Source organism: Pricia mediterranea (genome assembly GCF_032248455.1).
GTDB classification, from domain to species: Bacteria; Bacteroidota; Bacteroidia; order Flavobacteriales; family Flavobacteriaceae; genus Pricia; species Pricia mediterranea.
The window spans coordinates 2,631,270-2,861,955 of sequence record NZ_JAVTTP010000001.1 but is presented as its reverse complement, the minus strand read 5'-3'; the positions used below and the strand labels follow the sequence as shown (position 1 = coordinate 2,861,955).

190 protein-coding genes, 1 tRNA gene, 1 pseudogene and 1 CRISPR repeat array (2 of these 193 only partly in view) are annotated in these 230,686 nt (G+C 47.3%); of the genes and pseudogenes, 102 read left to right on the top strand and 90 right to left on the bottom strand.

All coding sequences use genetic code 11. From position 1 onward, the window contains the following. A protein-coding gene (locus tag RQM65_RS11700) for an aminotransferase class IV (RefSeq protein WP_314015200.1) crosses the window boundary here: on the top strand, nucleotides 1-347 show its 3' portion. 517 nt of this gene lie to the left of the window's left edge; only the last 347 of its 864 coding nucleotides appear in the window; the start codon falls outside the window, past its left edge; the stop codon is at nucleotides 345-347. A 150-nt stretch (nucleotides 348-497) separates the two neighbouring features. On the opposite strand, the gene RQM65_RS11695 is transcribed toward RQM65_RS11700, so the two are convergent. The 3 genes from RQM65_RS11695 to RQM65_RS11685 all read right to left on the bottom strand — a co-directional run bounded on the left by RQM65_RS11695 (nucleotide 498) and on the right by RQM65_RS11685 (nucleotide 6,707). After that, entirely contained in the window at nucleotides 498-1,931 is a 1,434-nt protein-coding gene (locus RQM65_RS11695; protein ID WP_314015199.1) for a sulfatase, read from the bottom strand. Nucleotides 1,932-2,090: 159 nt separating this feature from the next. Further along, nucleotides 2,091-3,614 (bottom strand): RagB/SusD family nutrient uptake outer membrane protein, encoded by a 1,524-nt coding sequence (locus RQM65_RS11690; protein WP_314015198.1) that lies wholly within the window; start codon nucleotides 3,612-3,614, stop codon nucleotides 2,091-2,093. Between the two features lie 45 nt (nucleotides 3,615-3,659). Further along, nucleotides 3,660-6,707, bottom strand: a complete 3,048-nt coding sequence (locus RQM65_RS11685; protein ID WP_314015197.1) for a SusC/RagA family TonB-linked outer membrane protein — start codon at nucleotides 6,705-6,707, stop codon at nucleotides 3,660-3,662. Nucleotides 6,708-6,965: 258 nt separating this feature from the next. On the opposite strand from RQM65_RS11685, the gene RQM65_RS11680 reads away from it, so the two are divergent. The 3 genes from RQM65_RS11680 (at nucleotide 6,966) to RQM65_RS11670 (ending at nucleotide 11,638) form a co-directional block, all read left to right on the top strand. Continuing rightward, nucleotides 6,966-8,375 carry an alkaline phosphatase PhoX gene (locus tag RQM65_RS11680; RefSeq protein WP_314015196.1) on the top strand — a complete coding sequence of 470 codons (1,410 nt, stop codon included), beginning with the start codon at nucleotides 6,966-6,968 and terminating at the stop codon, nucleotides 8,373-8,375. A gap of 414 nt (nucleotides 8,376-8,789) precedes the next feature. Beyond that, nucleotides 8,790-10,517 (top strand): tetratricopeptide repeat protein, encoded by a 1,728-nt coding sequence (locus tag RQM65_RS11675; RefSeq protein ID WP_314015194.1) that lies wholly within the window; start codon nucleotides 8,790-8,792, stop codon nucleotides 10,515-10,517. A gap of 95 nt (nucleotides 10,518-10,612) precedes the next feature. Then, nucleotides 10,613-11,638 (top strand): 3-keto-disaccharide hydrolase, encoded by a 1,026-nt coding sequence (locus RQM65_RS11670; protein ID WP_314015192.1) that lies wholly within the window; start codon nucleotides 10,613-10,615, stop codon nucleotides 11,636-11,638. 79 nt (nucleotides 11,639-11,717) lie between these two features. Here RQM65_RS11670 and RQM65_RS11665 read toward each other — a convergent pair whose 3' ends face one another. Beyond that, a complete protein-coding gene (locus RQM65_RS11665) occupies nucleotides 11,718-12,020 on the bottom strand; it encodes a monooxygenase (protein WP_314015190.1) in 303 nt (100 codons plus the stop codon). A gap of 217 nt (nucleotides 12,021-12,237) precedes the next feature. Between RQM65_RS11665 and RQM65_RS11660 the strand changes: the two genes are divergently transcribed. The 4 genes from RQM65_RS11660 (at nucleotide 12,238) to RQM65_RS11645 (ending at nucleotide 16,579) form a co-directional block, all read left to right on the top strand. Continuing rightward, nucleotides 12,238-13,290 (top strand): serine hydrolase domain-containing protein, encoded by a 1,053-nt coding sequence (locus RQM65_RS11660; protein ID WP_314015188.1) that lies wholly within the window; start codon nucleotides 12,238-12,240, stop codon nucleotides 13,288-13,290. 137 nt (nucleotides 13,291-13,427) lie between these two features. Then, the gene (locus RQM65_RS11655) at nucleotides 13,428-14,354 is read left to right on the top strand and encodes a hypothetical protein (RefSeq protein WP_314015186.1); all 927 of its coding nucleotides are present in this window, start codon (nucleotides 13,428-13,430) and stop codon (nucleotides 14,352-14,354) included. Between the two features lie 402 nt (nucleotides 14,355-14,756). Further along, complete coding sequence (locus tag RQM65_RS11650; protein WP_314015184.1) at nucleotides 14,757-15,494, top strand: FRG domain-containing protein; 738 nt, start codon at nucleotides 14,757-14,759, stop codon at nucleotides 15,492-15,494. Further along, on the top strand, nucleotides 15,491-16,579 hold the full coding sequence (locus RQM65_RS11645; RefSeq protein ID WP_314015182.1) for a GmrSD restriction endonuclease domain-containing protein: 1,089 nt from the start codon (nucleotides 15,491-15,493) through the stop codon (nucleotides 16,577-16,579). The genes RQM65_RS11650 and RQM65_RS11645 overlap by 4 nt, the downstream gene beginning before the upstream one ends. Before the next feature lie 61 nt (nucleotides 16,580-16,640). On the opposite strand, the pseudogene RQM65_RS11640 reads toward RQM65_RS11645, so the two are convergent. Then, nucleotides 16,641-17,006 (bottom strand): annotated as a pseudogene (locus RQM65_RS11640) (group II intron maturase-specific domain-containing protein); the annotation flags it as partial. A 17-nt stretch (nucleotides 17,007-17,023) separates the two neighbouring features. Here RQM65_RS11640 and RQM65_RS18935 point away from each other — a divergent pair. Further along, a complete protein-coding gene (locus RQM65_RS18935) occupies nucleotides 17,024-17,182 on the top strand; it encodes a hypothetical protein (RefSeq protein ID WP_432279866.1) in 159 nt (52 codons plus the stop codon). A gap of 268 nt (nucleotides 17,183-17,450) precedes the next feature. After that, on the top strand, nucleotides 17,451-19,067 hold the full coding sequence (locus tag RQM65_RS11635) for a M28 family metallopeptidase (protein ID WP_314015181.1): 1,617 nt from the start codon (nucleotides 17,451-17,453) through the stop codon (nucleotides 19,065-19,067). A gap of 111 nt (nucleotides 19,068-19,178) precedes the next feature. Here the strand turns inward: RQM65_RS11635 and RQM65_RS11630 are convergent, their stop codons facing one another. Genes RQM65_RS11630 through RQM65_RS11610 form a run of 5 tightly spaced genes read right to left on the bottom strand, consistent with a single transcriptional unit; the run spans nucleotide 19,179 to nucleotide 24,313 of the window. After that, nucleotides 19,179-20,156 (bottom strand): phosphotriesterase family protein, encoded by a 978-nt coding sequence (locus RQM65_RS11630; RefSeq protein ID WP_314015179.1) that lies wholly within the window; start codon nucleotides 20,154-20,156, stop codon nucleotides 19,179-19,181. Next, nucleotides 20,141-21,499, bottom strand: coding sequence for an FAD-dependent oxidoreductase (locus RQM65_RS11625; protein ID WP_314015177.1), 1,359 nt, complete (start codon nucleotides 21,497-21,499; stop codon nucleotides 20,141-20,143). The genes RQM65_RS11630 and RQM65_RS11625 overlap by 16 nt, the downstream gene beginning before the upstream one ends. 7 nt (nucleotides 21,500-21,506) lie before the next feature. After that, a complete protein-coding gene (locus tag RQM65_RS11620; protein WP_314015176.1) occupies nucleotides 21,507-22,292 on the bottom strand; it encodes a sugar isomerase domain-containing protein in 786 nt (261 codons plus the stop codon). Between the two features lie 18 nt (nucleotides 22,293-22,310). Further along, nucleotides 22,311-23,105, bottom strand: coding sequence for an SDR family NAD(P)-dependent oxidoreductase (locus RQM65_RS11615; protein WP_314015174.1), 795 nt, complete (start codon nucleotides 23,103-23,105; stop codon nucleotides 22,311-22,313). Between the two features lie 14 nt (nucleotides 23,106-23,119). Then, on the bottom strand, nucleotides 23,120-24,313 hold the full coding sequence (locus RQM65_RS11610) for a Gfo/Idh/MocA family protein (RefSeq protein ID WP_314015172.1): 1,194 nt from the start codon (nucleotides 24,311-24,313) through the stop codon (nucleotides 23,120-23,122). Nucleotides 24,314-24,664: 351 nt separating this feature from the next. On the opposite strand from RQM65_RS11610, the gene RQM65_RS11605 reads away from it, so the two are divergent. Continuing rightward, the gene (locus tag RQM65_RS11605; RefSeq protein WP_314015170.1) at nucleotides 24,665-25,327 is read left to right on the top strand and encodes a sterol desaturase family protein; all 663 of its coding nucleotides are present in this window, start codon (nucleotides 24,665-24,667) and stop codon (nucleotides 25,325-25,327) included. A gap of 11 nt (nucleotides 25,328-25,338) precedes the next feature. Here RQM65_RS11605 and RQM65_RS11600 read toward each other — a convergent pair whose 3' ends face one another. The 7 genes from RQM65_RS11600 to RQM65_RS11570 all read right to left on the bottom strand — a co-directional run bounded on the left by RQM65_RS11600 (nucleotide 25,339) and on the right by RQM65_RS11570 (nucleotide 32,331). Next, on the bottom strand, nucleotides 25,339-26,115 hold the full coding sequence (locus RQM65_RS11600) for an SDR family NAD(P)-dependent oxidoreductase (protein WP_314015169.1): 777 nt from the start codon (nucleotides 26,113-26,115) through the stop codon (nucleotides 25,339-25,341). 29 nt (nucleotides 26,116-26,144) lie between these two features. After that, nucleotides 26,145-26,690, bottom strand: coding sequence for a YceI family protein (locus tag RQM65_RS11595; RefSeq protein WP_314015168.1), 546 nt, complete (start codon nucleotides 26,688-26,690; stop codon nucleotides 26,145-26,147). A gap of 27 nt (nucleotides 26,691-26,717) precedes the next feature. Continuing rightward, nucleotides 26,718-27,767, bottom strand: a complete 1,050-nt coding sequence (locus tag RQM65_RS11590; protein WP_314015166.1) for a formylglycine-generating enzyme family protein — start codon at nucleotides 27,765-27,767, stop codon at nucleotides 26,718-26,720. Between the two features lie 92 nt (nucleotides 27,768-27,859). Beyond that, entirely contained in the window at nucleotides 27,860-28,042 is a 183-nt protein-coding gene (locus RQM65_RS11585; RefSeq protein ID WP_314015165.1) for a CPXCG motif-containing cysteine-rich protein, read from the bottom strand. 206 nt (nucleotides 28,043-28,248) lie between these two features. Continuing rightward, on the bottom strand, nucleotides 28,249-29,274 hold the full coding sequence (locus RQM65_RS11580; RefSeq protein ID WP_314015164.1) for a Gfo/Idh/MocA family protein: 1,026 nt from the start codon (nucleotides 29,272-29,274) through the stop codon (nucleotides 28,249-28,251). 90 nt (nucleotides 29,275-29,364) lie between these two features. Beyond that, a complete protein-coding gene (locus tag RQM65_RS11575) occupies nucleotides 29,365-30,252 on the bottom strand; it encodes a leucine-rich repeat domain-containing protein (protein ID WP_314015162.1) in 888 nt (295 codons plus the stop codon). A 162-nt stretch (nucleotides 30,253-30,414) separates the two neighbouring features. Then, nucleotides 30,415-32,331 carry an ABC-F family ATP-binding cassette domain-containing protein gene (locus RQM65_RS11570; protein ID WP_314015160.1) on the bottom strand — a complete coding sequence of 639 codons (1,917 nt, stop codon included), beginning with the start codon at nucleotides 32,329-32,331 and terminating at the stop codon, nucleotides 30,415-30,417. A 187-nt stretch (nucleotides 32,332-32,518) separates the two neighbouring features. Between RQM65_RS11570 and RQM65_RS11565 the strand changes: the two genes are divergently transcribed. Continuing rightward, on the top strand, nucleotides 32,519-32,920 hold the full coding sequence (locus RQM65_RS11565; RefSeq protein WP_314015159.1) for a DUF983 domain-containing protein: 402 nt from the start codon (nucleotides 32,519-32,521) through the stop codon (nucleotides 32,918-32,920). Between the two features lie 24 nt (nucleotides 32,921-32,944). Here the strand turns inward: RQM65_RS11565 and RQM65_RS11560 are convergent, their stop codons facing one another. The 8 genes from RQM65_RS11560 to RQM65_RS11525 all read right to left on the bottom strand — a co-directional run bounded on the left by RQM65_RS11560 (nucleotide 32,945) and on the right by RQM65_RS11525 (nucleotide 44,608). Then, nucleotides 32,945-34,000: an NAD(P)/FAD-dependent oxidoreductase gene (locus RQM65_RS11560; RefSeq protein ID WP_314015157.1), complete on the bottom strand. Its 1,056-nt coding sequence runs from the start codon at nucleotides 33,998-34,000 to the stop codon at nucleotides 32,945-32,947. 296 nt (nucleotides 34,001-34,296) lie between these two features. Beyond that, the gene (gene porN / locus RQM65_RS11555; protein WP_314015155.1) at nucleotides 34,297-35,199 is read right to left on the bottom strand and encodes a type IX secretion system ring subunit PorN/GldN; all 903 of its coding nucleotides are present in this window, start codon (nucleotides 35,197-35,199) and stop codon (nucleotides 34,297-34,299) included. A 57-nt stretch (nucleotides 35,200-35,256) separates the two neighbouring features. Next, complete coding sequence (porM, locus tag RQM65_RS11550; protein ID WP_314015154.1) at nucleotides 35,257-36,816, bottom strand: type IX secretion system motor protein PorM/GldM; 1,560 nt, start codon at nucleotides 36,814-36,816, stop codon at nucleotides 35,257-35,259. 56 nt (nucleotides 36,817-36,872) lie between these two features. Continuing rightward, a complete protein-coding gene (porL, locus tag RQM65_RS11545; protein ID WP_314015152.1) occupies nucleotides 36,873-37,526 on the bottom strand; it encodes a type IX secretion system motor protein PorL/GldL in 654 nt (217 codons plus the stop codon). Nucleotides 37,527-37,703: 177 nt separating this feature from the next. Further along, nucleotides 37,704-39,062 (bottom strand): T9SS ring complex lipoprotein PorK/GldK, encoded by a 1,359-nt coding sequence (gene porK / locus RQM65_RS11540; protein WP_314015151.1) that lies wholly within the window; start codon nucleotides 39,060-39,062, stop codon nucleotides 37,704-37,706. A gap of 122 nt (nucleotides 39,063-39,184) precedes the next feature. Beyond that, nucleotides 39,185-40,342, bottom strand: a complete 1,158-nt coding sequence (locus RQM65_RS11535; RefSeq protein WP_314015150.1) for a formimidoylglutamase — start codon at nucleotides 40,340-40,342, stop codon at nucleotides 39,185-39,187. A gap of 183 nt (nucleotides 40,343-40,525) precedes the next feature. Beyond that, nucleotides 40,526-43,063: a type I DNA topoisomerase gene (topA, locus tag RQM65_RS11530; protein ID WP_314015148.1), complete on the bottom strand. Its 2,538-nt coding sequence runs from the start codon at nucleotides 43,061-43,063 to the stop codon at nucleotides 40,526-40,528. A gap of 225 nt (nucleotides 43,064-43,288) precedes the next feature. Next, nucleotides 43,289-44,608: an LVIVD repeat-containing protein gene (locus RQM65_RS11525; protein WP_314015146.1), complete on the bottom strand. Its 1,320-nt coding sequence runs from the start codon at nucleotides 44,606-44,608 to the stop codon at nucleotides 43,289-43,291. A 201-nt stretch (nucleotides 44,609-44,809) separates the two neighbouring features. Between RQM65_RS11525 and miaB the strand changes: the two genes are divergently transcribed. The 7 genes from miaB to groL all read left to right on the top strand — a co-directional run bounded on the left by miaB (nucleotide 44,810) and on the right by groL (nucleotide 52,342). Then, nucleotides 44,810-46,249, top strand: a complete 1,440-nt coding sequence (miaB, locus tag RQM65_RS11520) for a tRNA (N6-isopentenyl adenosine(37)-C2)-methylthiotransferase MiaB (protein ID WP_314015144.1) — start codon at nucleotides 44,810-44,812, stop codon at nucleotides 46,247-46,249. A gap of 153 nt (nucleotides 46,250-46,402) precedes the next feature. After that, on the top strand, nucleotides 46,403-47,671 hold the full coding sequence (locus tag RQM65_RS11515; RefSeq protein WP_314015142.1) for a sigma-54 interaction domain-containing protein: 1,269 nt from the start codon (nucleotides 46,403-46,405) through the stop codon (nucleotides 47,669-47,671). A gap of 336 nt (nucleotides 47,672-48,007) precedes the next feature. Further along, nucleotides 48,008-48,526 (top strand): LptE family protein, encoded by a 519-nt coding sequence (locus RQM65_RS11510; protein ID WP_314015141.1) that lies wholly within the window; start codon nucleotides 48,008-48,010, stop codon nucleotides 48,524-48,526. A 105-nt stretch (nucleotides 48,527-48,631) separates the two neighbouring features. Beyond that, nucleotides 48,632-49,630 (top strand): DUF8458 domain-containing protein, encoded by a 999-nt coding sequence (locus RQM65_RS11505; protein WP_314015139.1) that lies wholly within the window; start codon nucleotides 48,632-48,634, stop codon nucleotides 49,628-49,630. Nucleotides 49,631-49,767: 137 nt separating this feature from the next. Further along, nucleotides 49,768-50,139: a preprotein translocase subunit SecG gene (gene secG / locus RQM65_RS11500; protein WP_314015138.1), complete on the top strand. Its 372-nt coding sequence runs from the start codon at nucleotides 49,768-49,770 to the stop codon at nucleotides 50,137-50,139. Nucleotides 50,140-50,289: 150 nt separating this feature from the next. Next, nucleotides 50,290-50,568 carry a co-chaperone GroES gene (locus RQM65_RS11495; protein WP_314015136.1) on the top strand — a complete coding sequence of 93 codons (279 nt, stop codon included), beginning with the start codon at nucleotides 50,290-50,292 and terminating at the stop codon, nucleotides 50,566-50,568. A 136-nt stretch (nucleotides 50,569-50,704) separates the two neighbouring features. After that, on the top strand, nucleotides 50,705-52,342 hold the full coding sequence (gene groL / locus RQM65_RS11490) for a chaperonin GroEL (protein ID WP_314015134.1): 1,638 nt from the start codon (nucleotides 50,705-50,707) through the stop codon (nucleotides 52,340-52,342). A 106-nt stretch (nucleotides 52,343-52,448) separates the two neighbouring features. On the opposite strand, the gene mgtE (RQM65_RS11485) is transcribed toward groL, so the two are convergent. The 7 genes from mgtE (RQM65_RS11485) to RQM65_RS11455 form a co-directional block, all read right to left on the bottom strand. Further along, on the bottom strand, nucleotides 52,449-53,762 hold the full coding sequence (gene mgtE / locus RQM65_RS11485; protein WP_314015132.1) for a magnesium transporter: 1,314 nt from the start codon (nucleotides 53,760-53,762) through the stop codon (nucleotides 52,449-52,451). Between the two features lie 7 nt (nucleotides 53,763-53,769). Further along, nucleotides 53,770-54,573 (bottom strand): CBS domain-containing protein, encoded by an 804-nt coding sequence (locus RQM65_RS11480; RefSeq protein WP_314015130.1) that lies wholly within the window; start codon nucleotides 54,571-54,573, stop codon nucleotides 53,770-53,772. Nucleotides 54,574-54,577: 4 nt separating this feature from the next. Next, nucleotides 54,578-55,366, bottom strand: a complete 789-nt coding sequence (locus tag RQM65_RS11475) for a mechanosensitive ion channel family protein (RefSeq protein WP_314015128.1) — start codon at nucleotides 55,364-55,366, stop codon at nucleotides 54,578-54,580. Nucleotides 55,367-55,644: 278 nt separating this feature from the next. Then, the gene (gene lhgO, locus RQM65_RS11470; RefSeq protein WP_314015126.1) at nucleotides 55,645-56,862 is read right to left on the bottom strand and encodes an L-2-hydroxyglutarate oxidase; all 1,218 of its coding nucleotides are present in this window, start codon (nucleotides 56,860-56,862) and stop codon (nucleotides 55,645-55,647) included. Between the two features lie 210 nt (nucleotides 56,863-57,072). After that, nucleotides 57,073-57,213, bottom strand: a complete 141-nt coding sequence (locus RQM65_RS11465) for a hypothetical protein (protein ID WP_314015124.1) — start codon at nucleotides 57,211-57,213, stop codon at nucleotides 57,073-57,075. After that, a complete protein-coding gene (locus RQM65_RS11460; RefSeq protein WP_314015122.1) occupies nucleotides 57,210-57,581 on the bottom strand; it encodes a carboxypeptidase-like regulatory domain-containing protein in 372 nt (123 codons plus the stop codon). The genes RQM65_RS11465 and RQM65_RS11460 overlap by 4 nt, the downstream gene beginning before the upstream one ends. Before the next feature lie 149 nt (nucleotides 57,582-57,730). Further along, entirely contained in the window at nucleotides 57,731-58,180 is a 450-nt protein-coding gene (locus RQM65_RS11455) for an HYC_CC_PP family protein (protein WP_314015120.1), read from the bottom strand. Nucleotides 58,181-58,367: 187 nt separating this feature from the next. On the opposite strand from RQM65_RS11455, the gene RQM65_RS11450 reads away from it, so the two are divergent. From RQM65_RS11450 to rodA, 7 genes are all read left to right on the top strand, one after another. Beyond that, the gene (locus tag RQM65_RS11450; protein WP_314015119.1) at nucleotides 58,368-58,823 is read left to right on the top strand and encodes a GAF domain-containing protein; all 456 of its coding nucleotides are present in this window, start codon (nucleotides 58,368-58,370) and stop codon (nucleotides 58,821-58,823) included. A 118-nt stretch (nucleotides 58,824-58,941) separates the two neighbouring features. After that, nucleotides 58,942-60,471: a bifunctional phosphoribosylaminoimidazolecarboxamide formyltransferase/IMP cyclohydrolase gene (gene purH, locus RQM65_RS11445; RefSeq protein ID WP_314015118.1), complete on the top strand. Its 1,530-nt coding sequence runs from the start codon at nucleotides 58,942-58,944 to the stop codon at nucleotides 60,469-60,471. Between the two features lie 339 nt (nucleotides 60,472-60,810). Continuing rightward, nucleotides 60,811-61,839, top strand: coding sequence for a rod shape-determining protein (locus tag RQM65_RS11440; protein WP_314015117.1), 1,029 nt, complete (start codon nucleotides 60,811-60,813; stop codon nucleotides 61,837-61,839). A gap of 166 nt (nucleotides 61,840-62,005) precedes the next feature. Beyond that, nucleotides 62,006-62,821: a rod shape-determining protein MreC gene (gene mreC / locus RQM65_RS11435; protein WP_314015115.1), complete on the top strand. Its 816-nt coding sequence runs from the start codon at nucleotides 62,006-62,008 to the stop codon at nucleotides 62,819-62,821. Next, nucleotides 62,818-63,327, top strand: a complete 510-nt coding sequence (locus tag RQM65_RS11430; protein ID WP_314015113.1) for a rod shape-determining protein MreD — start codon at nucleotides 62,818-62,820, stop codon at nucleotides 63,325-63,327. Before mreC ends, RQM65_RS11430 begins: the two co-directional genes overlap by 4 nt. Nucleotides 63,328-63,457: 130 nt before the next feature. Continuing rightward, complete coding sequence (mrdA, locus tag RQM65_RS11425) at nucleotides 63,458-65,368, top strand: penicillin-binding protein 2 (protein ID WP_314015111.1); 1,911 nt, start codon at nucleotides 63,458-63,460, stop codon at nucleotides 65,366-65,368. Between the two features lie 6 nt (nucleotides 65,369-65,374). Next, entirely contained in the window at nucleotides 65,375-66,658 is a 1,284-nt protein-coding gene (gene rodA, locus RQM65_RS11420; protein WP_314015109.1) for a rod shape-determining protein RodA, read from the top strand. Nucleotides 66,659-66,756: 98 nt separating this feature from the next. Here rodA and RQM65_RS11415 read toward each other — a convergent pair whose 3' ends face one another. Beyond that, nucleotides 66,757-67,557, bottom strand: a complete 801-nt coding sequence (locus tag RQM65_RS11415; RefSeq protein WP_314015107.1) for a DNA/RNA non-specific endonuclease — start codon at nucleotides 67,555-67,557, stop codon at nucleotides 66,757-66,759. Nucleotides 67,558-67,669: 112 nt separating this feature from the next. Between RQM65_RS11415 and msrB the strand changes: the two genes are divergently transcribed. From msrB to RQM65_RS11390, 6 genes are all read left to right on the top strand, one after another. Next, nucleotides 67,670-68,140, top strand: a complete 471-nt coding sequence (msrB, locus tag RQM65_RS11410) for a peptide-methionine (R)-S-oxide reductase MsrB (protein WP_314015105.1) — start codon at nucleotides 67,670-67,672, stop codon at nucleotides 68,138-68,140. Nucleotides 68,141-68,309: 169 nt separating this feature from the next. Then, the gene (locus tag RQM65_RS19005) at nucleotides 68,310-68,426 is read left to right on the top strand and encodes a DUF302 domain-containing protein (RefSeq protein ID WP_489753099.1); all 117 of its coding nucleotides are present in this window, start codon (nucleotides 68,310-68,312) and stop codon (nucleotides 68,424-68,426) included. Nucleotides 68,427-68,943: 517 nt separating this feature from the next. Beyond that, nucleotides 68,944-69,150 carry a hypothetical protein gene (locus RQM65_RS11405; RefSeq protein ID WP_314015104.1) on the top strand — a complete coding sequence of 69 codons (207 nt, stop codon included), beginning with the start codon at nucleotides 68,944-68,946 and terminating at the stop codon, nucleotides 69,148-69,150. A 39-nt stretch (nucleotides 69,151-69,189) separates the two neighbouring features. Beyond that, on the top strand, nucleotides 69,190-70,149 hold the full coding sequence (locus RQM65_RS11400) for a hypothetical protein (protein WP_314015102.1): 960 nt from the start codon (nucleotides 69,190-69,192) through the stop codon (nucleotides 70,147-70,149). 377 nt (nucleotides 70,150-70,526) lie between these two features. Beyond that, entirely contained in the window at nucleotides 70,527-70,790 is a 264-nt protein-coding gene (locus RQM65_RS11395; RefSeq protein ID WP_314015100.1) for a hypothetical protein, read from the top strand. Nucleotides 70,791-70,844: 54 nt separating this feature from the next. Further along, entirely contained in the window at nucleotides 70,845-71,120 is a 276-nt protein-coding gene (locus RQM65_RS11390; protein WP_314015098.1) for a hypothetical protein, read from the top strand. Nucleotides 71,121-71,197: 77 nt separating this feature from the next. Further along, nucleotides 71,198-73,443: direct repeats of the CRISPR family, unit length 46 nt; unit sequence GTTGTGAATTGCTTTCAGAAACCCTAATTTTAGGACTATTCACAGG. A 174-nt stretch (nucleotides 73,444-73,617) separates the two neighbouring features. Here the strand turns inward: RQM65_RS11390 and cas2 are convergent. The 3 genes from cas2 to cas9 form a co-directional block, all read right to left on the bottom strand. Next, nucleotides 73,618-73,965 carry a CRISPR-associated endonuclease Cas2 gene (gene cas2 / locus RQM65_RS11385; protein WP_314015096.1) on the bottom strand — a complete coding sequence of 116 codons (348 nt, stop codon included), beginning with the start codon at nucleotides 73,963-73,965 and terminating at the stop codon, nucleotides 73,618-73,620. Between the two features lie 87 nt (nucleotides 73,966-74,052). Next, entirely contained in the window at nucleotides 74,053-74,952 is a 900-nt protein-coding gene (gene cas1, locus RQM65_RS11380; protein WP_314015094.1) for a type II CRISPR-associated endonuclease Cas1, read from the bottom strand. Beyond that, nucleotides 74,949-79,394, bottom strand: a complete 4,446-nt coding sequence (cas9, locus tag RQM65_RS11375) for a type II CRISPR RNA-guided endonuclease Cas9 (protein WP_314015092.1) — start codon at nucleotides 79,392-79,394, stop codon at nucleotides 74,949-74,951. Before cas9 ends, cas1 begins: the two co-directional genes overlap by 4 nt. A 327-nt stretch (nucleotides 79,395-79,721) precedes the next feature. Between cas9 and RQM65_RS11370 the strand changes: the two genes are divergently transcribed. Next, a complete protein-coding gene (locus RQM65_RS11370; protein WP_314015090.1) occupies nucleotides 79,722-79,850 on the top strand; it encodes a DUF433 domain-containing protein in 129 nt (42 codons plus the stop codon). Nucleotides 79,851-79,969: 119 nt separating this feature from the next. Here RQM65_RS11370 and RQM65_RS11365 read toward each other — a convergent pair whose 3' ends face one another. From RQM65_RS11365 to RQM65_RS11350, 4 genes are all read right to left on the bottom strand, one after another. Continuing rightward, entirely contained in the window at nucleotides 79,970-80,575 is a 606-nt protein-coding gene (locus tag RQM65_RS11365) for a plasmid pRiA4b ORF-3 family protein (RefSeq protein WP_314015088.1), read from the bottom strand. A gap of 12 nt (nucleotides 80,576-80,587) precedes the next feature. Continuing rightward, nucleotides 80,588-80,947 carry a nucleotidyltransferase domain-containing protein gene (locus RQM65_RS11360; RefSeq protein ID WP_314015087.1) on the bottom strand — a complete coding sequence of 120 codons (360 nt, stop codon included), beginning with the start codon at nucleotides 80,945-80,947 and terminating at the stop codon, nucleotides 80,588-80,590. Then, nucleotides 80,944-81,345: a nucleotidyltransferase substrate binding protein gene (locus RQM65_RS11355; RefSeq protein WP_314015085.1), complete on the bottom strand. Its 402-nt coding sequence runs from the start codon at nucleotides 81,343-81,345 to the stop codon at nucleotides 80,944-80,946. Before RQM65_RS11355 ends, RQM65_RS11360 begins: the two co-directional genes overlap by 4 nt. Before the next feature lie 209 nt (nucleotides 81,346-81,554). After that, nucleotides 81,555-83,735 (bottom strand): carboxy terminal-processing peptidase, encoded by a 2,181-nt coding sequence (locus RQM65_RS11350; protein ID WP_314015084.1) that lies wholly within the window; start codon nucleotides 83,733-83,735, stop codon nucleotides 81,555-81,557. Between the two features lie 237 nt (nucleotides 83,736-83,972). Here RQM65_RS11350 and surE point away from each other — a divergent pair, with 237 nt between their 5' ends. The 6 genes from surE (at nucleotide 83,973) to RQM65_RS11320 (ending at nucleotide 89,574) form a co-directional block, all read left to right on the top strand. Then, a complete protein-coding gene (gene surE, locus RQM65_RS11345) occupies nucleotides 83,973-84,740 on the top strand; it encodes a 5'/3'-nucleotidase SurE (RefSeq protein ID WP_314015082.1) in 768 nt (255 codons plus the stop codon). Between the two features lie 263 nt (nucleotides 84,741-85,003). After that, entirely contained in the window at nucleotides 85,004-85,288 is a 285-nt protein-coding gene (locus RQM65_RS11340; RefSeq protein WP_314015080.1) for a hypothetical protein, read from the top strand. 43 nt (nucleotides 85,289-85,331) lie between these two features. Next, nucleotides 85,332-85,466, top strand: coding sequence for a hypothetical protein (locus RQM65_RS11335; protein ID WP_314015078.1), 135 nt, complete (start codon nucleotides 85,332-85,334; stop codon nucleotides 85,464-85,466). Next, a complete protein-coding gene (gene lpxB, locus RQM65_RS11330; RefSeq protein ID WP_314015077.1) occupies nucleotides 85,463-86,587 on the top strand; it encodes a lipid-A-disaccharide synthase in 1,125 nt (374 codons plus the stop codon). Before RQM65_RS11335 ends, lpxB begins: the two co-directional genes overlap by 4 nt. 261 nt (nucleotides 86,588-86,848) lie before the next feature. Continuing rightward, nucleotides 86,849-87,400 carry a C40 family peptidase gene (locus tag RQM65_RS11325; RefSeq protein ID WP_432279865.1) on the top strand — a complete coding sequence of 184 codons (552 nt, stop codon included), beginning with the start codon at nucleotides 86,849-86,851 and terminating at the stop codon, nucleotides 87,398-87,400. A 134-nt stretch (nucleotides 87,401-87,534) separates the two neighbouring features. Next, on the top strand, nucleotides 87,535-89,574 hold the full coding sequence (locus tag RQM65_RS11320; RefSeq protein WP_314015075.1) for a ComEC/Rec2 family competence protein: 2,040 nt from the start codon (nucleotides 87,535-87,537) through the stop codon (nucleotides 89,572-89,574). Between the two features lie 168 nt (nucleotides 89,575-89,742). Here the strand turns inward: RQM65_RS11320 and RQM65_RS11315 are convergent, their stop codons facing one another. Both RQM65_RS11315 and RQM65_RS11310 read right to left on the bottom strand, forming a co-directional pair. Next, complete coding sequence (locus RQM65_RS11315) at nucleotides 89,743-91,308, bottom strand: peptide MFS transporter (RefSeq protein WP_314015073.1); 1,566 nt, start codon at nucleotides 91,306-91,308, stop codon at nucleotides 89,743-89,745. Nucleotides 91,309-91,326: 18 nt separating this feature from the next. After that, nucleotides 91,327-93,492, bottom strand: a complete 2,166-nt coding sequence (locus RQM65_RS11310; protein ID WP_314015071.1) for a S9 family peptidase — start codon at nucleotides 93,490-93,492, stop codon at nucleotides 91,327-91,329. A gap of 162 nt (nucleotides 93,493-93,654) precedes the next feature. On the opposite strand from RQM65_RS11310, the gene RQM65_RS11305 reads away from it, so the two are divergent. The 4 genes from RQM65_RS11305 (at nucleotide 93,655) to RQM65_RS11295 (ending at nucleotide 96,524) form a co-directional block, all read left to right on the top strand. Continuing rightward, nucleotides 93,655-95,019, top strand: a complete 1,365-nt coding sequence (locus RQM65_RS11305; protein WP_314015069.1) for a hydroxymethylglutaryl-CoA reductase, degradative — start codon at nucleotides 93,655-93,657, stop codon at nucleotides 95,017-95,019. 69 nt (nucleotides 95,020-95,088) lie between these two features. After that, nucleotides 95,089-95,256: a DUF433 domain-containing protein gene (locus RQM65_RS11300; protein WP_314015067.1), complete on the top strand. Its 168-nt coding sequence runs from the start codon at nucleotides 95,089-95,091 to the stop codon at nucleotides 95,254-95,256. Continuing rightward, entirely contained in the window at nucleotides 95,223-95,390 is a 168-nt protein-coding gene (locus tag RQM65_RS18930) for a DUF5615 family PIN-like protein (protein ID WP_432279864.1), read from the top strand. Before RQM65_RS11300 ends, RQM65_RS18930 begins: the two co-directional genes overlap by 34 nt. 90 nt (nucleotides 95,391-95,480) lie before the next feature. Continuing rightward, nucleotides 95,481-96,524 (top strand): GYDIA family GHMP kinase, encoded by a 1,044-nt coding sequence (locus RQM65_RS11295; protein WP_314015065.1) that lies wholly within the window; start codon nucleotides 95,481-95,483, stop codon nucleotides 96,522-96,524. 227 nt (nucleotides 96,525-96,751) lie between these two features. Here RQM65_RS11295 and RQM65_RS11290 read toward each other — a convergent pair whose 3' ends face one another. The 7 genes from RQM65_RS11290 to RQM65_RS11260 all read right to left on the bottom strand — a co-directional run bounded on the left by RQM65_RS11290 (nucleotide 96,752) and on the right by RQM65_RS11260 (nucleotide 104,849). Next, nucleotides 96,752-98,872, bottom strand: coding sequence for a peptidylprolyl isomerase (locus RQM65_RS11290; protein WP_314015063.1), 2,121 nt, complete (start codon nucleotides 98,870-98,872; stop codon nucleotides 96,752-96,754). Nucleotides 98,873-99,032: 160 nt separating this feature from the next. After that, complete coding sequence (locus tag RQM65_RS11285) at nucleotides 99,033-100,322, bottom strand: hemolysin family protein (protein WP_314015061.1); 1,290 nt, start codon at nucleotides 100,320-100,322, stop codon at nucleotides 99,033-99,035. Between the two features lie 16 nt (nucleotides 100,323-100,338). Continuing rightward, nucleotides 100,339-100,542 (bottom strand): hypothetical protein, encoded by a 204-nt coding sequence (locus RQM65_RS11280; protein WP_314015059.1) that lies wholly within the window; start codon nucleotides 100,540-100,542, stop codon nucleotides 100,339-100,341. Then, on the bottom strand, nucleotides 100,539-101,105 hold the full coding sequence (gene lptC / locus RQM65_RS11275; RefSeq protein ID WP_314015058.1) for an LPS export ABC transporter periplasmic protein LptC: 567 nt from the start codon (nucleotides 101,103-101,105) through the stop codon (nucleotides 100,539-100,541). Before lptC ends, RQM65_RS11280 begins: the two co-directional genes overlap by 4 nt. Nucleotides 101,106-101,145: 40 nt before the next feature. Continuing rightward, on the bottom strand, nucleotides 101,146-102,516 hold the full coding sequence (locus RQM65_RS11270; protein WP_314015057.1) for a hypothetical protein: 1,371 nt from the start codon (nucleotides 102,514-102,516) through the stop codon (nucleotides 101,146-101,148). Nucleotides 102,517-102,721: 205 nt separating this feature from the next. Then, nucleotides 102,722-104,011, bottom strand: a complete 1,290-nt coding sequence (bamG, locus tag RQM65_RS11265) for a BamG family beta-barrel-assembly machinery protein (RefSeq protein ID WP_314015056.1) — start codon at nucleotides 104,009-104,011, stop codon at nucleotides 102,722-102,724. A gap of 109 nt (nucleotides 104,012-104,120) precedes the next feature. Then, nucleotides 104,121-104,849, bottom strand: coding sequence for a type III pantothenate kinase (locus RQM65_RS11260; RefSeq protein WP_314015054.1), 729 nt, complete (start codon nucleotides 104,847-104,849; stop codon nucleotides 104,121-104,123). A 100-nt stretch (nucleotides 104,850-104,949) separates the two neighbouring features. Between RQM65_RS11260 and RQM65_RS11255 the strand changes: the two genes are divergently transcribed. From RQM65_RS11255 to mgtE (RQM65_RS11210), 10 genes are all read left to right on the top strand, one after another. Further along, nucleotides 104,950-105,022 (top strand) — tRNA-Phe (locus RQM65_RS11255). 67 nt (nucleotides 105,023-105,089) lie between these two features. Beyond that, complete coding sequence (locus RQM65_RS11250) at nucleotides 105,090-106,061, top strand: phosphotransferase (protein ID WP_314015052.1); 972 nt, start codon at nucleotides 105,090-105,092, stop codon at nucleotides 106,059-106,061. Nucleotides 106,062-106,288: 227 nt separating this feature from the next. After that, the gene (locus tag RQM65_RS11245; protein WP_314015050.1) at nucleotides 106,289-107,650 is read left to right on the top strand and encodes an ADP-ribosylglycohydrolase family protein; all 1,362 of its coding nucleotides are present in this window, start codon (nucleotides 106,289-106,291) and stop codon (nucleotides 107,648-107,650) included. A 20-nt stretch (nucleotides 107,651-107,670) separates the two neighbouring features. Continuing rightward, nucleotides 107,671-108,333: a TIGR04282 family arsenosugar biosynthesis glycosyltransferase gene (locus tag RQM65_RS11240; RefSeq protein WP_314015048.1), complete on the top strand. Its 663-nt coding sequence runs from the start codon at nucleotides 107,671-107,673 to the stop codon at nucleotides 108,331-108,333. Nucleotides 108,334-108,386: 53 nt separating this feature from the next. Continuing rightward, on the top strand, nucleotides 108,387-109,202 hold the full coding sequence (locus tag RQM65_RS11235; RefSeq protein WP_314015046.1) for a purine-nucleoside phosphorylase: 816 nt from the start codon (nucleotides 108,387-108,389) through the stop codon (nucleotides 109,200-109,202). A 147-nt stretch (nucleotides 109,203-109,349) separates the two neighbouring features. After that, nucleotides 109,350-110,621, top strand: a complete 1,272-nt coding sequence (gene serS / locus RQM65_RS11230) for a serine--tRNA ligase (protein WP_314015044.1) — start codon at nucleotides 109,350-109,352, stop codon at nucleotides 110,619-110,621. A gap of 118 nt (nucleotides 110,622-110,739) precedes the next feature. Beyond that, a complete protein-coding gene (locus tag RQM65_RS11225; protein WP_432279846.1) occupies nucleotides 110,740-112,560 on the top strand; it encodes a tetratricopeptide repeat protein in 1,821 nt (606 codons plus the stop codon). A gap of 5 nt (nucleotides 112,561-112,565) precedes the next feature. Then, nucleotides 112,566-112,877: a DUF4286 family protein gene (locus RQM65_RS11220; protein WP_314015042.1), complete on the top strand. Its 312-nt coding sequence runs from the start codon at nucleotides 112,566-112,568 to the stop codon at nucleotides 112,875-112,877. A 4-nt stretch (nucleotides 112,878-112,881) separates the two neighbouring features. Continuing rightward, a complete protein-coding gene (gene rsmA / locus RQM65_RS11215) occupies nucleotides 112,882-113,745 on the top strand; it encodes a 16S rRNA (adenine(1518)-N(6)/adenine(1519)-N(6))-dimethyltransferase RsmA (RefSeq protein ID WP_314015041.1) in 864 nt (287 codons plus the stop codon). Nucleotides 113,746-113,884: 139 nt separating this feature from the next. Continuing rightward, nucleotides 113,885-115,240, top strand: a complete 1,356-nt coding sequence (mgtE, locus tag RQM65_RS11210) for a magnesium transporter (RefSeq protein WP_314015038.1) — start codon at nucleotides 113,885-113,887, stop codon at nucleotides 115,238-115,240. Between the two features lie 143 nt (nucleotides 115,241-115,383). On the opposite strand, the gene RQM65_RS11205 is transcribed toward mgtE (RQM65_RS11210), so the two are convergent. After that, the gene (locus tag RQM65_RS11205) at nucleotides 115,384-116,385 is read right to left on the bottom strand and encodes a glycoside hydrolase family 113 (protein WP_314015037.1); all 1,002 of its coding nucleotides are present in this window, start codon (nucleotides 116,383-116,385) and stop codon (nucleotides 115,384-115,386) included. 293 nt (nucleotides 116,386-116,678) lie between these two features. Between RQM65_RS11205 and RQM65_RS11200 the strand changes: the two genes are divergently transcribed. The 6 genes from RQM65_RS11200 (at nucleotide 116,679) to RQM65_RS11175 (ending at nucleotide 125,003) form a co-directional block, all read left to right on the top strand. Next, the gene (locus RQM65_RS11200) at nucleotides 116,679-118,025 is read left to right on the top strand and encodes an NAD(P)/FAD-dependent oxidoreductase (protein ID WP_314015036.1); all 1,347 of its coding nucleotides are present in this window, start codon (nucleotides 116,679-116,681) and stop codon (nucleotides 118,023-118,025) included. A 106-nt stretch (nucleotides 118,026-118,131) separates the two neighbouring features. Further along, nucleotides 118,132-120,027: a 4Fe-4S dicluster domain-containing protein gene (locus RQM65_RS11195; RefSeq protein ID WP_314015035.1), complete on the top strand. Its 1,896-nt coding sequence runs from the start codon at nucleotides 118,132-118,134 to the stop codon at nucleotides 120,025-120,027. A gap of 581 nt (nucleotides 120,028-120,608) precedes the next feature. Beyond that, complete coding sequence (locus RQM65_RS11190) at nucleotides 120,609-121,319, top strand: glycosyltransferase family 2 protein (protein WP_314015033.1); 711 nt, start codon at nucleotides 120,609-120,611, stop codon at nucleotides 121,317-121,319. 1 nt (nucleotide 121,320) lies between these two features. Next, nucleotides 121,321-122,805, top strand: coding sequence for a glycosyltransferase (locus RQM65_RS11185; RefSeq protein WP_314015031.1), 1,485 nt, complete (start codon nucleotides 121,321-121,323; stop codon nucleotides 122,803-122,805). 97 nt (nucleotides 122,806-122,902) lie between these two features. Then, a complete protein-coding gene (locus RQM65_RS11180) occupies nucleotides 122,903-123,109 on the top strand; it encodes a hypothetical protein (protein ID WP_314015029.1) in 207 nt (68 codons plus the stop codon). A 532-nt stretch (nucleotides 123,110-123,641) separates the two neighbouring features. Then, nucleotides 123,642-125,003, top strand: coding sequence for an MptA/MptB family glycosyltransferase (locus RQM65_RS11175; protein WP_314015028.1), 1,362 nt, complete (start codon nucleotides 123,642-123,644; stop codon nucleotides 125,001-125,003). Nucleotides 125,004-125,047: 44 nt separating this feature from the next. Here RQM65_RS11175 and RQM65_RS11170 read toward each other — a convergent pair whose 3' ends face one another. After that, a complete protein-coding gene (locus RQM65_RS11170) occupies nucleotides 125,048-125,209 on the bottom strand; it encodes a hypothetical protein (RefSeq protein ID WP_314015026.1) in 162 nt (53 codons plus the stop codon). A 12-nt stretch (nucleotides 125,210-125,221) separates the two neighbouring features. Between RQM65_RS11170 and RQM65_RS11165 the strand changes: the two genes are divergently transcribed. The 12 genes from RQM65_RS11165 (at nucleotide 125,222) to RQM65_RS11110 (ending at nucleotide 137,882) form a co-directional block, all read left to right on the top strand. After that, on the top strand, nucleotides 125,222-125,851 hold the full coding sequence (locus tag RQM65_RS11165; protein ID WP_314015024.1) for a GNAT family N-acetyltransferase: 630 nt from the start codon (nucleotides 125,222-125,224) through the stop codon (nucleotides 125,849-125,851). Between the two features lie 72 nt (nucleotides 125,852-125,923). Beyond that, nucleotides 125,924-127,129: an argininosuccinate synthase gene (locus RQM65_RS11160; protein WP_314015022.1), complete on the top strand. Its 1,206-nt coding sequence runs from the start codon at nucleotides 125,924-125,926 to the stop codon at nucleotides 127,127-127,129. 143 nt (nucleotides 127,130-127,272) lie between these two features. Next, nucleotides 127,273-128,247: an N-acetyl-gamma-glutamyl-phosphate reductase gene (gene argC, locus RQM65_RS11155; protein ID WP_314015020.1), complete on the top strand. Its 975-nt coding sequence runs from the start codon at nucleotides 127,273-127,275 to the stop codon at nucleotides 128,245-128,247. Nucleotides 128,248-128,411: 164 nt separating this feature from the next. After that, entirely contained in the window at nucleotides 128,412-129,212 is an 801-nt protein-coding gene (gene proC / locus RQM65_RS11150) for a pyrroline-5-carboxylate reductase (RefSeq protein WP_314015019.1), read from the top strand. Between the two features lie 90 nt (nucleotides 129,213-129,302). After that, the gene (locus RQM65_RS11145) at nucleotides 129,303-130,466 is read left to right on the top strand and encodes an aspartate aminotransferase family protein (protein ID WP_314015017.1); all 1,164 of its coding nucleotides are present in this window, start codon (nucleotides 129,303-129,305) and stop codon (nucleotides 130,464-130,466) included. 40 nt (nucleotides 130,467-130,506) lie between these two features. After that, nucleotides 130,507-131,334, top strand: coding sequence for a glutamate 5-kinase (gene proB / locus RQM65_RS11140; protein WP_314015015.1), 828 nt, complete (start codon nucleotides 130,507-130,509; stop codon nucleotides 131,332-131,334). Between the two features lie 34 nt (nucleotides 131,335-131,368). Continuing rightward, nucleotides 131,369-132,391 carry a Rossmann-fold NAD(P)-binding domain-containing protein gene (locus tag RQM65_RS11135; protein WP_314015013.1) on the top strand — a complete coding sequence of 341 codons (1,023 nt, stop codon included), beginning with the start codon at nucleotides 131,369-131,371 and terminating at the stop codon, nucleotides 132,389-132,391. Nucleotides 132,392-132,539: 148 nt separating this feature from the next. After that, nucleotides 132,540-133,292, top strand: coding sequence for an SDR family NAD(P)-dependent oxidoreductase (locus RQM65_RS11130; RefSeq protein ID WP_314015011.1), 753 nt, complete (start codon nucleotides 132,540-132,542; stop codon nucleotides 133,290-133,292). A gap of 92 nt (nucleotides 133,293-133,384) precedes the next feature. Further along, nucleotides 133,385-134,164 carry an acetylglutamate kinase gene (gene argB / locus RQM65_RS11125; protein ID WP_314015010.1) on the top strand — a complete coding sequence of 260 codons (780 nt, stop codon included), beginning with the start codon at nucleotides 133,385-133,387 and terminating at the stop codon, nucleotides 134,162-134,164. Next, nucleotides 134,161-135,252 (top strand): M20 family metallo-hydrolase, encoded by a 1,092-nt coding sequence (locus RQM65_RS11120; protein WP_314015008.1) that lies wholly within the window; start codon nucleotides 134,161-134,163, stop codon nucleotides 135,250-135,252. The genes argB and RQM65_RS11120 overlap by 4 nt, the downstream gene beginning before the upstream one ends. A gap of 174 nt (nucleotides 135,253-135,426) precedes the next feature. Beyond that, nucleotides 135,427-136,710 (top strand): argininosuccinate lyase, encoded by a 1,284-nt coding sequence (gene argH, locus RQM65_RS11115; RefSeq protein WP_314015007.1) that lies wholly within the window; start codon nucleotides 135,427-135,429, stop codon nucleotides 136,708-136,710. A gap of 374 nt (nucleotides 136,711-137,084) precedes the next feature. Then, nucleotides 137,085-137,882, top strand: a complete 798-nt coding sequence (locus tag RQM65_RS11110; protein ID WP_314015005.1) for a zinc metalloprotease — start codon at nucleotides 137,085-137,087, stop codon at nucleotides 137,880-137,882. 61 nt (nucleotides 137,883-137,943) lie between these two features. On the opposite strand, the gene RQM65_RS11105 is transcribed toward RQM65_RS11110, so the two are convergent. The 4 genes from RQM65_RS11105 to RQM65_RS11090 all read right to left on the bottom strand — a co-directional run bounded on the left by RQM65_RS11105 (nucleotide 137,944) and on the right by RQM65_RS11090 (nucleotide 142,190). After that, nucleotides 137,944-138,822, bottom strand: a complete 879-nt coding sequence (locus tag RQM65_RS11105) for a pseudouridine synthase (RefSeq protein ID WP_314015003.1) — start codon at nucleotides 138,820-138,822, stop codon at nucleotides 137,944-137,946. A 198-nt stretch (nucleotides 138,823-139,020) separates the two neighbouring features. After that, a complete protein-coding gene (locus RQM65_RS11100; RefSeq protein WP_314015002.1) occupies nucleotides 139,021-139,926 on the bottom strand; it encodes a geranylgeranylglycerol-phosphate geranylgeranyltransferase in 906 nt (301 codons plus the stop codon). Nucleotides 139,927-139,998: 72 nt separating this feature from the next. Beyond that, complete coding sequence (locus tag RQM65_RS11095; RefSeq protein ID WP_314015000.1) at nucleotides 139,999-140,937, bottom strand: mevalonate kinase family protein; 939 nt, start codon at nucleotides 140,935-140,937, stop codon at nucleotides 139,999-140,001. Nucleotides 140,938-141,080: 143 nt separating this feature from the next. Further along, the gene (locus tag RQM65_RS11090) at nucleotides 141,081-142,190 is read right to left on the bottom strand and encodes a diphosphomevalonate decarboxylase (RefSeq protein WP_314014998.1); all 1,110 of its coding nucleotides are present in this window, start codon (nucleotides 142,188-142,190) and stop codon (nucleotides 141,081-141,083) included. A gap of 214 nt (nucleotides 142,191-142,404) precedes the next feature. On the opposite strand from RQM65_RS11090, the gene RQM65_RS11085 reads away from it, so the two are divergent. Further along, a complete protein-coding gene (locus RQM65_RS11085; protein ID WP_314014996.1) occupies nucleotides 142,405-142,878 on the top strand; it encodes a TspO/MBR family protein in 474 nt (157 codons plus the stop codon). 191 nt (nucleotides 142,879-143,069) lie between these two features. Next, nucleotides 143,070-143,846, top strand: a complete 777-nt coding sequence (locus RQM65_RS11080; RefSeq protein WP_314014994.1) for a glycerophosphodiester phosphodiesterase family protein — start codon at nucleotides 143,070-143,072, stop codon at nucleotides 143,844-143,846. Nucleotides 143,847-143,964: 118 nt separating this feature from the next. Here the strand turns inward: RQM65_RS11080 and RQM65_RS11075 are convergent, their stop codons facing one another. The 4 genes from RQM65_RS11075 to pgmB form a co-directional block, all read right to left on the bottom strand. Then, on the bottom strand, nucleotides 143,965-145,248 hold the full coding sequence (locus tag RQM65_RS11075; protein ID WP_314014992.1) for a BaiN/RdsA family NAD(P)/FAD-dependent oxidoreductase: 1,284 nt from the start codon (nucleotides 145,246-145,248) through the stop codon (nucleotides 143,965-143,967). After that, on the bottom strand, nucleotides 145,248-147,020 hold the full coding sequence (locus RQM65_RS11070; protein WP_314014990.1) for an alpha-amylase family glycosyl hydrolase: 1,773 nt from the start codon (nucleotides 147,018-147,020) through the stop codon (nucleotides 145,248-145,250). The genes RQM65_RS11075 and RQM65_RS11070 overlap by 1 nt, the downstream gene beginning before the upstream one ends. A gap of 60 nt (nucleotides 147,021-147,080) precedes the next feature. Then, on the bottom strand, nucleotides 147,081-149,396 hold the full coding sequence (locus RQM65_RS11065) for a glycoside hydrolase family 65 protein (RefSeq protein ID WP_314014988.1): 2,316 nt from the start codon (nucleotides 149,394-149,396) through the stop codon (nucleotides 147,081-147,083). A gap of 206 nt (nucleotides 149,397-149,602) precedes the next feature. Continuing rightward, nucleotides 149,603-150,256, bottom strand: a complete 654-nt coding sequence (gene pgmB, locus RQM65_RS11060) for a beta-phosphoglucomutase (protein ID WP_314014986.1) — start codon at nucleotides 150,254-150,256, stop codon at nucleotides 149,603-149,605. Between the two features lie 447 nt (nucleotides 150,257-150,703). Between pgmB and RQM65_RS11055 the strand changes: the two genes are divergently transcribed. The 4 genes from RQM65_RS11055 to xylA all read left to right on the top strand — a co-directional run bounded on the left by RQM65_RS11055 (nucleotide 150,704) and on the right by xylA (nucleotide 158,527). Continuing rightward, nucleotides 150,704-153,790: a SusC/RagA family TonB-linked outer membrane protein gene (locus RQM65_RS11055; protein ID WP_314014984.1), complete on the top strand. Its 3,087-nt coding sequence runs from the start codon at nucleotides 150,704-150,706 to the stop codon at nucleotides 153,788-153,790. A gap of 10 nt (nucleotides 153,791-153,800) precedes the next feature. Beyond that, the gene (locus RQM65_RS11050) at nucleotides 153,801-155,321 is read left to right on the top strand and encodes a RagB/SusD family nutrient uptake outer membrane protein (protein ID WP_314014982.1); all 1,521 of its coding nucleotides are present in this window, start codon (nucleotides 153,801-153,803) and stop codon (nucleotides 155,319-155,321) included. A 247-nt stretch (nucleotides 155,322-155,568) separates the two neighbouring features. Then, the gene (locus RQM65_RS11045; RefSeq protein ID WP_314014980.1) at nucleotides 155,569-157,053 is read left to right on the top strand and encodes a xylulokinase; all 1,485 of its coding nucleotides are present in this window, start codon (nucleotides 155,569-155,571) and stop codon (nucleotides 157,051-157,053) included. 148 nt (nucleotides 157,054-157,201) lie between these two features. Then, nucleotides 157,202-158,527 carry a xylose isomerase gene (gene xylA, locus RQM65_RS11040; protein WP_314014978.1) on the top strand — a complete coding sequence of 442 codons (1,326 nt, stop codon included), beginning with the start codon at nucleotides 157,202-157,204 and terminating at the stop codon, nucleotides 158,525-158,527. A 93-nt stretch (nucleotides 158,528-158,620) separates the two neighbouring features. Here the strand turns inward: xylA and RQM65_RS11035 are convergent, their stop codons facing one another. Then, nucleotides 158,621-160,273 carry a solute:sodium symporter family transporter gene (locus tag RQM65_RS11035; protein ID WP_314014976.1) on the bottom strand — a complete coding sequence of 551 codons (1,653 nt, stop codon included), beginning with the start codon at nucleotides 160,271-160,273 and terminating at the stop codon, nucleotides 158,621-158,623. A gap of 231 nt (nucleotides 160,274-160,504) precedes the next feature. Between RQM65_RS11035 and RQM65_RS11030 the strand changes: the two genes are divergently transcribed. From RQM65_RS11030 to RQM65_RS11015, 4 genes are all read left to right on the top strand, one after another. Beyond that, a complete protein-coding gene (locus tag RQM65_RS11030) occupies nucleotides 160,505-163,867 on the top strand; it encodes a VCBS repeat-containing protein (RefSeq protein WP_314016827.1) in 3,363 nt (1,120 codons plus the stop codon). Nucleotides 163,868-164,020: 153 nt separating this feature from the next. Beyond that, on the top strand, nucleotides 164,021-167,329 hold the full coding sequence (locus tag RQM65_RS11025) for a VCBS repeat-containing protein (protein WP_314014975.1): 3,309 nt from the start codon (nucleotides 164,021-164,023) through the stop codon (nucleotides 167,327-167,329). After that, entirely contained in the window at nucleotides 167,329-168,684 is a 1,356-nt protein-coding gene (locus RQM65_RS11020) for a vanadium-dependent haloperoxidase (RefSeq protein WP_314014974.1), read from the top strand. Before RQM65_RS11025 ends, RQM65_RS11020 begins: the two co-directional genes overlap by 1 nt. An 18-nt stretch (nucleotides 168,685-168,702) precedes the next feature. Next, nucleotides 168,703-169,596 carry a GyrI-like domain-containing protein gene (locus RQM65_RS11015; protein ID WP_314014973.1) on the top strand — a complete coding sequence of 298 codons (894 nt, stop codon included), beginning with the start codon at nucleotides 168,703-168,705 and terminating at the stop codon, nucleotides 169,594-169,596. Between the two features lie 75 nt (nucleotides 169,597-169,671). Here RQM65_RS11015 and RQM65_RS11010 read toward each other — a convergent pair whose 3' ends face one another. Continuing rightward, nucleotides 169,672-173,394: a metallophosphoesterase gene (locus RQM65_RS11010; RefSeq protein ID WP_314014971.1), complete on the bottom strand. Its 3,723-nt coding sequence runs from the start codon at nucleotides 173,392-173,394 to the stop codon at nucleotides 169,672-169,674. 67 nt (nucleotides 173,395-173,461) lie between these two features. Here RQM65_RS11010 and RQM65_RS11005 point away from each other — a divergent pair, with 67 nt between their 5' ends. Continuing rightward, on the top strand, nucleotides 173,462-174,676 hold the full coding sequence (locus tag RQM65_RS11005; RefSeq protein WP_314014969.1) for a Pycsar system effector family protein: 1,215 nt from the start codon (nucleotides 173,462-173,464) through the stop codon (nucleotides 174,674-174,676). 109 nt (nucleotides 174,677-174,785) lie between these two features. On the opposite strand, the gene RQM65_RS11000 is transcribed toward RQM65_RS11005, so the two are convergent. Beyond that, nucleotides 174,786-177,167, bottom strand: coding sequence for a GAF domain-containing protein (locus tag RQM65_RS11000; RefSeq protein WP_314014967.1), 2,382 nt, complete (start codon nucleotides 177,165-177,167; stop codon nucleotides 174,786-174,788). Between the two features lie 369 nt (nucleotides 177,168-177,536). Here RQM65_RS11000 and RQM65_RS10995 point away from each other — a divergent pair, with 369 nt between their 5' ends. Further along, nucleotides 177,537-178,439, top strand: coding sequence for a metallophosphoesterase family protein (locus RQM65_RS10995; RefSeq protein WP_314014966.1), 903 nt, complete (start codon nucleotides 177,537-177,539; stop codon nucleotides 178,437-178,439). A 17-nt stretch (nucleotides 178,440-178,456) separates the two neighbouring features. Here the strand turns inward: RQM65_RS10995 and RQM65_RS10990 are convergent, their stop codons facing one another. The 3 genes from RQM65_RS10990 to tyrS all read right to left on the bottom strand — a co-directional run bounded on the left by RQM65_RS10990 (nucleotide 178,457) and on the right by tyrS (nucleotide 181,074). Beyond that, nucleotides 178,457-179,215, bottom strand: a complete 759-nt coding sequence (locus RQM65_RS10990; RefSeq protein ID WP_314014965.1) for a slipin family protein — start codon at nucleotides 179,213-179,215, stop codon at nucleotides 178,457-178,459. 297 nt (nucleotides 179,216-179,512) lie between these two features. Next, nucleotides 179,513-179,719 (bottom strand): hypothetical protein, encoded by a 207-nt coding sequence (locus RQM65_RS10985; RefSeq protein WP_314014963.1) that lies wholly within the window; start codon nucleotides 179,717-179,719, stop codon nucleotides 179,513-179,515. Between the two features lie 59 nt (nucleotides 179,720-179,778). Further along, nucleotides 179,779-181,074 (bottom strand): tyrosine--tRNA ligase, encoded by a 1,296-nt coding sequence (tyrS, locus tag RQM65_RS10980; RefSeq protein ID WP_314014961.1) that lies wholly within the window; start codon nucleotides 181,072-181,074, stop codon nucleotides 179,779-179,781. A gap of 73 nt (nucleotides 181,075-181,147) precedes the next feature. Between tyrS and RQM65_RS10975 the strand changes: the two genes are divergently transcribed. Continuing rightward, entirely contained in the window at nucleotides 181,148-182,155 is a 1,008-nt protein-coding gene (locus tag RQM65_RS10975; RefSeq protein ID WP_314014959.1) for an NAD-dependent epimerase/dehydratase family protein, read from the top strand. Nucleotides 182,156-182,540: 385 nt separating this feature from the next. Here the strand turns inward: RQM65_RS10975 and RQM65_RS10970 are convergent, their stop codons facing one another. The 3 genes from RQM65_RS10970 to RQM65_RS10960 all read right to left on the bottom strand — a co-directional run bounded on the left by RQM65_RS10970 (nucleotide 182,541) and on the right by RQM65_RS10960 (nucleotide 185,459). Beyond that, the gene (locus tag RQM65_RS10970) at nucleotides 182,541-182,936 is read right to left on the bottom strand and encodes a DUF4296 domain-containing protein (RefSeq protein ID WP_314014958.1); all 396 of its coding nucleotides are present in this window, start codon (nucleotides 182,934-182,936) and stop codon (nucleotides 182,541-182,543) included. A 403-nt stretch (nucleotides 182,937-183,339) separates the two neighbouring features. Then, nucleotides 183,340-184,677, bottom strand: coding sequence for a dihydroorotase (locus RQM65_RS10965; protein ID WP_314014957.1), 1,338 nt, complete (start codon nucleotides 184,675-184,677; stop codon nucleotides 183,340-183,342). A gap of 53 nt (nucleotides 184,678-184,730) precedes the next feature. Then, nucleotides 184,731-185,459, bottom strand: a complete 729-nt coding sequence (locus tag RQM65_RS10960; RefSeq protein WP_314014956.1) for a polyprenol monophosphomannose synthase — start codon at nucleotides 185,457-185,459, stop codon at nucleotides 184,731-184,733. Nucleotides 185,460-185,648: 189 nt separating this feature from the next. Between RQM65_RS10960 and RQM65_RS10955 the strand changes: the two genes are divergently transcribed. From RQM65_RS10955 to RQM65_RS10945, 3 genes are all read left to right on the top strand, one after another. Further along, nucleotides 185,649-187,316: an ArnT family glycosyltransferase gene (locus RQM65_RS10955; RefSeq protein WP_314014954.1), complete on the top strand. Its 1,668-nt coding sequence runs from the start codon at nucleotides 185,649-185,651 to the stop codon at nucleotides 187,314-187,316. Further along, a complete protein-coding gene (locus RQM65_RS10950) occupies nucleotides 187,316-187,972 on the top strand; it encodes a DUF4271 domain-containing protein (RefSeq protein WP_314014952.1) in 657 nt (218 codons plus the stop codon). Before RQM65_RS10955 ends, RQM65_RS10950 begins: the two co-directional genes overlap by 1 nt. A 113-nt stretch (nucleotides 187,973-188,085) precedes the next feature. Further along, nucleotides 188,086-188,832 (top strand): uroporphyrinogen-III synthase, encoded by a 747-nt coding sequence (locus RQM65_RS10945; protein ID WP_314014950.1) that lies wholly within the window; start codon nucleotides 188,086-188,088, stop codon nucleotides 188,830-188,832. Nucleotides 188,833-188,874: 42 nt separating this feature from the next. Here the strand turns inward: RQM65_RS10945 and pckA are convergent, their stop codons facing one another. Together pckA and RQM65_RS10935 are read right to left on the bottom strand one after the other, a co-directional pair. Then, the gene (pckA, locus tag RQM65_RS10940) at nucleotides 188,875-190,491 is read right to left on the bottom strand and encodes a phosphoenolpyruvate carboxykinase (ATP) (RefSeq protein WP_314014948.1); all 1,617 of its coding nucleotides are present in this window, start codon (nucleotides 190,489-190,491) and stop codon (nucleotides 188,875-188,877) included. An 81-nt stretch (nucleotides 190,492-190,572) separates the two neighbouring features. Then, a complete protein-coding gene (locus tag RQM65_RS10935; protein ID WP_314014947.1) occupies nucleotides 190,573-190,959 on the bottom strand; it encodes a DUF423 domain-containing protein in 387 nt (128 codons plus the stop codon). Nucleotides 190,960-191,053: 94 nt separating this feature from the next. On the opposite strand from RQM65_RS10935, the gene RQM65_RS10930 reads away from it, so the two are divergent. Together RQM65_RS10930 and RQM65_RS10925 are read left to right on the top strand one after the other, a co-directional pair. Further along, complete coding sequence (locus RQM65_RS10930) at nucleotides 191,054-192,427, top strand: saccharopine dehydrogenase family protein (protein ID WP_314014946.1); 1,374 nt, start codon at nucleotides 191,054-191,056, stop codon at nucleotides 192,425-192,427. A 63-nt stretch (nucleotides 192,428-192,490) separates the two neighbouring features. Continuing rightward, the gene (locus tag RQM65_RS10925; protein ID WP_314014945.1) at nucleotides 192,491-192,961 is read left to right on the top strand and encodes an Lrp/AsnC ligand binding domain-containing protein; all 471 of its coding nucleotides are present in this window, start codon (nucleotides 192,491-192,493) and stop codon (nucleotides 192,959-192,961) included. 29 nt (nucleotides 192,962-192,990) lie between these two features. On the opposite strand, the gene gldD is transcribed toward RQM65_RS10925, so the two are convergent. The 4 genes from gldD to mutY form a co-directional block, all read right to left on the bottom strand. Then, nucleotides 192,991-193,605: a gliding motility lipoprotein GldD gene (gene gldD / locus RQM65_RS10920; protein WP_314014943.1), complete on the bottom strand. Its 615-nt coding sequence runs from the start codon at nucleotides 193,603-193,605 to the stop codon at nucleotides 192,991-192,993. Between the two features lie 48 nt (nucleotides 193,606-193,653). After that, nucleotides 193,654-194,967 carry a gliding motility-associated protein GldE gene (locus tag RQM65_RS10915; RefSeq protein WP_314014942.1) on the bottom strand — a complete coding sequence of 438 codons (1,314 nt, stop codon included), beginning with the start codon at nucleotides 194,965-194,967 and terminating at the stop codon, nucleotides 193,654-193,656. Between the two features lie 15 nt (nucleotides 194,968-194,982). Continuing rightward, nucleotides 194,983-195,465, bottom strand: a complete 483-nt coding sequence (locus RQM65_RS10910; protein ID WP_314014940.1) for a single-stranded DNA-binding protein — start codon at nucleotides 195,463-195,465, stop codon at nucleotides 194,983-194,985. A 243-nt stretch (nucleotides 195,466-195,708) separates the two neighbouring features. Then, complete coding sequence (gene mutY, locus RQM65_RS10905; protein ID WP_314014938.1) at nucleotides 195,709-196,755, bottom strand: A/G-specific adenine glycosylase; 1,047 nt, start codon at nucleotides 196,753-196,755, stop codon at nucleotides 195,709-195,711. Between the two features lie 197 nt (nucleotides 196,756-196,952). Here mutY and RQM65_RS10900 point away from each other — a divergent pair, with 197 nt between their 5' ends. From RQM65_RS10900 to RQM65_RS10890, 3 genes are all read left to right on the top strand, one after another. Next, a complete protein-coding gene (locus RQM65_RS10900; RefSeq protein ID WP_314014937.1) occupies nucleotides 196,953-197,243 on the top strand; it encodes an HU family DNA-binding protein in 291 nt (96 codons plus the stop codon). A gap of 364 nt (nucleotides 197,244-197,607) precedes the next feature. Then, entirely contained in the window at nucleotides 197,608-199,155 is a 1,548-nt protein-coding gene (locus RQM65_RS10895) for an Rne/Rng family ribonuclease (RefSeq protein WP_314014935.1), read from the top strand. A 128-nt stretch (nucleotides 199,156-199,283) separates the two neighbouring features. Then, nucleotides 199,284-199,751: a regulatory protein RecX gene (locus RQM65_RS10890; RefSeq protein ID WP_314014933.1), complete on the top strand. Its 468-nt coding sequence runs from the start codon at nucleotides 199,284-199,286 to the stop codon at nucleotides 199,749-199,751. 122 nt (nucleotides 199,752-199,873) lie between these two features. Here the strand turns inward: RQM65_RS10890 and RQM65_RS10885 are convergent, their stop codons facing one another. The 8 genes from RQM65_RS10885 to RQM65_RS10850 all read right to left on the bottom strand — a co-directional run bounded on the left by RQM65_RS10885 (nucleotide 199,874) and on the right by RQM65_RS10850 (nucleotide 208,111). Continuing rightward, the gene (locus RQM65_RS10885) at nucleotides 199,874-200,371 is read right to left on the bottom strand and encodes a DUF6646 family protein (RefSeq protein ID WP_314014932.1); all 498 of its coding nucleotides are present in this window, start codon (nucleotides 200,369-200,371) and stop codon (nucleotides 199,874-199,876) included. 132 nt (nucleotides 200,372-200,503) lie between these two features. Then, nucleotides 200,504-201,361 (bottom strand): cupin-like domain-containing protein, encoded by an 858-nt coding sequence (locus RQM65_RS10880; protein ID WP_314014930.1) that lies wholly within the window; start codon nucleotides 201,359-201,361, stop codon nucleotides 200,504-200,506. Nucleotides 201,362-201,463: 102 nt separating this feature from the next. After that, the gene (gene bioB, locus RQM65_RS10875) at nucleotides 201,464-202,573 is read right to left on the bottom strand and encodes a biotin synthase BioB (RefSeq protein WP_314014929.1); all 1,110 of its coding nucleotides are present in this window, start codon (nucleotides 202,571-202,573) and stop codon (nucleotides 201,464-201,466) included. Nucleotides 202,574-202,697: 124 nt separating this feature from the next. Beyond that, nucleotides 202,698-204,050, bottom strand: a complete 1,353-nt coding sequence (locus tag RQM65_RS10870) for a beta-ketoacyl synthase N-terminal-like domain-containing protein (protein WP_314014928.1) — start codon at nucleotides 204,048-204,050, stop codon at nucleotides 202,698-202,700. Nucleotides 204,051-204,063: 13 nt separating this feature from the next. Next, the gene (bioA, locus tag RQM65_RS10865; protein ID WP_314014926.1) at nucleotides 204,064-205,356 is read right to left on the bottom strand and encodes an adenosylmethionine--8-amino-7-oxononanoate transaminase; all 1,293 of its coding nucleotides are present in this window, start codon (nucleotides 205,354-205,356) and stop codon (nucleotides 204,064-204,066) included. 131 nt (nucleotides 205,357-205,487) lie between these two features. Further along, nucleotides 205,488-206,105, bottom strand: a complete 618-nt coding sequence (gene bioD, locus RQM65_RS10860) for a dethiobiotin synthase (protein ID WP_314014924.1) — start codon at nucleotides 206,103-206,105, stop codon at nucleotides 205,488-205,490. Beyond that, the gene (locus tag RQM65_RS10855) at nucleotides 206,102-206,545 is read right to left on the bottom strand and encodes a putative signal transducing protein (RefSeq protein WP_314014922.1); all 444 of its coding nucleotides are present in this window, start codon (nucleotides 206,543-206,545) and stop codon (nucleotides 206,102-206,104) included. Before RQM65_RS10855 ends, bioD begins: the two co-directional genes overlap by 4 nt. Before the next feature lie 105 nt (nucleotides 206,546-206,650). Beyond that, nucleotides 206,651-208,111, bottom strand: a complete 1,461-nt coding sequence (locus tag RQM65_RS10850; RefSeq protein WP_314014920.1) for an aminotransferase class I/II-fold pyridoxal phosphate-dependent enzyme — start codon at nucleotides 208,109-208,111, stop codon at nucleotides 206,651-206,653. Between the two features lie 62 nt (nucleotides 208,112-208,173). On the opposite strand from RQM65_RS10850, the gene RQM65_RS10845 reads away from it, so the two are divergent. After that, nucleotides 208,174-210,000, top strand: a complete 1,827-nt coding sequence (locus RQM65_RS10845; protein ID WP_314014918.1) for a M61 family metallopeptidase — start codon at nucleotides 208,174-208,176, stop codon at nucleotides 209,998-210,000. An 89-nt stretch (nucleotides 210,001-210,089) separates the two neighbouring features. Continuing rightward, a complete protein-coding gene (locus RQM65_RS10840) occupies nucleotides 210,090-210,617 on the top strand; it encodes a GNAT family N-acetyltransferase (RefSeq protein ID WP_314014916.1) in 528 nt (175 codons plus the stop codon). A gap of 164 nt (nucleotides 210,618-210,781) precedes the next feature. Here the strand turns inward: RQM65_RS10840 and RQM65_RS10835 are convergent, their stop codons facing one another. From RQM65_RS10835 to RQM65_RS10810, 6 genes are all read right to left on the bottom strand, one after another. After that, entirely contained in the window at nucleotides 210,782-211,060 is a 279-nt protein-coding gene (locus RQM65_RS10835) for a F0F1 ATP synthase subunit delta/epsilon (RefSeq protein WP_314014914.1), read from the bottom strand. Nucleotides 211,061-211,145: 85 nt separating this feature from the next. Further along, nucleotides 211,146-212,654 (bottom strand): F0F1 ATP synthase subunit beta, encoded by a 1,509-nt coding sequence (gene atpD, locus RQM65_RS10830; RefSeq protein ID WP_314014912.1) that lies wholly within the window; start codon nucleotides 212,652-212,654, stop codon nucleotides 211,146-211,148. 315 nt (nucleotides 212,655-212,969) lie between these two features. Further along, entirely contained in the window at nucleotides 212,970-215,774 is a 2,805-nt protein-coding gene (locus RQM65_RS10825) for a TonB-dependent receptor (protein ID WP_314014910.1), read from the bottom strand. Between the two features lie 157 nt (nucleotides 215,775-215,931). Then, nucleotides 215,932-217,779, bottom strand: a complete 1,848-nt coding sequence (gene glmS, locus RQM65_RS10820; protein ID WP_314014908.1) for a glutamine--fructose-6-phosphate transaminase (isomerizing) — start codon at nucleotides 217,777-217,779, stop codon at nucleotides 215,932-215,934. A gap of 424 nt (nucleotides 217,780-218,203) precedes the next feature. Then, the gene (locus tag RQM65_RS10815) at nucleotides 218,204-219,970 is read right to left on the bottom strand and encodes a DUF4270 domain-containing protein (RefSeq protein WP_314014906.1); all 1,767 of its coding nucleotides are present in this window, start codon (nucleotides 219,968-219,970) and stop codon (nucleotides 218,204-218,206) included. A 5-nt stretch (nucleotides 219,971-219,975) separates the two neighbouring features. After that, a complete protein-coding gene (locus RQM65_RS10810) occupies nucleotides 219,976-220,785 on the bottom strand; it encodes a glycogen/starch synthase (RefSeq protein ID WP_314014904.1) in 810 nt (269 codons plus the stop codon). A gap of 93 nt (nucleotides 220,786-220,878) precedes the next feature. On the opposite strand from RQM65_RS10810, the gene panC reads away from it, so the two are divergent. The 7 genes from panC (at nucleotide 220,879) to radA (ending at nucleotide 226,387) form a co-directional block, all read left to right on the top strand. Beyond that, a complete protein-coding gene (panC, locus tag RQM65_RS10805; protein ID WP_314014903.1) occupies nucleotides 220,879-221,724 on the top strand; it encodes a pantoate--beta-alanine ligase in 846 nt (281 codons plus the stop codon). A gap of 52 nt (nucleotides 221,725-221,776) precedes the next feature. Beyond that, a complete protein-coding gene (panD, locus tag RQM65_RS10800) occupies nucleotides 221,777-222,127 on the top strand; it encodes an aspartate 1-decarboxylase (RefSeq protein ID WP_314014901.1) in 351 nt (116 codons plus the stop codon). Nucleotides 222,128-222,213: 86 nt separating this feature from the next. Then, nucleotides 222,214-223,179, top strand: coding sequence for a lysylphosphatidylglycerol synthase transmembrane domain-containing protein (locus RQM65_RS10795; RefSeq protein WP_314014899.1), 966 nt, complete (start codon nucleotides 222,214-222,216; stop codon nucleotides 223,177-223,179). A 171-nt stretch (nucleotides 223,180-223,350) separates the two neighbouring features. Next, entirely contained in the window at nucleotides 223,351-224,493 is a 1,143-nt protein-coding gene (locus RQM65_RS10790) for an alpha/beta hydrolase (protein WP_314014897.1), read from the top strand. A gap of 90 nt (nucleotides 224,494-224,583) precedes the next feature. After that, nucleotides 224,584-224,808, top strand: a complete 225-nt coding sequence (locus tag RQM65_RS10785) for a type II toxin-antitoxin system HicB family antitoxin (RefSeq protein WP_314014896.1) — start codon at nucleotides 224,584-224,586, stop codon at nucleotides 224,806-224,808. Then, the gene (locus RQM65_RS18925; protein ID WP_432279863.1) at nucleotides 224,753-224,998 is read left to right on the top strand and encodes a type II toxin-antitoxin system HicA family toxin; all 246 of its coding nucleotides are present in this window, start codon (nucleotides 224,753-224,755) and stop codon (nucleotides 224,996-224,998) included. The genes RQM65_RS10785 and RQM65_RS18925 overlap by 56 nt, the downstream gene beginning before the upstream one ends. Before the next feature lie 27 nt (nucleotides 224,999-225,025). Then, nucleotides 225,026-226,387, top strand: a complete 1,362-nt coding sequence (radA, locus tag RQM65_RS10780; protein WP_314014894.1) for a DNA repair protein RadA — start codon at nucleotides 225,026-225,028, stop codon at nucleotides 226,385-226,387. 271 nt (nucleotides 226,388-226,658) lie between these two features. Here radA and RQM65_RS10775 read toward each other — a convergent pair whose 3' ends face one another. Both RQM65_RS10775 and RQM65_RS10770 read right to left on the bottom strand, forming a co-directional pair. Next, entirely contained in the window at nucleotides 226,659-227,699 is a 1,041-nt protein-coding gene (locus RQM65_RS10775; protein WP_314014892.1) for an aldo/keto reductase, read from the bottom strand. Between the two features lie 45 nt (nucleotides 227,700-227,744). After that, complete coding sequence (locus tag RQM65_RS10770; protein WP_314014890.1) at nucleotides 227,745-228,509, bottom strand: exodeoxyribonuclease III; 765 nt, start codon at nucleotides 228,507-228,509, stop codon at nucleotides 227,745-227,747. A gap of 380 nt (nucleotides 228,510-228,889) precedes the next feature. Between RQM65_RS10770 and RQM65_RS10765 the strand changes: the two genes are divergently transcribed. Continuing rightward, a protein-coding gene (locus RQM65_RS10765; RefSeq protein ID WP_314014888.1) for a TonB-dependent receptor family protein crosses the window boundary here: on the top strand, nucleotides 228,890-230,686 show its 5' portion. The gene runs 282 nt beyond the window's last position; 1,797 of the gene's 2,079 nt are visible here — the first part of the coding sequence; the start codon lies at nucleotides 228,890-228,892; its stop codon lies off the right edge, out of view.

Sequence of the window (230,686 nt, the reverse complement as noted above, 5' to 3'; positions counted from 1 at the left end):
ACAGGGATGGAAAAATGACGGAAGGTACGCATTCCAACTTATTTTTTGTGAATGAAGGAATGGTGTTTACGCATCCTGCGGATGAGCATATTCTAAACGGAATCACCCGTGAAATCGTTCTGCAACTATGCCGGGACAATAATATCCCCTATCGGGAGGAGGCCATTGCTTTTGAACGAATTAATGCAATGGACGAGGCTTTCTTAACGGGCACGACGACACAAATAGCGGCTATACGGCAAATTGATGACCATACCTTTTATCACCGGGTGGAACCAGGGCCTGTCACAAAAAAACTCCAGCAGCTTTTCTTTGAACTGAAAAAGAACCCCATTCTTCATAAGTAACAATGCTGAAGTGAACCGCATTTAATCCGTCCTTACTACCCATTGGCGGGCAAACCGCCCCATAAGATCTTTGCAGCGATGTCATCTTTGTCATATTCCCTATCGGTGTCAAATAGCGAACAATCCTTCCGACCTGAATTATACTATTGTTCAGTCTATATATTCGGGGTTTGCTGTCCTCGGTATGGGCGCGCTTGTCTCGGCAAGCCACTGGTTTAGCATACCCAACAACTTTCCGGATTTCTTAGGTCTTTTGGACGCTAGGTTATTACGTTCCCCTACATCACTTTTTAGGTTGTAGAGTTCTAGTCCGTTGTCCTCATAATAATAGTGCAATTTCCAGTTTCCGTGAATGATAACGGAACCCGGCCTAGTTCGGAACAACGGATCCCGACCATCGTCTTTTTCGGAATCATATTTTTGCAAATAGATGGGGAAATGCCAATATAACGGGCGTTTTTTCAAGGACTTACCTTGAAGAATGGGAAGCAAACTTTTGCCATCGAGAGGCTGATCCGGCAAATCCATACCTAACAGATTTTTGAACGTGGGGAAAAAATCGAGGTTCGTGACGGGGCGATCGTGTGTTGAGCCCGGTTTTACGACACCCGGCCATTTGACGATGCCGGGTACCCGGATGCCCCCTTCGTAATAAGATCCTTTCCCGGCCCTAAGGGGGAATTGTGTGGCAATAGATCGGATACCCCCATTGTCGGAGGTAAACACGACCAAGGTATTACTTTCCAGTCCGTTTGCCTTTAGCACGTCCAAGAGCTTTCCCACGTTGGAATCAACTGTTTCCACCATTGCGGCATACACAGCATCGATACCCAGTGGGTTTTTCTTGGCCTTGTATTTTTTAATGCGGTCTTCCTCGGCCATCAAAGGGGTGTGTACGGCATAATAGGACAAATAGACAAAAAATGGAATATCGCGAGAAGATTCGATATATCGGATGGCTTCTTGGGTCAGCCGGTCCGTGAGGTTCTCGCCTTCGGGGCCATCTTCTAGATTGGCCACCTTGTACGGACTGAAATATCCCTTTCTGCCCGGATTTCCCCGAAGGTCGCCCCCTTTGTTGTCATCGAAACCCTGGTCGGTCGGGTTTTTGCCGAGATGCCATTTGCCAAAGGTGGCCGTTCCGTATCCCGCCATTTTAAACAGTTCCGCCAAGGTAATTGCCTTTGGCGAAAGGGAATCGGTATTGGCAATCGGAACCAATTTCCGGGTACGGGCATCGCCTCTTGCAGAAGGGCTTACCGTATATATTCCGTGTCTCGGAGTGTTTTGACCTGTCATCAAACAGGCCCTGCTTGGCGCACAATTGGCCGCTGCGGCATAACTGCGGGTAAAAGTCATGCCTTCCATTGACAGGGCATCGATGTTCGGGGTCTCGAAAAAATCCCCGCCCATAAAACCGACATCGCGCCATCCGAGGTCATCCACGTTAATAAACAGCACATTCGGCCTGGAGGTTCGGTCAGTGCGCTCATCGGCTATCCCGGTTTTTACAGTGAATAGCAACAGGGCCAGCACCATCCACCGTATCTCATAACACTTAAATTTCAGAATTCTTTTGCTCATGTTGCCTATTCGCTTAGAAGCCTAAAGGTCGCTTTTGTCACCTTGAGCGCAGTCGAAGGGTCAATCAAAACGTCTCGACTGAGCCTGTCTTGAGCGAATTCGAGAGTCTCGAAGGGACATACCTAACTCAAATTGGTTGGGTGTTCTGGTCGAACACCTTTACCGATACCCGTTGTTGGTTGGATCGGATTCCAATAGGGCGGGATTGAGTTGAAGTTCTTCGGGGGGAATGGGCAACAATACGTGATGAGGCTGTATATTGGATGCCGGGTCATAGATGCGGTATTCCGTATTTTTAACGACGTCCAACAAAATGCCCCATCGGATCAGGTCCATTCTTCTGTGGTTTTCACCGCCCAGCTCCCACTTTCTCTCGTCATAGATCGCCTGTCTAAAATCTTCTTGGGAGAGTCCCGCCAGAGGCTGGTCGGGCTCGTAGGCCCGCTCGCGAACCCGATTAATATATTGGTAAGCGGCTGCGGGACCATTGAGTTCGTTCTCTGCCTCGGCGGCCATCAGATATACATCGGCCAACCTGAAAATGATTTTATTGTCACCGTGGTTGCCCCGGGGGGAATTGATCTGATCTAAGTTCCACATCTTGGGCATATAGGCGAAGTTCAGTTCAAATCCGAGATATTCGGTCGTAATGTTGGAAGGTCTTCGCAAGTCGTCCATCGGAAACTTGTTTACATAATCGGGCAGGGGAATTGCAAGTCCGTATCCGGTAAACCCTTCGTTCCTTTCCGCCAGTGCGGCGCTTAAAGCATCCTGTTTTGAAGGATCTTTAGGCTCATCCCGTATCCGGGGCGTAAAGTGGTCTACCCAATCATTCGAATTGGTATCCTTTATAAAATCGATTTCCCATATACTTTCTTGGTTATACTCATTGTCCGGAGCAAAGACCGCCGCATAGTCTTCCAATAAATCGTGAGGAGAAGTAGTGATAATTTCCACGGCTTTGTCCCGTGCCTCCAGCCATTTTTGCTGGATTAGGTAAATCTTGACCATCAGGGTGGCGGCGGTCCATTTACTGGCCCTCCCGAAGTCGTTGGTCTCATAGCTTGACGGTAGCAGGTCTTGTGCTTGCTGCAGGTCGACCAAAATCTCGTCCCTGATCATCGTTTTATCCGTTCGGGGTAGCATCTGTATCTCCTCGATCGGTAAAAAGTCGCGGTAGTAGGGTACATCGCCCCAAAGATTGGTCAGATGATAATACGCGTATGCCCTTAAGAACAATGCTTCGGCCTCGAACCTTTCTTTTTCCTCTTGGGATATATTTTCGTTCGCCCCCAATTGGTCCAATATGGAATTCGTATTCAAAACGATGGCATAAAGGTTCTGCCAAGTAAGAGGTGCCCCGGCACCTTGGTCTATGGCGCCGATATTACTCTCGCTCAGCGAGTAAGACTGGGTAGGTTCTACTTGCCCGAACACCCTGTTGGGACCGATAACGTCCGCTCCATTTTCATAATAGCGGTCCAAACCTATTTTTCCGTGCAGGGAATTATCCTTATAAATATCGTATATCCCTACGATCGCTAATTCAAATTCAGAGGATGTATTAAAAAAATTACCAGGGGAAACCAAGTCCCTAGGCTCCTCTTCTAGATAGGTATCACAACTGGTAACGCCAAACCCCAGGGTTACCAATAGTGCGAATAAAAATATTGAATGTCTCATATAATTTGTTTTTCTGTGGAAGCGCTTGATCTATTTATGCAACTCTCAAAAATTAATTTGGGTACCTACCGAAATCGTCCGCGAACTGGGATACTGTCCTCTTGAAAATCCAGTGGTAAGATTACTTTCCTGTTCACTATCCCCGTCGAACTGGCTGGTTTCGGGATCTTTAAGTCTAAAGTCGGACAGTACGAACAGATTGGTGCCCACGGCGTAGATATTGATGCCCTTGATCCCTTTTAGTCCCATTTTTTCAACGGGAACATTATATCCCAGCCGAAGGCTTTTTAGTCTTATGTGGGAGGCATCCTCGATCATGACCGAGTTGTTGAAGATTTCCGACAAGGCGGCCACGGCTCCCGCTCGCGGAATGTCCGAATCGGGATTGTCGGGCGTCCATCGGTTCAGGGTCTCCTTGTATTTTGTAGTTTCCGATCGACCAAAATAGGCAGTCTGGGTCAGGCTGTTGAAGACCTCGTTGCCCGAAGTGCCCTGAAAGAAAAAGTCAAGGTCGATGTTCTTGTACGATAGGGTGTTACCGATTCCGAAGTAAAAGTCGGGCTGGGGACTTCCCAATACTACAAAATCGTCTTCCGTAATTTCGCCGTCGCCGTTCGTATCTTCAAAGCGAGGACCGCCTACGTCGTGATTGCCCCCAAGACCTGCCGCATCGATTTCCGCCTGTGATTTCCAAGTCCCCAAATAGCGAACTCCCGTAAATACCGGCACACTTTCACCGACAATAATCCGGGCTCCGGTCCCTCCCTGCTGGGCCGGAGTGACCAAGTTGATAAAATCGACACCTCCCAGATCGGTCACCTTGTTTCGGTTCGCCGACAGGGATAGCGATGTCGACCAGCGAAAATTATCGTTCGAAACATTGATACTGTTCACCAAGAATTCCATACCCCTATTTTCGACCTGACCGATGTTTTGCAGCTTGCTCACAAAACCGGTCTGTCTGGGTATCTGCGCGTTGAGCAACAGGTCACTGGTCTGTTTTTGGTAATAATCGATCTCAAGGGAAAGCCGGTTGTCGAAAAAGCCCATTTCAAGACCTATATCGAGCTGCTCGGTAGTTTCCCATTTAAGAGCGGGATTTTCGGGACGGCCCAAAGTCACCCCCGAATTCTCGATTCCGTTGAACGTCGTATTGGCCACATCCAGTAGCGCCAAAGTTCTATAGGAAGGTATCGCCTGACTACCCGACAAACCGTAACTGGCACGCAGTTTTAGGTCGCTAAAAACGTTTAACTCCTTGATAAAGTCTTCCTCGGATAACTTCCACGCAAATGCTCCGGAGGGAAAAAACGCATACTTATTGCCCGGCGCAAAACGCGACGAGCCATCTACCCTTCCAACCAGCGTGAACAAATATTTATCGTTCAGGGAATAATTGATTCTGCCCAGCCAGGAAGCCAATTGGTAGGAATCATAACCAGATCCAAGCTGGTTCCGGGTAGGATCGGCCCCAAAACTCAGATTGTTAAAACCCGTAACATCATTGGATAATCCGAAAGATCGGGAAAAATTTGTCTCAAATTCAGTTTTCTGAAGGGTAAACCCAGCCAATACGGTCAAATGGTCGTTTTCACCAATATCGGTATCGTAGGTCAATGTATTCTCATTGATAAAACTGACCCGCAATGAATTGTCGATTCGGGCATCGCCGCCCTCATCGGTAATCAGGTTGTCCGGCAGGGCTCCGGGATTAAATCGATTTCTCTTATAATCGTTGATTTCGGGACTGAAGGTGGATCTGAACACCGTATTTTCCCAGGGCCTGAACTCGAGATAAACGTTGCCAAGGATATTAGTCTCCAAGTTGTGATCTTGTTTTAGCCGAATATCGGCCTCATAATTCGGTGTAATGCCATCGGTAATTGGATCCAGGGCGGTATAGTTTCCTTCGGAATCAAAAATGGCTCTGGTCGGGGTCGTTTCCAGGTACAGGGCATCGATGTTGAATTTGGTATTTTCCTGTCGTAATTTGGAAATGTTGGCCCTGAAACCGACCTTGAACATGTCGGACAATTTTATATCCATATTGGCACGGAAAACGTACTTTTCGATGCCTGTAGCACGCACCAGTCCCTTTTGATCGAAATAGTTGCCTGAAATGTAATAGTTCACGTCGCGATTCTCGGAAACCCCGGAAACGCTCACATCGACATTTTGCACAGGAGCGGACTGGGTCACTTGGTCAATCCAATCCACGTTAGGTACATTATCCAAATTCGCAAATGGAAGGGCCGAATTTCGAAAGGCCGCATCCTCGTTGGCGTAGGCCGCATGCTCCGGGCCATTGAGGAAATCGACTTGGGTGACCATCGACTGCAATCCACCGTAAGCGTTTATCGAAACATTAGTTGTCCCCCCCGGGGCCCCGGCACCACTTTTTGTCGTTACCAAAATGACCCCATTGGCACCTCGAGTTCCGTATATTGAAACGGCTACGGCGTCCTTTAAGATATCAATGGATTTGATGTCGTTGGTATTGAGGTTGCTCAAATTGTAATCCGTACCCACGATAATCCCATCAATCACCCATAGGGGTTCGTTATTGCCCTGGATGGAATTACCACCCCGAATTCGGATGGTCGTTGCCGCGCCAGGTTCCCCGCTGATCTGGGAAACCTGCACTCCCGAGGCTCTTCCTTGCAGCGTCTGATCCACCCTCGCGGCAGGCAGGTTCGCCAACTCATCACCCCCCACCTGGCTTACCGAACCTGTTAGGTCTTTTTTACGTACTTCACCATAACCGATGACCACCACCTCATCCAAGAGGGCGGCATCTTCCGCCAGTACCACGTTCAGGTCGGTCCGTCCGTTTACGGCAACCTCTTGGGAACTATATCCCAGGGCACTAAAGATCAGAATGGCATCGGACGGAACGTTGATGGAGTAGTTCCCGTCAAAATCGCTGGCTACCCCGTTGGTCGTGTTCTTCTGAACCACATTGACCCCTGGCACCGGTTCGTTCGTTGTGGCATCGGTTATGACGCCCGATACGCTAATCTCCTGTGCCTGGCCAATGGCAGCCAGTTGCAAGAATAAAAGAAAAAATAGTAGTTGCTTTGTTTTCAGTTTCATAGGTCGGCTGTTTATTTTGGATATATTTGATAGTTGCCAAATAAGAACAATAATTCCGGTCCATAGCAAATCAGGTTCTCCCCAAATATAATTAATTTAACATAAGTTTAATCGAAAAATCTGACTATCGAAATTGTCGAACCGTCACTAAATAGCTTATTAACAACCACGAAACGGAAATCACCTTATAAATAATTGGTATATGCAAAAGGTGTTCAAATCTCGAAAAATGAATAGTTTTAACAAACGAATAAAGATATGAATCAACAAAAGGCAAATAATAGTGAGACGGGAAGAAGGGCATTTATCAAACAATCTACCTTGGCGAGCTTGGGCTTTATGGCCTTTGCGCAACGGGCGCTCTATGCGAAAGACACGACCCTTTTTACCGAAAACGCTAGCGACTATCTGAAGCTTGTCCGTGATAATCAAGGGTATTTGGACTTGCCCGAGGGATTTTCCTATAAAATCATATCAAAAGCGGGCCAAAAAATGAACGATGGCTTCCTCGTTCCCGGAAGACCGGATGCCATGGGGGCTTTTTATGGCGATACCGATAACCACGTTATTTTGGTCAGAAACCATGAGAACAATCCTGAGCCCCTGGAAGATAGTCCGTTTGGAAAAGAAAATGAATTGCTGCGCCAAATAGATCCAGCTTCGCTATACGATGCCGGTCAAATGCAAAAGCCCAGTCTTGGAGGCACCACCACTTTGGTATTTAACGAGAGTACACAAGAAGTCGAAAGGCAACACCTTAGTTTGGCAGGCACCAATCGAAATTGTGCGGGGGGCATAACCCCATGGGGCTCCTGGCTCACTTGTGAGGAAGATGTGACTACCGCTGAGGGTAGCGTCGAAAAAGACCACGGCTTTGTGTTCGAGGTACCTGCCATCGAACAGGGCCTCGCCAACCCTGTTCCTATAACGGGCATGGGGCGCTTCAATCATGAAGCGGTGGCCGTAGACCCGAACAGCGGTATCGTTTACGAGACGGAAGACCGCCACGACGGACTCATTTATCGCTACATTCCGAATGTCAAGGAAAAGCTATTGGAGGGAGGCCGCTTACAAGTTTTGGCCTTAAAAAATCGTCAAAGCCTTGACACCCGGAATTGGGAGGGACCGCTATTTCCCCTGAATGAACCCATTGAAGTGGAATGGCTGGACATCGACGACGTGGTATCGCCCAAAGATGACCTCCGATTTCGGGGCTTTGAAATGGGAGCGGCGAGGTTCGCCCGCGGCGAAGGGATGTGGTACGGCGAAAACGAAATCTATTTTGTGTGTACCAATGGGGGGGCTAATAAGCATGGCCAGATATTCAGGTATAGAATTTCCCCGGACGAAGGCAACGAAAGTACCGGTACGGTCCCTGCCACTTTAGAGCTTTTTGCCGAGTCTATGGACAAGAACGTGCTTCATATGTGCGATAACCTTACCATTGCCCCGTGGGGCGATCTCATTCTCTGTGAAGACAATGGCGAGCTGAACCATTTAAGGGGAATTAAACCCGATGGAACCACATACACTTTTGCTACCAACACTAGTTCTACATCAGAAATGGCCGGCGCGGTATTTTCGCCTTCGGGAAAGACCCTTTTTGTAAACCTTCAGGAGAATGGCGATACCATAGCCATCACGGGGCCTTGGGAGGACCTATCCTGAGGTTTGATGTGCGTTCGATAGTAGCATTCAAATGGATGATCCACCCGATCGGCCTGTTTGCACCCTTTTTGAGAGAAATGCCCGAAATATTATATCAATATGGCCGGGATTACATGTTTGACAGCAGTAAATTTGAAAAACGGTTCGGTGTTTTGCCGATGCCTTACGATGTGGGTATCAAGCAAATGATTACTGCCGACGATCCCAAATAGGGAAACTAAGAGCCTATTTTAACCCTTAAAAACGCTTTTAAGGTTCGAAGGATGGCCCTCATCCTATTTTACCATTTAAAAATTCATTACCTTTAAACATTATCCCTCCCCCTTCCCCCATTAAATTCCCCCTCAATATTTTGATATCTCAATGCTTGGCATTGTGTGTCCCCCATTGACACTATCATTAAATCATCGTCCTATGAAAACAAAAGTAAGCCTGGCCGCACTCGCCATATTGCTGTTATCGGCAATCTATGTATCCGTCCCAAGATCGGAAGCCAATACCGACAACTTCCAAAAGGCAGGTATGAATCCTATTAAGTGTACTGTTGCCAAATACCTATTGAGCGATGTGGATACTACCCGACAAATCGCCCCCTTGTTCGAAAATTTAGGTAACCTCACTGTTCCGATCAGTACGCGCAATGGGGAGGCACAAAAATTTTTCGATCAAGGGGTACGGCTTAGCTATGCCTTTAACCATGCCGAGGCACATCGCGCCTTTATGGAAGCATCGCGGCTCGACCCCAATTCGGCCATGACCTTTTGGGGACAGGCCTATGCTCTAGGGCCCAACATCAACGACGCGCTTCCCGACGATGAACGGAAGCAAAAAGCCTATGAGGCCCTCGAAAAGGCAGAAAAGTTGGCCGCCCAGGCAAATCCAAAGGAACAAGCCTTGATCGAAGCGCTGGCTGCCAGATATAGCGAGGATTTAACGGAGGATATCGCCGATTTGAACAACGCCTATATGCAAGCCATGGCCAAGGTCGTAGAAAAATTCCCGGAAGATGCCAACATACAGACCATGTACGGGGAATCGATCATGAACACCATGCCCTGGAACTATTGGGACAATGAGGGCAATCCCGCTTCCAATACGCTAAAGGGTAAGTCGGCCTTGGAAAAGGCCATTCAACTCGATCCCGATCATCCGGGTGCACATCATTATTACATTCACATGATGGAGCTTACCGATCCGGATCTTGCCGTGCCCAGTGCCGACAAGTTGGGGGCCTTGATGCCGGCTGCCGGGCATATCGTACATATGCCAGGGCACATCTATATTCGTGTAGGTCGCTATCAAGATGCGGTAAAGGCAAATCAGGAAGCCATTTTGGCCGACGAGGATTATATCTCGCAATGTTTTGCGCAAGGAATGTACCCCTTGGCTTATTATCCGCATAACCTGCATTTTTTGTGGTCGGCCGCCAGTTTATTGGGCGATAGCAAGACAGCTATCGATGCCGCCAAAAAAACTGCGGAGAAAGTGCCTGCGGCAGAACTGGCAAGCCTACCATTCTTGCAAGATTTTGCCTCTACCCCCCTTTTGGCCTATACCCGATTTGGCAAATGGAACGAAATATTGACGATACCGTATCAAGGGGATGACTACAAACACCTCAAACTCATTCGTCACTATGCCCGGGCAATAGCCTTTCTAAGAAAGAATAATTTGAAAGAGGCCAAGGAAGAATTGGTGGCTATTGAAACCATGAAAAACGACCCGGAACTCGAAAATATTGTCGCCAATTATACCAACTCCAGTTCAAGTATAGCCAAGGTAGCACTTGCCGTAATATCAGGTGAAGTTGCTGCCGCGGAAGGCGACTTGGCCAAAGCTATCGAACACCTTCGGGAGGCTGTTGTGTTCGAAGACCAATTGATTTACAGTGAACCCGCGCCATGGCATATTCCGGCGAGACAGACCTTAGGTTCCGTGTTATTGAAAGCCAAGAAATATGGGGAAGCCGAAAAAGTATATAGAGAAGATCTCGAAGAACTCCGTCAAAACGGGTGGTCTTTAATGGGTCTTTACCAAAGCTTGATGGCACAAAATAAAAAGGAAGAAGCTGAGGAAATTAAAGAAGAATTCGGCAAGGCTTGGAAGGATGCCGATATTGAGATATCCACATCGGTACTGTAAAAGGAACTAAATTCATTTGAAAATAGGAGGGATTTTGAAATAATTGGTTAAATTGAATCTTAATTGCCAATTCAGGTAATGTAAGATGTTCTCAAATGAAAAATACCATCCTATTTATCGCAGTCGTTCTACTTAGCACTCCCATGGCTTGGGCGAACCCTTTCGCACAATCGGCAAGTACAGAAAACCCGTTCTTGGGCGCTTGGGCCTTGGATATCGAAGGCGGCGGGGTCGGCTGGTTGAACGTGCATGACCAACGGAGCTTTCTGGATGCCGAACTACTCTGGATCGGAGGGAGCGTCCTTCCCGTGTCGGATGTGTATCTAGCGAATGACAATACCCTGGTAGTAACCCGCACCAACGAAGTGACCAAGACAGAAAAAGGAGCGGCCGACGAACGCAAACATATTCGCACCTATACGCTGCGAATCAAAAAATCAGGGGAACAACTACAGGGCACCATGACGGGCCCTTCATGGGGCGATGTCGGGGAAACTACCCAGAAATTTACCGGAAAACGCATGCCCCCGATGCCCGATACCCCCAATTTGAGTAATGTGGAATACGGAAAGCCGATATCGCTTTTTAATGGTAAAAACTTGGATGGTTGGCGACTCGTCAATCCCAAACATACAAACGGATTTAACGTAATCGACGGGGAATTGGTGAACGATCCCGTTCAACCCAAAGCCGGGGACCATGTCAATTACGGTAACTTGCGAACCGAGCAGGAATTCGAGGACTTCAACCTAAAACTGGAGGTCAATGTGCCCGAAGGCAATAACAGCGGTGTCTATCTCCGAGGAATGTACGAGATTCAAGTAGTGGACTCATACGGGAAGGAAGCCGACTCCCATAACATGGGCGCTCTCTACAGTCGGGTGTCCCCCAGTACCACTGCCGAAAAGCCCGCCGGCGAATGGCAGAGTTTAGACATCACGTTGTACGACCGTTACTTAACGGTCGTGCTCAACGGCGAAAAAATAATTGACAACGAGCCCGTGCGTGGCCCAACCGGAGGTGCAATCAGTTCCGATGTGCTCGCGCCCGGCCCCATCATCCTACAAGGGGACCATGGCAATGTTTCGTATCGTAATATTGTTTTGACCCCAGTGCTGTAGGCTATGGAGCTGCCATAAGAACATGATCTCACCTTCTCCTAAATGGTAATCTTACATTGAACTTTGGACTCCAACTTAATTAGAAAGGAGCTTTGCCAATGGTAGAAAGCTCATTATTTATTTCAAAAATTTTTCCCCTAATATCCGAATATCCAAATTCTGCCAATCTTTGTGAGTGCATTTTAAGGTATTGATCTGCGTTTTCTCGAGAATCGAACATATAAACGCCACCTGCCATTTCTTCCTTCTTACTTTCCGTCCAGAATTTCCAAATAAAACCAGGTTCTTTGGTAATACTTTGTGCAAGTTCTTTCATTTGATTTGCCATTTCTTTCCCCCAAATCTTCTTATGAGGAAAATCTACGTACATAATTACCGCCATAATATTCTATTTTTACATTAGAGGTAAAATTAGTGATAAGCCTGTAGCTTTCTTTAAAAATCCTTTGATGTGGTATTTAAAGGAAAAAAGGGGAGCGCGAAACGTAAAATCCTTAGGCTTGGCTCTTTAAAATGCCCGGCTTCGACCGACCGCCCCGTTTGTCACGAGCGGAGACGTTATGGGGGATTCAAGAAAAGAAGCATCATCTTGAAATAGTATGATGAAAAAACAAACAAAACGAGTTCTCAGAATAGCCTTTATTATTGCGAGCATAAGCTCTTTGTACTTCGTACCATGGATACTGGTAAAGGCCTGGATATTGCCGTTACCTGACACAGTTCAAGAACAGGTCAATGAGGCCATTGGTCATGGATTTGATGGAATGATCGTTTACGTGGACCAAGCTGGGAAACCACCGGAGTCTTATGCCGCAGGATGGCATGACCGGAAAAATAAAATACCTGCCTACCCGCAAGCCCTATTCAAAATTGCCAGTATTAGCAAATTATATGTTGCCGTTGCTACCGCAAAATTGGTAAATGACGAACGTCTGTCTTTGGATAAAACGCTCGCCGATTACATTCCCGCACTTGTGGGACGCATTGAAAATGCCGATAAAATCACCTTGAGAATGATGGTGCAGCATCGGAGTGGCATTCCCAATTTTACAGATATCATTGGCTATTGGGAAGACCCACCAAAAGCCAATAGAGAAAATCTTGAGTTGGTGCTGGATAAGCCAGCGGACTTTGAACCCGATGAAGACTATGAATATTCAAATACCAATTATTTGTTGCTAGGCGAAATTCTTGACCAAACATTGGGCTATAGCCATCACCAATATATCAAAGAGGAAATTTTAATACCGCTTGAGCTGAACAATACATACAGTTTGCTCAGTGAAGTAGATTTAGACGACGTTATGAGCGGGTATTACGTGGGTTACGATGACGATCTGAAAAAAAATGACTTTATAAACCCTGCCGGCTCAATGGTAGCTACAGCAGAGGATGTAGGTATTTTCTTGAGGGCATTGAACGACGGCTCCGTGTTTGATGAAGGGGAGCAGGAAATATATTCCTCCATTTACGTGTACGAACATACAGGGCTGCTTGTTGGCTATCAGAGTTTTGCCAGATACCATAAAGAGATTGACACCGTTGTCATTCAATTTAATAATACAACCAACTTTGATGGATATGACTGGAATCTAGCGGAAATCGTATATAATCGAATCGTAAAAATAGTAAGACGCAGAAACGGCTCATAATACTATATGGACTTGCGGACATATTTAAGATAACGGTCTAAACTACGGCAGCTAGGAAGCTTACATGGGTTGTCATTTAAACATGACATTCTTTACTTCTGCATCTGAAAAAATAGTGTTGAAAACCAACTTTCGTTATGGGACAGCGCAATGTATATATCGGATTTTTTCTTTTGACCCTCCTTGGGGTATATCCGGTGTTGGGTTACGGCCAACAAGTTAAAAATGTACTTGAAGCTTTTGAAGGCCTTAGTTCCGAACCGGAAATTATGGTTATTAGTAATACAATTGAAGTACCCAGTGAAGAGGGCCATTTACAGGGGGTTCAGCTAATCGAGAATAATGGGAATGAAAAACTGCTAATTTCGGGGAGTTCCCTTAAACAAGCATACATTTTGCAAGTCGACTTGGCGACGCAAAAAACGGATGCCCTAATTTCCCTGATGAAGGAACCGTATAGGCATGCGGGAGGCATTCAAGTCAGTGAACCCTATATCGTAGTAGGCATTGAAGACAATTTCACCAAGACCGCTTCAAAAGTTTGCTTGTATAATTACCGTGATGGCAACCTGAGCAAGGCCCGGCCAACTTTTAGTATGGACAGGAAAGGAGAAGCTAAGCGGCAAACCGCTGGATCAACGGGATTATTGGCCATCGATACGGGATATCTGATGGTAGTCAGCAATTGGGACAGTCGCAACTGGGACTTCTATCGCATTGATCCCGAAAAAAACAAACAAACAATGCTAGCGAGTTTTGCTGCTCCCGATGACTGGGCAAGCTATCAATCGATCAATCTTATTAGGGACGGGAAGGCCATTTATGCCATTGGATTTTACAACAAAGAACGTGTCGGTCATGCAGATCTGATTCTTGTGAGTAGTCCAGAAAATTTTGAACCCATAATGGAGAAAGTCAGCACCAAAACCTTTAACTGTACGAATGCAGTTGATTTTGGTGCCGCGGCCGGATTGCAAGTGGACAAGCAAGGAAATTTACATATTTGGGGAACACAAAGAGATCCGCTGAAACGAATTGCAGTAAACAAGTTTTCTCAACATTAAAATCAGTGAATACGCAGTCCCGGCCCCATTTACCTGCAGTGGATTAAGTCAATCTTGCTTATCGAAATTTTGTTTTGACACCGGTGTTGTAAAGATCAGTTCTGACAGATAAAAATAGTCGCATAGGCCTAGGTTATGCTTGATTATCTATCTAATTCTTGCACTGCTTTCGTAGTAATTTTTTTCCTAATTATCCTACGGAAAGTCGTAAGAATAGCTTTGATTATTTTACTATCTTGCAGTTCCTCATTTCTTAGTGTCTTACCCTTATTTTGTTTTTCTAACATTTTTGGTAAAATTTAAGTATGTGTTATATATCTGAATAATTTGGAGATATAGGTCATATGTTTTTTATACAATTATTAGCGGCAATAGACGAACAAGAAAGAATAAACTCTTAATATGAGTAAGACAATAAATAGCATAAGTGATTTAATAGAAATATTAAAGACTGACTTTGAAGATTTCAGTGAAGATATTTGGTTTAGAGGCCAATCAGATTTTGACTGGAAACTATCACCAGGGTTAATGAGGCTGAGCGAAGCACCTTCGGAGGGTACTCTTCTGACCAGATTTAAGCAATCTGCAGGTATGCTTATAAATGCTAGCCCTAAAGACGATTTTGACTGGCTCTTTTTAATGCAGCATTACGGAGTTCCGACAAGACTGCTTGATTGGACAGAAAGTCCGCTAACAGCATTGTATTTTGCCGTAATAGGGGAAGAAAATGACGATAAAGATGCCGCACTATGGTCATTAAAGCCAACAGAGCTTAATAAGATCGCTAATATTAGTACTAATGAGAAGAATTTCATTCCGTCTTTTGATGATGACGAATTAAAAATGTATTCTGTAGAAAAACTCAGTTCTAACCCTAGAAATAAGCTAGCTCCAATTGCAACTATTGCTACTCGAAACAGTCCTAGAATTCAAGCACAACTAGGAGTTTTTACAATCCACCATTTGGACAACAAAGCGGTCGAAGAATTTTGTTCAAATGAGGAGGTTTGCAAGTATAAAGTCCCTGCTGATTCCAGACAAAATATCAGAAAAGAACTTGAACTGTTGAGTATAAATAAATTCACTTTATTCCCAGAGCTATCGAGTATTGGGGAAACATTAAAAAAAGGACTTAAATGAGTTACATAGAAACTAATCCGATACAACATTCCACGATTCTCAGAATATATTCTGAAAGGGATGAAATCATTACTGATCCGGAATATCAAAGAAATGGTGGGGTATGGACTCTTGAGAAAAAGAAACTTCTTATTGATTCAATTATTAACAACTATGACATTCCTAAAATTTACTTTCATCAGTTTTCACGTGATGAAAAAAGAGAAACAGGAAAGTCTTATGCTATAATTGATGGTAAACAAAGATTAGAGGCGATTTGGGGGTTTATTGAGGGAGATTATTGTCTAGATGACGACTTTGATTACCAGGATAATCCACAACTTAAATTAGGTGGATTAAGCTATGACGATTTAGCTAAAGAACACCCAAAGGTTTTAATAAATTTCGACTCCTTTGTTCTACCAATTGTTGGTGTGCAAACAGATGACTTAGACCTGATTGAAGACATGTTTTCACGTTTAAATGAATCGGCACCACTAAATGCAGCTGAAAAGAGAAATGCCTTTGGAGGTGATATGGTCAGGGCCATTAGAGAGGTTGCTAGTCATAGTTTTTTTACAAATAAAGTACGATTTAACAATAATCGCTATCAGCACTATGAAGCTGCAGCGAAATTCTTGCTTGTTGAAACAAGTGAACATGAGTCGAATAAAATAATTGACACAAAGAAGGTTTATCTAGATAGTATGACTAGAAGATATAAATCAGGAAAATCCTCTCTTGTTGATGACTTTAAGACAACGGTTATAAATGTAATGGATGTAATGGCAGGCTGTTATTCCAATAACGACTTGCTTTTACGAGCACAAGGATCAATGGTAGTTAATTATATGCTATTTAAATGGGCTGATGAAAACAGTATAAATATTAATCGTTCCTGGTTATTGAAATTTGACCAAGAAGTAAAGGATAATAGACGTTCAGCTGAAACAAATTATGAAGGAGCAAATTACGAACTTCTAGAGTTTGATAGATTATCTCAGCAAGGAACAAATGATGCGTCTAGTATAAAAGAGAGGTTAAGAATATTAAAGGAATATATAGAAAAAGCCGCTAATCGAGTAGACGGGTCCGCCCCTAGTTAGGAACGGACTGCGCCTCTCACACCACCGTGCGTACGGGTCTCGTACACGGCGGTTCGTTATATCAGAACTTTACACTAAGGTAGTACGCTAGCATACTTTGATAACCTCTTTTGCCTAGGCGTTTTTCAGTAATAGTAGTTCTAAGTATAGGACTTTGAGCTACTGCCCATCCTCCCATTCTTGTCCTGCTCCAAGCATATGCCTGTCCCTGTTTTATACCTAGACCTATGAGATTCTTGCGTTTGCGCTCTGGTTTCTTCCAATCGTACCATATGCAGTAGCGTAGCCGGTTACGTAGCCATTCATCCAGCTTTTTAAGTTTGGTATGTATATTCCCTAATCGGAAATTGTTCGACCACCCTTTATAGATGGGTTTTAGCCGTTGTAACCTTTCCGCCAATGACAATGGAGGCGTTTTCTTGGTAAGATACCTGAGCTTGGGACATCGCGCGCGAGATGGGCGTCGACAAGAGCACCTTCTATTACTGGCGCAAGAAGTTCGGGGGCATGGAACTCGCCCATATGAGGCGCCTTTTTTTAGAAGTTAATGGCACTAAGATGAGAAAAGTGTCCGTTTTGCCCCGGAACAGCTGTCCGTTTTGAAACGGAATCACTGTCCGGCTTGCCCCGGAAAGGGTGTCCGTTTTATTCCGGAACGGCTGTCCGCTTTCCAGCGGAATGGGTGTCCGTTTTTACCGGATTGTGCAGTCAAAGCGTACGGATATTGAAGGTGTAACGGAGGTGTTGACAATTTAAACTACAAAACTCCCATTTGCTTTATAGTGCTGTTTTGTTGAACTTTACCAAGGAACATCGTCTGAGTTTAAATTCAGGCGTTTATTCAGAATATAACGGACAACAACAGAACAGCATGAGCAACTATCCAAAAATCGCATTGCTCCTACTCCTCGTAGGATGCCAACCCAACAACGCCGACACTGACAAAGCCCAAAAAGTAGATCAGACCACCATTGCTGAACATATCGAGACCTTGGCTTCCGATGCTTTTATGGGACGGATGCCGTTCACTGAAGGGGAGGAAAAAACCGTAAACTACCTAAAGTCCGAATTTGAAAAACTGGGCGTTTCGCCCGGTAATGGCGATAGCTATTTTCAAGAGGTGCCGCTGGTAGAGATTACAGGAAATCCCTCGGAGGAAATGGAGATATCGGGACCCAACGTGGACTTTGACCTCGAATTTCTCGAGGATTTTGTGGTCCTTACCAAAAAACCGGAGGAAAGCGTAAGCCTTGAAGATTCCGAATTGGTATTCGCGGGCTATGGTATTGTGGCTCCTGAGTACGATTGGAACGACTACGAGGGAGTGGATTGGACAGGTAAAACGGCGGTGGTGCTGGTCAACGACCCCGGTTTTGCCACCAAAGATTCTACGTTGTTCAAGGGCAACGCCATGACCTATTACGGCCGGTGGACCTACAAATATGAGGAGGCTGCCCGACAAGGGGCCGCGGGAGTGCTGATCATCCATGAGACCGCCCCGGCCTCCTACGGGTGGAACGTGGTGCAGAGCAGCTGGACCGGCCCCCGGCTTAATTTGGAGAGCGAAGCCCCGGTCACCGAGGTAGAAGGATGGCTGAGCAAAGAGGCTGCCAACAAGGTGTTCGAAGCGTCCAACATAGAAAACAAAGATTTCAATGCATTGGCCTTGAGCCAGGATTTTAAACCGGTGCCCCTGGGTGTGACGGCTTCCGTAGAAATCGATAACGCCATCGAAAGGGATGTCTCCCACAACGTAGTCGGCCTTATCGAGGGCACGGACCGAAAGGACGAGTATATCATCTATTCCGCCCATTGGGACCATCTCGGGATCGGACGTCCGGTGGATGGGGATTCCATCTACAACGGCGCAATCGATAATGCTTCCGGAGTTGCGGCCCTCCTGGCCATTGCCGAAGCCTTTAAAAAAGGTCCGCAACCAAAACGCTCCATCGTTTTTATGGCGGTGACCGCCGAGGAACAAGGTTTGTTGGGTTCGGGCTATTATGCCGAAAATCCTATTTATCCCCCCGAAAAAACCGTGGCCAACATCAATATGGATGCTTTTTCGAGTCCCGGGCCTATGAAAGACCTGACCATTACCGGCTACGGGCATTCCGAAATGGATGAATATGCCGAGGAAGTCGCCGAAAATCAAGGACGCTACGTCATTCCCGATCCCGAAGCGGAGAAAGGCTATTTCTTCCGGTCGGACCATTTTAATTTTGCCAAGATCGGCATCCCCGCCCTCTATGCCTCAGGATCTCATGAGGATTTTGAGCATGGCGTGGAATTCATCCAAAAAAAGAACGACGAGTACCGGGAGAAGCACTACCATCAACCCTCGGACGAATACGACCCCGAAACCACGGAATTGAGCGGGGTACGCTTCGATGTGCAACTGATGTACGAGGTGGGCCTCAAGCTGGCCAACGTATCCGATTTTCCGAAATGGTACGACAGCAGCGAATTTAAGGCGGCGCGGGACTAAAGTCGGCGGAGTGGCTTACCGTGGGGACTATGACCAAGCATCCTCTTCGGGCCTTATGGCCCGGAACAGAATCCTCGACCTACATATGACGCGTTTATTGTTTCATAGCTCTCATTGAATAAAGGAGTACAGTTGCCTTGGATTGTCGAAAAACACCTTGTTATAATAGTCCTCCAACCCCTTTGATCTGAGGAATTCAGGGATGGTGTCGATCAAGTAGTTCAAGCCAGGGGCTCCACCGTAACTTTTCCAATACGCACTTTTTGCCATGTCCATACCCAAGGTAATTTGATCGGGATAGTCGGGAAGCAACTGTTCCAACAGTTCCAGGGTGTAATTGGCACCGTCATTTTTCCACCGAAACGCACTGTCGTACTCTACGCGTACCCCCGTATCGAGCACCGCTTTATTGTAATCTACGTGCTTCGCCCGATCTACATGTGACAGCACCACATGCTCTAAATTTGCGCCCAGCCTTTCGAACAGCTTTGCCTGTTCCAAGGCCTGTCTTCCAAAATTGGTGTGGGTCAAGATGGGGGCTCCGGTTTCGAGATGGGCGTTGACAACGGCCCTGAAGATCAGTTCTTGATGTTTAGTGAAAGTTTCATCGCCGGTGGCCAATTTGAGAAGTCCGGCTTTATGGGGTGTCCTTTGAATATATGGTCCGCTGTAATCGAACCGGTCGATGCCTTTTTCGATGTCTTCGATAAAAAGTTGGGTCAGCTCATCTTCGGTGTAGGCATACCGCCAGTGGTTTTTTGGATAGTATATTTCTAGATGGATGCCCGTTGGCAAGATAATATTCACCCCGCTACGTTGACTAATGGCAACGGATTTCAACACATTACGCCCACAATTAGCGGGCATGGTATCTACGACCGTTCTTCCGCCAGCGGAATAAAATTCCGAAAGTTCCTCGGCAATTTTTTCGACATCGTTCAGTAAAAATTCCGGATGGGCCGCGGTCACATAGCTGTCCTCTATAACGATATGCTCGTGGGCATATGTGAGTCCCATTTCGGATACGGGCCGATCGCCTAAAACCGTTCTGAAGAATTTTTGGCGGTCGTACTCTAATTGTTTTTCCATCCGTCTCTTGAGGTATCTGCAGTTTTATCCGGCATTTCCAGAATGGCCCCTTGGTTTAGCAGGGCATCCTGGAGCTTGTTAAAATCAATGTTCTTTGCATTTTGGTCGGTGTCCAGGGAAACCAAAGCGGCCAACCCGGCCGCCTGGCCCATACTCATGGTCTGGGCCATGGATCGGCAGGAGGCATGGGCATCGTGGGTAGCTGAAAAACAGCGGCCGACCGCCCAGGTGTTCTGGCCGTTTTTGGGTACGATGGTACGATAAGGAACTCCGTAAACCCCTCCTTCCGGCACGTATTGCCAAAAAGTTTCAGAACCGCCGTCATCGGATTTGCGATGGTCTTCAATCGGCGCCCCACAAAGAAAAATCTGGTCGTCGAAGGTCTTGGCCTGCATACAGTCCGCTTTCGTCAAACGGTATTCCCCAAAGACCCTCCGGGTTTCCCGAACCCCGATCTGGTGGGAGAGGCCGATGATCTTGGCGTTTTGATATCCCGGCACTTCGGCCCGAAAAAAATCCTCAAAAACAAAGGCCTGTCGGCGGCCCTCGATTTCGGCCTTGGTGATGCCCTCAACATCAAGAGGGTCTAAGTCGACCACCTTGACGGCAACGGTAGAAATACATTTTGGCTGGCACATCTCATGGGCGGACCCTTCTTTCCGTGGTAGCGGATGGCTTCCCTTTTCATAGGCTTCCGCCATTTTTTCCTTCAGCATTTTCTTTCCCCCTGCGGCCTCGTATTCCTGCTGTTCCACGTTCGCCATACGAAAAGTGGTGGTCATGCTCTGCGCAGGCTCCTTTTCGCCCGCCTTTTCATAGGGGAGGTTCGCCCAATGGCAATAGTCGGCATCCCCGGAGGCATCGATGATCCGTTTGGCGGTGATGGAAAAAAATCCCATCCCCTTGTGAAAGAAGACACAGGTGGATGTCTCGCCTGTACTCTCCACGCCCACTAAGGTCGAATGGTAGAAAATCCGCACCCCGCCTTCCAACAAAAGATTGTCCCAGACCTGTTTCAGTTTTTCGGGATTGTAATTCACGCCCGTACCCGCCCCATAGGTATTGGGACGCAGGAAGATATTGCCGGTCCGGTCCAAGGCATCGACAACCCGATGTGGAATGCCGCCCACGATTTTTTTGGGGGACGCGGAGGGCGTAAAAAACCCATAGAACGTATCCAACATCTGCGTCGAGGTACCTCCCGGAAAACCGTAGCGTTCGACCATAGTAACTTCGTACTTGCCGCTTGCTGCCGCAATAGCCGCAGTAGAACCCGCACTACCGCTTCCGATAATCAGGATGTCGGTTTCGTAGAATTTTTTGATCGGTTTTGAAAACTTCATGGTTTTTTTATTCCTTTTTTCCCACATTCTCGTACAACTTCGCCAACCGATGGGCATGCTCGTCATAGGCCGATTCGAAAAGTTCGACCGCTCGTTCTTCACCTACGATTTTACCACTGCTCAGCACTTTGGGCGATTGTCCATTTTCGTGAAGTATTTTCGCAACTTCCGCCTTGATACAGTTTATTAGTAGTACCCCGCCCAAGGTAGAGCCTGGGGCAACGGGGGAATCCAGTCCCTCGAGATAGATCATGGCATCGCCCAGGGGCGCTCCTGTATCCAATACATAATCGGCGAAATCGGTCAGTTTTTTTCCATCTTCCTTTTTGGAGGTGCTGCCTTCCAAATGCAACCGGCTGACCAAAGCGACCACTTTGATATTGCGCTTTTGAAATTCCTCGGCCATCTCGATGGGCACCACGTTACATCCACTGGAAGAGACGACCAGCGCGGTATCTTGGGGACTCGTATCAAAATTACGGAGGATGCGGGCCGCCAGACCCGATACGTTCTCCAAGAACATCGCCTGCCGCTGTCCGTTCGCACCGACCACCAGATTGTGGAAGGACAGCGAAAGCTCCACAATCGGATTAAACCCGGGAAACGACCCATAGCGCGGCCACATCTCCTCGATCAGCATCCGGCTGTGGCCGGATCCAAATAGGTGCACCATACGTCCGTCTAAGATGGAGCGGGAGAAAATCCGGGCCACTTCCTGAATAATTGCCTCCTGGTTTTCGACAATCGAGAGAATCTCTTTTCCCTTGGCCAAATATTGTTTTGTTACGCTCATGCAATCGTTTTGTACGTATTAATTTCCTTGGGGATATTGCCCCTCGCTCAGCGTCCAGCCCCCATCCACGGCCAATATCTGGCCCGTGATAAACTTGGAGGCCGGGTGCAGGAACATCAGCACCGCCGTATTGATATCTTCGGCAGCTCCCGGACGGCCGCCATCGAGGGGTTGTTTTGTCTTTAGAAAGGAGAGGATCTCGTCATCTTCTGCCGCACGCTTGGCCATGGGCGTAATAAAGAGGCTTGGCGCGACTACGTTGACCCTAATGCCATACTCGGCGTAGTAGGATGCAATCGATTTCGAAAAGCCGATAATCGCCGATTTGGCCGCGGCATAGGCATGGGTCGTGAAATATTTGGGGGATGGGGAATAGCCCAGCACAGAGCCCATGTTCAAAATCGTCCCGGGGTTCTTATGTTCCAAAAAGTAATTGACCATCGCCTGATTGGAAAGCATCATCGAGGTCAGGTTCAGCTCCATGGTTTTGTTCCATCCTTCCAAAGAAATTTTATCCAGTGGACCGTCGCCCCATTTGCGACCGCTTCCGCCCGCGACATGGAACAGCCCGGTAATGCTTCCAAAGGCATCGTGCCCCCTTTGGATGGCTGTCCGGACGGTTTTTGGGTCGGTGGCATCGCCGCTTAGTGCAATACTGCCTTCCCCCAAGGTCTCGGCCGCCTTGACACAACTTTCTTCATTTCGACCCACGACCAGCACTTCGGCACCTTCGGACTTTAGGGCTACGGCCGCGGCCAGCCCCATTCCGGTGGTACCGCCCATAATGATATAAACGGTATTCTTAAAGTTCATTTTCCTTTTGATTCTCAATGTGAGACCTTGCGGGTAACCTCCCCTGTTTCTTTATGTTTTAACAGTATTGCCATATCCCCGTTGGGCAATAGTTCTTCCTTAATCAAATAGTGATCTTTATCGTACGATTGAAATTGTTTTTGGTCATCCTGAGGTTCTTCTCCACGCCAGTCTTCCAAAATGACGGGCTCCCAAACTTTGGTTTTGGCGGATTTAAATGCCGCATCTAAAATCGCATTGACCACGTAGCCGTCGTAAAATGTTTCGAGCGGATCCCTGTTCTCCTCGATGGCCTTAAACATATCGGTAAACATATGGGGATAGCCGAGTTCGTGCGCCTCGTCGCCGACGGGAAACAGCCAGCCGGTATTCGACTCCGCCTTTTCGGCCACATAACCTTCGCCCCCTTTTCCGGTCGTGAACATTTCAAAACCCGTACGCAAAAAGCTGTTGATCCAAATGGTGCCTTCGGTGCCCATAACCTCATCGCGCAGGTCCATTCCGCCACGGAACGTCCAGCTCACCTCGAACTGCCCGATGGCGCCGTTCGCATATTTTACCAGTCCGATGGCATGGTCTTCCGCATCGATCGGATGTACCTGTGTATCCGCCCAGCACATGACCTCAAGCGGTTTGATATTTTTCCCGATAAAATTGCGGCTAATTTCAACACAGTGGCATCCAAGATCGATGATGGCCCCGCCGCCGGATTTCTCCTTGTCCCAAAACCAGTCGCTGTGTGGGCCCGGATGTGCCTCGCGGGATTTCGCCCACAGCACCCTGCCGATATCCCCCTTTTTAATGCTTTCCATAGACTTCAAGAATTTGGGGGTGTAACAGAGGTCTTCCAAATAGCCTCCGAAAATCCCGGCTTCCTCGACGGCATCGAGCATGCGCTTGGCCTCCTTGGCGGTACGCCCCAGCGGCTTGGTACAGATGACGTGTTTTTTCACCCTGGCGCAGGCCAGCACTGCGGCCTCGTGCAAGTGGTTGGGCAAGGAAATCAGTACCACATCGACCTCGGGGTGGGCTATGGCCTCTTCCATATCGATGGTGTAATGCGGCAGACCGTAATCATCGGCAAAGCGTTTGGCGTTTTTTTCGTTGCGGGAGTACACCATGACCACATGGTCTTTTCGGCGTTGTGCATGAAGGGATTCGGCATAAAACCGGGCGATAAAACCCGAGCCGAGCATAGCGATTTTCATAGGCGTAGTTATTTGGACTGGCTAAAGTTAAGAGACATTTATCTAAAATGTATAGGATTTTATAACATTTCGAATTCAAAGTACCCCATCCTATCGTTTACCCACTTGTTTACGTAAAGCGGTGTTTTGCATTGTTTCTGATTCATATATTTTCCATCCGTTACAACGATCCTAGCTTTATGAAACGCCGATATCCACATATCAGAAAGCTGTTTCCAGTTAATACTCCCTTTCATGTCAATTTTTTTACCGATGCAATTCAGAATATATCAGAATTTTGTGAACTTTGAGTGTATTTTTTTGTAAAACTCAATGCACATCATTACCTAGGAGCGTATTAATAAGAATATTATGAAAAGTAGGAAACAACAAAGACCCAGACATAAAGGCAGCGGAACGGTTTTTAAAAATCCTGCCCTTGAAAAACTCACAAGAACTCATATCGCGGTGCCGTTGGTACTCTATCCCTTGGTTTCTGCAGGTTTCATTTATTATGGAGTTGCGGAGCTAGGGTTTACGGCCTCCCAAATGGCCCTCCTCTTTTTTATAGGAATGGTGGTCTACACCCTAGTCGAATATCTCATGCACAGATATCTTTACCATATCGCCCCCTACACCAAGGCCCTTGAGAAATTTAGCTATAAGGTGCATGGGGTGCACCACGAATATCCTAAGGATAAAAAACGCTTGGCCATGCCACCTATACTAGCCCTAGTGTTGGTGGCTTTCTTTTTTCTTCTGTTCGGGATTTTGATGGGGGATTATGTCTTTGGTTTCCTCCCGGGTTTTGTAATGGGCTATACCTTTTATCTAGGCATTCACTACAGCGTTCACGCCTTTAAGGTGCCAGACAATTTTCTGCGGGTCTTATGGCACCATCATGCGATTCACCATTACCGCCAACCGGATAGGGCGTTCGGAATATCGTCGCCCTTATGGGATTATATTTTCGGGACGATGCCCAAGTTGCGTAAGGATAACGCCGGCAAAGGGGAATACATCGATCCAGCGTAGAGAAAACTACTTCAATTCCCGTTCAAGCGGATGAATCCCCCATCTATAGGGAAATCGGTTCCCGTAATGAACGAGGCTTCGTCGGAGCAGAGATACAAGACCAGATCGGCTACTTCTTGAGGCATGCCCATGCGCCCGATAGGCTGGGTCTTTGAAAGTTCCTCAAACTTTTCATCCCGATTGTCCGGAAAATTGTTTTGAAGATAGCCTTCTACGAAAGGGGTGTGGATTCGTGCCGGGGAGATGCTGTTGCATCGGATGTTGTACTGCAAGTAATCCTTCGCCACCGAATACATCATACTCAAAGCTGCGCCTTTGGACATCGAATAGGCAAAGCGATCATTGATTCCCACAGATCCGGCTATCGAGGCCATATTCAAGATGACCCCACCTTTTTTCTTCATGTGGGGAACCGTGGCGTGCATACAATTGTACACGCCCTTTACGTTGACTTTATATATTCTGTCCATGTCTTCGGGCGTAGTATCTTCTACTTTCCCGATATGGGCAATACCGGCATTGTTGACCAGAATATCGATCGTACCTCTTTTCCCAATAGCCTCCAGTGTTTGTGTCACGGCATCGGATTCGGATACATCGCAAGTATGCACGGTCGCGTGTCCGCCTTCAGATTCGATTTCCTTCACCGCGTCTTCGGCCGCCGTTGGCTTTAACTCCAGAATATGTACGTGGGCCCCCTGCGCCGCCAAGGTCTTGGAGATGGCCTTTCCGATACCACTGCCGCCACCAGTGACGATGGCAGTTTTATTTGCTAAATTGAATTTCATTGCTTCCGATTTTAAATTCGCCTGACCTGTTATGACTTGGTAAATTCCAGATCGAATTTGACCGTGACCTCTTCCCCGACCACTATAGACCCGAACATCGCGCTGGGCGGTTCGATATCGTAATCTTTTAAGGTTATTTTTCTTTCCCCGGATATAAAAATGGCTCCGTCTTTTTGGGTAATGGTAGCCGGCACGGCCACTTGGTTTTCGACCCCGGCAATGTTCATTGTACCTTTCAGTTCCTGCTTCCCGCCCGTGGAGGTTTTGGCATTCTTGACCGAAAAAGTCACCTTGGGATGTTCTTCCTGCTTGAGGGCCTCATGCATCTTGGTATCCATAGCCTCGGCCCGACCACTTTCAATGTCGCTAACGGGCACCGAAAAAACAACCGAGCTTAGTGTGCCGGAATCTTCTTGCAGGCTTCCCTCCATCGTATTTGCGATAACGGTCCAATCGCTAACGGTCGAAGTGCCATCAATGGAAAGGGTACTTCCCTCGGTTAAAGTATACGTATCCTGAGCCCTGCCTACAAGGGCCGAACCGATTAAAAACAATAGTAACAAGAAATTCTTCATTGGTATCGCAATCGTTAAAACTAAATTTTACTCATCTAAAACCTTTGCCCAGAATTTCTGCTGCTCCTCGGGGCTGGGCTGTTCTTTCGGACTTACCAATCGGAACCCGACGTAGTTTGAATCGGTAAACCACCAAAAACTCTTGGGTATTTGAGGGTCGCGCTTCTGTTGCTTTAAGCTTGAAGCGGTTCTTGCAGCAGAGCGCAGCTTATCGGGATCGTCGTCCCACGAACCTCCTCGAATGACCCGCGGGTGGATTACGGTCGGTGTCACCCATGGATTGTCGTTTTCGGTAGAGGCGTAGGCATCCTCCTTGTATTCGTCAAGGGTCCACTCCGCCACATTCCCGTGCATATCATAAAGTCCCCACGGATTCGGTTCCTTGGTGCCTACCTTTTTATAACCGTTGTCCGAATTTTGATAATAAACGGCATAGGCATCGAGGTCGTCGATAGTGTCGCCAAAACTGTACGAGGTCTGTGTTCCTGCCCTGGCGGCATATTCCCACTCCGCTTCGGTAGGCAACCGGTAGAATTTTCCGGTAACCGTACTCAGCCATTTACAGAAAACCAAAGCCGAATAGGCGGACATACTGACCGCAGGAAACCCATCTTTGCCCATTCCATAAGAAGGGTCTTCATACGGCGGGCTCGGCCGCGTTATCGCATCGATCTTCACGGTCTTGTCTTCACTTAGCTTTACAAAGATTTCTTTGTTCTGTTTGAAGAATAGCTCGAAGACATCCCAGGTCAGTTCGTATTTGCCCATGTAGAACGGGTCTAAGGAAACTTCTTTTTGCGGCCCCTCGTCGGGTTTGCGTTCGGCTTCCGAATCGGGACTCCCCATCGTAAAACTTCCTCCGGGCAGCAATACCATTTCGAAACTGACATCGGTCTCGGGAATTTCTTCGGTATATGTTTCGGATGGGACAGAAGTGGTGGCCGATGAGGCCGTTTTCTTTGTGTCAGCCTGGGCGTCACTGCCTTGGTCGGAAACCGGCTTTTTGGTTTTACAGGACGCCAATAGTAACCCCGCAAGGCAAAGAAATAAGGGAAATTTGGTAATTTGGATGCTCATATAGTAGATTTTCGATAAAAATAAGACATAATTTTGGTAAGAGCGGATTCCCCATGGAAAAAAGGGACAGGGATTTAATTTTAAATTGCATCTCAGCGCTCCATATTTCTTGCTACAAAGCCCACCAACTCGTTGTTCTGAAATTCCGCGGTCACCTCAATGGGATTGCAACAGACTTCACAATCTTCTACATAGGTTTGTTTTGGGACGGAAGGATCCATCAACATGGAAATCTCCTCCCAGCAATAAGGGCACTGAAAAAAGTGTTCGAACATTTTTCTTGGAATAAGGAGTAAAGGTAATGGATGAAAGACGGAAAGCGCAAGGACGAAACGACAAAAGGACGAAAAGAGGAAGGACAAAACGACGAAATGAAAAAAAGAGTACGGAATAAAGACTGGTATAAAGACCTGCTTCAGTATAGCGGTCTTTTCCTTCAAGGAAGCAGTCCTTACTCCTTCAGCGAAGCGGTCTTTCCTCCTTACTCGGACAGGTCTACCAGATGTCCCTTTTGAGAAGCCTCATAAATTGCATTGATGACAGCGACCGCTTTCCGGGCTTCGGCGCCATCAACCATCGGGGAGCGATCATTTCGTATCGCCGCTATCATGTCGGCGATGACCATTTTGTGGTTTTGATGGCCAATGGCCTCGGGATCCGCAGCACCGCTTCCGTGGATTTCATCGGAAATTTGAGGAGCTGACGAGGCATCCTTTACATTCCATGCTTTAACATTTCCGCCCTCCATCAAGATGCTTCCCTTTTCCCCATAAATATCAATTCTCTCGGGATAACCGGGGTACAGGGCCGTTCCAGCGGTAATATTTCCGATGGCCCCATTCCGAAAGTTCAGTATGGCCGCTCCTACATCCTCGCCTTCGATATCGTGTACGAGCGTATCCACCTTGCCGAAAACAGAAGTTACCGGCCCCATGAGGTGCAATAGCAGATCAATGGTGTGAATGCCCTGGTTAATGAATGCAGCCCCGCCGTCGTATTCCCTCGTGCCTTTCCAATCGCTATCCGCATAGTAGCTTTCGTTCCTATACCAATTTATGTGGGCGTTGCCCATAATCGGTTTGCCCAGTTTTCCGGAGCGTACCGCGGAAAGGACGCGCTGATAGGGGGTGCCGCAGCGGTTCTGCAAGGTACAGCCCAGCTTCACGCTGTGATCGGCACAGACTTCAATGATTTTATCGATTTTTTCGGGAGTAGTCTCTAAAGGTTTTTCGCTCAAAACATGTTTGCCTGCCCTTGCAGCGGCCATGATGGCCTCCCCGTGCCTTCCACTTTCATTACAAACGCACACCAGATCGATATCATTCTCTAAAAAATCGTCCATCGTACTGAAAACAGGCACTCCGAACTGCTTTTCCGCTACTGCTTTCCTGTCCTCCGATTTGGTATAAAGAGCTACCAATTGACTATCGGCCAGTTCATCGATGCATTTTTGATACGTTTTCACAATGGAACCGGTTCCGACAATACCAATCTTGATTTTTGACATCCTTTAGTTCTTTGAGGTTTAATGTAAGAAAAAAAGGGACGGCAAATGCCGTCCCTTATAACAATTATATATCGGAAATAGAGTTAGTTCTCAATCGTCGACGTCGGAAGGGTTTTCCTCAAACTTGGTATCCGCCATTCGTGTTTTGCTGAAGTTGATATCCTTATAACCTGATTTCTTATCGTTCCCGTCGAAATCGAAGACCAAAAACTGTGTTTCGTCCACATAGCGCAGATTGTTGAACGAATCGAATTTATTGTTCTGAATTTGAAAGATGCGAAGGTTCGACAATTGGGCGATTTCAAAAGGAACTTCGCCCCCGATTCGGTTGTTGGCCAAAACAAGCTCTTCAAGCTTGCCTAAATTACCGATTTCAGTGGGAATACTACCTTCGATCGAATTTTCGAAAAGTCCCAGTACCTCCAATTCTGTAAGACTTCCTAAAGAATTGGGTAGCGTACCCTTTAAACTGTTACTGCTGAGGTTGAGAATTTTCAGCTTTTCCAGTTTCCCGATGCTTTCGGGAATAGTACCGGTAAAAAAGTTGTTAAATGCGGTCAGTTCCAGCAAGTTTTCAAGGTCGCCAATATTCGACGGAAGCTCCCCTTTTATACGGTTCATTTCGAGCTTTAAAATCTCCAGTCGCGATAGGTCGGCAATGGTTTCCGGCAGCTCCCCAGTCAGGAGGTTGAAAGCCAGGTTCAACGACTCGAGTCGCTTTAGCTGCGATATGCTTGCAGGTAATGTTCCTACAAGATTGTTCCTGAAAAGATTGATTTCGACCACATGTCCGTTTTCCACCTTTATGCCGTACCATTCGGTCGCCTCAGAGGTTGTATCCCATGTATTCGTCCAATTCTCGCCTTGGGTGCTATGGTAAAAATCGATCAGCGCTTCCTTTTCCTTAATTGGAATATCGGCAAAAAGGCTTTGCGTAGCTACCATAAAAAGGATAAGACAGACAGACAGTTTTTTCATAAAACAGAAATTTACATTGAACACTACGATTTAAAGTGTGTTCACAAGAATTGCCTTACAAAAATACGGTGAATGCTGGATGAACACCAAAATTTATCGATTAACTCCCCCTCTTTGTTGTAAAAGCTGGATAATGTGAGGTAAAATAAGATAAAGCGTAGGTCAAGATTCTATCCCCTCAAGCTTTTCGGTAAGCTCTTCCCAGCGGTGCATCAGGTTTTCCAAGTCCTTTTTCTTTTTTTGGTAGGTGTCGAAAAAACCGGGCTTGGCAATGGTGGCATCATAGTCCATGAGCAGTTCATGGTCGATTTCGGCAATTTCCTTTTCCAATCGGGACACTTTGCTTTCGACCGAACTGACCTTGTTCTTAAGGGATTTTATTTTTTTCTGGGTTTCATAATCAGTGGGACCCTTCTTTTTTTCCTGTTTCGATCGGACTTCCTCCTGCTTTTTTTCAATAGTTCTAAAATCGGCGGCTTTGCGTTGGTCCAGGTAATAGTTGATATCTCCCAAATACTCCTTTATTTTTTTGTCCCTGAATTCATAGACCTTATCGGTAAGGCCCTGCAGGAAGTCCCTGTCGTGGGAAACCACGATCAAGGTGCCGTCGAAATTCTTCAATGCCTGCTTGAGTACGTTTTTGGATTGGATATCGAGATGGTTGGTAGGTTCGTCCATGACCAGCACGTTGAAAGGCTGCAACAACATCTTGGCCAAGGCGAGACGGTTGCGCTCCCCGCCCGAAAGTACCTTCACATATTTGTCGACATCATCGCCACTAAATAAAAAAGAGCCCAAAATGTCCCTGACCTTACTTCGGTTCTTTTCGGTAGCGGCGTCAATCATGGTATCGAGCACCGTTTTGCTGCCGTCGAGATATTCCGCTTGGTTCTGGGCGAAATACCCGATCTGTACGTTGTGGCCCAACTTCATTTTGCCCGCGTGGTCGAGCTCGCCTACCATAATCTTGGCTAGGGTGGATTTCCCCTGTCCGTTCTGCCCTACAAATGCCGTCTTGCTGTCTCGTTCGAGCAACAGGTTGATGTCATCGAGCACCTCTTTCTTTCCATAGCTTTTCGAAAGGTGTTCCATTTCCGCAACCACCTTCCCGGGCGTTATGGAAACGGGAAAACGCAAGTTCATCACCGCATTATCGTCTTGGTCGACCTCGATACGTTCCATCCGGTCCAATTTCTTGATCAGCGACTGTGCCATTGAGGCTTTGGTGGACTTGGCCCTGAACTTTTCGATCAGGCGTTCGGCCTGCTGTATTTCCTTTTCCTGATTCTTTTGGGCGTTCAGCTGCTGCTCCTTGATTTCGGCCCGCAGCTTTAAAAATTCCGTATAGGGTTTGTTGTAGTCGTAGATGCGGCCCAAAGATATTTCGATAGTGCGATTGGTGACGTTGTCGAGAAACATTTTATCGTGCGAGACGATGACCACGGCACCCGCATATCCGTTCAAAAACTGTTCAAGCCACAAGATGGACTCGATATCCAAGTGGTTGGTGGGTTCGTCCAACAGCAGCACATCATTATTTTGCAAGAGTAGTTTTGCCAGTTCGATGCGCATGCGCCATCCTCCGGAAAATGTGTCGGTCTTTTTATCGAAGTCTTCCCTTTTGAAACCCAGTCCCAACAATATTTTTTCAGTCTCGCCCTGATAGTTATAGCCCCCAATGATTTCGTACCGATGTGTAACATCCCCTAAATCGATCATCAATTGGTTGTAGCCCTCACTTTCGTAATCCGTTCGTTCGGCAAGCTGATGGTTAATGCGTTCCAGTTCCGCTTCCAACGTCTTAATTTCCTCGAAGGCCTGATAAGATTCTTCCAGGACGGTGCGTCCCTGTTCGAAATCGATATCCTGCCTTAAAAAACCGATCTTAATGCCCTTTTCCTTGGCGATGGTTCCCGTATCCAAGGACATATCTCCCGCCAATAGTTTCAACAAGGTCGATTTACCGGCGCCGTTCTTACCGATCAGACCTACCCGGTCGCCCCCGTTCAAACGAAAGGAGATTTCTTCAAAAAGATATTCGCCGCCGAAAGAGACGGAAAGATTATGGACGTTCAGCATTGAGTTTCAGGTTCTATATAGAATTCAAGGCGTTTAATGGGGCTCTACCGTATCAGTTCGAATACCTCAATTCCGTTCGGCAAACGCGCAGTCGGAAACTAATGGTCGAGGCCGATAAACGCAATTTTCAATTTGCAAAGGTAAGTTATCCTTTTTGAACCCTTAACTTTGTAAAAAAAGGTTCCAAATGTTCAAAAAGGGAAATAAACTTTATAGTATTTTGACAGGGAAGTGCCCTAGATGCCATCGAGAAAGCATGTATCTGGACGACAACCCGTACCGGATGGGATACCTGTTCAAAATGCACGAGCGCTGCTCCCGATGTGGATTGAAATATAAGATGGAGCCTTCGTTTTTCTACGGTGCGATGTACGTCAGTTATGGTCTAGGGGTGGCGTTCGCCGTAGCCGCCTTTGTCATTGCGTTTCTAATTGTCGGCACCGGGTTGATTAATTCCTTTATCGCCATTGTCGCCACCCTGGTGGTCTTTATGCCGGTCATCATCCGCCTGTCCCGAAATATTTGGATCAGTCTTTTTGTAAAGTACGATCCCGAGGCGGCCGAAGCCCCTCCTGAAAAACATCAATAGGGCAACACACTGCTCCCATGACAGTTACCGCTCAAATCTGGCACTGTCTATACTAGCTGGCAAGGTCACGTTCCGCTCGATATACTCAAAAAGTCCCTCCGCGGCATAAGGCGCAATTATCACCCCCCTTGAACCGAACCCGTTTAGCACATAGAGCCGATGATGTTCGGGATGCCTCCCCACCAAGGGTCTTCTGTCCTTTACGGTAGGACGTACCCCCGCTATTTGGTCGACAATTTCGTAATCGCAGCGCACCAAGTCTTCCCATTTTTTGAGCAGTTCGTTTCTTGCGGCTTCTGTCGGGACATTGGTTTTGTCGTCCCGCCCATAGTTTGCACCGACCCGGTACGTAGCCTCACCTTCGGAAATTACGAATACAGATGACTTGATCGCGCTTTCCTCATGTAGTTCCGGGGCCCTAATGAACAGATACTCCCCTTTGCTTCCCTGCATCGGCAAATCTCTGAAAAAGGGATTTTGCTTCATTCCGAAGCCCTCGGCAAAAACGATCCGTCGGGCCCTCAGTTCCCTGCCATCGCGAGAAAAGTAGCGGACGTGGTCTTTGCCGATCTGCAGGTTTTCGTAATCAAAGCGTTCCGCGAGAAACATTTGTTTCTTCCTTAAGTACTCTTTATAGGATGTAATCAGCAGTGCAGTATCGATACGGCCGATGCCCATCACCTCCCCATATCCGAACGGCGCGTTGATATGTGGATTTGTATTGGGATGGATCTTAGGGGAGAGGAACATTTGGAGTCCCGGTTTATCGGCGGCCTCGAACCAAGCATTCTGTTCCGCTACGGATGCAAATCGACGATAGACGGGCAGCTTTTGGTTCAATGTAATTCCCAGTTTCTTTTCGAGTTCTGTATAAAATGGGATGGCCCTGTCTAACTGTTCCTTTGCCTTCCAGGCCAGGGTAAAGCGCTTTAGGATGACCGGATTGTACAATCCGCCGGCCACCACGGAAGAGATTTGTGAATCGTCGCTGATCACGGAATGGGATTTTCCGTTTTTTTCGAGCTGTTCGGCGAAGGAAATACCGGCGAGGCCAAGGCCTACAATGAGGTAGTCTAACATGGGCCAAAGGTATAAAACTGGCAGTCATTAGAAGTCTTGTTTTGCCTTCGGCAAAAACAAGGCGCGGCAATCTGTTGAAACCTCTAGAATGCTGAACAGATTGCCGCGCCCCGCCCGCCTACGGCGAGCGGGGCTCGCAACTACACACGAAAAACGCCTTGGCGTTTTACCAAGGCGTTTCAATACTGTTGAATTGGAAATTTCAAATTTTAGATGCTGACATCCCGCCCTGCGGCGGGACCAATTCAAGCATCGTCCTTGAATTCCTGCTGCGCAGTCTTCAAGGTCGGCTTTCATTAGTACGCCCACATGTCCTGTTCACGATCGCGGATGACCTCTTTGATCCTTTGGGCCTCCAGCAATTGGAACAGCGCATTATCACTGATATAATCGTTGACCTCTCGATCTCCGTGCACGTTGTCCTCGCGATAGATGACCCCATTGAACCTTCTTGAGTTCAGCAACATATCGAACGATATCGGCTGGGCCGAGTTGCGCTGGTTGAACACCTTGGCATCGTGCAAAATTTGACGGGCATCAGGGTAAAATACCCAGAACAGTTCGACCTTGGCATCCGCCGGGTTCATTGAATCGTCATCGATAAAGTTGACATCGGGTGCCACCGGCGCAATACCCAATAAACGGTACTTTAGTTCTCCTTGGCGCTTGTCGAAATACCACATCCCCCTGATTCGATATTCTTCGATATCAGCCGCCGAAAGGTTTCTACGCATGACATATTCGGGAGAGAGCGCCTCGCCGGCATTGATCTGCTCATATCCGAAATCGGTCGTATCGACTTTTTGCAAAGTGGCCTGAAGATCGCTCAACTCTCGCTTATCCTTAAAGTAGGAGTCCGCATATACATCTTTCAGTTTACCGCTCTTAATGCCTTTCATCAGTACATCGTACAACGAACGTCTATCGGCACCGATATCAATGGTGTCGGTGGGATAGTACAGGGGGAAATTGACCCGCTCATCGAGGTCGATGACTTCCCAAACGGTCTTTGACCATAGAATGTCACGATCGTCGACATAGCCGTATTCGAGCGGGGCGTCATTGTCCATCGCCTTTTGGGCTGCGGTTTTCTTGCCGATATCCTCGGGCTTCTTGGCGTTCAATATGTTCGCCTGGGCCATCAAGGAAGCGGGCAACAGCGCCACGGCTCCGATCAGTAAAACATTTTTCCAATTCATGTTCGTTAATTTTAAAGTACCGGGCAGCCCTGAGACCACCCGGATTTTGACTTGTTATTAGTTCGTAATCTCCACAACTACAGGAGACACTTTCTTCAATTTATAACTTTTGTTATTGGTAATATAGGCATTGATGTCGAAAACCTGTACCACGTCACCTCTTTTCGCTCTTTTGAGGGCGGTCTTGGCCATACCGTTCAACTTGTTGCCGTTGACACTTACCGTAGGCTGTCCCGGCACCTTGAACTTGAATCCGCTCACCGCAATGTTCAAATCAAAATCGAAATCCTCCAACATGGCGCCGATAGTGGCGATTTCCATATTGTTCCTAGGCATTTTAACAGAACCGTCTTGCTTACTGACCGTACCTGCGGGCCGGGGAATATCCTTAATTCGGAATTCCGCGGGGGTCGAGATACGCTGACCATCGGGCAATACCCCGGATGCGGTAATCTTAACCGTGCGACCCTGTTGCGGGTTCATGATATACTTGCTTCCACTGACCTTCTTCAGTCCGGGAGCCGACGCACTTACCTTGTTGTTGGGTATCCCTGGGATAGAAATCGACATCGGGTTGGCGACACCTCGATAGACAACGTTCATCTTGTCGGCGGCGATCAAAGCGGCGTTCGGCTTGCTGATCACGGCAAAGCTGTTGCTCACCGGCACTTCGATTTCCTCGCCATCTTGCTGGAAGTACAGTGTACCCTTGATTTCGTGATCCCCGGCATTTCCGGTTCCGATCAATAGCTGCACTCCACCTTCTTCCAATCGATAGTCCGATCCTTCGGAAAGTTTTCTACCATCCAAGGTCAAATCGGCCTTGACCGGCTTAGAGGACTCGTCAGTTTTGCTGATTCCGATCTTACCGTCGAATTTTTCTCCGGCGTAATAAGCCGATTTTTCGGTAAACAGGGCGGTCTTAAAATTCTCCAAGGATACTTGGCTGCTCAGCTCGCCTTCGAGCATCGCTTTTAAGGCGGACTCTTCAGTGGCTTGTACATCGGCCTGTAAAGCGGTCAACTTAGCCAGGGAAGCCACCTGTGGAAAACCTTCGTAGTGGTAGTTGATCCAGTCTTGCTTGGTACCGTCGCGCTTTTCGACCTTGCCGTTGGCATCCCCGGTCTCGAAACGGGCCTTAACAGAAGCCTTCAATCCTTCGGGAACAATGGCCGCAACTTGGGTGCGGTAGTCGTTCAGTCGCTTCATGAATTCCTCTCCGCCTTCGGCGAGGTTGTCGCCCTGAAAGAATTTTTGGTCCAGATAGTCGGACTTGTCCATCACCGCGTAATCCTTCGGATCATCTACGCCCTCCATCAATTCGGACTTCAAAGTAGCCAGATAGCTATTGTAATCGGCGGACAGTTCTTTTATGCGTTGGGCATCTGTATAAAGTTCCTCATATTTTTTGGGATCCTCCTCTGCCTTAATCTCAAGATTGGCCAAGTAATTCTCGTTACTCGACTCCATCTTTTCGTTGGAAGCCTCTAGCTTTTCGTTCATGATACCGAACGCGGCCAGTACTTCTTTGCTCATGTTTAGGGCCAACATCGCGATGAAGATCAAATACATAAGGTTGATCATCTTCTGACGTGGCGTTTCTTTTCCTGAAGCCATATTGTTTTCTAATTAGATTGGTTTACTTATTCGATTTGGGATGAATTAACATCTAATTAGTTACGGTTCATTGCGGTCAACATATTTCCATATACTCCGTTCAACGAAGAAAGGTTGGTTGCCAAGGATTCCATCTGATCTTTAAGCGCGCTGGCGTTCTGCACTACTTCTTCATTGACCGTGGCCTGTTTGCTCGCACTCTCGAGCTGTACCTTATACAGGCTGTTCAGGGATTCCATTTGACTTGCGGCCTGTACCATCTCATCGGAATATTTCTTGGTAGATTCCATAGCATCTACGGTTGGCGCAATACCTTTTGCGGCACCCTCGAAATTACGGATGCTGGACCCCAGACTTTCCATCAAATTGGCATCCACACCGGCCTCCTTCAATAGATTGTCCAATTTGGCCGACAAAGAAGCTTCAGCTTCCTTTATCTCCGCCATTTCGTTGGTCTTCGCCTGAGAGGCAGCCCCACCCGTCAATTCGGGATACACCAGCGACCAATCGACTTCATCATCGACAGGCTCGAACGCACTGATGGCAAAAATCAATGCCTCGGTAATCAGACCCACCGCCAGCAATAGGCCACCGGTCAAGGGACCGAACTCCCAATGCAGGATCTTGAACAACGCCCCGATAATCACTACCGATGCCCCAAGGCCATAGGCCATGTTGAATAATTTCTTTGTTGATTTTGACTGTGCCATAATTTAAGATTTAATTAAACTGAATTAAAAAGATTTGGTTTTTCCCGTTGGCCGTTCGGGGGGTGTATTTGAAAACTGGCCGGATGATGAATTATTGATTACTAGTTATTAAATTCTTTCTTACTACTTATTGCTACTTACTGACAAGCGGCTATTACCTGCCGAGACTGCTACTGCTTACTGGGTAGAGTCTTCCTCACCCATGTAGTCCTGTACCGTTCGGAAACCGATATAGCTACGTGCGGAGTCTGCATATTCGTAATCACGGGTACTTACCTGCAAGAAGTAGGCAACGTCTTTCCAAGATCCACCGCGGATCACTTTTCGCTCGTTCGCCCGGTCCCCGCCATTCGGGTTCATGGTAGATACGTAATCGTAAGAGGCGGGGTCATAACTTGAGTTCGTCCATTCCGATACATTTCCGGCCATATTGTACAGGTTGAAATCGTTTGGCTCGTAAGATTTCGCTTCTACCGTATAAAGGGCTTCATCGGCCGCGTAGTCACCGCGCTGCGGCTTGAAATTGGCCATGAAGCAACCGGTGTCACTGATGACATAGGGTCCTCCCCACGGATAGGTACCGCTTTCGATACCGCCTCTGGCCGCATATTCCCATTCCGCCTCCGTAGGTAACCGGAACTGGTTGACAAACTGCTTGCCACGACTTTTCTGGTCGTCGTTCTTAAACTTCGTCCTCCAATTACAAAAAGCCCTGGCCTGTGCCCAAGAGACGCCTACCACAGGATAATCACTGTAGGCATCGTGCCAGAAATAGTCGTTGTGCATGGGTTCGTTGTACGAATATTCGAAATCCCGTATCCAAACCGTGGTATCGGGATAGATTTCCAATTCTTCTTGACGGATAAAATCTTTCCTGCTACCGGTCTTGGCTCTGGCCGCTGCTTCGATATCCATCCAGCTGTATTTGTACTTTAACTTGGTGACATCGAAAGTTCTTTGCCCGTTGTACGATTCCTCTTCGGGAATATAGAGGGAGTCGACCATGATCTCGGTATAATATTCATCGGGATATTCCGAAATGTCCCAAATTAGTTCTTGATCTTTGTTCAAGGCCCTTCCCTCATAAAAATTGTCGCCCATTCCGACATAGTTTTCCAACATATACTTGTCGTAAGCGGATAATTTAGTTGTGTCGGCATCTTTAAAAGCGTAATCACCGATACCTCCCTCTTCTGGGCCGATGCTGAGTTCGTCGGCCAAAACGGCCAATTTAGTTCGGGTGATGGAATCCTTCACCCACTCGACAAACTGGCGGTATTCGCTGTTCGTTATCTCAGTATCATCCATGTAGAACGATCTAACGGTTACCGTTTTTGTAGGTGCGTTCATAAGCTTGGCCTGATCCTCCTCGGATTTACCCATGATGAACGCCCCCCGTGGAATCAGTTCCATCCCGTAAGGTTTTTCCGGGTACCATTTTTTGCCCTTTGCCCCTACTAGCTCTCCTTTTGTTCCTGATCCGCAACTGCTGAGCAAAAAAACAAACGCTATAGATGATAACAATAGCTTTTTCATACTTTAGGTTAAATTTCGATTCTGATTATTGACTGTAAAAAAAATGCTTTTATTCTACTCTCTAAAACTGTGATTTGATGAAATTATTGTATCGCAGTCTATTATACTTGATTTTTTTCACTTCAATTAAATCCTTTTCTGTAGGCTTTATACCACCTTTCCGGAATGGTCTGATTACAAGCCTCTAGATAGTCGTTTTTGGTGCAGGGTAATAACGCGGGATTGTCCGTTTTAGTGTGTGGGGAAAGAATGGACGGCACCTCGATCCACCATCTATCGGTAAGATGACTGTTATAAAAGACGAGTTGCTCGATATCGGTGGGTACATTGTACTTGGTAAAATCGTCGGCACGCTCGAAAGGCGATTCGGTGACCCGAAAGTTGAACCCTTCGATAAAATACCAGATAATTTGTGCCATAAGCTGGGCGGACTGTACCGTATTTTCCATCTCATAGACCCCAAAGATGTTGACCTTATCGCTAATACCGGCGTATCGCGCTATGGCACAGATTTCGCGGCCCGTAAATCCATTGGGTGAAAAATTTTCGGATAGTCCTATTTCGCTGGCACGTACGGCTCGGGCGTCCATGCTGATCATGTTGGCGTTGCGCAAGACGGGTTCCGCCAATGAAATGTCGGCCCCAAGTTCGCCCAAACGATAGGCATCGAAAAAAAGACGCTCCATCAGGTCGATTTCTTCCTGGGCATTAAAATAGCTTTGATAGCCGATGTTGGAAAAATTAAAAAGATTGTTGGGCTTTTCGGTAATGATCTTACTCATATAGGAATGTGACGAAATAAGCTCGTCGTCCATCCCGAAATCGAAGCGACTGTCCACCGCCACCAGGTTCACCAACTCCTTGATGCCGTCGAAAGCGCGATAGGCAGGATAGGTAATATCTTGGGTTGCCCCTATGATTACAGGCACGATATCTTGCCTCAGGAGTTCGGCCACCGCGTTGCGGACGACAAAATAGGTGTCCTCAACGGTCTCGCCTTCTTCGATGGTGCCCATGTCGGCCAGGTTGGAGCTCCAGTTGCCGAGAAATAAGGTGTACAGTTCGATACGAATGGTGGCAAGATCCAGTTTTTCGGGCTTTTCCTCAACGGCGTTCCGGGATTCCCGCACCCCGATCAAGGCGATGGAAACGGATTCAAGGTCTGGGAGTCCGTCTTGTTCGGTATGAATTTTTAGATGTTTGCCCAAGGCCTGTGCCGGCAACTTTTCGCCGTGCACCAACACCTTGTTTTCGACAGGGGTTAGGAAATCGAATGCCATCGGAGTGAGGTTGTTCTTCAAGTTATTAGTTGCTCTGATAGGTGGAAGTTGAGAACGTAAGAACTGGGCTCTTGAACGTATTTAAGGTTTAAGGTTTGGAAGAAAACAACCTTAGACCTTGAACAGCTACGAAGTAGCGATTGAACCTTAAATCTTACTTAGCGGCCCGGCCCTATTACCACCCTATTTCTTCTTCTTCGCTGTGGTCTTCTTCTTCGCTGTGGTCTTTTTCTTCGCTGTAGCTTTCTTCTTGGTTGTCTTTTTCTTTTTCGGGGCTTTCTTGGCGAGCAGTTCCTTGGCTTCCTTCAATGACATGGCCGCTGCATCTACCGACTTGGCGAGCTCTACCTTGGTCTTTCCCTTAACGATATTATGTCGGCCCCAGCGTGCCTTCTCTATCCGGATGCCTTCTTCCTCCCAATTTTGGACGATCTTGTCGATTTCCTTTTGCTTCTTGGCCTCGATCAATTCGATCAGGTCGGCTTCGGAGAGGTTGTCGAAATCATATTTCTTGTTGACGTTGATAAACATGCCGTCCCACTTGATAAAAGGTCCGAACCGGCCTTTTCCCTTCGTGACATCTTTGCCCTCATACTTATAGATGGGCGCATCGGCCTTTTGTTTTTCCTTGATCAGCTCCACGGCACGGTCAAAATCCACCTCAAAGGCACTTTCCCCTTTTGCAAGGGACACAAACTTCTTGCCGAAACGCACATAGGGCCCGTAACGCCCTACATTAGCCTCTACCTCCTCGCCTTCGAAAACGCCCAGTTTTCTAGGAAGTTTGAACAGCTCCATGGCCTCATCGTAGGTAATCGTGGCGAGGGACTGGTCGGGCAACAGGCTGGCAAACTTGGGTTTCTCTTCATCATCGACCGTACCCATCTGTACCATAGGACCGAATCGCCCCAAGCGGACGGAGACCTGCCGGCCCGACTTGGGATCTTTGCCCAGAATCCGCTCCCCGCTGGCACGGTCCGCGTTTTCCTCTACATCGAGCACCGTGGGGTGAAAATCCTTATAAAAATCTTTCATCACCCGTTGCCAATCTTCATCGCCTTCCGCGATTTCATCGAAGTCCTCCTCTACTTTGGCCGTAAAGTTATAATCGAGGATGTTTCCGAAATGGTTTACCAAAAAGTCATTGACGATCATTCCGATGTCCGTGGGCACCATCTTCCCTTTGTCGGAACCAACGGTCTCCGTCAGCTTCTTTACCTTCACTTTATCGGATTCCATCACCAACTGCACGTAATTTCTTTCCGTACCTTCGATAGTGCCTTTTTCGATATAACCCCTGTTTTGAATGGTCGATATGGTCGGGGCATAAGTAGATGGTCGGCCGATACCCAGTTCCTCGAGTTTTTTCACCAAAGAGGCCTCGGTAAACCGATAAGGCGGCCGAGTAAAACGTTCGGTCGCAGTAATATAGTTGTTGAGCAGGGTCTCGCCGACTTTCATAGCGGGCAGCATCCCCTCTTGCTCCTCGGGGGTATCTTCTTCGTCGGAGCTTTCCAAATACACTTTTAAAAACCCGTCGAACTTAATGACCTCGCCGTTGGCGCTGAACTCCTCGGAATGCGTGTTGGCCTTTATCTTGACATTGGTACGCTCTAACTGGGCATCGCTCATCTGGGAGGCGATGGTACGCTTCCATATCAATTCGTAAAGTTTCGACTGGTCGCGCTCCAAAGAGGGGGACGCGTTTTTCATGTTGGTCGGGCGGATGGCCTCATGGGCCTCTTGCGCCCCTTTTGACTTCCCTTTATAGTTTCTGACCTTACTGTACTTCTCCCCGTAGTTGGAGATGACCGCCTTCTTGGCGGCCCCGATGGCTTCTCCCGAGAGATTGACGCTATCGGTTCGCATGTAGGTGATCAAACCGGCTTCATAAAGCCGTTGCGCGACCTGCATGGTCCTGCTCACGGAAAAATAGAGTTTTCGCGAGGCTTCCTGTTGCAGGGTGGACGTAGTGAACGGGGCGGAGGGGGATTTCTTCGCGGGCTTTTTGTCCAAACTTCCCACGGAAAAGTCGGCCCCTATATTTTTGTCCAAGAATTTCTGGGCCGCTTCTTGGCTTGGGAAGGCCTTGTTCAGCTTTGCGGTAAAGACACTGCCTTCTTCCGTTTTGAATTCCGCGGATATCTTAAAGGATGCCTCGGGCGTAAAGGCCTCGATGGCCCTTTCCCGCTCTACGATCAAGCGTACCGCAACGGACTGCACCCGACCTGCGGAAAGGCCCGGTTTGATTTTCTTCCATAGTACCGGGGACAGCTCGTAGCCCACTAGACGGTCCAACACCCGTCGCGCTTGCTGCGCATTGACCAGGTTGTAGTTGATTTTACGGGGATTCTCGATCGCTTTTTGGATGGCGGACTTGGTAATCGAGTTAAAGACGATACGCCGGGTCTTTTTCTCGTCGAGCTTCAATTCCTCGGCCAAATGCCATGAGATGGCTTCCCCTTCACGGTCTTCATCACTGGCCAACCAAATGAGTTCGGCCTTGTCGGCAAGGCCCTTTAATTTTTTGACGACCGCTTTTTTATCCTTATCGACAATGTACTTGGGTTCGAAATTTTTTTCGACATCTACCCCCAATTCTTTTGAGGGCAGATCGGCGATGTGCCCGAAGCTGGACTCCACCTTGTAGTCTTTCCCTAAAAATTTCTCGATTGTCTTCGCCTTTGCGGGCGACTCGACGATAACTAGATTCTTGGCCATACATTGATTTTGAAGCCACAAAAGTAACTGAATTTTTTAATTATGGGCTATACCTTAATATATCGGCGTAGGACTTAGAACGTAAGACCGCTGCGCTAAAGGGGAAAGGAAGAAGGACTTGGAATTAAAAAGAATCGACCAGTATTGGAATGGGCCGGGTCATCACGATACAATAAAAGCACCCGGGGAAAGGTGCCTTATGCTGTGATTTTGTAATTTTTACGTTCACTTGAGCTCAAAAGTGCTCAACAACCGCAGGTTATCCTCGAAATACTTGTATTGATAAAGCACCTTGTCGCCGATCATCAGCAGCGAATTCTCGAGGGGGATGACATCGTAGGTTACGATATCCTCGAAATGGTTCAACAGCTTCAGGTCATCGACATCGGTCTTGTCATAAACCTTCAGTCCGTCGGAACCGTCACAGATAAATAGCTTGTTGTCCTTGAACCCAAGTCCGTTCGGGCCTTTTAGCGGATAGAACTTTTGCAGTTCGGGATTTTTGAGGTCGGTCAGGTTGACGATGTAGAGTCCACTTTCGGTATTTCCGCAGAAATTATCTCCCCTGAGGGTAACATAGGCATAATCGCCATCGACCACTACGGGATCACAGGCGGTTCCGTGTATAAATTCGGATACGTAAGTCGGCTTGGCAGGCGTCGAAATATCGTAGATGTACATGCCTTGGGGACCGCCCAGAAAAAGCTTATCGCCTTGGTTAAAGATGGTTTCGATGGTACCGGTGGTGTAAACATCCTCTAGGATCTTAGGGTTGTCGAGGTCCGAAATATCGAAAATGCTGATACTCGCCCATTCCACCGCGTACAGGTAATGGTCGACAATTTTAAAGCGGGCCATAGAGCCCCCCTGCCCGGTGGTGGAACCGGCATCCGAGGTAGGCGTCGCGGCCACCTCGGCCCCACTGCTGTTAAAGGCCAAATCACCGTTGACAACTTGCGGGTTATAGCCGAACCGGGTTTCAAATTCGGCGGGGCTCAGGCGCTCGGTCTCGACCTCCCAACCGATGATGGCCTCTTGGGTGGGGTCCAAGTTGCCATAATCGAAATAATCGGCCTCGGGCCAATCCACATCCCATCCTACGGTACACCAAAACTCTTGATATATGGCATTTTCCATCCTTTTGGCCGGCGGGATATTGTCGATATCCGAAATATCCATCACGATCAAATCGCCGTAACTATCCGCATACAGCCGCTCATTTTTAATAGAAATGTCATGGTTGCCCTCTAACTTGATAAACCCGATATTGGTAGGCGCACTCGGGTCGCTGTTGTCCAGAATATGAAATCCCTGCGACACGTCGTTGACGAATACATAATCTTTATAGGCATAGATTTTACCTGATTCCCGCATGGGTACGGGTTCGGTAACCGCAACGGCCTCTTCTTTGAACGAGGCCAGGTCTGCCGTTAAGGGGGTCGCGATCCGATATTCGCGGGATTGCGGCAAAATATCGTCTTGGTCTTCACAGGAAATCAATCCGAATGCGGCAATGAAAGCGAAAAGAAGTACGGTCTGTTTCATTTTATCTGGTTTTTTAAGGTTATCGCTTTAGAGGCGCTATAAATAAGATACGCAAGATGACAAAAGGTTGCGTCGGATTTTAGATTAAATTTACAACTGTCACTTTGTCATTGACATGGATTTAGTGCTATATTTGCCCTTCGCTAGGTTTTACCGGCGTTTTTGAGGATGTAATCGGATTATGAGGATGTTAAATAGGATATGGAAAAGATAATCGACAAAAAAGTTCAAGGCACCGCGCTATCGCTGGAAAGGCAACAATCGAACGGCCGGAAGCTTTATATCGAGAGCTACGGCTGCCAGATGAACTTTTCCGATAGCGAGATCGTGGCCTCGATTTTGGCCAAGGAGGGTTTCGATACCACCCAAGAACTCACCGAGGCCGACCTGGTCTTGGTCAATACCTGTTCGATCCGGGAAAAGGCGGAACTTACCGTTCGAAAACGGCTCGAAAAGTTCAACGCCGTCAAGCAGGAGCGTCCGCATATGAAGGTCGGCGTACTGGGCTGTATGGCAGAGCGTCTGAAACATCAATTTCTGGAAGAGGAAAAGATTGTGGATATGGTCGTCGGTCCCGATGCCTATAAAGACCTGCCCAACCTGATACAGGAGATCGATGAAGGCCGCAATGCCGTGAACGTTATTCTTTCAAAAGACGAGACCTACGGTGATGTCGCGCCCGTTCGCCTGAATACCAACGGGGTCACCGCCTTCGTTTCCATCACCCGGGGCTGCGACAACATGTGTACCTTCTGCGTGGTGCCTTTCACGAGGGGACGCGAACGCAGCCGGGATCCGCAATCGATCGTCGACGAGATCAACGATCTGTGGGAAAAGGGATTCAAGGAAATCACCTTGCTGGGCCAGAACGTGGACAGCTATCTTTGGTACGGCGGGGGACTGAAGAAGGATTTTTCCAAGGCTTCGGACATGCAGAAGGCTACGGCAGTGGATTTTGCGCAACTGCTCGAAAAGGTCGCCCTGGCCCAGCCTAGGATGCGTATCCGGTTCTCGACCTCGAACCCGCAGGACATGACCTTGGATGTCATCCGTACCATGGCCAAATACGAGAACATCTGCAACTACATCCATCTGCCGGTACAAAGCGGTAGCGACCGTATTCTTAAGGCCATGAACCGCCTGCATACCCGACAGGAGTATTTTGAGTTGATCGACAACATCCGGGAGATTATCCCCGATGTGGCCATTTCGCAGGATATGATTACAGGCTTCCCAACGGAAACGGAGCAAGACCATCAAGACACCTTGTCCCTTATGGAATATGTCAAATACGACTACGGTTTTATGTTCGCCTATTCCGAACGACCGGGTACCTTGGCCGAACGCAAACTGGAAGACGACGTGCCGCAGGAAATCAAGAAAAGAAGGTTGTCAGAAATCATCGCCCTACAACGCGAACACTGTCAGGAACGTACCGAACAGCATCTCGGCAAAATTCAGGAAGTGTTGATCGAAGGCCCCTCGAAAAAATCGGACGAACACTGGATGGGCCGCAACTCGCAGAACACCGTGGCCGTATTTCCGAAAGAGGATTATCAAGTTGGCGATTTTGTAATGGTGCGTATGGATAGCTGCACCTCGGCCACCTTGATCGGGGAAGCGGTTGGGGTTGGGCGTTAGGTGTCGGACGTTAGACGTTAGACGTTAGACGTTAGACGTTAGACGTTAGACGAAAAATATTAAATAATAGGTAATCAATAATTTTCATTCCTTTTTTCTGAAAACAGGATTCAATTAGGGGAATGCATCCCGTTTTTTCAGAAGTAGTGAACCATGGAGAACATTCAATCTTTAAAACAACGGTATGAGATCATCGGAAACGATCCGAAGCTGAACCGTGCCTTGGAGAAGGCTACTCAGGTCGCGCCTACCGATATTTCGGTCTTGGTGACAGGTGAAAGCGGGGTGGGAAAAGAGGCCATCCCCAAAATCATACATTCGCTTTCGCATCGCAAGCATGCCAAGTATATCGCGGTAAACTGCGGGGCCATTCCCGAAGGTACTATCGACAGTGAGCTTTTCGGACACGAAAAAGGGGCTTTTACAGGCGCCACTTCAACCCGTAGCGGTTATTTTGAAGTGGCCGATGGCGGTACCATTTTTCTAGACGAGGTCGGCGAACTGCCCTTGACCACTCAAGTGCGCCTATTGCGCGTACTGGAGAACGGGGAATTCCTCAAAGTGGGCTCTTCGCAGGTTCAAAAAACCGATGTGCGCATCGTGGCGGCCACCAACATCAATATGCTCGAGGCCATAAAAAAGGAAAAATTCCGCGAAGACCTCTACTATCGATTGAGTACGGTAGAGATCAATATTCCTCCATTGCGCGAAAGACGGGACGATATTCACCTGCTCTTTCGAAAGTTCGCCTCCGATTTTGGTACGAAGTACAAAATGCCCACCATCCGTTTGCAAGACGATGCCGTTCAGCTGTTATTGAAATATCGATGGCCTGGCAATGTGCGCCAGTTGCGCAATATCGCAGAACAGATATCGGTATTGGAACAAAGCCGTAGCGTTTCCTGGGATACGTTGAAAGGATACCTACCCGATTCCAGCGGCTCGAATCTCCCCGCCGTCGTCGGACAGAAAAAGTCCGAAAGCGATTTCAGCAACGAGAGGGAGATATTGTATAAGGTGCTCTTCGACATGAAGGGCGATCTCAACGACCTTAAAAAATTGACCCTTGCCCTGATGAAAAATGACGACGGGGACAAAGTGCAGGAAGAAAACGAGGGGCTTATCGAGAAAATTTATGGCAACAATGGGCAGAACGCCGTTGAAGACGACCGCGACCCATTGGAAGTATTGCAGCTTCCCGAACACGACGCGCCTGGTCCGCAACGTAAGCCCCCCCAGGAAGACAAATACCATTTCGCCGAAGAGATAGAGGAAGAAGAAACCTTATCTTTACAGGAAAAGGAAGTGGAGCTTATCAAAAAATCGTTAGAGCGCAACCAAGGCAAACGAAAGGCCGCCGCTGCCGAACTCGGTATTTCGGAGCGGACACTTTATCGGAAGATCAAACAGTACGACCTGTAAAGAAGAGGCAGGAGAAAAGAGCAAGGATAGAAAGAGAAAAGACCAGGGAAGAGAGAAAAAGAAGACAAGGGAGGAAAGGCCTAGGAATTACGGAAGATGATTGTCCCTTTAGAAGACTAAAGGGCGTCTTTATCATTTCTAGCGGTGCTACCGAACACCATCGAATTACCATCGAAAGTCAAACCAAAAAACATCTCGACTGGCTGTTAGGTACAGACGATGATATACTTTTAAGGCGGCTTACGAAACAATAAACTTAAAAACCCGAATTTGGAATTTGGAATTTGGAATTTGGAATTTGGAATTTGGAATTTTTAACACCATAGCTTAAAACAATTGAGACAGTCCAAACGTATCCTAATCATCTTTTTTATTGCCCTTGGCCTAAACGGTTGCGGCATTTACAATTTTACCGGGGGCGATGTGGGAACGGCGACGACCTTTTCGGTACCGAGGTTTCAAAATTACGCCACCCAGAATCCCGGTTCCGTGTTTGAACCGGGACTGGAACGTGATTTTACCCAGGCCTTGCAAGACCGAATACTTAACCAGACGAGTCTCGATCTCACCAGCAACGGTGGCGACCTGCTCTACGAAGGTGAAATTGTGGAATATCGCATTGCCCCTATGAGCGCCACCGCCCAGCAGACGGCCGCCCAAAACCGGTTGTCGATGGCAGTGAACGTCCGTTTTTACAACAAGACCAAAGAGGATGCGGATTTCGAACAGCGTTTCTCTTTCTTTTATGATTTTCCCGCGGCGACCCAGCCCTCGGCCATCAAAAGCGAGGCCCTCGAAGTCATTTTTGAACGGATTACCCAAGATATTTTTAATGAATCATTGGCGGACTGGTAGTTGAAAAAAAGAGAATAAAGAGCAGAGACGGAAGATGGATGACCGATGACGGAGTCGTTTCCTGCTATCCCAATTTCAGTCCTTGTTCTTTTAGCCCTATTACACATGAGCCCAAAAGACCTCACATACCTATTGCGGCATCCTGACAAGGTGGTCTCGCCCGTACAGACCAACCAACTGGAAGAGATATTGGAAGAGTTTCCTTATTTTCAAGCGGCCCGGTCGCTGCATTTAAAGGGATTGAAAAGTCTAAACAGTTTCAAATACAACAATGCCCTAAAGGTTACTGCGGCTTACACCACCGACCGGGAGGTACTTTTTGATCTTATCACATCCGAAGTCTTCCTTCAGAACCGTATCGCGGACAGCTTATCGGATACGCCAACCCCCGTGGATGACATCGAGGTCGCATTTCCGGAGGTAGTTCCCGGCCGATCGGGGGAAATCCCACCGCAGCAAATCGGAAATTCCGTTCATCTTGATTCTGGAGAAAACACTCCCAAGGATACCTCTGGAAAAGACGTTATTCAAGAAGAATCCCTGCCATTTACCAAAGCTGAGGCAGATGCTTTGTTAGATCCCAAGCTCTTTGCCTCAAAAGACCCCCAAATCGACGCGGCCATCTCCGAAGAAAAGAAACAGGCCCGCAAAAAACTGGAACTCGGTGAACCCCTCCCATTTACTAAAAAAGAAAAGTATTCGTTCAGCGAATGGCTGCAGCTGAGTACCGCCAAACCGGTCAAAAGAAAGCAGAAGAGATCGAATGACAGGAAAACAGATGGTCGAAGAAGGGATGCCATCGATTCTGTTCTGGAAAAAAATCCCGAGAAATCGAAGAAATTCGAGCTTATCGATAAATTCATCGCCGATAACCCGAAAATAAAACCGGAAAAAGAGGCGCCCAAAGTAATCATTGGCGACTCGGTGAAGTTTGACCAAAAAGAACTGATGACCGAGACTTTGGCCAAGGTATATCTCGAGCAGAAAAAGTACAAAAAAGCGATTCAGGCCTATAAAATTTTAAGTTTGAAATATCCGGAAAAAAGTGGTTTCTTTGCAGATCGAATAAAATCCGTAGAACGATTGAAAACCGACAACGCTTGATAAATCATCGGCTGCCATGACATAGCGTGGCTCTGCCGGTCTCAATAGCTCTTAATATTCTTAAATTTTTTTGGCTCTTTTGTCCTTAAACCCTAACAGTTTGGCGAAACCCGACTTTTAACCATTAACTTTTCGCAATGAGTACGTTTACCATATTCTTAATTCTTATCATAATAGTCTGTTTTCTGTTGGTATTGGTCATCATGGTACAAAATCCTAAGGGCGGCGGATTGTCATCCTCCTTTGGCGGAGGTGGCAGCCAAGTGGTAGGCGGGGTCAAAAAAACCGGTGATTTTCTGGATAAAAGCACGTGGACTTTGGCGATTTTGCTCGTTGTCTTGATTTTGGCCTCCAACGTCACCTTAAAAGGGAACTTTGGGGCAGGCGATTCCAAACTGTTAAACGGCGACGACATCGAAACGACCCTCCCCGAGGAGGTACCCGAATCCCTTCCCACCACCCCATCGGCACCTGCAACTGACGGGTCCGGCTCGACAGATAGTCTTTGATACCTAATAAAATAAAGGAATACGCACAAAATGCCAGCTTTAATGACAAGCTGGCATTTTCATTTTACAATGTGTCAGTTTTTCGGCAATGGCATACTTTCTGCCTAGTGACAGGGAGAATTTCATTCATTTAAACTAAAAACTAGTAATATGGCAGAAGTCAACATTAAACCATTGGCAGATCGAGTGCTTATCGAGCCCATGGAAGCCGAGACGAAAACAGCGTCTGGTATTTACATTCCCGAGACGGCGAAAGAAAAACCGCAACAAGGTAAAGTCGTAGCCGTCGGACCCGGAACAAAAGATGAGAAAGTAACCGTTAAGGTCGGCGATAAAGTGCTCTACGGAAAATACGCGGGGACCGAACTCAAACTTGAGGGCAACGATTACTTGATGATGCGCGAGAGTGACGTTCTAGCAATAATTTAAGCTGGCCCGGGTTAAAAAATTCCAAATTCCAAAAAATAATTACCAAATTCCAAAATTACTTCAAAGTCCATTCCTTACATTGGAATTTGGATTTTGAAAATTGGGATATTAAATTTTAAAAAGTAAAATTTTCAATATGGCAAAAGATATTAAATTTGATTTGGAAGCACGCGACGGCCTCAAGAGAGGTGTCGATGCTTTGGCAAATGCAGTAAAAGTAACCTTGGGACCCAAGGGTCGCAACGTAATCATCAGTAAATCTTTCGGGGCACCACAGGTGACCAAAGATGGTGTTTCCGTAGCGAAAGAAATAGAATTGGCCGATGCCCTTGAGAACATGGGCGCACAAATGGTAAAGGAAGTGGCCTCTAAGACCAACGATCTTGCCGGTGACGGTACCACAACGGCTACCGTTTTGGCTCAATCCATCGTTAAGGAAGGTTTGAAAAACGTCGCCGCCGGCGCCAATCCAATGGATTTGAAGCGAGGTATCGATGCAGCGGTGGAGGCCATCGTGGCAGACCTTAGAAAACAATCTAAAGAGGTCGGTGATTCTTCCGACAAAATCAAGCAGGTCGCTTCTATTTCCGCCAATAACGACGAGACTATCGGCGAGCTCATAGCCGAAGCTTTCGGGAAAGTAGGCAAGGAAGGGGTAATCACGGTAGAAGAAGCAAAAGGAACCGACACCTATGTAGATGTCGTAGAGGGAATGCAGTTCGACAGAGGGTATCTTTCGCCCTACTTCGTGACCGATTCCGAGAAAATGGTTTCTGAATTGGAGAATCCGTATATCCTCTTGTTCGACAAGAAGATTTCTGCCATGAAGGATCTGCTACCTGTTTTGGAACCGGTAGCCCAGTCCGGAAAACCATTATTGATCATCGCGGAAGACGTAGACGGAGAGGCCTTGGCTACCTTGGTCGTAAACAAATTGCGCGGTTCGTTGAAGATTGCCGCTGTCAAAGCACCGGGCTTCGGTGACCGAAGAAAAGCGATGTTGGAAGATATTGCGATTTTGACCGGGGGCACCGTAATCTCGGAAGAGCGTGGTTTCTCATTGGAAAATACAACAATCGACATGTTGGGCAGTTGTGAAAAAGTATCCATCGATAAGGACAACACTACCATCGTAAACGGTAGCGGTGACCAGGATGCCATCAAGACCCGTGTCAACCAGATCAAATCACAGATCGAAACGACAACATCCGATTACGACAAGGAAAAACTTCAGGAGCGTTTGGCCAAATTGGCCGGCGGAGTGGCCGTATTGTATGTGGGTGCGGCATCCGAAGTGGAAATGAAGGAGAAGAAAGACCGTGTTGACGATGCGCTGCACTCCACCCGTGCAGCGGTCGAAGAAGGAATCGTTGCCGGTGGCGGCGTTGCCCTTATCCGAACCAAGTCGTTGCTTTCCAACGTAAAGACGGAAAACGCCGATCAAGAAACCGGATTGCACATAGTAGCACGGGCCATCGAATCACCCTTGCGTATCATTGTTGAGAACGCCGGGGGCGAAGGTTCTGTAGTCGCTGCCAAGGTATTGGACGGTAAAGATGACTATGGCTACGATGCCAAGTCCGATAAATACGTTCAGATGTTTGAGGCCGGTATCATAGACCCAACAAAAGTGACCCGTATCGCATTGGAAAATGCGGCTTCGGTAGCTGGAATGATCTTGACCACCGAATGTGCCCTGAACGACATCAAAGAGGAATCGGCACCTGCAGGCCCACCCATGGGCGGCGGAGGCGGAATGCCCGGAATGATGTAATCTAGAATTTACGCGTAGCGTATGAATTTTCAAAAAACCGTCTCGATACACTTATCGGGGCGGTTTTTTTGTTGGCTTATCATAGGACCGTAGTGGACCCCACAAATCAAACTATTCCCAACACGGAAGATAGCGCCGTAGCCAGGCCCAAAAAACTTAGAAATCCACAAATATCGGTTACCGTCGTCAAGATTATCGACGAGGAAGTGGCGGGATCCTGACCTATCGCTTTCAACGCTATTGGGATGATTGCGCCCGCAAAACCGGCAATGAGCATGGATATGATCATAGATATCCCGATAACAATGGCAATCCCCGATGAAGAGGACCAAAAGTAAACTATTATGCCCGTTGTCAGTGCTACGGCAATCCCGTTTATAAGGCCGACCATGAGCTCTTTACGCGCTACCTTGAACCACTGGGAAATCCGTATTTCCTTGAGTGCCAATCCCCGTATGGTCACGGCCAGTGCCTGCGAGCCGGTATTTCCCGATTGACCGGCCACTACGGGAAGAAAAATGGCGAGGATCGTAATCTTGGCAATGGTATCCTCAAACAGCCCGACTACCATGGAGGCAAGAAATGCGGTAGCAAGATTGACCTGTAGCCAAGGCAACCTTTTACGAACGGCAAAGGAAATCTTTGACAGGGCTTGTTCTTCCCGCCCTGCCCCGAACATGGCCTGTAGGTTTTCCGATATCTCCTTCTTGGAGGCGGACATCAGGGCCTCGTTTCGTATTACTCCTAGAAGATTGTTATTGATGTCGGTTACCGGTATCTGTAAAAGGTGTCCCTTTTCTATTGCCGACAGTACCTCTTCCCTAGTTGACATGGCGTCAACGGAAGGTGCATTATCCATTAGGCTGTCAAGAGGCACGTCAGGTTGTGATATGGCGATATGCTGCACAGGAATCTTGCCCAACAGTGCTCCCTCTGCATCGACGATATAAACCACCATAACGTTACGGTTGCCTATTCTACGTAATCTGGTGAGAACGTCATCGACCGAATTATCTGGATGGAAGGTAATAAGTGAAGTTTCCATAAGGTAGCCTGCCGTTCCCTCCTTGTAGTTCATAAAATCCTGGATTTCCCGGGAGACTATGTCCGGTAAAAGGGCGAGCTTTTCGCTTACCGCTGCTCGGTCGTGACGAGAAAGTAAGCGGGCCGTTCTATGGGTATTGCCCTTGGCGAAAAATTGAACGAACATTCGGTCATCCATTTCCGGGATACATTCGCTTATCGTTTCGGAATTCAATCGGAAAAAAATGCTGCCGGCCGCCTCAGGAGGCATGGCCGATAAATAGTTTATAATCGTTTCAGGAGGCATAGCGTCCAGAACGCGCGCGGCATCCTTAGGGAATTTAAAAAAATATTCATCCAACAGTGTACGCTCTATCATTTTGACATCTGAGCCCATAATCCTATTATTTACCTGTGCTTTGTAACAAACTTGTTAATCCGATTCGATATAGCTCCCCCAGGGCACCGGCAGTTTCGTTTATGCTATCTTTGGTCAGACCTTCTGGTTTTCCTTCTATCGCCATTACCGCTTTATAGGATAAGGTCCCGATAAATTTGTCCGCCCTATCTACCACGGGCACCTGCCGGTACTGCAACCAGGCATCATCGTGCAATACACTCTTGATCGGTTGATCGGCTGAAAATCTCGGACACGTCTTGACCATAATAGTTTCAACGATGTCGGCCCTTTCGGCCCTCAGTAGTTCCGTCGTTTCTACCAGGCCCTGGAAGATTCCGTCCAAGTCGACAACGTATAGTTCGGAACTTCTTGACGTTCGTTCTCTTTTGAGCATGTCCACCGCATTGTCAACGCTCGTCGCCTTATGCACCGTCATCGCAGGGTCCGCAAAGGGGCCGACAGTATTAGGCTTAAACTCCAGTTCCCGCTTGATGGGAACGGCTTTACCAGGGGCTATCGCCCTTAACAGCTCGTCGTGCAACGGGTTATCGATCATTCTTAGGATGGCAGCCATGGCAGAAGGGCTTCCTTTTTCTAAATATTCGACCCTCTGTTTGGCCGGTAATAGCACAAAACACTCCGATGCATTTTTGGGGTTCATGAGTGACAACATCCTCAAGCCTTTCTGTGACGGCAGCGCAAGTAAGAATTCCACCACATCTTCATGGCCCAAGACCTCCAAAGCTTTTGCAGCGGCGAAAGGATGTTTGGTGATAAAATCGTTTAGAATGATTTGGTTCGAATCCATGCGCCTAGTCTGTCTTTATTAAATAGGATTTGCTTTCGTTGAACTCCTTTGTCGGAATAGTCACCTGCCCCTTCCCGTTTTCCAGAATTACCGAATTGGTATTGATACTGAGAATTTTACCGCTTGTTTTTCCAATCCGTATCTGGTCTCCCACGCTGTACATCTTGCGTACGTAAAATGACGACAGGATGTTGCTTATCGAGGTTTGGGCACCCAGTCCGAACGCAAGGGCGGCCCCAAAAAGCAAGGCCGCCAGGATGATAACAATGACGTCTTTCAAGATCGAGATCTCAATGCCTACCTGATCAAGGGCGATTACTACGGCAAGGGCAATAAGAATAAAACGAACAATTCTGATCAATGCTTGGCTGTAGTGAAATCCTGTTCGTTTACCGAAGGAAGTCAGTAAATCGGATACTAAATTTCCCAACATAATCGAGGCGAAAATAATCAAGATGGCGGCCAGTATATTGGGAACATGCTGCATAACCCCTTGAAACCAACCCGTAATTACCGTCATTCCAAGATAATTGGTAATCAGCAGTAGGGTCGAAAATAGAATCAACCAAAAAAAAGCCGATCCTAAAAAGGAACCGGCCTGTCCGAGATTTAGGCTACCGGCCCTTGGCCCCGCCAACTTACCCATATAGTTGAAAAGTACGGAAGTCAGGTATTTGATTAGCCGAGCTATGCCATAGCCTATGGCAAGGATAAGGAAGGATATGATAATACCCGGCAGAAGCTCCATGAGTTGACCTCTAAGGTGCTGAAGCAGCTGTTCAATTTCGTTCATGATACTATGTTAAGCATAAAAACCGATATATTGACATTGAACATGTCATATCCTTGTAATATTTGAGCAAAAATGTAAATCACACCCTTGTATTTGAATTACTTTCAGCAGAATAAGGCATAGGCATACGAAATCTGAAATATAAGACTGATTGTCGCAAAAATAAATATGACATTCGACCGGCATGATCGGTTCTATTCACCTTCCAGCGATTTATTTTCCGTTGATTGCGAGATTGGGACCAGTCAGGGACTTTCCTAGATCTTAGCATCAGCAAATTAAAGCCTAAACTCCTTGTCCGCCATCTTCCAGATTATATCCGCGATAGCCAAAGCGGCAGTCGCAGCGGGACTCGGTGCGTTTAAGACGTGAATGCTATCTTCGCCACGGGCAATCCGAAAGTCCGTTCGGGTGTCGCCCCTCTTATTGAGCAACAATGCACGCACGCCGCTTCTACCTTGACAAATATCGGGCTCGGAAAGATCGGGCACAAGCCGTTGCAGCGTTTTTAAAAAAAGATTTTTGGAAAACGCCCTTCGATATTCGCCGATTCCGAAGCGCCAGTTCTTCTTGAACAACTGCCAAGTACCGGAATAGGATAGGGCATCGAGCGTGTCTTCGAGATTGAAATCCATCTTGCCATACCCTTCCCTCTGAAAGGTGAACACGGCATTGGGGCCGCATTCGATGCCGCCATCGGTCATGCGGGTAAAATGGACTCCCAAAAATGGAAAATCAAGATTGGGGACAGGATAGATCAGGTTGCGTATTTTATGTTCCGCCCCTTCGGTAAGTTCGTAGTAGTCTCCCCGGAAACCAACTACTTTCTCTTGTATCGAGACCCCCTGCCGCCGTGCCAGACGGTCGGCGAAAAGACCACCGCAAAATATCATTTTCTTGGTCCGGAAATGTGCGTTGTCAGTATGCACAAGGTTCTGGGCAGCGTCTTTCGAAAAAAACTTGACGGCATGGCCCAAGCGTATTTCGCTATAGGGATTGATTTTCGTCACCAATTCTGCCAGTTTTTGTGTTACTGCGACATAGTCGATAATTCCCGCATCGGGCACCCAAAGCCCCGCGACACCTTTGCAAAATGGTTCGATTTCAGAAATTTCTTCGGGGGAAATTTTTCTGACACCGGTCAATCCGTTCTTGATTCCGTTGGCATAGACCTTTTCCATGGCGGGAAGCTCATCAAGTTGGGACGCTACGATGATTTTTCCGCAGATATCGTGGTCTATGCCATTTTCAAAAGCAAAATCGACCATTTGCCGACGGCCGTCTATACAATTCTCAGCTTTTAGGGACCCCGGCGTGTAATAGATACCGGAATGTAGTACTCCCGAATTATGGCCTGTTTGATGTGCGGCCAATACCGCTTCCTTCTCGAGGATGAGCAATCTCAAGTCGGGCCGGCTTTTTTGGATTTTGTAGGCCGTTGCCAAGCCTACAATCCCGCCACCGATTATGCTGATGTCAAAGAGATCGGTTTCCAAATTCTGTTCTTAAGCCATAATCATACACGCCTCCGGATATAAGGGGTATTGGGTAAAAGGTCAATTTACAACGATTCGTTGCCATAGCCAACACGCGGATTGACAATCAAATGGTTTTTATAAACTTTTGCACCTGTAAACTGGTCAATGGTTAATCAAAGCTCGCAATCACGGGCCAGCGGCACGGGCAGAGGGCCTGGCTCCAGAAACTTAATCCTCGTGGTGTTCACTGTCATCGGAACCATCTTCCCGGTACTTGCAGCAGGGGTGTACCGACTCATAGGCCTCATCGCTCGCCTTTAGTTCCTTGGTGTCGTGCCCTACCGCGACCAGGGCGGATTTCACTTTCATGGGATTCGAGCACTGAAATGGCTTTTTTGGAGCGCCTTGCGCTTTTGTTCCAGCACCACCTCATCGAGCTCGTTGCTCGGTTGCAGAAAATGTCGCACCGTCATGGGTCCGTTTATGGTCAAGGTATCCGGTTCGAACCCCACATAGCTGATAATTAGTTTGTCGTATTCTTTCTTATAGGGGATGCTGAACAGGCCGTCTGCATCCGTGACGGTACCTGTGGGGGAATCCATCCAATAGACGCTTGCGCCCGGAAGTCCGTTAATGGCGGTCGTGTTATCCGCTTCCATGACCTTGCCCTCGACTTTGTCCTGTGAAAGGGATAGCAACGGACAGAAGGCCAGAATAATATATAGACAGGGTTTCATATTTTATCTTTGTGGGAATAGGGTAAATTTTACGGTCTTGGGATTGAGAAGCACTGCGAGCGTCCCGGGATTTTAAAACGAACTCGAGCGTTGCGAAACTTCCCGCCGAAGTTTATTTCATCAACGAGGAAAGGCCGGAAAGACAGCCTTCAAATAAGAAATTCCCCGTCAAGCAACTGGATGTCCTTGACCAGAACGGGTGATGGGTAGTGTACGTTGGGGACATGCCGTTCCGTAGTAGTTTGAAGTAGTAAAGGATAGGAATGCGCAACGGCATCCCAAAATAAGGGTTGGTCGAGGCCGAGCTCATTGTAGGACAATCTGAGGTCGTCACGTCCTGCGAGGCTCACGACCTCGTCGCTACAGCAGGCACCACTATCCTCCAAAGGTATCTCTAGTCCGTCGTCAACTACCACCAGGGATATTCGACCATCTCCATCCGGAGCCATTTCCGAGCAGCAGCCTTCAGGAACCTCGAAAAGGGAAACATCCATCAAACGGCCCATGCAATAATGCCTGCCCACCGTCCATGATGTGGTCGCGACCAAAAGCAAGAGTGTCATAGCGACGGACAGAATACGATGCAGGCCCTTTGTCATAGCCGGCAAAAATAAAGAATACCGGTTTTTGTGTAGTCGGGCAACATCCATTTAACGAAAATTTAGGAAAACGGATTTTATAGTGAGAACGGTATTCTCTTTATTCTATTCATTGAACCGAGGTTATCAAATTCGCTGCGGAATAACTTCTAGATATGAACAAAATCAAATTATATACCTTTGCCGTATGTTCGAGAAATTATACAATGACATCCCGATTCTACTGAACCGCACCGCTCTAAAAACCGATATCCGACTACAACAGGTGTGTGAGCTTTTAAAAAATACGGTGCCCCACTACGACTGGGTAGGATTCTATTTTAAGAACGGCGACAAGGAGGAATTAAAACTGGGGCCTTACGCCGGTGCCCCCACCGACCATACCCTCATACCCTTCGGAAAGGGTATATGCGGACAGGTGGCGATCAGCAACCAAAATTTCGTGGTACCCGACGTAAAGGCGCAGGATAATTATATCGCCTGTAGTATTAGCGTCAAATCAGAAATCGTGGTCCCGCTTTTCGTAAACGGCGAAAATATCGGTCAGATCGACATTGATTCGAACACGTCCGACCCCTTTACGGTAGAGGATGAACGTTTTTTGGAATTTGTCAATGCCGAGATTGCCAAAATACTCGTTTAAAACTTCCCGTAATTGTCGACCATCCCATTACTTTTTTCCCATTGAAAAAAGTACTTTTGTACGGCCTTACATCCACTGAGCGGGCGAAATCTTTAATCCCGACCCTAACACCATAAAAATGAGCGCTAAAAAAGCTACTTCTGCCCTGATTTCCGTTTTTCACAAAGATGGGCTGGAGCCTATCATCAAAAAATTCCAGGAACTCGGTATCACCATCTATTCCACGGGGGGCACCGAAAAGTTTATCAAAGACCTTGGTGCCGAAGTTACGGCCATTGAGGATGTTACCGGCTACCCCTCCATCTTGGGAGGCCGGGTGAAGACCCTGCATCCGAAAGTGTTCGGCGGTATCTTGAATCGGCAAGACCACGAGGGAGACGCCGATCAAATGAAGGAATTCGACATCCCGCAGTTGGATATTGTAATCGTCGATCTTTATCCCTTCGAAAAAACGGTGGCTGAGGGGGCATCCGAACAGGAGATTATCGAAAAAATCGATATCGGGGGGATTTCCCTGATCCGGGCTGCCGCCAAAAACTATAAGGATGTGCTCTGTGTGTCGTCGATGGAAGATTATGGGGAGTTTTTGGATATTATTTCCAAAGGGGACGGAAGCACATCCCTAGAAAACCGAAAGCACTTTGCAGCCAAGGCCTTTAACGTTTCCTCACACTACGATTCGGCCATTTTCAACTATTTCAACAAGGACCATGACATCGCATCCCTAAAAGTCAGCGAAACCAAGGGACAGATCTTGCGGTATGGTGAAAATCCGCATCAAAAGGGATATTTTTTCGGGGATTTCGAAGCGATGTTCAAGAAATTGCACGGTAAAGAGCTTTCGTACAACAACCTATTGGATGTCGATGCCGCCGTCAACCTGATGAACGAATTCAAAGGCGATAGACCGACCTTCGCCATCTTAAAGCACAACAACGCTTGCGGGGTCGCCCAAAGGGAAACCCTGCACCAGGCCTATGTCGATGCCCTGGCCGGCGATCCGGTCTCGGCCTTCGGAGGCATTCTGATCAGCAATACCGAAATCGATAAGGCGACCGCCGAAAAGATACACCAGCTGTTCTGCGAAGTGGTCATCGCCCCCAGTTACGCCGATGAAGCGCTCGAAATACTAAAAGGAAAGAAAAATAGAATTCTGTTGATACAGAACGATATAGAACTGCCGGATACTATTGTACGAACTTGCCTGAACGGAGTATTGGTACAGGATAAGGATGCCAAGACAGATAGTGTGGACGAGCTGCAATACGTGACGGAAAAGCGGCCCTCGGAGAGGGAACTGGAAGACCTAATATTCGCGTCGAAACTGTGCAAGCACACCAAATCGAACACCATTGTTCTTGCCAAAAACAAACAATTGTGCGCGAGCGGTACGGGGCAGACCTCCCGAGTCGACGCCCTGAATCAGGCGGTGCACAAAGCTTTATCGTTCAAATTCGACCTCGAAGGGGCGGTGATGGCCAGCGACGCTTTTTTCCCCTTTCCCGATTGTGTCGAAATTGCGGACAAAAACGGTATCTCCAGCGTCATACAGCCCGGGGGATCAATAAAAGACCAATTAAGTATTGACTATTGCAACGAAAACGAGGTCTCGATGGTGATGACGGGTACCCGGCATTTTAAACACTAAACGGACGGGAGTTTTTTAAACATCCAAATTTAATCGTTGAAACGAACCCAAAATGTTGGATTTTAGGCCGATATTCCTCAAGACTTCAGGCTTTGACCATCATTAGTGGTGAATTCACAACATAAAATATTGAACGGCAGCTAATTTTGCTACTTTTGTCGATGAAGCGCAAGGAAGACGTTTTGCTGCCTCGCCCCTTATCGAACCCGTGTTGGTTTACGCCAAGTATGTCGGTTGAGTCACCGTTATTTTCCAACGCGGGACTGGTGGAAAAGAAGAAGACCTGGGCCGGCTAAAATGGGCTTAATACAACACGTATAACATAACCAAAATAATAACATGGGATTTTTTGATTTCTTGACCGAGGAAATCGCCATCGACCTAGGAACGGCGAACACCCTCATCATCCATATGGACAAGGTGGTAGTCGACAGTCCGTCTATCGTGGCCCGCGATCGCATATCCGGGAAAATAATTGCCGTAGGCAAAGAGGCCAGCATGATGCAGGGCAAAACGCACGAGAACATCAAGACCATCCGTCCCTTAAAAGATGGGGTTATAGCGGATTTTGATGCCTCGGAAAAGATGATCAATATGTTCATCAAGAACATTCCTGCGCTCAAGAAAAAATGGTTTCCCCCCGCCCTTCGGATGGTTATTTGTATTCCATCGGGTATTACCGAGGTGGAGATGCGGGCGGTCAAGGAATCCGCAGAACGTGTTAACGGCAAGGAAGTCTATCTTATTCACGAACCCATGGCCGCCGCTATCGGTATCGGCCTCGACATCATGCAGCCCAAAGGCAATATGATCGTTGACATCGGCGGGGGTACCACCGAAATCGCGGTCATCGCCTTGGGCGGTATCGTTTGCGACAAGTCGGTGAAGATCGCGGGCGATGTCTTTACCAACGATATCATCTACTACATGCGTACACAGCACAACCTGTACGTAGGGGAGTCCACCGCAGAGAATATCAAGATAGAGATCGGTTCGGCCACAGAAGATTTGCAGAGCCCCCCGGATGACAAATCGGTACAGGGGCGTGACCTGTTAACGGGAAAACCGAAACAGGTACAAATATCATATCGGGAAATCGCCAAGGCCTTGGACAAATCCATTCTACGCGTTGAAGATGCCGTGATGGAGACACTTTCACAAACGCCTCCCGAACTGGCGGCCGACATTTATAATACGGGCATCTATCTCGCTGGTGGCGGTTCGATGCTGCGGGGGCTGGACAGACGTTTATCACAAAAAACCGATCTTCCCGTTTATATCGCCGAAGACCCCCTACGGGCCGTCGTGCGTGGTACAGGAATTTCCCTAAAGAATCTAGAGCGATATAAAAGTATTCTCACGCGGTAAACAGAACCATGAAGCCGATGACGGCAGGACGGAAGACCTAAGACTGAAACCCTACTACCACGTAAAAGATATTTCCATTTTAATTTGTCTTATGTCCTATGTCTTACGGTCCTAATTCTGGTTCAAAACCAAAGGACAAGCATAAAAGAAAAATTTTTAACGGGGCATGCAGCAGATCATCAATTTTATCATTCGATATAAGAACCTTCTTCTTTATATCTTTCTGATGATCGTATGTCTGGCGTTTACCGTTCAATCGCATTCCTACCACCAATCGGCGTTTTTCAATTCCTCGAACTGGCTAACGGGTACCATTTTTGAAACTTCGAACACTATTACGACCTATTTCGGACTCAAGACCGAGAACCAAAAACTGATGGAAGAGAACAAACGGCTACGCCACCTGCTCTTCAACAAAGATGAAACCGATTCCATAGCATTGGATTCCACCCTCCGTACCTATACCATCACGACAGGCCGGGTCATCAAAAACAGTTTCGCCGACCCGCGTAACTACATCACCATCGATAAAGGCGAAAAAGATAGCGTCTATAGCGATATGGGGGTCATTACCAGTAAAGGTATATTGGGTATCGTGGAGAACACCTCGAACAATTTCGCCACTGTGCAAAGTATTCTCAACGAAAAATCGAATATTAATGCCAAGATCAAAAATACCGACAATTTCGGGTCACTGGTATGGAATATGGAACGCTATGACGTCGTGCAGCTCGTCGATATACCGCGCTTGGTAAAGCTTACCGTTGGCGATACCATCGTTACCGGGGGAATGAGCAGTATTTTTCCCGAAGGTGTTCCCGTGGGCACCATTCGCAAATTCGACCTCAACAGCTCGAACAGCTTTTACAGCATCGACGTGGCCCTTTTCAACGACATGACCAACATCAAGAACGTGTATATCGTGAACAACGAATTCCGGGATGAGATACAGGAATTGGAAAACAAGACCTCCGAGCCATGATCAGTAATTCGTACTTTTTAAATGTGGTGCGGTTCATACTGCTTGTACTGGTGCAGGTGCTTGTATTCAACAGGCTGAACCTTTTCGGCTTCATCAATCCCATGGTGTACATTCTCTTTCTGTATTGGTACCCCATCAAGGAGAATAGGGCTGCCTTTATTTTTCAAGCGTTCTTGTTGGGCTTTGCCATTGACTTTTTCTCCGATAGTATGGCCATACATGCGGCATCGGCCATTACCATAGCCTATATGAGACCCGCCATCATGCGTTTTGTCTTCGGGGTAAACTTTGAATTTCAAAGTTTTAAGTTAAGTAACACCACCCGCATACAACAAATTACATTTTTGACGTTATTGATTATAGTACACCATTTGGTCTTCTTTTCGCTGGAAATTTTTAGTTTGGCCAATTTCCTCTTAATTTTGCAAAAAGTGCTGGCCACCGGTGCCGCTACCCTCGTACTTTGTTTGCTCTTCGGCTCGCTCTTTAGTGTACGAAAAGAGTAGAAAAACCCAAAGGTACGCGGCCTAAAGTTCAATATCGTTAGGTTGATTGCGTCAACAGCCCCATCATCGCGTACAGGGCCAGTTTTTTGAACATTCAAGTTTGAACCCATTGCATAAAACAAGCTCCTAGTTGAAAAAGATACTTCTATCGTCCATCATCGTTATTATCGGTATCACATTTATCGGCAGGCTCTCGTATTTGCAAATATTCAGTTTTTCGCCGGACCAAGTGCTCGAGGATCCGGCCATTAAGCGTGTTTACGATTATCCCGAACGCGGCTATATCTATGATCGCAACGATAAGCTTCTAGTAGGCAATGACCCCGCCTACGATGTGATGGTTATCCCAAGGGAAGTACGACAGCTCGATACCTTGGAATTCTGTGGACTGTTGGGGATAGATAAGGACAAATTCAACAAAGAACTTCGTAAGGCCCGAATTTATTCCCCTAGGCTTCCTTCCGTGTTTGTACCACAACTTTCAAAACAGGATTACGCCAGGCTGCAGGAAAAAATGAGGCATTACGAGGGTTTTTACATCCAGAAACGCTCCCTTCGTTATTATGATACCAATGCCGCCGCCAACGTGCTCGGTTACATCAGCGAGGTGAACCAGCGCGACCTGGCCAAAAACCCATATTACGTGCAGGGCGAGCTGACCGGGCGGACCGGAGTGGAAAAGCAATACGAAGATATTTTACGGGGAAGGAAGGGGGTACAGTACATTCAGAAGGACCGCTACAACCGCGATATCGGCAAGTACAAAGATGGTATTTTGGATACCGTGCCCGAACAGGGACTGGAAATAAACATTACCATAGACAAGACCCTACAGGAATACGGCGAACGGCTGATGGTAGGCAAGCATGGGGGCATTGTAGCCTTGGAGCCTGGAAGTGGCGAAATACTTTCAATGATATCCGGACCCACCTATGACCCGGCGCTATTGGTCGGTAGGGAGCGATCAAAAAATTACAGCAAGCTGCATTACGATAGTATTTCCCGGCCGACATGGGACCGCTCTATATTGGCGGAACCTTCCCCGGGATCCCCTTTTAAGGTCATGAATGCCCTGGTAGGACTGCAAGAAGGGGTAATTTCGCCCAGCACCACAGTGAAATGCCACAACGGTTTCTACGTCGGAAGGAAAAAAAGGGGATGCCATTGTGGAGGCGGGATCCGCAACCTGAACAACGGCATTTATAAATCGTGCAATGCCTATTTTGCCAACGCCTTCCGAAAAATCTATGAAAAATACGAGACTACGGACGAGGGAATGGATGTGTGGGAAAAACACATGAAGAGTTTCGGACTTGGGGAATATCTGGGATACGACCTTCCCACGGGAAGAAAGGGACGGATACCCAGCAAGGAATACTACGATAAATGGTACGGCGACAACCGCTGGGCGTCATCGTACATCATCTCCAATTCCATCGGCCAGGGCGAGGTAGCCGTGACCCCGATACAATTGGCCAACATGACGGCCGCCATTGCCAATCGCGGGTTTTATTACACGCCACATATCCTTAAAAAAGTTGACGACAAGGATATCAGCATTCCCGATTTCGTAGAACCTAAGTACACCACCATAGATAAGAGACACTTTGAGCCCGTGATTCAGGGCATGGCCGATGTGTACAATGAAGGAACGGCCAAATGGTTACAGATTCCCGGTATCGAAATTGCCGGGAAAACAGGTACCGTAGAGAATTTCACCAAAATTGACAGTGTGCGCGTTCAATTGACCGATCACTCCATTTTTGTAGCCTTCGCCCCCGTTGAGAAACCAGAAATCGCTATCGCGGTGTACATCGAAAACGGATACTACGGCTCCCGATACGCCGGCCATATCGCATCTTTGATGATCGAAAAGTACCTCAAGGGGGAAATCACCCGCACCGATCTCGAAAAACGGATGCTCGAGCGGACCTTGGAACATGAATACGCAAAACCCTATAGCGGCGAGGAGTTTAAGATCAACGAGTACGACTGGAGCCAGCATGCTAAAAAATTTAAAGAGGACGAATCCTCAAGATAAACCATTATGTTCGGCAAAAGTGTCCTCAGGCGCATCGATTGGCTTACCGTACTTTTTTACTTGATGCTGGTCGCCATCGGATGGGTAAACATCTACTCAAGCACCTTTTCCGAGAGCCACGCCTCGATTTTTGATTTCGGTACCTTTCACGGCAAGCAGTTGTTCTTCATTGGTGCCAGCTTAGCGTCCATAGTTATCTTACTTGCTGTGGAGGCCAGTTTTTACGAGCGCTTTTCAAGTGTTTTCTACATCGTTTCGATGTTATCTTTAATCGGACTTTATTTTTTTGGAACAACCATTTCCGGTGCCACGTCATGGTACAACCTCGGATTTTTCAACCTACAACCGGCAGAGTTTGCCAAAGTGGCCACGGCCCTAGCCCTGGCCAAATATTTGAGCGATATACAGACCGATATCAAACATACCAAAGATCAGCTCTTTGCCTTTTTGATTATCTTGATTCCCACGCTCTTGATTGTACCACAGCCCGATCCAGGCAGTGCCCTGGTCTTTTTTGCACTCTCTTTCGTCATTTTCCGTGAGGGCTTACCGGTCTATTACTTGGGTATCGCCCTTTTTGCCGTTTTGATATTTGTTACTACCTTGATGTTCGGTACCATTTGGATCGCCATTGCCCTATCTCTGCTCATCGTCATATTTATGTTGGCAAAAAAGAGACGGTTCAAGGTGCCTCTCATTCCTCTGGCCGCAGCCTTTATCGGCACCATCCTCTTTTCACTGTCGGTGGATTTTGTGTTTGAAAATGTTTTTGAACAGCGCCATCGCGATCGGTTCTCGCTTTGGCTGGACCTGGAAACGGATTCCTCTAAATTGTCGGAAATCCAGCAAACCATCGGCTACAATTCCTACCAGTCGGAGAAAGCCATAGAATCGGGCGGGTTTTTCGGCAAAGGATTTTTGGAGGGAACCCGTACTAAAGGTAATTTCGTTCCCGAACAACATTCCGATTATATTTTTACCACGGTGGGCGAAGAATGGGGCTTTATCGGAACGGTTACCGTAGTGCTGCTTTTTACCCTGATGCTCTTAAGGCTTATCTATCTGGCGGAACGACAGAAGAACGATTTCAGCCGCATGTACGGATACGGGGTCATCTCGATTCTGCTCGTACATTATTTTATCAATATCGGGATGGTCATCGGCATTCTTCCCACCATCGGCATACCCCTCCCCTTCTTCAGCTACGGCGGATCGGGGATGCTCTTTTTCACCATGCTACTGTTCATTTTTGTGAAGCTGGATGCCAATAGGCTGAAAGAAGGAATCTAATAAGGGTAAAGGGCAGAAATTAGGGCAGGACGATCAGGTCGGCGATCTGGGACCTGGAGCAATTGGGCCACGGGCACGGATTCGCACCCAAGAATTCCCTAAAACTTCCAGGCGTCGGCCCTTATGTTTCGCTCCAGATCCGTTTCGACATCATCGGTAAGCGCTTTGAAAAAGTCGATCTCCGTGCGTTTTTCGACTTCATCGACGGTCACCATAAAATGGCTTAGCGGCCGGGAACTTTCCCTTCCCGGTAAAAGAAAGGCCAATACCTCCGGCTCGTCGGGATTTCCCCGGGCGATGACCTTGTAGTAAAACTTGGGCACATCGACCCCCTCTTCCCCGATTTCTTTCAGGCCGGGCTCCAGTACTCCCCCCGTGACGATAAAGAGCTCGCCGTAGCGTCGGGCCCAAGCGCGTATTTGCAGTTCGAGCCGGTTCCAAACGCCCGCGTTGAAATCACGGTCTTGGGGACTTATATTACTGGTATAAAAAGTCTCGTTGTACGCCTGTTCCGAAAAGCGGCGGTCGCCAGCGGGGCAAAGATGGCCCCTGTCATAGCCCGACCCCTTGTAGTTCCGCCAGTCCGCCGACTTGGTCTTGACCTTCGGGTCTTCGATAAAAAAGGGACGCTCACGGTCGTCTTGGGTCAAATGGCTTTTCTTGAGCAGGTATGCTACCCATTCCGCCTGCTCGTAGGGTTCATTATAGGAAAGGGTGTAATAACTATGTTCGACTACGGCACCAGTGGTGGATTTGGGCATCCAAGTAGGGGGAATTTCCGTTTTGAGTCCCCCGCCCTCCGGATCGGAGTAGGTATCCTGTGTATAAAAATTTTCGAACAGCCAAAAGCCAACGATACAGAGGGCGATTAAAATAGAGTATATGGTTTTCCGCCTCATAATTGGCATCGAGTAGCAAACATGAGCATAAATTTTCACGTAAATATAAGATTAGATCTGATAGGATAAGCAACTAATTTTCTATCTTGACACCACTAAAATGGACAATATTATGCTTACTTGGAAAGACATTATAAAATTCAGCACCAAAGGAAATCCAGAACCCGACCGCAGGGTCGAAAAGTCTGAGGCGGAATGGCGGGAGGTCTTAACGCCCGAACAGTTCCAAATTACCCGGAAAAAGGGTACGGAACCCGCCCATTCGGGAGCCTACTGTGAGGCGCACGAGGCCGGAAGGTACAACTGTGTCTGTTGCGGCACCCCTTTGTTCGACTCCACCATCAAATTCGAATCCGGCACCGGGTGGCCCAGTTTCCACCAACCTGTTAAGGAAAATGCGGTCAAGTACGAAAAAGATACCTCTTTCGGAATGGTTCGGGTCGAGGCCCTCTGCAATACTTGCGATGCCCATTTGGGCCACGTTTTTCCGGACGGTCCAGAACCTAGTGGACTCCGCTATTGTATGAACTCGGCATCCCTGAAGTTACAGGAGAATAAAGTGGAGAGCGAGCCTCGGGCATAATTTTTTATTTTACCTATGAAAAACGTACATCGGATATACGATTTTCATGGCAAAAAAAGTTTCAAAATCCTTCATTGACAAGAGGCGGAATGCGACGGTGCAATAGTACTTTGCTCCTGTCAAAATCGACAATATTCCGAAAACAATAGCTCAATGAAAAACAAGGGTTATCAGCCAATATTCTCCCGAAAAAACCATGGATCGGGTCGAGCGCCTTCTTAAAGCAAAGGGCTTTCATGTATTCACCAAAGTGGATCATGGTGAGGGTGCCATGGCAGTTTTTTGATTTCAATTCAAATCATTCTTGCGCTTCTCTTCGATTTAACTTTAGTCGCTTTGCTTTCTGAATCGAGGAAACCCTTCCGCCTGAAGGCAAGCTATTCGAACCCACTGTTTTTTTCGGTTCGGTTTTCTTTTTTGGATTAGTTATTTATTACTTTTATCTTCAGACACCGCTAAAGCTTCCCCGTTGGAGGAACGGCCACTGGCCCCCTCGGAAGTTTTGGCGGTTTTTTTAGGGTTTAAATAGTAATCCTTCAATTGGTCTGCCTCCGAAGAGCGAGAGGAAGGCACCATACGATGATGCCCGTTCCAAGATGTGGCGTTGTGAATTGCTTTCAGAAACCTTGATTTTAGGACTTTTCACAGGCAAAAATCGATTCAGCGCGAATATTTCGGAGAAACATACACCCTCGCGTATACCGACAACTCGTCGCACCATGGGCTGGAATCTCGGGTACTGCTGGATAAAGCTTGGGAATGGTTCGGGGAATACTTGATTTGGGAAGATTTAAACCGATCCGATGAACAATAAAGCGAAAATCAACAGTATCACGGACACCTTCGGCATGAAATCCGAAGTTGCGGCCAAGGACATGAACGTGACTCTTCCCACTTTTTGGAAAAAGAACAGCGAAAGTGCCAAAGCCCATCAATTCACGAAGCAAAACCATGACGACCTTGTCACCTACATCAAGAGCGCCGCCGATAAACTTGAAAAGCTGCTATGAAAAGACCTTAAAAAAATCTCTAACTAAAAACGCACAATTGTGAAAAAACAGGCAATTTATCTCATCGCATTGGTCGTAATCGCAATCATCGCCGCATGCTCGGCCGACCCTATGGAGTTCCAAGAATCAATTTCCCACGGCGACCTTGACCCCCGCCCCCAGGTCGACACCCTCCAGCCCGAAACCCCATCGGATACCACCGCGGTGTCACAACCCGATACAACGGTCATCGAAACCCCCGCCGAAATCGAATACGGCACCTTCAGTTACCGGGGCCAGATTCCCGACGGAACTTCCAAAGTCCCGACGTGTAAGAAATCAGACCCCAAATCCGTTGCTTTCATTCTAACCGGTCCGTACGGTGAGAATGTGAAGAAAGAAAGCCCCGTATCGCAAGTTAACGGTATGTGGCAGTCCGAACCGGACTCCCTCCCCGAGGGCAATTACGTTCTTACCGACAGCTACTTGATGTCGGGCAACGATACGCTTTATGCCCTTCCGAAGGAAACAGACATAGATTTTTTAGGATTCGCTGACACCATTTTGCCCATTGATATCACAATAAAGAAAAACGATCCACAAAGTATTACCGGTACCGCTCTTTGCTATAATCCTCCAAAAGTAACGGTAGAAGGCGAAGCCCTGAGCTCCCTTGAGACCGATCAAATCGGACAGCTCAACGTCGTCATCAGCAGGGGCGCACATGGAGATGCTGATTGCGTAGAGATCTTGACCGTCGATATGTTCAGAAACGGGAGCCCTGATCCGGTTCGTATATACCGTAAAGAAAGTGAATCAACCGACAAGACCCTACGCGGATATCATACCGTGCCTTACACCAGAAAAATGGACAGTATTCACGTTAGAACGTGGACCAATTGGTACAACGAACAGAACCAGTACGAAGAGCGTCTTCTCGAATCCCAGACATTTACTCCTGAAAATCTTCCTATTGAGGCCCTATCCGAATCTATTAATTTCCTATTCACCTGTAATTGATAGAATCTCGTCGAAACACATAAAAGCCCGTCAGTTTTCTAACGGGCTTTTTGCTGTCCTTTTTTATCGGTCTTGAAACCGCCATTTTGCATAAAATTCAAAAGGCGACATGGCCGATAAAACGATTACCAGACGGTTAAAAATTTTCGTGAAACGGCGAAGAGGTCGACTCCGCCATCACCAACCTTCGAAAGAACCTGGCCAAGTTCCGCACCCTCGCCAACCGCCAGATCGAGGGTACCGACAAATTCCGCGAGTACAATGAAGAGGTCGCCAAGCTCGAGACCGGGTACAAACAGGCCCGAGAGGCGCAGAAGACCTTCCGCGAAGATGTAAAGCTGACCGCCGCCGGGGTCTCCGACTCCGAACGTGCGTTATTGGACTTTACCGGTAGCTTCCAGACCATGCTCGATGGCTACCGCAACGGCGATATCCTTCAGGTTAAGGAAGCTTTCAACGGTATCAAGGGCGCTACCAAGGCCGCGTTGGCATTTATCGCCACCCCCATCGGTGTCGCAATCGCCGCCTTGGTCGGCATCGGTGCCGCCGCAAAACAATGGTTCGACTACAATTCGCAGATCGTCGAGGCCCTGCGCCTTACCCAACAGATTACGGGGCTTACCGATCAGGCGGCCGATTAGGCGCGCATACGGGACGAGGCACTTGCCAAGACTTTCGACGTTGATTTCAAGGAAATGCTGACATCGGCCCGGACGCTCGCCCAGCAGTTCGGCATTTCCTTCACCGAAGACTTCGACGTTCTCGAAGACCAACTCGTAAGGGGGCAGAAGAACAACAACGAGTTCTTTGACAATATCTCCGAATACCCCGTGTTCTTCAGTTGTGAATTGCTTTCAGAAACCCTAATTTGTCTGCCTCCGACGAGCGATCAAAGGGAGCGAGAGGAAGGCACTCTTCGATTGCGGTCATCTTTAGTGGAACCAGTTATGAATTGCTTTCAGAAATCCTAATTTATCTGCCTCCGACGAGCGATCAAAGGGAGCGAGAGGAAGGCACTCTTCGATTACGGTCATCTTTAGTGGAACCAGTTGTGAATTGCTTTCAGAAACCCTAATTTTAGGACTATTCACAGGGATAGGGAATCACGGAGCTATGGGGACTATGTTGTGAATTGCTTTCAGAAACCCTAATTTTAGGACTATTCACAGGAAACGATTTAATGGCAATCTTTAACAAATAGTTGTGAATTGCTTTCAGAAACCCTAATTTTAGGACTATTCACAGGAAACAGCAACAAATTAAAACTCGGAAATTAGTTGTGAATTGCTTTCAGAAACCCTAATTTTAGGACTATTCACAGGTTTTGAAGAGTATTCAGATTAAGGACGAAGGTTGTGAATTGCTTTCAGAAACCCTAATTTTAGGACTATTCACAGGCCAAGGCGTTAGAGGAAAACATCGATAGCAGTTGTGAATTGCTTTCAGAAACCCTAATTTTAGGACTATTCACAGGGTCTCGAACTTCATCCGCGAGGCGATAAAGTTGTGAATTGCTTTCAGAAACCCTAATTTTAGGACTATTCACAGGGCCTAATGCAAAAAGTTATGGAGACATCAGTTGTGAATTGCTTTCAGAAACCCTAATTTTAGGACTATTCACAGGAAGATGGGTATACCACACAACTACGAACCGGTTGTGAATTGCTTTCAGAAACCCTAATTTTAGGACTATTCACAGGAAACCGGAAATTATTAAGGCGCCGGCAAGTGTTGTGAATTGCTTTCAGAAACCCTAATTTTAGGACTATTCACAGGGATTTTCTTTTACCATAGACATGAAGCGAGGTTGTGAATTGCTTTCAGAAACCCTAATTTTAGGACTATTCACAGGAAAGTGGCCGAACTTGCATTTGATGCTGGGGTTGTGAATTGCTTTCAGAAACCCTAATTTTAGGACTATTCACAGGGGTTTTCATGTTATTCAACAAAGAGGTATGGTTGTGAATTGCTTTCAGAAACCCTAATTTTAGGACTATTCACAGGATTCTACGGTAACCTCACATCACTTTCGCTGTTGTGAATTGCTTTCAGAAACCCTAATTTTAGGACTATTCACAGGTGTAGAATTATAGGTTCTACAACAAACATAGTTGTGAATTGCTTTCAGAAACCCTAATTTTAGGACTATTCACAGGTTCTTGGGTTGTTATTGTCCCAGATTAAAAGTTGTGAATTGCTTTCAGAAACCCTAATTTTAGGACTATTCACAGGCTGTTTAGGATTATCTCGCCTTCGTTTAGTGTTGTGAATTGCTTTCAGAAACCCTAATTTTAGGACTATTCACAGGGTTTTCATTCTCGAAAAATTCCCCCGAATAGTTGTGAATTGCTTTCAGAAACCCTAATTTTAGGACTATTCACAGGAATGGGATAACTCGGAGCAAATCGCGTTTTGTTGTGAATTGCTTTCAGAAACCCTAATTTTAGGACTATTCACAGGCACGCTGTTAAGAGGGTGGGCAATCCCGCTGTTGTGAATTGCTTTCAGAAACCCTAATTTTAGGACTATTCACAGGAATCATTTGTTTTACGCTCTTTGTTTTTTTGTTGTGAATTGCTTTCAGAAACCCTAATTTTAGGACTATTCACAGGACTATCGCCCATGTTCCATATGTACTCGCTGTTGTGAATTGCTTTCAGAAACCCTAATTTTAGGACTATTCACAGGATACGCTTTCGGTTCTCTCTGGCCGTTTTCGTTGTGAATTGCTTTCAGAAACCCTAATTTTAGGACTATTCACAGGTTAAGTCGGTGCGCTAAGGACGGCAATGGGTTGTGAATTGCTTTCAGAAACCCTAATTTTAGGACTATTCACAGGTAAATTAAAATTATGTCTTTAGATTTTACAGTTGTGAATTGCTTTCAGAAACCCTAATTTTAGGACTATTCACAGGTGCGAACCTTGTGCAATAAATACTGTGAAGTTGTGAATTGCTTTCAGAAACCCTAATTTTAGGACTATTCACAGGAATGGGGCTTTATCGAATTCATAGAAAGAAGTTGTGAATTGCTTTCAGAAACCCTAATTTTAGGACTATTCACAGGATGGGGTATAACCGCAAAGCAGTTCCCGCAGTTGTGAATTGCTTTCAGAAACCCTAATTTTAGGACTATTCACAGGAAAAAGCGGACAAGGCCGTCCGGGATTCCAGTTGTGAATTGCTTTCAGAAACCCTAATTTTAGGACTATTCACAGGCAAGCCATAAGCCTAAGTATGTTCCTTATCGTTGTGAATTGCTTTCAGAAACCCTAATTTTAGGACTATTCACAGGATACCCTCTCTAAAAGGCTGGTATCCTGTTTTTTACAGGGTTTGTCACAATTAAAAATAATCGTTCTAAACTGGACAAAATAATACGAAAATATCATTTTTGTTTTTCTGAACTTGACCATTCTATGCCGATTTGATAAGCCAATGTCGCAACGGACTGCGAATAAAATGAGTATTAAAAGAGCTCCAACTGTTGGCTCGGGGCTTCGGGCTCTATCTCTTTTTGACCATGAAATAGCTCTATCATCCCGAACTGTTTGTCCGTAATTTGCATAATACAAACCTTGCCTTTTTTGGGCAGGTTCATTTTAGTACGCTTGATGTGTACGTCGGCATTTTCACGACTGGCACAAAAGCGCAAATAGATACTGAACTGAAACATATTGAATCCATCATCCAGCAAATTTTTACGAAATCTGGCGGCCGCCTTACGATCTTTCCTGGTTTCGGTCGGTAGATCAAAAAGTACGAGTACCCACATGCTTCGGTATTGGTTTAAGCGTGAAAAACGGTCGGTTGGCATATCATTTGTACGAGCGAGAGCAGTCGATAACATTTCAAAACGGTGATAGAATGACCTCTCGACTGCGCTCGAGGTGACATAAATCTTTTATTCAAACTCCGGATATAAAATTTTACGGCTACTCCCTAAAAAACAATCGTACAAACTGCTGGTCGTTCGACTCATAGCAATCATCAACGGACTCCATTTTCCATCAATAAAAACGTCCATGGCCGGTATGGTCAGCAATTGGGCTTTAATATTCTGATTCAGTTCGTCGATTTCCGGTTCGGTTTCCGAAATTTCATACACCATCGCATCAACATAGGGTCGATAGGCCTCCATGATGTCATCGGCCAAGCAAAAGGGGTTGTATTTGTTCCGGTGATAGATGCCGACCGTGGGCAGCATCCCGCTACTGATTAGTGCCCTTGCCGTAACAGCCCGCAAAACGGCATAACCATAATTGAGCAGGTTGTTTGGCGGAACTCCCTTTTGGTTTCGGCTAAAGCCTTCAATCGCATCGAAAAGATTCTGAAAATAATAGGCCGCGGCAATCGCTTCGTGATTGCCGGTATCGCCGCTTTTCACCTCTTTGGCCCAGCGTTTGAGTTTCAGCGCATTCTTTTCCCGTCGCAATAAATGATTGGCCTGGTTATGAATCTTCGCCTCGATCGTTTGCTGCCATAGGTTCTTTTTTAAAGGTTGGCTAGCGTTTAGCTGATGCCTTATCCGTTCGGTCTGCTCTGTGTGGCCTACCAACGGCTGCAACAATGAGCAAGGTAAATGTTGACTATCGCAAGTAATAACCGCCGTTTTGTTCTGCACCAACTTCCGCAATAGTCCATTTGTAATGGTAATCTGAGGGTCTTCCAGTACCACATAGCCTAAATCTTCGATTGGTATGGTCGCTTCCCTTTTGTCTTCCTCAGGGAAATTGACTACCAACTGCTCGTTTTTGGTGCTCAGATAAGCCGGATTACCAAAAAAGAGGGTACGCTTTATCATCCTATACGTTTTAGATTTCCTAAACGATCAACGGAAAGCTTCCAGCAAATATCCTTTATTTGGTTACCCTTAAAGCTCGCAGTTTTGTTATCGAAGCTACCAGATACTTTACCAGTTTTTGAGTTTCTCCTTAAATCAACTTCTTTTGGTGAGATAGCTATAGCGTGACTATTAGGTGTGAAATAACAAGTTCTTGAAAAATCATTCACTCGAAATATTCTATTTCTTTGTTCGAGGGCTAGATTTCTAAATTCTAATAAACCCGGATTATTAATTTCCTCATCTGTCGGCACATACACTAAATCTGATGGGGAAAGTGAGAATAAAAATTTACCCAGGTCTGGATTCGTAGGAGCTTCGGTTCGCTCTTCTTTTGGTAGCGCTGCAACCGCCTTTTGATGGGCGACCACCTCGTTCAACGGTACGGTTTCATAGTTCCGTCGTTCTTTTTTTTCATTCCAATAGATATTGAAGAAAAGATTGGTGCCGTCGTCCGCCTCCACAAATTTAGTATCATTGTTACCGGTATCGCCAAGGGGAAACTTCGAACCAACCTCATAGGTCCTCACCTTATAAATCGGTTGGTGTGGCTTTCCGTCATTCAACTTCTGGATGTTTTGGTTCAACTCATCGATTCCATCTGGACTAAAGGCCAAATCAAAACGTTCTTTTCCCTTTTCATCAATATAATTTCTCAAATGATTGTTCAGAATCTTTTGAATGCCGGTATCCGTAATGGATTCCAGTTTTTTACGGGTTGTTAAATCTTCCAACGCTATCCGGCCCGCAGTTGCGATTTTACCTTTTGGGGTATCCACTCCGTTAATCTTACCGAAATAAGTAGCTTTATGAAGTGATTTTCTTATAGCCCAGTTTTGACCTTTTTGGTCCACCTGAACCTTTTTTAGTTTCCCTTCAACTCTTTTCCATTTCCGATACTTATTGGTAGCTCGATTGATAACTCGTTTGTTCTGTTTAAAGCTAACGACGGTGGTTTCCAAAGCCTGTTTGGCATCCAATGTAAAACCGGACCACGGTTTGTGATAGCCTTTGGCAACGGTAATATTTCGTGTGCCTCCATTTCTCCGGTCTGATACGGTTTTTTTCTGTACTTCTCTCAATTTGGAGACAAGGCTGAAATTCTTCCTTTTGGTGTTCAAGGAGGTGACATAATTGGTATGGTCCTTCGTGGTACAGGCAATTACCAACGCATCCAAGGCGTGGTGTCTATGATCCAGCCGTTTTTTGGTAAAGCCTTTGGCCAGTTCATCAGGTACAGTATTGACCATATAGGTATTGCCGTGTCCGTCGGTGGTCTCAAATCGAAAGTCGCTGGAATCGGTCAGTTCGTTCATCCGCTCGAACCGCGGGGTCAGCAAATCGTTCCATACATCGTTTAGGCCCCAATCCTGTTTTAGCTCACTGGTAATCCTGCCCACTACCGGGACTAGGTTTTTAGAAGTTGCCTCCTGCTCTCCATCTACGCGAACGACATTGCTCAACAAACCTTTGATTACCTTGCTGATATAACGGCTGTCGTTCATTTGGCGGTTGATAAAACCTTCGGGAACATCTTCACTCAATAAAAATTCCAGCTTTTTCTTATTGTCTTTGAAATATGTCTTGCAATGGCTCTCATAATCTTCCTTGGAGAAAATTTTGACCTGCTTGCCGTTCAGGGAAAGTTCGGGGACAATGCTTCCTCCACGATCCTTGATGAATCTATAGGCGGTTTTGTTTCCTTTATATGGATAGGGATTGATGGCAGCTTCGCAGATCACCTTGTTACTCATTGAGTCATCGAAATGACGAGAACGCGGAATGACGTGCTCTACCTCATAATCGGGTGTAAACAATTTGCTTAAGGGGATGGGTTCGCCGGTATAGGGAGACAAGTATCCTTGCTGCAACCAAAGTTTATAGCGATTGATTTCGGATTTGGATGGGGAAACCTTGGCTCGAATTGTTTCAATCTCTTCCAGATCTACATCATTGTACTTTTCTGGGGATTGGGCATAGACCCCTTCTTCGTAAAGTTTTAGAATTTCTTGATGTCCTTTGGAATAAGGCCGAACGCTTCCTTGAATATCGCTGTCATCCATCAATTCCTGTAAGATGTTTTTGATGCGCTCGTTAGTATTCGTGTTTTGGTTGATAGATTCCGTAATTTTTTTACGTACATCGGCCGAGTTTTTCATCTCGCGGCCCAGCTCTACATGTATTTCGTCAAAAAAATCTTCCTTGCCATTTCCATAATGCTTCCAGATGTCACGTACGACCCGTAAGGTTTCGGTTACGACTTGTTCAACTACGGGATTCCGCAGGCTGTGTTGCCGGAAACTTTCCAAGTATTTTGAGATGTCCTTTGGATTTGTCCACCGAACAATTTCACTGACCTCCGCATGGCGACCATAGACCACGTAACTGGCTTGGTAGGTATTGAGTCCTTGATATGGATGTTCCGCTTTTGCAAAACTTTTTAGAAGTGGTTTTGGAATGTCATCGTCTGAAACCTTCTCAATCTGTTCGTGATCTCGACCAATGGCATCTAAGCGTTCCATAATTGAATCGATTCGCGATTTCGTCGGTTCGGGGATTTCGGCCTCTTTCCAATATTGCCCGCGACGCATCAACGGCAACAGTTTCTTTATCGCTTTTTCGGAATAGGAACCATACGCACTATCGAAGGGTTTCAATTTAATGAAGACTTCCATAAAAGCTTTGGAATCCAAGCCATTTTTCTTTCCAAAGGTTTCCAAAGCTTTTTCGTATTGTTTGCGGTCGCGAACGGAGTATATAATGTGCCAGAGTCTGAAGATAAAATCATCATTTAAAAAATCTGAAGGTTGTATGCCCTTGATTTTGGCCAAGCGTGTTTTAATTTCAGCCCTTAGTTCATTACAGGGATAGTTCTTGTCCTCTACGTAATTCCAACGGTATTCCTTCTCATTTAGTCCGAGATTTCTTAAAAGGATTTTTTGTCCTATTTCTTTACGTTGGTTCAAAAAATCGTACAAAGCCAGGTAGTCGTTTTCATCTTGTAAGAATGAGCGGGTAACATCATGATCCAATACGGGATTTCCATCTTCGATAGCTTCCCGTTGATAGATTCGAAGGTTATGGATGAACTGCCAAATGCGAAACTCTTGGTATAACGGGTGCGATTTTGAAATACATTTCAAGGCTTGATTTACCTTTTCGCCGTCTTTTAAATAGGTGCGACTTTCGAAAGGGCAATTGGAGATGGTTGATTTTTTACTTTTTAATGGTCTTTGATAGAAAAGTATGTCTTCTACGAAAAGGTATTTGAACCCCTTATCTGAAATGTTTGCTTTATGGGCCTCGTTGTGGCGGTATAGTTCATTGATGCTTTTGGTGTATAAGACTTTATTCTGTAACTCAGTGTGGTATTGCCGTTGAATATCCAAAATTTTATTAAGCTCCTTTTTGTAGAGCTTGCGGTCAATGGTTTTTATCAACTTACCTCGAATCTTTTGATCAGGTTTACGTAAAAGGGTGTCATAGATGTATTCTCCGATCATTTTACCGGAATCGGCGATATCATTTTCAGTTTTCTTTTTAATGGCAATCCAGTCTTTTTCCGAATCTACAGCACGGAAACTTCGTTTTATGTGACCTTCCTTATCTTTTTTTGGATTCCCTTTTCCGTCAAGTGTAGTAGTTACAATAAATTCCTTGTATTTACCTTCCCATTCATATAATGGTTCTTTGCTTTTACGACGGTACATCCAGTCATTATTGAGGTTGACGTTGTACCAGACTCCGTTTTTCGCCTCATCACTCTTTTCAACGCTCACTACTTTTAATCTATGGAACTCTTCTAACTTGTTCGCATCTCCATCCAAATTTTCATCCCGGGATTGATAATACCCTCTTTTCTGGTTAAAATTAAGCAGCACCCATGCCAATTCTTCCTTTGAAATCTTTTTAGATAATGCCTTTTTTCGTAAATAATACAAAGTCCAGTCATAAGGCATTTCTATATCCTGATCTACTGCCTTGAACTCATTCACCATTTCATTAAAAGCCTTCTGGAAAATGAAGTGGTACTTGCCATCATCGTCTTTCCTGTAGGCCAGTTTCGGTTCGGTTCCTTTTTTGAACTGCCCGAAACGTTTATCAAAATCGATATCCTCGGCGTAATGTTCCGGTAAAAAACCAAGAATGTTCAGAACGCGATGCAAACGTTCTCTACGTAGCTTGTTTCGTTGATAAAGGCGTCGCATGGATCGCGCAGCAGTTCGTTCGGCTGTTGCGGAAATGGATTGACCAGTACTGAAATCGCTCATTTGCTTGGCGTCCATTGGGATAATCCTGCTTCCCATACCAAGTATCTCACCTTCTTTTTTAACAAAATCATAGTTTGTAAGGGCCCATCCTATGGAATTTGTGCCCAAATCAAGTCCTAAAACTCGTTTCATTGGTAATGTTTTTTGGTTAGTTATTGGTTTGTTTTTAACTTTATATCCTGAAAGCAATTCACAATAAGGATTATTCCGTTGTGAAAACATTTAAAGCGGCCCGCACTTGTTGTGGGGTCGCTTTTTCATTTTTATACCAGTGTTCAAATCCTGAGGGTACGCTCAATAAGAAATTAATTGAGCACTCTAATATATAAAAAAATGTTAAATAGTCGAAGTCCTTCGTCTGTTATTTTTGACAGGGCAAAACCAAATATGGCGATGATTCTTGTAGTACGACAAATTGAGTATTAATCGGCCCGATAGAAATTGATTATCTTCGGTATCATGAAAGCAAACCTCATTACAACAACTAAGGGAAAACGCTCCGGCCAATCCTATATCCGCAATCTTCGCATTACGGTAGGTGACAATCTAGGGTATCTCGCTGCGGTATGGGCCAATAAGAAATCTTAGACGATTTCCCCGAATTGACCCAAGACGATATTCTTGTTGTCTTGGAGTACGCTTCCCAGCAGTTGAACCGTACAGGCCAAATCGTTACAACTCTTTTAGTTTTTTGTCTCCTTATCTTCTCATTTCCTCATCGCCCGCAACCGCTCTTGTACCTCCTCTAGGTTAAAGGCGTTCACATCCCATTTCTGGCCTTTTTCAAAGTCCACCCACTCCATAAATTCCCCGTGCTCTGGGTGTTTGGGATTGTTGATGGCCTTGACCATCTCGTAATATCCCCACATGCCGCCACAGTCTTCCATTGGGGTCCGTCCTTTTCCAGTAAGGCACACGGGACGTAGTATCTTATCGTCCGTAATCTCTATCAATTCAATGGTATGCTCCCAATCGTCTCCAAAATCATAGATATACGTTATCATCTGTTTCGGGGAATGGAAATACTGATTTAATTTGATCTTCGCACAATGATAGTATTCGCCATGGGGCCAGGTCTCGGAGTCGCTAAAAGGCTCTTGGTCGAAGTATTCGATTCCGAGGTCTTCCTGCAAGATTGGGGTACCGGTCCAACCGCCGGGAGAAAATTGGTGCAGGTGAGAGTTGTGCCATCCGAAGGTCTTTTGAATTACCCAGTGTAGTTCGAGAAAGGTAGCCGACTCGTGAATCTTTATCTTTCTCCAAATAGGAGGTTGTGAAGAACCTTTCAATTTTATTTTAAAAACATATGCCATAAGTAATGTACTCTACTCTTTACTGCCGTGGGACGATACCGGAAATACATGCTTCGTCTCTCCGCCGCCACTTCGGTACAACATCTGCCCTACCCTATCTATATGATTAGCTAACGCTTTATTCTTCAAGGTGTCATAGCCCAGAACATCGAAACGATAGGGCATTAAGGTGTCTTCATTTAGAATGCCGGCTACTTTCGTTACCGTATCAAAAGTGATTTTAGAGCCTTTGAGGGCGATATCGACATCGCTGCCCCTTCTCTGGTTTCCCATAGCACGACTGCCGAAGACGATGCCCTCTTCAATATCGGGAAACTGTTTTAAGGCCTTCTTTATTTCAACGATATCTTCTCTCCTTAGACCGAACTTCATAGTTCTGATTTTAGTTTTATCGACAGGTCCTCTAATAAACCATAGTACGAATTTCGAATCAACGCAACTACTTTATCCGCTATTTCCTCATCATAGGTATGCGAGGTCAGGTTCCTGTTTTTCAATGCTTCGAGCCAAGTATGGCCATCACTAATCAAATCGGACTCAAAAGCCATCTTAATGGTTTCCCGTGGAAAACGCAGCTCTGAAAACCCCTGTTCTTGCAAATAATCCTTCATCACCTTCCAAGACAGTTCAAAACTCATTTCAAAGAACTGGATCAATCCCGCTTTTTGAACGATGTCGGGCTTTTCAATGGCCAAGGCATCCTTCAAAAAATTCAATGACCTCTCGAAGTTTGAAAAGCGTTGCTTCCATCTAACATCATTTGCTTTCATAGTTTAAGGATAGACTATTAATTAACACCATTGTCTTTCTAAAAATAGCCAAAATTCAGACACCGACACTATTTCAATGATTTGGATCAATCTAAAGCTTGTCAACAAAAAACCCCGACAGCTGCGTGTCAGGGTTTTTCAAGTTTGCATGATATCTCCGTATCAGGTTTTATCCAGAGCTTTTCTAGACGACTGCCCAACACGGGACTTTAATCCTTGACCGCCAATTTGCCCTGCTCCAAACTGTTGTTCCTTAAATCTTGTAGCACGTTGACGGCTTCTTCGACATAGACGTCCTTGGCGAGATTCTTGTGCCAACGGTCGCGTTTTTCGCGTAATACCGAATCTTTGACAAAGAGGTCCTCTTCGTACTTGAGGGATTCAAAAGTCAACTTGGAATCGTACTCGTTGATGGTCTTAAAGTATTCGGACTTCTTCTTGGCCTTTTCCTCTTCCTTTTTATACGTTTCGTAATTCAAGGGAATTATCGTTTCATCTTGTTTCGATTTTAACCATTTGGCGTTTTCTTCGATCAGCTTGATCTGGGGGTTATCGGCCATCCTTCTTTCACTGTTGGCAACGGTACGGTCGTAGTCGATATAACCGTCCCAAGGGGTGTAGTTGGCGGCGGAAATCTTATCCCACTGCAGCGGATTGGCCTGGTCCCGCTCCCCCAGATCGATATAGCTGTACTTGTCCGGCACTACGACATCGCTCCTGACCCCTTCGAGCTGGGTCGAACCCCCGTTGATCCGATAGAATTTTTGGGTCGTTAGCTTTATGGCACCCAAATCGCCATGGTCGTTGCTGCGGACAATATTTTCCAAGGGAATAACATTTTGTACCGTTCCCTTTCCGAAAGTGTGCTGACTTCCGATAACGATTCCTCTTTTGTAGTCTTGCATGGCCGCTGCCAAAATTTCGCTGGCGGAAGCGGAGAGCTCGTTGACGAGTATCACAAGTGGACCGTCCCACTGGATGCGCTCGTCTTTATCGTCGTAAACATCCTTTCCTTTTCCGGAAGAGCGGACCTGTACTATGGGGCCGTCCTTAATGAACAGTCCGGCCATTTCGACCACTGTCTTCAAAGATCCACCGCCATTATCTCGCAAATCAAGAATAAGACCCTCGGCCCCTGCCTCCTTTAGGCGCTCTACTTCTTTGGCTACATCCGTGGCCGCATTGCGCTCGGTGTAATCATCAAAATCCACATAGAATTTGGGAAGGTTGATAAGTCCGAATTTCTGGTCCTCTTTAATGATACTGGCCGACTTGGCAAAAGATTCCTCCAGCTCGACCACGTCACGGGTCAGGGCGACGGTCTCCATGGAGCCATCGATTTTACGCACGGTCAGTTTCACTTCTGTGCCTTCGGGACCCTTGATCAATTTAATGGCATCGTCGAGGCGCATACCTACGATATTGATCGGCTCTTCGTCTTCTTGTCCGACTTTGAGTATTTCATCGCCAACTTCTAACTGACCGTCGCGCCACACGGGGCCTCCGGATATGATATCCACTATTTTGGCACCGCCCGGTTTTTTCTGCAATCGCGCGCCAATCCCCTCGAATTTGCCCGACATGCTCATATCGAACTTCTCTTTATCCTCCGGCGCAAAATAATAGGTATGCGGATCGAATTCGTCCACTAGGGTATTGATGTACTGTACGAACCAATCTTTGCGTTCGAGATCGCCTACAAAATCGAAAAATTCATCCAATGTCTTTCTAGTCGATTTCCGGGCAGAGACTTCCGCTTCTTCCGGGGTCATCGGTTCTTCGGGCTCTTCTACACCTTCTTTGACGACTTTCTCTACGACATCGTCGTTTTTAAGCGATTTCTCGGTTTCGTCTTCTTTCCCGACCTGCCTCACTTTGGCATCATAGGTACCCAGAGTGGCGTATTTCAACTGCTGTCTCCAACGCTCCTTCAGGTCCTCCTTGGAGGCCGCAAAGGGTAAATTCTCATAATCGATATCGATGCTTTCCTTGGCACTGTAATCGAAGGGGGTGTCAAGTACTTCCTTATAGATATCCCTTGCCTCGCTCATCCTCGTCATCAACCGATCGTAAACCAAATTGAAGAAGCTTATATCGGTATTTTTTATTTGATCGTCGAGCTGATACTTGAACTGTTCGAATTCCTTGATATCCTCCGCCAGGAAATACCGCTTGGTGGGATCGATGACATCGATAAAATCCTCGAATAAACCTACGGAGAAGTCGTCGTCGATATCCTTGGGCTCATAATGGCCTTTTTCGAGCACGTAGGTAATCAGATCCAACAATAATTTATCCTTGTCGTCATTTTCAAAAGACTTGTTGGTAAAGCTGCAGGAGGCAACGGAGATGAGCATTACAACAAGTACATAGGCTAAATTCCTTTTCATCAATTTTATTTTTTATTTTTTATTACAAAACCAACACGGTAACCTAATCGATGCTAGCCATACTATATACAAACCTCTAAGGTACAGAAAAAACCATGCCACCCCTTGACCGTGGCATTAATTTTTTGTTAAACGGACCTGCGGTTCCCATTGATTATAGGGACAATTGGATATGGAATTTTCTTTTGCCGACTAGTTCTTTTGTAAAACGTACTTTTGCGCTATAAATTATAAACAATGGCGAAACCTTTGATATTGGTAACCAACGATGACGGCATAACCGCACCGGGTTTGCGACACCTGATCCGTTACCTGAAAGACTTCGGTGATATTGTAGTAGTGGCACCCGATAGCCCGCAATCGGGCAAGGGGCATGCGATCACGGTCGACGACACGCTGTTTCTGAACCAAATGTCCGTCGATGAGGGCGCCCAAAAGGAATATAGCTGCAGTGGTACCCCGGCCGATTGTGTCAAACTCGCCATGCGCGAATTGTTGGATAGAAAACCTGATCTCTGTGTCAGCGGAATCAACCACGGTTCGAACGCCTCTATCAACGTCATCTATTCCGGAACCATGAGTGCGGCCATAGAAGCAGGTATCGAAGGCATACCCGCAATAGGCTTCTCCCTTTGCGACCATGCCTGGGGAGCGGATTTTAAACCTGCGGAAGCCGCCATCAAGAGAATTGTAGCCGAATCACTGGAGAAAGGCATTCCCAACGGGGTGATATTGAACGTCAACATCCCAAATGTTTCGGAAACGGAATTAAAGGGCATCAAGGTCTGCCGCCAGGCCCGTGCCAATTGGCGCGAGAAATTCGACAAACGCCAGAGTCCCTCTGGAAAGGATTACTACTGGCTTACGGGAGAATTTGAGCTTTTAGACAATGGCGAGGATACCGATGAGTGGGCCCTGGCCAAAAACTATATCTCGGTTGTACCGACCCAATTCGACCTGACCGCGTACCATGCCGTTCAACAGCTGAACGAATGGGAGCTTTAAGAACAGGGCAGAACGCGTTTGCACGGGAGAAAGGATTAAAACCGTAACTTTCGGAGACAACGACAGTGCGGGCAATCAAATGATTTTAATGCTCCGCCGAATTATCCAATAGTTAAAGAAATAAGCCGGTAAGACCGAAGGCGTAAGACTCTTGGATTTTACATGGAATAAGCTACCTGATCAAGAATTTTAAGTCCTTCGTCCCAAGTCTTAAAGTCCTATTTCGGGTCTAGGTCTCCAAACGGATAAGCATAATAATTTTTATGGATGTAAAAAAAGAACTTCTGATCGGCTTCTTAGTAGGTATCATTGCAAACAGTATCGGAACCCTGCTGTACATTTTATTGTTCTCGGACTTTGGCATTGTAGAGACGTTCGAGGCCGCTATAAAACAAGGATATATCGGTAGCCTCCTGGCCCTTGGTGCCATCTTGAACCTTATCGCCTTTTTCGGATTTTTAAAGATAAGGCGGGACCAACGGGCAAAAGGAGTGCTCATCGCCACGATTTTAACGGCGCTGGTGATTTTGTACTACAAGGTTTTTTAAATGTCGAACACAAATACAGGTACAAGGGCAAAAAATCTCACCTATGGAAAAAAGATTCGCTTTAGAAGATAGACCAGTCAAAGTTGCAGCAGATGCAGCCTTGTTCAGTCAAAAAATCCCTAAAAACAGCTATCTTCCTTTGAATATGCTGTTCTACGTGAACTTGAACTTGACATGAAGTACTATATCATATCCGGGGAAGCGTCGGGCGACCTGCACGGTTCGAACCTCATCAAGGCCCTAAGGGCCAAGGACGCGGATGCCGATATCCGCTGCTGGGGCGGGGACCTGATGGAGCAAGCCGGCGCCGCCTTGGCCAAACACTACCGGGAGATGGCCTTTATGGGGTTTTTTGAAGTGCTGCTCAACCTTCGGAAGATTTCGAAAAACATCAACTACTGCAAGCGGGATATTAGCGAATACCATCCCGACGTCATTGTTTTCATCGACTTTTCAGGCTTTAACCTGCGCATCGCCAAATGGGCCAAAGAAAAGGGTTTTACGACCAATTACTATATCTCTCCTCAGATTTGGGCCTCCCGTGAAAGCCGTATCAAGGATATCAAACGCGATATCGATGCTATGTACGTCATCCTTCCTTTTGAAAAGGAGTTTTATGAAGGGAAGCACGATTTTCCCGTGCATTTTGTGGGACATCCCTTGATCGATGCGATTGGAGACCGAAAGCCGGTGAATTCCGATCGTTTCCGAAAGAAGCATCAACTCCATCCCCAAAAACCCATCATAGCCCTTTTGCCGGGCAGCCGTAAGCAAGAAGTGCAGAAAATGCTGGATATCATGCTTTCGATCATCGGCGATTTCACCAATTATGAGTTCGTGATCGGAGGGGCCCCGAGCCTGGATCGTGAATTCTACCAGGCATTTTTATCCGACCCCAACGTCAGTTTTGTACATAACAAAACCTATGACCTGTTGAGCGTATCGCATGCCGCATTGGTGACTAGTGGAACGGCCACCTTGGAAACCGCCATTTTTAAGGTTCCGCAAGTAGTGTGCTACCGGGCGAACTGGCTGTCGTACCAAATCGCCAAACGTATCGTAACGCTGGATTATATTTCGTTGGTCAACCTCATCATGGACGAAGAGGTGGTCACCGAACTGATCCAAAATGAGCTCACTGCGAACAATCTTGAAATAGCCCTGTTTAAAATTCTCGATGGTCCGGCCCGTCAGGCCCAGCTCAAAGCCTACGATGAGCTGGAACAAAAACTAGGGGGATCCGGGGCCAGCGAGAAAACGGCGGAGCTTATTTACAACAGTGCCCATAATACCAGATAGCCCGGCAGCCCTTGCGATAACACGCTCTGGGGATGCTAGACCATAAAGGGAATTTACACGGGTTTCAATAGTGCAAAAAAGGGGTAATAAAGTTTACAGTGACCGGGACGAACTTTATGTTGGTCCGTCTGTGGGCAGCTTTCCCTTCCAGCAGTAATCGATCAAGGGTCTTACGCCGAAAGCCAAGCCGTCACGCCTGTCCGAACCCAATCTCGATTAATTTGTTTAATTTTGATTTCCAAGAGCCCTAAGACATCTTGGATGCTGCGGATACTTTCCTACATACTACTGTTTTTCCTCCTGCTTTCCTGCGGGTCAAAAAAGAAAGCTACGTTTAACAAAACGCGAAAAGTGTCCGTCGCGGCCAAACCGGATACGCGACCGGCCAGGGGCACGACTGCTTCCCACAAAACTTCCGTTCCGAAACGTACGAAAGCCGATAACGTTATCGGGAGTGCCCTTCAGTTTTCGGGCGTTCGCTATAAATATGGCGGCATGACCAAGCGGGGCATGGATTGTTCGGGACTGCTATATGTGGCCTTCGGTGAAAACGATGTACCCCTGCCCCGAGTGTCGTACCAAATGGCGGAAAAAGGCAAACGGATACGGTTGGACGATGTCATGAAGGGCGACCTGTTGTTCTTCAAGACCAGCAAACGCGGAAAACGTATCAACCACGTCGGCATGGTCGTTTCTACCGAGAACAACGAAATCAAGTTCATACATTCCTCGACATCACGGGGCGTCATTGTCTCTTCACTTCGCGAAGGCTATTGGAACAGCGCCTTTGTTAGGGCCACCCGGGTGCTATAACCTGACGATCGGCACATCTTCAAACCCCGACACTTCAACGATTATTATCCCATTTTCGATTCCCCACATTTTCAATTCATTACCTTGTAACATCGCTACATCGATACATTACTTCGTTGAAACATTGAACCAAAATGAACCTGCTGCGATTCATTCCCATCAAATTGACCCTACTACTGGTCTTGGGAATTTTAGCGGGAAAATATTTCCGGCCGGAGGTCGCCCTCCCAGTTGTTTTGGTCATCTTTCTTTTAAGCTTTCTCGCATACCTGCTTTATCAGGATAAACGAGCTGCCTTGGGAAGCACGAAGCACGTGCTGACCTTCGGTATTCTGGTAGCCCTGACCACCATCACCATCGGGGTCATGGCCGTCTCGTTGACGGATTCCAACAACCGGCCGGGGCATTATTCGCATTTAAACAGTACCGGGAACCGACTTTGGCGGCTCAAAGTGGATAAAGTCCTTAAATCCACCTCCTTTTCAGACCGCTATATCGCCGAGGTTGTACGTTTAGAGAATAGAAAGGCTTCAGGAAAACTGTTGCTTAGCTTTTCCTTACATCCTACGCCCAACAAGTTGCGGGTAGATGACGAACTTCTGGTCTATGCCGACATTGACCCGATATCGCCGCCGGTGAATCCGCATCAGTTCGACTACCGAAAATATATGAGCGGTCTGGACGTTAGGGATCGCATGCGCCTGCAGGAGCACAATCATACGGTCTTGCCAGATTCCCGATCGACCGTGTACGGAATAGCCGCTTCTTTCCGTCAATACATCATCGACAAACTCAAGGAGGCCGACTTCGGAGAAGAGGAACTGGGCATCATTCAGGCCCTTCTGCTCGGGCAGCGCAACGATATTTCGCCAGAGACCTATGAGAACTACAAGAATGCCGGAGCGGTACATATGTTGGCGGTCTCTGGATTGCATATCGGTATCATCCTGCTGCTGTTGCGGTTCCTGCTACAACCTTTGGAGCGCCTGCCTTGGGGAAAACCGCTAAAATTGATGCTCATTGTCGCCCTGCTTTGGGGCTTTGCGTTCTTGGCGGGACTTTCACCATCCGTAGTACGGGCGGTGACCATGTTCTCGTTCGTGGCCTATGCCCTACACCTCAACCGGCCGGGCAACACGTTCAATGTGTTGGCCCTATCAATGTTCACTATACTCCTGGTCATCGATCCGATGCTCTTGTTTCAAGTTGGCTTTCAGATGAGCTATGCCGCTGTGTTTGCCATTGTCTGGTTATTTCCCCTACTGCAACGGCTGTGGAATCCGAAAAACAAAGTGTTACGTTACTTTTGGCAGTTACTTTCCGTGAGCCTTGCGGCCCAATTGGGAGTCTTGCCGATAAGCTTGTTCTATTTTCACCAGTTTCCGGGACTCTTCTTTATCTCGAACCTAGTTATCGTGCCGGCATTGGGACTCATTTTGGGAACGGGAATCCTTGTTATCTTCTTGGCCCTGTTAAACCGGCTGCCCGATGTTCTGGTTACCGTGTACGACTCCATGATCCGCTGGATGAACTCCCTCGTCGGCTGGGTGGCCCGGCAGGAGGACTTCGTATTCCGGGATATTGCCTTCGATATTGTACAGCTTCTATTGGCATACGCCATCCTCATTTTCGGAGTGTTTTTCCTTGCCAAACCGAACTTCAAAAAAGCAATTGCCCTTTTCCTGGCCATAATCGGGTTCCAGTTATGGCTTTTTAACGCTTCCTATCAGACCCGTCAAAAACAATCGCTGTTCGTTGCCCACCAAACAAAAAATTCCGGCCTTATACATCAATCCGGCGCACACGTATGGGCAATGACTAACAATGCACCAAGACTTGAACGCCTAATGAGGGATTATCGCATTGCCGAACGAACAATCTCGCTAACACGTGAATCCTTTAAAAATGCGTACCGGTTCCGTGGTAAAAAGCTATTGGTCATTGACAGTTTAGGAGTCTATCCGAAGGAAAACCTCCGGCCGGATTATGTGCTGCTGACCGGGTCACCTCGACTGAACCTGCAAAGACTGATCGATTCCCTGCGGCCGAAAAAGATAATAGCTGACGGCAGTAACTACCGCAGCTATATTGAACGCTGGAAACTGACTTGTTCGAGAAGAAAAATGCCATTTCATTATACCGGGGAAATGGGGGCGTTTTATTTTGAACGATAAATACGACCAGATTCTACGAATCCCACAACAATTGAAAGCCGGGGATAGGGTGGAAAAGGGACCTCAACAATCCTCAGAATTGAGTATCTTCTTCACAAAGGATGCATGGCAAGGTTACGTACATTTGCAAAGGGAGGGTAAGGAACCTCGAATTGGTCCGACCAAGAACTAGGCTTGATGATCTGCCAATTCGGGACCTTTATTGTCATCCTCCTTGATATCTGGATTGACCTCCGCCCCGTGGGTCAACCTCTTCAGGGGTTTTAACATCGCGATGACCAGCAGACCGAAAATCACACAGAAGATGGTGATCCCGGCGAAAATTTTAAGCTCGCCCGCCGCTGCGGCAGATTCCCCGATAAGACCGGCGACCTTGTTACCAAGCCCGGTTGCCGCAAAATATACGCCCATCATCAGGGCCCCATATCTGACCGGGGCCAGTTTCGTAATAAAGGATAGGGCTACGGGAGAAGCGCAAAGTTCCCCGGTCGTATGGAACAGATAGGCCAAGGCCAACCAGTACATTGCCGATTTCCCTAGGGCCTCGTACTGCATGGAGGCAAAAACCATGAATACGAATCCGAGACCCATAATAATGACCCCATTGGCCATTTTGAACAACGAGGAGGCCTCTTTTCCCCTGTGCTTCCACCACAGCCAAAAATTGGCGATCGGCACGGCCAGCACGATGATATAAAAGGGATTGAAGAACTGAAAGGCCGCCGCGGGTATCTCATATCCAAAAATAAAACGGTCCGTTCTATTCTCGGCGTACAAGTTCATCAAACCACCAGCCTGTTCGAAAGCACCCCAAAAAACAATTACGATAATAAAGGATAGCAGGAGTACCAAATACCTATCTTTTTCCACCTTCGACCGTAGTCCCTCGTAGATTGTTATCATCATACCCACCACCAGCGATAGAAACAAAAAGAACATTATGTAGGCGATTTTTTGGTCGTCGATAAAGAACCAAGCGACAAGTGTCGATACAACCGCTAGAATAATGGTAGCGATCATTGGGGTAGTCTTGGAAAACTGCTTTTTAAAAATCTCACCGATAGATACATTGTCGATATCGTCGGGCCTATACTCCGGTTTGTTGCCCACTTGGGTAAGGAACTTTTGTCCCGAGATATAGATGACCTGTCCGAGCACCATCCCGACCGCAGCAAGGCCAAAACCGGCATGCCATCCATAGATATCGGCAACCACGGCCACCGACAAGGCCGCTAAGGCCGCCCCTACGTTGATTCCGATGTAAAAAATGGAAAACCCCTTGTCCCGGCGTTCGTCACCCGGTTTGTAAAGCCCCCCTACCAAGGTCGATACGTTCGGTTTTAGAAGGCCTACCCCCAGGATAATCAAGATAAGCCCGGTATAAAATGCCCACATTTGCTCAATTGAAAGTACGCCGTGTCCCGCCACCAAGAGAAATCCGCCGTACATAACGGATTTCTTCTGACCAATTAATTTATCGGCGATGATACCTCCGGGAATGGAAGCCACATAAACCAGCATAGTGTACCAACCGTACAACGAAAGCGCTTCGGCATCTAACCAGCCCAAGCCTGGGTTGTCACCTACTGTCCTTGCCGTTAGGTACAACACCAATATCCCTCGCATACCGTAGTACGAGAACCGCTCCCACATTTCGGTCAAAAAGAGAACGTAAAGTCCTACCGGGTGTCCAAACAGTTCTTTCTCGTGGGCTGGTTTTGTCGTGGTCGCCATAATTTTTTTGGGGATTTTTTAAAGATTTTCGGTGATGAAGCGGCTCATTTTATTGAATAGGTGCACCCGTGTCATGCCACCATAAATCCCGTGGTTCTTATCGGGATAGATGGCCCAATCGAAGGGTTTGTTGGCTTGTACCAAGGCTTCTATCATCCGCATGGAATTCTGCACGTGTACGTTGTCGTCACCCGAACCGTGTATCAGCAAATACTTTCCTTTCAATAATTCGGGGTAGTTAAAGGGCGAATTTTCATCATACCCCGCGGGATTCTCCTCGGGCGTCCGCATAAAACGCTCGGTGTAGATGGTGTCGTAAAAACGCCACGAGGTTACCGGGGCGACCGCAATGGCCACTTCAAAGACGTCGTTGCCCTTTAAAATGGAATTGGTCGCCATGTGCCCGCCGAAGCTCCAGCCCCAAATCCCGGTACGCTCTTCGTCAATATAGGATAGTTCGCTCAGCTTTTCGGCGGCCGCGATCTGGTCTTCGGTTTCATATTTCACAAGGTTGAGGTAGGTCACCTTCTTAAAATCCCGCCCCTTAAAACCGGTGCCCCTTCCATCGACACAGGCGATGACATACCCCTTGGCCGCCAAGGTCTCGTGCCAATAATCGCGGGCGTTAAACCATTGGTTGGCCACGCTCTGTGAACCGGGACCGCTATACTGGTACATCAATAAGGGATATTCCTTGGAGGGGTCAAAATCGATCGGTTTGATCATGTACATGTTCAAGTCGTTGCCGTTGATGGCTATCGTAGAAAATTCCTTGGGACTGAATTGATAATCCTTTAATTTCGTGAGCAAGGCCTGATTGTTCTTGATTTCCTTGAGCTGCTTGCCGTTCAAGGCTTTGTGCAGGGTGTAGACCGGCGGGGTGGTCGCACTTGAATAGGTATTGATAAAATAGGTGAAATCGGCACTGAAATCCGCCGAATTGGTGCCCTCTTCGGCCGCCAGGGCCTTTTTTTGTTGCCCATCGCTCTCGACGCTGTACACCCCGCGGTTAATGGAACCGTTCTCAGTGGATTGGTAGTAAACCTTGTCCTCTTTCTGGTCGTAGCCGAAATAGCGGGTCACCTCCCAGGGTCCTTTAGTAATCCGGTTCATCAGCTCGCCCTCTTGGTCGTAGAGGTAAATGTGGTTGTAGCCGTCCTTTTCGCTAGTCCATATAAAGCTGTCGTCGGCCAAAAAGGTCAGGTCATCGGTGACATCCACGTAGGCTTCGTCCTTCTCCTCGTGCAAGAGCCTTACCGAATTATCCTTAGTGTCTACCGCATGCAGTTTCAGGGCGTTCTGATGCCGGTTCAGGGTCTGTACGCTCAGGTGGTCGGGGTGGTTCATCCATTGTATCCGAGGGATGTAATAGGGATTTCCTAGATCTATCTTAACAGTATTTTCGGAGGCCAGGTCAAAGAGATGCAAGCTTACCAAGGAATTATTCTCGCCCGCTTTGGGATATTTGAAAACTTCTTGGGAGGGATACAGGTTCTCGCCGTACACATCCATCGAAAACTCGGGCACATCGGATTCGTCGAAGCGCAGAAAAGCGATCTTGGTTCCGTCGGCGTTCCAGGCGAAGGCCCGAACAAAGGCGAACTCCTCTTCATACACCCAGTCGGTCACCCCATTAATAATCCTGTTCTTTACCCCGTCGGTGGTAATCTGCATAGTCTCGCCTGATGCGATGTCGAAGAGATACAGATTGTTTTCGGCGACGTAGGCCACTTGTTGTCCATCCGGGGAAAGGGCAGGTTCACGAATTTTGCCCTCGGATATTCGGGTCAGCGCCTTCATTTCGACATCATATACGTAGAAAATACCCAAAGTGGAGCGCCTGAAGATGGATTCGACCTCCGTAGCCAAGAGTAGTTTCGATTCATCGTCGCTAAACTTATAAGATGAAAAATTATCGATCTCTGGCAGATCGGAGGAACTGACAACACTGCCCACCTTTTCTAAGGTAGCGTAATCGTATTTATCGATGCTGCTGGTACCGGCTGAACGATCGAAATTCAAAACGGTATACTGCTTTCCGTTCTTTAGCGATCGTAGGGCGTCCAAACCTTCGGTACGGAATTCGCCACTGTAAATTTCTTCAACGGTAATCGGTTGGTTCTGGGCATGGATGGCGGAGAGCATTCCGATGAACAGAAACAAGAGCAGTGTTGATTTTTTCATAGGATGGTAAAAATAGATTCAAGTTTAGTGATAAATTTGACAATATGATAGCTTACATCCCGAAAAATTTCACATTGTTCCCGCCCTACACCCGCTACGCAATGCACACCTGTGCGTCGGGGATTTCCGGAATAGAGCCTCGCCTTTAGATGGTCGCACCCATTGAAAGGCCATAATCATTATCTTTATCCCTTGAAATGTTACTATATGACCAAACCCATCGAGGGATTCTCGAAACTGACCAAGGAGGAAAAACTGGATTGGATCACCACCAATTACACCGACGACCCAGAAGCCGTCAAGAAGGTCCTGAAGCGGTACTGGAACCCCGACCGCTCCGTACAACGCCTGCACGACGAGTTTATCGAAAACACGCTCACCAATTATTACCTGCCTTACGGGATTGCCCCTAATTTTCTTATCAACGGACGTTTGTACGCCATTCCCATGGCCATCGAGGAAAGTTCCGTAGTGGCGGCCGCCAGCAAAGCCGCCAAATTTTGGTTGAACCGCGGCGGATTCAAGTCCTCGGTATCGAGTACAGAAAAAATCGGACAGGTACACTTTATCTATCGGGGCAATCCCAAGAAATTAGAATCTTTCTTTAAGGAAATAAAGCCAAAACTACACTCGGATGCTGAGCCCCTTACTAAAAACATGCAGCGACGTGGCGGAGGTATTACCGGTATCGAACTACGGAAAAAGACCGACGCCCTGGCCAACTACTATCAGCTGCATTGCACTTTTGAGACCGTAGATGCCATGGGCGCCAACTTCATCAACTCCTGTTTAGAACAGTTTGCAACCACCCTTACAGAAGGTGCCAAGAAATTTTCGGATTTTTCTTCCGAAGAAAAAAACTTAGAGGTGGTCATGTCCATCCTTTCAAATTACGTGCCCAACTGCTTGGTGCGGGCCGAAGTCAATTGCCCCATCGAGCAACTGAACGGGGGTGACGCCATTTCTTCCGAGGTCTTCGCCCATAAGATGGTCCAGGCCGTGAAAATTGCCAATGCTTCGCCCCACCGCGCCGTTACCCATAATAAAGGCATTATGAACGGTGTCGATGCCGTCGTGCTCGCCACGGGCAACGATTTTAGGGCGGTAGAAGCCGGCGTACATGCCTACGCCGCCAAAGATGGGAAATATACCAGCCTTACCCATGCGAAAATCGAGGACGGTAACTTCAAGTTCTGGATCGAGTTGCCCCTGGCCATCGGCACGATCGGCGGATTGACCAGCTTGCACCCGCTCGCGAAACTTTCGCTTGACATCCTGGGAAACCCCTCCGCCGAAAAATTGATGCAGATCATAGCCGTAGCGGGCCTCGCACAGAATTTCGCGGCAGTACGCTCCCTGGTAACCACGGGCATTCAAGAAGGCCATATGAAAATGCATTTATTGAACATTCTCAATCAACTGGGAGCCACTCGAGCAGAGAAAAACACCCTAATCGAACATTTCAAGAAAAATGTCGCCACTCACAGTGCGGTGGTCGGGGCCTTTGAGAAACTTAGAAAAGGATAGGACCAGCCAGACATGCCGTGATTTGATCGGGTCATTTTTGTATCTTTACTCTAATCGGATGATTATGGTATGCAAAATATAGAGAGATATATCGAAATAGATCCTTCGAAGAGATTTGGAAGGCGCATCCTGAAGGGTACCCGGATATCGGTATACGACGTCATGAATTGGCTGACCAATGGGATGGAAAAGAATGAACTCCCCTGTATTCCCAGGCCTCACAGACCAAAGAACTAGGACTTACTGACTTTTCTGACAAAAAAATATGGGATTTTGCAAAATCAAAAGGATATACTATTGTCACATTCGATAGTGATTTTTTTGATCTGGAGTACGATTTATGGGTTTCCCCCGAAAGTCATTTGGCATAGGACGGGTAATATGACGATCAACGATTTGGCTGAATTTTTACTGCAGAGGAAAAATCGAATCTTAGATTTTATCGAAAATTACAACTCAGGATGCCTTCAGCTTATTCTGGACAACGATTGAGAACATCTTTCTACAGCAACGGAAAATTACTGCTTACGGGCGAATACGCCGTACTTGACGGTGCTTTGGCCCTAGCAGTCCCGACCCAATACGGACAATCGCTGACAGTAACAGAAATCCCGGAACGCGAACTACAATGGAAAAGCCGGGATGAAAATGGAAACATCTGGTTCCAGGCCAGCTTTGACCTATCGCACTTCGACCACGCCCCCGAAGCCCCAAGTTTCTTCTCGGCCGACGGTGCTATGCATCAAGTCGAATCCGACCCCGATTCGGAAACAGGCGGTAATGCCCATGAAAAATCGCCCGAGATACAGACAATCTATCAAACATTGGCTAAAATTATAAGGGAGGCAAAGAAACTAAATCCTCGATTTCTTCGCGGTTTGAAGGGATATGCCGTAGCGACCCAAATGACCTTTCCGCGGGATTGGGGATTGGGCTCGTCCTCTACTTTAATCAACAATGTGGCCCAATGGGCCGAAGTCGATGCCTATCGCCTGTTGTGGAACGCCTTTTCCGGAAGTGGATACGACATTGCCTGCGCCCGGAACGACCATCCTATTCTGTATAAGGTTCATAAAGGAGAGCCCAAAGTGGAGGTCGTAAATTTCCATCCCATATTTAACGATCGGCTGTACTTCATCCATCTAAATAAAAAACAGAACAGCAGGGAAGGAATCGCTACCTACCGGAAGCGGCAATTTGATAAGACCGAGCTGATAGACCGCGTATCGGAAATCACCAAGAAAACAGTTCGATGTACCCGCCTTTCGGATTTTGAATCCCTAATCGGGGAACATGAAAAAATTCTTTCGCGAAGCCTCCAGATACCAACGGTCAAGCAATCGCTATTTCCTGATTTTAACGGTGCTATAAAAAGCCTGGGGGCATGGGGGGGGGATTTTATCCTGGTGACCGGAGGTGCCGATACCCCTTCGTATTTTAAACAAATGGGGTATGATACCGCAGTGCCGTATTCGGAAATGGTATTGGCGAACAAGCGATCGTGATGAGGGAGTCGTTTCGGACCAGATTCAGAGGAACGGGACTGGAGTTCGACTACCAAAAGAAATAACGCCGAGCTGCAGTGTAGAACGAATTCGAGCCGGTCTGCCCGCAGATTCCTAGGAATGCTTACTGCCTAGCATACCCCCTAACGGTTTTAAGTGCAACGGAGCCAACAACCAGTTAACCGGTGAACGATTTCCGTTTTTTCAAAAAACTATTCGACACCCCATTAATAAAATACAGCGCGGTTATCCTCGATTTCTGAAGCCTGCTTCAAGGCATTGTACACTTCTGTACTTACTTGCGCCTCTCTAGAATTTTTGACCGAATTGGCGTAGGTGCTATAATTATCCAGTGTTGGAGCCGGAACCTTACCGGTCACGGTAAACTTGAAGACGCCGGTATTCCCTTCTATCAGCTCGGAAGTATCGTCTTTCTTCATAGCAAAGGCTGCCCCGACCACCGCCGGCTCAGATCCGGCCCCGGGGATTGTGGGTGATTTCACGGTCAACGCCGAAGCCGTGGAGGTGCTAAGGTTATTATCCTTTGCGATTTCTTCTATCGATTTCCCTTCGTTCTCGGAAATGATCTGATCCGCCTTCCTTTCCTTTCTAAGTTTAGGCAAGACCGTTGCCGAGGCATCCTCAACGGACATCAATCCCTCTTCATATTTCTTGGTCAACTGTACCACGGCGTAGCCTCTGGTCAGATCGAAACGTTTGATGTCTCCAACGTCCGTATCCTCTTCAAACGCCCATTTTACGATACTACGCTGTGACGATAGTCCGGGCAGGTTTTCATCGGTAGGGTTGATTTTATTTACGGGACGCACCGTGTACTCTTTATCCTTGGCCAAATCGGAAAAGGCCTCATCTGAGGATATTGATTCCATCTCGAACTGGGTGGCATCGGTAAAAAGCTTATTGATAGTACCCTCGGAGGGTTCGATTTCCCGTGCCAAATTGGCTATTTGCACGATATCACGCTTATCGTCGACCTTGATAATATGAAAGCCGAAATCGGTCTCCACCATTCCGATAGTCCCCACCGGGTTTTGAAAGGCAAAATCACTGAACTCCGGTACCATTCTTCCTTCTTGAAAATAGCCCAAATCACCTCCGTTAGGTGCGGAGGGTCCGTCGGAATTGTCTCTTGCCAGTTCCACGAACTGGGTGTCTTTATCACGCGCTTCCCTCAATAGTCGTTTAGCTTCGGCTTCCGCTTCTTCCTTGGTTCTTGTCACGTCGGGATTTGCCCTTTCCGCGCCCTCATATCCAATCAAAATATGGCTGGCCTTGACGGATCCATTGGACTTTCTATCCATCATCTTGGAGATTTTGTAGTAATCTCCATCCCGATAGGGACCGAATATCTCGCCTACCTTTAGATCCATCAAGGTATCGGCAAATTTGGTCGGCAGTTGGTTTTTCTCCTTGTAGATGGTGTCGAGCTTGATGTCGGAATTCCGGTCGAGGAAGGCGGCCATATCGTTAGTGTTTCGAAAGCCGGCCAAGGTATCGTTGGTATCGGTGGCTTCATTGTATTCGACCCTGTCGTCCATTACCTCGGCAAGGGCGGTCTTTACCGCATTTTCATCCTCCGGGGATGGCTTTTCTTCAAAATAGACAAATTGTATATCACGCGCGGCATCTTGTTTGAAATCATCTTTATGCGTCTCGATATAGCTGCGGATCTCACTTTTGGAAACGTTGATCGAGCTATCGGGAATCGAAGTGTAGGGAACACGTACGTACCTGATATTTATTTTGTCGTTGGCCAAACGATAGTCGAGCTCGCCCTCTTTTAGGGTAGCTCCGACGCCTGCCTTGACGAGGTTAAAGTAAGCCTGTTGCTTGGCACTTTGAATGATCGAGGCTTCGTTCTGCAACCAAAATTGATACTGTGCGGGTTGGTTCACCTTGATATCGGCGATAAACGCACGAAATTTGTTCGGATCGAAAACGCCGTTCTCGTTCTGAAATTGAGGATTTTGTGAGTAGCCGGGAATCGTACCGATATAGTTCATAATCTGGTCCTGCTCGATATTCAATCCTAAATGTTCGAGTTGCTGTTCCATGATCGTGTTGCGCACCTCTTGGTCCCATACCTGATTAACCGTTTGCATGGTAGATGCATTCGGACCGGAATTCCGCGAGGCAATATCAACCTTCTCTCGGAACCCATCGATGGAAATCTCTTCCCCGTTTATTTCTGCGATGCTAGACCCCACTTTGCCCCCACCGAGATCACCGCTGGTAAAGACACCGGAAATCACAAAGGCGAACAGCGCCAGTCCGATAATAAGAATCAAGATGGTCGTCTGTTTTCGTATACTCTCTAAAATGGCCATTGATTGACTTTTTTTAAATCAGTTTGCAAAATTAGGCTTTTCTTTTGAATTAGTAAAGGCTTTGTACTTAACGCATTTCGACACAAACCTAAAAATCATCTGTCAAGGCAGAAACTGCACTACGGTTTAAACTTGGCGTAAGCCGCAAGTTGATGGCATTCTACTCCTTCCCCAGAATTCGCAAGGATACCAAATCAATTTTCGTACCGGAAACTTCGAGTATGGTGAACAGAACGTTACCGATACGTATTTCGGAATCACGCTCGGGAATCTCACCCCCTTCGTTTACGATGAGTCCGCTCAGGGTCTCATACTCATCGCTTTCCGGCAGTTCGAATTTGTAGGTCTCGTTCAGATAATCGACCTCCAACCTAGCAGAAAGCCGATAGGTATTTTCATCTACCTTCTCTTCAATAAGGTCGGTAGTGTCGTGCTCGTCCTCAATTTCCCCGAATAATTCCTCAACAATATCCTCTACTGTCATCAGACCGGAAGTGCCACCATACTCATCCAACACCACGGCGATACTCTTACTTTTTTTTGTCAATACGTTGAGAATCTCTTGAATTAACATGGTTTCCGGTACCAACTCCACTGGTAAAAGAATACTTTTAATGCTGCTCGGTTTCTTAAAGAGCTCGTACGAGTGCACGTATCCGATAACGTTGTCGATGGTATTCTGATACACCAAAATTTTCGACAAACCGGTCTCGGAGAACAGTTTCGCCAAGTTTTTGGGTGTCTCATGGATTTCGACCGCACTGATTTCCGTTCTGGGCACCATCACCTCTCTTGCCTTGACTGCAGAAAACTCCAAAGCCTTTTTAAAAATCTGTATTTCGGAATCTACCTCGTCTTCCTCTTCCACGGTCTCCATCTGCTCTGTGATGTAATCGCCAAGCTCAATTTTACTAAAGGATAGCTGCACCTCGTCGCCGTCGGTCTTAAAAAAGAATTTCAGGATAAAATCGGATACCCATATCACAAAATCGGAGATGCCCGAAAAAATCAGATAAAACAAATAGGCGGGAATCGCCAAGAATTTCAAGAGTCGGTTCGAATAAATCTGAAAAAGCACTTTGGGCAAAAATTCTGCAGTGAGCAGTATAATAAGGGTCGAAATAATCGTTTGGGTCAGGAGACTGAAATCGGTCAGGACAAGGGCCGTTAAACGGTTCGAGGCCGGTAACATGCCCTGAAACCACTGCATCAGCAGATCACCCATAAACAATCCGTAGATGACTAGGGCGATATTATTGCCGATGAGCATGGTGGCAATGAACTTGGATGGTTTTTTGGTCAATCGGGCTAGCACCTTGGCCAGAAAACCCTCTTGCTTTTTTTCTATTTCTATATGGATTTTATTCGCAGAAATAAAGGCGATCTCCATGCCGGAAAAAAAGGCCGAAAAAAGTAGGGCTAGAACAATAATCAGTAGGGTCGCTTCCAAAACCAGCGGGTGTTAATCAGCGTTCGTTATCGCGTTTGCGCTGTTCGAACTTCTTTCGGTAGTTTCTTCGAAAAAAGAACATCCCGATTGATACTAGCGCAAAAAACACGAACAAATAGGCATTCTGCCGGTCGAGATTCCAATCGGTGTAAATACGATATAGGGAGAAAAAAAAGACAGCGAGGTACAGATATTCGGTATATCTTAATATTCTGATCATTGTGATTCTTCTTTGATACTCATTAGGCCGTTGGTTTTATGGGCGCTGAAGAAATAAGGCTCTTGTTTAAAATCCATCCCGGTTCCGAACATCACCGAACCGTCTTCCGGATTCGTATATTTAAACGCTTCTTGGGTAAAGACCCAATCGTGATCTTGGTCCCAATACACTTGGTCCGTTTCCATAATTTTACCATCATGGGTTTCTATGACCACATTGCCTTGCAAATCTATTACATTCGTAGCGGAATAAATAATGCCAAAATCGGCCTTTATAATATTCTTGCGGCCCTCATCATCGAAAAAATCGACCACGAGTCCGTCTGGAAACGTCTGGTACCCAAAATTCAGGTTCGTGTAATCTTTCCGTAGGGGACTCGTTAATACGGCTACGACTTTGGTGGAGGTCGAATCCTCGCTTTCCAGACCCGTTTTCGCCTCGGTATAGGTAAAAGTAAAGTCTTCGGCGATACCCACAGGATAGATCATTGGCACTTTTTCTTCCCCAGATCTTTTGTATGTGTCGTCACAGGATAAAAAAAGTATTGCCATAACAACGGTCATGGCAATACTTGTTAAACGATATATCTCTTTCTCGTACATTCTAGATATTGGGAACGGTAACGCTACCGCCTACCCAGCAATCAAAACTTATTTTCTTTCCGGCCATGCCCGAATTAAAAATGTCGGTCTTCGAGGGGGCTTTCGCCGAATAACTGGCGGCGGACTGATTGGCGTTCGAGCTTAGCGCTGGATCTACACGGCCTGCCTGACGGGCCATCTCTGCTGCTTTCCAATACAGCGAACGCTTTTCGAACGGTGTACTGCCGCAATCATTTGCACTGGTAGCATATAAATTGGCAATCAACAAATAGGCCTTTCCGTTAGCGGCATCGGCCTTGATCGCTTGTCGTGCGTAGCTTCTAGCTTGCGACTTGCTCGTTTTGCGAACAATGGTAGCAATTTTGTACAGGATGTTGGATCGCTTGTAAGAATCGGTTTCCAGCTCCACGGCTTTGTTGAAATCTTCGAGGGCGGCATTGTTATCGCCCGATTTTTGCTTCAGCAATCCACCGTACATATACGCTTGAGCCGAAGGCTCCAAAGCCAACTGCGCTTCGAAAAGCTTCCTAAACAAGGGGTCGTCGGTACATTCTTTGCTGAACATTCGACCTACGGCCCGCTTTACCCATTTGATATCGCCCTTTTTCTCCTCAAAACTCTTTTCGTATAATGGAATAAGATTATCACAATCGGCAAGGGCTCCCAACTTGGAATCGACACTTCCGGCGATTTTTCCGTAGGATTCGGAATTGGTAGTGGCAATCTTTAACTTTCGTTTCTCCTTGGAAGTAATCGTACCAGTAGAATCTTTGGGCAATAAATTTGTTATTATATCGGTAAGCTTCTTATTCTCTTCCTCTATTTTTTCGGTGACGTTGTCATACACATCGAAAACCTCCTGTAACTCTTTGTTGCCCCCCTTATGAAGATCCACCAAGCTGGAAAAATAAAGGTAAAGTGCCCTAGGATTCTTAAAGTTTTTGGGATCTTTCTCATAGGCCTCTTTAAGTATTTCATAGATTTCAGCATCCGAACCCATTTTATTCTCATACATGAGCAAGGCCTTATCGATCGCTACAACGGCTGGCGTATACTTTTCCGGGAAATTTTTGGCACTGTTATCGTACAACGTCAGTAAATCTTGAATGTATTTATCTTTCTCCGCCCCGGACGACTTTTCGATTTTATCCTTTATAATCCGCTCTCCATAAATAAAGTTCGCTTTGTTAATATCAGGACAGTTATCGTAAACCATTTTCCACGGGGTGTAGGCCGCTTCATAATTTTTGACTTTCGCATGCTCAACGTAGATAGATAGGTTGGTCATACATTCTTGGTTCTGGGCCTGGGCTGTACCTATGGCCATAGCTCCTAAAAAAAGAATAGCAGTGACGTAGATCTTAGTTTTCATTTTTTCAATTTTTGTTTTGTTTTAAAGTTTGCTCCGATGGCAATCGAAGGCGCGTCGTTCCAAGGGGGTCAATGTACTAATTTTTTGCCAAGAGAACCATAGTAAAATTAGAAATTGACCGTTTAAAGACAATATTTGTACGTAAATCGATCAATAACCTGTCAATATCCAAGCCATTTCGATAAAATCGGTAAGGATATTCTCTTTAATTAATCTTTCGCTTTTGAAACCATTGGTCGTTTAACGAGAGACCGACATTGACTTTAAAGTAACTCTCTTCTACAAGATTGCCCGCAGAAGTTCCCGTTCTACCCAGCTCGAATCCAAGATTGAGATTTGAGGGATAATTGCCAAGGGGTAGACCTACTCCAAAAGTTATGCCAAGATTTTTGATATGCTTACTGTTGACGATCATCCCCGTTTCACCGTAACGAAAGCCTGCCCGGTAGGTCATTCTTTTAAAATAGCTCTCAAAAGAGTTTCGATCAGGGGTATAAAACCCGCCCAGGGCAATGGTTGTGGCGTTATCATATACCAAATTCTCGAATTCTAAAAATTCGTTCGAGAGATCGCTTAATTTCTGGAAGCTGTATTCGATGCCCAAGAACCACTTCATGTTCTCGCCATAACCAAGACCTAGGGTCGTGGTAGTCGGGATTTTCACTCCAGTCTCCTTTAGGCCCATGCTTTCAAGGTCGACCTGATTAACACTAATGTCCTGGCCCGTAGCAAGGGAATAAGAACCCGTCTCTTGAGTATTTCGCGCCGATAGATTAGCCTGGGTATTAATGCGAAGTGACGTGTAAAGGGTATGGGTATCGTTGATTGCGGGGGTATAGTTTGCAGCGTAATTCAAATCGACACCGTCGATTCTTGAAGACTTTTTGTCCCTCGAATCGAATTGCACATTCTCCCTGCCTTGAATAACCTCTCTTTCCAGCGTCCCGAAGTTATAATTGACAGTTACCCCAAGGCTCAGGTTTTTCACAATTTCATACCCTACTGAAGCAAAGACCTTATTCAGGCCTCCTTTTCCGGAGTACCTGTTCAACGTTCTTGCGCCCTCAACACCGTCCAATGTCTCAAAATTGTAGCCAACGGAGGTGTACGGCCGTATCCCGAAACCCACCCCGAGTCCTTTTTTGAGGCTTACCCCCAGCGCTAGATAATCTAAGTTGGTAATGGAACTGCTCTGTTCTTCTCCATAGGATTTATAGCGCACCTGTTTATGCGAAATACCCGCTGTATAGGTGGTCAGACTGAAGTTATCCCTGACCTGCACCCCTAGTTTACCATAGGCCGCAGGATTGTTCAAGCTAATATGGATGCTATCGGCGTACATCCCTATCCCGCCCATCATCTGATTTTCGACCGTGCTTGATTCCCGAATATCGCCCAGACCAAAGTAAGAATACGGAGAAGTCGAACCATCTTGGGCATACATACCCGGAACGCAGATTAGACACGCGATAACAAAACCTATTTTTCTGATCATTTAATCGCTTTGATTTTAGCCTGGCAGCCGGGCTTAGACCGGTTGTCTCCCGAATTTCCTAGAATAAAAACCGGCATTTTGCCCGAGGCGACGGGAAGGACCTGCATTTTTAAAATTTATTGTATTCCAACAGATAATTTAAACCTTCCAGCAGAAATTTGGAATCCGCAAATATGGTATTTTTTAGCCGCTTTGACAAAAATTGGGCATCGCCGCCTGTTAAAATAACTGTTAAATCTGTAAAGCGTGACCGATATTGGTCGATTACCGCGTCAATCTCCAAAGTGATCCCGTTCACTACCCCAGTATGAATGCAGGTCTCGGTAGAGTTACCGATAAAATCCTTGAACCCCTCAGGTTCGAGCAGGGGCAGTTTCGCGGTCTGTTCGTGCAATGCCCTGTAGCGCATATGCAGCCCTGGAGAGATGCCCCCACCTAAGTATTCCCCGTAATCGTTGACCATATCGTAAGTCACACAGGTGCCGGCATCGATGACCAACGTGTTCCCCTTAGGATTGAAATAAAAGGCCGATGCGGCCAACGCGATTCGGTCCAGACCCAGGGTTTCGGGGGTGAGATACGAATTCTTAAAGGGGACTTTCGACAGATGGCTCAACTCGTACACGTCGCCGAAAACGGCCAATACCGCAATGGTCTTGCGGTCCAGGCTTCCTACGGAAGATATGATACTCCGTTCTATTTCGGGATAATGGTCACAGATTTCCTTAACCTGCCTAGCTATATGTTCGGTCTTGATATTTTGATGGAATATCAGCTTTCGCTGCTTGAAAACGGCCAGCTTGACCGATCGATTCCCGGCATCTATGATTAGGTTCATAGCACAAAGATTCAAAAACGAATAAAAACAAGCACCTTTTTTCCGCAATTTGTTTGGATATACTAAAATTGAAATTATATTTGCAGCCCCTTACCGGGATGGTGCCTTAGCTCAGTTGGTAGAGCAATGGACTGAAAATCCATGTGTCCCTGGTTCGATTCCTGGAGGCACCACAAGAAATCCTTACGCAGCGTAAGGATTTTTTTGTTTTAACCAGTATCTTGCATAAAAATCCCTGTTTTGACAGCAATAGATACTTCAACGCCGTTGCCGGATCTGCAATCTTACCTCCATCGTCGGGAATGGCTCGACTCCGAAGAGCGCATAACTGCCATTGAAAAGCCTGGGGAAGGGAACATGAACGTCGTACTTCGGATAGTGACCGACCGACGTTCGTTCGTGCTTAAACAGTCGCGGCCCTATGTGGGTAAATATCCGGATGTTGAGGCCCCGGTCGAACGTATTGTGGTAGAAAAGAATTTTTACCAGGCCGTGGGCGATATCGCGGTAAATGCACATATTCCGAACATCCTAGGTTTTGACTCCGAAGAAAACTTGCTGCTTCTCGAAGATCTGGGGCATTGTGAGGATATGGTATCCCTCTATCAAAAAAGGCGCATCCCGGCGAAGGAATTAGACCGGTTGGTTTTTATACTGGGTCTTATCCACAAAAAAGATATAGACGATGGTTTTCCCGACAACCTTGAAATGCGCCGCTTGAACCATCAACATATTTTCGTCCTTCCCTTTCAAGAGCGTAACGATTTTAATCTGGATGATGTGCACCCCGGACTGCAAGATCTTTCAATACCATTTAAAACGGATACCGCCTTAAAATCAATAGTGAACCGAATCGGAAAAAAATATTTATCCCCCGGAAAGACCTTGCTGCACGGTGATTATTACCCCGGAAGCTGGATGACCGAAGGTGATAACCTCTACATTATCGACCCCGAATTCGCCTTTCCCGGTTTTGCGGAGTTCGACTTGGGCATTATGGCGGCACACCTCATTATGGTCACCGGTAAAAAAGAGCCTTTAAACCAAATTCATGAAAAATACCAAGGCGATGCGGACAAGAAACTGATGGATCAAGTGGCGGGCATTGAAATTATCCGCCGATTGATCGGCCTGGCACAACTGCCCCTCGACCGCAGCCTTGAAGAAAAACGGAGGCTGTTGAAAAAGGCACGTACCCTTATTTTGGGGTGACGGACCTCGGAATTTCCAGTATTGCCTATCTAGAGTACCACGTATGTGGCAGATTTACCCCATCAGGCCAGCATCCCCACCTTGGGAAACCTAGTCGTAAATCGGATGCAAAGCAACGCAGGACGTTCATAGGTGATGCAGCGCGGAACGGCCGACCGGTAATTCCCTTAATTACATCATTATAGATTCAACTATTTACGTAGCTTATTTTGAAACATTACCATTTTTTGCTTTTCATACTTTTGGTAACGCTCTCCTGCAAGGAGGGGATTACTGACATCAACATTCCTACCCCAAAACAAACCGGCTACGTCAAAGAGAGCCTTCAACTGTCTAAAGAAGTATACTACGATAAGGTGCTAGGCGCCTTGGTCGGCTCCGCCATCGGTGATGCGATGGGAGCCTCGACCGAAATGTGGCATCGAAACGACATACGGCTCAAATACGGCTATATTACCGGCCTGACCCCCGCCGTTCGCGAACGGTCGCCGGAAGGCACATGGGACCATAATCTTACAGCCGGGGCCACTACAGACGATACCCGTTGGAAATACGTCATGACAAAGTACCTGAGCCAGTACCGTGGGGAATGGAATCCTGAGGATTTTGCCGGTTTTATCTCAGCGTATTACACCTCCCTGACCCAAGGCCTATCGACGGGCGAATCCGTATTGGACCCCGATATTCTGGATGCCCAGATCGAAAAAATCGACTGGATGAAGGAGTGGGCAAGGGTCGCCATGGCCTATGGAGAAGACCCAGTTGCGTACCAAAGGGCATTGAGCCGGTTCTACGGCGGCGAGATGTCATGTGCCGGACAGCTATACACTCCCATGTTCGGGCTGGTGAGTCCCACTCCCAAAGCTTCGTACAAGCTTGCCTACGACCATTCCATTTTCGACATCGGCTACGCCAAGGATATCTCTGCCCTGGTCTCGGCCATGACCCATATGGCGTTGCGTACCCAGAACATGGATTCTATTATCGACATTGCCATTTTCGTAGATCCGGTAGGCTTCCAAGACAGTAGGTTGGTCGGGCGAATCGCCTATTCCGTTGCCGATGCCTCGGTCAAAAACGTACTAACCGTAAAAAACGTAATTGTAAACGATGCCTTGGCCATATCAGATTCTTCGGGTGGGGCGGATTCGATAAGCACTTCGAATACCTTGTACCCTTCGGGTGCTATGGACTTCAAAATCCCCAAGGGATTCCCGGGCACCCAACGGGATTGGATATACCAAGAATCGCTGTATCGATTGCTGGAAAACGACAAAAAAGCCATTGCCTTCCATGCGGGGGAAATTTGGCAGATACTGATTACCGCGTTGCAGTTCGGCGAAGGGGATTTCGAAAAAACCATGCAGTTTATCGTCAACTACGGGCGTGACAATGATACCGTTGCCGCCGTCGCGGGAATGATTCTAGGGGCAAAAAATGGATTTACAGGCCTTCCCAAAGACCTGAGGACAGAAGTACTCCGGATCAACAAAGAAAACATGGGCATCGATTTGGAAACTTTGGCACGAGAGATGGCAGAACGGGCCGGCGCTCGATATACCTTTGCGCGCTTCTCCATAAACCTATAAACCCATAAACTCACTTACACATGGGCATTATCAATCAGAAACAACACAAACACGACAAGAAGACCATTCATTTTACGCTGGCATCCTCAAAGGACCTACTGCTTATTTTCACCCGCAATCCGGAGCTGGGCAAGTGCAAGACCCGGCTTGCGGAGACGGTGGGCGACGAAACGGCCTTGGATATTTATAGATTCCTATTGCAGCATACGGCATCCATCACCAGAAACCTGAATGCGGCCAAACAGGTCTGGTATTCCGAGGAAATTTGGGACAATGACATTTGGGATGAGGCCTATTACGATAAAAAGCTCCAAAAAGGTCAGGATTTGGGCGTGCGAATGGCCAATGCCTTTCAAGAAGGTTTTGCATCGGGCTACGAGCGGATCGTCATCATCGGAAGCGATATGTTCGATCTCAGCCGTAAGGATCTCGAAAATGCCTTCGCCCAGCTTAAAGAAAATGACTTCGTAATCGGCCCCGCAGAGGATGGCGGCTACTACCTAATGGGCATGAAAAGTTTCAGGCCCGAACTGTTCACGAACAAAAAATGGAGTTCGGAAACTGTTTTGGAAGACACCCTAAGGCATCTCGAAGATGAAAATCTTGCTATTTTAGACGAAAAGAACGATATCGACGTTTATAAGGATATTAGAGATCAGGAGGCCTTTCGGCATTTTTTTTAAACACGAAACAATCCCACGCAGCGCACTGAAAGGGGGTAACAAAATACTGGATAATGACAAAAAAACAGCTCAACGAATCGACAGCGTACCTTCATGAAAAGGGATTTGACATGCCCGAGATCGGGATTGTTCTTGGCACCGGGCTTGGAAAACTCGCCGATGCCATTGAAGACCCTATTGTGGCACACTACAACCACATTCCCTTTTTCCCTTTGGCGACGGTGGAATTCCATTCCGGAAAGCTGATTTACGGCACCTTGCAAGGCAAGAAAACCGTGGTCATGCAAGGCCGTTTCCACCTTTATGAAGGCTATGATTTTTTGGATGTCACCTATCCGGTTCGTGTCATGCACCAGCTGGGCATTAAAAAACTGTTCATCAGTAATGCGTCCGGTGCCGTCAATCTCGATTTCGGTCTTGGCGACCTGATGCTCATCGAAGACCACATCAACTTGCAGGGTGGTTCGCCGCTTGCCTTTAAAAATGTGGCAAAGTTCGGTACACGGTTTACCGATATGGCCGAGCCCTATGATGTTGGCATGCGCGAAAAAATCGTTGAAATCGCTAAAGAAGAAAATATAACCTTACAACAGGGGGTCTATGCATCCGTTGTCGGGCCACAATTAGAGACCAAGGCCGAGTATCGCATGCTTAAAATAATAGGGGCCGACGCCGTCGGAATGAGTACCGTACCCGAAGTCATCGTCGCCAACCATTTGAAACTGCCGGTAGTCGCCGTATCCGTGCTGACGGACATCTGCAATCCAGATAATCTGGAACCGGCCAATATTCAATCCATTCTCTCCGTTGCGGAGAAAGCGGAGCCCAAAATGGTAAAGCTGTTCAGGGAATTGATCGATAGGTTATAGCCTACGGCATTGACATTCGCAATGCTTAGGGCAAAATGTTCAAAACCACACTGGTTAAAGGTTTTAAATTGTGTAAAGTAAAAGTATTGGTTTTTAAACAAGTTCATCGAATGATTCCCTTAAATTTGCCGTAAATAATTGGGAAACATGTTACAGTTACAAGCCATACGCGAGAATAAAGACGCCATAATCGAAGCTCTGGAAAAACGGAACATCGATGCGGCTCCGATGATTACCAAGGCCATCAAGTTGGATGAAAAACGCCGCGCGACCCAGACGAAGATGGACAACACCTTGGCGGAAAGCAACAAACTGTCAAAGGATATCGGCGCGCTCTACAAAAATGGGAAATATCAGGAGGCCGAGGTCCTAAAACAAAAAACGGGAGGCCTGAAAGAAGCATCCAAAAAACTGGGCGGAGAACTGAATTCGACCGCCGACGCCTTGCAAAATCTGCTCTATCAGATTCCCAATGTACCCCACGGCTCCGTGCCGGCTGGGAATTCCGAAGCCGATAATGAGGAGACCTTCAAAGAAGGCGATATCCCTGTGCTCGACGCCGATGCCCTGCCCCACTGGGAACTAGCCAAAAAATTAGACATCATCGACCTCGAGCTTGGGGTCAAGATCACGGGCGCGGGGTTTCCTGTTTACAAAGGAAAAGGGGCCCGGCTGCAGCGTGCGTTGATCAACTATTTTTTGGACAGGAATACCGCTGCGGGCTACACCGAGGTGCAGGTACCGCACCTGGTCAACGAGGCTTCGGGCCTGGGTACAGGTCAGCTGCCGGACAAAGAGGGCCAAATGTACTATATCCAGGATGATAACCTGCACCTGATCCCAACCGGGGAAGTGCCCGTGACGAATATGTTCAGGGACGAACTATTGGAGGCCGATGCCTTCCCCTTGCGCTATACGTCCTATACACCCTGTTTTCGAAGGGAGGCCGGTAGCTACGGTGCCGATGTCCGCGGCCTGAACCGCCTGCACCAGTTTGACAAGGTCGAAATCGTCAGGATAGAGCATCCCGATCGGTCGTACGCCGCCTTGGACGAAATGGTCGAACATGTCAAGATCCTACTTCGCGAATTGCAACTCCCCTATCGCATTCTCCGACTTTGCGGGGGCGACCTGGGTTTTACCGCTGCACTGACCTACGATTTCGAGGTGTTCAGCACGGCACAAGATCGTTGGCTAGAAATCAGCTCTGTCTCCAATTTTGAAACCTATCAATCCAACCGTTTAAAATTACGCTATAGGGATAAAGACGGCAAGACCCGTTTGGCCCACACCCTCAACGGAAGCGCCTTGGCACTGCCACGCGTTTTGGCGGCCATCTTGGAGAACTATCAGACCGCAGATGGTATTCGCATTCCCGAGGTCTTGATACCGTATTGCGGGTTTGATGTCATTTCGTAAGCTTGATAACGCGGTAGGTCTTCGCCGAAAAATTAATCCTTAACTTTGTTAGGAAGGCTTTTTATGATATTTTAAATCAGCTCGGTGATTTGATGCTTCCATTGAGATAAAATACTTTATGAACGAAGCAAGGTACTGCAATAGAATTTCCATGCGCAAAATCATCCTTTTTTTATCCTTACTGCTGTCTTTTGGAGGGCTTCTTGCCCAAGAGGACTTTCTTGCGCAGCAATATTTCGATGACGGCGATTATGAAAAGGCCGTGGTCTTCTACGAGAAATTGGTCGATAAAAACCCGCGGAGAACGGATTATGCGGAAAGCCTGGTCGCTACCTACCAACAACTCGAACGCTATGCGGATGCCCAGAACTTCCTCCAAGATAAAATAGATGCAGGCAATGCCTATCCGACCCTGCTTATCGAACTGGGCTATAATTACACCTTGCAGGATATGCCCGACAAGGCCATGGAATACTATGAACGGGCCATCGCGAAAATCGACGAGAATCCCAATTTCGGATACGGCACCGGCTATCGCTTTCAAAAATATGTCTTGTTGGATTGGGCCCTTAAGGCCTACACTAAAGCCATGGAGCTGAATCCGCAATTGGACTACAACTATCAAATGGCCCGTATCTACGGGGAACAAGGCGATATCGAGAAAATGTACGTATCGTACCTCAACCTCGTCAGTGAAGGCAAGACCTCAAGATCGAACGTGCTGCGACAGATCGACGACTTCATAACGGCGGATCCAGAAAACGAAAACAACCTGCTTTTTAAACGGGTACTCCTGAAAAATGTCCAGAAGAACCCCAATCTGCTTTGGAACGAACTCCTCAGCTGGCTCTTCGTGCAGCAAAAACAGTACGACAGCGCCTTTCGTCAAGAAAAGGCCCTCTACAAACGTATGGATGCGCCATCGATCCAGCGCATTAACGGGCTGGGCGTCTTGGCATTGGATGACGGCGATACGGAAACCGCCCGCGAAATTTTCGAATATATTGCCGATAACAGCGGCGACGAAATTACAAGACTGGACGCCCGGTTGAACCTGATCGACATCCAATTACTGGATGCCGATGACAAGGTTCGCGACAAGGTTCAAAAACAATTCGACGAACTGATGGCCATGCACGGGTACAAGAATCGAACCTTACAGCTACAGGTCGCCTATGCCAACTTTCTCGCTTTCGAACGGGATACGCCCAAACCGGCTATCGACATCCTTAAAAAAAGCCTTGACCTGCCGTTGAACACCCGGGTGAACGCTTTTGTAAAATTGGCCTTGGGCGACATTCTCGTCTATGATAAAAAATTCAACCAGGCCTTGATCTATTTTTCCCAGGTGCAAAAGAATCTCAAAAACGATGTGTTGGGACAGAACGCGCGCTTCAAGGTAGCGCAGACCAGTTTTTACAAAGGGGATTTCGATTGGGCCCTGACCCAGTTGAAAGTACTGAGAAGCTCGACCTCACAACTGATGGCCAACGACGCGATGCAGTTGAGCCTATTGATATCCGATAATTCGTTCGAAGATTCCACCCAGACCGCCCTTAAAAAATACGCCCGTGCCGATCTCTTGGCCTATCAGAACAAGACTAAGGACGCCATAGCGGAGCTCGATGTCATACTCCAAGATCACAAGGGCGAAAAAATCGAGGACGAAGCCCTTCTCAAACAGGCCGAACTACTGGAGGAGGTAAAAGACTATGAGGCCGCCGAGTTCAACTATCGCAAGATAACGGAATTCTACGCGAACGGTATTCTGGCCGACGATGCTCATTTCGCTTTGGGCGAGCTGTACAGAAAAGTATTCGATGAACCAGAAAAAGCCAAGGCCGAATACGAGAAAATCATCTATAATTATCAGGACAGTTATTATTTTCCACAGGCGCGGAAAAATTTCAGGGTCCTAAGAGGTGATAGTATCAACTAAAAAGTATGATAATCTATAACGTAACGACGAACATCGATGCCTCCGTTCATAGCGAATGGTTATCTTGGATGAGGGAAACCCATATTCCCGACGTACTATCCACAGGTAAGTTTTTGAACGCAAAAATGAGTAAGGTCCTGATCGACGAGGAGATGGGCGGCATTACCTATTCGGTGCAATATACCACCATTGACAAAGAGACGCTGCAAAAGTACTACACTGAAGATGCCGAGCGATTGCGGAACGATGCCGTAAAACGCTTTCCGAATAAATTTGTTTCCTTTCGAACAGAGATGAAAATAGTAAGCGAACATTGAAGGTATGGCGAAAAAGCGTAAAAAAGGAAAATCATATGACAAACGAAAAAATTTGCAGCTTGATAAGAGTCCGGTCAAAGCTAAAAAACACTTAGGCCAACATTTCCTTAAGGATGAAGTTATCGCCCAACAGATTTCGGAAACCCTTTCATTTAACGGCTACAGAAACGTTATCGAAATTGGTCCCGGCACGGGCGTACTTACTAAGCATCTGCTTCTTCGGGATATCGATCTGGTCGCCATGGACCTCGATGCGGCTTCAATCGAATATTTGAACGAAAGCTTCCCCCTGCAACATGCAAAAGCAATGCAGGGTCCAGGCTCTTTTCAGGTCATCGAAGCCGATTTTTTAAATTACGATCTGTTCCGTCTCTTCGGTCAGGAACCCTTTGCCATTACGGGGAACTTCCCCTACAACATTTCGACCCAAATCGTGTTTAAAATGCTGGAAATGCGCAATCGGGTGCCCGAATTTTCGGGAATGTTCCAAAAAGAAGTGGCACAGCGCATTTGCGAACAAGAAGGCAGTAAGGCCTACGGCATCCTGTCCGTTCTCGTACAGGCCTTCTACGATGCCGAATACCTTTTTACGGTACCCCCAGAAGTATTCGATCCCCCACCGAAGGTACAGTCAGGGGTACTACGTCTGGTGCGAAAGCCTGATTTTACATTGCCCTGCGACGAAAAACTGTTCTTCAGGGTCGTAAAGGCCGCCTTTAACCATCGTCGAAAGACCATCCGAAATAGTCTGAAATCTTTTAATCTGTCGGATATATTGAGGGAAGACACCCTCTTTGAACTACGTCCCGAGCAGCTACGTGTTAAGGATTTTATCCATTTGACAAAAAAAATCGAGGAAGACCATTAAGATCTGTTTTGGCCAGTTTTCGTACTTCGGACCCTCAATCATCCATTTATTAACCCATAAACTTTTCTAGCGATACCTTGTAGGCAGGCAGCTTTGCGCTACCTTTGCAAAATTTGGACAAAACTCCTCAGACCAGCGTATGACCCCGTTCAAACTGACAGAAGAGCTCGTAGCCGAGATCGAAGAGCTGATCGAAAACCAAAAGGATACCGCTTTGGTCGCCTTGATGGACGAGCTGCACTATGCCGATGTGGCGGAGATTATCGATGAGCTCGACCAAGAAGAAGCTACCTATATCATCAAGTTGCTCGAGAGCGATATGACCTCGGAGGTGCTCACCGAGCTCGATGAAGATATTAGAGAGGCCATCTTGAACAACCTTTCCGCCAAGGAAATCGCCGGGGAGCTGGACGAACTCGATACCGATGATGCGGCCGACATCGTGGGCGAACTTCCCAATGAAATCATTCAAGAGGTCATTTCGGAAATCGAGGATCGGGAACATGCCAAGGATATCGTCGACCTGCTCCGCTATGACGAGTATACGGCGGGGGGACTCATGGCCAAGGAACTTGTGAAAGTCAAGGAAGACTGGAACGTGCTGACCTGTGTCAAGGAAATGCGCGCCCAGGCCGAGAACGTCACCCGTGTACATTCGATCTATGTCGTTGATGCCGAGAATAAACTAAAGGGACGCCTGTCGTTAAAAGATCTGTTGACCACTTCGACCACTACCCACATCAAGGATATCTATATTCCCAAGGTGGACCGAGTGGGGGTTAACGAAAAACCCGAGGAAGTGGCCCGGATCATGAGCAAGTACGACTTGGAGGCGATTCCCGTCGTCGATGAAATTGGACGGCTCGTAGGAAGGATCACTATCGACGATATCGTAGATGTTATTAGGGAAGAGGCCGAAAAGGACTATCAGATGGCGGCCGGTATTTCTCAGGACGTAGAGGCCCATGACAACATTTGGAAACTGACCAGGGCACGTTTGCCCTGGTTGATCATCGGCATGTTCGGCGGTATCGGGGCGGCGAGCATCATCAGCAGTTTTCAGACGGTAATGTCTGAATTTCCCATTCTGCTGATCTTTGTACCGCTGATCCAGGCTACGGCAGGCAATGTCGGGGTACAGTCTTCGGCGATTATGGTGCAGGGCCTGGCGAACGATACGGTCAAGGGCGAAATTCTCAATCGTCTATTAAAGGAATTTGCATTAGGCCTGATCAACGGCGCGGTCATCGCCATAATTGTATTGCTTATCAGCCATTTTGCCTTTCACACGACTTATTTGGTATCGGCTACCCTATGTATAGCCCTGATAACCGTCATCATTATTGCGGCCCTTATCGGTACATTTATTCCCATTTTCCTGGATGCACGGGGCGTGGATCCCGCATTGGCTACAGGGCCGTTCATTACGACAGGCAACGATATTTTCGGGATTCTAATCTACTTTTCGATTGCCAAGGTAGTACTGGGGATTTAAAGATAAGTCCCCCGCCGGGAATATAGGGTTGTGAACGATTGATCTCAAGACGTCCGCACAGCTGATCGAAAAAATATAGGCCGTCAATCTACCCACAAATAGCGAGGGCTAATCCAGAGCAATTTGCCACGGCAGCTTTTTGGCTAATATCGCCTGTAGAAATCCCGAAGAACCTCTTCCGCCGGCTTGTTCTGGGGCGTGAACCGATTATCCCTTTCGCCGCCGGACTGCTTGTGGTCTATAAACCATTTCCAAACATACCCTCCCGCAAACCATGATTCGGGCCAGAATTCCTCTAAGATCGCTCGGGTGGCGTTCTCCTGTGCGGTCAGATTGACCGGTTCTTCGTGCCGGTCGACCAGCCAAGGCTTCCAAGCGGTCTGGTCCGTGCTTCGGTAGCCATATTCGGTAAAAAGCACCGGTTTTTCGCAGGTGCTGTATAGCGCTTTAATACGGTCTTTATGTTCTTGCCATCCGGCTTTCAATTGGGCAACGGAAGGCGTTTTTTCTTCGGAAAGGGGAAAATAGGCATCGATACCGATATAGTCGAGATCCTCCCAAAAAGGAATCCTGTCGTACTCGTCCCAATTGGCGGCATAGGTCAACTTTCCCGAATAGACAGTCCGAATCTTGGCGATAAGCCGGTGCCAGTAATCGGGACGTAGTTGTACGAAACGCGCCAACTCGGTGCCCACACAGAACAGTTCCGAACCGGCGTCCGCGGCCATATTGGCGTAAGTCATGATGAAGTCCTCATACGAATCCTCCAGAATCTTCCAATCCGCCTCGGTATGCATTGTCAGGCGCCCGGTGAACTCCCCTTTCCAAATCCAAATTTGCGGCTTGACCATGGTCTTTATACCATTATCATGGAGGAGTTTGATGTATTGCATGGCTCCTTCCTTGGTCTCGCCGAACCACTGCCGGTCGGTGTTGAAGATGATTACGGGGGAGTTGATATCCCGTATAAACCCGAAAGGCATAATCGCGGCGTAGTTGGCGTTCAAGTCGATCACTTCGGCCACATGTTCTTGGGCAACTCCTTCGCGAGAAGCCACAAAGCTTATCCCGTTGATCTTTTCGGAGGACTGACCAAGCAGGCAAATGGGTATCAGGCACAGCAAAAACCATCCAAACTTCTTCATTTTTCTACAGGTAAAGCATTGGTCCAGCCTAATCCCTCCATCCTATGACGGAACGGTTTGAATGAAACCAAAACTCAAAAATAATGCTTATTTGTCTGATATAAATAGGTGCCAGGCCCAAGCGCGTAGTGCTAGCCAGGTGTATTTCTTAGTAAACCCGAGGATTCGGCGTCCACGGTAACATTTCCGAATTTGAATCAAAGGCGAACCAAAATTTAAATCCCTTTTAAATGGATGCCTTACATTAAGTTCTTACCTTTAATTTTGACAAACGGATCAACATCGGAACAGATATGGAACATGTCGTCATCATCGGAAACGGAATTGCGGGAATTACGGCGGCGAGACATATTCGAAAGCTTTCCGATAGACGCATTTCGATCATCTCTTCAGAAACCGATCATTTCTTTTCCCGTACCGCTCTCATGTATGTGTATATGGGCCATATGAGATGGACCGATATCAAACCTTATGAAGATTGGTTTTGGAGGAAAAACCGGTTGGAACTGATTAACGCCTATGTCAATCGTGTCGATACCGATACCAAGTCCCTTTATTTTTCTAATGGGGGTAGCATCGCCTATGATAAACTGGTAATCGCTACGGGATCGCTAACCAATACCTTTGGTTGGGAGGGTCTCGATTTGGATGGCGTACAGGGTCTGGTCACCAAACAGGACCTAGAAAAACTGGAAGAAAACGCCCCGAACAATAAGGTCTGTCCCAAGGCCGTGATTGTGGGCGGGGGCCTGATCGGGGTGGAGATGGCCGAAATGCTGCGTACCCGCAACATTGAGGTCACCCTATTGGTTCGGGAGGATGCCTTTTGGAACAATGTACTGCCCATCGGAGAGGCAAAAATGATTTCCCGCCATATCAAATCGCACGGCGTGGACCTGCGCCACAATCTGAATCTGGACAAAATTTTATCCGATGACAACGGAAAAGTACGCGGTGTAACGGTCAAGGAAACCGGAGAGGAAATTCCGTGCAAGGTCGTGGGCATCACCACGGGAGTTAAACCGAAGGTGGCATTTTTAAAGGATAGCAGTATCGAGACCGACCGAGGTGTACTGGTCAACCGCCGGCTCGAGACCAATATCAAGGATGTTTATGCCATCGGCGACTGCGCCCAGCAGCGCGAACCGATCGGCAATCGCCCGCCTGTTGAGGCAGTCTGGTACACGGGAAGGATGATGGGCGAGGCCTTGGCGCAGACCATTTGCAATAATCCCCTCGAATACCAACCGGGGCATTGGTTCAACAGCGCCAAGTTTTTCGATATCGAGTATCAGACTTACGGCTGGGTATTCCCCGAAGAACGCAAAAAGGACTACGAGGTCCATTTTCACTGGAAACATAACGATGACACCAAATGCATTACCATGGCATACAACAAGGACGATCAAAAGTTATTGGGCATCAATACCTTCGGCATCCGGTTGCGTCACGGGATAGTGGACCGGTGGCTGACCGAAGATCGCAGTATCACCTATGTTATGGAATATTTAAGGGATGCCAATTTCGATCCCGAGTTTTATGATAAGTATGAACCGGAGATCGTAAAGCAGTTCAACCAGGAGTTCAACACGAACATCCGCCCGAAAAAGAGAAGCTGGAAACGGATTTTAAGTCTGTAAACAACCTCGGGAAAAGCCCACGAGGCATACATAAGAAAACGACTTGAATATGCCAAGCTAAACCCAGGAGCATTTAATCTCGATTATCGAGCAAAATAATAAAAAAATGAGCACCCTACAACGCAACATGTCCCTCACGGGCGAACCGCCCAAGGCCCTGAACGTTCAACAGAAAATCGCGACCTTTATCGGGCTTGTGGGGCTTGGCATTATGCTTTTGGCCCTTTTCAACGTCGATTTTCCGAACAAATCCCTCTGGTTGACCTTGTCCCTCGCGGCCATCGCGACCGGCACTATCTGGTTCGCCGGGGCGGAGTACCTGCACCGGCACGAGGGTATAAAAAACGACGGCGTCTATTTCAAGTCGTTGACGTCAAGAGGGTTTTGGGGATGGATCCTGGGAATCGGGCTGACCCTTTTTTACGTCGTGCTGTATTGGTTTCCGGAATATCTCGGTCTAGTCCAGGATGGCGACAATCGAGGGGTCATTGCCTTGTTCGACCCCTTGAGCCAATTTTTAAGCGGTAACCCGGCCAGCCAATGGTTCCTTTATGGCACCCTATATACTATGGCCATCTTAGCCTTTGGCATTAAGTTCATCTGGAAATACCGCCACAACCGCTACGAGTTACTGCGTACGATATCGGTCATGTTCTTTCAATTGAGCTTTGCCTTTATCATCCCCGAAATCTTGGTCCGCCTGAACCAACCCTATTACGATCTAAAAAATATCTGGCCCCTGAACTATGACCTGTTTGCCGGCTATAAGCTGAATGAATTCTTGAGTTCGGGCAACTTGGGCCTGCTAATGCTCATATTCGGGATATTGTCCATTTTCGTCATCACCCCCATCCTCACCTATAAATATGGAAAACGCTGGTACTGCAGTTGGGTCTGCGGTTGCGGGGGACTTGCAGAAACCGCCGGTGACCCATTTCGGCATCTGAGCGACAAACGCATGTTCGCCTGGAAAGTAGAACGATGGGTCATACATAGCGTGCTGGTATTTGTGACCATTATGACTACTGCGGTGGTATTTTCATACTTAAGGGGAAACGAATCGGAATCCATTTCAAAATGGAGCAACCTCGAAGACCAAATGGTAGTCATTAGCGAACCGGAAGGGAAACCCATCGGGGAACGCATCATGGCGGCACAGGAAGCCGGGGCCAAAAGTGTCGTCTTCCTTCATGACGACGCTAGTGGAGCCCCTCCTACGATCGAGAACACCAAAGACATAACGATAAAATATGGGATAGTTTCGAAAGCGGACAACCAAGCAGCCCTGCACCGCATGGAGAGCGGACAGACAGCTGAACTTACGTCAACGAACGGCACCTCTTTTACGGTAGAAAAAAACAGTGCGGTGAAGCAGTATGATAATTCCCTGATTTCCAAAGAGTTTTTTATATGGAGCGTGATACTGGTCCTGACCCTGATTTTTGCCTGGGCCCTGCTTTTTAGACGCGAGGAATTGGCCAAGGATGCGCGTTACGGCGCCATCGGATATTTCACCGTGGTCGTCGGAATTCTGCTCTTTACCTACTTTAGCAGTCCCGGAAAGCTATTCTTTTTCCAGGCCTATAAACTGAACCAATTCTACGGATTTTTGATCGGGGCCGTGTTTTCGGGCGTCATCGGGGTCGGTTTCTACCCCATTTTCGGCAACCGGGTCTGGTGCCGGTTTGGATGCCCCATGGCCGCCATCCTCGGTTTTCAGCAGCGGTTGCTCTCCAAGTTCCGGATTACGACCAACGGCGGACAGTGCATTTCCTGCGGCAACTGCTCCACCTATTGCGAAATGGGTATCGATGTACGTGCCTACGCCCAGAAAGGCGAGAATATCGTGCGCTCGAGCTGCGTGGGCTGCGGTATCTGCTCGGCAGTCTGCCCCAGGGGCGTACTTAAACTGGAGAACGGACCTTTGGAAAACCGAATCGACGGCAACGAAATTTTGCTTGGCAACGATGTAAACCTAATGGAACTGGTTAATCGCAAGTAACGGAAATAAATCCGTAAACGACCAATAACACCCTAGGCACGGCATCCCTCGAGACTGTTTCGAAATGTGCGATGAGAATTTTTATACGCCATTTTTGATGCAGTTTAGGAAACGTTTTTTGGCACAGCCGTAGCTACGGTCAAGAATTTTAACGACAGGGCCGCAGAGAAAAACCAACGCTTTGGCATATGAACAAGGAGCCAGATGATCCGCCGGCCCAAAAAAATAATTGACATAATTCAAAACAGTCTCTTAAAACGGATAAAAATTCCTTAACTCGCCTAACGCTCATTCTAAGCAACAGATTTTATGCTTATCTGCTTAGAAGCATAAAAGCATATTTGTCACCTTGAGCGGTTCTACCGAGCGCAGTCAAGGTACAGTAAAAAGGTCAAACCAAAATGTCTACTGCCTGCCTGTGCTGAGCGCTGTCGAAGTACTCGACGGGACATTAACTCAAATTGATCGGTTCATTTAGGACCCCGGCATCCGGTAATTTCAATGATTGAAACCTTTAAGCTAGAAGATTACTGCGGTTTCATTAGTTTTGCACACCAAAATCGCTGATCAGCTAGTAGGCAATGACCAAAACATTTGAAAGTAACCCTGACATCAAGGTTATTATCCCCGCATTTAACGAAGCCGATTCTATTGCCGAGGTCGTAAAGGATATTCCCGATTCCGTTTCGGAGATCATAGTCGTCAACAACAACTCTTCCGACAACACCGTCAAAAATGCCAGGGCGGCAGGGGCTACCGTACTTTCTGAAGAAAGAAAAGGCTACGGATATGCCTGCCTCAAGGGAATGGATTATGTTGCCAAACAATCCAAATCCCCCGATATCATCGTATTTATCGACGGAGACTATTCCGATTACCCCGAAGAACTCGACAAGGTGGTCGCCCCCATCCTAGATGACGGCAAAGATTTGGTCATCGGGGCACGGGAAAAGAGACTCAGGGAAAAAGGAAGCATGACGCCACAGCAAATCTTCGGCAATTGGTTGGCGACTTCATTAATGAACTTGTTCTTTGGGGCGAGATTTACCGACCTCGGACCGTTTCGGGCCATACGATATGATAAGTTATTATTGTTAGGGATGGAGGACAAAACCTACGGTTGGACCGTGGAAATGCAGCTAAAGGCCCTCCGAAAGAAATTGGCATACACCGAAGTACCAGTGCGTTACAAAAAAAGAATCGGAGTTTCTAAAGTGTCCGGTACCGTAAAAGGTAGTATCTTTGCGGGCATTAAAATCTTAGGTTGGATTTTCAAATACAGCATAAAGTAATATGGGCTTAGTCATTTCTTATATCATTCTTGGCATCTACAGCGTAGCTCTGTTACTGATTTTTTTCTATAGTTTGGCCCAATTGAATCTCTTGGTCAACTACTTGGGATACAAACGCCGGAACCGGGACGCGCCCAAGTTCAATCTGCTCGACCCTCGGGAAATTCCCTATGTTACCATACAGCTTCCCGTTTACAACGAGGAATATGTGATGCAACGCCTGCTGGAGAACATTGCAAAAATAGAATACCCCAAGAGCAAGCTCGAGATCCAGGTGCTCGACGATTCCACCGATGACTCCGTGGTAGATACCGCCAAATGGGTGCGGGAACTGCAGGAAACGGGACTCGACATTCAGCATATCCGGCGTGAAAACCGGCAAGGGTTTAAGGCGGGCGCCCTTAAAGAGGGCCTAGAAGTGGCCAAAGGGGAATTCGTGGCCATATTCGATGCGGACTTCCTCCCGGACAACGATTGGCTCAAAAAGACGGTGGTCTATTTTAAGGACCCGGAAATCGGGGTGGTACAGACCCGTTGGGGACATATCAATCGGGATTATTCTACATTAACCCGTATCCAGGCCTTTGCCCTTGATGCGCATTTCACCTTGGAGCAGGTAGGTCGCAATGCCAAGGGCCACTTTATCAATTTTAACGGTACGGCCGGTATTTGGCGAAAGCAATGTATTCTCGATGCCGGCAATTGGGAAGGCGATACCCTGACCGAAGACCTCGACCTCAGCTACCGCGCCCAGTTGAAAAATTGGAAATTCAAATATTTGGAAGATGTGGAAACACCTGCCGAACTGCCCGTGGTCATCAGCGCCGCCCGTTCGCAGCAGTTCCGATGGAACAAGGGTGGGGCGGAAAACTTCCGGAAATCGGTCATGAGGGTCGTTTCGGCCAAGAACATTTCGTTCAAGACCAAGTTTCACGGGGTGATGCACCTGTTGAACAGCTCGATGTTTCTCTGTGTATTTTTGGTTTCGTTGTTGAGTATTCCGGCCCTGTACATCAAAGCATTGTATCCGCAGTTCGCTATTGTCTTTGCCTTGCTCAGCTTCTTCGTGCTCAGTACGGTGATTCTCTTCGTTTGCTATTGGTTTACCTATAAGAGCATACAGGGCAGCAGCTTCGACAACTTCGTAGACTATATCAAACTTTTCTTTACGTTTTTCTCGGTCGCACTGGGCTTCTCGCTGCACAACTCCATCGCCGTACTCGAGGGCCATATGGGCAAGCGCAGTGAATTTGTACGTACCCCGAAATTCAACCTCAACAACCTGACCGATTCTTGGAAAGGGAATAAGTATCTGACCAAAAAACTTTCGCCCAATATGATTTTGGAAGCGGCGTTGATGCTCTATTTTCTCTTCGGGATGTACAGCGCGATTCCTCTTAATGATTTCGGACTCTTCCCCTTTCACTTGATGTTGTTCGTCGGCTTCGGATTCGTATTCTTCAAGTCATTGACCGCCCGGGCCTAAGTTTTATGATTTGAGCTTCCCATTAATTATGAATCGCTATCTTTAAGCATGGAATCATCGCGAATAGACCTCGACGTTATTCAATCTGACTTAAAGCATGTCTTACCTCTCCTCTCTTAGCATAGCATCCAAAACGAATCCGTTTACCTTTGACATCCCTGCGGTAAAACATGCCAAAAATCCCGGCGCTACCAATTATGAAGTAACGGACGAAAGCATGAAAGAAGTTGCCCTAGAGGATACCGAACACTATTCCATCACCAAGTCCTTTTTAAACAGTCCTGCGCATATTTGCGGTTTTTGAAGTAATTTAAAAACCTTATTTCTATACTAAATTTTCATTCCTATGAATCTTCAAGCTGAAAAAATAGAACTTGTGAAATTGTTACTCAGTATCGAAGATCCCGAAATATTGCAACCGGTCAGAAAGTTGTTCCTAAAAGAAAAACTTATCGATTTTTGAAACGAACTTACCATTGAACAACAAAGCGAAATCAGAGGGGCTACCCTACAGATTGAGGAGGGAATGACAACGGACTATGAAAGCTTTATGGCGAAACACCGATAATGGGCCGAGAAGTAGTTCTAGCAAAAATAGCAGAAGAAAGGCTATCCGATATCTTTGATTATTTGGTTTTACTTAGGTTTTTCAGAAGAAAGTCAAATTTCGTCAAGAAATTGGATGAGAGTCTTGCGGCGGTTTGACTCCAATAAAATTTACGTCCTTACTGTCTTTGCCACAAGGTACTATCCCGATAAATTAAATGAGGATTTCAAATGAATTTTGATTCCGGCAAAACCCTTAAATTAGCCCGATTGAAATTCACGCCTACAAAATGCCCAAGAAGCTTACCAAATACGTAAAGCTGCATAAGGTGCCCATGGCACTGGCCCTGTTGAGCCTTCTCTTTTACTACACCTTTGCCTACAATCTTGTTCGCACCGATTTTATAAACCTGCTTACCCTTTTCGCGGCCCTGTTCTTTCTTTGCCTGCGGATTATCCAGTTTGAAAAGTGGAACCTAAAGTTTTTACTGGTCATAGGCATCTTTTTTCGGCTGGTCTTCCTGATGGCCGAGCCTAACCTTTCGCAGGATTTCTACCGGTTCATTTGGGACGGCCACCTGGTCGCCAACTTCATCAATCCCTATTTGGAGGTACCTGACGTACTCATACAACAGAAGGATTTGATTATTCCCAACGCCCAAGAATTGCACACCGGCATGGGCGAACTCAGCCCGAAACATTATAGCAACTATCCCCCTTTGAACCAAGTGCTTTTCGCCTTGGCGGCGTTACTCGGCGGAAAGAGCATCATAGGTTCGATCTTGGTCATGCGAACCGCAATTATTTTAGCGGATATCGGAACCGTGTATCTCGGAAGGAAGTTGCTCAAGCACTTCAACCGGTCTCCACATCTGATTTTCTGGTACTTTTTAAACCCGCTTGTTATCATTGAGCTCACGGGAAACCTCCACTTCGAGGGGGTCATGCTGTTCTTTTTCGTCTGGGCCATATACCTAATCTCCAAAAAAAAGAGGATGTTGGCCGCCGTGCCCTACGCCCTGTCCATCTGCGTAAAATTAGTGCCCCTATTGTTTCTCCCGCTATTTTTTAAACATTTAGGACCTAAAAAGAGCCTAATGTTCTACCTGCTGGTCGGGGCCATCTGTCTTGTCTTCCTTCTTCCCTTCTATTCCCCGGAATTTATAGGGAACTATTCGCAGTCGATCGGACTCTGGTTTTCCAATTTTGAGTTCAATGCGGGACTCTATAACGGCATTAAACAAATCGCTGTCGCCTTCGACGGGAAACCATGGGAACTGATAAAAACCTACGGCAAGATTACCCCGATACTGATCGTTCTCGCCGTATTAGGATTCACCTTTTTCCGTCCCAATCAAAAGCTGGCCGTACTGCTGCCCTCCATGCTCTGGGTATTGGCGTTGTATTATTTCTTATCGCCGACCGTGCATCCTTGGTATATCGTTTTCTTGGTTTTGCTAGGTGTTTTTACCGAGTATCGCTTTGCCCTGGTCTGGTCGTTCACGGTCGTGCTCAGCTATTTCGCGTATTCGAATTCGGACTTTATCGAAAATCTTTGGTTGATCGCCATTGAATATATGGTCGTTTTCGCATTTTTAGGCTACGAAATCTTTAGTCTAAAACGGCAAAAACCGATTTTTCACAAAAATTGAGCTTCGATGGTTGTAGTTTCGTTGTAATCTTGTACATTTGGAATTCAATGCAAGGACAAAATCACATAGATATGGTCAAGAGCATCCCCGCTCCAGTTCGTCCGTTCGCTCGCCGCCGTCGCCCGTAAGGGTACGTATAACTTTTCATGGAAATAGGTGAGTCCATTTCCGCACAGCTCCAAAAACTTTTCTTCATCTCCTTTCAAACATCCATAGCAATGGACATCGTAATTGCTAACGAATCCCATTTTAAGTACGCCAAAACCATCTGCGACACCATCGCCGAATCGGCCAAGGTCCGCGGCACGGGCATCGCACAACGTACCCCCGAATACATTCGAAAAAGGCTGAGCAACGGCAACGCGGTCATTGCCCTCGAGGGGGATGCCTTCGCCGGTTTTTGCTATATCGAGGTATGGGAACACGAAAAATTCGTAGCTAATTCCGGTTTGATCGTACACCCTGATTTCCGAAAACAAGGCCTGGCCAAAAAAATCAAAAAAAGGATATTCGAACTTTCACGGGAAAAATTCCCCGATGCCAAAATTTTTGGGATCACTACGGGGCTGGCGGTCATGAAGATGAACTATGAACTCGGCTATAAACCGGTCACCTTCTCGGAACTGACCGACGATCCTGAATTCTGGAAGGGCTGCCAAACCTGCAAGAACTTCGACGTACTGACTCGAACCGAGTATAAAATGTGCCTGTGTACGGGCATGCTGCACGACCCCAAGGCCAAGGCAACATCGAAAGTCAAGAAAAAACCGGACAGCAAAGGCTTTAAACGCTTGAAGAGCATTAAGGAGAGTTTGTTTTTGCGAAGGAAGAAGAAGAAAATAGAATAGAGATAAGAGATAAGCTATGAAAAGTTTTTTTCTTTATTCTCTTCTCTTTATTCTAACCCTAAATATTAAAAAATGAAAAAACTAGTACTGGCATACAGCGGCGGGCTCGACACTTCGTACTGCGCCAAATATCTATCCAAGGAAAAAGACTTTGAGGTCCATGCCGTCAGCGTCAACACGGGCGGATTCTCAAAGGAAGAAATCGCCGATATCGAAGAAAAGGCGTTACAGCTGGGCGCCAGCTCGTACACCTCTATCGATGCCGTACAGTACTTTTACGAGAAGGTGGTCAAATACCTCATCTTCGGCAACGTGCTGAAAAACAACACCTATCCCCTATCGGTCAGCGCGGAGCGCATCGTACAGGCCATAGAAATCGTCAAATATGCCCAAAAAATCGGAGCGAACTATATCGCACATGGCAGCACGGGCGCGGGCAACGATCAGGTGCGTTTCGATATGATATTCCAGATTATCGCGCCCGAGATCGAAATCATTACCCCGATTAGGGACAATACCCTTTCGCGGGAGGCCGAAATCGAGTATCTCAAAGAGAACGGGGTCGATTACGCTTGGGAAAAAGCAAAATACTCCATCAACAGGGGACTCTGGGGGACATCGGTAGGCGGCGAGGAAACCTTGACCTCGCAGAAGCCGCTGCCGGAATCCGCCTACCCCAGCCAATTGCAACAAAAAGAACCTTCAGAGGTGACATTGACCTTCGAAAAGGGAGAGCTCGTCGCCATCGACGGGGAAAATAACTCCCCGGTAGAAAATATCATCAAATTAGAGGCCCTGGCGTCAAAATACGCCATCGGGCGCGACATTCATGTGGGGGATACCATCATCGGCACCAAGGGCCGGGTGGGATTCGAGGCTTCGGCATCGTTGATTATCATTAAAGCGCATCATTTGTTGGAAAAACATACCCTCGGTAAATGGCAGCAGTTCCAAAAGGAGCAACTGGGCAATTTCTATGGGATGTTGTTGCACGAGGGGAATTATTTGGACGAGGTCATGCGGAACATCGAGGCCTTTTTGACCGATACCCAAAAGAATGTTTCGGGGGATGTTTTCGTGTCGCTACACCCCTACCGCTTCGAACTCAACGGAATCGAATCGGAGCACGATTTGATGAGCGCCGCGTTCGGAAGCTACGGCGAAGTGAACAAGGGCTGGACGGCCGATGATGCCAAGGGGTTTATCAAGCTGCTCTCGAACCCGGGGAAGATTTATAACCATGTAAACAGGTCATCTAATTCCCAAAGGAAGAATTGACCTGGGCACCGAAAAATGGGAACATACACCGTCTTGTCGGCCCAGAGTTCCAAAAAGTGGAACCAATGTCAGGTCGAGCCTCTCGACTTCGCCCGAGACAGGCGCAGTCGAGACCTAAAACGATAATAGAATTATAAACAACCATGATCAACGTAGGAATAATAGGCGGTTCGGGCTATACTGGTGGGGAATTGATCCGAATCCTGCTGCAACATCCGCAAGCGAAAATCGATTTCGTCTATAGCACGACCCGGGCCGGGAAGAAAGTAACCACGGCACATCCCGATTTGTTGGGGACTACCGAAATGGAGTTTACGGGAGGTATAAATCCGGCAGTCGACGTCGTTTTTCTTTGTTTGGGACACGGCAACTCCTCCAAGTTCCTACAGGAGAACAAGTTTTCGGACCGCACCAAGATCATCGACCTCAGCACCGATTTCCGGTTGCAAGAAGACGCCGTTTTCGAAGGAAAGGAGTTTGTGTACGGGCTGCCCGAACTGAAAAAATCGGACATTCAAAAAGCGAATCATATCGCCAATCCCGGATGTTTCGCCACGACCATCGAGTTGGCGTTGCTCCCTTTGGCCCAGGCGGGACTTCTACAGCACGATATCCACATCAATGCAATTACCGGAAGCACGGGGGCGGGCGTTCGTCCGTCCGAAACCACGCATTTCAGCTGGCGGAACAACAACGCCAGCTGGTACAAGCCCTTTACCCATCAGCATTTGGAGGAGATAGAGGAAGTCCTGAAATCCCGGCATCCCCATATCGGGGAACTCTATTTTCTGCCCCATCGGGGCGATTTTCCCCGGGGCATCCTCGCGACCGCCTACACCAAATTCAATGGAAACGAGGAAGATGCCATCCAACTCTATCGCAATTTTTATAAGGAGGCCGCTTTTACCCACGTGGCGGAAGCGCCCCTCCATTTAAAACAAGTAGTGAATACGAACAACTGTCATATCCACTTACATAAGCACAAAAACATCCTTTTAATTACTTCCGCAACGGACAACCTGCTGAAAGGCGCATCGGGACAAGCGGTGCAAAATATGAACCTGATGTTCGGATTCCCGGAGGACGATGGATTGCGGTTGAAAGCGGGCGTGTTTTAGACTAAAGTATTCAAATCAGGACGTTGTTGCAAGGAGCAGAATCAAGTGACGATTCTTGGAAAATGCCAAAGCGACGAAGCAATCTGTTGATACTAGCAGTAATGTCAACGGATTACTTCGCTCCGCTCGCAATTATGAATGAAGGAAATTTAATATCAGAAATCATGAAAATAGCCATCATCGGAGCCGGAAACCTGGGACTGTCCATCGCCAAGGGCCTCTTGAACACCGACGGAGCCACCACCCTGTACCTGACCAAACGGAACCTGGACGACATCAGGGATTTCGAAAAGTACGGCAATGTCACTATCACTTCCGACAATCGTAGGGCGGTCGAAAACTCCGACATTTTGATCTTGGCGGTGCAGCCGAGTCAATTGGAGTTCCTTTTAGAAAATACCAAGGATCTACTGACGGAAAAACATCTTGTCATCTCCACAATTACCGGATTCAGCATTGCCAAAATGGAAGCCATTATCGGTGACGGTCATCCCATCATCCGCAGTATGCCCAACACCGCGATTTCGGTAGGAAAGAGCATGACCTGTCTCTGTAGTAACGAAAGCGGAAAAAAAAGGGTAGCCCTTGCCAAAGCCATCTTTAATAGAATGGGACATTCCATGGAGATTCCTGAATCCCAAATGCAGGCCGCGACCGTTATCTGCGCCAGCGGCATCGCTTTTTGGATGCGCTTGATCCGGGCCACCACCCAGGGGGCCATTCAACTGGGATTTGATGCCAAGGAAGCCCAAGAGCTGGCCATGCACACCTGCAACGGGGCAGCCAACCTGTTGATCGCCTCGGGCAGCCATCCGGAAGCCGAAATCGATAAGGTGACCACCCCCAAGGGATGCACCATTCAAGGCCTTAACGAAATGGAGCATCAGGGCTTGAGCTCTTCATTGATACAAGGAATAGCGGCATCTTACGCGAAAATCAGCCTTATCCAGGAAGGGCAGCTTTGAAAAGAGTCGGCAGGGGCAATTAGCGGGTGACAGTCTAGGGGTTAGGCCTGATTGGAGCAAGTTAAATTTGATAGGTTAAAGTTTAAAAATATGAAATTATTCGATGTTTACCCTTTATACGACGTGACCCCGGTATCGGCCGAGGGCATTGTCGTCACTGATGATAAAGGACAGGAATATCTCGATTTCTATGGTGGGCATGCCGTGATATCGATCGGTCATTCACATCCGCGATACGTAAAGCGGCTGAAAGACCAGCTCGATAACATCGGCTTTTACAGCAATTCGGTCAAGAACCCCCTACAAGCGGAGGTGGCGGAAAAGTTGGGCCGGCTATCGGGGTGCGGGGACTACAACCTATTTCTCTGCAATTCAGGGGCCGAAGCCAACGAGAACGCCTTAAAACTGGCCTCGTTCCATACGGGGAAGTCCCGCGTCATCGCGTTCGACAACAGTTTTCACGGCCGTACGTCGGCCGCAGTGGCGGTTACGGACAATCCTAAAATCAACGCCCCCATCAACCGGCAGCAGAAAGTGACCTTTCTGCCCTTCAATGATGGCGATGCTTTAAAAAAGGAAATCGAGAAGGGCGATGTGTGCGCCGTCATTTTTGAAGCCGTTCAAGGGGTCGGTGGACTCGACGAGCCCTCCACCGAATTTTATCGCATACTCCAAAAACTCTGCAATGCAAACCAGGTGGTACTGATTGCCGACGAAGTGCAATCCGGTTTCGGACGCACCGGCAAGTTCTTTGGGTTTCAACATCACAACGCATTGGTTGAATCGGAATCCAACATTGATCCTGATATCATAAGCATCGCAAAAGGCATGGGCAACGGCTTTCCCGTCGGAGGTATCTTGATTCACAAAGACATCAAGGCATCCTATGGATTGCTCGGCACCACTTTCGGGGGCAACCATTTGGCCTGCGCCGCCACCCTGGCCGTTCTTGAGGTCTTGGTAGACGAGCGATTGATCGAAAACGCCAAACAAATGGAGGGTTATTTTCGGGGACTGGCAGCGGATATCCCGCAAATCAAAAAAGTAAAGGGACGGGGGTTGATGCTCGGGCTGGAGTTCGATTTTGAAGTGGCCGAACTGAGAAAGCGACTCATCGACAACCAGCATTTGTTTACCGGGGGCGCAAAGAATAAGCACCTGCTCCGGGTACTGCCGGCCCTGAACGTAACGGAACGGGATTTGGATGTTTTGTTCGAAGGTTTGAAAAACGAATTACAAAACGTGAATCAATAATCCGAAAAAAGTACACGTGGAGGGCCGTAACCAGAAATCGATGAGAACCAGAAAACGTATATTGTTAAAAATCGGCTCCAATACCCTTACCCGTGAAACCGATCAGATCTCTCGGGGCAAAATAGAGGATATCGGACGCCAAGTCGCCTTGCTAAAAGACGATTATGAATTCATTATTGTCAGTTCAGGCGCCATTGCCGCGGCCAAACAATTCGTCAAACTGGAACATAACGGGGAAGAAATTACGGTAAAGCAGGCTCTGGCGGCCATCGGACAACCCCATCTGATGCGATTGTTTCAGGAGAGTTTTCGAGAATTGGGGCTGTCGTCGGCCCAATGCTTGCTGTCGTATTCCGATTTTGAGAATGCAAAATCCAAGGCCAACATCAAGAGCACTATAGATGTACTGATACACAACAATTTTATTCCCATTATCAACGAAAACGATACGGTAGCGGCGGACGAGATCCAGTTCGGCGACAACGATAAACTGGCCGCCCTGACCGCTTCACTTTTACTTGCCGATCTACTGATCATTGCCACGAACACCGATGGCATTTACACGAAAGCCTCCATGAACGATGAGCTTCCTGAAACTATTATTTCCATTTCCGATATCAATGCGTTGGCCCGGGAAGTGGGGGATAAAAAATCGTCCCACGGTACGGGTGGGATGCAGTCCAAAATCGAGGCTGCTACCATCGCCCGGAAAGCAGGAATACCGACTTGGGTGGTCAACGGATTAAAGGATGGTTTTTTGGCTGATGCGCTTGAGAATTTGAGTCCGCACACTAGAATTGAGGAGAAGTCAGCTTCGAAAGTACGGAAGACGAAAGAAGGGCAAAAGGATAAAAGAATGAAAAACTAAGGACGACTAACGACTAAAATTAGAAAGCATCCCCATGAAAAATTACTTTTCGATTCAGGATATCGATTCCCTTCCCGACTGGGTCTCGGAAGCTCGGCAACTCAAAGGAAGTCCCACTTCCCAAAAGCAACTGGGTGTGGGAAAAACCCTTTGCCTGCTATTCTTCAACAACAGCCTCCGCACCCGATTGAGCACGCAAAAAGCGGCGATGAACCTGGGGATGGAGGTCATGGTCATGAATTTCGGCAACGAGGGTTGGGCCTTGGAATACGGGGATGGAACCGTCATGGATCAAGGCACCTCCGAACATATCAAGGAAGCGGCCCAGGTCGTTTCGCAGTATTGCGATATCGTCGCCATCCGGGCCTTCGCGGGCTTGAAGGACAAAGCGAAAGATGAAGCCGAAGAGGTATTGAACGGGTTCATCTCATATGCCTCCGTTTCTGTCGTGAACATGGAAAGTTCGATCGGGCATCCGCTACAGGCCCTGGCCGATGCCATTACGCTGGCCGAGCACCAAGGTCCGAACCGCGAGACGGATTCTCAAGAAAACAAAACGGATGACAAACCGGGAAAATCCGAACAAGGACAGCAATCCGGCGCCCGTAGAAAACCTAAAATTGTACTTTCGTGGGCCCCGCACCCCAAGGCCTTGCCCCACGCGGTGGCGAATTCATTCGTAGAGATGATGCGACGACAAGACGCCGAATTCGTCATCACACATCCCAAGGGATATGAACTGAATCCTGAGATTACCGGCGACGTTCCGATAGAATACAATCAGAAAAAAGCTTGCGAGAATGCCGATTTTGTGTACGCAAAGAACTGGAGCAGCTATTCCGACTACGGAAAAGTACTTCATCAAAATTCAGATTGGATGATGACCCAGGAAAAGCTCGGCGCAGCCAAGTTCATGCACTGTCTTCCGGTCCGACGGAACGTAGTCGTCGAAGATGCCGTGCTCGACAGCGGCCAATCATTGGTCATCGAACAGGCCAACAACCGGACCTATGCCGCGCAGGTTGTTCTGAAAAAGCTACTTGAAAACATGCGGTGATACGTTGTGCAAGTCCCAAACCTGTACCTGTGTGACAACATTGATTGCCGACCCCCGAAACTTTGCCAGAGGAGATAGCTTTCCAGTTGAAATAAAAACGCTCACGACAAATCGATGTAAATTACATCCGAAGAAATTAAGATTTAAGATGGATCGAAAATTAATAGACAAGGTCTGTATCATTACCGGCGCGACCAGCGGGATGGGAAAGGCGATTGCCGAATCCTTTTCGAAAGAGGGAGCCAAATTAATCCTGTCAGGTCGGGATGCCGAAAGGGGAGAAGCCCTGGAAAAGCAATTGAAGAATTCCGTATTCGTAGCGGGGGACATTACCGAACCTGCTTATAACGAAAAGTTGGTACAAACGGCCCTAGAAAACTTCGGCCGACTGGATAAGATGTCCCTGAATGCGGGCATACTAGGTTTGGGGAACGTGGTCGACCTTCCCGAAACCCTATGGCACAAGACCTTGGACGTCAATTTGAGCGCCATTTACTATCTGTGCAAACACGCCATCCCGCAAATCCAAAAAAATAAAGGGGGAGCCATAGTCGTCAACAGCTCCATTGCGGCATTCAAAAGCTTTCCGAACCATCCGGCCTATTGTGCCTCAAAGGCAGCGGCCGTGGCTCTGATGAAACAGATGGCGGTCGAATATGCCCCGGACATCCGAATCAACGCCATCTGTCCCGGGCCGGTGGACACTCCCTTTTTATGGAATTCGGCCAAGGCTTTCGAAAATCCCGATACCGCGGTCGAAGACGCCAAGAACGACACCCTGCTGAACCGATTGGGAACTCCCGAGGATATTGCCAAACTGGCTTTGTTTCTTACCTCGGACGAATCCTCTTGGATTACCGGCACGGCCATGACCATCGATGGGGGGATTTTGAACGCATGACCGAAATCTGTCGCCGATCGAACCATCCACATTAATAAAAGATAGGAGCCCAAAAAGAAATCCAACAGTACAATAAATAGTTGAAAAGAGCTATGAAATCAAGTCTCTCCATAATAAAAATCGGCGGAAACGTCATCGGGAACGAGTCCGAACTCGCAAAGTTCCTAAGCCTATTTTCGGAATTGGACGGACTTAAAATTTTGGTGCACGGGGGCGGAAACCTGGCCACGCAAATCTTTAAAAGAATGGGGGTCGCATCCCAAATGATAGGCGGGCGACGCGTCACCGATAAGGCGGGCCTAGAAGTCATTACGATGGTCTATGCGGGCCTGGCCAATAAAAACATCGTCGCTAAACTACAGGCGAACGGGTGCAACGCCATCGGGATGAGCGGAGCGGACGGCAATGCCATCCAAGCCCATAAACGCCCGGTGAAAGACATCGATTACGGGTTTGCAGGCGATGTGGACGGAGTCGATGCCAATTTGCTCTCCCGACTTTTGGGCTCAGGCCTTACGCCCGTGTTCTGCGCGATGACCCATGACGGCAAAGGACAGCTGCTCAACACCAATGCGGACACTATCGCCTCCGAGCTGGCCATCGGGCTAAGCGGAATGTACGAAACCACCCTGTACTACTGTTTTGAAAAAAACGGGGTTCTCCGAAATATTTGGGACGAGCGTTCCGTAATCGAACACATCGACCCCGAAATCTATCAAGAATTACTCAACCAGGGAACAATCGCCGATGGTATGCTTCCGAAAATGACCAACTGCTTTCATGCCCTGAAGAACGGAGTAGCCAAAGTATGTATCGGAAATACAATAATGCTGGCCCAAAATGAAAACCCCTATACTACCCTAACCCTATGAAGCCAAATAAGGAGCAACTGACGGAAAAGGCACTGGAGCTGCTGAAACAACTGATTTCGATTCAATCTTTTTCTTCCGAGGAAGATAAGACCGCCGATGCCATCGAAGCCTGGTTCAAGACTTTCGGCATCCCGTTCCAACGGGAAATCAACAACGTCTATGCCGTCAATAAGCACTTTGACGAGAGCAAACCCACTTTGTTGCTGAACTCCCACCACGATACGGTCCGCCCGAATTCCGCCTACACAAAGAACCCCTTCCACCCGCATATAGAAGACGGAAAATTATTCGGACTCGGCAGTAACGATGCCGGGGGAGCCCTGGTATCGCTCATAGCCACTTTCACCCATTTTTATTTTGAAGAAAACCTGTCCCACAACCTGTTGATGGTCGCATCAATGGAGGAAGAAAGTTCGGGGAAGAACAGTTTACGCGGACTTTTGCCCAAACTGCCAAAAATCGACGTGGCCATCGTGGGCGAGCCGACCCTGATGCAATTGGCCATCGCGGAAAAGGGTTTGGTCGTTTTCGACGCACAGGTCAAGGGTACGCCCTCGCATGCGGCGCATCCGAACGACGACAATCCCATCTACAATAGTATCGAGGTGCTTGACTGGTTCAAAAATTACAACTTTGACAAAGTCTCCGAAACCTTGGGGGGAGTCAAGCTGACGGTTACCCAGATCAATGGCGGCGTGCAACACAACGCTGTGCCCGCCCAAGTCGATTTGGTGATAGACGTTCGCGTCAACGACCGGTACTCCAACCTAGAAATCGCAGATATTTTGAGATTGGAGGCCCCCTGCGAACTGCAACCGCGTTCCCTGCGGCTGAATTCCTCGGCCATTGCCGAAGACCATCCTTTGGTAGAGGCGGGTGTCGCCTTGGGCCGTGAAACTTACGGTTCCCCTACCCTTTCCGATCAAGCCGCCCTGAGCTGCCAATCCCTGAAATTAGGGCCGGGGGACAGCACCCGTTCCCATTCCGCCGACGAATTTATCTATGTGCACGAGGTCGAGGATGCAATTGATTTGTATATTCGGATCTTGGAGCGGTTTCTTAAGGTGGAGCCAAGAAACAAGAGATAAGAAACAAGACGGAAAAGCACAGGTTCAAGCGCAAGCATCAAGTTCAAGTGCTGGCACAAAAGGTTTGGATTATACAGAAAATCCGGTCGGCAGCAAACAAGATAGGTTTCTAGCGTTAAGCGAACATGAAAAAAATACCAACTACTTTGTACTAACTACTAACTACTACCACACATGAAACTCTGGGACAAAGGCTTTAGCACGGACAAAAAAATAGACCATTTTACGGTCGGTAACGACCGCGAGCTGGACCTTCACCTCGCGAAATATGATGTAATCGCCTCAAAAGCACACGCCATGATGCTGGGCAAAATCGGATTGCTAACAGATGAGGAGACCCAAGCCTTGGTTAACGAACTGGAGAACATCGCCACGTCGATAGAAAACGGGGAATTCGTCGTGGGGGAGGCGTTCGAGGACATGCACTCCAAGATCGAATTCTTACTGACCGAGAAACTGGGCAATACCGGCAAGAAAATCCATACCGCCCGATCCCGCAACGATCAGGTTTTGGTGGCGATGCACCTCTACCTGAAGGATGAACTGACGGAAATCAAACAACAGACTAGAACGCTGTTCGACCTACTGCTGGACTTGGCGGAAGAGCATAAGCATATTTTGCTGCCGGGGTACACCCACCTCCAGATTGCAATGCCCTCATCCTTCGGATTGTGGTTCTCGGCCTATGCGGAAAGCCTTATCGACGACCTTTACTTTGTCGAAGCGGCCTACAAGGTGGCAGACCAGAACCCCTTGGGAAGTGCAGCGGGCTACGGGAGTTCTTTCCCGATCGATCGAAGTTTTACTACGGAAGAGATGGGCTTCGAAACCACGAAGTACAACGTGGTCGCCGCCCAAATGGGAAGGGGCAAGGTCGAAAAAGCCACTGCCTTCGGGATGTCAGCCCTAGGGGCCACCCTCTCCAAAATGGCGATGGACATCTGCCTTTACATGAGCCAGAACTTCGACTTTATCTCCTTCCCGGACGAGCTGACCACCGGCAGCAGTATCATGCCGCACAAAAAAAATCCCGATGTCTTTGAGCTCGTACGTGGCAAATGCAACAAACTGCAGAGCATTCCCAATCAGTTGGCGCTGGTCATCAACAATCTGCCGAGCGGCTACCACCGCGACTTGCAACTGGTCAAGGAAATCATCGTTCCGGCCATTCAGGACATGAAGGCCTGCATAGAAATCATGACGTTTAGCCTTAAGGAAATCCGGGTGGACAACAACATTCTCGACGATCCGAAATACGACTACCTCTTCAGTGTAGACACTTTGAACGAGCTGGTGCAAAACGGGATGCCCTTCCGCGATGCTTATAAAAAAATGGGGCAGGAAATTGAAGCGGGTACCTTTGCGCCTAAACGCGATATCGATCACACCCATGAGGGAAGTCTGGGCAATCTTTGTCTGAAGGAGATTCGGGAGAAGATGCAGAAATTATTCCCGTGAAATTCCCGGACGGTGACAACTCCGCCCTGAACGCCCGATGAAAAGAACTAACGATAGAGATAATATCGCAATTGGCTTGGAGGATTTTAAAAAAGGGCGTACCCTTAGCTCGAAACAGTTTGGGCAACAACCAAAAAATGGATAGTCCCCTCGAGGTCCGTTGGATAACTCGATTCACGTTAACAGACACTGGACCAAAATAAGGGCGGGGCAACTTCTACGGCCCGAGTTTTGTCGATAAACGACAATATTCCATCGTTGACCTGCAATAATTTCCATTTCACAACAAAAAATTTTTCCTGGAGGTACTGCCTTCTATTTTTGGGGAACACTGGACAACCTACTAAACAACGTCCAAAAAAACATCCCAAATCATGAGAAGAATAGTGGCGCCTATTCTAGCGCTCTTGGCGGTATCCTGTAGCAAAGATATCGACCAAGTAACCTTGGAAGGGGATAGCGAGAAAGTTGTCCTCGCCATCAACTCCAATGAAACCGCCAATGAACCGAATTACCAACTTTCAGACAGTGCCGGCCTAGATGAGGCCGATTTGCTGACATCAAAGGAAAGCGAACTGATAGAATATTTTAAATATCTAACGCTCTGGAAAGGACCGCACGTGACCGAGGTCGAGGTAAATCGTCGGTGGAACCGATCCCTAAGACTGTATCTTGATGGCTCGATTTCAGATTCATACCGATCGACGGTCGAAAAGGTAATCGCCGAGTACAACGCCTTGTTCGTCGAGAGCGATTTTACCATTGCATTAACCGAAAATATCGCAGAGGCCAACGGTCACCTCTTCTTTGGTGAAAAGGAGGAGATGAAGCCACTTTGGGCCGACATGTACGACCGTATAGCAGACGGCAATTACTCCGGGTATGCCATGACCCCGTCGCGAAATGCTGTCCTACATTCTACCCGCATCTGGATATCAAATCCCATAGCATCACTGTTCAAACATGAATTAGGACATGCCCTTGGTCTGGGGCACTCGAATCAATGCACGGACGAAAAAAGTATTATGTGCTCCAAGGTCGGTAGTCAGAGTGATTTTTCGAAGGCCGAGACAAGAGTTCTACGTTATCTATACCATCGGGACTTTTCTGCAGGACTGAACGCATCCCAAATCGAAAAACGCTTAGCAGAACTTATTATCAGCGGCCGATAACATTTAAGATAATTGCTGAATTCCATATCGGAGGTAAACCACCGAAAACAGAAGAACGGGACTAGCTGATCATCCCCAAATTAACGACCTCCTGTTCGGTCAGGAAACGCCAATGTCCACGGGGCAGATCTTTTTTGGTCAGGCCGGCATAGACCACCCGGTCCAACTTCACGATTTCATAGCCCAACGTCTCAAAAATACGGGTCACGATTTTATTGCGCGAGCTGTAAATTTCCATGCCCACTTGGGTCTTGGGCGCATTTTCGATAAAACTGACATCTTGCACCTTTACCATTTTATGGTCTACCGCAAGACCGTCCTGGATTTTTTTTAGGTCCACACTTCGCAAGGGCCGGTTCAATTCTATGTGGAATATTTTTCTAAGTCCGTTTTGCGGACTGTTCAAGCGTTGGGTCAGTTCTCCATCATTGGTGAAGAGTAGTAGTCCGCTTGTATTTTTCCCCATTTTACCGACCGGTTTCAACTCCGCTTTGGTGGCTCTCGTAATCAATCCAACGGCGGTTCGATTTCCGTGCTCGTCACGTGCCTCGGTGGTAAAATCCTTGGGCTTGTTCAGCAGTACGTATTCCCTTTTTTCGGGATTCAACAAGCGCCCATCAAACCGCACCTCATCGCTACGCTTTACCTTATGACCCATTTCGGTTACCGGCATTCCGTTGACCGTGACACTGCCCGCCTTTATCAGCACATCGGCTTCCCGCCGTGAGCACACCCCGGAGTTTGATAGGTATTTGTTGAGCCGTATCAATTCGGAATCGCCCTGCCTCGGGGCCTTGCCCTTCCCCTTTATCGGGGCGTTCCCCCGGGCATAGCTCTTTTTTCGAGCGTTTCCACCTTGTCGCCCTGATGCCCTGCGGCCGCCATCCGAATTGGACCTGTTCGATGATGTTTTGCGTTTATTGGACCCTGATCGGCTCATGTTTTCTATTTTTTGCAAAGATAACGAAGGAATTCGGATAAGACGTTTATCCTCTTGGGAATATAAGAAATGCTTGTCCGCTTACCAAAATAAGGTGGCTTTTAGACCCCTTGGACTCGTGTCCCGGAAAATGAAGCATCGCATGCGAAAAAAATAATAATCCCAGAAAATCATATCCCTAAGCCGGGGTTCAAGCAATCACAAAATGCGGTTCAGTACTAGGCCCAGGTCGATCAATAGAATACTGAACACCCCGACCACTATGATCAACTTTAAGATATTATGTAGCCACACGTAGTCTTTTTTGCTGTTGGACCTGAGCAGCAGCACCAGAAAAAGAAGCAATAACACTACACAACCCATAAAATAATAATGCATTTGGCCGACATCGAACTTAGTAATCAACAACAACGAGGGAATCAAAGTGAGTACAATCAAACCGGATATCAGCAATTTTGAGACCTTGGACCCGTATAAAATCGGGATGGTTTCATAGTTTTGTGCCATATCACCGCTCATGTTCTCAAGGTCTTTTATCATTTCGCGGGCCAAAATCAGTAAGAAGAGGAACATGGCGTGAACGAAAATGACGGTGTCGAAATTCTTATAGTAAACGAATACGACAAAAAAAGGAGAGATGGCCAAGGTTGCCGAAACAAAATTGCCCAAAAAAGGAACCCTTTTCAATTTGTGCGAATAAAACCAAATCCCGAATATATAGGCCGAAAAGAACAGTACCGCACGAAACGAGACGTAACTGGCGGCGAAAACGGACAAAAGGTTGAGAACGAAGTAGGACGACAATTTGAAACGTTGGCTCACCAACCGATCCAACATGCTTTTCCTGGGTTTATTGATTAGGTCCTTTTCCGCGTCGTAGAAGTTATTGATGATATAGCCGCTGGCAATAACTAGGGCAGAGGCGACCACGATCATAAAGAGGTTAAGGTCGAAAATCACCTGCCGCAGGGGCAGGTCTGGAGCAAGGATGTAGATAGAGGCCAAATATTGGGCCAGGGCGATGATCAGGATATTATGGCCTCGGACGACAGAAAACAGACTCAAGACCTTTAAAAACAAGAGTTTGTTTTTTCTGCTAAGCATATGTAGAAAAGATTTGCACTTTAAAAGCAGGAAGCGCCCAAGGGCCTACCTCACGTTCGCGCGAACATGGGTTTAGAAGTTGTACACCACCTCTAAATTGTAATCTTTCAGCGCTTTCTTGGCCTTGTCCACATCTTGGGTAAAGCCCAAAATATAGCCGCCTCCACCCGAACCGCACAGTTTTAGGTAGTAATCGTTGGTCTCGATACCATGTTTCCATAGTTCATGGAACTTGGCGGGAATCATCGGTTTGAAGTTATCGAGTACGACATGCGATAGCTGTTTCAAGTTTCCGAAGAGCGATTTCACATTTCCGTTCACGAAATCCTCCACACAGGCATCGGTATGTTTGATAAATTGGTCTTTGAGCATATTACGGAACCCCTCCTGCTTCATCTTTTCCATGAAGAGTTGCACCATCGGGGCGGTTTCCCCGGTCGAACCGCTATCCAAAAGAAAAACGGCACCCTTCCCGTCCAAATTTTGGGACGGAATGCTGGTGGATTCGATATCTTCCTTGGAGTTTATAAGAATAGGAATGCTCAGATAGCTGTTGAGGGGGTCGAGCCCGGAGGACTTCCCGTGGAAAAAGGATTCCATTTTCCCAAAAATACGCTTCAGCCGCAATAATTTGTCGCGGGTCAGGTTCTCGAGCACCGTTATCTTGTTCTTGGCATATTTGTCATATATGGCCGCGACCAGCGCACCGCTACTCCCTATCCCGTACCCTTGGGGAATGGAGCTGTCGAAATACATGCCCGCAGCAATATCGTCCTTGAGAGCCTCAAAGTCAAAATCGACCAGATCGGGACTGTTCTTGTGCACTAGTTCTAGGTAGCCCGCAAACTCCCGAAGGCCTAGATTGGACTTCCGAGCGGCTTTCGATGGATGGTCATCGGTCTTCAAGGCGCCCTTAAAAAAATTATAGGGAATGGAGAGGCCCTTGGAATCCTTTATGATCCCATATTCCCCGAACAACAGAATTTTAGAATAGAACAACGGTCCTTTCATCTGGTTTTTTTAAATCAGGCTTGCCCGAAGGCGTTACAATGGATAGGGTATTAAGATAAGAAATGCTGCAAAGATACGCAATTTCGACTTGTGAAATAAAAAAATCCTTCTTTGACTACTATGAGACCAATTAAAATCTGTCACTAGGCTTTTATCTTCCTTGCCCCAAATCCCGTTCGATCGCGGATATGTTTTCCATTCTCGCAGTATTGTAGCAGCTCGTCCTTTATAAAACCGTAAACCGTTTGCGTTTCTTCTTCGGGATAAAGCACATGTACATTGGCTCCCGCATCCAAGGTGAAACAGACATTGGTGGCCGATGCTTTCCGAAATTCCCAAATCCGGTCGATGATTTCGAGCGTATTCGGCTTCATGAGCATGAAATAAGGATGGCTCGTCATCATCATCGCATGCAGGGTCAAGGCCTCGCTTTCCGTTATTTTAATGAACTGCCGTAAATTACCCTCGGCCAAAACGGAACGAAGTTCGGAAAGATGCGAATATGCATGCTCGAACCGTTGATCAGCAAACGGATGACCGTGCATCAGATCGTGTCCAACACTGCTGCTGACCTGTTTCTGACCCTCGTCGACCAACAGGATGGTATCCTGAAAATTGGTGAAATTTTCATGGATTTTATAGGGATAAGGAATGCCATAAAAATCCGAACTCCCATCAATATCAGAATGACTGCCCCACTGCACGAGCGGCCCCTCGATACTGCGGCAAGCACTGCCGGAACCCAGCCGGGCGAGAAAAGAGGCTTTTTTTTTGAAAAAGTTGTCATCCATTTCGGAAACGAATTCCCTTTCCATCGACATCAAACACAGGGCAAGCGCGCTCATTCCCGAAGCCGAGGAAGCAATCCCGCTGCTGTGCGGAAACGAATTCGAGGTCTCGATCCGAAGATGGTACTCCCTCAAGAAGGGAAGGAATTTCTCGATACGCTTGAAGAACGTTGCTATTTTCGGCCTGAAATCATGCCTCGATTCACCCCCGAATAACAGATCGAACCTGAAACCGTCGGCATCCGGGGTAGGTGGGGTGGTTTCCCCCTTCAATTTTCGGTAGGTGACCGTGGTATCCGTCACACAGGCATCCAAGGTAAAACTGAGGGAAGGGTTTGCAGGAATCTGGTTGTCCCTTTTGCCCCAATATTTGACCAATGCTATATTGCTGGGGGATTTCCATCGGATGGTGCCCGTTTGTTTCAGGGATGTATATTTAGAAGGAAGAAAGTCGTTCTCGATCATTGGCCTTGAAATTTGTACAAATATAGTTTTTACCGAGGGCGGGAGCCCTGCCAAAGGATTAAATTGTTATTTTAGACGGAAACCGTTCCGTCCTATCATTGTTCCGATTCACCGATTCAATTGCTTAGGACTTAAATTTTAAGGAAAATCAAAAAGGGAAAAGACCTAGTGCAAGAGGGAGGCTTGCGACCATAAATTCAATACGCTCCAGCATTTGAAAAGAAAGGCAACCTATATCTTTTATGCAGTCGGCATCTGTTTGGCCACAGGATTCTTGGCGGGCTATGCCACCGAAACTTCGGTAAACGATTGGTACCCTACCCTGAACAAGCCTTGGTTTACCCCGCCTGGATGGCTTTTTGCACCGGTCTGGATTACGCTTTATATCCTAATGGGAATTTCCGCCGGCATCGTTTGGGCCCGTGGCTTTTACCACCGCTGGGTCAAAAAAGCGCTGTATCTTTTTTGGTTCCAATTGTTGTTCAACGGGGCATGGAGCATCGTATTTTTCGGACTCCATGAACTTTTTTGGGCCCTTGTGGTCATTGTTATCCTGTTGGTATTGATCGTAATGACCATTCGCGCCTTCAAGGTGGTCAATAAACGGGCCGCCTGGCTGTTGGCGCCCTATTTGTTGTGGGTCTGTTTTGCGACGCTGCTCAATTATAGGATTTGGGCGATGAACTGAGCATTCCCAAAATTAATCTTACATTTAGGCACTTGTAATTTCTGTACTTACTCAACATGGTATTAGTGTGCAACGCCCGTGCGAGAGCCTTGTGAAATTCTATTGATTGAATTATGGTGATTAAGGTTTGTCAAGAACAATGTCACCGATAGTAACTAATGTTGAACAAAACCCGAAATCCAACAGTTATCATGCATTATTTCAATATTTTGATGTCCTTACTCCTTTTTAATGCCTGCGGGGCGCAGAAGAACACACCCCAATTTGCCGACAACGTGGTCGTCGCCCATCGCGGTGCCTGGAAAGCCGAGGGATTTCCCGAAAATTCCATTGCCGCCCTGAAACACGCCATCGCTTTGAAATGTACCGGTTCGGAATTCGATGTGCACATGACGGCCGATGATGTCCTCGTAATCAATCACGACGCCGACCACAATGGCATGCTGATCGCGGAAACCTCTCATGAGGACCTAGCCGCCCATAAACTCTCCAATGGCGAGACCTTGCCCACCTTGAGGGACTACATTATTGCAGGAATGGAAGACAATACATCGACCCGGTTGGTCTGCGAGATCAAACCGGCCGAAACAGTGGAACGCGGCCAGCGGATGGCCGAAAAAGCGGTCGCGCTGGTCAAGGAGCTCAAGGCGGGGGATATGACGGTCTATATCAGTTTTATGTACGAAATCCTACAAAAAATCGAGGAACTCGACCCAGAGGCGCACACGCAATACTTAGAGGGCGATAAAGCGCCGGCAACGCTAAAGGCCGACGGCATCGATGGGGCCGACTATCATTTCTCGGTATTCAAAAAGCATCCGGAATGGATCGAAAGTGCAAAAAAAATCGGAATTGCACTTAACGCGTGGACCGTGAACAAGCCCGAGGACATGGATTGGCTGCTGGAAGAGGATTTCGATTTTATTACTACCAACGAACCGGAACTGCTGTTGGAGAAATCCAAATAACGCCGCGCTGCCGACTGTCCCCTGCCAACAGCCACTTTATACTACGCTCTCCTAAACCTCAATACCCACTTTTACCTCATAGCTTCTCTACCTAATACTTCTAATTAACGACTGTTGACTAACGACTATCGCCCCCCGCGATGGCCTGCGCCGCAACATACCCCCCGGTCCAAGCATTCTGAAAATTGAAGCCGCCGGTAATAGCGTCCACATTGATTACCTCCCCGGCGAAGTACAGATCCGGCAAAATTCTACTTTTGAAAGTCCTAAAATCGATTTCCTTGAGGTCTATGCCACCTGCCGTGACGAATTCCTCCTTAAATGTACTTTTACCGTTAACCTGAAATTCGCATTGCGTCAGCTGCTGGGCAAGATATTCCAGTTTCAACTTGGACACATCGGCCCATTTTTCGCTCAAGGCGATGCCGGATGCCTTGACCAGGCCCGTCCACAACCTGCGTGGAATATCGACAGCCTTGGTCCGCAACACGGTCTTTTTGGCCTCTACCTCTTTGATGTGCATCAAAAGTGTGAGTACCCCCTCCGTATGGTACTCCGGCAACCAATTGATACGAATCCGAAACCGGTAGTCCAATTCGTTCAACAACTGGGCACCCCAGGCGGACAGCTTTAAAATGGCCGGACCGCTCATTCCCCAGTGGGTGATCAGCAAGGGCCCCTCGGCACTCATCAGGGGTTTTTCCTTCTTTTTACTCTGTAATTTTATCGTCACTTTAGGCTGCAACAGACGCGGTTCGAGCACCTCGACCACCGCATGGGTGCTGATCCCCTGTATTCCTGCAATGCGGTCGTCCTTTATGTTAAAGGTAAACAGTGAGGGAACGGCAGGTTCGATACGATGCCCGAGTTTTTCCATCATTTTCCAGATTTTGGGATTGCTGCCCGTGGCGACCACTATCTTTCGCGCCCGGTAGGTGTTCTTGATGGAGGTGATTTCCCAGGCCGGTCCACCTCCATCGCAACGGCGGACATCCGTAACCGCACTATGCCGGAGCACCTGTACGCCCAGGCGATCGGCCTCGTTTAAAAAACAGTCGATGATGGTCTGGGAGGAATCGGAAACAGGGAACATACGCCCATCGGATTCGATTTTCAGGGAGATGCCCCTTTTCTCGAAAAATGCCATCGTATCGCCGCTACAATAGGTGTGGAATGGCCCCAATAGTTCTTTTTCGCCGCGGGGATAGTTTTTGGTCAGTTCACGGGGGTCGAATTCCGCATGGGTTACGTTACACCGGCCCCCACCGGACACCTTCACCTTGCCGAGCACCTCTTTTCCGCGTTCTAAAATGGCGACTTTTAGGTCTGGACACGCCTCCGCAATATGAATGGCACAGTAAAATCCCGCCGCTCCCCCACCTATGATGATTACATCGAACATTAATGGACTTTAAGAATAAACGATTCCAACGGATCGATATCGATTCGGACCTCGGCCCTTCCCCCGTCGACCTTTAAAATGTGTTCGCTACCAAATAGCGTATCGGTCAACCGCTGTCCGCCGTCGGATAATTCCCATTTTTGAACTATATCCGATGGAAGTTTCAGCTCGAAGCCAAAGCGGTCGTTGGCATCGAAGTTGGCGACGATGATCAGTCGTTCATCGTCCGACCACCGAACGTATGAGAGCACATGGTGGTTGTACCATTCCGTATGCTCCTTGTTATAAAAGTGGATGTCTTGGTATTCGCCCATCAGGGCCTCGCTTTGTCGCGTAAAATTAAGTAGACGACGGTAGAAATCCCGTAAGGATGCTTCCGCGTCGGATAATTGTCCGCCATCGAACTGCCCGTCGTTGACCCAGCGCTGATGGTGCGGCACCCCGATATAATCGAAGATGGAGGTGCGGTCGGGACTCCCGAAACCCGCATTTTCGGAGGCCGGCTCGCCGACTTCCTGTCCGAAATAAATCATTATCGATGCAGTGGTCATCGTGGCCGAAACCACCATAGCGGGCTTCCCTTTTTCGGCGTCACCAACGAAAGCGGGACTCGCGATACGCACCTCGTCGTGGTTTTCGAGAAAGTGCAGCAGGTGGTGCTCGATATCCGCCGTATGCCGTTTTACCACGGGGATATGGTCCGTCCATCCCTGGCCCTGCATAATGTGTTTGAGGGAATCGTACATTTCGACCTTATCGTAGAGGTAGTCCATCTTCCCCCTTAGGATGTAATTGCGGTATTCATCGGGGTTATAGACTTCGGCCAACAGAAAGGCATCCGGATTTTTAATTTTGATGTGGGAATTCATATAGCTCCAAAATTCCACCGGCACCATCTCGGCCATGTCGTAACGGAAACCGTCTACCCCCATCTCGAGCCAGTATATGGCGATATCCTTGAACTTGATCCAGGAATCGGGCAAGTGCTTATCCTTCCAAAATTTATAATGGGTCCGGTAATCCTCGGACTCAAAACCATCGGGCAACGTATCGAAATCGTACGTACCGTCCGGACGCATCCCGTAATTGATCTTTACGGTCTCGTACCAGTCATTGAAATCCGGTTTCGCCTCGCGCGCACCGTTGCCCGTCCACTTTGCCGGGTCTTCGTCGAACGTTCCGTCCGCAAGCGGATGCTCTTCGCCCCCCAGGGGCTGGTATCCATTCCGCCAGTCCGGCACCCGAAAGGCTTCCCCGGGAATGTAGTAGAAATTATTGTTTCGTGCGTATTCCACCGACCGATCATCGGAAGCCCCGAAGGGTTCATGACCCTCCGGAGTGGACGCCCCCTCATAATCGCGCGCGACGTGATTGGGTACGATGTCGATCAGCAATTTGAGTCCGGCTTCATGGGTACGCTTGATGAGAGCCCTAAATTCCGCTAGCCGCTGGGCGGGGTCATCGGCCAAATCCGGATTTACATTGTAATAATCCTTTACCGCATAAGGGGATCCCGCCCTGCCCTTTACCACATCGGGGTCGTCGTTCGAAATTCCAAACCGGGTATAATCGCGGATTACCGCATGGTGCGGCACCCCGGTGAACCAGATATAGGTAATCCCGAGATCTCTGATTTCGCGCAAGGCGTTTTCGCTAAAATCGGAGAATTTGCCAACGCCATTTTCCTCGATGGTGCCCCAAGGTTTATTGGTGGCATTCGTGTTGCCGAAGAGTCGGGTAAATACCTGATAGACTACTTGTTTTTTGTTCATTTTGAAATGGGAGTAAATAAAGTTGGGAAAGAAGCAAAGTTCTTTGGACCTGAAACGGAACTACACCCGCTCGGGTTTCCCCGGTCGTAGCACCACCCGTTCGCCATTTACCTGAATGGCCATCCCTTCGTTTCCTTCAAAGACAAACTCAGTTTCTATTTTTCCGACCGTCACCTTAAGAATCCGGTTCCTAAAATTGACCTTAAAGGAATATGAGGTCCACTGTTCGGGAATCCTAGGGGTAAACGACAGCTCGTCATCCACCATCCGCATGCCGCCGAAGCCTTCGACAATGCTCATCCAGGTGCCGGCCATCGAGGTGATGTGCAGGCCCTCCTCGACCTCTTTGTTGTAATCGTCGAGATCTAGGCGTGAGGTGCGCAGGTACAAGCGGTACGCCTGATCCATTCGGCCGAGCTTGGCGGCCTGAATGGCGTGAACACAAGGCGAAAGGGAGGATTCGTGCACGGTGAACGGTTCGTAGAAATCAAAATGCCGCTCTAGTTCCTCGGTGCTGAAATGGTCTTCGAAAAAATAGAATCCCTGCAAGACATCGGCCTGCTTGATAAAAGGGGAGCGCAGGATCCGGTCCCAACTCCACTTTTGGTTGATAGGCCGCTGTGCCGCCGGAAGGTCTTCAACGTTCACCAGTTCCTTATCCAAAAATCCATCCTGCTGCAGGTACACCTGGTGCTTTTTGGAATAGGGCAAGTACAGGTTTTCCGAGACCTCGCGCCAATAGTCGGTCACGTTACCGGTCAATTGGGTTTTTCCGATAATCCGGTCGTAGTCTTCCGGAAAACCATCCTTCACATTTTCCAATTGTTGCAGGGTATAATCGATGCACCACTTGGCAATGTAATTGGTGTACCAGTTATTGCTGACGTTGTTTTCGTATTCATTGGGACCGGTAACGCCCAAGATAACATATTGGCCCTTGGGTTCGGAAAAATTAGCGCGTTGGTGCCAAAATCGGGAGATACCGATCAGCACTTCCAGTCCCATTTCAGGAATATAGGAGTAATCGCCCGTATATCGAACATAGTTGTAGATCGCAAAGGCGATGGCCCCGTTCCGATGGATTTCCTCAAAGGTGATCTCCCATTCGTTATGGCTTTCCTCGCCGTTCATGGTCACCATTGGGTACAGGGCCGCACCGTTGACAAACCCGAGTTTTTGGGCATTCTCGATGGCCTTGTCGAGATGGTAATAGCGATATTTTAAGAGGTTTCGCGCCACCTCTTGGCTCTTGGTCGCCATATAAAAGGGAAGGCAGTAGGCCTCGGTATCCCAATAGGTGCTGCCGCCGTACTTTTCGCCGGTAAAGCCTTTGGGACCGATGTTCAGCCGAGAATCCTTGCCCAGATAGGTCTGGTTGAGCTGAAAGATATTAAAGCGGATGCCCTGCTGTGCCTTCACATCGCCCTCGATGGCAATATCGGCCGTTTCCCAAATTTTGGCCCAGACCTGCTTTTGTTGTTCCAAAAGGGCATCGAAACCCATCTCCGTTGCTTTTTTTAGGGCCGTTTTCGCCGCTTCGACTAGTTCGGATGCATCGTGGTTGCGGGAAACCGTGTAGCCACCAAATTTATGTAGGGCCAAGGTTTCGCCCTTTTTGACAGATTGCACATATTCATGAGCCACCTTCAGGTCTTTTTTTTCTTCGGATGGTTTATCGTCTATTTGCCCCCCATTCAGGTACAACTGCGATTCCATAAATGTACAGACCTTGAAATTGGTCTTTAGCGTATGGGATTCGATAAAGGCTTGGCTTTCTTCGGATGAAATGTGGGATGCAACCTCCGTGGTTTCCCAGAATTGGTCGTCCCAGTTCGAATCCTCATTGCGGATACCGCTATCCAAATAAGGCCGGAAGACGACTTCGGCATCGGCGTCGATCGAGGTCACTTCGAACCGGATGGCGCCCACCTCATCGAGGTCCAGACTCAAAAACCGGACAACCTTTACGTGGACGACCACATCTTTGGGCAACACCGCATCGAAGGAGCGGCTGTACCATCCTTCCTTCATATTCAGTTCCCGTCGAAAATCGGTTACCTCTTTACAGCTGTTCAGGTCGAGGATTTCTCCGTTTACGGCCACGCCGATACCGATCCAGTTGGGCGCGTTCAAGACCTTGGCGAAATTTTCCGGATATCCGTTCTTCCACCAGCCCACTCGGGTCTTATCGGGATAGTACACGCCTGCGATATAACTTCCCTGAAAGGTTTCTCCCGAATAGCTCTCCTCAAAATTGGCTCGTTGGCCCATATGACCGTTCCCGATACTGAAAATACTTTCAGAAGCTTTTACCCGGTCTTTGTCAAAGCCTTCCTCTATAATGGACCAAGGGTCCGGCTGTATATAATCTCGCATATGGTGCTGTTGTGTTTGTTGTTTATACTTCAGATCCGCTTGGCATAAGCTAGATGTGGGGCTGAACAATTCAAGGTTCAATTCTGCCGAAAACAGGTTCAAGGTTCAAGGATCCTCAAATGTAACATTAAACCCCTGCCCTGAGCGCAGTCAAAGGGTCGAACAGCTACGCAGTAGCGATTGAACCTTCGATCTTCTTCGGTCGGTTACACCGTGATTTCTTTTAAGAATTCCTCGCTAATCTCGGAAAAATCCCTGAAATTATAGTCGGCTTCCGGAAGGTTTTCGGGATTCCCCATCCCAATACTGGTCATCCCGGCGACATTTGCCGCTTCGATCCCCGCCGCGGCATCCTCGAAAACAATACAGTTCTCAGGCCTTGCCCCCATCCTGTCGGAGGCAATCAGAAAAACTTCGGGATCTGGTTTCGCCTTGGTCACGTCGGTCCCGTCGACGATAGCGTCGAAATACGACAATAATTTTACCTTTTCCAAAATGGGTCTCGCATTTTTACTGGCCGATCCGACGGCCATCGGAACCTGTCTATCTTTCAGAAAATCCAAAGCTTGGACCACATCGGGCAGGATTTCCGATTCATCCATATCCTTAATATAGGACAGGTAATCCTCATTCTTTTTGACCATCCAGGTGTCGAATTGATCTTGAGTGGCATCCACATTCCCGATATCCAAGAGGATTTCCAAACAGCGCTTCCGGCTCACCCCCTTAAAAAGCTCGTTCTGTTCTTTGGTAAATTCGAAACCGAGGCCGTTGGCGAGCTTTTTCCAGGCCAGATAATGGTACTTTGCGGTATCGACGATGACCCCGTCGAGATCGAAAATAAATGCAGACTTGTCCATAAAGGAGGATTATTTTATACTTAGGCACAAAGATAGGGATGTATCCCGGAATGGATGCGCCACCAAGTGCTTAAGGACTTTCGGAACTCAAACCGGTGGATTTTTTCTATGGCTCCTCCCATTGCCCCAAAAATTTGTCGTTGGAAGCTGTGTTTCTTATATTTTTTAACAAAACCCATGTTTCAAAACTCACCTCCGTGGTAATGTCAACCGATTAAAAAAAACCATATCTTTGGTCAAAAAATTGAATTTTTCCCTATATTTTGGACGATACTTATCAATTAAATGACCATACCGTGGTTTAAATGCGATAGCCGTTATTGATTTAAAGTATCATAAAGAAACTGCTTTCGCGGGTTCTAATCGACCGAATTAAGTAAATTAAGAAATTTTTTGTTTAATTTTAACCTTTAGCTTTGCAAATAACTCAACTCAAAAACAACTCTTATGAAGATTACATGGATTAGAAACCTGATGGTGTTCGGTGCTTTACTCTGCCTTGCATTCACTCAGGCCCAAGAGGTATCGGGAACGGTTTCCGATAGCATGGGCCCCCTACCGGGTGCCAGCGTAGTGGTCAAGGGAACGACCCAAGGGGCTCAGACCGACTTCGACGGCAACTATACCCTTAGTGATGTACCCGCCGATGCGACCCTTGTGTTCAGCTATATTGGCTATGCCACACAGGAAGTGCCCGTCAACGGGCAATCGACCATAGACGTTACTCTACAGGAAGACGCCCAGGCCTTGGACGAAGTGGTAATTATCGGTTACGGGCAGACGACGGTAAAGGATGCTACGGGTGCAGTTGCCGTAGTGACCGCCGAAGATTTCAACCAAGGGGTCATCTCCTCGCCGGAACAGTTAATCCAAGGAAAAACCGCAGGAGTACAAATTACGCAGTCCAGTGGAGAACCCGGTGCTGGTATCGATATACGTATCCGAGGTACGAGTTCTGTACGTGCCAATAACAATCCATTATTCGTTGTCGATGGTATTCCGCTTTCAGGCGAACAAACAACAGCCAGTGGTGGCGAATTGGGCGTTGGTGCAAGTTCACCGACCAACCCCTTGAATTTTTTGAATCCCAACGACATCGAAAGCCTAAGTATCTTGAAAGATGCGTCCGCTACGGCCATATATGGATCGCGAGGAGCCAATGGGGTAGTCATAATTACTACTAAAAGTGGAAAGACGGGAAAGGGAAAGGTGGAGTGGACGTCCAACCTAAGCTATTCTACACCTTCCAATAAATTCGACTTATTGAGCCGTGAAGAGTATCTGACCGCCTTACCTGATTATGGGGGCAATCCAAGCGAACTTGATTACGGTTACGATACGGATTGGCAAGATATCGTACTTCGCGATGTAGCGTCCCAGGACCAAAATATAGCGTACTCCAAAAACTATGGAAGCGGAAATGTCAGAGCTTCTTTCGGTTACCAGAAACAATTTGGAGTAGTTGTAGGTTCCGCCCAAGAACGCCTTACCGGTAGAATTAATATTTCACAGCGGCTATTTAACGACAAACTTAAATTAGATGGCAATGTAACTTTTTCCCGAATTAACGATGATAGGGCTGCCATAGGAAACAACCCCGGATCTCAGGGTGATATTTTGGGTGCCGCCTATTTCGCGAATCCGACATGGCCTGCCAGAACGTCCTTCACAACTGGGGGCAGTGAACTCAATCCGCTTCAGTTGATAAACTATAGGAAAGACGTTACCCATACAAATCGTTTTTTGGGCAACATATCTGCTGAGTACAGCCTTACCGATGAACTCAAAGCTAAGATCAGTCTGGGACTGGACGAATCGGGTTCTAAAAGAAATCAAGCACAGTCTTCACTTACCACAGGCCTTGGAAATGCACCTGATCGAGGTGAAGGCGCATTAAGTGAGCTCTATACACACGGTAAGTTGATGGATTTGACACTTACCTATAATAAGGCCTTTGATAATTCGAACTTGACCGCGTTGGTGGGGTATTCCTTTCAAAGTTATAGCAGGGATGGTAAGGATATCCGGGGACTCGGCTACAGTACGACCGATTTAAATGAAATGATCAGAAACTTAAATACCTCCAAGTTGTTCATTGAGAATAGCTTATCGGGTTCTTATCAGCAATTTCTCTATAATCCCGACGGCACCTATGTCAATAGATTATTTCCCGAAATTGTTCAGGGGGAAGAGGTAGCCAGTCCAGGCGGGGTCCCGGTAGATGCGGTAACAGGCAATTATTTTGATACTGTCGATGAGTTGCAATCTTTCTTTGGAAGGGTAGAATATGCACTGGCGGACAAATATATTTTAACGGGTACGCTCCGTGTAGATGGCTCATCCCGTTTTGGACCAGACAATCAATACGGATACTTTCCATCCGGCGCATTTGCCTGGAAAATTGACGAGGAAAACTTTGTTCCCGAAGCGATTTCGCAGCTTAAGCTTCGTATCGGCTACGGTATCACAGGAAATCAGGATGGACTTGGTTATGGTCGATTTTTACCAAGACAGCGTTTCGCGGCTCCAAGTATCCAGCAAAACTTGAACATCAACATACCGGGAACGCAGTTCGAATCCTTCGCCAATCCGGGATTAAAGTGGGAAGAAACAACCCAGGCATCGGTCGGTCTAGATTTTGGCATAGCGGAAAATAGACTATCGGGCAGTGTTGATTTTTATCATAAGGTTACCAATGACCTGCTTTTGAACCAAGAAGCAGCTCAACCTTCCCCGCAACCCTTCTTTTACGGGAACCTTGATGCCAGTGTTGTCAATCAGGGGGTCGAATTCGCATTGGCCTACGATATCATAAGTACTGAAAATGCATATTGGAACTTAGGTTTCAACGTTGCCTATAATGACAATGAGGTAAGGGATTTTGACGGCCTTATCCCAACAGGAGATATCAACGGTAATGGACTGACCGGAGCATATGCACAGCTATTGGCTGACGGAAGACCCCTGTTTTCATACTACCTTCGAGAATTTGGAGGTTTTGATGCCAACGGAATTTCAATCTATCCAAATGGCGATGTTCAAGAATTCGTGGGAAAAAGCGCTCTTCCGAAAGTTAATTTAGGTATTAATACCAGTGTTAATTATAAAAATTGGGACTTGAGTGCTTTTCTTGCCGGACAATATGGTTTCTATCTCTATAACAACACACAGAATGCCTATTTTACTGCAGGGATTTTAGGGGTTGGCAAGAATGTGACCCAAGATGTGTTGACCAATGGAGAATCCGTGGCGAATGCACCAGATGTGTCCACAAGATTTTTAGAGAAGGGCGATTTTTTGAGATTACAGAATCTTTCTTTATCTTATAATTTCGATATGGGCGATGAAGGTTTGTTCAAAACACTCAGGCTATCCGCAATCGGCCAGAATCTATTTGTAATCACCGATTATAGCGGCATCGACCCAGAGGTGAACACACCAAACGGGTTGAATGACATTCCGTCTTTGGGAATCGATTACACTGCGTTCCCAAGGCCCACTACCATAACCATAGGTATTAGCACATCATTTTAAACAAAAAATTATGAAAACTAGAAAAATAAGCAATGTAATGGTTTGGTTCGCAGCGCTGGCCTTGTTAAGTTGTTCAGACCTCGAGATTGAACCTACAGATTCTTCTTTTAGCTCGTTATCGGGCGGGTTTACAGGTGTAGACCCCGAGGCAAGCCTAGGTAACCTATATAATGATGTACGCGGACAAATTGAGAGCGAAGCGAATCTCTATACGCTACAAGAAGTAAGCTCAGATGAAATGTTGGTTCCGACAAGAGGTACCGATTGGGGTGACAATGGGGTGTTTCGCACATTGCACTCACATACATGGAGTCCGACCCACCAAACGATCAAGACGGTATGGAACCAGCAAAACCAGAACATTTACAACGCTACCGCAATCATTGATGATCGTAGTGGCGCATCTCCCCAACAAATAGCGGAAGCAAAATTTATTAGGGCCTTCAGTATGTTCTGGATGCTCGATTTGTACGGTCAAGTACCGTTTAGAACGCCCGATGAAGGGCCCGAGGTCAACCCCTCGGTCTTTACCAGGACGGAAGCATTGGAATTTGCCATTAAGGATTTGAACGAGGCCATGCCTGATCTTCCAGCGCCCAGCGACTTTGCGAGCCTAAATGGTGCTACCAAAGCTTCCGCCCGTTTTTTATTGGCCAAACTTTATCTTGGTAAACACATTTATACGGGCTCCGGAACAGCCGATTCCGCCGATATGGCTAAAGTAATAAGTCTAGTCGACGAATTAGAAGCGGATGGGTTTTCACTTCAGGAAGGCTATTTTGAACTTTTTACAGATCAAGAGGATACGGAGACGATTTGGTTTACCACTTCTAGCGTAGGAAACCTCATTTGGAATACCTTGCATTACAACCAAACTGTCCCCGATCAATCCGGTGGGTGGAACGGTTTCTCTACCTTGGCAGAATTCTATGATTCTTTCGAAGGTGACCCCAGCATTAACGTGCCTGGATCCGGTCAAGAAGAACGTCGCGGCTTTGTTCCTACCGACGGCACCAATTTCGGAATCGGAAACGGTCTTTTGATTGGTCAGCAATACGACGGTAACGGCAATCCATATAGCGATAGAACCGGAAATCCCCTAGTCTTCACCAAAGAACTGCCCGGCCTATTAGGAAACAACGAAAGAACAGGTGTTCGCGTAATTAAATATAATCCTGCGAATGGTGCGTTTGCCAATCATAAAATCGTGTTCAGATTTTCGGATGCCCATCTGATGAAGGCGGAAGCAATGTTACGTAGTGGACAGGATCCTACAGCAATGGTTAATGACCTAAGGGTTTTACGAGACGCCAGTCCCCTAGGTACAGTTACGGAAGCAGATCTTTTGGCCGAACGTGGGCGAGAGCTTTATGCAGAATTTTGGAGAAGAAGCGATTTAATCAGGTTCGGACAGTTTACGGCACCATGGGAGTTTAAAGAGGTTACGGGCGACGATACAAAAAATTTATTCCCGATACCGGCAACTGCTTTGATTTCAAACCCTAATTTGACTCAAAACGAAGGGTATTAAAAGGTGACTTTTTAAGTGTTTGATAAGTCCTGGCAGTTTAGGCTGTCAGGACTTTTTTTCCGTCGGTCCTTTCTATTCAATGCAGAAAGAAGCCAGTTTTCACAGCTCGACACATACGCAATTATCCGATGGTACAAAATAACGGAACGAAAACAGATCAATCCAGTTGCAATTTTGGACATTCGTTTGCCCTGTCCAAACAAAAACGATATCTTGTCTTTCCCAATTGAAAAACCCCCAAGATTGTATGTACTCCATTGGCTATGACATCGGCAGTTCCTCCATTAAAGCGGCACTAGTGGAGACCGCCACCGGTAAGAAAGTGGCCGTGGTCAGCGAACCCAAAGTCGAAATGGAAATGAACGCCTTGAAAAATGGCTGGGCGGAACAAAATCCGGATATGTGGTGGGAGCATGTTTGCAATGCGACCCGATCGCTGATCAAAAAAAGCGATATCAAAGCGGCGGCCATTACCGGCATCGGTATTTCTTACCAAATGCACGGACTGGTCGTGGTCGATAAAGAAGGGAAACCCTTACGCGATTCCATTATCTGGTGCGATAGCCGGGCCGTAGAAATCGGCCAAAAGGCCTTTGACGAACTCGGCAACGACAAATGTGCGGAACATCTTTTGAACTCCCCCGCCAACTTTACCGCCTCCAAACTCAAATGGGTCAGGGAAAATGAACCTGATATCTACTCGCGTATCCACAAATTCATGCTTCCCGGCGATTATATCGCCTATAAATTGAGTGGCCTGATCAACACGACTTTGTCAGGACTCTCCGAAGGTGTATATTGGGATTTTAAGTCCGATTCCATTGCGGATTGGCTGCTCGACTATTATGGCATCGAACAACATTTGATTGCAGACATCGTCGATACCTTTTCCATTCAATCAAGGGTTTCCAAGCGTGGCGCTGAAGAATCGGGACTTGTAGAAAGTACACCCATTTATTATCGCGCAGGGGACCAACCCAACAACGCCCTTTCCCTAAATGTTTTCAATCCCGGCGAAGTCGCCGCAACGGGAGGAACGTCCGGGGTAATCTACGCCATCACCGACAGCCTTTCGATCAAGGAAAGTTCGCGGGTCAACAACTTTGCCCATGTCAACTATACCGTAGATTCCACCCGCATTGGTAAAATGGCCTGTATCAATGGCGCGGGAATCATGTACCGCTGGCTGATGAAAAATTTAGCGGTGTCCGACTATGAAGAGATGAACAATCTCGCCGCTACCGTTCCCATCGGTTCCGATGGGGTCACCATCCATCCTTTCGGCAACGGGGCCGAGCGGGTGCTGAACAATAGGGATCTGGGTACCCGTCTTGCCCATATTAACCTCAACAATCATCAAAAAGCACATCTATGCCGGGCCGCCCTAGAAGGGGTCGCGTTCGCTTTTGTTTACGGAATGGAGATCCTAAAATCCGACGGAATAGCACCCAGGGTCATCCGAACCGGCAACGACAATCTTTTCAGGGCCGAAATTTTTTCCAACACGGTATCCACCCTGATCGGCCATGAAATCGAGGTGTACGACACGACCGGGGCCATTGGTGCCGCCCGGGCCTGCGAACTCCACGAAGGCGATTTCGAGAACTTTGGCCAAAGAATAATGGAAAATGATTATGTGACGGGCTTTAAACCTGCCCCGGAAACAGAAAAATATGCAAGGGCCTATGAAAAGTGGAAGACCGAGCTGGAATATATGCTCGAAAAAAACTGAAAAGCTTTCGCGAGCGAAGCGCGGCGAACTGTTGAGGCCTATCACAAGATCAAATACGGTCATAGCTTAAACAGATTGATTCACTCGGACGCTGAAGCGACCAAGTCCGCATTTACTGATAGAAAATAACTTTTTAACCCAATAAAAAATGGCAACAGTAGGAAACAAAGAATATTTTAAGGGAATCGGAGAAATCCAATACGAAGGCAAGGATTCCGACAACCCTTTTGCGTTCAAATGGTACAATCCGGATCAAGAAATCGCGGGAAAAACGATGCGCGAGCACCTGAAGTTCGCCGTAGCCTATTGGCATACCTTCTGTGGTCAAGGTGCGGACCCGTTCGGCCCGGGCACGCAAAATTTTCCTTGGGACGAACCCTCGGACGCCGTCGAAGCAGCAAAGGCAAAGGCCGATGCCGCTTTTGAGTTCATTACCAAAATGGGCTTCGACTATTTCTGTTTCCACGATTTCGACCTGATTCAAGAGGCACCGACTTTCGCCGAATCCGAAAAACGGCTGACCACTATCGTTGATTATATCAAAGACAAGAAAAAGGAATCCGGGGTGAAGCTGCTGTGGGGTACGGCGAACTGTTTCTCGAACCCAAGATATATGAACGGGGCTTCCACCAATCCCGACTTCAATGTTTTGGCCCGCGCGGGGGGACAAATTAAATTGGCCCTCGATGCCACCATCGAACTCGATGGCGAGAACTACGTGTTCTGGGGCGGACGCGAAGGTTATATGTCTCTTTTGAACACCGACATGAAGCGCGAACTCGATCATATGGGCCGATTCTTGGGGATGGCACGAGATTATGCCCGCAGCCAGGGATTCAAGGGCACTTTCTTTATCGAGCCCAAACCTATGGAACCCATGAAACATCAGTATGACTTTGACGCCGCCACCGTAGTAGGGTTTTTACATCAACATGGCCTACAGGACGATTTTAAATTGAATATCGAGGTCAACCATGCCACTCTGGCCAACCACACCATGCAGCACGAACTGGCCGTCGCGGCCGGTTACGGCATGCTCGGAAGCATCGACGCCAATCGGGGCGATTACCAGAACGGCTGGGACACCGATCAATTCCCCAATAACGTCACCGAAGTGACCGAAGCCATGCTGGTATTTCTCAAAGCGGGCGGACTACAAGGTGGGGGTATCAATTTCGACGCCAAACTGCGACGGAACTCTACGGACATGGACGATATCTTCCACGCCCATATCGGCGGGGCGGATACTTTCGCAAGAGCCTTGATTACGGCCGACAAAATCATCTCGTCGTCGAACTACGAAGAACTTCGTAAAAAGCGCTACGGTTCATTCGACTCGGGAAAAGGAAAAGAGTTCGAAAACGGAAAACTCGACCTGAAGGACCTTTACGACATTGCCCAAGAGAATGGCGAGCTGGAACTTGAAAGTGGCAAGCAAGAACTGTTCGAGAATATCGTGAACCAGTACATTTGATATAGATCTACTCTTAAGGTAGCACTAAGATTTGACCTGCACGATTTCCACGAACGATAGGTTTTCCTGCGGGTCTTTTTATGTCGGCAAACACTATTTCGCGAAATAAATATAGATTCCGATTACGATCGCACAGACCGCAAGTCCGACTTGGTTGACATAACGATAGGGCTTGATATCTACCTGTTTGCTGTACTCCAGTACAAAAGGTTCTTTGCGGGGCCATATTTTCCCGATGACCATCATAATCAACATGTTCGTCGCGAAAAGAATCGCCATGATATGTAAGTAATGCGGATAGGCCCCCGCCTCGACCAAATTCAGTTCTGCCGGGTCGGTAATTCCCGACGCTTTGGCCGCTTCCACGGCTTCCCCCCTTAACATGGGGTCGATCCAAAATTGACTGATAATATAAAGCAAAGATCCCGATACTATACCAACTTTGGCCGCAATGGCGGGCACCCTTTTGGTAAGATAGCCGATGACGATTATCGTAAAAATGGGGATGCTGTAAATTCCGTTTATTTCCTGCAAATAGTTGAACAGGCTTCCGGCATCCTTAATTAGCGGGGCGATGAACATGGCCGCCAAAGCCAAACATACCCCGAATATCTTGCCATACCGTACCACGGTCTTTTCCGAGGCATCGGAATTGATATGCTGTTTATAGATATCGATTCCGAACAAGGTCACCGAACTGTTGAGCACACTATTGAACGAGCTCAATATCGCCCCAAAAAGTACGGCCGCAAAGAAGCCTACCAAAGGTTTCGGTAAAACGGCACGGACCAGTTCCGGATAGGCCAAATCGCTCGAAGCCAATCCGCCTTCAAAATAATAGTAGGCGATCATTCCGGGAAGGACCAAAATCAACGGTCCTAATATCTTTAAAAACGAAGCCAGCAAGAGGCCTTTCTGCCCCTCGGCCAGGTTCTTCGCGCCCAAGGCACGCTGAATAATTTGCTGATTTGTGCCCCAATAGAACAGTTGCACCAGCATCATCCCTGTAAAAATGGTAGAAAAAGGCACTTCCTGACCAGGCTCACCTGTAGAGTCAAACCGTTCGGGATTGCTCGAAATCAGCACATCCAAACCGTTCAATACACTTCCATCCCCGATGGCCATAAGTCCGAAAATGGGTATTGATATCCCGCCAATGATAAGTCCCACCGCATTGATGCTGTCCGATACCGCCACCGCTTTAAGTCCCCCGAACACCGCATAGATCGACCCAATGATCCCGATGCCCCAGATACAAATGACCAAAGCAGTGTCATTGGAAACATCCAAAAGTCCGGGGACGTCGAACATACCGCTGATGGCCACCGAGCCGGAATACAAAATAACGGGCAGTAATACTACTACGTAACCGGTCAGAAAGAGTCCCGATGTCATCGTTTTCGTCGTTACATCGAAACGTTTGGCCAAAAACTGTGGTACCGTAGTTAGGCCTTCCTTCAAATATCTTGGCAATAGAAATACCGCTGTCACCACCATGGCAATAGCCGCCAAGGTTTCCCAGGCCATAACCGATAATCCATCCTTATAGGCACTCCCGTTCAGCCCTACGATCTGCTCGGTTGAGAGATTGGTCAGAAGCAATGAGCCCGCAATGACCCCTGCGGTCAAACTTCTTCCCGCCAAAAAGTAGCCGTCCGACGAGGTTTCGTCAGTTGTTCGGGTCGCGATATAGGCGATAACGCCAACCAGTATCGTAAAGCCAAGAAAAGAAAGAATTCCTACCATGTATTGTATTGGTTGATGGGTTTAGTATGGATAAATATAGCGGTTGCATATGAATTTTAGTGTAAAATGGGAATCAAATTGTTAATTGCGGGCAACAGTTAACAAATTATCGTTCATTTAGGTAGGATGACCGGCTCACAAGCTCTAAATTTGTGATTCATTTGAAACGCCAGCTACCGAAATCTGCTCATTTTTTTTCGGTAAGGAACAGTAAGTTTTGCACGATTGATGATGGAAAATAAATTCTGGGCATTGTACTTATTTATTGGGCTGCTAGTATCCTGTAATTCTGAAATAAAAGAAACCAAGGAGGAGAAAATACACGGGGATACCTTGTTCTCTATGCTTCCCGCCGAAAAGACCGGTATCGATTTCATCAACACGGTCGAAAACCAAAAAAACTTCAACATCTTCAAATACCGTAACTTCTACAACGGAGGTGGGGTCGCCATTGGGGATATAAACAACGACGGACTCGCCGATATTTTTCTTACCGCGAACATGGGCCCTAACAAGCTTTACCTCAACAAGGGAAATCTTAAATTCGAGGACATTTCCGCAAAGGCGGGGGTTACGGGAAACAAACCTTGGTCCACCGGGGTCGCCATGGCCGATATCAACGGAGATGGGTGGCTCGATATCTATGTGAGCAATGCCGGCAATATGGAAGGCAACAATCACGACAACGACCTATATATCAATAATGGCGACAATACCTTTACAGAACAGGCCGCACGGTATAATCTGGCAAAAACCGGATTCTCGACCCACGCCTCGTTCTTCGACTACGATAAAGATGGCGATCTCGATGTTTATATCCTAAATAATAGCAACATCCCCGTGAGCAGCCTAGGTTTTGCCGAGCAACGCGATGTAAGGGCCCAGGATTGGAAAGGGGTTCCCGATATTTTTAAGGGTGTCGGCGATATGCTCTTGCGGAACGATAATGGCGTCTTTACCGATGTGAGCGAAGAAGCGGGCATTTATGGTAGCCTGATCGGGTTTGGCTTGGGGGTGATGGTGAGTGACATCAACGGTGACCTTTGGCCTGATATATACGTGTCAAACGACTTTTACGAGCGCGATTACCTTTACATCAACCAGAAGGACGGAACTTTTACCGAAGAAATAAAGGATTGGACCTCGCACCTATCGCTTTCGGCCATGGGTATTGATATGGCCGATATCAACAATGACGGCCTTTCCGATATCTTTATTACCGATATGCTTCCCGAAGGCGACCAGCGCGTAAAATCGGTCATGGAGTTCGAGGGCTACAACGTTTTTAAGCTAAAACAGAGTAAGGACTTCTACCAGCAGTACATCCAAAATACCCTGCAACTCAACAACGGGAACAGCTCGTTCTCGGAAGTGGCCTACCACAGCGGCGTGGCCAAGACGGATTGGAGCTGGGCGGGACTAATTTTTGACATGAACAACGACGGCCTTCGCGATATTTTTGTGACCAACGGTATCAATCACGATTTGACCGACCTTGATTTTGTCGATTTCTTCGCCAACGAAATCATCCAAAAAATGGCCTTGACGGGCAAAAAAGAATCCATCGACTCCATCATCCACAAGATGCCGGTCAAACCTCAGCCGAATTATGCCTACAAAAACAACGGCGATATCACGTTCGACAATGCCGCTACCGAATGGGGCCTTGATATCCCCAGCCTCTCCAATGGGGCGGCTTACGGCGACCTCGACAACGATGGCGATCTTGACCTCGTCGTCAACAACGTCAACATGTCCGTTTTTATTTATGAAAACAAGACCGACGAACTTACCGATAACCACTATATCAAACTAAAGTTCGAAGGCAAAGGCAAAAATCCTTTTGCCATAGGGGCAAGTATCTACATGTACTATGATGATGCGGTGGTATTCCAGGAATTGGTCCCTTCCAGAGGATTCCAATCCTCAATGGACTATGTGATGACCATCGGACTGGGCAAGACTGAGACCATCGATTCCCTGCGGGTCATCTGGCCCGACGATTTTACCCAAAAATTGACCGATATCGAAGCCGATCAAACGTTGACCTTAAGACGTTCGGAAGCTTCGGAAAAGTATAGTCTCCCGAAAAAGAAAGCCCGTAACGCGCCTCTTCGGGAAATGGATGGAGCCGGGTTAATAGCGCATAAAGAAGATGCCCATCGCGATTTCGACCACGAAGGCCTGATATCAAAGATGGTCTCACAAGAAGGGCCCGCCCTGGCTATTGGAGACGTAAACGGTGATGGTAACGAGGATATTTTCATCGGAGGAGCCATGGGCGAATCCGGCGTGGTTTATCTGCACAGAGGCCAAGGAAAATTAGACGTTCGGCACCTTGGGTTTGATACCGAATTCGAGGATACCGCGGCAGCCTTCTTCGATACCGACGGGGATGGCGATTTAGATTTGATGGTCGGAAGCGGCGGCAACAAGACCGGCACCGAAAAAACCTATCGTGCCCGTCTCTATATCAACGATGGCAACGGAAATTTCTCTAAGGCATCGCAAATCTTACCTTCCGTATATACCAACATTTCGGTCATTGCCCCCCATGATTTTGATGAAGACGGGGATATCGACGTACTGGTCGGATCCCGGAGTGTGGTGGGTACCTACGGTATCGATCCCCAACACCTCTTTTTGGAGAACAGGGGAGACGGTTCTTTTACCGATGCGACCGAACGTTTCGCCTATGACCTAAAGGATGCGGGAATGATGACCGACGCCGTTTGGGCCGATTTGGACGGGAACGGAAAAAAAGACTTGATTACCGTTTCGGACTGGGGCCGTCCGAATGTCTATACAAATTCCGGAAGGCGATTGGGCCGCCTATCCACCTCGCTCGACAGCCTCTACGGCTGGTGGAATGCAGTCGAGGCTACGGATCTTGACAATGACGGTGATATCGATTTGATTTTAGGCAACCAGGGAAGCAACGTCTCGTACAAAGCTACCGTGGACCATCCTATGAAACTATGGATAAACGACTATGATAACAACGGCACCTTGGAACAGATCGTGACCCAGAATTTCGACGGCAAAGATTATCCCATCCATCAAAAAAGGGAGCTAACGGCCCAAATCGTATCCCTCAAAAAGCAAAGTCTAAAAGCTTCCGAATACGCCAAAAAGACCGTCGCCGAGCTTTTTCCGGAATCCGTTTTTGTCAACACCATCGTAAAACAGGGAAATACGATGGAGTCCGTCATCGCAATCAACGAAGGCGGCGGCCGGTTTACCGTAAAAAAACTTCCTGCGCGGGTACAACTTTCCTGTGTATGTGGCATTAGCTGCGCCGATGTCAACCAAGACGGCCACTTAGACCTCATTTTGGGCGGCAATAATTTTGAGTTCAAACCTCAATATTCCCGCCTTGACGCCAGCTACGGCCATGTGCTTTTGGGCGATGGCGCGCTAAATTTTGAATGGCAGCACAACGACGATAGCGGTTTTTTTGTCCGGGACGAAATAAAGCACCTAAAACAATTCAAGGATAAAGACGGAAACAGGTTCTTGATTGCGGCCATCAATGATGGAAAACCAAAGGTCTACGCCCTGCCCGATTCCGGCTCCCCGCAGCATATAGAATAACGGCCAGCTTTGGCCAATAAGTAAAATACGCTTAATTGCGGTGGCCATCAATCTCAGAAGAACAGCGGTCGCTGACTTGCGCGCAAATGGCATTGTACAGCCTGGGCACCTCGTCGGGTCTCCCGATATGAAACAGTGAATTACAGTATAATCATGAACAAGATTTTTGTCATACTACTGATTCCCCTCTTGATATCCTGCTCGGACGAAGGCTCCCTTTTTAAGAATCCGGCCCCGGAAGCCACCGGCATCACTTTTGAAAACACCCTTACCCAAACCGACGACCTTAATATTCTCGATTACCTCTATTTCTATAACGGGGGCGGGGTGGCCTTGGGCGACATCAACAACGACGGGCTGCCCGATATTTTCTTTTCCGGGAATCAGGTGAAAAATCGGCTCTATCTCAATTTAGGTAACCTGAAATTCAAGGAGATAACGAAGGAGGCGGGCGTAAGCGACAACAGTACCTGGAATACCGGGGCGGTAATGGGCGATGTCAACGGGGACGGCTTTTTGGACATCTATGTCTGTGCCGTAACCGGAATCAACGGTTTCGAAGGCTTTAATGAGCTTTATATCAACAATGGCGATAACACCTTTACCGAAAGTGCGGCGGAATACGGACTCGATTTTGATTCCTACAGCTCCAATGCTGCCTTTTTGGATTTCGACGGCGACGGGGATCTTGATATCTATCTGCTCAACCACGCTGTTCACACCCAGGAATCGTTCGGTAATGCCGATCTTCGGCATATAAGAAACTACCAAACTGGCGACAAACTATTGCGAAACGATGGGGGCACCTTCACCGATGTCAGCGAAGAAGCGGGCATTTTTGGGGGCGTCAACGGCTATGGTCTCGGCATCGCCATCTCGGACTTCAATCAAGACGGCTGGCCAGACATTTATGTGGGTAACGATTTCCACGAAGACGATTACTATTACCTGAACAATGGCGACGGCACATTTACCGAAAGCGCGGCGGAATTTTTTGGACATACTTCCCGCTTCTCCATGGGCAACGATGTGGCCGATATCAATAACGATGGATGGCCCGACCTGATCTCCTTGGATATGTTGCCGGAGGACGAAACGGTTCTTAAAGCATCCCAAGGCGACGATAACGTACAGACCCAGAAATTACGTACCGAACGCTTTGGATACCGGTACCAATACACTCGTAACATGCTGAACATCAACCAACAGGATGCAACTTTTATGGAAACGGCACTTTTAAGTGGCGTAGCGGCCACCGATTGGAGCTGGAGTGCGCTTTTCGGGGATTATGATCAGGACGGAAAGCAGGATATTTTCATATCCAACGGAATTCCCAAACGACCCAACGACCTCGACTATATCAATTTCGTGAGCAGCGACGAAATCCGGAGCAAGATGAACAACACCAAATTGATGGACCAGCAAGCATTGGACAAGATGCCCTCGGGAAAAACACATAATTATATCTTCAAGGGTGCCGACAATCTATCTTTTAAGGATAAATCGGGGGAATGGGTCGCTAAAGACACATTGGTTTCGGGAGCCACGGCGGTGGGGGACCTCGATAACGACGGAGACCTCGATTTGGTAGTCAACAATCTGAACGGCCCCGCATCCCTGTATATCAACCAGACCGATGGCGCCTCGAACTATCTGAAAATAAGGTTCAGGCACCCCAGTAACAATACCCACGGCATCGGAACCAAGGTCTTTTCCTATACGGATGGAAAATTGCAGTATGGGGAGCTATATTCCGTTCGGGGATTTCAAGCCTCATCGGAACCTATTGTCCATTTTGGATATGCAAAGACGGAAAAGATAGACTCATTGAAAATAGTATGGCCGGATGGCACCTATCAAATATTAGAGGATATTGCGACAAATCAGACCCTGACCTTAGCGCCTGAAAACACCAAAAAGTTCGATTTTGATTCGTTACTGCCGAAGTCGCGTCCGCTTTTCGAAAAAGTGGAGGGTAATCTCGGCATTACCTATACGCATGAAGAGGACAACTACACCGACTTCAACCGGCAAAAATTGATACCCTATCAGCTTTCCGATCGGGGGCCTGCTACGGCCTTGGGCGATCTGGACGGTGATGGCAAGACTGATATTTTCTTTGGGGGATCGAAGTACGTTCCCTCCAAAATTTATATTCAAGGCGAGTCCTCCTTTTCGGAACGGTATTTCCCGAACATTCTTAATGATTCCATTAAAGAGGATGTCACAGCGGTTATAGCCGATTTTACAGGAAATGGAAAGAGCGATCTGATTACCGGGTCCGGCGGCGGGGATTTCTACAACCAAATGCCGCCGCTGTTGAATTCATATTACATCCAAAAGGATGGCACATTCAGAAGCGGGAATCTTCCCGAGACTTTCGAGAATGCCTCCGTGGTGGCAGCGAACGATTTTGATGGGGACGGCAATACCGATGTTTTTATCGGAAATCAAGCGATTACCAATGACTTTGGACAATCCCCCAACTCTTACCTCCTAAGAAATGAAGGAGGAAGATTCAGTATTGTCGAGAACAAAGACCTAGAAAGTCTGGGAATGGTGACCGATGCAATCTGGCATGATTTTGACAACGACGGCAGCGAAGACCTGCTTGTGGTCGGGGAATGGATGTCCCCCGTCTTCTTCAAAAACCAGAACGGTAATTTGGTCCGAACGGAAGTGGGGGTCAATGATTTGAACGGACTCTGGCAAAGTATCGCTTCCTTTGATATAGATAATGATGGCGATACCGACTACCTGCTCGGCAATTGGGGCACCAATTCCAAATTCAGGGCATCGCAGCGTTCCCCGCTTAAAATGTACTACGGTGATTTCGATGAAAACGGACAGACGGAGACCATTACAACCATCGAGAAAGAGGGCACCTACTATCCCTTGGAAAATTTGGAAGGCTTGGCATCGCAACTGGTCTCCTTAAAAAAGAAATTCAACACTTATACCTCGTTTGCAGGAAAGTCCATTGAAGATATCTTCGATGAAACCGACCTTGACAAGGCCAAAATCTTAGAGGTACACGAACTGCGGTCGGGCTTTTTGAGAAACGACGACGGTAAATTCACCTTCGTACCCTTTCAAAATGAGCTACAAGTATCACCGCTGCTTGCGTTCGCCACCCATGATTTTGACGGCGACGGGCAGGAGGAAATACTGGTCGCCGGCAACTATTTCGGGGTAAAACCCTTTCAAGGCCGTTTCGATTCCTTTCCCGGGGCCTTGATTAAAGCGGAAAATAATGTAATTTTGGCTTCACGTATCGGACTGAACCTCAGCCTAAAGTCTATTCGACATTTAGATGTGTTCGAGCACAGGGGTCAGCCGCACTTGCTGGTAACCGTCAACAACGCAAATGCTGAAGTGTACCGGATATTACCCAGATCTGGGATTTCAAATCGGAAACCCTTGGTAGAAGTTCGGACGGCTCAAGCACTAAAGAAAGAATAATGAAGAAAATCGTAATTATTGCAACAATGGTTTTGATAATTGGGGCGTGCAGCACCGAGCAAAACGATGGACCCATCGACATAACACCAGATGAGTTGCACGCATCGGTGGACAAGGTTACCGAAATCATGGTCCACGATATTTTTTCGCCTCCGGTAGCCAGCCGTATTTTTGCCTACCCGAACATCGCGGCCTATGAGATCGTCGCCCGCTACAATGACGAGTATCGTTCCTTGGTCGGTCAGGTACGGGACCTCACCCCGATACCCGAAGCGGATTCCACCAAAGCAATCAATTACGAGCTTGCGGCACTGGTCGCCCATATGGAAATGAACAAACGCCTGATTTTTTCGGAAGACCGGATGGAGGCCCTGCGCGATAGCCTCTACGGCATCTACGAGAGTAAAAATCCGACCTTGTTCAAGGCCTCGAAGGACTACGGTCTCGAAGTGGCCGACCATATCGGGGAATGGATGAATAAGGATAATTATGCCCAGACCCGTACCATGCCGAAATTTACCGTCGATGCCGATGACCCGACACGTTGGCAGCCAACGCCTCCCGCTTATATGGACGGGATCGAACCGCATTGGAACAAGATCAGGCCGTTCGTCATCGATTCGGCACAGCAGTTCAAGCCCGCTCCCCCACCGGAATTCTCCATGGAGGAAGGTTCCGATTTTTATAAGGAACTCAAGGAAGTGTACGACGTCAGCCAGCGGATCACCGCAGAGGGCGATAGCTCAGAAGAGCTACAGATCGCCCAATTTTGGGACTGCAACCCCTATGTATCCGTGACCCGCGGCCACCTGATGTTCGCTACCAAAAAAATTACCCCCGGCGCGCATTGGATGGGCATTACCAAGATTGCCGCCAAAAATACCGACAGCGATTTTGGTCGAACGCTCTACGCCTACACCAAGGCTTCTATCGCCATGGCCGATGCTTTTATCAGCTGTTGGGACGAAAAATACCGGAGCAACCTCATCCGCCCGGAGACCTTGATCAACCAGCATATCGACGACAGCTGGCAACCCGTTTTACAAACCCCGCCTTTCCCCGAATATACCAGCGGGCATTCCGTCGTCTCGGGAGCGGCAGCTGTCGCCCTGACCGATATTTTCGGAGATAATTTTGCCTTTGATGACGATACGGAAGTGCCCTTCGGACTTCCGATCCGGAGTTTCGACTCCTTCAACCAAGCCGCCGACGAAGCAGCTATCAGTCGTATGTACGGAGGAATCCATTACCGAGTCGCCATTGAAGTAGGGGTAGAACAAGGTCGAGACCTAGGGGAATTTGTAGTGGATAATTTGGACATGAAGGTGGAAAACGACTTGGCCGATAACCGCTAACAAAATCTGAAACTATTCATGAAAAAGAAGGTTGCCCTCTTTCTCGGGGCCGTCATTTTGGGCGTCCTAATCTGGTATTTTTTCCTGAAACCTCATGATTATGTAGTCCGGTTTGATTCGAGAGCACTTCCAGGCACAATCAACCAAACCCTTAAATTTTGGGAAAAACGACTTGACAGAGCTGAACTATTACAGCAAAGCGACCTTTCAAACCTCCAATTCCGTATTCCGTTCAACGATTCAATCCATCTCTATCACTGGAAGCTTGAATCGCTTAACAACTCCTTCACCAAGGTCAAGGCATATGTTATTGATAACGACCATAGCTTTATCAACCGTTTGACCATTCCGTTTTCGGAGACTGATTTCGAAAAACGGACAAAAAAAACCGTAAGAGAATTTGCGAAGGTTTTAGAAGAACACCTCCAAAGTTTCAAGGTCAGGGTTACCGGTAAAACCGTTACAACTTCTAAATACTGCGCCTGTTTTCCCCTCAAGGGAACGCAGTTGCAAAAAGCGGGAGGCATGATGGAGTACTATGGCGTGCTCAGTGGTCTAATGGTCGAAAACAAGGTCGAACTCGATGGCAGGCCCTTGGTCGTAATAACGGATTGGAACATGGAAACCGACAGTATTTCCTATAATTTTTGTTTTCCCGTGATAAAAACGGATAGCCTCCCCCAACGCTCGGGACTCATCTATAGAGAGCTCGAAAAAAAACCGGTCGTCAGAGCTGTTTATAATGGAAATTACATCACCTCCGACAGGGCCTGGTACGCCCTGATCGATTACGCCGAAAAAAATAACATCCCCATCGAAAAAAAGCCTTTGGAAATATTCCATACCAACCCCAATTTAGGCGGCAACGAGTTGGAATGGAAGGCGGAGGTGTTTATGCCAATTAAAGAATAAAGTTCCCAGTTCGCTGCCAGGCCTCTCAGCTCATTTTAACATTCATAGGCTGTATTTAAATGTTTGACTGGCCCCTTAAAACCCAAACCCCAATCCGAACGAAAATCGAAATCCCTCTTCACTATTAAAAAGCGCCATGCGTGCCGACAGAATATCGGCGCCGTTAAGAAAGACCCCTCCCCCGTAAGAAGTGTGCCAAACATTCGAGCTTTCATTTGGCATCCAGACCCTTCCGTAGTCAAAACCGCCGTAAACGCCCAGGGTCACCGGCAGGAGTTCGGTACGTAACTTTCGCAGGCTGAACCGGAGGTCCGTGTTTTGAAAGTAGGCTTTTTTGCCGACAAATCGTCGATTTCTAAAACCCCGGAGCCCTTCATCACCCCCGATACCAGCGGCCTGATAAAATTCGTAGCCGTTCCCCAAGTTGAAATGGGCCTTCCATGTGGGGGCCAACACCAATCTGCCATTTGGTATCAGTTTATAGTACAACGAAAACGACGGCACGACATAGCCGAAATTGTTTCTATTTTCAAGATTCGTTTTATAGCCGAGCTTTAGGGAAGTTGCCATCCCCAAGGTAGGAAAGGTCTCATTATCGGCGTTAGCGTAGGCATATTGTGCGTCTATGCCCAAAAAGTTACTGCTCTCCGTTCGCCCATTCGGAACGTTAGAACGATTAATGAACCGGCCTTGAGTTTCCTCTACTTCTATTGTCTCGAAAGAAACCCCGGTCTTAAATGAGGCGCCCAAGGGCCATCGATAGACCAACGAGGGAGCCAATCGAAGGCTGCGCAATCGCGCTCGGTTATAGTCCAAGCCCAGATCATCCTCAAGGTTTTCGGACTCGGTACCGTATCCGAAAAAATTGATCGTGTAATTCGGACTGGTAAAATGGGCGGCGGTCTCTAAATTCCAATTTTCGAAAACGTGGGCATATTCCCCGCTATAACCCAGCTTAAATCCACTCGTGGCAAAATAAAAAGCGGCATCGAGCTTATGTTTTTGTGTGAAAGGGTTTTTCCTGAAGCCTTCATAAATATACGTATCGCCCAAGCTGATCTTCAGCCCTTCGTCAGAATTATAGCCTATGATGGGTTCAATCCGATTTGTCGAATTGCGTAATTGCATCGGCAGGTATGTATTAGTATCGTAATCGTCGGTCATCCTTATTTTAGCACCCCCAGTATTGTTGAAGATATTCTTTTTCGATCGATAATCGTAGACCGCGACGTTCCCCCCTTCTTTCAAATCGTAGCTATCGTTACCGGCCCCACCGGTCAATCTCAGCTTTATTGCGCTTCGATGTTCTCCGGATACCTCGAACCTATCTTTACCGTCAAGGCCGTACACCCATATTTCCCGGGTAACGGCAGAGTTGAATCTTTTCCGGAAAAAAAGTCGGTCTTTTACGCCGTTTTCATTGCGATATACCTTTATTTCGATCTCGTTCTTGTTCAGGATATCGATTTCGAAGCTATCCTCATTGTCCGTGCCCGTTACCACGGCGTATTTGTTCAATACCTTGTAGTAGGCTGCAGCCGTACGCTCCAAATCAGCAAGTCGTGCCAGAAAATTGCTTTTGATTTCGGGAGCACTCTTTTTTTGCACCGCTTCCGGAAACTCCGACATGGCCCGTTCGATAACGGCATCCGTTATATGGTCACGGATAAATCTTGCCTGTTCCTTCCAATCCGCTAAAGTAGTCTCGGCCAGTAAGGCCATATCGAGGAAATAGCTTCGAGGCGACGAATTGAAGCCTTTGACATTTTCGATTTCATCGCCGAAGCCCTCCATCAAACCTAATGTGGGCAAAATTCGGGTAGCGAACCGCATCAGTAGTCCGTCACTATGCTTTGAGAAAACCATGTCTCTGTCCGTAGGGATGGGCCTATAAATGGTTTTATCAGTCTCGTCGTCTTTGAAGGCGGCCCATAGCCATTGATCGGTGCGGCGGTTCCAATCGCCGACCACCATATCGAAAAGTCGTGCCCGAAGGTACAATTGAGTATCGACTTCGTATTTTTCATCTTCGCGAATGTTCTCCAGCACTTCATTGCTACTTTTGATCTCGTTAGCATATCCGAACTCCTTTAGCTCGTTGGTACCGTTGCCTGCATAGGCCTCGATAAAGTACAGTGCATCGCCGAAGCCTTGATCGAAGTTTTTCAAGGCAGGTTGTTTCGGCACGTAATACAGCTTTGGGTTCGTGTGGTAAAGACCTATGGCATCGGACAGCGGTCCGACCGCCAACGGGGCATAGGGGTGGGATCCCGAGTAAAAGTCCATGAGCAGACCCTCGCTCAAGGTATTCCCAAAATCGCCGACGACATATTTATTTTGGAGCGCCATGGTCTTTAGATACAGTTCGGCATCTTTTTTAAGAGCGCGCATCAAGTATTCATTACCATTTTCTGCCTGCAACCTTAAGGATCTGGATTGGTGGCCCCCCATTTTCTGCAATGGCTCCACCCCACCGAAAAGCGTATCGAGCCTGACCGTCGGAGCGGTTACCTCTGTGGCATAGAGCTTCCGGTACCGATCCCCCCACAAAAATCTAAAAAAGCCGCCTCTGTCAACCTTTTTCTCGGTATAGATCTGCGTTTTTGTCGTCGGATGAAAATCTGCGAAACAAACATCCTCGTAATTCCCGCGATCGGGAGGAAGGACCTCCGCGGTAAACATAAAATCTTCCTTTTCGACATTATCATCGTTGACCGCAAAGAAGTTTACCCGGGAAGATCCATCCGTGTACACTTCCAAAATGGCATAACCCCGCCGTCCCGTAGCGAAGCGGCTTCCGTTCAGCAATCGGGCCCCGTCCATTTTTGACCCCGAACCACTAACGATCTGTGGGGTGTTCTTCTCGACGATATATTGCAGAGTATGTTCATGGCCCGAGGCCAAGATTACATTTTCTGAATACTGGGCCAAGGTGATTAGACGGTCTTTCAGTTCGGTGTACCGCTTGTTCTGTTGATCTTCGATTGAGGTGCCGGTCGTTTTGCGCAGCACATCGATGATACTGCCTACTAAGGGAATCGGACCGATATTTCCCTTGGGATACAAATTTTGCCGGAACGTGAACTGCCCCCCATGCTGCCCGTAGGTAAACATCGGGTGGTGCATAGCGATAAGGGTGGTGCGGTGGCTATTCTGTCTTATGGCAGCTTCAAGTTGTAACCAGAACTGACTTCGGCTCTTGATAGTACACCCATCGTTTATAGTGGGATGTTTGTTCCAATTAACGAGATACCATTCCGTATCGAGAACGATTATGGCAATATCGTCATTGACCTCGATAGTTTTCAGGGGGCATCCGTCTTGCGGGAAGAATACGTCATCTCTGCCCAGGGCTCCTTGAATATAATCTTGCTCGCGTTTCAGACCGATCAATCCCTCGGTGTACCAATCGTGGTTTCCCGGGATAAAAAATGGATTCCCCCCAAAATTTTCCAAGGTCTTGATTTGGGCATCGATATCGCTCTTGGCCCGTAAGTAGGCCTTCGTAGAATCTATTGGGTCGGGCATCCCGGCAGGATAGATATTATCCCCCAGAAATATTGCAGTACTGTTGGCATTGGCACTATCCAATTTTTTTTTGAAAAGTTTCAGGGCATCCTTCATCCCCCCATAGGGCGATTTGCCCGCATCCCCAATAAGGTAAAAAGTGTGGGATACTTCTTTCTTGCTGGATGTATCATCCTTAATTGCGCCATCGGCGTATTTGGCCTTGTAGGAAGAACATCCGCTTGAAACCGTTAAAATAAGCAAGAAGAATAATAGTTTATATTGCATCATGGCAAATAGCCTCTTAATTTCGTACTTTGGGATACCAAAGGTAATTTGAATGAATAAACCGCATCCAATGTCCGATTTGATCAAAAAAACCGAAGCTTTTGTCACCGATCTACTGTCCAACGAATTGAATCCCGATTATCTCTACCACAACCTTCGCCATACTCAAAGAGTAGTCAAAAGTACTAAAGAATTGTTTGAAAATTATCGATTGGACGATTCGGAAAAGCAGGCGTTGACGTTGGCCGCCTGGCTGCACGATACAGGTTACACGCAGGGCCATGAAAACCACGAAGCGGCCAGCTGCGAGATTGCGGAAATTTTTTTAAAGAAAGAAAATTGCGACGGCAGAACCATTAAGAAGGTGCAGGAACTAATCATGGCCACTCAACGGCATACCGAACCGAAAAATCTATCCGCTAAAATTATCCGGGATGCCGATTCGTCGCATTTCGGTTCGGACAGTTACGTAGAGACCTCGGAACTGTTACGGGAAGAACTCTCAAAACTGGGTGTTGCCGAATACACTCAAGAAGAATGGCGCGATATGAACATCGAAATGTTCCAAACCGAGCACCGTTTTTATACGCAATACGCCAAGGACAATTGGCAAGAAACCAAGGACGAAAATTTACAGAGCTTAATCAAGAACAAGCAGAAAATCGAAAAAAGAGCCAAACGGGAGGATATGAAGGCCCGTTTGAAAAATAAATACAAAGATAAAAGCCCAGAACGCGCCATACAGACCATGTACCGTGTTTCGATGCGAAATCACCTAAAGCTCAGCGATATTGCCGATACCAAGGCGAATATTTTGCTATCGGTGAATGCCATTATTATCTCGCTTGTTTTGTCGAACCTGCTGCCCAAGCTCGACAACCCATCGAACGACTACCTCATTTACCCGGCGGCCATTTTTGTACTATTCAGTGTAGTGTCGATGATCATGTCAGTGGCAGCCACTCGGCCCAATGTCACGACCGGGGAATTTACCAAGGATGACGTAAAGGACCAAAAGGTCAATCTCCTCTTTTTCGGTAATTTTCATAAAATGGACCTGAAAGATTATGAGTGGGCCATACAAGAACTACTAAAAGATCAAGCCTATGTCTATAACACCATGACCAAAGACCTTTATTTTTTAGGTGTGGTATTGAACCGGAAATACGCACTGTTACGATGGACCTACACTATCTTTATGATAGGGATGGTGCTTTCGGTCATCGCGTTTTTTGTAGCACTCAAGTTTTACGGTCCCGACAGAATCATTGAACTGCCGACTTAATACATTTAGCGCTTAAAATCATAGCTGAACATCTACCCGTAAAAAGGTCAAATACAAAAACCAGCTACCGCATAATCCCACAATCGCATAACCCCATAAACTTTTAAACTCATTTTTCCAACTCTGCCATTAGGTCATCGTAGGTGTAGGTTTTTTCCGTTGGACCGTCGCCATCGGCTTTATAGAGAATATCGGCCCGAATGGCCTTAAGTCCAGAAACACCCTGTACTCCTTGCAAATCAACGATTTCAACCTTGCCGGTAAAAAAACCTTTCGACTTCAGAAATTTTATGTACCGTAGATATTCCAGTTCGTCCTTTTCTTGGGAATATACGACAACCATTTTTCCCGGCTGGGTGAGCCTCTCCTTTGTGCCCTTTATGAACGATTTGTCGATGCGTTTTTTAATTACCTCATAACGGGCATTGTAAGTACCATCGACATCGAATCTTTTTTCGTCCATCCGGAAACGAATGGATAGTGAGGTATTGTAAACAAGGATCATGGAGGCTACATCAAGGGCAGTCGACAACTTGGGCTTCCATTTATAGTGAAGGTTTTCCATTTCGCACATGACCTGCAGCTGCCATAATCGAAGATTGTTCAGATAAATTATATCAAAGCCATCATTATCTACAATTGAGTTGCCGATATACATATTGTGTTCTATGCCATCGGTCTTATAACGTTCAAAATAATGCGGAAACATGGCTTGGGCCACTTCCTGCTTTTTATCCATATGGGTAGCTAACCTCTTATTGATTTCCATCACGCTTTCATCATAATTTCTACGATGATCGTAATACGACTCGGTCCCCATATCGATCGAGGCCTCGTAAGCGGTCACTAAATCTTGCAAAACAGGGTCTGAACTCCTGAGATGCTGCAATACGGGGCTTATCTGGGTTTGTACAAAATTGAAAATTCCCTGTTCATCATTGGTATCGAGCCTATTTCGAATTCCATCGATATGATCATTTACCCTGAACATAAGCTCTTCGTAAATCGGCAGCCTTTCTATTTTCCAAGCGGTAGCCAATATATCGTTGATTTCGGAGAGCTGTATCATCAAGTCACGTTGAACGGCCAGATTTCTGGCCTCTGATGAATCTTTTATATCAATCTGGCCATACAGAGGATATACGTTTTTAAAAACAATTTCACTAAAAACCGGCTGTTCCCCTTCCAAATCGTCTATGATAAAACGACGGGCCTCTTCTTGAAATCGCCAGTAAACCGATTCGTGTACGGAAGTGCACTCATTTTGGATTATGGCATCGATCCGATTGCTTTCTTCAATTTCAGAGCGAACAACGGCCGATATTATAAAGGGCATTACGTCTTTGAGCTTAGTGGCGTTGACACTGTTCAATGCATTTGTCTTAGTCGATACAAGCTCCAGTATTCCCAATAATCTTCCTTTATCGGCAATCGGGGCCAGAACGGCACTTTTGATACCAAGTTCCGATAGACTTTTGTAGGGTTGAATGCCTTTCGTTTCTTCAGCGCACCTATCGACATGGGATATGGCAAAATGATTGTTATCCCTTAATAGTTTTTGATACGATTTTTGACACAGTGCGTCTTCACAGGATAGCGTGTCTGCATCCTGCAGAATAAAGCTCCGAATGCCGGCACCGTAAACCCGTTCAAAGCGATTTTCTTTGGCATCGTACCGCACGAACCCGGCCTGTATCGTTGGTTCGTTAAAGAAAGACCTGAACGTATCCTGAAAGTTAGAGATGAAATTTTCGCCACCCCGTTTATCGCTGGCGATCAAACTTGACTTTATTTCCGAGATGGCGTGCTCTGCGGTTACGTCGAAAATATTGGAAATGACAAATCCCTTGGCGATAAAACTGTTCGGTGGAATTTTGTCTTTCCAAAGCTCGACATCGTTGAAGTTGTCCAAAAGTTCATCGACATCGGCGCGGGTCAGTGTTCTTGGTTTTTCCGCAGGCAAGATTTCCATAAAGTCGGCGTTGTATAAAATCCGATAATGCCGCATGACCCCGTTGGCATCGGGAATGTCATAAAACAAAGGTCTTTTGAAATCAAAGTAAAACCCGTAATAAAAATTTAGGATGACCGTCGCGGTAACAATGTACATCTGATCTCCAGGCATATTGCGCAGTACGGGCACAAAGTCGTCTCCTCCAGCATTCTTCAGGATTTTCTTGAACCGCTCGGAGGGATTGAAAATGATATCGTCAAAGGGTAAGGATGCCGCTTTTATCTCATTATGTGTAAGCACCTCCGGAAATACATCGTGCAATAAAGTCTCTATGACATCTTTGTGCTTTTCAAGTAGGGAGAGATCGGTAAACCCATCCCGCAACTCGGGGTATGGCTTCTGCACCTCCAAAATGTGGCGGGCCTTTTTTGCCAAAAATTCGTCCTCGCCCTGGGCCATGGTATCGTACCGCTGCAGCAGCTTGTCAAAGCTGATGAGCTGTATCAGTGGGTATCCGTCGGCGCCCTTGTCGTTCATCGTAATAGTAATCGTTATTGCATTTGCAAAATTACGAAAGAAATACCACAACTCCCCCGCGGGCTTCTACCACGGGAATAGGAACCGACAAAAGCAATCCTATCATAGAATTACGGGATTTTAATAGTGAATAGGATAGGCGCCGAAGGAACTTGGGATTCCTAAAGATAGAGGTCGTTTCCGGAGCTCGATACTTGATAGCCTGCAGCTTGAAAGCACACTGGCTGAAGACATCAACAGTTTCCCGTTCAATTCTCCGCCATTATAACAAGCTGGCAAATTGTAAGAATGGAGTTGGTCGCTGTGGCTCAAATAAACTCCACATTCGGTATCTTAGCGATTCGGTACATCTTGCAACCCTGACCACAAATGTCTTCAAACTCCCGCTTATCCCGTGCATTTAGAAATGCAAAAAGGCTAACCTTTGACGATAGTTCAAAGTTTATTTTTTTCAGCGACTGCCACAGGGGCGATAACAGTTTTGCCGATGACTTTGCGAACAACCGCAACATCTACTTTCACGCCCTGAACTTCTACTATGATAATGGGTTTGAATACTGCGAGCTGGGCGATGGCGATGAGCTTTGGGAAAACATTCATTTTGAATCGATTTTCGAAGCCCATAAGAATATTTATGGCCTTCTGCGCCAATTCCATCTTGCAGGAAGGCTGCATATGATATGGGGCAATCACGACATGGTCTATAAGGATCCCGATTATGTAAAAGCCCATCTAAGCAGTTATTTCGAACCCATCGATGGCGAATCGAAAGAGCTTTTTGAAGGTATTACCTATAACGAGGCCCTCGTACTTCAACACACGAGGACAAAGCAGGAAATTTTTCTGACACACGGCCATCAGGTCGATTGGTGGAACTACACATTTTGGCGTTGGGGCCGATTTCTGGTCCGGGTGCTCTGGAAACCCCTTCAGGTGTGGGGCATTGCGGATCCCACCAATCCCGCCAAGAATTATAAGGAACTGATCAAGATTGAGCGCCGTATCAAAAAGTGGATGTTGCAGAACAACGGTCCGATTACGGTGACGGGCCATACCCATCGCCCCCGATTTCCCGAACCAGGCGATATTCCCTTTTTTAACGACGGTAGCTGCGTGCACCCTCGGAGTATTACCGGAATCGAGATCGAGGGAGGGCAAATTTCACTTATCAAATGGCAGATAGCGACCACCGAAGATGGTACACTACGGGTAGTACGAGTGCTGCTGGAAGGACCACAGCAACTTATCGATTATAATACGACGAAGTATTAGATCAAGAAACCTTTTCATCACGAGCCTTGACCCTTGTCATCTGGATCTTGACGCTTTGGCAATACCTCTTCCGGAAATGGAAAGAGGATGGTGGAATTCTTTTCGGCAGCTATGTTCGAAAGGGTTTGATACAGCCTTAATTTAATGGCCGAGGGGGATTGGTCCATTAGCTTCCCGGCCTCCAACAATTTGCCAGCGGCCTGTTCCTCCGCAAGGGCAAGGATTATACGTGCCCTGCGCGAACGTTCCGCCTCGGCTTGATTGGCCATCATCCTTCTCATATTCTCGGGCAATTGAATATCCTTGATTTTCACGTCGATGATGTCGATACCCCATTTGTAAGTCTCTTCCATCACTATCTGCTTGATATTGTTTCCCATTTCCTCCCGTTTAGAAAGAATGGTATCCAATTCGACCTTACCGCAAACATCCCTCAATGCGGCCTGCGATAATTGCGTAATGGCAAATTTATATTCCTCGACCTCCAGTACGGCTTTTTCAGGGTCGCTAATCTGGAAAAAAACCACGCCATCTATGCTGCAGGGCACGTTATCTTCCGTCATGACCTCTTGAGAGACAATGTTAATAGTGATTACACGGATATCTACGATTTGAACGGTCTCCACAAAAGGAATTATCCATCGAAGTCCTGGTTGCAGCGTCTTGATGTATTTTCCGAATCTGAATTTTAAGGCCCGCTTATATTCAAAAATGATCCGAATGCCCCCAAAGAGGAACAATAGGAATAAGATACCTATAAAAAATAATGGGTTCATAGTCTAGGCTGATTATGATTGTTGGACGTAAACAATCGAACCTTAGTAAATTACGACATTTTTGGATATGGAGCAAAGCTTACCGCGAACGATTTTCACGTTAATTTGAAAAACATCGAGGGCCGCGTTGACGGCATCATGAAAGAATTGAATCTCGCCGTTGTGCGACAAACTCTTCGAAAAGTAAAATACCGAACTGGGATACCAATAATGCGGACTATATCCCCAGAATCCTTGCATCCACGAAGAACGTCGAAGTGATATCGATTTCGTGGTCGGATTCGATGATTTCGTCGGTCACCGTTTAATTCGTAAGTTGAACTCGTCTTTTTTAATATACTCCTGCAAATCAATATCTAGGACATCGACATCTAAGGTACTCCCTACACCATCCGGAACCTCTTGCTCGGCAATCAAGACTTCTTCAAGTCCCTCAGAGGCAATATACACTTTAATGGAATTCAGAAAACTGAAATCAGAACCGGTGGGCGAGGTTATGACCATTTGCAGTTCGGTCAGTCTAATTTCTTCACAAAAAATTGGTTACCCGCCTATATGACGCTTCACTCCACTACCAATACAAAGTAATTCTTCTTCCCCCGTTGCAACAGTACAAACTTGTCGTTGATCAAGTCGGAGGCTGATATTAAGTAGTTGCCGTTCACCTTCTCTTTGTTTACCGCAATGGAATTTTGTTTTAAGGTTCGGCGTGCCTCGCTGTTGGATGCCAAAAAGCCTGTCTTATCGGCCAAAGCGCCGATCATATCGAGTCCGTTTTCCAGCTCAGGCCTCGCTATTTTTGCCTGCGGAACCCCGTCGAAGACGTCGAGAAAGGTCTTTTCGTCTAGTTTCCTAAGGTCTTCGGAAGTGGATTTCCCAAAAAGGATATGACTGGCTTTCAGAGCATTGTCCAGTTCTTCCTCGGAGTGCACCATGACCGTGATCTCTTCAGCAAGCTTTTTTTGCAGAGTACGTAAATGCGGTGTTTCCCGATGTTTGGCAATCGATGCTTCGATGTCATCCTTGGAGAGAAAAGTAAAGATCCTGATGTATTTTTCCGCATCTTCATCGGAAACGTTCAGCCAGTATTGATAAAATCGATAAGGGGAAGTGCGCTCGGGATCCAACCAGATGTTCCCACCTTCCGTTTTTCCAAATTTCGTACCGTCAGCTTTGGTAATCAAGGGGCAGGTCAAGGCGTAGCCTTTCCCGTTTCCGATACGACGGATCATTTCGGTACCTGTAGTTATATTGCCCCATTGGTCACTACCCCCCATTTGCAACGTGCAGCCCTGGTTTTGAAAGAGGTGTAGAAAATCGTACCCCTGTACTATCTGATACGTGAATTCGGTGAACGACATGCCTTCTTTCGCTTCGGATGTAAGCCGTTTTTTGACGGAATCTTTCGCCATCATGTAGTTAACGGTTATATGCTTTCCGATATCGCGAATGAACTCTAAAAATCCGAAATCTTTCATCCAGTCGTAGTTATTGATCAATACCGCGGCATTGTCGGCAGCATTGTCAAAATCGAGAAAACGGGTTAATTGTGCTTTTATCGCCCGTTGGTTGCGCCGCAAGGTGTTCTCGTCTAAAAGGTTGCGTTCAGTGGATTTGCCCGAGGGATCGCCGATCATTCCGGTCGCGCCCCCGATCAAGGCATAAGGTTTATGGCCGGCCAACTGAAAATGCCGCAACATCATCACCCCGACCAAGTGGCCGATATGTAGCGAATCGGCCGTCGGGTCGATACCCACGTAGGCCGACCGCATTTCTTCCAACAGGTGTTCTTCCGTTCCGGGCATGACATCGTGCAGCATGCCCCTCCATTTTAATTCTTCTATAAAGTTTGAAGGCATTCTTGATTGGGTTTATTGTAATTGTTGTGGATGCAAATATCCGAAGTAATTTCCTATTTCCTACCTTTGGACCATGATTTTGGTAACCGGAGGTACGGGATTGGTCGGCGCCCATCTTTTGTTCAAATTGGCGGAATCGGGCCACTCGATCAAAGCAATTCACAGAAAGGGAAGCAACCTCGAAAGGGTTGAAAAAATTTTCGGATACTACCACGAAGCATCCGCAGATCTCTTTAAGACTATCGAATGGATCGAAGCCGACATCAACGACATTCCGGCCCTTGAAGTCGCTTTCCTCGGCGTCACCCAGGTCTATCACGCGGCAGCATTGATTTCGTTCAATCCAAGGGACTCCAAAAAACTGCAGAAAACAAACATCGAAGGTACGGCGAACATTGTAAACCTCTGCATCGACAATAGTGTTGAAAAACTATGCTATGCCAGTACCATTGGGGCTATTGGTAAAAGCGCCCATAGTAACCATGCCAGCGAAAACACCCCATGGACCCCGCAGGAAGCCAATGTGTACGGGCTTAGCAAACATGCCGCCGAAATGGAAGTCTGGCGTGGATCTCAAGAAGGGCTCCCCGTGGTCATGGTCAACCCCGGGGTAATTATTGGCCCTGGATTCTGGGACAGTGGGAGCGGTGCACTTTTCACCACCGCACAGAATACCTACGGCTTTTATCCGCCCGGTGGAACAGGATTTATATCGGTACACGATGTGGTTGACATGATGTACGGACTTATGGAGTCGAACAACAAAAACGAACGCTTCATTGCCGTCGCTAAAAATTGGACTTATCAAAAAATTCTCACCGAAATAACTCTGGAACTGGGCATAAAACCGCCCAAGCGACGACTGAAATTTTGGCAATTGGAAATCGGCCGATGGTTCGATTGGACAAAAGACCTGTTTTTTCGAAACGGCAGAACCATCACGAAGAGCCACATAAAATCACTAAAAAACCGGCAGATTTTTGACAACGGAAAAATAAGCTCCGCTCTAGATTTTGAATTTCGCCCGATACAGGACGAAATCCGATTTTGCTGCCAAAAATTTAAAGAAGAACATTCTTGATCTGATCGAATCCTCCAAGATCTTCAAGTTTCTTTGTGAACAGACCACGATTATCCCTGCCCGCAAAAAATCTTTCTATTTTACCATAGACCCGGGCTTAGAACTGATTACCACTTGATTTTGAAAGAGAGTTTTCCGTTTTAGAGCTTCATCTTAAATGTTTGTCCTCCTATTTATCCGGCCGTCAAATATGACTTAACACTCTACGACTTAGGCGTAAGTTTTTTCCGGAAAAAATTTGCTCATATCGGGTTAACCATCCCAAAGGAGGTGGGTTCTTAATATGACCAAAAATGACAGGCTATTTCAAGAATTTTCGGTCCTTTGTCCTAAGTCTTACAGCCCTACGTCAGATTTGGGTCTCAAAACGGATAAGCACCTCAACTTAATCGGTATCATCTCGGTTTTCCTCCGATTCCATCCTGCGCAAACTGTCGTTGACCCTCTTGGCCTCTTCCATGGTCTTGGCCTGTTCTTCGAGTTTCGATTCCACCCTTTTATAGATTTCTTCGTATTCGGGTGGCAAGGAGGCATAGTAGCGATCGCTTTCGACAAATTGAAGGCTGTCGATATCGTATTTCTTGAAGATATAGTCCATAGGTTCAATATCCAAATCTTGCAGCACGGCCATGTTGGTCGATTTAGCCGCATTGACTATGGCCAAGTCCGTTAAAATCGAGACCATTTTATCCTCTGGAATAAGGTCGTCGGGCTTTTCCAGCAGGTTCTCGTTGCAGGAAAGCAGACTTAAAAGGACTAGCAGCAAACAATAATATCTCATTTTCAACATATTAGCTCAACTGAAAAGCTTCCAATTTCATTAATCGATTTAAATCCCATTTTTAGAGGTCCACCCGCCTAACTCTCAGCTCTCTTTTCTTAACTTCACCTCACCGTCGCTTGCACCTTCATCTTTTGATTTCAGGAAAACTTCATCGGCAACAACACTGAACATTACTAAATTAGTTTTGGCCGTTTCCCATAGTCCGTCACTGGACTTCCGTCTCCTCATTGTTCAGTGCTCACCACATCTCCGCCATCGTTTTGGATCTGCAGAAACTGCTTCCGTCTCTGAAGTATTCAATGCTTATCCTCTGTTACACTGCATTTCGGTCTTCCGTCACCCCTCCTCCGTGGTCTCTTCTCTCTATTCTCTGCTATCTTCTCTTTTTGACCCCAGCTTTCTATCCTCTATCGAAAGTCATCCTTTTGGCGCGTCGCTCGTCGGACCAATTTCCGTTTACGTAGGCCAGGTGTCCATTGACAAAAGTATGGGTGATTTTTGAGCGGAAACGATTCCCTTCAAAAGGGGACCACCCGCACTTGTAGGCAATATTTTCTTTGGATACCTGCCAAGGGGAGTTCAGGTCCACCACCGTCAAATCGGCGAAATACCCTTCCCTGATGTACCCCCGTTTTTCTACTTGGAATAGCATGGATGGATTATGACACATCTTTTCCGTTATTTTTTCCAAGGATATCTGCCCGTCGTGGTACTTTTCCAAGATGGCGGGCAGGGCATGTTGCACCAGCGGGCCGCCGGAGGGTGCTTTAGTGTAAACGTTATCCTTTTCCTCAAGCGTATGCGGGGCGTGATCGGTCGCGATGACATCGAGCCGATCGTCAAGAAGGGCTTTCCACAACTTCTCGCGATCTACCGCCGTTTTTACCGCTGGGTTCCATTTAATCAAAGTTCCTTGGGTAGCGTAATCAGCATCGGAAAACCAAAGGTGATGAATACAGACTTCTGCCGTGATTTTTTTATCCTTTAGGGGGATGTCGTTCCGGAACAGCTCCGTTTCACGACCCGTGGAAAGGTGAAAAACATGCAACCGCGCCCCGGTCTTCTTGGCCAGTTCGATGGCCTTTGAGGAAGAGAGGTAACAGGCATCGGCACTGCGGATCCTAGGATGGTATTTTATGGGGATGTCATCTCCATATTCATCCTGATAGCGGGCCAGGTTTTGTTTGATGGTTTCCTCATCCTCGCAATGGGCCGAGATGACCATGTCCGTATTTTTGAAAATACGTTCAATGACGGTCTCGTCATCCACCAACATGTTGCCCGTCGACGAGCCTAAAAAGAGCTTCACACCGGAGCAGGCCTTCTTGTCCAGCTTTTTCAGCTCCTCCAAATTATCGTTGGTGCCGCCAAAAGGGAAGGAGTAGTTGGCGAACGAATGCTTGGCGCCAAGCTCGAATTTCTTCTCGAGTTTTTTTATAGTGGTCGTCTGGGGCACGGTATTGGGTTGCTCCATATAACTGGTGATACCCCCCGCGATTGCGGCCCTGCTTTCGGATGCGATATCGCCTTTATGGGTGAGACCGGGCTCGCGAAAATGCACCTGATCATCGATAATGCCGGGCAGCAGATGTTTTCCGTTTAAATCGATGACCGTGGCATGGTCGTCCGAAATATCGGTAGCTATCTTAGTGATCCGCTCACCCTGTAAAAGCATGTCGCTTTCAAAGACGCTATTTTCGTTAACGATATTCGCATTCTTAAGAAGTGTTTTTTTCATAAATACATCCTATTATGAACTCGTTAAGAGCTAGGAGGCTAGAAGTCCATCCGTTAAAATCCGTCCCTACGGAACAGACTTCTAATTTTCATCATAAATACCCCAAAGACAGCTTCACGAACTATGGAGCCGGTCATTTTGGATTTCCCTTTTACCCTGTCCCGAAAGATGATGGAGACCTCTTTTATCTTGTAATTTTTAAGGTAAGCCCTAAATTTCATTTCGATCTGGAAGGCATATCCCACAAAGCGAACCGAATCCAAGTCGATATTCTCGAGCACATGGCGTCGGTAACAAACGAAGCCGGCCGTCGGGTCTTGTACCCTCATGCCCGTGATAATCTTGACATAAAAAGAGGCTCCATAGGATAAAAGCACCCGATACAAAGGCCAGTTCACTACATTGACCCCTTTTTTGTACCGTGACCCGACAGCGACATCGGCCCCGTTAACACAGGCCCGAAGCAAGCGTTGCAAATCTTCGGGATTGTGGGAAAAATCGGCGTCCATCTCGAAGATATAGTCATATTTCTTGGCGATGGCCCATTTGAACCCATGGATATAGGCCGTACCCAGGCCGGATTTCTCTGTGCGTGTCTCCAAAAATAGACACTCGGGGAACTCGATTTGCATCTCCCGGACCTTTTCGGAGGTGCCGTCGGGGGAATTATCGTCGACCACCAACACATGAAAGTCCTTGTTGAGCCGAAAGACCGCCAACACAATGGCCTCGATATTTTCAATTTCGTTGTACGTAGGGATAATGACCAGGCTGTCGGACATCGAACGCTTTGCTTTAAGGGACCGTGAAGAGGTCTTCTTGCAAAAATAAACTTTTACCATGGCTAAGAAAACCGGAAACCTTGAATTGTGAAATATTTGTATCGGTTTACGAAAAACTCAAGTTGAGTTCAATATCAGAATTCGTAATTTTGAACGTTTTAGAGACAGCTAATGATCCACCGGCCTGAAATGAAATCGAAATCGTTCCGAATTTTTTGGCTTTTTTTGGCGACGGCGCTCTTAATCAATCTGCTCCAATCTTATTTTACGCCCCTCATTTTTGACGAGGCGTATTACTGGTACTACGCCCAAAATTTAGCGTGGGGCTATTTTGATCATCCACCCATGGTAGCCCTAATGGTCGCGCTGGGCAGTTATTTTTTTGATGGAGAGCTCGGCGTTCGCTTGGTGAGTTGCCTGCTTTCCGCAGGCACTCTGGCCGTACTTTGGGCGACTGTCGATGATCCCAGGAAAAAGCGTTATGTCACGGCCTTTTTTATATTGGTTTTCTCTATGGCGCTTTTGAACGCCTACGGGTTCTTTACCCTGCCCGATACGCCCTTGCTTTTCTTTACGGCCCTGTTCCTTTACGTGTACAAGCGATTTCTTACAGATACGTCCGCGGGGTGGGCCATCATCATGGGTCTGGTCATGGCCGGCCTGATGTATAGTAAATACCATGCGGCCTTGGTCATTATTTTCGTGCTCCTGTCCAACCTGAAGCTACTGGCCAACAAGTATGCGTGGCTGGCCCTCCTTGTTGCCCTCTTAACTTATGTTCCCCACTTTATCTGGCTTTATCAGCACGATTTTGTTACGATACAATACCATCTCTTCGACCGGCCGAACGCCCCCTATAGCTTCGAGAAATACACCTTGGGATTTTTTGTGAACCTAATGGCGATATTCGGACTCACATTCCCGTGGATCTATCTCTCCCTGTTCCGGACAAAATCAACGGACACCTTTACAAGGGCCTTGCTATATCTGGTTTACGGCGTGCTCATCTTCTTTTTTGTCTCCAGCTTTAACCGCCGCGTACAGACACAGTGGATTATTGTTACTGCCATTCCCTTGGCTATAATTACCTTTCGCCGTATGATGCACGACGAAAAAATAAATCGTAGCATCATAACGGCCGGTCTGATAAACATTGCCATCATACTGTATCTGAGAATCGGATTGGTCTATGAAGAACTGTCCCCGGTATATTACGAGACCCACGGCAATAAAGCATTGGCGAAAGAAATGAAATCTAAAATAGGCGATACGCCCCTAGTTTTTATCAATTCGTACCGCAATGCCCCGATGTTCGCCTTCTATACGGGCAACGACACCTATTCCATGAACAATGCCTACTATCGCCGCAACCAGTATTCCATAGATGATTCCGAATTAAGGCTCCAGCATCGCAAAGTGCTTTATTTTTCTAGAAGACCCGAGAAGGCCGATATCACCTTTACAAAGAGTAACGGAGGTACGTTTTACGGGGAATTCATCGAAAATTTCGAATCATTTCGAAAACTGGAAACCATAGTGGACGGCCCCATTCGGATGGACACGCTCAAGGAACTGACCCTTAAAATTCACAATCCCTATGACCGCCCGGTAGAACTCGATAAGTTGCGGTTCAACGTGGCCTATCTGACGGATTTCAAAAAAGTCAAAAATGCGATTCTCATACATCCCAGACCGATCGATGGACAATTGCTGGCATTACCCCCTAACGATACCACCTATTTCAAATTCAAGTTGCCGGCACCAAAAATGAAGAATCCATCCTATTTCAGGGTCGGGATTTCCGATAATGGGTTGCCTTTCGGACTCAACGGCAAGAACACTGAAATTTTATATTAATGGAACCTATTCTTAGAACATCGGACACTTCTGACTGGATTACCATCATACTATTATCAAGTCTCTTCCTACCAGTACTTGCAAAAAGCCTATTTCACGGCCGGTTCTTAAGTTTTATCATTTTGCCCTTCAACAATAAGTACATCTTCATGTACAACAAAAAGGAGAAACTTTTCAACTGGTTCCATATCTTCTTTACCCTGTTCCAAATTATCAACTTTTCGTTGTTCATCTTTTTGGCGGCCGATGTATTTATTGTTACGAACGACGATGCTTTTCCCTTTTTGTATCCCATACTCTTAATGGGCATTACGGCTTTCATCGTTCTGAAGATTGTCTTACAATTGGGCAATGGCCTTATTTTCGGTTCGAGCAAGATTATCACCGAGCTTATTTTTAAAAAATTATCATATCTCAATTATACCGGGTTTATCATGTTCTTGGCAAACCTACTTTTGGCCTACCCGAACAAAGGTTCGAAGCTTGTTGTTTTCGTCGCGATTTTCTTAATTCTCTTGATTAATGTAATCGGCTGGATTACACTGTTAAGGAATCACCAAAAGTTTATTGCTAACTACTTTTTCTATTTTATTTTGTACCTTTGCGCTCTCGAAATTTCACCGATCATTATTATTGGAAGTTACCTCCAAAATTAGGTTTAAATAGTAAAAATTCACCTTTCGCCCAAGTGGATATGGGTATCTAAATGTCGAATAATTCCCGATGGCGTTAAACATCGGCAATCTACTAACAAGCAAACATCCACCAGATGAAAGTCAAAACGATTTTGGTATCACAACCGGAGCCGAAGGTCGAGAACTCGCCCTACTCCAAATTGATTGACAAAGAAAAGGTAAAAGTCGATTTCAGGCCCTTTATTCATGTCGAGGGAGTCGATGCCAAAGACGTTCGCCAGCAGAAGATAGACCTTCGTGACCATACTGCCATCATATTGACCAGTAGGAACGCGGTCGATCATTTTTTTAGGATTGCAGAAGAGATGCGTTTCAAGGTCCCCGATAGTATGAAATATTTCTGCCAGTCGGAGGCCGTTGCCTACTACCTACAAAAGTATGTAGTGTACAGAAAGCGAAAAATTTATGTAGGAAAGCGCAACTTTCAGGAATTGGTCCCCCTGATCAAAAAATATAAAAGTGAAAAGTTCTTATTGCCTTCTTCCGATGCCCTCAAAGATTCAATTCCAGAAATTTTGAACGGCCTTGACATCGTATGGAAAAGAGGGATTTTTTATAAAACGGTCATTAGCGATCTATCCGATCTTCGGAATGTCTATTACGATGTTTTGGTCTTTTTCAGTCCCTCCGGCATCGAATCGCTTTTGCAGAATTTCCCCGATTTCGACCAGAGGGATACCCGCATCGCCGTATTTGGCAACTCCACCGTAGATGCTGCCACCGATGCCGGACTCCGTATCGACATCAAGGCGCCCACCCCTGAAACACCTTCTATGACAATGGCTTTGCAGAAATACATCACCGAGGCGAACAAACGATAAGCGTCGGTAGGTTACGATAGATTTCAGTCCTTCACTCGCAATTTAAAAGGCATAGCGTTGCGGACCGCCCCGGCGAATCTCCTCACTGGCATAGTGCTCGAACTTTCTAAAATTATCACGGAAGGCATTGGTCAGCTTGAAAGCCGTGGTGTAGTAGGCCTCATCGTCGTTCCAAGTGGCCCTCGGACTCAACACCTTGGTCGGTACACCTGGACATTCCCTAGGTTGCGCCACCCCGAAAACGGAGTGAATATGGTAGTGGTCGTAATCGTAAAGGCCCAAATCACCGTTCAACACGGCATTGATCATGGCCCGGGTGTACTTCAGCTTCATCCGGGTGCCCACTCCGTAGGGGCCGCCCGTCCATCCCGTGTTGACCAACCATACGTTTACCCCCGCATCTTTCATCTTTTTGCTCAGCATTTCGGCATATTTTGCGGGATGCAAAGGCATAAAAGGCGCCCCAAAACAAGCAGAGAAAGATGGAACAGGTTCTACCACTCCCGCCTCCGTACCGGCTACCTTGGCGGTATAGCCCGATATAAAATGATATGCCGCTTGGCTGGGGGTCAGCTTTGAAATCGGGGGCAACACTCCAAATGCATCCGCAGTAAGAAAGAAAATGTTCTTCGGATTGCGCCCTATCGATGGCCGTTGAACATTATCAATATGATATATTGGATAACTGACCCGGGTGTTTTGAGTAATGGAAGTGTCGGAATAATCGACGACTCCGGTTTCGTCCATGACCACGTTCTCGAGCAATGCCCCTTTTTTGATGGCGCCGAATATTTCGGGTTCGTTCTCTTCGGATAGGTTGATGACCTTGGCGTAGCAACCACCTTCAAAATTGAAGACGGCGTTCTCATTGTTCCAACCGTGTTCGTCGTCCCCGATCAATTTCCGGGATGCATCAGTGGACAAGGTTGTCTTTCCGGTGCCCGACAGTCCGAAAAAGATGGCGGTCTCCCCATCATCCCCCACATTGGCGGAACAATGCATCGGCAAGGTTCTTTTCTCCACGGGCAAAATAAAATTAAGGGCCGAGAAGATGCCCTTTTTAATTTCGCCGGTATAACCCGTGCCACCGATCAAGGCAATTTTCCGGCTAAAGTTCAAAATGGCAAAGTTATGCTGCCGCGTGCCATCGGTTCCGGGATCGGCCTTAAAACCGGGAGCGTTGATTACCGTCCATTCTGGACTGAAATTTTTCAACTCTTCGTCTGTCGGACGTATGAACATATTGTAGGCGAAAAGGTTCGACCACGGGTATTCGTTGACGACCCTGATGTCCATCCGGTAATTGTGGTCGGCGCAGGCATAGCAATCCCGTACGTAGAGTTCCTTCCCGTTCAGATAGGAAATCACTTTTTCATAGAGCGCATCGAATTCTGCGGGCTCCAACGGGATATTGATATCGCCCCACCAAACCTTTTCCGAAGTAATCGCATCCTTGACGATAAACCGGTCTTTGGGCGAACGGCCGGTAAACTCCCCTGTATTGACAGCCAGAGCACCCGAAGATGCTTCCTTTCCCATATTCTTTTCCAAGGTCAGGGCATGCAGTTCCGAGGAAGATAGTTGGTACTGAACCTTGGAATACGTGATTCCATAGGACTCCAAGGAAACATTTCGTGGGCGATCTTTCGAAATACTCATTGTCACGGCGTTTTATATCCGCAAAATTATCATAAATAAATTTTTAGTAGCTATTTTTTAAGAATAATTTAAAAGGATGATTTATTGACCGTGTCTCCAATATTGGATTCCGAAAAGCACCCATCCCAAAATAAACAAGAGCCCCCCGATCGGGGTCACAAAGCCGATTTTCTTGAAATCGAAGGAAGTAAGTGAATTGGTCGCCAAGCCATAGATCGAAAAAGAAAAGAGGATGATTCCCGCTACAACGGCATAGCATATCCATTTTTTGTGCGCAACCGGTATCGTTTTCACGTTAGTTAAAAGCAATAGCAGCAGGGCGTGGTACATTTGATAGGTGACGCCGGTCTCCCAAGTCCGGATCGCGTCCGCCTCTACCAATCTTTCCAGCCCATGGGCGCCAAACGCCCCCAAAATTACGGCCAGTACCCCAAAAAAAATTCCCGACACAAAAACTGTTTTGTCCATAACGTAATAGGATCGTTTTTTTATAGTTATAACATTTGATACCTTAGCATATCTTGAGCTCGTCCCTAATGCAGCCACAAAAGTACAAAACCAAATGCCACGTAAAATACTACTCATCGGTGCCGGAAAATCAACATCGTACCTATTGGACTACCTGTTGGAGAAAGCCGAACCAGAAGACCTGCATGTAACCGTGGGCGACCTCAACCCCGGGTCAATTGCCGATACCACTAAAGACCACCCACGGTGTTCCGTGATATTTTTGGATATTTTCAAGGTAACCGAAAGACAGAAAGCTGTAGTGGGCAACGACATCGTGATATCCATGCTCCCCGCCTCGCTCCATATAAACGTCGCCCGTGACTGTATCGCACTTGGCAAGCATCTGGTCACCGCCTCGTATATCAGTAATGAAATCAAGGCTTTGGACCCAGAGGCCAAGGAAAAAGGATTGATCTTCATGAACGAAATCGGTCTTGATCCGGGTATCGACCACATGAGTGCCATGCAAATCATTGATCGTATTCGAGACCAAGGCGGCAACCTGTTATTATTCGAATCTTTTACTGGGGGACTGGTAGCTCCCGAACACGACAACAACCTTTGGAACTATAAGTTTACTTGGAACCCCAGGAACGTAGTCGTAGCAGGCCAAGGCGGTACTGCCAAATTCATCCAAGAAGGTACCTACAAGTACATTCCCTATCATAAACTCTTTCGCCGCACGGAGTTTTTAAAAATTGAGGGCTACGGGAATTTCGAAGGCTACGCCAATCGGGATTCACTGAACTATCGCGAAGCATATGGGCTTCAAGACGCACTGACGCTTTACAGGGGTACCATGCGCCGGGTAGGCTTTTCAAAAGCCTGGAACATATTCGTACAACTGGGGATGACCGATGACAGCTATCGCATCGAAAATTCCGAAGGGATGTCGTACCGCGAGTTCGTCAACCTTTTCCTGCCCTATTCGCCCACCGATTCCGTCGAACTCAAGCTTAGGCACTACCTCAAAATCGACCAGGACGACATCATGTGGGAAAAACTCTTGGAACTGAACATCTTCGATTCCCGGAAAAAAATCGAGCTTCCCAATGCCACCCCGGCACAAATACTCCAAAAAATCCTCGAAGATAGCTGGACGCTTGCAAAAGACGAAAAAGACATGATTGTAATGTACCACAAGTTCGGCTATGAGCTGAACGGACAGAAAAAGCAGATCGACGCCAACATGGTGGCCATCGGCGAGAACCGTACCCATACCGCAATGGCAAAGACCGTAGGCCTGCCGGTGGGCATCGCCACACTCGCCATATTGAACAAAAAAATTATCAGTCCCGGCGTACAAATCCCAATCAAAAAAGAAGTTTACGAACCCATTCTTGCCGAGCTTAAAGCCTATGGCATCGCGTTCAAGGAAAATGAGGTGCCCTATTTGGGATATAACCCAGATTCGGTAGCGAGCTAATTCCTAAAAAGTTCTACTCTTTACAAATTTTTCTACTTTTAACCTCAAATTGAAACCGGAACCATGAAAATCAGTAATGAAAAGGTGAAAATTGACGGGATAGACAAGGAAATACTAAGGTTTTTAATGGCAGACGCACGAAAACCTATTTTAGAGATTGCCAGAAGCATCGGCATTTCGGGAGCCGCCATTCACCAAAGACTTCGAAAATTGGAGGCATCGGGCCTGTTGGCAGGTTCGAAATTCATCATCGACCCCCGTGTCATGGGCTATACGACCATGGCCTATATCGGCATCTACCTAGACAAGGCCATGAGCAACCCGGCGGCAGTCAAGCAATTGGAAAAGATTCCCGAGGTCTTGGAATGTCATTATACCACCGGTAATTGGTCCATCCTGGTCAAGGTACTTTGCCGCGATAACGAACATCTCATGCAAGTACTGAACAAAGAGATACAGCAAATTGAAGGCATTTCCCGAACCGAGACCTTTATCTCATTGGCACAACAGATCGATCGGCAGATCACCATATAAACCGGGGGCCTTACTCTTTCAATTTGTTATTACTCGTACCATTTCAAGGTCTCCATGATTGTCCGCATGTCATTTTGTAGATAGGCCGCAGCGGGATAGATGGAATCGTAGTTGGGTTTTACGAGAAAGTATAAAGATCCCGTCAAGAAATGTTCCGTGCTGTCAGTCACATAAAATTGTGCTTGCGACGCCGCATTACCACTTACTTCGTAAAACATGCCATACACTTCGTTTCCTTCATTTACAAAGGGCTGTTCAATGATACCATCTGCTTTGACCGAATGTTCAAAGCTAAGTCGCTGCGCATCAGAAAGCAATTTCTCGATATTGTCATCGACCTTCCTATAATTTAAAAAAATTTCTCCCTTCATTTCCGGATACTGAAGCGTGAACGAGCCGCTCTTTCGGGATGTTATCCCAGCCAACTTGTTATATTCAAAACGAAAATTTTCGGATTCAAATTCGGTCGGCACCGGTTTAGGATATTCTAGTCGTAGTTTGGCCTTTGGCTTGGGAAGCACCTCTTCGTTACACCCATAAAAAAGAAGGAACACCAAAGGAACCGCGGCCACAAGACAACATCGCACGAGTGTACCTGAGCGCTGATTTTTAAACCTAGATATTAACTTTGGATTGTTATCCATGTACGCTTTTTATCCTTAGGGCAAAAACCTTGTGACCTTACAATTCCCTCACAGCTCGGATGGTAAGGTCACTTTTATCCGTTTCAGCCGCTTTTTGTCCAAGCTTTCCACTACGAAACCGTAATCGTTAAAGACCACACGGTCCCCCTTCTTAGGGAAACTTCCCGCAATTTCAAGTACGAAACCGGCAATAGTCTCCGATTCGCCTTTTTGCCGTTCGAATTCCGTTTCATCCTCAATTTTGACGACGCGATAGAAATCCTTTAGCGTTGTTTTACCTTCAAAAATAAAATTAAAATCGTCCAGTTTAGAAAATATCAAATCGTCGTCGTCGAATTCGTCGCTGATATCACCCACGATTTCCTCTATGATGTCCTCCAGGGTAACGATTCCAGAGGTACCTCCGTACTCATCGACAACAATCGCCAAATGATTTTTCTTTTCTTGGAACTCCAACAATAGATCATCGAGTTTTTTGTTCTCCGGCACGAAGTATGGCTCCCGGATGAGGTCTATCCAATCTAAGGTCTTACGGTCGATGTACGGTAACAGGTCCTTAACGTAAAGCACTCCCAGAACATTGTCCATATGTTCGGAAAAAACCGGGATCCGAGAGTAGCCGTTCTTGGTTATCTCACTCAGAACGTCCAGAAATTTCATGTCCTCGCTCAGGGCGAAGATGTCTATACGCGGTCGCATCACCTGTTTGGTGTCCGTATTTCCGAAAGTCACTATGCCCTCCAATATCTTTTGCTCCTCTTTGGTCGTATCGCCTTCCGAGGTAAGCTCTAAAGCCTGCGAAAGATGGTCTACGCTCAGACTCGATTTCTGCTTGCCCAACTTGTTATAAAGAAATAGGGTGCCGGAGCGCATGGGCAGACTCAAAGGTGTAAATAAATAATCTAGAACACGTAGCGGATAGGCCATGAGATGGGCGAAGGCCGACCGGTTTCTGTTGGCATATACCTTAGGCAGTATTTCCCCGAACATCAAGATCAGGAAGGTTGCGACGACCACTTCCAAAAGGAAACGCACCCATTGAAGCTCGATATTTTGAAAAAAGGTGTCGCCGATAACGCTAAAAAGCAGAACGACCCCGATATTTATGGCGTTGTTCGCAATCAAAATGGTCGCCAAGAGTTTTTTGGGCCGATGTAACAGGGTGACGATAATGGTACCCCGGGTCGTCTTGCTTTCGTCTATTTCTTTTACATCGGTCTGCGAAAGTCCGAAAAAAGCAACCTCCGCTCCAGAAATAAGGGCGGAGCAAATCAGCAGCAGAACGAGAAAGGTGATTTTTACCGCAAGAGCGCCGGTAAGGGCGAAGAAGTAGGGAAGCGGAATAAGGGGGTCAGGGTCCAATCGGTCAGGATTTATTTAAAAGGGCAGATCATCCTCTTCGGATCGGCTCGAGGCCGAGGTATTTTTGGAACTAGCAGCTGCTTTGTCGTTGCCAGAATTGGCGGAGTCGGACATCGGGCCTTGAGACTCTCCGCGTTGTGGCGCATTCGGGTTGCTTTGCCCTTTGGGGGTCAAAAAGGTAAAATCTTGTGCCTGCACCTCGGTCGAATAGCGGGTATTGCCGGTGTCGTCTTGCCACTGGCGCGTTCGCAATCTTCCTTCAATATAGACCTTGTCGCCCTTATTGAGATACTTCTCACAGATTTCCGCCGCCTTGTTACGTACAATAATGTTGTGCCATTCGGTAGTGGTGGTACGTTCGCCCGTCTTCTTGCTCGTATAGGTTTCACTGGTGGCAATGGGAAATCTTCCGATACAATCCCCGTTCTCGAAATAGTGCATTTTCACTTCGTCGCCTAAATTCCCGATCAACATCACCTTGTTCAATGTACCGCTCATTACCTTGTCTTATTTATTGAGAGACCGATTTGAAATCTGTCGATAATTTTTTTACGCCCCTTTTTTAAAGCCAGCACATCATCTGGCCCCTTGTTCAAAGGCCAGGGCGTTGGTCTTTTATCGGCGACTCTCTCGTTAAAATTTTATACCGTAGCTACGGCCCGTACCTAACTGGAAAATTTTGCCTATAACGGCATCAAAAATGACCTGTAAAGGTTCTAATCACACAATTCACAACGATTTCTAGGCCTCAAAAGTACGAATTTTTGCAAAGAAATCCGCTATCAATACGGGCACGGGATACTTATGGACGTCGGACCAAGGAATGCCATTTTCCAATATTTCATCAGTTTTGACCATCCAGAATACGGTGTGCAGATGCTGGTGCGAAAGTTTATGTACGACGGGGCTATCGTTGTATCTCGTTATTTCCTGCACCTTTCCTGCATCCAAAAAACCATCCAACTGGGAGACCAGGGCCTCCTCGGTAATATTTTTATCGGACTCAATGAGGGGGAATTCCCAAAGGTTTTGCCAGATGCCTTTTTTGGTGCGCTGTTGCAACAGTGTTTTTCCACTGACATCCTCAAGGTACAGATAATTGAAATGTCGATGCCTCACCTTGGCCTTCTTGGCCTTAACGGGAAGCTCCAGTATCCTGCCCTGCTGTAACGCGGTGCAACTAGCTTTCAAAGGACAGCGGGTACAATTGGGACTTTTAGGGACGCATTGAATGGCTCCGAATTCCATGATCCCTTGGTTATATTCCCTGATATTGTCGCCATCCATGACCTCCCTGGCCAGACTCTTGAAATACTTGATGCCTTCAGAGCTGGTAATGGGTAGTTCGACTCCAAAATAACGGGCAAGTACGCGATATACGTTGCCATCGACCACGGGCTCGGGCAAGTTGAAACAAATGGAGGCAATGGCACTGGCGGTATAATCGCCCACCCCTTTCAGTTTGCGGAGTCCCTTATAATCTGATGGAAAAACCCCTTCCATATCCCCCACAACGGTTTTGGCGGCACTGTGCAGATTTCGTGCCCGCGAATAGTACCCTAGGCCCTGCCACAATTTTAGCACGCGTTCCTCAGGGGCGTTGGCCAAATCGTAAACGGTCGGAAAGGCGGATAAAAATTTCAGATAATAGGGCGTACCTTGGGCAACGCGCGTCTGCTGCAATATGATTTCGGAGAGCCATATTCGGTATGGGTCCCGTTCTCCCCGCCAGGGAAGGCTACGCTTGTTGGCGGCGTACCACGTAAGAATTTTCTTGGCAAAGCTCATGAACGGATGGAATTTGCCACAAAAGTAAAGGATTATCCAAAGAATGTTCTTATCGCCGCAGACCCAAGAACCAAGGCTAATATGAATCGTTTAAAATTAGTCCATTAGCTGGAAAGATGTAATTAAATTTATATATTTGCATCCCAAAAAATAGCAATCCACATTGGATTCTAACTACTGAAAATTTAACACGAAAGATGACGAAAGCAGAAATTGTATCGAATATCTCGGATAAACTGGGAATCGAAAAAGGAGATGTACAGGCAACGATCGAAACCTTTATGGAAGAAGTTAAAAATTCTTTGGAAGGCGGCGATAATGTTTATTTGAGAGGTTTTGGCAGTTTTATTATCAAAAAGAGAGCTGAAAAGACCGGAAGGAATATCAGTAAAAACACGACGATCAAGATACCGGCGCATAACATTCCGGCCTTCAAACCTGCCAAGGTTTTTGTTGAAGGCGTCAAAAGCAATGTACAGGTAAAATAAGAACCATTAAAACAATCATATATGCCGAGTGGTAAGAAAAGAAAAAGACATAAGGTAGCTACCCACAAGCGCAAAAAGCGCAAGAGGTCTAACCGTCACAAGAAAAAGTAAACCTAGGGGCTGAACATTTTCGGCCCCTTCTGCTGTTATTGACGTTCAGATCACGTCAGCTACAAGGCCGTACGGCTTCCCTGCGTGACCGAAAAACACCTTTCGTTCCGTTACGTTCCTTGACATAGAAGTTCCAAAAGTGGATTTCGGCGGATACTACAAATCCGTTTAAATTATTGTTTAATCAATTTATCCGACCCCGGCCCGATTTATATCGGAATGTTCGTGGACGGGTAAATGAAAATATATTCAGGTGAATAGAGAATTAATCGTAAGATCTAGTTCCGATGCCGTTGATTTTGCCCTTCTAAAGGATGGAAAGCTCACCGAATTGCACAAAGAGGAAGACAACAACGACTTTTCCGTTGGCGATATTCTTCTGGCCAAGGTTCGAAAACCGGTAACCGGTCTTAACGCGGCCTTCGTCAACGTAGGTTATGAAAAGGATGCCTTTCTGCATTATCATGACCTCGGCCCACAATTGGCCACCATGCTTAAATTTATCAAGCAGGTAAGTACCGGAAAATTAAAGGACTACACCCTTGTGAATTTTCCGACTGAAAAAGACATTGACAAGAATGGCGTGATTACCGACGTAATTAAAGCCAATCAGTCTTTGCTCGTGCAAATCGTCAAAGAGCCTATTTCCACCAAAGGGCCCAGAATCAGCTCCGAACTTTCCATTGCCGGACGATATCTGGTCATGGTCCCTTTTTCCGATCGGGTATCCGTATCGCAAAAGATTGGGAGCAACAAAGAAAAAGACCGGCTGAAGAGACTGGTAAGAAGCATTAAACCCAAGGGGTTTGGTGTGATTATCAGAACCGTTGCCGAAGGCAAAAAGGTAGCGGAACTTGACAAAGACCTAGAAAACTTGTTGGCCAAATGGTCGACCATGTGCGGAAAGTTGCAAAAAGCGCACACCCCCTCCAAGGTTTTGGTAGAGCTCAACAGGGCTTCTTCGATACTGAGGGATGTTTTCAATGATACCTTTACCGGTATTCATGTTGACGATAGGACGCTTTACGACCAGATCAAGGATTATGTGCAAGAAATCGCTCCCGGAAAGGAATCGATTGTCAAACTGTACACATCGTCCGTTCCTATTTTCGAAAAATTCGGGATAGAGCGGCAGATCAAAACATCCTTTGGCCGTACCGCCACCATGAGCAAGGGTGCCTACCTCATCATCGAACATACCGAAGCACTGCACGTCGTTGACGTGAACAGCGGTAATCGTTCGAGCCGAGGTAAGAGCCAAGAAGATACCGCATTGGAAGTGAACCTTCTGGCCGCTTCCGAAATCGCCAGGCAATTACGGCTACGTGACATGGGCGGTATTATCGTGGTAGACTTTATCGATATGGTAAAGGCACCGCATAGAAGAAAACTTTTCGATCATCTCCGCAGTGAGATGAAAGACGATCGCGCCAAACACAAGATTCTGCCGCCCAGCAAATTCGGGCTGATACAGATTACAAGACAACGCGTTCGTCCCGAGATGAACATTAAAACGACCGAGGAGAACCCGAACGGAAACGGAAAGGAAGTAGAGGCCCCGATCGTATTAGTGGACAAAATAAATGTCGATCTCGAAAAGCTTTTAAAGGGACCCAAAAAGGATGAGAAGATAACCTTGAACATCCACCCCTTTATCGCTGCTTTTATCACCAAGGGCTTTCCGTCAATACGCTCCAAATGGTTTTTGGAACATAAGAGATGGATCAAAATACAGCCCCGTGATGCCTACACGTATCTCGAATATCGTTTTACCGATAAGAACGGCAAAACAATTTATTGACAAGGGACTGTCATCACTGACACCTATCAAGTATTACATCATAAAGCGATTCTTCGGCAACACGGAGGGTCGCTTTTTTGTTTTGAAAATGGCTATATTTATGATACCAGACCTTTAATATTCTCGGAATGACCAAAGCCTATACCCTTCAGGAAGCCACTCGAAAATTGGAGAACTATTGCGCATACCAAGAACGTTGTCATCACGAAGTTGTCCGCAAATTGAAATCCATGCGTATGATACCGGAGGCAATAGACCAAATAACGGTTCATCTTATCGACAACAATTACCTGAACGAAGAGCGCTTTGCCAAGAGCTTTGCCCGCGGGAAGTTCAATATTAAAAAATGGGGGAGAAAGCGGATTACCGCAGAATTGAAACAGCGTCAAATCTCAAGATTCAACATCAAAACGGCGCTGCAGGAAATCGACGAGAATGCGTATCTGGAAACCTTCGATGCCCTGGCCCGTAAAAGAGTAGTCCAAATCACTGAAAAGAATCGGCTTAAAAGAAGAAAAAAACTTGCGGACTATCTACTTTACCGTGGGTGGGAAAGCCATATGGTCTACGAGAAAATCAAGGAACTCGTTCCATAGTCGCCTGTACCCGCCGTCATCCGTCCTCCGTAACCTGTAACCTGTTCCTTCCTGCGCTCATCCTTTCCCTCTGTTCTCTTCTCTCTTCCCTTTGTTCTTTTTCCACCCGTCTCTCGAGAACATTACAGAAAGTTGAATGTCGCCCCCAAGTTGACCACAAATTGATTATGCAATTTTTCAGCGGGACTCAAGTCGCCGGTATCGTAGCGGGCAATGGGAAAGCCCAATTCCGTAAAAAGTCCAAACCCCTCTGAAAAGAAAAAGCGCGCACCGGTATGAAACCCGAAATTCTTAAGTCCTAGGTCAAGTCCCGGATAGAGGTCGAATCGATTACTTACGCCAATGACCGGCCCAAGATGAGCACTGAACCTGGCCTTGATATCGAATCTTTCGCGGGCACCGTTACCTAGACCCTCGCCGATTCCCAAAGCATAGGAAGAAATTGCGCCGATCGAGATGTTCTCCCCGACGCCGTAATCGTAAGATGCCACGACGCCGGTACCGTTATCTTGAAAATTGGCACCGACCTGAAATTTTTGGTCGCCCTTGCCTGAATAGCCCTGGGCCATTACAATGGAGGTCGTGAAAAACAACAGCAAAATAGCAATAGATACTTTCATTCTAAGAGCTTTTATGATTTTTACTAATTAAGGTGGGTTCTTCCCGTTGTGGTCTCCGAAACACTGAACACAGCGCAAAGCTACGAAACGTCGACAGCATTTAAGCCTCGTTTAATCGCCAAACTTGTTGTATCATGCCATCGTCGCATTTGTCCGTTCGACAGCTTTCGCGTTTTTATGCTCTATCCACTGTTGTCCCTTTAACTTCCGCATAAGAATATCGAAATGACGCATGACCAGAACGTTATACAAAGCTTTTCCAAAATTGACCGGATTTTTAGGCCACGCCCTTAAGCTCATGGAAAAGCCCGGGGTCAAATATTTCATATAATGCCAATATCCCTCAGGCATATAGAGTACGTCTCCATGCTTCAGTTGCGCCTTAAATCCACTTGCGGATTTTAACGCCGGCCATTTTCCGTAATCCGGGTTCTCGAAATCAATGCTTTCATGGGTAATTAAGGAGTGGGGCACCTTGTATAAATATTTGGTTTCCGACTGTGGGAAAAGAATACATTCCTTTTCACCCTCGAAATGGATATGGAAGATGTTGGCCATATCGATATCGTAATGCATAAAAGTATATGAATCCGTTCCCCCAAAAAACAGCATGGGCAGTTTCTTCTGCAATTTGAGTCCAAAATCGGGAAAGCTGAAATCCTTCTGCAGTTGCGGCACCTCCTTCAGGATGTTCCAAAGGAAAATTCGGTATTTGGTGGGCTTCGATTTAAGAAGTTCGACGTAGTCGGCCATTTTCATTTCGGCATGCGGCTCGTTGAAGCCGTCTTTGTGATTGACGGGGCGGTCGTCGTACAGGGGAACGGACTTATCTCCGGCCACCTTTTGCATATAATCCAAGTTCCATTTATGGACAGCGGGCCAATCGTCGACGGCGTGTTCGATGACGACCGGTTTTTGCGGCTTGAAATATCCCTCCAAAAAATCTTCCCGTGAAATGGATTTTACCCTCGGAACAGCTTCTAAATTCAAAATATTCTGATTTTAAAAAAGGGTTAGAAACAAAAGGGCAAATGTAATTATAGGGAAGTGATTATGCTCTTAAATCTTTTCTAAAATAGGGAGTTTTCGCCGCTACCGATCTGTGATGGGAACAGAGGACTTGGCTTTCGCCTTGGCCGTTTCGTTGCGCTCTATGGAATGACCGGGCCGGCTCCATTTTGGTTTCTCGCCCAGAGGCTGCAGTTGCGATTCGTTGGCCTCGACGGTCTTCGGCTGTGACACCTTGGTAAAGGGTTTTTGAGGATTAAGACCCAATAGCTTGAACATTTGCATATCTTCACCGACATCGGGATTGGGGGTGGTCAACAGTTTATCGCCCGCAAAAATGGAGTTCGCCCCTGCGAAAAAGCACATGGCCTGGCCCTCACGGCTCATTTGAGTACGTCCTGCGGACAAGCGTACTTGGGTTTCGGGCATGACAATCCGGGTAGTCGCGACCATCCGGAGCATCTCCCAGATACTAATGGGCTCGATTTCCGCCATCGGCGTACCTTCGACCGCTACCAAGGCATTGATCGGAACGGATTCGGGTTGCGGGTTCAAGCTTGACAGGGCGACTAGCATTCCCGCCCGATCTTCCAAAGCCTCGCCCATCCCTATGATTCCGCCGCTACAGACCGTAACATTGCTTTTACGCACATTGCCGATAGTATCCAAGCGATCTTGAAAGGCCCGGGTAGAAATCACATCCTTATAGTAATCCTCCGACGTATCCAAGTTATGGTTATAGGCATAGAGGCCTGCTTCCGCTAGGCGTTTGGCCTGATTTTCTGTAATCATCCCCAGGGTGCAGCATACTTCCATATCCAATTTATTGATCGTACGCACCATTTCCAAAACCTGATCGAATTCAGGACCGTCTTTGACGTTCCGCCACGCGGCGCCCATACAGACGCGGGAACTTCCCGAGGACTTTGCCCTTAATGCCTGTGCCTTGACCTGGGGCACTGACATCAGGTCGTTGCCCTCAATATCGGTGTGGTAGCGCGCGGCTTGTGGACAATACCCGCAATCTTCGGGGCAACCCCCTGTTTTAATGGAAAGCAAAGTAGATACCTGTACCGTGTTAGGGTCGTGATGTTCCCTGTGGATGGTGGCCGCCTCATAAAGCAGCTCCATCATCGGCTTATTATAAATGTCCAGGATTTCGGATTTGGACCAGTTGTGTCTTGTTGTGCTCATGGGCTGAAACTATTTCAGAATCAAAAATAGGGTTTAAAATAGAAAAGAGTGGATAGAAAAGAGAAAAAGACCTGCATTCTGCTTCCTGCGTCCTTTATTCTGTCCTATCACGGCGGTTAAATTTCTATTGGGTCCTTCCTAAAAGCACGCTCACGGCGTTCCCCCCGAAGCCTACGGCGTTGACGAGTACCTTCTCTATGCGTTTCGGTCTTAGGGACGGCGGGATGAACGGGACGGAAACACCTTGCTGATGTTTCAACATCAAGAGGGCCAGTTCAACACTCAGCATCCCAGATGCACCAAAGGTGTGTCCTATCTTCCATTTATTGGTGGTCAGAAACGGAAGTTCCCCTTCAAATACTTTTTCAATGGCTTTATATTCGGACAGATCCCCCTTGATTGTGCCCGGGGCGTGCATTACGATGGCATCGACCTCTTCACGTCGTGTATCCGCCAAAGCCATCCGCATCGAGCGTTGAAAACATTCGGCATCGGTTGAAATCGAGGTGTTGTGGCGCAAGGGCTCGGTCGCATACCCGATACCTTCGATTAGGGCCAGTGCATTTTCAGCTTTTCCCTTTTCGAGACAGGCGACCGAGGCCCCCTCGCCCAGAACCATACTGTTTCTTTTTTTATCCAAGTTTAGGGCCTGACAAGGAAACAAGGCGAGCGGTGGAGCCTCACCGCCGGTTCGTGCTTCTTGCACTTTCCGGGATCCGTGAGTTTTTGCGTTCTCGAATGCCAATCGCGCTTCGGCTGTCTTTCGAACCTCTGATTCAGCTAAATCGGACTGTTGCCGAAAGGAAGCGGAGTTCCCGAAAGTAGCTTCAACGGTATTTGCCCTTGCATAGATCTTCAGCGCCTTCATCTGTGCGATCGTAAACGGCGTCAAGGGAGCCTCGCTTCCTCCCACCAAAAATTGCTCGGTCATGCCGCTGTTGATCCAGGCCACCCCGTTCAAAAGGGAGTGCAGGGCGGTGGAACAGGTAATAGAGTGGGAAATTTCGGGGCCCTGGGTCTGCAGATCGTGTGCTATCCAAGACGAGATATTTCCCAAGGTCGTGGTCGGGGAGGAAAGTGTGGACGCCCTATGATTTTCCAAAAATTCTCCGTGGTACCTTTCGAAGAGGGAGGTCGCGCCCCTTGACGAGCCGATGTTGATACCGAAGCGTCTCGCGCCCCCATCCGCGGCATTCCCCTCACGGCCCCATCCGGCTTGCTCGACCGCCATTCGCGAGGCATATAGCGCATACAGCACCGAATTGTCCAAATTTTTATACTTGGAATCCCCGTTCTTCAATCGGTCGATTTCAGATTTGGCAGCTTCCGATAACGCCCCCACCCATTCTTCGCCACCATTGAAATACTTCTTTGTAAAAAGAGGAGCGTCATTCTGATAATTGGCCCAAATCTCATCTTGCAAAATACCAAGGGGGGATATAGAGGCCAATGCGGTTATGGAAATCGGTGTTTTCAAAACAGTTTCTTATTTAAACCATATTCAAAGCACTTCGAATCGAATCATAAATTTTTTGCAATTGTCGATCGGAGGTGACATACGGTGCCAATATATAAATCGTATTTCCGAGGGGTCGCAAAAATATACCATTATCCATAAAATGATTGAGGAGTGTATCCCTCAAATTTCCATAGCGCTCCATTTTCACGTTCAGATCCAATGCAAAAATGACTCCGCATTGTCGGGTGCTTTCCACCTTCGGATGGTCTTTAACTTCATCGTCAAACTGTCGATGCGAAGCGATAATACGTTGGATATTGGTCTGCATTTCTTCAGAGCGCAAAAGCTCAAGTCCCGCCAGTGCCGCCGAACAGGCAGGCGGATTGGCGGTATAAGTATGCGCATGAAAAAGGCCCTTGGTCATATCATTGCTATAAAAGGCATCGTACACCTCTTGGGTACAACTGGTAATGGCCATCGGCAAAAGACCTGCGGTCAGGGCTTTCGAAAGGCAAATAATGTCAGGCTTTGTTGCGATATGGTCGGAGGCGAAATTTTTTCCGGTCTTGCCAAAACCGGTCATGACCTCATCAGCTACGCAGAGCACTTTATGTTGTTTTAAGAGCTTTAGAATTTGGTCAAGACCATCGGCATCATGCATTTTCATGGCAGCGGCGCCCTGTACTAGCGGCTCATAAATGAATCCGGCAATGTCATTGCGTTGTAACCGTGCATCAAGGGTTTTCAGCGTATCGGCAATGCTTTCCACTGTCGGTACCGGAATCCGTTCGACGTCTATAAATAGATCCTCAAAGGGACCGTTGTAAACAGATAAACTCGAGACGGACATCGCGCCTAAGGTATCACCGTGAAATCCGTTTTCAAAAGCAAGCAAGGTACGGCGCTTTTCACCCTTGTTGTAGTGGTATTGCAGCGCCATTTTAATTCCGATTTCAACGGCGGTGGAGCCGTTGTCGGAAAAGAATAGTTTTTCTTGGTTCGCCGGAAGTATTTTAATCAGTTCTTCGGATAAACGTACGGCCGGTTCGTGGGTAAAGCCGCTGAACACCACTTGGTCTAGCCGCTGCATTTGCTCTGAGACCTTATTTAGGATAAAATCGTTACAATGTCCGTACATGCAAGTGTACCATGAGGCGATACCGTCGATATATTCCTTGCCGTGCTCGTCATACAACAACGCCCCCTTGGCCTTGGCAATGGCTAGCATATCCGGATGTAGTTTGTGCTGCGTCAACGGGTGCCAAAGATGCTTTTTATCGCGTTGGGAAAGTGATTCCAGGGTTTTTGGTTCTGTGAAGGACATACGCAAAGATGGGGAAATTAAATTCCAATGTCCAAGTATCGTCTTGCAAAAATAGTCGGACCTAGAACGTTTCTACTACATGGGGGTGACCTAAAAAACCCTTTACGTCCGATTAAAATACTGGCCGTCGATCACAGCGTTTTCAGAACAGGACCGAACCGATCAGCGTATTTTTTGATGACCCCCTTGTCAAAAGTCTCTTCCTCATCGATACGACCAATCAGGGAAACCCCGGTTTTGTGTAGAATAATAGCTTCGGTATGCGGATTGGGATTCCCGCTAAAGATCAACGCCACGTCATAGCCCTTACTTGTCAACCAGTTAACGGTCAGCAGGGTATGGTTAATGCTGCCTAGATAATGCCGCGACACAACGACCACTTGATAGGTGGGCATAATTATATCCAAAACGGTATCGGTGTCGTTCAAGGGCACCAACAGCCCCCCTGCCCCTTCGATGACCAAGTAATTATCGGTCTCCGGTTCTTCTATTTCAAGCCGATCAATGGTAATTCCGTCGATTTCGGCCGCCGCATGCGGACTCATGGGGGAATTCAGTTCGTAACTGCTTTTGTGAAAGGTGGTTTTATCGTTGGAAATCAATTCCCGGACCGTATCCGTATCCGTATGGTCGAGGCTGCCTGCCTGCACCGGCTTCCAATAGTCGGCTTCCAAGGCCTCCGTGATAATGGCGGAAGCAATGGTTTTTCCGACCTCCGTCGAGATTCCTGTTACGAAAATTTGCTTCATTGTATATTGAACTTGTTCTTACAGTTTTCACATCGGTATTCATACTTGGTGTAGAAGGGCAGGACCCAGAACAACAATCCGATTAAAAACGAGGCCAAGGATTTAAGGTCCTTGACAGTTGTAAAATAATCGACCTTGGCGCTGTCGCATTGGGGACACCGGATGCCTTGGCCTTCGTCGTCAACGGAATACCGTTCTATCGATTCCAGAATTCGAACAGCCTTCAATTCATCTTCGGTATGCACCCTCAGCTTTACCCCTCCAATGGCGTTGCTCACCAAAGGATCCGTATCAATGGTTACGTTGTCGGTAAGGAACACGGCAATGCCATCCGCTTCCAAACGTCCTTTAACAATCTGGGCCTCGGAGGAATATTGAAAGCGTGCAACGGTCGTGAAAATTTCGCTGTTGTCGCTATGTCGTAATTTGCGTACGGGCATAATATCGAGCTTCATTGATCAACTACCTCGGAGCAAGCCCATGAGGCATTCGTAAGGAAAAAATAGTAAGGTTTCGAGACAAGCCTCGGAGCATTTAAATCTCTTTTATCGAGTAAAAATAACCAATAATCGTATAAGTTCGATAATTTCCTCGTCGGTATTAAAGGCATGCAGGCAAATACGCAAGCGCTCTTGGCCCTGGGGCACCGTTGGCGACAGAATGGGACGGACATCGAAGCCCCCATCCTTTAATTTTTGGGCTACTGCCTTCACTTTTTCGCTTCCGGGGATGATACAGGAATGGATGGCCGATGTACTGGGGATGAAAAAAGGTTTGCGCCGGACCGATGGCGATGGTGCGCAGTTCGCTTCGAGCTTACCGGAATTGCTTGTGGTCCGCAGATTCGGGATAGCGATTGCAAGTTGTCGCTTGAAAAATTCTATTTTTTCGGATAGTGCTGCTACGGATGGGGCTGCTGACAGGTCAAATTGGTTTTTGTCGGATGCCGTAAGACCCGAAACTGAATCTTGCCCCGTTCGGATGCTTTCTTCTTTTGTGGATGATTTTGGCATTGGAGGGGAGGCGGGCAGTTCGGATTCGTCTCGTTCGTATGTCGTCGGTTTCGTAAGGTTTTGATAGGAAGCTAGGATGGTCGCCACGGAATGCGGGGGAAGTCCCGTCGTAAAAATTAAGCTGCGGGCAAAATTGACCAGATAGCGTTTCAGGAAGACACTTCCCAAAATAGCGGCCCCGTGGCAGCCCATCGACTTTCCGAAGGTCACGATACGGGCGAACAGGCTATCCTGTAATCCCAACGTCTGGACAAGTCCCTCCCCGTTCTTGCCAAAAACCCCCAGGGCATGGGCCTCGTCCACCACCAAACGATAGTTATTCTCCTGACAAAATTCGGCCAAGGCCTTTAAATCGGGAGAATCGCCGTCCATGGAGAAAACGGATTCGGTGACCACATATACCTCGACTGCGCCCGTGCCGAGCGGAGTCGAGGTGCTCGGTACAGGTCCCTCGACTGCTTCGTTGTCCGTCATATCATTCGTTCGGGCTTTTGCAGATCTGCCAGCCAGCCCTTTACCCTGGGCGATACAACATCTTTTTTTTAAATCCTCAAGGTCGTTGTGCTTGAACTTATAGCTCTTCGCGTTTCCTATCTTGATCCCGTCTCGAATACTGGCATGAATGTGCTCGTCATAAAAAACAAGATCTCCCCGCTGGGGCACGCTCCCAAAAAATCCGACATTGGCATCATAACCTGAGTTGAATACCAGGGCGGACTCCGTTCGGTGGAATTCCGCCAACTTTTCTTCCAATTCGGAATACAACGGGTGGTTCCCCGAAAGCAACCGGGAACCCGATGCCCCGTTCTTTACCAAATTGTTCTCCAATAGTATTTCGGACGCCCTCTCAAAAATCTCCCTGCTTCCTGAAAGACCCAAATAATCGTTTGAAGAAAAGTCGACCAGATTACCTGCCCCTGGTAAATGCCTGAGGGTCTTCTGTACTCTCCTTTTGGAAAGTTTATGGTGCAGCTTTTTCGGGAAGTCCTCCATATGACAAAGGTAGCGTATCCACGTTTTATATGGTATATTAGTCGAGTCAAACCCTCAACGCAATGAAATTTCCCATTTTTGTATTCCTTTTGTTCTTTGCCGACATCACCGCCAGCGCCCAGACGAACAGCTACGAAATCTCCTTTGAAAACGCCGTTCACCATGAGGCGGAAATAAAGGGACAGTTTACGGAGCTGAAATCCGACACCATTGTTTTTCGGATGGCCCGAAGTTCTCCCGGACGCTATGCGATACACGAATTCGCGAAAAACGTTTATGCCTTAAAGGCGACCGACGGACAAGGAACACCCTTGACGATTACGAGACCGAGTCCCTACCAATGGAACATCAGCGGCCATGACGGCATCGTAAACATCAGCTACACCTTGTTTGCCGACCGCGGCGATGGCACGTATTCCCAAATTGACGAAACCCATGCACACCTGAATATTCCAGCCACTTTTATGTACGCCCCGGAACTGAACAAACGGAAAATTGAGGTGGACTTTAAAGTCCGCGAGGATCTGGACTGGAAAATCGCGACCCAGATGCCCTTGGTTTCGGGCACTACCTATACCGCTCCCGATTTACAGTATTTCATGGACAGTCCCGTTGAAATCAGCGACTTCCAAATGCGGGAATTTGAAGTAGACACGAACGGATCGGCCCTAAAGGTACAATTCGTATTGCACCACAACGGTACCGAGGCCGAACTGGACACCTACTTTGAAAAAGTGAAAAAAATTGTGCTTTCGCAAAGGGAAGTTTTCGATGAACTGCCTGATTTCGATTACGGAACATACACGTTTTTGGCCTGCTACCTTCCCAATGCTTCCGGAGATGGGATGGAGCATCGGAATTCTACAGTGCTCACAAGTACGAGGGCGCTGTCAGAGGGCGGCATGCAGAATAACCTCGGTACGGTCTCCCATGAATTTTTTCACATTTGGAACGTGGAACGTATCCGTCCAAAATCCCTTCAACCCTTCGATTTTTCACAGGCAAATATGAGCGGTGCGCTTTGGTTCGCCGAAGGATTTACCAGTTATTACACCGGTCTTACTTTACGCCGGGCAGGACTCATAGCTCCAGAAGAATATATCGAAGGGCTGTCAAAGACTTTCAACTACGTGTGGAATTCCCCCGGTAGACAGTTCTTTAATCCCATTGAAATGAGCTATCAGGCCCCCTTCGTCGATGCGGCGTCCTCGATAGACCCCACCAACCGCGAAAACACCTTTATCTCTTACTATTCCTACGGGAGTATGCTGGGATTGGCCCTCGACCTTTCGCTACGGAATCATTCGAATTCGACGGTGGCAGAAGACGGACTCGACGGTTTTATGAAAAAGGTCTGGCAAATCTATGGGAAAAGTGAAACGCCCTATACCCTCGAAGACCTCCACAACACCTTGAACGAACATGCCGGCGGGGATTTTGGGGATAGGTTTTTCAATAGGTATATCTACAGAAGCGGGATGCCCGATTACGAATCGCTGTTGGAATCGGTAGGGGCTGTACTTCAACAAGATTCGGATAATCCTTATATAGGTATTGCGACCGAGCTAGACGGTGACGGCAACGGCGTAGTCAAAACGAACCCGCAAGTGGGTACCCCCGCCTACGAAGCGAATCTAGACAAAGGCGATGTAATCACTTCCATCAATGGCAACAGCTTTCCAACGGGACAGGAACTCGAGGCCTTTATCGACCAATTCAAGGTCGGGAACACCTTGGATATCAGCTTTGAACGCAATGAAAAGGCTAAAACCGCATCCGTAGTACTACAACCCGATCCCGCGTACAGTATTCAACTTGGGGAAACGACCGACAAAGGGCCTTCCGAAAAACAACTTAAAAGAAGAAAGGACTGGCTAAAAATTGATTGAGAGTCAAGAGGTGTACCGTGTAATATGAATTTAGAATTTTTTTGATTACTTCGCTGCTCTCGTAATTACCCACCAAAAGACAATGCTGCATGATACAATTTGGTCGAGCTACATCCGAGGCTGATTTAAACCAGATACTCGACTTGCAGCGACAGAACCTTCCGGAGCATCTATCAGCTGAGGAAAGAGTCAAAGAAGGATTTGTGACGGTTTCACATACGTTGAACCTTCTGAAGGTCATGCACGATGTCTGTCCGCATATCGTGGCAAAATCCAATGAAAGCGTCATCGGGTATGCTTTGAGCATGCATCCCAAATTTGCCGGTAAAATTGAGGTATTGTGGCCGATGTTCGACCAAATCGAAGCTATCCGTCCAAAAGTCAGAAATTACATTGTTATGGGCCAGATCTGTATCGCCAAAGCCTATCGCGGCCAAGGCATTTTCCGCCAACTTTATCAAACGATGCAAGCAGCGGTTCAACCGGAATTCGAACGCATCATTACCGAAGTCGATGTCGTAAACACCCGATCGCTAGGAGCGCATTACGGAGTAGGGTTTGAGGACTTGGCGACCTACGAATCCGGGGGACACCAATGGAAATTGATTGTGCTGTGATGGTAAAAGACTTGTGGACCTAAAAGCTGGTTATAAAGCTTGCCATTGGCAGTTACGATCGGCTTTTATCATGTAAGAAGAGGTAGTTAAAAGAGGGGATTGCCTGCGGAGCAATAACACTCAGACGTTCTTGTTGGTCGGAAAATCACATCCGGGAAAGACTATTAATCCGCCAATACAATGGCCTTGTTGTCCTTCATCTCGACCGTACCACTGGTGATAGGCAGCACCATCTTTCCGTTGGCATCCTTAGAGAATTTGGAGGCATGGGCTTCGGCAATTGTAACATTGCCCTCCAACTTCACATCGCCTTCCTGTAAAAGGGAAACAATGGCCGCGTGGTCATTCAACATTTGAAATTCACCCTCGACACCAGGTACGGTCACCGAGGTCACTTCGCCGGCGAAAAGGGTCGCCTCCGGGGATACGATCTCTAAATACATTTTTTTAGTATTGAGTATTTAGTAGTGAGTAGTGAGTATTAAAAAATCGTGCACTTAATACTTAATACTAACTACTTAATACTAATTAAGCTTCCGCCAGCATCTTCTCTCCGGCTTCCTTCACTTCTTCAATGGTACCTTTTAGGTTAAAGGCCGACTCCGGGAGATTATCGAGCTCACCGTCCATGATCATATTGAAGCCTTTGATGGTTTCCTTGATATCGACCAGTACTCCGGGGATACCCGTGAACTGTTCCGCCACGTGGAACGGCTGGGAAAGAAAACGTTGCACCCTACGGGCACGCCCTACGGCCAATTTGTCCTCTTCTGACAGTTCCTCCATTCCCAAGATGGCGATAATATCCTGTAACTCCTTGTAGCGCTGCAATAGCTCTTTGACGCGTTGGGCGCAATTGTAATGTTCCTTACCCAATATATCGGCGGTAAGGATACGCGACGTGGAATCCAACGGATCCACTGCGGGATAGATTCCGAGCTCCGCAATCTTACGGGATAGTACGGTGGTAGCGTCCAAGTGGGCAAAAGTGGTTGCCGGCGCTGGATCTGTAAGGTCATCCGCAGGTACGTAAACCGCCTGTACCGAGGTAATGGAACCCCGTTTGGTCGAGGTAATTCGCTCTTGCATAGCACCCATTTCGGTCGCCAGGGTCGGTTGGTAACCAACCGCGGAAGGCATACGGCCCAAGAGTGCCGACACCTCTGAACCGGCCTGGGTAAACCTAAATATATTGTCAACGAAGAAGAGTACGTCTTTGCCTTGGCCCTCGCCCGCGCCGTCACGAAAATATTCCGCAATGGTCAATCCTGAAAGTGCCACTCGGGCACGTGCCCCGGGAGGCTCGTTCATCTGCCCGAAAACAAAGGTCGCCTTTGATTCTTTCATCGCTTCCTTGTCCACTTTGGAAAGGTCCCAACCGCCTTCTTCCATGGAGTGCAAAAATTCGTCACCATATTTGATAATGCCGGACTCCAGCATCTCCCGCAGCAAATCGTTCCCTTCACGGGTGCGTTCGCCGACCCCGGCAAAAACCGAAAGTCCGCCGTGGCCTTTGGCAATGTTATTGATCAATTCCTGAATTAATACCGTCTTTCCAACCCCGGCACCACCGAAGAGGCCAATTTTACCCCCTTTAGCATACGGCTCGATAAGGTCGATTACTTTAATCCCGGTAAATAGCACCTCAGTAGATGTGGTCAGGTCTTCGAACTTGGGAGCTTCGCGGTGAATGGGCAATCCGTCATCCCCGGTCTTGGGCAAATCGCCCAAACCGTCGATTGCATCCCCGATTACGTTAAACAGTCTTCCGTAAACATCCTCGCCTACGGGCATCTGTATAGGTGCACCTGTCGCAAGCACTTCGGTTCCCCTGCTCAATCCGTCCGACGAATCCATTGAAATTGTCCTGACCGTATTTTCACCGGTATGGGACTGTACCTCCAAGACCAATTTTGAACCGTCTTCCCTGGATATCTCCAAAGAATCATAAATTTTTGGAAGCTCATCGCCGGATTGGAATTCTACATCGACGACCGGCCCGATGATCTGGGAAACTTTACCTGTAACTCTTGACATTGCCTTAGTATTTAATTGATCGGTTCTTTAACGGAATAAGATTGCCCCAAACCGGCGAAATCCCATCTGTTTTTTCAGAGCGCAAAGATAGGCTATTAGGCTTTAATTGGAAACTACTTTTTCTTGTTTTTTGCGAGAGGAAAAATGGACGGAAGACCTGGACGTAGTTATTTCGTTTTCTTTAAACGAAATAACCATCCCACCGCTCTTTGGAAACTTTGGGTGCCGGGCCAAAGAGATGTAGCCTGCGTCCGGTCTGAAACTGGACCAGAATCCTCTCGGCCTATAGAAAAGGCCTGTCCTACCATGGATTTTTTAAGGATTGATAGTCCAAGAAAGATAATAGAGCGCCCCAACGGCCCCGGTACCTATTGCTGAAAAGTACTCTTCTCCCAAGATGTTCGAACCGCCCAGTTTGAACACCGACTTGATGCTGGGGACCGCATAATTGATTTGGGCATCAAGCACGCTGTAGGCTGCTATATCGCCATCGCCGAAGGTGGATTGCCAAAAATAGGTGTCGCTCCAGCGGTAGTTGATGTTGAACCCGAAATTATCGAACAGTTCGGTATTACCGAAAGATGCCTTGAACTTGTGTTCAGGCGTGTTAAAATTCGTTCTGAAATCAGGGAAAGCGGCCTGGTCGAAATCCAGTTTCGCATAGGTATAGCTCCCGCCGATGTCGAAGTCGCCGAGAATCTTGGCGTCGACACCCAAGGTCGCCCCGTACGAACTGATATCGGCCAAAGAGTTTGTATAGGTCTGAAAGGGCTGAAAATCGCCATTTTCAAGTGCGGCCAACGCAAGTGGGATATTGGTTCCGGGAATCGTTTCGGTCAAGGCTGCATCTCCGTAATACGGTACCACAACGGTGGTGTTCGAGATGAAGTTTTCGTAGTTATTGTAATAACCGCTGAGATCGATAGCGATTTTTCCCATCTGGGAACGGTACCCGACCTCGTAAGCCGTGACCTCCTCGGGCTTTACCAAATCTGTATTGACGGCCGTGGGGTTTCCCGCTTCGACCGAGTTGAGCGAAAAGGCATTTTCGTAGGCCTCCCTCCCGCTTATGACCACTGTTGACTGGCCTGTAATACCCTGCCCATCGGTGCTCAGGCTAAGTGCCGGAGAGGTATAGCGATCCAGATTGTTGGGGGCCGAACCTACCAAAATCGCCCGCCCGGCATTCAGGCCGATAAACAGGTCCTGAGTTGTCGGATTTCTAAAACCTTGCTGTACCGAAGCCCGAATATTGTGGTTTCGCTGCTCTCCCACCGTATAGACCAACGATGCCCGAGGAGATAGAAATCCATCGAAAAATTCGTTCTTATCGTAACGGACAGATCCGGTAAACTTCAAGCGTTCGTCCAACAATTTTTTCTGTAGCTGCGCGTAGGCTCCGTATTCCCCGTAAACAATTGGTTTATCGATATCGGTAAAGATCGTACCGTTGGAATTCAGTACGTATTCCCGAAAGGAGCCCCCGACTTGTATTTCGGCAAAATCCCCCGTCAGATGTGTAAAATTATAGTTTGCATCGATATGACGCACTTTGGTATTGTCGATAAATCTGGAACCGGTGGTCAGGTCGCCATCGGCGGTAACCTTCGCCAATGCGTTTTCGAAAGCGGGCGTACCGGGAATCAACCTTCCCGTATCGGCCGCATCCCTCGCCAGGGCGTGTGCGGTCTCATCGTCTAATTGATTGCCGGTTCCAATCCCCAATTTGGCCCCGATAAAGGCACGGGCGTAGTCACCGAACCAAGATGGCTCTGCCGGATTATCGGGATTGGGTGCATCCCTTTTCCAGCGCCGGTTTACATTGATAGCGGTAAAACGGGTATCGTAAGAGTTTCCAGAATTTTCGGCAGTGAGATATCCTCTTAAAAAGAAATTATCGTTTCTGATCTCCAATTTATGCTGCTGCATAATAAAATCTTGGATGTTATATCGGTTGGCCCCTTGGTAGATTGTATTTCCACGTCCTACCCGAGCTTGATATACCATTTCGAAATCATCTTCGAAGGGCCGGTAATGCACGGCACCATCGAACTTAACGCTCTCTGCCTCATAATCGACCAGCGATGCCTCGTCATATCCCGTTCTTGAAACCGTTGCCGAACCAATGGTACCGGAAGGTAGGCCCGCGATGTCGTCAAAATTAAGTACTGTAGATACCTCATCGCCGTACACGTTCAGTCCGTCGTAAGCGGGATGGCTGCGGGTACGACCTGGATTTTCGAGGTCAAGGGTACTGTTCGCATGCCAATCTTCCCCTTTTAAGATGGAAAAATTAGCTTTTGCCGCGAATTTTTCGCTAAATGCATGTGCCACCCGGATGCCGAAATCGTAATATGCATTGGTCCCCGCCGCGTCTTGAGAGGTGGCGCCGCCCTTTAAATAAGTACTGATGCCCTGATAGTTCCATGGGTCCTTACTGGTCATAAAAAGGATACCGTTAAAAGCGCCTGCACCATACAGTGCGGAAGAGGCTCCCGGAAGTATCTCGACGCTCTGGACCTCGAGTTCGGACATACCCACTAAATTCCCCAGTACAAAATTGAGGCCCGGGGCGGAGTTGTCCATTCCATCTACCAACTGCATAAACCGGTTGTTCGAGAATGCGGCGAAACCCCTAGTGTTGACGGACTGGAAGGTAAGACTGCTAGTATTTACATCTACACCCTTTAGATTCTGCAATCCGCTGTAAAAGGATTCTGACGAGGTACTCTTGATCTCTTTCAGTCCGAACCGTTCTACGGACACGGGGGATTCGAAAATACGTTCGGGGGTTCGGGAAGCCGAGATGACGACCTCGTCCAAAAAGGTCTGGGTCTCGTTTAGAACGATGGTCAGGGTAGCCCCCGTTTCGGTTACCTCTTCGGTAGCATCGGAATAGCCGATACTCGTGACCTTCAATACGAAGGGGGGAACCTCGGAAGTTTCCAAAATAAAATTTCCATCAAAATCGGTGGTCGTACCGATGGCTTTGCCTTCAATTACGATATTCGCGCCAGGTACCGGCTGCTCATCTTGATCTACGACGTTACCGTTTACCGTGGTCTGCGAAAAAAGAAAATTACCGACCAACAATAGGGGGATTAACAGTGCTGCTCTCATGTTAAGTTCACGTTAAATTGGTTTGTCAAGGCAAGTTAACAAATTTTTAGTATCGGAAATCATAAAATGAAAAAAATTATGCATGCATAATAAATGGAGCGGAAAAGGCCACCGCGTGATTGTGATGGCCAGTTGATCATAGGGGACCAAGATTTTTTTACTCCACCGTAACCGATTTTGCCAGATTTCTAGGCTGATCCACATTGCAGCCGCGCATTACCGCAATATGATACGACAACAGTTGAAGTGGAATAGTGGTCAACAAGGGACTAAGGTTTTCGAAGGTCTCCGGTACCTCGACCACATGATCGGCAAGTTCGGTAACCTGCTCGTCCCCTTCGGTTACAATGGCGATGATTTTGCCTTTACGAGATTTGATTTCCTGAATATTGCTCACTACCTTCTCATAATGCCCCAACTTGGTGGCAATCACGAAAACGGGCATCTGTTCGTCGATTAGGGCGATGGGACCATGCTTCATTTCGGCAGCGGGATAGCCCTCGGCGTGTATATAGCTGATTTCCTTCAATTTAAGCGCCCCTTCCAGAGCAACCGGAAAATTATATCCTCGCCCTAGATACAGGGCGTTCGTAGAATCTTTGTACACCTCGGATATGATTTCGATCAAGGGATTCGATTCCAATGCTTTTTCAACCTTTTCCGGGATAGTTTCCATTTCCGCTAGGTACTCCTGGAAGCGCTCCTCCGAAAATGTACCTTTTTCTTTGGCCAGTTTCAGGGCGATCAAGGTCAACACGGTAATCTGGGTGGTAAAGGCCTTGGTGGAAGCTACTCCGATCTCGGGACCGGCGTGGGTATAGGCCCCGGCATCGGTCTCCCGAGCTATCGATGATCCGACTACGTTGCAGACTCCGAATACGAAAGCCCCGTTTTCCTTGGCCAATTTAATGGCGGCAAGGGTATCGGCCGTTTCGCCGGATTGCGAAATTGCTATCAGTACATCTTTATCGGTAATCACGGGGTTCCGGTATCGGAATTCCGAGGCATATTCGACCTCTACCGGAATACGGGCCAAGTCTTCAAAAATATATTCCGCGACGAGTCCGGCATGCCACGAAGTGCCACAGGCCACGATAATGATGCGATTGGCGTTCAAAAACCTGTCGAGGTGCTGATCGATGCCGTCCATTTTTATTAGATTTTGCTCCGTGCGTAATCGCCCGCGATAGGTATCCAATATCGCCCTTGGCTGCTCATAGATTTCCTTAAGCATAAAATGGTCATACCCGCCCTTTTCGATTTCCTCAATATTCATTTTGAGTTCCAGGATGTTGGGATAGGTAATCGCATCATCCTTAATTTTTCGCAATTTAATCTCTTTTCCGAGGCGAACGATGGCCATTTCCTCATCCTGAAGATAGATGGCATTATTGGTGAACTCTATAAAAGGGGAAGCATCGGACGCGATAAAAAATTCGTTTTCACCTACTCCTATGGCCAGGGGACTTCCAAGTTTGGCAACAACGATCTCATCGGGCTTCTGCTTATCGAAAACCGCGATGGCATACGCCCCGACGACTTCGTTGAGCGCCAATTGTACCGCCTTTCCGAGTTTTACGTTCTCCTTTGTTTTGACCTCTTCGATCAAATTGACCAAGACTTCGGTGTCGGTATCCGATTCGAACGTATAGCCGCGCTTAAGCAGCTCTTGTTTAATGGACTCGTAATTCTCAATGATGCCGTTATGGATGATGACCAAATCGCCGGAATTGGAATAATGCGGATGGGAGTTGACGTCGTTCGGTACGCCGTGGGTCGCCCAGCGGGTATGGCCGATGCCCAGATTGCCCTTGGTCGATATCTCTTTCTCCGCTTTATTTTTTAGGTCCTCGACCTTTCCCTGGGTCTTGGAAAGATTGATGTTGCTACCGTCGTAAAGTGCTACCCCGGCACTGTCATAGCCCCTGTATTCTAGGCGTTGGAGCCCTTTAATAACAATCGGATAAGCCTCTCTGTGACCGATATATCCTACAATTCCACACATACAATAAGTTTTTTAGGGTAAGGGATACAGCTCTGTTTCATCTTCAAATGTAAGCGAAAAGTGTAAAAACCATCCCCATTTTAGTCATAAAACGAAGAAATTCGGGAACTCGTATATTGAAACTGAGGAAATTGGGAGATAATCCTTAAAATGCGGCAGTTGTCCGTTAACGTCCCCCATCATGAAAGTTTTACGGACACGCTTGACAGATTCATAGATCATAAGCCGCAACGTTAAGCGTTATCGGATTCGGGACGTGAAATTTGGCCTCTGGATTACCGGCCTGGAAGATTCGCCCCCCAAAGAGGACGCCTGCCAATCCGGCCTGACCGCCGCCCGGGACAGGTTTTCATTTTGGAATTTGGCCCCTCGACTGCCAGCCCGAAGGATTCAGTCTGACGGGCGCTTGGGATAACTTTTTTGGCTAATTGGCTTCGGTATAAAAAATCTCGAGCTGCAATTTTTTATTCTGATCGGCAGCAGCCACATTGCTTCCATAAAGCACGGTACCTAGAGGACTGAGGGTGGCCGCCACCGGAAGTTCCGGCTGGGTGCCATCTTCCAACATGGCATCGGCTACATTGAAAATACCAATATTGGGGGTAATTGTTAGCCCCAACGTGGCATTTTCAGCGTTGCGAACGACTAGATCATTGATATAATCGGTAATCTTAATGGTATATTTTAGCGTCGACCCTTCACCTTCTTCCAAGAGCCCACCGTAAAAGGGATAGCTGTCAAAATGGGTTCCGCCTTGGGGTGCCTGGGCATCGCTACCACCTATTAGGGGTGCGTTAGTCTCCATATTGAAAAGATAGAGCCGCGGCGGTTGTATGACCCCCGGTTCTTGATCTATATAAAAGACCAGATTGGCCTCGTTAATAATCCAATTATTCGCCTGGATTTGTTTGATGGCTTCTTTTCCGGAGCCATCATCGAATAGCTTGATTTCGGCAAAACTTCCGGCGCCGCCCTTAAGATAAATACGTCGGGCATTTTCTTTAGTGGCAATCGCTTCTAAAATCTCAGTCGGGTAGTCTTCGTTGATGAAACTATTTACGGCATTGCCAAAGACCTGGGGATTAGGTATCTGCTGGGTCGGGGCCGCTTGAGTAATAAAATTAAGGGGAAAATCCTTGCTCTTCGTTTCTTCGCCGGCAGTATAACTGTAGAATATAGTGATGTTCGCATTCCTTAAATCAAAGAGCAACATATGCTCAGCATCGGTCGATTGCTCCAACGAAAAATGGATGCCCCGTAAAAAATCGGCAAAATTCCCTTGCGTCAGTAATTCAGAACCTCCCTCTTTGTCCAAGATATTTCTTTGAAAAAAATCATTGTCCAGCTTGACCCGAATACCCGGTGGTAGTCGCTGCACTTGTTCGGCCTCGTTGACATCTTCCGTGCTGGGATCATCTTTTTTAGGTAATAGAATATCCTTGTCGCTGATTTCGGCATCGACCAATGCAATTTCTTCGGTCAAGAAACTTGAGAAATCCTGATTGGAGTAGTATTCTTGTGCTTCCTGAAAATTGGTGTTCGGATCCAAATCCCTTAAAAAGTAAGTAGAGCGCTGCAACCGCAGGGTAATCGGCTTGTCTCGATCCCCGTAAATACTGTCCACCTCATACGTGCCAGCAAATTGGTCCCTGACAAAGCCGTCAGTCTCACTGCTGTCCGCAACAAGGGGGTCGCTTCCCCGGTTTTTTTCTTGGATATCGGTAAAACCGTCACCATCGAAGTCACTGTTCGGGTCGGTGGAATCCTTGTCCAACCGATCGATCACGCCATCATTGTCGGCATCGGAATTGGGACTGAATAAAAAGGGGATATAAAGATAAACCGAATCAACGGTCTCGTTCTCAGGGGTCTCTTCATTTGCAGCGGATAAATCACCAAAGGTGGGGTCGGGAGAACCCAAGCGTACCTGAGAGGTAATTGTCGCCTCGGTCTTTCCATACACGGGATGGGTGATTGTACCCAATTGATAAATTGGGAGCTTATTGGTACGTACCGCCCGAATTTTCTTGTTGTTGGCAAAAACGTCAAAAATGGCCTTGTCGTTATTGAAGGGATCTTTACCGATAATACCGGCCCCGATGGTAGTCGGATCTTTTTCACATGCGGCCAATAGGACAATAATCGAAAGTACCGCCAGTATGGTGGATTTGGGTCGATTCAGAAAAATCATTCAGGTTATTTTAAAACTTCAGTGTCATAGAAATCCGAATAGGCATCCTCAAACTCTTGTAGGGATACATAAGGCAACACAGGTTTTTTCAGGTTGGAGATGTGGTCTTGCAAATCTTCGGGAATTCCTTCCGCCGCTAAAATTACGGCATCCGAATTATCGACGGCAATCTTTAACAAATTATTATACGTCGGCGTTTCCAAGGGGGAGATACTCTCTTTGGAGATACCGTCAAAGGCAATCTTATCGATCATTCCAGAATCGAGTTCTCCCTCGAAAGATTTTCCGTAAACGGAAAGAACGATTTTACTGGTGTCGAACAAGGGTTCGTCGGCGTAATATTTTTTCAGGTACAAGGGCAATAAGGAAGCCATCCAACCGTGCACGTGGATGATATCCGGCGACCAGTTCAGTTTCTTTACCGTCTCGACCACCCCTTTGGCGAAGAAAATGGCCCGCTCGTCATTATCGGGAAACAAGTTTCCTTCCTTGTCCGTAAAGGTGCCTTTCCGCTTAAAATACTCATCATTATCGATAAAATAGACCTGGATGCGCTCTTTGGGAATGGAAGCCACCTTAATAATCAGGGGCATATCCATATCATTAACTACCAAATTCATTCCCGAGAGGCGAATCACTTCATGCAATTGGTGCCTTCGCTCATTGATATTGCCGTACCTTGGCATAAAGATCCGTATCTGGCCGCCTTTGCTATTGACCATTCTCGGAGTTTCGTAAGACATTAGGGAAACGTCGTTCTGCGGAAGGTAGGGCACAAGTTCCGAGGATACGAACAATATCTTTTTACCAGTCATGGAGTATGATTTTAAGGGTGGAATCTAAATTGGCTGCAAAATTACAAAATTTATAGAGATAAGCCGTAAGTTTGCTCGCTTTAAAAATAACCTATGCCTGTCATAACCACCAAGAAAGAGCTACAACGACACCTATCTTCATCACCAAACCGAGCAAGTCTGGGGCTGGTACCCACAATGGGCGCCCTACATCCAGGACATGCGGCCCTGGTAAGGCAAGCAGTCGCCGAAAACGAGACGGTAGTGGTCAGTATCTTTGTGAACCCCACCCAGTTCGAAAACAACGAAGACCTTGACAAGTATCCCGATACGTTTGAAAAAGATATTCTTTTACTTGAGGAAATCACCAAGGACGTCGTGGTATTTGCGCCTACAGCGGATGAAATATACGAGCATCGGGTACAATCGAAAACTTACGATTTCGAGGGATTGGACAAGGTAATGGAGGGTGCTTTCAGGGACGGTCATTTCAATGGGGTAGGTACCATCGTGGAAACCCTCTTGCACCTGGTCGCCCCCGATAAGGCCTATTTCGGGGAAAAAGATTTTCAACAACTACAGATCGTTAGGAAGTTGGTGGCTAAAAAGGATATTCCGGTTACCATAATAGGATGTCCTGTTGTCAGGGAAGCCAACGGCCTGGCCATGAGCTCGCGGAACGGACGCCTATCCGAAGCCTTACGCCAAGAGGCTTCGTTCATCTACAAAACTTTACGGGCTGCCAAGAAGAAATTTGGCACGAAAAGTGCCGTAAATGTAATGGATTGGGCCAGAAAACAATTTGAGGGGCATCCTGATCTGCGGTTGGAGTATTTTGTGATAGCCGATGTGGAGACCTTGACGCCCATCCAAAAGAAAAAGCCGGAAGTTAAATATCGCGCCTTTGCCGCCGTTTATGCTGATGGGGTTCGACTGATCGACAACATAGCACTTAACTAAGGCTTTGCCCTAGGCGCTCAACGTATAGCAGTAAAATACCTACCTTTGTACCATGCAGATAGAAGTCGTAAAATCAAAGATACACCGTGTGAAATGTACCGGTGCCGACCTGAACTATATCGGCAGCATCACCATCGACGAAGATTTGATGGATGCAGCGAACATCATACGCGGTGAGAAAGTACAGATCGTGAACAACAATAATGGCGAACGGCTAGAGACCTACGCTATTCCCGGCCCCCGTGCCAGCGGTGAGATTACCCTGAACGGGGCCGCTGCCAGAAAAGTTACGACCGGCGATGTTTTGATTCTCATCACCTACGCCAGAATGGATATCGAAGCCGCGAAAAGCTTCAACCCTTCGTTGGTGTTTCCGAACGAAGCGAACAATCTTTTGAACTAAAGACATTCGCCGTTCACATATCGCTTTACACTTCGTTTTTCTGCGTAAAGCCCTTTCGTATGGCGAATGACCGATAGAATTAGACCTTGGGCAACGACCTAAAAAAGACCTTAAAGACCGCACTCCCAATTGCCTTGGGGGTTTTTTTGGTTTGGTATTGGTACAGCTCGACGGCTGAAGCGGAGCGAGAACAAATCTTCTATTATATAAAGGACGCCGACCTCTTATGGGTCGCAGCATCCATGTTTTTGGGGATTCTTGGTCATGTTTCGCGGGCCATCCGGTGGAGCTATCTGCTTCGGCCCCTCGGCTATACCCCCCAGCTGAGTAACAACATTTTGATCATCTTGATGGCTTACCTGACCAATCTGGGCATTCCCCGGACCGGCGAAATTTTAAGGGCTACGGCCTTGACCACCTACGAGCAGGTACCTTTTGAAAAAGGGATCGGTACCATTATCACCGAACGGATCATCGATGTCATTATGCTTTTTCTGATTATACTGGGCACCCTGCTGTGGCAAACCGACATCATTCTGGGCTTTCTCGAGAACGTGGGTATCCCCCTGAACAAAATTTTGATACTAATGGGTACCGGGCTCATGATGTTGGCGGCTTTTTTCCTTTTTATCGCAAAATCCTCTCGAAATTTCGCCCGGAAAATCAAAAACTTCGTCAAAGGGCTTTTAGACGGGGTGCTAAGCATCTTCAAAATGAAAAATAAATGGGCGTTTATATTCCATACCCTGTTTATTTGGCTCTGCTATATCGGGATGCTTTGGGTCATTAAGTTTACAGTACCCGAAACTATGGTACTCTCGCTTGGCCAGCTTATGGTCGCCTTTGTGGCCGGGTCATTGGCCATGATGTTCACTAACGGTGGTATTGGCCTCTACCCTATCGCCGTCAGTCAGGCCCTGGCGATTTTCGGGATTAGCAAGGTGTCCGGCGATGCCTTCGGGTGGATTATGTGGATTGCACAGACCCTGATGGTCGTCCTGTTCGGGGCAATATCTTTCCTGCTTCTGCCGTTATTGAACAGGAACCGCTGAAGTAAACTCCAAATTCCAAGCACCAAATTCCAAATCCCGAGCATCAAATTCCAGAAACGAATGGGGTCAATTGGCAAATGGGGTCCGGCTTAGCTGTCAGAAATCCTTTGACAACAGAGACGGAAACAAGGGTATTTACTACTAGCGGAGCCTACACCCAAATCTTAGCCCATGTTACGAAATCTTTCCATTTTCGCACTTTTCTTGTGCGCCGGCCTGAGCGCACAAACCACCCAAGAAACTTTCGAATCGTTCAAATTGCAGGAGCGACGGGATGTTCGCTATTATATTCCCGAGGACTATGATGCAAACCAAAAATATCCTGTGATCGTAGTTCTAGATGGCGACTACCTTTTCGATCAAACCGTCGCCAATGCCAAGTTCTATCACAAGTTCCACGGGATGCCCGCCAGTATCGTCGTTGGGGTGGACCAAAATAAAAACGGACTCCGCTATCAAGACTGCGCCTTCGAGCCGGATACCGGACTTCCCACCGAAAAAGGAAAACAGTTCTTTGAATTTTTGGGCACCGAGCTAATTCCCTATCTCGATACGAACTACAGTACCGCGCCATTCAAGACCGTAGTCGGATATGACATCACGGCGAATTTCCAAAATTATTGGTTGTTCAAGGAAAGGTCCCTTTTCAACGCCTATATCAATATTTCCCCGACCCTGGCCCCCCAGATGGAAATGCGGGTGCCGGCACGCCTCTCAGCCCTCGACCAGCAAATCTTTTACCAGCTTATCGTGGAAAGTCTAAAGGATGACGATACGGCGCGCATTTTACAGATGAACAATGCGATCCAGACCCTGGACAAGGAAAACCTACACTACGATTTCACCCAATTCGAGGGGGCGGACGAGATCTCTATCGCCACCTACGGTATCGGAAAGGCCTTTGACAATATCTTTAGGATGTTCAAACCGATCAGCCCGAAAGAATACAAGGAAAATATTTTGACCTTGGATGGTCCCGTCTACCAATATTTGGAGGACAAATACCAAGGCATCGAAGACCTCTTCGGTTTCGAAAAGGCCGTCGAGCTCAACGACATTATGGCCATCTACGCCGCCACCCGGAAAAAGGAAGACGTAGAGTCGCTGAAACCCCTGTCTGATATGTGCAAAAAGCAATTTCCCGACACGATGCTCGGCTTCTACTTCGAAGGCGAATACTACGAACAGCTCGGGGAACCAAAAAAGGCCTTCAAGACCTTCGAAAAAGCCTTCGCCATGAACGAAATCGACTTTTTGACCAAGGAAATGGCCTTGGAGAAAATCGATGCGCTCAAGGCGGATTTTGGGTATTAGAGGTTGGTCAATAGCTTATAGACTAATCGAGAAGTTTTGTGGGCTAGGCAACATTAATTCATTAACTTTACCTACTAAATTCGGTTATAGATGTACACCTATAAAATACATTTACACAAAGAATCGGAAGGGGCTTTTACGGTAACAGTTCCCGCTTTGCCAGGCTGCATTACCCAAGGTGACGACATTGACGGGGCTATTGCTATGGCCAAGGGAGGTATTGAACTTTATATCGAAGAATTAAAAGACCGCGGCGAACCTGTTCCAGACGACAGCAACACGCTCGAATATTCAATCAACCTGGCCACCGCGTGAACCGTTCACCGAAACATTTGATGAAAGTTTTGAAGGCGCATGGTTTTCTCTGCAAACGCGCAAAAGACTCCCACCAATTTATTACAATCCGACTACCAAAAAAACCGTTGTAGTACCCGTACATGGGAACAAAGATATTAAAAAAGGAACTTTTTTCGCTATCCTGAAACAGGAAGGTATCGACAAATAGGAATTGTGAAGATTCGAAACGAAGGCAATGCCCAAAACAAAAACAGCCTTTTACTGCCAGAACTGCGGCACGCAGTACGCCAAATGGGTGGGACAGTGTTCTGCCTGTAAGGAGTGGAATACCGTAGTAGAGGAAGTGGTACAGAAACCTGAAAAATCGGATTGGAAAACTATCAAAAGCCCGAAGAAACGGATGGCCAAACCGCTTCGGGTACAGGAAATCAGTTCGGATAAGGAAATCCGCCTGAACACGTTCGACCTAGAGTTTAACCGGGTGCTGGGCGGGGGACTTGTTCCCGGGGCCCTGGTACTCCTAGGCGGGGAACCGGGCGTGGGGAAAAGTACCCTGCTTCTGCAGATTGCCCTAAAACTTCCGTATAAAACCCTGTACGTTTCGGGGGAGGAAAGCCAAAAACAGATCAAGATGCGGGCGGATCGTATCCACCCCAACAGCGAGACCTGTTACATCCTTACGGAGACCAAGACCCAAAATATCTTTCAGCAGATCGAGGCCACCGAACCCGATATCGTGGTCATCGACTCCATTCAGACCCTACATTCCGACTACATCGAATCGGCGGCAGGCAGCATTTCCCAAATACGGGAATGTACGGCCGAACTTATCAAATTCGCCAAAGAGACGAACACCCCCGTAATCTTGATCGGACATATCACCAAAGACGGTTCCATCGCCGGACCCAAGATTCTGGAACATATGGTCGATACGGTGCTCCAGTTCGAGGGAGACCGCAATTATGTGTACCGCATATTAAGGGCCTTGAAAAACCGCTTTGGCTCGACCGCCGAACTGGGTATCTACGAGATGCAGGGCGGCGGACTACGGCAGGTGAACAATCCCTCCGAGATATTGATCTCGAAGAATGACGAGGGGCTGAGCGGTACCGCCATCGCCTCGACCGTAGAAGGCATGCGTCCGCTCATGATCGAGATACAGGCCTTGGTCAGTACCGCAGTGTACGGCACTCCCCAACGTTCCACTACGGGCTACAATGCCAAACGCCTGAACATGCTCTTGGCGGTGCTCGAAAAACGGGCGGGCTTTAAGCTGGGCGCCAAAGATGTCTTTCTGAATATTACGGGAGGTATCTCGGTAGACGACCCCGCCATCGACCTGGCCGTGATCGCCGCTATTTTATCCAGCAACGAGGACATCCCCATAAAAAAAGGCCTCTGTTTTGCCGCGGAAGTCGGGTTAGCGGGAGAAATTCGTCCGGTGCAGCGAATCGACCAGCGAATCGTAGAGGCAGAGAAATTGGGCTTTACCTCCATTTATGTTTCCAAAAACAACAAAATCGGGCTGAAAAACCCCAGCATAGCCATCGAACGCGTCTCCAAGATCGAAGACGTTGTGAGCGGGCTGTTCGGCTGAGGGAAGCATCTATCGAATTTACCACATCGCCGTAAACACGCTGTAGATTAAGATTTTAGCAACCGCTATGACTCATGAAACCCGTTACATCTTGCTCCCGCCAACCGAAAAATGCACCGACCGAAGTCACAAAGGCTCGCGTGGGCCAATGGCTTATCCCTTCCTACCGCTTATCCCGCATAATCCGTGCAGAAACCATGATTATAATGATTACCACGACAATCAACACCAGTTGTCCGAAGCCGATTTTTAGAAAATACATAGTCTTATCTCAAGGTGATGGATTGGGAATGGCATTGTGAATTTCCTCGATTCCCTGAACGACCTCATCGCTCAGTTTCACTTCGATACTGGCGATATTCTCCTTCAACTGCTGCAGGGAAGTGGCCCCGATGATGTTGCTTGTCACAAATGGTCTCGTATTTACAAAAGCCAAGGCCATTTGGGTGAGGGTCAGGTCATGGCTCCTCGCCAATTCGTTGTAGCGTTCGGTGGCCCGGACTGCGTTTTCACCACTGTACCGGTCGTATTGGGGGTATAGCACAATGCGTGAGGTTGCGGGCCGCATGCCCCCAAGAAACTTACCGGTCAGGGTACCGAAGCCCAAGGGGGAGTACGGCAGAAGTCCCACTTTTTCCCGAATGGCGATTTCCGATAACCCGACTTCGAACAGACGGTTCAGCAGATTATAGGGGTTCTGAATGGTGATGGTTCTCGGCAAATCGGCGTGTACTTTGCTCTCCATCAAATAGCGCATCGTACCCCAAGGGGTTTCGTTGGATGTGCCGATATGCCTGATTTTACCCTCGCAGACGAGGTCTTGAAGGGTCTGCAACACCTCGTGGATGTTGTCTTTCCAATGATCGGTTACATCATGCTCGTACCCTCTTTGTCCGAAATAATTGGTGCTGCGCTCGGGCCAGTGAAGCTGATACAGGTCGATATAATCGGTCTGAAGCCGCTCTAGGCTCCCATCGACCGCATTTCTAATGGATTCGGGCGTAAACCCCGTATCGCGGATAAATTTGGTGGCCTCGCCTTTTCCTACAATTTTCGAGGCAAGAACAATCTTGTCACGGTTCAAATTCTTCTTGAACCAGGTACCGATAATCTTTTCGGTAAGCGATAATCGGTCGGGATGTGCGGGAATAGGATACATTTCAGCCGTATCGAAGAAGTTGATGCCCTGGTCCACAGCATAGTCCATCTGCTGATGGCCTTCTTCTTCGTTATTCTGATTGCCCCAGGTCATGGTACCCAGACAGAGCTTACTGACTTCGATATCGGTGTGGGGCAGATTGGTGTAGATCATGGGGTGGGGGTTAAATCATTGTTCAGGGCGGGCAAATTTACGAATTTAGGCGTCAATCTCCACCAAAATCGGACAATGGTCGCTGTGACGGGCCTCGGATAGTATTACCGAACGTTGTAGCCGGTCTCTGAGAGGCTCGGCGACCATTCCGTAGTCCAGTCGCCAACCTTTGTTGTTGGCGCGGGCGTTGGCACGGTAACTCCACCACGTATAATTATCGGGCTCAGGATTGAATTGGCGGAAGCTGTCGATAAAACCGTTGTCGATAAAATCTCCGATCCATTCTCTTTCTACGGGAAGGAATCCCGATACATTTTTGAGACGCACGGGGTCATGAATATCGATGGCTTCATGACAGATATTGAAATCGCCCAGTACGATAAGGTTAGGATGTGTCACCCGGAGTTCGCCGATATATTTCTGAAAATCCGCCATATATTTCAATTTGTGCTCCAACCGGGATATATTGGTGCCCGACGGCAGGTACAGGCTCATAATGGAGAGCTCGCCGAAGTCGGCACGCAGGTTACGGCCCTCGAAGTCCATATACTCGATGTCCGTTCCCGCTTCTACGTGATCTGGCTTTGTTTTAGATAGGATAGCCACCCCGCTATACCCTTTCTTTTGGGCGCTGAACCAATAATGATAGGGATATCCGGCTTCCTCGAAGAGGGACAACACCAGCTGATCTTTCATGGCCTTGATTTCCTGAAGGCAGACCACGTCGGGGTTGACGGTCTGCAGCCAATCCAAAAAGCCCTTTCTCACCGCGGCACGGATGCCATTGACGTTGTAGGAAACAATTTTCATACTAAAGTTTGTTCGTTTTGCGGGATTGTTTTAGCCGATGCCCATACCTAACTCGGCGCCCAATCTTAGAAAGATTTGCTGGTCGTTTAACGCGTGTTCGGCAGATTGGTTGGCCACGGTGCTCCGATTGGCACCTCGTTGATCAAATAATCAAATAATTGTTTATAGTCAGCGAAAATACGGAATAGAGGACAAGGATGCCATTCAACTTCGTTACTTTTGCCCATTTAAATTTTGACCATGAAATGAGCTCTGATAAATTTTATAAATTACTTCACCAAAGGCAATTTTTAGAATTTTTAGTGCGGGAGCGCAGCGGTTACATACGTTCTCCATTTTTTGATTAGCTTATTTTCCGATAATTATGAACATTTAGACGTATGAAATTCTATTTTAAATTCTTACTCTGCTCTCTCCCGTTTTATTTCACCTATGCCCAAGATCCCGTGCAGAACGACAGCGTCACCCAACTGGACGAAGTCGTTCTCTTGGATGCCCTAAAAGTGAAAAACGCAGCGGGGATTGTGCCGTCGGATGTCATTGCGGCCAAAATTTTCCAGAATTATAGTCCCATTGAGATGACCTCGGCCATAAACCAAATACCCGGGGTATATGTGCTATCGGGAGCCTTGAACACCAATAGGATAACGGTCCGTGGAATCGGTGCCCGTACCCTCTATGGAACGGACAAGCTGCGTCTCTACTACAATGATATTCCCGTTACGGATGGTTCAGGATTTTCGACCATCGAGGCCTTCGACCTGGAAAACCTCAGCCAGATGGAGGTCATCAAGGGGCCCAAAGGAACTTCTTTCGGGGCCAATCTGGGCGGGGCGATCATCTTGAATCCAGATGAAGCCCTGGGCAGATCCACCACGATTTCGAACAACTTGACCGTGGGTTCCTTCGGGATGCTAAAGGATAATCTTTCCTTCAACCATTACGACGGCAAACTTCGATTGGGGCTACAATATGGCCATCTGGAAACTGATGGCTATCGAGAAAACAGCCGATTTGAAAGAGATGGTGTACTCCTGAACACATCCTATCAAATCGATAATAAAAACAGGGTCGGACTATTGGTCAACCATATCGACTATTCGGCGCATATCGCCAGCTCCATAGGGGCAACGGCCTTTGCGGAAGACCCCAAACAGGCGGCCGCGAACTGGGGCGGAGTAGAAGGCTTTGAAGCCAATAATTATACCTTGGTCGGCATTAATTATGCGCATAAATTCGGGGATAGATTGGAAAACAGTACCAGTGTTTTTTACTCCTACCTCGAACACTTCGAAAAACGCCCCCGACCTTTGGGGTTTATGGACGAATTCACCAATGCCTATGGATTCCGGACACGCTTTAGCGGCAATTTTAGCTTCTTGAATCGAAATGCTGCTTACACCATAGGCGCAGAGCTATATAAGGACGAATACGACTGGTCGCTTTTCGAAACCTTGGCGCAGCCCCTTAACGGCAGTCTACAAGGAGATGCGTTTGCAGACAATAAGGAGTTCCGGACACAAATCAACAGCTTCGGCACTATTCTACTACCCTTGACGGATGCTTTTTCGGCACAATTGGGCCTGGCCGTGAACAAAACGAAATACGATTTTCGCGACCGTTTCAACGTGGGGGCGGAAAATACCAGTGCAGAACGTGATTTTGACCTGATAGCCCTTCCCAGCCTAAATCTCGAATACCGGGTTTCGGAAGCGGCCAAATTGTTTGCCAATGTTAGCCGAGGTTTCTCGAATCCCACTGTAGAGCAGACGCTAACGCCCGACGGGGTCATCAATCCCGATATAGCCCAAGAGACGGGAACGAACTACGAAATAGGAACGGAGATTTACCTAGATCAACGCAGGTTTCATCTAGACGTAGCTCTCTATCAAATGGATGTCCGTAACCTGTTGGTGGCCGAACGCGTCGCGGAGGACCAATTTGTCGGTAAGAACGCGGGGGAGACCCGCCACAGGGGACTCGAACTTGTCATGGACTATACGTGGACCATCAGTCAGAATCTCCAGATCGCTCCGTTTATTAGCTTTACCCTCAATGATCACGAATTTGTGGAATTCATCGACGAGGGTGAGGATTTTTCGGGAAACCCGCTGACCGGGGTGCCGAAACAGCTGCGAACTGCAGGCATTCAGACCCGGTTTCTCAACGGTTTTTAT

Excerpts from the sequence above, each read along its gene's own strand:
- bamG (WP_314015056.1), bottom strand. The coding sequence starts at position 104,011 with ATGATCAGAAAAATAGGTTTTGTTATCGCGTGTCTAATCTGCGTTCCG.
- argB (WP_314015010.1), top strand. The coding sequence starts at position 133,385 with ATGAAATCAAGTCTCTCCATAATAAAAATCGGCGGAAACGTCATCGGG.
- RQM65_RS11680 (WP_314015196.1), top strand. The coding sequence starts at position 6,966 with ATGAATCAACAAAAGGCAAATAATAGTGAGACGGGAAGAAGGGCATTT.
- RQM65_RS10935 (WP_314014947.1), bottom strand. The coding sequence starts at position 190,959 with ATGGACAAAACAGTTTTTGTGTCGGGAATTTTTTTTGGGGTACTGGCC.
- RQM65_RS11145 (WP_314015017.1), top strand. The coding sequence starts at position 129,303 with ATGAAATTATTCGATGTTTACCCTTTATACGACGTGACCCCGGTATCG.
- RQM65_RS11320 (WP_314015075.1), top strand. The coding sequence starts at position 87,535 with ATGAACCTGCTGCGATTCATTCCCATCAAATTGACCCTACTACTGGTC.
- RQM65_RS11235 (WP_314015046.1), top strand. The coding sequence starts at position 108,387 with ATGACAAAAAAACAGCTCAACGAATCGACAGCGTACCTTCATGAAAAG.
- argH (WP_314015007.1), top strand. The coding sequence starts at position 135,427 with ATGAAACTCTGGGACAAAGGCTTTAGCACGGACAAAAAAATAGACCAT.
- bioB (WP_314014929.1), bottom strand. The coding sequence starts at position 202,573 with ATGAGCACAACAAGACACAACTGGTCCAAATCCGAAATCCTGGACATT.
- RQM65_RS11495 (WP_314015136.1), top strand. The coding sequence starts at position 50,290 with ATGGCAGAAGTCAACATTAAACCATTGGCAGATCGAGTGCTTATCGAG.
- RQM65_RS11280 (WP_314015059.1), bottom strand. The coding sequence starts at position 100,542 with ATGATCAGAATATTAAGATATACCGAATATCTGTACCTCGCTGTCTTT.
- RQM65_RS10945 (WP_314014950.1), top strand. The coding sequence starts at position 188,086 with ATGAAAGTCAAAACGATTTTGGTATCACAACCGGAGCCGAAGGTCGAG.
- RQM65_RS11570 (WP_314015160.1), bottom strand. The coding sequence starts at position 32,331 with ATGCTGAACGTCCATAATCTTTCCGTCTCTTTCGGCGGCGAATATCTT.
- RQM65_RS10970 (WP_314014958.1), bottom strand. The coding sequence starts at position 182,936 with ATGAGATATTATTGTTTGCTGCTAGTCCTTTTAAGTCTGCTTTCCTGC.
- RQM65_RS11220 (WP_314015042.1), top strand. The coding sequence starts at position 112,566 with ATGATAATCTATAACGTAACGACGAACATCGATGCCTCCGTTCATAGC.
- RQM65_RS11625 (WP_314015177.1), bottom strand. The coding sequence starts at position 21,499 with ATGAAGTTTTCAAAACCGATCAAAAAATTCTACGAAACCGACATCCTG.
- RQM65_RS11195 (WP_314015035.1), top strand. The coding sequence starts at position 118,132 with ATGAGCACCCTACAACGCAACATGTCCCTCACGGGCGAACCGCCCAAG.
- radA (WP_314014894.1), top strand. The coding sequence starts at position 225,026 with ATGCCCAAAACAAAAACAGCCTTTTACTGCCAGAACTGCGGCACGCAG.
- RQM65_RS11670 (WP_314015192.1), top strand. The coding sequence starts at position 10,613 with ATGAAAAATACCATCCTATTTATCGCAGTCGTTCTACTTAGCACTCCC.
- serS (WP_314015044.1), top strand. The coding sequence starts at position 109,350 with ATGTTACAGTTACAAGCCATACGCGAGAATAAAGACGCCATAATCGAA.
- RQM65_RS10855 (WP_314014922.1), bottom strand. The coding sequence starts at position 206,545 with ATGCCCGTACGCAAATTACGACATAGCGACAACAGCGAAATTTTCACG.
- RQM65_RS11110 (WP_314015005.1), top strand. The coding sequence starts at position 137,085 with ATGAGAAGAATAGTGGCGCCTATTCTAGCGCTCTTGGCGGTATCCTGT.
- panD (WP_314014901.1), top strand. The coding sequence starts at position 221,777 with ATGCAGATAGAAGTCGTAAAATCAAAGATACACCGTGTGAAATGTACC.
- lptC (WP_314015058.1), bottom strand. The coding sequence starts at position 101,105 with ATGACCGTTGTTATGGCAATACTTTTTTTATCCTGTGACGACACATAC.
- RQM65_RS11000 (WP_314014967.1), bottom strand. The coding sequence starts at position 177,167 with ATGAACGACAAGGGCGCCGACGGATACCCACTGATACAGCTCATCAGC.
- RQM65_RS10850 (WP_314014920.1), bottom strand. The coding sequence starts at position 208,111 with ATGGAGGACTTCCCGAAAAAGCTGCACCATAAACTTTCCAAAAGGAGA.
- RQM65_RS11300 (WP_314015067.1), top strand. The coding sequence starts at position 95,089 with ATGCAAAATATAGAGAGATATATCGAAATAGATCCTTCGAAGAGATTT.
- RQM65_RS11310 (WP_314015071.1), bottom strand. The coding sequence starts at position 93,492 with ATGAAAAAATCAACACTGCTCTTGTTTCTGTTCATCGGAATGCTCTCC.
- RQM65_RS11050 (WP_314014982.1), top strand. The coding sequence starts at position 153,801 with ATGAAAACTAGAAAAATAAGCAATGTAATGGTTTGGTTCGCAGCGCTG.
- RQM65_RS11035 (WP_314014976.1), bottom strand. The coding sequence starts at position 160,273 with ATGGTAGGAATTCTTTCTTTTCTTGGCTTTACGATACTGGTTGGCGTT.
- RQM65_RS11025 (WP_314014975.1), top strand. The coding sequence starts at position 164,021 with ATGAACAAGATTTTTGTCATACTACTGATTCCCCTCTTGATATCCTGC.
- RQM65_RS10975 (WP_314014959.1), top strand. The coding sequence starts at position 181,148 with ATGATTTTGGTAACCGGAGGTACGGGATTGGTCGGCGCCCATCTTTTG.
- RQM65_RS11600 (WP_314015169.1), bottom strand. The coding sequence starts at position 26,115 with ATGAAATTCAATTTAGCAAATAAAACTGCCATCGTCACTGGTGGCGGC.
- tyrS (WP_314014961.1), bottom strand. The coding sequence starts at position 181,074 with ATGCCTTCAAACTTTATAGAAGAATTAAAATGGAGGGGCATGCTGCAC.
- mutY (WP_314014938.1), bottom strand. The coding sequence starts at position 196,755 with ATGAGCTTTGCCAAGAAAATTCTTACGTGGTACGCCGCCAACAAGCGT.
- RQM65_RS11270 (WP_314015057.1), bottom strand. The coding sequence starts at position 102,516 with ATGAAAACTAAGATCTACGTCACTGCTATTCTTTTTTTAGGAGCTATG.
- RQM65_RS11175 (WP_314015028.1), top strand. The coding sequence starts at position 123,642 with ATGCCCAAGAAGCTTACCAAATACGTAAAGCTGCATAAGGTGCCCATG.
- RQM65_RS11335 (WP_314015078.1), top strand. The coding sequence starts at position 85,332 with ATGGAAAAAAGATTCGCTTTAGAAGATAGACCAGTCAAAGTTGCAGCA.
- RQM65_RS11695 (WP_314015199.1), bottom strand. The coding sequence starts at position 1,931 with ATGAGCAAAAGAATTCTGAAATTTAAGTGTTATGAGATACGGTGGATG.
- RQM65_RS11565 (WP_314015159.1), top strand. The coding sequence starts at position 32,519 with ATGTTCAAAAAGGGAAATAAACTTTATAGTATTTTGACAGGGAAGTGC.
- RQM65_RS11095 (WP_314015000.1), bottom strand. The coding sequence starts at position 140,937 with ATGAAAGGACCGTTGTTCTATTCTAAAATTCTGTTGTTCGGGGAATAT.
- pckA (WP_314014948.1), bottom strand. The coding sequence starts at position 190,491 with ATGAGTATTTCGAAAGATCGCCCACGAAATGTTTCCTTGGAGTCCTAT.
- panC (WP_314014903.1), top strand. The coding sequence starts at position 220,879 with ATGCCTGTCATAACCACCAAGAAAGAGCTACAACGACACCTATCTTCA.
- rodA (WP_314015109.1), top strand. The coding sequence starts at position 65,375 with ATGTTCGGCAAAAGTGTCCTCAGGCGCATCGATTGGCTTACCGTACTT.
- RQM65_RS11465 (WP_314015124.1), bottom strand. The coding sequence starts at position 57,213 with ATGAAAGTGAAATCCGCCCTGGTCGCGGTAGGGCACGACACCAAGGAA.
- RQM65_RS11290 (WP_314015063.1), bottom strand. The coding sequence starts at position 98,872 with ATGGCCATTTTAGAGAGTATACGAAAACAGACGACCATCTTGATTCTT.
- RQM65_RS11350 (WP_314015084.1), bottom strand. The coding sequence starts at position 83,735 with ATGAAAAGGAATTTAGCCTATGTACTTGTTGTAATGCTCATCTCCGTT.
- porN (WP_314015155.1), bottom strand. The coding sequence starts at position 35,199 with ATGAATTGGAAAAATGTTTTACTGATCGGAGCCGTGGCGCTGTTGCCC.
- RQM65_RS11365 (WP_314015088.1), bottom strand. The coding sequence starts at position 80,575 with ATGGCATATGTTTTTAAAATAAAATTGAAAGGTTCTTCACAACCTCCT.
- RQM65_RS11620 (WP_314015176.1), bottom strand. The coding sequence starts at position 22,292 with ATGAGCGTAACAAAACAATATTTGGCCAAGGGAAAAGAGATTCTCTCG.
- RQM65_RS10775 (WP_314014892.1), bottom strand. The coding sequence starts at position 227,699 with ATGATCTACACCAATCTGCCCCACACCGATATCGAAGTCAGTAAGCTC.
- RQM65_RS11585 (WP_314015165.1), bottom strand. The coding sequence starts at position 28,042 with ATGTTCGAACACTTTTTTCAGTGCCCTTATTGCTGGGAGGAGATTTCC.
- RQM65_RS10925 (WP_314014945.1), top strand. The coding sequence starts at position 192,491 with ATGAAAATCAGTAATGAAAAGGTGAAAATTGACGGGATAGACAAGGAA.
- RQM65_RS10960 (WP_314014956.1), bottom strand. The coding sequence starts at position 185,459 with ATGTCCGACAGCCTGGTCATTATCCCTACGTACAACGAAATTGAAAAT.
- RQM65_RS10890 (WP_314014933.1), top strand. The coding sequence starts at position 199,284 with ATGACCAAAGCCTATACCCTTCAGGAAGCCACTCGAAAATTGGAGAAC.
- lpxB (WP_314015077.1), top strand. The coding sequence starts at position 85,463 with ATGAAGTACTATATCATATCCGGGGAAGCGTCGGGCGACCTGCACGGT.
- porL (WP_314015152.1), bottom strand. The coding sequence starts at position 37,526 with ATGGCACAGTCAAAATCAACAAAGAAATTATTCAACATGGCCTATGGC.
- xylA (WP_314014978.1), top strand. The coding sequence starts at position 157,202 with ATGGCAACAGTAGGAAACAAAGAATATTTTAAGGGAATCGGAGAAATC.
- RQM65_RS10810 (WP_314014904.1), bottom strand. The coding sequence starts at position 220,785 with ATGACTGGTAAAAAGATATTGTTCGTATCCTCGGAACTTGTGCCCTAC.
- mgtE (WP_314015132.1), bottom strand. The coding sequence starts at position 53,762 with ATGGGCTCAGATGTCAAAATGATAGAGCGTACACTGTTGGATGAATAT.
- RQM65_RS11070 (WP_314014990.1), bottom strand. The coding sequence starts at position 147,020 with ATGAACAAAAAACAAGTAGTCTATCAGGTATTTACCCGACTCTTCGGC.
- RQM65_RS11505 (WP_314015139.1), top strand. The coding sequence starts at position 48,632 with ATGAGCCCAAAAGACCTCACATACCTATTGCGGCATCCTGACAAGGTG.
- RQM65_RS11610 (WP_314015172.1), bottom strand. The coding sequence starts at position 24,313 with ATGAAAATCGCTATGCTCGGCTCGGGTTTTATCGCCCGGTTTTATGCC.
- RQM65_RS11560 (WP_314015157.1), bottom strand. The coding sequence starts at position 34,000 with ATGTTAGACTACCTCATTGTAGGCCTTGGCCTCGCCGGTATTTCCTTC.
- RQM65_RS11260 (WP_314015054.1), bottom strand. The coding sequence starts at position 104,849 with ATGAACCTAATCATAGATGCCGGGAATCGATCGGTCAAGCTGGCCGTT.
- RQM65_RS11190 (WP_314015033.1), top strand. The coding sequence starts at position 120,609 with ATGACCAAAACATTTGAAAGTAACCCTGACATCAAGGTTATTATCCCC.
- RQM65_RS11690 (WP_314015198.1), bottom strand. The coding sequence starts at position 3,614 with ATGAGACATTCAATATTTTTATTCGCACTATTGGTAACCCTGGGGTTT.
- RQM65_RS10990 (WP_314014965.1), bottom strand. The coding sequence starts at position 179,215 with ATGAACCCATTATTTTTTATAGGTATCTTATTCCTATTGTTCCTCTTT.
- RQM65_RS11295 (WP_314015065.1), top strand. The coding sequence starts at position 95,481 with ATGCCTTCAGCTTATTCTGGACAACGATTGAGAACATCTTTCTACAGC.
- RQM65_RS11370 (WP_314015090.1), top strand. The coding sequence starts at position 79,722 with ATGAAAGCAAACCTCATTACAACAACTAAGGGAAAACGCTCCGGCCAA.
- RQM65_RS11650 (WP_314015184.1), top strand. The coding sequence starts at position 14,757 with ATGAGTAAGACAATAAATAGCATAAGTGATTTAATAGAAATATTAAAG.
- RQM65_RS10930 (WP_314014946.1), top strand. The coding sequence starts at position 191,054 with ATGCCACGTAAAATACTACTCATCGGTGCCGGAAAATCAACATCGTAC.
- RQM65_RS11675 (WP_314015194.1), top strand. The coding sequence starts at position 8,790 with ATGAAAACAAAAGTAAGCCTGGCCGCACTCGCCATATTGCTGTTATCG.
- RQM65_RS11135 (WP_314015013.1), top strand. The coding sequence starts at position 131,369 with ATGAAAAATTACTTTTCGATTCAGGATATCGATTCCCTTCCCGACTGG.
- RQM65_RS11160 (WP_314015022.1), top strand. The coding sequence starts at position 125,924 with ATGAAAAAACTAGTACTGGCATACAGCGGCGGGCTCGACACTTCGTAC.
- RQM65_RS11130 (WP_314015011.1), top strand. The coding sequence starts at position 132,540 with ATGGATCGAAAATTAATAGACAAGGTCTGTATCATTACCGGCGCGACC.
- gldD (WP_314014943.1), bottom strand. The coding sequence starts at position 193,605 with ATGGATAACAATCCAAAGTTAATATCTAGGTTTAAAAATCAGCGCTCA.
- RQM65_RS11325 (WP_432279865.1), top strand. The coding sequence starts at position 86,849 with ATGCTGCGGATACTTTCCTACATACTACTGTTTTTCCTCCTGCTTTCC.
- RQM65_RS11045 (WP_314014980.1), top strand. The coding sequence starts at position 155,569 with ATGTACTCCATTGGCTATGACATCGGCAGTTCCTCCATTAAAGCGGCA.
- RQM65_RS11030 (WP_314016827.1), top strand. The coding sequence starts at position 160,505 with ATGGAAAATAAATTCTGGGCATTGTACTTATTTATTGGGCTGCTAGTA.
- porK (WP_314015151.1), bottom strand. The coding sequence starts at position 39,062 with ATGAAAAAGCTATTGTTATCATCTATAGCGTTTGTTTTTTTGCTCAGC.
- RQM65_RS11430 (WP_314015113.1), top strand. The coding sequence starts at position 62,818 with ATGATCAGTAATTCGTACTTTTTAAATGTGGTGCGGTTCATACTGCTT.
- RQM65_RS10840 (WP_314014916.1), top strand. The coding sequence starts at position 210,090 with ATGATACAATTTGGTCGAGCTACATCCGAGGCTGATTTAAACCAGATA.
- bioA (WP_314014926.1), bottom strand. The coding sequence starts at position 205,356 with ATGTCCTTCACAGAACCAAAAACCCTGGAATCACTTTCCCAACGCGAT.
- RQM65_RS11480 (WP_314015130.1), bottom strand. The coding sequence starts at position 54,573 with ATGGATTCGAACCAAATCATTCTAAACGATTTTATCACCAAACATCCT.
- RQM65_RS10985 (WP_314014963.1), bottom strand. The coding sequence starts at position 179,719 with ATGGTCATAACCTCGCCCACCGGTTCTGATTTCAGTTTTCTGAATTCC.
- RQM65_RS11655 (WP_314015186.1), top strand. The coding sequence starts at position 13,428 with ATGGGACAGCGCAATGTATATATCGGATTTTTTCTTTTGACCCTCCTT.
- RQM65_RS10770 (WP_314014890.1), bottom strand. The coding sequence starts at position 228,509 with ATGAAAATTGTTTCCTACAACGTCAATGGCATCCGTGCCGCGGTGAGA.
- RQM65_RS11590 (WP_314015166.1), bottom strand. The coding sequence starts at position 27,767 with ATGAGCATCCAAATTACCAAATTTCCCTTATTTCTTTGCCTTGCGGGG.
- RQM65_RS10825 (WP_314014910.1), bottom strand. The coding sequence starts at position 215,774 with ATGAGAGCAGCACTGTTAATCCCCCTATTGTTGGTCGGTAATTTTCTT.
- RQM65_RS11535 (WP_314015150.1), bottom strand. The coding sequence starts at position 40,342 with ATGGCATTCGATTTCCTAACCCCTGTCGAAAACAAGGTGTTGGTGCAC.
- secG (WP_314015138.1), top strand. The coding sequence starts at position 49,768 with ATGAGTACGTTTACCATATTCTTAATTCTTATCATAATAGTCTGTTTT.
- RQM65_RS11225 (WP_432279846.1), top strand. The coding sequence starts at position 110,740 with ATGAACGAAGCAAGGTACTGCAATAGAATTTCCATGCGCAAAATCATC.
- RQM65_RS11660 (WP_314015188.1), top strand. The coding sequence starts at position 12,238 with ATGATGAAAAAACAAACAAAACGAGTTCTCAGAATAGCCTTTATTATT.
- RQM65_RS11475 (WP_314015128.1), bottom strand. The coding sequence starts at position 55,366 with ATGAACGAAATTGAACAGCTGCTTCAGCACCTTAGAGGTCAACTCATG.
- RQM65_RS11645 (WP_314015182.1), top strand. The coding sequence starts at position 15,491 with ATGAGTTACATAGAAACTAATCCGATACAACATTCCACGATTCTCAGA.
- RQM65_RS11090 (WP_314014998.1), bottom strand. The coding sequence starts at position 142,190 with ATGATCGAGAACGACTTTCTTCCTTCTAAATATACATCCCTGAAACAA.
- RQM65_RS11105 (WP_314015003.1), bottom strand. The coding sequence starts at position 138,822 with ATGAGCCGATCAGGGTCCAATAAACGCAAAACATCATCGAACAGGTCC.
- RQM65_RS11630 (WP_314015179.1), bottom strand. The coding sequence starts at position 20,156 with ATGGAAAAACAATTAGAGTACGACCGCCAAAAATTCTTCAGAACGGTT.
- RQM65_RS11015 (WP_314014973.1), top strand. The coding sequence starts at position 168,703 with ATGAAAAAGAAGGTTGCCCTCTTTCTCGGGGCCGTCATTTTGGGCGTC.
- RQM65_RS11020 (WP_314014974.1), top strand. The coding sequence starts at position 167,329 with ATGAAGAAAATCGTAATTATTGCAACAATGGTTTTGATAATTGGGGCG.
- RQM65_RS11005 (WP_314014969.1), top strand. The coding sequence starts at position 173,462 with ATGTCCGATTTGATCAAAAAAACCGAAGCTTTTGTCACCGATCTACTG.
- RQM65_RS10790 (WP_314014897.1), top strand. The coding sequence starts at position 223,351 with ATGTTACGAAATCTTTCCATTTTCGCACTTTTCTTGTGCGCCGGCCTG.
- RQM65_RS11595 (WP_314015168.1), bottom strand. The coding sequence starts at position 26,690 with ATGAAGAATTTCTTGTTACTATTGTTTTTAATCGGTTCGGCCCTTGTA.
- RQM65_RS11080 (WP_314014994.1), top strand. The coding sequence starts at position 143,070 with ATGCATTATTTCAATATTTTGATGTCCTTACTCCTTTTTAATGCCTGC.
- RQM65_RS11205 (WP_314015037.1), bottom strand. The coding sequence starts at position 116,385 with ATGAAGAAGTTTGGATGGTTTTTGCTGTGCCTGATACCCATTTGCCTG.
- RQM65_RS11390 (WP_314015098.1), top strand. The coding sequence starts at position 70,845 with ATGCTGACATCGGCCCGGACGCTCGCCCAGCAGTTCGGCATTTCCTTC.
- RQM65_RS10950 (WP_314014952.1), top strand. The coding sequence starts at position 187,316 with ATGGAACCTATTCTTAGAACATCGGACACTTCTGACTGGATTACCATC.
- RQM65_RS11405 (WP_314015104.1), top strand. The coding sequence starts at position 68,944 with ATGAACAATAAAGCGAAAATCAACAGTATCACGGACACCTTCGGCATG.
- mreC (WP_314015115.1), top strand. The coding sequence starts at position 62,006 with ATGCAGCAGATCATCAATTTTATCATTCGATATAAGAACCTTCTTCTT.
- porM (WP_314015154.1), bottom strand. The coding sequence starts at position 36,816 with ATGGCTTCAGGAAAAGAAACGCCACGTCAGAAGATGATCAACCTTATG.
- miaB (WP_314015144.1), top strand. The coding sequence starts at position 44,810 with ATGGAAAAGATAATCGACAAAAAAGTTCAAGGCACCGCGCTATCGCTG.
- RQM65_RS11580 (WP_314015164.1), bottom strand. The coding sequence starts at position 29,274 with ATGTCAAAAATCAAGATTGGTATTGTCGGAACCGGTTCCATTGTGAAA.
- RQM65_RS11075 (WP_314014992.1), bottom strand. The coding sequence starts at position 145,248 with ATGTTCGATGTAATCATCATAGGTGGGGGAGCGGCGGGATTTTACTGT.
- topA (WP_314015148.1), bottom strand. The coding sequence starts at position 43,063 with ATGGCCAAGAATCTAGTTATCGTCGAGTCGCCCGCAAAGGCGAAGACA.
- bioD (WP_314014924.1), bottom strand. The coding sequence starts at position 206,105 with ATGAAGCAAATTTTCGTAACAGGAATCTCGACGGAGGTCGGAAAAACC.
- RQM65_RS11355 (WP_314015085.1), bottom strand. The coding sequence starts at position 81,345 with ATGAAAGCAAATGATGTTAGATGGAAGCAACGCTTTTCAAACTTCGAG.
- RQM65_RS11605 (WP_314015170.1), top strand. The coding sequence starts at position 24,665 with ATGAAAAGTAGGAAACAACAAAGACCCAGACATAAAGGCAGCGGAACG.
- RQM65_RS11525 (WP_314015146.1), bottom strand. The coding sequence starts at position 44,608 with ATGAAACAGACCGTACTTCTTTTCGCTTTCATTGCCGCATTCGGATTG.
- msrB (WP_314015105.1), top strand. The coding sequence starts at position 67,670 with ATGCTTACTTGGAAAGACATTATAAAATTCAGCACCAAAGGAAATCCA.
- RQM65_RS11360 (WP_314015087.1), bottom strand. The coding sequence starts at position 80,947 with ATGAAGTTCGGTCTAAGGAGAGAAGATATCGTTGAAATAAAGAAGGCC.
- RQM65_RS11575 (WP_314015162.1), bottom strand. The coding sequence starts at position 30,252 with ATGAAAAAACTGTCTGTCTGTCTTATCCTTTTTATGGTAGCTACGCAA.
- RQM65_RS11240 (WP_314015048.1), top strand. The coding sequence starts at position 107,671 with ATGGGCATTATCAATCAGAAACAACACAAACACGACAAGAAGACCATT.
- RQM65_RS10835 (WP_314014914.1), bottom strand. The coding sequence starts at position 211,060 with ATGTATTTAGAGATCGTATCCCCGGAGGCGACCCTTTTCGCCGGCGAA.
- RQM65_RS11665 (WP_314015190.1), bottom strand. The coding sequence starts at position 12,020 with ATGGCGGTAATTATGTACGTAGATTTTCCTCATAAGAAGATTTGGGGG.
- RQM65_RS11100 (WP_314015002.1), bottom strand. The coding sequence starts at position 139,926 with ATGCTTAGCAGAAAAAACAAACTCTTGTTTTTAAAGGTCTTGAGTCTG.
- atpD (WP_314014912.1), bottom strand. The coding sequence starts at position 212,654 with ATGTCAAGAGTTACAGGTAAAGTTTCCCAGATCATCGGGCCGGTCGTC.
- proC (WP_314015019.1), top strand. The coding sequence starts at position 128,412 with ATGAAAATAGCCATCATCGGAGCCGGAAACCTGGGACTGTCCATCGCC.
- cas2 (WP_314015096.1), bottom strand. The coding sequence starts at position 73,965 with ATGCCAACCGACCGTTTTTCACGCTTAAACCAATACCGAAGCATGTGG.
- RQM65_RS11415 (WP_314015107.1), bottom strand. The coding sequence starts at position 67,557 with ATGAGGCGGAAAACCATATACTCTATTTTAATCGCCCTCTGTATCGTT.
- RQM65_RS10815 (WP_314014906.1), bottom strand. The coding sequence starts at position 219,970 with ATGATTTTTCTGAATCGACCCAAATCCACCATACTGGCGGTACTTTCG.
- RQM65_RS11010 (WP_314014971.1), bottom strand. The coding sequence starts at position 173,394 with ATGATGCAATATAAACTATTATTCTTCTTGCTTATTTTAACGGTTTCA.
- RQM65_RS11515 (WP_314015142.1), top strand. The coding sequence starts at position 46,403 with ATGGAGAACATTCAATCTTTAAAACAACGGTATGAGATCATCGGAAAC.
- RQM65_RS11450 (WP_314015119.1), top strand. The coding sequence starts at position 58,368 with ATGTTCGAGAAATTATACAATGACATCCCGATTCTACTGAACCGCACC.
- RQM65_RS11055 (WP_314014984.1), top strand. The coding sequence starts at position 150,704 with ATGAAGATTACATGGATTAGAAACCTGATGGTGTTCGGTGCTTTACTC.
- RQM65_RS10910 (WP_314014940.1), bottom strand. The coding sequence starts at position 195,465 with ATGAGCGGTACATTGAACAAGGTGATGTTGATCGGGAATTTAGGCGAC.
- RQM65_RS11635 (WP_314015181.1), top strand. The coding sequence starts at position 17,451 with ATGAGCAACTATCCAAAAATCGCATTGCTCCTACTCCTCGTAGGATGC.
- rsmA (WP_314015041.1), top strand. The coding sequence starts at position 112,882 with ATGGCGAAAAAGCGTAAAAAAGGAAAATCATATGACAAACGAAAAAAT.
- RQM65_RS10845 (WP_314014918.1), top strand. The coding sequence starts at position 208,174 with ATGAAATTTCCCATTTTTGTATTCCTTTTGTTCTTTGCCGACATCACC.
- RQM65_RS11460 (WP_314015122.1), bottom strand. The coding sequence starts at position 57,581 with ATGAAACCCTGTCTATATATTATTCTGGCCTTCTGTCCGTTGCTATCC.
- RQM65_RS10900 (WP_314014937.1), top strand. The coding sequence starts at position 196,953 with ATGACGAAAGCAGAAATTGTATCGAATATCTCGGATAAACTGGGAATC.
- RQM65_RS11065 (WP_314014988.1), bottom strand. The coding sequence starts at position 149,396 with ATGCGAGATTATATACAGCCGGACCCTTGGTCCATTATAGAGGAAGGC.
- mgtE (WP_314015038.1), top strand. The coding sequence starts at position 113,885 with ATGACCCCGTTCAAACTGACAGAAGAGCTCGTAGCCGAGATCGAAGAG.
- RQM65_RS11315 (WP_314015073.1), bottom strand. The coding sequence starts at position 91,308 with ATGGCGACCACGACAAAACCAGCCCACGAGAAAGAACTGTTTGGACAC.
- RQM65_RS11200 (WP_314015036.1), top strand. The coding sequence starts at position 116,679 with ATGGAACATGTCGTCATCATCGGAAACGGAATTGCGGGAATTACGGCG.
- RQM65_RS11685 (WP_314015197.1), bottom strand. The coding sequence starts at position 6,707 with ATGAAACTGAAAACAAAGCAACTACTATTTTTTCTTTTATTCTTGCAA.
- proB (WP_314015015.1), top strand. The coding sequence starts at position 130,507 with ATGAGAACCAGAAAACGTATATTGTTAAAAATCGGCTCCAATACCCTT.
- glmS (WP_314014908.1), bottom strand. The coding sequence starts at position 217,779 with ATGTGTGGAATTGTAGGATATATCGGTCACAGAGAGGCTTATCCGATT.
- RQM65_RS11185 (WP_314015031.1), top strand. The coding sequence starts at position 121,321 with ATGGGCTTAGTCATTTCTTATATCATTCTTGGCATCTACAGCGTAGCT.
- surE (WP_314015082.1), top strand. The coding sequence starts at position 83,973 with ATGGCGAAACCTTTGATATTGGTAACCAACGATGACGGCATAACCGCA.
- RQM65_RS10785 (WP_314014896.1), top strand. The coding sequence starts at position 224,584 with ATGTACACCTATAAAATACATTTACACAAAGAATCGGAAGGGGCTTTT.
- RQM65_RS11440 (WP_314015117.1), top strand. The coding sequence starts at position 60,811 with ATGGGATTTTTTGATTTCTTGACCGAGGAAATCGCCATCGACCTAGGA.
- RQM65_RS11340 (WP_314015080.1), top strand. The coding sequence starts at position 85,004 with ATGGATGTAAAAAAAGAACTTCTGATCGGCTTCTTAGTAGGTATCATT.
- purH (WP_314015118.1), top strand. The coding sequence starts at position 58,942 with ATGAGCGCTAAAAAAGCTACTTCTGCCCTGATTTCCGTTTTTCACAAA.
- RQM65_RS10995 (WP_314014966.1), top strand. The coding sequence starts at position 177,537 with ATGTCTTCAAACTCCCGCTTATCCCGTGCATTTAGAAATGCAAAAAGG.
- RQM65_RS11180 (WP_314015029.1), top strand. The coding sequence starts at position 122,903 with ATGTCTTACCTCTCCTCTCTTAGCATAGCATCCAAAACGAATCCGTTT.
- cas1 (WP_314015094.1), bottom strand. The coding sequence starts at position 74,952 with ATGATAAAGCGTACCCTCTTTTTTGGTAATCCGGCTTATCTGAGCACC.
- RQM65_RS10955 (WP_314014954.1), top strand. The coding sequence starts at position 185,649 with ATGAAATCGAAATCGTTCCGAATTTTTTGGCTTTTTTTGGCGACGGCG.
- argC (WP_314015020.1), top strand. The coding sequence starts at position 127,273 with ATGATCAACGTAGGAATAATAGGCGGTTCGGGCTATACTGGTGGGGAA.
- pgmB (WP_314014986.1), bottom strand. The coding sequence starts at position 150,256 with ATGGACAAGTCTGCATTTATTTTCGATCTCGACGGGGTCATCGTCGAT.
- cas9 (WP_314015092.1), bottom strand. The coding sequence starts at position 79,394 with ATGAAACGAGTTTTAGGACTTGATTTGGGCACAAATTCCATAGGATGG.
- RQM65_RS11165 (WP_314015024.1), top strand. The coding sequence starts at position 125,222 with ATGGACATCGTAATTGCTAACGAATCCCATTTTAAGTACGCCAAAACC.
- RQM65_RS11455 (WP_314015120.1), bottom strand. The coding sequence starts at position 58,180 with ATGACAAAGGGCCTGCATCGTATTCTGTCCGTCGCTATGACACTCTTG.
- RQM65_RS10885 (WP_314014932.1), bottom strand. The coding sequence starts at position 200,371 with ATGAAAGTATCTATTGCTATTTTGCTGTTGTTTTTCACGACCTCCATT.
- RQM65_RS11120 (WP_314015008.1), top strand. The coding sequence starts at position 134,161 with ATGAAGCCAAATAAGGAGCAACTGACGGAAAAGGCACTGGAGCTGCTG.
- RQM65_RS10965 (WP_314014957.1), bottom strand. The coding sequence starts at position 184,677 with ATGAAAAAAACACTTCTTAAGAATGCGAATATCGTTAACGAAAATAGC.
- groL (WP_314015134.1), top strand. The coding sequence starts at position 50,705 with ATGGCAAAAGATATTAAATTTGATTTGGAAGCACGCGACGGCCTCAAG.
- RQM65_RS11615 (WP_314015174.1), bottom strand. The coding sequence starts at position 23,105 with ATGAACTTTAAGAATACCGTTTATATCATTATGGGCGGTACCACCGGA.